Here is a 230,686-nt window from a genome sequence, read left to right on the forward strand (position 1 = left end):
AGCGGGCCGGAAACCAGACCCTTCATAGACGGCCTGATCACCAATGACGTCCCGCAGGCCGACGATACGCACGCCGTATACGCCGGCCTGCTGACACCGCAAGGGAAAGTGCTGTTCGATCTGATTTTGCTGAGTGACGGTGCGGACCTGCTGCTTGACGCGGAAGCCTCCCGCCTCGACGACCTGATCCGTAAACTGACGCTGTACAAATTGCGGGCCGAGGTGGACATTGTTGACGAACGCGACCGTATGGGCGTGTGCGCCCTGTGGGACAACGGTACGTCCGGCACGGACAGTGCGGTGGACGGCCTGACCGTTGCGGACCCGCGCGCCGCCGCACTGGGCAAGCGCTGGTATGGTCCCAAGGACAGCCAGCCGGCAGGCACGGCGCTCGCGCGCGAAACCTATGACGCGAAACGGCTGTCCCTTGGCATTCCATCCGGCAGTTCGGAGTTGAAAACGGAAAAGGATTTCTGGCTGGAGACGAACGCAGAAGTCCTGAACGGGGTTTCCTTTGAAAAAGGCTGTTATGTGGGCCAGGAGCTGACAGCCCGCATGAAACACCGCACCAGCCTGAAAAAATGTCTGGTGCCGATGGTGCCGCAAGGGGGCATGCCATCCCCCGGAGCCGCCATCGTCACCGCCGAAGGCAAGGCCGCGGGCGACGTGCGCGCTGCCGCTGACGGGGCGGTACTGGCCCTGCTGCGGCTGGAACACCGGGAAGCGGAGCTTAACGCGGACGGCATTGCCCTGAGACCTTCCCTTTAACGCAGCCTTCTGAAGCACGGACCGAAAACACACGCCCCGATCATCCGCCCAGGCCTGTGTGTCTAAAGTGCAGTGCCTTGCACCGCCCGCCAGGGCCGCGCGGTGCAAGTACCTGACCGGGCGCCTATCCAAACATCTGGCGGAGGCCGGTTTCTCAGGGTCGGATGAAAACTATCCCTGTTTTTCAGCGGCAATGGCGGCCTGTGCCGCCGCCAGACGGGCAATCGGCACCCGGAAGGGCGAGCAGGATACATAATCCAGCCCCAGTCCCTCGCAGAAGGTGATGGAGGCCGGATCGCCGCCATGCTCGCCGCAAATGCCGATTTTCAGGTCCGGCTTGACGGCACGGCCCTTGTCCGCGCCCATGGACACCAGCGTGCCGACCCCGTCCACATCCAGCGACACAAAGGGGTCCTGCGGGAAAATGTCCATTTTGACATAAGGGTCCAGGAACCGGCTGGCGTCATCGCGGCTGATGCCGATGGTCGTCTGCGTCAGATCGTTGGTGCCGAAGGAGAAGAAATCGGCCGCACCCGCGATGCGATCGGCGCAGATGGCCGCGCGCGGCAGTTCGATCATGGTGCCGACCTTATAGGGCACGGAGGTTCCCTTTTCGCGGAAAACGGCCTCGGCCACGGCTTCCACATGGCCGCGCAGGATGGACAGTTCCTTCTCGGTGGCGACCAGGGGAATCATGATTTCCGGTTCAACCGGATCGCCGTCGCCGGTGGTGACGGCGATCGCGGCCTCGAAAATGGCGCGGGCCTGCATTTCATATATCTCGGGATAGGTGATGCCCAGGCGGCACCCCCGGTGACCCAGCATGGGGTTGAATTCGGACAGGTCCTCGGCCCGGTCCTTCAGGGCCTTGGCGTCCACGCCCATGGCAGCGGCCACTTCGGCGAATTCACTGTCCTCGCGCGGCAAGAATTCATGCAGGGGTGGGTCCAGCAGGCGGATGGTGACCGGCAGGCCGGACATCTCGCGGAAAATCCCCTCAAAATCGTCCCGCTGCATGGGCAACAGTTTGGCCAGGGCCTCTTCCCGCCCGGCCCGGTCGTCGGCCAGGATCATCTGACGGACGGCAACGATGCGGTTGTCATCGAAAAACATATGTTCCGTCCGGCACAGGCCGATGCCCTCGGCGCCGAATTCACGGGCGGTTTTCGAATCAGGCGGCGTGTCGGCATTGGTCCGCACCCGCAGCCGGCGGTACGTATCGGCCCAGCGCATCAGGGTGGCGAAATCGCCGGCCAGTTCCGGTTGAAGGGTTTTGACCTCGCCCACGAAAACCTCGCCCGACGACCCGTCCAGCGTGATGACATCGCCCTCGGCAATCTGGCGGCCGCCGCAGGTCATCACCCCGGCCTTGGCATCGATGCGGATCTGCCCGGCACCGGAGACACAGGGGCGTCCCATCCCGCGCGCCACCACCGCCGCATGGCTGGTCATGCCGCCACGCGCCGTCAGCACACCCTCGGCGGCATGCATGCCGTGGATATCCTCGGGGCTGGTTTCCACCCGGCACAGGATGACCCGGTCGCCGGCCTTGGCGCGGCGCTCGGCCTCGTCCGCGTCAAACACCACACTGCCGGACGCCGCACCGGGCGATGCGGGCAAGCCACGCGTCAGCAGATCGCGCGGGGCATCGGGGTCGAGGGTCGGGTGCAACAACTGGTCAAGGGCGGCGGGCTCCACCCGCGTGACGGCGGTTTTTTCATCGATCAGCCCTTCGGACGCCAGATCGACGGCGATTTTCAGGGCGGCTTTCGCCGTGCGCTTGCCGCTGCGGGTCTGCAACATCCACAGCTTGCCGCGCTGGACGGTGAATTCGATGTCCTGCATGTCGCGGTAATGGGTTTCCAGCCGCACGAACACATCACTGAGCTGGGAAAAGACATCAGGCATGCTTTCTTCCATGGACGGCCCCGCATTGCCGCCGGCATGGTTGGCGTTTTCCCGCGCGGCTTTCGTCAGATGCTGCGGCGTCCGGATACCGGCCACCACATCCTCGCCCTGCGCGTTGATGAGATATTCGCCGTAAATCGCATGTTCGCCCGTGGCCGGATTGCGGGTAAAGGCAACGCCGGTCGCCGATGTGTCACCCATATTGCCGAACACCATGGCCTGCACATTGACCGCCGTGCCCCAATCCTCGGGAATGGCGTGAAGACGGCGGTAAGTTTTCGCCCGGTCGATCCTCCAGCTGCCGAAAACGGCACCGATGGCCCCCCAGAGCTGTTCGCCCACATCCTGCGGGAAGGGATGGCCCAGCACCTCGGCCACCTTGTCCTTGAACCGCCCGGCGAGGATTTTCCAGTCCTCGGCCTGCAGTTCGGTGTCCAGATCCTGACCGCGTTCCTCCTTGTGGATTTCGATCAGTTCCTCGAAATGATGGTGGTCGACGCCGAGGACAACGTCGCCATACATCTGGATAAAACGGCGGTAGCTGTCCCAGGCGAAGCGGTCATCGCCGCTTTGCCGCGCCAGACCCTGCACCGTTTCATCGTTGAGGCCGAGATTGAGGACCGTGTCCATCATGCCGGGCATGGACACCCGCGCACCCGAGCGTACGGATACCAGAAGCGGATTGTCGGTATCGCCGAACGCCGCGCCGACGCTTGTCTCAACCGCCTTGAGGGTACCGTCCACGTCCGCGCGCAGAGAGCCAGGATACTGGCGGTCATGGTCGTAATAATAGGTGCAGACTTCGGTCGTGATGGTAAAGCCCGGCGGCACCGGCAGGCCAAGCGCGGCCATTTCCGCCAGATTGGCCCCCTTGCCACCCAGAAGTTCCTTCATGTCGGCGCGGCCTTCCGCCGAACCGTCACCGAAACGGTACACCCATTGGCCCATGCCGTTATCCTCCTGAATCTGTCTGCGCCCTTAATCCGTTTTCGACGCCCCTGATCAGCCCTAATATGTCAATTCCGTGACGCCGTCACCCCCGGATTGACATGGTGCCGGCGGATCGCCGTCATCCTTCAATTTTGCCAAAATCGGCGACATGGTCGATCGCATCCCGGATCCGCGCCAGGAGACGCAGACGGCGCTGACGCACGTCCGCATCCCCGGCATTGACCGTCACATCGTCAAAAAACCGGTCCGTCGGTGCACGCAGGGCCGCCAGTACCGCCATGGCGGCAGCGAAATCCTCGGCATCAAGCGCGGCATCCGCGCGCGCCGTTGCCGCCGCCAGGGCGTCGAACAGATCCTCTTCCGCCGGCTCCATGCCGGCGGGGCGTGTTTCCAGCGGACTGTAGGACGTGCCGTCCTTCTTTTCCTCGATCCTGAGAATATTGGCCGCGCGTTTGTAGCCGGCGTGCAGGTTTTCCCCGTCATCGGTTTTCAGGAAGGCGTCCAGGGCCGCCACACGGGCCAGAATCCGCACCAGATCGTCGTCCCCCTTGGCGAACACGGCATCGATCAGGTCATGGCGCACGCCAAGCTCGCGCTGCTGCACCGTCAGCCGGTCGGCCAGAAAGGCAAGCAGGTCGCCGGTCGGGTCCTCCACCGCACCCTTATGGAAAGAGGTCGCCCCTTTCACGATACCGGCCAGCGGCAGCCGCAGACCGTTTTCCGTGATCAGGCGGATAACGCCCAGCGCCGCCCGGCGCAGCGCGTAAGGGTCCTTGCTGCCCGTCGGCGGCTGACCGATGCCGAAAAAGCCGACGAGGGTATCCAGTTTTTCGGCCAGTGCCACGGCAACACTGACCGGCGCGGTCGGGCAGGCATCGCCGGGGCCGAGAGGGGCATAATGATCGCGGATGGCATCGGCGACGGCGGCGTCCATGCCTTCCGCCATGGCATAGTAACGACCCATGACGCCCTGCACTTCCGGAAATTCATGAACCATGCTGCTGACCAGATCGGCCTTGGCCAGTCCGGCGGCGCTGCGCGCCGTCTCGGGGCGGCAGTCCGGGATATAGTCGGCCAGCGCCCCGGCCAGTGCGGCCATGCGGTCAACCCGGTCCGCCACGGTGCCAAGCCTGTCATGAAAGACAATATCGGCCAGTTGCGGCAGACGGGCGGCCAGCGGTGTCTTCAGATCCTGGTCCCAGAAAAACTTGGCGTCCGCCAGCCGGGCCGTCAGAACGCGCTCATTGCCGGCCGTCACCGCAGTGCCGCCGTCCTTGGGTTCGATATTGGCGACGAAGATGAATTTCGGCGCCAACCTGCCGGTGACGGGATCACGCAGGACAAAATATTTCTGGTCCTGCCGCATGGTCAGGATCAGCACTTCCTCCGGCACGGTTAGAAAGGCGGGATCGAAACTGCCGATCATCGGCACCGGCCATTCGACAAGGCCGGCAACCTCCGCCAGCAATGCCTGATCTTCCACCCAGTCCAGCCCGGCGGCAGACGCCAGGGTGCGCGCCGTATCGGCAATCAGCGTCATGCGGCGCCCGGTATCCAGAATGACCTTATGGTCCAGAAGCCCGGCTTTATAGCCGTTGAAACCGTCCACCGCGAACGCACCGGGGGCCATGAAACGGTGGCCTTCCGTCCTGTCACCGGCGGCGATACCGTCGATGTCAAACGGCACGACCGCGCCGTCCAGAAGGCACAGGATGGAGTTTAGCGGCCGCACCCAGCGTAAGGCTTCCATCGTGGCGGAGGCGCTGCCCCAGCGCTGTGCCTTTGGCCAGGGGAATTTGCGGATAATGGCCGGCAGGATATCGGTCAGCATGTCGGCGGTGGCACGTCCGGGTCGTTCAATCACCGCGAACAGAAAAGTGCCTTTCGGCGTTTCCCGTTCCTCGCAGGCATCGCGGGTGATGCCGGCGCCGCGCAGAAATCCTTCGACCGCCTTGTCCGGTGCATCGGCACGCGGCCCGCGCCGTTCCTCGCGCACATCTGGCGTGGCCGGTGGCAGACCGGTGACCGTCAGCGCCAGACGGCGCGGCGTGACATGGGCGGCGGCCGCTTCAAACGACAGACCCGCCTCTTTCAGCGCGGCAGTCACCAGACGCTTCAGGTCCTCGGCCGCCCTGGCTTGCATGCGAGCCGGGATTTCCTCGGACAACAGTTCCAGCAGCAGATCGGGCATGGCCTTTATTCCCCCCACCCGTTTGTCGTCATCCAGGCGGCGCAGCATCCCTTGGCGAGATCGCGCACACGCCCGATATAAGCCTGCCGTTCCGTTACCGAAATGACACCGCGCGCATCCAGCAGGTTAAAGCTGTGAGAGGCCCGGATACACTGCTCGTAGGCCGGCAGCGGCAATGCGGCCTCAAGCAGTTTGGCGCACTCGTCTTCCGCCTTTTTAAAGGCCTCGAACAGGGCGTCCGTGGCGGCATGCTCGAAATTATAGGCCGACTGCTGGCGTTCGTTTTCCAGAAACACATCGCCGTAAGAGGTTCCGGCGCCGTTGAAATCCAGATCATACACATTGTCCACGCCCTGCACGAACATGGCCAGACGTTCCAGCCCGTATGTCAGTTCGCCGGACACCGGCTTGCAGTCAAAACCCCCCACCTGCTGAAAATAGGTGTACTGGCTGACTTCCATGCCATCGCACCAGACTTCCCACCCCAGGCCCCAGGCGCCCAGCGTCGGACTTTCCCAGTCATCCTCGGCAAAGCGGATGTCATGAACCGCCGAGTCGATACCAATGGCCGCCAGTGACCCCAGATACAGATCCTGCATATCCTTCGGCGACGGCTTCAGGATGACCTGAAACTGGTAATAATGCTGCAAACGCATGGGGTTTTCCCCATAGCGGCCATCGGTCGGACGGCGGCAGGGCTGAACATAGGCGGCCTTCCACGGCTCGGGCCCCAACGCTTTCAGCGTGGTCGCGGGGTGAAAGGTTCCGGCCCCCATCTCCATGTCATGGGGCTGGAGGATGACGCAGCCGCGATCCGCCCAATAACGTTGCAGGGTCAGTATGATCTGTTGGAAGGGCATGCCCTTGTGGGCGGTCGTTTCGGCCATGATCCTGAGAGGTAAAATTGTTGCAATTGCGAAGGTGGCGGGCACGCTAGCCGCCACCGCCGCCAGCGTCAAGCGCGTGAACCGTCTTGCCCCCGGCGGCAGGAATATTCAGACCGGTCGGACAGGCGCCGGAAGGGGGCAACGGCCGCGGGGAGCAAGGGCCGCAGGGGGGTAAGGGAATATCTGCCCGGTCAGGGCATGAACCCCTTGCCCAGTCCTAAAGCCGTCAGGTCAGGACGATGGGTGCGCCGTCCGTGACGACGAAGGTATGTTCGAACTGGGCGCCAAGGCCGCCGTCCTGCAAGCGCAGGGTCCAGCCATCGGCATCCTCCACATAGGACCGGCTGCGGGTGGCGAGAAAGGGTTCGACCGTGATCACCTGTCCCCGTTTCAGGCGGCCCTTCTGTGCCAGGCTCAACGTGTTGCTGACTCTGGGCTCCTCATGAATCCAGCGGCCGACGCCGTGTCCGTTCAGGCCTTCGACAATGTGGTAGCCATGCTGCTTCGCCCTCGCCTCGACAATACGGGCGACGCCGCTTATGGGGCGGCCGGCCCGTGCGGTATACATGGCGCGGCGCTGTGTGTCCTCGGTCGCCTTCAACAGGGCCGCCACCTCGCGGCAGGGCGCACCGACGCACATGCTGGCGCCGGTATCGGCGAAATAGCCGTCCTTTTCCGCCGAGACATCGATATTGACCATTTCGCCCGCCCGCAAGGGGCGGTCGTCGGGAATGCCGTGCGCCACCGCCGTACCGACGGATATGCAGGCATGGCCCGGAAAATCATAGGCCAGTTTCGGCGCCGAGCGGGCGCCGGCGGCCGACAGCATGCGCCCGGCGATATCGTCAAGCTCCAGGGGGGTGATTCCCTCACACACACGAGCACGCATCGCCGCCAGAACGGACCGGCAGATAGCGCCGATTTCCTTCATTTTTTCAAGATCCTCGTCGGAACCGATGGTCATGATCCGTCCTCCTTGCCCGTGTATTCATCCGCCGGGGACTGCTCCAGGCTACCGCTTTCGCGGATACGCTCATGGTGGCGGATCACCTCACGGATAATGAATTGCAGAAATTTTTCGGAAAAGGCCGGGTCCAGATTGGCGGACCTGGCAAGCGTCCGCAGACGTTCGATCTGCTCGCCTTCGCGCGAGGGATCGGCGGGCGGCAGGTCGTGTTCCTTTTTGTAAAACCCGACCTTCTTGGTAATCTTGAAGCGTTCGGCCAGCAGAAAAACCAGGGCCGCGTCGATATTGTCGATGCTTTCACGATATTCGCGCAGTTTCTGCCGGTGCGTATCGTCCATGCCTGCCCCCAATGCCTGCCGTGCCGCTGCCTTACATTCAGATCAAGGACACCCTACAGACCGTAGCGGTTCCACCAAAGCCTTTCTTCGACCGCGGCGAGAACCCCACGGCCCAGGCCGGACGCCAAACCGTCACCGGTCAAGGCGGTACCGGCCAGGGCGCGGGCAGCGGCGTCTTCGGCCGGCACCCCGCGCCGGAGGCCCAGAAACGACCCCAGACGGGGCCGGCGCTGTTCGACGGGACGCAGACGCACCTTTTCGCCGAAACGCTCGCGCATGACACCGCGCAGATCGCCGAGCCCGTCGACAAGGCCCAGCTTGCGCGCATCCTCGCCGGTGAAAACCTCGCCCGAGAAAATACGGGTACGCGCGCCCTTCAGCCGTTTGCCCCGACGGTCCCGGACCAGGGATTTGAAGTAATCGTGCACGTCCTTCTGGATGGCGCCAAGACGCTCCACATCCTCGGCGTCCTCGGGCAGGAACGGGTCCAGCATGGATTTCTTGGCACCGGCCGTATAGAGTCGCCGCTCGATCCCCAGACGATCAATCGCACCGGTAAAGCCGAAGCCGGACGATACCACCCCGATACTGCCGATGATGGACGCCTCATGGGCGTAGATCTCGCTGCCGGCCAACGCCAGCATATACCCGCCGGAGGCCGCCACATCCTCGGCAAAGGCAATGACGGGCACGTGCTTTTCATCCGACAGGGCCCGGATACGTCGCAGGATCAGCGCGCTCTGCACCGGCGAACCACCGGGCGAATTGATGGCCAGCGCCACCGCCTTGACGCCCGGCATGGTGAAGGCACGCTCGATCGGCTCGGCCAGGCGGGTCAGGCTGAGCGACTGCTGGAAGCGTCCGCCGGCGCCGATCACCCCTTCCAGCCGCAGGACGGCGACAATGGGCGCGCCTTCACCAAACAGGCGCTTGCGCAACGCATAAAACACTTTGCCAATCCCCATCGGGTCCATCCTTTACAACGGCATGGTTCGCACCGGTCCGAAACCAATCCGAAAATCCGGACCGCACGGGCGCTTCCCCATGTGATTAGCCCGCCCTGCCCCGCAAGGACAAGGGCAAGTTACGGGACAAGAACAGGAAAAGGCGCAGGAAAACGGCGGTGCCCAAGATTCCACACCGTCAAACCGCATGCGGTGCTGGACGCCGCGCCCAGGCAGTGACGGCCGCCGGGGCAAAGGGTGTCAGCGCAGCGTCAGGGCAGCGCCGTCCCGCAGCACGGCCTCGGCCTCGGCCGAATAGCGGTCATGGAGACCGTGCAGCGCCAGCCCCGGCAGCAGACGCACGGACCCCGCAACCCCTTTGCGGCCCTGAATGATCACACGCTTGGCCGGCATGCCGGTGCGCGGCCACAGCGGCAACACCGTCAACTCGCCCACCCTGCGGTGCAGATAGGCCATGACCTCGTCCATCCGGTCCGCCCGGTAAATAATGGTCACGGTCCCCTTGACCCTGGCATGATACAGACAGTAGCGCAGCCAGTCCTTCAGGCTGGCGCTGCTGTCCATATGGGCCAGCCCTTTCGAGGCATCCGGTGGGCGAATCCCGTGCCCCCGCGCAAGATAGGGCGGATTGATCATCACATGGTCAAAAGTACCCTCGACACCGTTCAGCGCCGTAATGTCGCTGTGTTCGACCGCGATGTCGTCCCCGGCCCCGTTGAAGGCGATGTTGCGCCGGGCATAGTCGAGCAGGTCATCCTGAATATCCACGCCGCGAACCTGCACACCGGGCACCCGCGCCCGCAGGCAGAGGGCCGCCCCACCGGTGCCGACACCGCCGTCCAGCACCCGGTCACCGGGATGTGCCGGGATCGCCGCCGCCAGCAGGACCGTATCCATGGAGACACGGTATCCGTGCCGGGGCTGTATCAGCCTGACGGTGCCGCCGAGAAAATCGTCTATGGTTTCCGGGCCTTCCGAGCTCTCTGGGATCTCCGAGCTCTCCGGGATCTCCGAACTCTTCGAGGTTTGCGTGTCGGACCGGTGTGGATGCTCGGACCGCATGACGGTGCCTGGGGAACCGTCCGGCATGTCACCGGCCCGGCCGGCGTCCATCCGGCTGTCAGACTGGGTCATATGATTACCTGAATACTTTGTATGCCTGCGATGATTATCCTGGGGTGATTATCCTTGGGGCCGTTATCCCTGAATTCCGTTGTCTGAATTCCCTTGTCTGTGGCTCTGTTTCCGTCTGTACCGCGCTTTCCAGTGGCTTTCATACTATATTTCAAGATATTTCCGGGCGCCGTAGCTGGATACCGGACTGCACCAGGCCCGCGCAGGCCCCTGATCCTGATATGCCCCGATGCGAAACCCCAGAATGCGCTACTCCAGAATGCTTTGACCTGGGGCGGCGGTCAATGATGACGGACAGCAGCGGTCCGGTTTTTCCGGTGCGGCTCCGGTTCGTTTCCGGCCCGATTATCCGGTCTGGTTTTCGGCCCTGTCATTCCGGTCCGCCTTGCCCGGCCGGCGGTGCGGCATGATGTGCGCCCCCTTGCCTTTGGGCGCCCCTGTCAGTAATGTCCGCCCGCGCGGCGGTATATACCCCATACCGCAAGGCGGCTATATTGTTTGAAGTGACACTTGTCTCGAGAGAGGTCCGCCCATGAGGGGACTGTCCCCTGCGGCCAGCGCCGCAGAAAAACACTCCGCCACGGCGGCCACCCGGCAGGACGGGAAACCATCCGGCCCCTCGGCCATGGACCGGTTACAGGCTCTGGTGGCTGACGACATGGCGGCCGTGAACGCCTGTATCCTGGACCGGATGCAAAGCCCGGTGGCCCTGATCCCGCAATTGGCCGGTCATCTGGTGTCTTCCGGCGGCAAGCGGCTGCGCCCCGTTCTGACGCTGGCCTGTGCACAGCTGATCGGCTTTGAAGGCAGACGTCATATCAAACTGGCGGCGTGTGTGGAGTTCATTCACACCGCCACCCTGCTGCACGACGATGTGGTCGATGCCAGCACGCTGCGGCGGGGCCGGGAAACCGCCAATGAAATCTGGGGCAATCAGGCCAGCGTTCTGGTCGGCGATTTTCTGTTCAGTCGGGCGTTTGAGCTGATGGTCGAGGATGGATCGCTGGACGTGCTGCGCATTCTGTCGGCCGCATCGTCCGTCATTGCAGAGGGCGAGGTACTGCAACTGACCACCACGGGCGATCTTGCAACGGACGAGGCCACATATCTGGATGTCATCGGCGCCAAGACCGCCGTGTTGTTCGCGGCGGCGTGCGAAATTGCCGGCGTGGTGGCCGACGGGGACGATGACACCCGTGCCCGGCTTCGGTCCTTTGGCCAAGCGCTGGGTATCGCCTTTCAGATTGTCGACGATGTTCTGGATTATTCCGCCCGGCAGGCAACGCTGGGCAAAACCGTCGGCGATGATTTTCAGGAAGGCAAGCTGACCCTGCCCGTCATCTATGCGCTGGCTGGTGCGGATGCCCCCGAAAAGGCGTTCTGGAAACGCTGTCTGGAGGATCTGGACCAGCGCGACGGCGATCTGGAACAGGCCCTGTCCCTGATGGGCCGGCATGACGCCCTGCCGCGCGCCATGGACCGGGCGCGCGACTATGTGCGTGACGCCCATGCGGCCATCGCCCCCTTTGCCGACGGTCCGATGAAACAGGCGCTGAGCGATATCGTCGATTTCGTGATTGAACGCGGCCATTGACGCGGACCCCGTTTCGACAGGGCCGACAGCTGGCGGAAACGGCAAAATTACGGCAAACTTCCCTCTTGCGCGCGTGCGCGGCTTGACCTATACACACGCCCGCCCGGTCATGTACCGTGGCAGACATGCCGTGTCCGCCCCACGGCGATTTCAAACGGGCGGATATCCCGTATCGGGGGGTAGCTCAGCCTGGTAGAGCACTGCCTTCGGGAGGCAGGGGCCGGAGGTTCGAATCCTCTCTCCCCGACCATCAAGACGACAAGGGGCCGCCAATTGATTTGGCGGTCCTTTTTCGTTCGTCTGGAATGGATGCTTTTCCATGTATCTCATACGCATTTCCACCTTGTGCAGGGTTCCGCATGAGGCTGAAGCAGGGGCCGCCCGGCACACAGCACGGAAATCGCAGATCATAGTTCCGTATTATGGCGGTCCTTACCCACGACCCAGGGGGCGGCTGGTGGTTATGTCCGGCTTCAAACCGCCGATGGCCTAAAATTCCAGATCGATCGACACGCCGAATGTTTGCGGCTGCCGAAGGGTGAACCCCGGCCGACTGAGGAAACGGTTATCACCTGTCGTGCCGAAAGCCGTGTTTTGATTTGCAATCAGGATGTTGGTGGGTTGATCGGCGTCAAACAGGTTTGTCGCAAAAACCGTCAGGGTGAAATGATCCATGCGATAGCCAAGGCGTGCATTTACAATCGCTGCATCCTCCACACGCTCGGTAAAATCAGAACCGAGATCCTCAGAGCCGAAATTGAAAACAGTGCTCTCCGCGTCGCCCTGATAGTTCAGGCTGACATCACTGAAAAACCCGCTCCTGTGTCGATAATTCGCACCCAGTGAAAATGAAACATTCGGCGCGTTTTCAAATTCATTGCCGGACAAGTCTGCCTCCGCATCGCTTGCGAGACTGAGAGGAAATTCGTCAAATTCAGTCCTGAGCAAACCGAGGCTGCCATAAAGGCTCAAATTTTCCGTTGCTTCATAATTCGCCGACAACTCAAGACCATAAAGCGTCGACTCCGCGGCGTTGACGGTAACCTGATCCGTGGGCACACCCGACGGGCCGGGTATACTGATCTGTTGATCCTGATATTTGCTGAGAAAAACCGTGCCATTGAACGTGAGATCACCGTCTAGCCATACAGACCTCCAGCCGGCCTCGTAACTGGTCAGAAATTCCGGATCGAATGTACCGACACTGAAAAGACCAGTGGCTTGATCGATCCGCAGGAACGGACCACCCGCCCGATAACCACGCCGCGCGCCCACAAAGACGGAATGATCTCCACTAAAATGATAGGTCACGGCGGCGCGCGGCAGAAACACCGTGAAATTATCCCCCTGCTGGGGCTCGGTTGGAGGTGTCAGGAAATCAGCGGCCGCAATGCAGTTGAGCGTAACGACCGGAAGCGGCGCGCCAACAATCGATCCCGGCACCGTTACCAAACACGTATCCGGGACAATATCGATACCCTGGAAATCATTCTGTGTGGTGAAATTCTCATCATCGATCCGGAACCCCAGATCGATTGTCCAGCGAGCCGACGGTTCATAGCGCACCGACGCGAAAGCGGAATAGTTTTCAACTTTTGATTGGCCAAGGAAGTTAATACTCAAAATACTGTCCGCTGGCGATACCTGGAACGGGATTTGGCTGGAAAGCGGAACATTACTAAGGCCATCAGATGTGGAATCCGTCCTGAAATAATACCCGCCGATCAGACCGGACAGTTTTCCGAATTCGAATTCCAGCCTCGCTTCCCCGCTATATGTGACATTTTCAAATTCATTATTGACGCTCGAGCCTGTAAAGCCGCCACCATCGGCAACGTCGAATGAGGTTTCAGTGTTGGCATCCTCATAGGTACCGATAACCCGGAGTTTGAACGCCTCGTTGATGTCATAGGTGATATCGGCGATGGCACGGTAGGTTTCGCGGATGTTTGCAAACGTACTGTCAAATGTCAGGGGGCCTGTCTGATCAAAGTCCGCAAACGCAGGGTCGACGACAGGAACAGGTGCTCTTGCTATCGATGCGCTGCCGCTTTCACGATCGATATATTCAAGTGTCAGAAGAACGCTCAGATCATCCAATGCAGCCGGTTCAATTAAGAGTTTACCCCTTAGGCTGAGGCTTTCGCGGGAGTCTTGGGCCTCCCCCGTGAAAGCGTTGGTCAGCAAACCATCACTTTCCTGATGGTCGCCACTGATACGAAAAGCGAGCTGGCCTTTGAGAAGCGGACCCGATACAGCGGCCGAATATTGCCGTGTGCCAAATTCGGCAATCCGGGCACGGGCCTTGCCATCCCACTCATATGTAGGATTGGCGGACTGTAAAAACACGGCGCCTGCCAGCGCATTGCGCCCCTGCAGGGTGGATTGCGGTCCGCGCAAAATCTCGACCTGTTCGACATCCCAAAGCGACTGAAACCCGTCAAGAGCCGTCTCTGTCGCGGGCGCACCATCCAGATAAATGTTCGAGGTCTGACCCTGGCCGGCAAAATCCGTACCGTTACGACTGATCCCCCGGATCGTGATATTCGTGACACTTCCGTCAACCGACGAAATATTCGGCGTGCGCTGTATGATATCCTGAAGGCTGAACAGCGCTTCGCTTTCAATCCGGTCTGCCGTGAAGATTTCCGCCGAAATTGTCGTATCTTGAACGGAGAGCTCCTGCTTTGTGCCGGTGACAATAATCGTTTCGATAACACGCTTTTCATCGATACCGTCTGCCGGGGCGGGGGTGCGGTCAGGTGTCGTTTCCTGCCTCGCAATCACATAGGCGCCGTCTTCAGCAGGCGTCGCGACAAGCCCGGAGTCCGCCAACACCCGCCGCAACGCCTCATCGACGTCCATTGCACCGGAGACAGATGGCGCGGTTTTACCGGCGACAAGACTGTTTGGAGCCAGGATATCGACATTGAAGGCATCCGAAATAGCGAGAAGAGATTGGCTGAGAGCCCGTGCGGCGATGTTGATCTCCTGCTGCGTTTGGGTCTGGTTTTCCGATTGGGCCAACGTCGGCGGGACCGACACGCAGATGGCCAGGGAGGATACCGCCACAGCCAGAACAGGCTTAACCCGTTGAAAAAATGACTTTTTACTCACGCTCGCGCACCCCTTACGCCTTATACCGCGAATGCCACTCATTCGCGTTTGTACTGTTTAGACCGGTGGGGGTGAGAAAATGCCTCCCTGCGGCATGAAAAAATTCACAAACTCGTAAAAGTGATAGAGGCTCGAACATCTCTTATACAGATTGAAGCCAAGAGACACTCCATACCCTTGTTTATGAATGGCTTTTTGAGGGATGATCGTTTTATGACTTTCGTCCGTCGCACTAGCCGTCTTCATTATCGCGCGCCCGGATGCGCACGATGTCGGGATCACTTTGATCAATTGTTACCGGAAATGACAAAGCCAGCATGCGAAGCATGCGATCCACATTGTTTGCGTCGAACGACGCCGTGATGGTTTCATCGGCAAAGATCAGTGCACTGTCGGACAGGGTAATCCGTCTTGCATCATAACGGTTTGCATCCGCCACCAGTTCCGCCAATGTCGCGCCATCGTAAACAAGTTTCCGGTTGCGCCAGACGCCAACCGTGTCCGGTGCCACGTCGCGCACAGGGCGCAGCCCCTCCTTTTGCGTGGCGGCGATTTCCCGCCCTTCACCGAGCATCTGCCGTTTCTTGAAGTCGATCGCTTTTCCATTCAGCACATATGGGTAAGCCACTTCGACAAGACCTTCGGCGACCGCAACCCGGAACACACCGCCATTGCTGCGCACATCAAACTTTGTCCCCAGCGCCCGCGCCGTCAAATCGCCCGCATTGACAGAAAAGGGCCGGGATGCATCCCGCGCGACATCGAAAAATGCATCGCCGTTTTTGAGCTGCACGGAACGTTTGCGATGGGACATTAGGATTTCTATTTCGGATAATGCACCAAGGGTCACAATCGTTCCGTCTTTCAGGGTCACCGTCTTGGTTTCAGAAACCCCGGTGGTGAAAGTAGACAGCTCTGCATTCGTGGTAGGAATACCGCTTTCAAACGCGGTGATAAACAAGGTGGCGGGCAAAGCGATGATGACAATGGCGGCGGCCATGGCCGCAAAACGAAGCCGCGTTGCGGCGATCAGGTCCCTTGTTTTTTCCAGCAGCGGTATTTGTCGAACGGCAGACGGCGATGGCATCAAATCAGGGTCTATATCCTCGGGCCGCAAGTGATCAAAAGCCGCCCAATAGGTTAAAGCCCTATCATAGGCGTCTTCATGTCGACTGTCCTGGTCAAGCCATGTTTGAAGGGCCTGGTGATCCGCATCCGTCGCCGAGGCTGACTGAACACGCTCTCGCCATTCATGGGCGATGCGACTTAGTTCCTTTTCATCCTCTCTCAGAGTGTTCATTTTGTCCGCCCCCGCAGTCTCTCGGCGAGGTAAATTTCAATATCATGGGCTGCCCGTGTAATGTGCTTCTGAGTGGGCGTTCGGGATATCTTCAGCCGCCTAGCCACATCGGACACAGACAGTCCCTCTACTTTATGCAGAAGGAAGGCATGGCGTCGCTTTTCCGGCATTCGTCTCAACGCTTGATTGATGGCATTCAGTTCCGCTTTTACTTCTAGGACCGCTTCAGGCGTCGAATTGTCTCCCCGCGACGGAAAAAAAAGATTTTCAACTTCAAAGTCGTGCCGGGTACGTGTGTTCTCCCTGTCGAGGCCATTCAGGAATGTGTTACGGGCTGTGCGCCAAAGAAACGCCCTCAGATCACGAATATCGGATCGATCAGGCCGCAGCATGAGTTTTTCAAACGCCTGTTGCGCCACGTCCTCCGGATCAGGCGGCCCATTCCCGAACATTCTCCGTAAAGAAGCAATCAGATAACTGGAATGCTCCTTGTACAAATCCTCGATATCATCATTGCTTTTCAGGCGGGCACGTGAAGCGCTTGTCACGGCGGAGAGGGACGAACATTTCTCTGCGTCCACACCATCATCGCCTGTGGCAGTGCCGGGCGGGATATCACGCATGCACGCCCCTCCGGCAGGAGATACCGACCATCGTCGGTACTGTCAGTACTAACGTTCCTGTCAGGATATCTAGCCGACTGTATGCCGTGACTGTTTGCATCTCATTTTAATTTCAATACACATGAGAGCGATTCGCAGTTACATTTAAATTAAAATCCGACATAATCAACAAAAGAGTAGTGCTGAACGACTCTTTTGCTCATCGCGCAGTGCAAAGGGCGTTCATTGTCGCGGGGGCAGCCACAGCCTGATCATTCGATCGACCACGATGGAAATGATACGATCCTGCAAGGTCGTCTGTCGTTCTGATGCGATAGGGCCTGTCGCGGCCTGTGCCGTGTGGATGTAAACGTCGACCGGTCACCCAAACGGCGGAAGAACCGGTGACGGTTGCCCCAAGAGATGCGAGGAATGCTTCAGACCGATGGATACAGGCAGCATACCGGAAGGCATCAGCGGACTGGAAAGGCAGGCCGTCCGCAAGAGGCACCTGCGGGAAATGCCAACTGGCTGCCCTGCGCCGGCAAAATTGATTTGGAACTGAGCCGATCCCGTTACACGCAGCCATCAATAAAGACCCGCCAGGTGCCCTTGCCTGGCGGGTCTTTCCCGTTCCGGCCGGTTTTAAACCGGTTGAACGCCTTACAGTTTTTTGACCTCCTTCAGGAAATCGTCGCTGGCCGTTTTCAAGGCGCTGTTGTCTCTCTTGACGATATCAACCGATGCGCTGAGTTCCCTGGACGCCTCCCCGACCGCGCTGAACCGGGTCATCACGGCACCGGCGGAAGATTTGAGCTCGCTGCTTGTCGAGGCGGCTTCCTGAATCGAACGGGCGATCTCCTCGGTTGAGGAGCGTTGCTCTTCCGCAGCGGCCGCGATCGTCTGGCTGACATCGCGCAGTTCCCTCAGCGCCTCGCTGATGGTGCCGATGGCGGTCACCGCCTCACCCGTCACATCCTGCACGGTCTTGATCTGATCGCGTATTTCATGGGTCGCCTTTGACGTCTGGGTGGCCAGTGATTTCACCTCCGACGCGACGACGGCGAAGCCTTTGCCGGCATCGCCGGCGCGCGCGGCCTCGATCGTGGCGTTGAGCGCCAACAGATTGGTCTGGTCGGCAATGTCATTGATGATGCCGACAATGTCGCCGATGCGCCTTGAGGCCTCGTCCATGGCGGCCATGGTCTCGGTCGTGCGGCTGGCGGCCTCATTGGTCTCGGATGTTTTTTCCGACGACACCGCGATCTGCCGCGCGATTTCAGCGGCGGATGAGGACATTTCCTCCGTCGCCGCGGCCACGGTCTGGATGCTGCCGGCGGTCTGCTCGACCGCGCGGCTCATCGTTTCGCCCTCGCGGACGGTTTCCGAGGACGCCTGCGCCATATCTTCGCTGACCCCGGCCAGTTTGACGGCGTTTTCATCGGCCGACGCGACGAGACCACCGATACGGGTTTCGAAGTCAGTCTCAAGATTCTGAAACTGTGTGCGCAGGCTCCAGGTGACCATCGGACCAACATAATTGCCATCGGAATCGCGGACCGCCGACGCCCGAAGGTCGAACACCTCGGGCCCCAGCTTGAACACGGCCCGATGCGGCAGGTTGCCCGGGTCGGCCAACATCGCACGCTGGTGCGCGGGGTGTTTGTGGAAGATGTCGATGCTTTGCCCGACGATTTCTTCCGGCGGCACCGGCAGATGTTCCGCAATCGTGCGAAAGGTGTCCAGACTGGCCTTGTTCATATACTGGATCGTAAACTGCTCATCCGCGACCATGACCGAGATCGGCATTTCCTCGATCATGTTGCGCAGCCGGTCCTGCTCGGCCTGGAGTTTCAACTTCTCCGTCACCACGCTCCAGGTCAGGAGGAAGCCGCGATGGGCCCCGTCATCATCAGCCAGCCGCTGGACGTAAAGATCCAGTTTTTCGTCACCCAGCGTGATGATGGATGAAAAAGGCATATTGTTCGGATTGGCGAGAATGCCGTGCTGATGCGCGGGATTGGAATGGAACACATCAATGGACTCACCGATCATGTGATCGGGATCTATCCTGATGAGGTGTTTCAGTTTCTTCAGCGTTTCCACGCTGAGAGCATTGGCATAGGTGATGCGATATTCCGTATCGCACATAATGGCAGCCATGGGCAGTATATCCATCATGCGCTGAAACGGAAGCGATGTCCGTCCGGCGGTTGGAGCAGCCGTGGTCAGGACATCCAGATGATCGTCCCGTGCAAAAAGTTTACGCATGAACAACTCCTTCAACTGAGAAGAGCGTCCCCGAATATTTCGGGTTGTGCATTTTTATAATGTTGTTTTAGGACAACTCGACCCTTATCAAATTATCCAATCAGAACTATAAATGATGCTTTAATCAAAAGGTATAATTTTACTTTTTATTGTTTTTATATATTTGTATTATGCAATAATATATACTATTGGTAGAAAAATTTTTTATTTTCGTGCCAATATTTATTTAAAATTGTATTTGCGAATACATGCTATTTGGATGATCAATCATCCACCATCAGCACAAAGGAGCCGCTGATCCGACATCGGCAGCGAGAGGCTGTCCGACCATCATCCGGCCTGTACCATCGGCATGGGCAACAGAGGCCGCGCCAGGAAAGAAACAGGCAATCATTAAGGACGATCCGCTGCGGCACGCCGACATCGGGCGCGCAAGTATGACGCGGTGTGGAATGGGTCACGAAAACGGCGCGATCGTCCCGGTGCGCTGCGCGGGCAACACCGCCCGCACGCATTGGTCTTGACAATATTGGGCGCGGCCTTCATGGAGCCTGCGCGGGCTTTACACCAGGGGAGAGATACCCAGTCATGGTCATGCGGGCGCTGAAAGGTTTCGCGGCGGTACTTGCCTTGCTTGTCACGGCTTTTGCCGTGTGGGTGTATGCATCGACCCATCACCCGGCGGCTGAGGAACCGGCCATTATCGCCGGTACCGATAACGCGCCGCTGGCGCCTGCCGGCCGGGCGCTGACCGTGATGAGCTGGAACATCCAGTTCCTGGCGGGCAACCGGGACAATCATTTTTTCTACACCGGCGGCACCGATCCATGGCCGGATCTGGCACGCACCGTTACCGTGGCCGACGAAGTGGCCGCCGTGATCACGGATGCGGACCCCGATATCGTCCTGCTGCAGGAAGTGGACGACGGCGCCGACCGCACCCATGGGCGCGACCAGTTGGCGATGCTGCTGGACCGGCTGGCCGGGCGGTACCCGGTGCATACATCGGCCTTTTACTGGAAGGCGGCATTCGTCCCTCACCCGGCGATCATGGGCAGGGTTGGAATGAAACTGACCATCCTGTCCAAATATCGGCTGGAGAATGCGGTGCGGCATGCCCTGCCCGCCATCAGCAGCGACGACATACTGCGCCGACAGTTCAATATGAAACGCGCGGTGCTGACGGCGGACCTGCCGCTTGAAGATGGTGGGCGGCTGCATGTGATGAACGCCCACCTATCTGCCTTTGCGCAAGGGTCGGACACCATGAAACGGCAGGTGGCAAAGGTGATGTCCCTGATCCAGTCGCAGGAAGACACCGACACGCCGTGGATCATCGGCGGGGATTTCAACCTGTTGCCGTCCGATGGCGTTTACGAGCGTATGACCGCCGACACACGCCGGGATTACAATCCGGCGGGTACCGAACTGGCGCCGATGATGGCACGCTTCAAGGCCATCCCGTCCCTGACGGCCGCAAACGGACCGGATGCGGCCCTGTGGTTCACGCATGGCCCGCCCGACGATCCGGCACGGGCGCCGGACAAAACACTGGACTATCTGTTTTACGGGGGTCCCTTGCGTTTGGGGGACCACGGGGTGCTGCACGACGGCACACGCCTGATTTCCGACCATCTGCCGGTGATGGCGGCCTTTGCGGTCAAAACCGAACGGTAAAAGCTGATCCATCTGCCGATGCCAGGGCGGGCGGAGCGATACGGCTCATGGTCGTATCACAGGATAAACGCAGGGCCGGACGGTGAAAGTCATCTGATGCCAGTCATATTAAAGGACTGGCATTCCTTTAACAGACCGTAACCGGGCGGTTTGCCTTCAAGCGTCCCGCTCCACCTCATGCTTGAGGCGGATACGATCTTCCGCCGTCACGCCGAGCAGGCCGGATATTTTGGCGATGGCATTCAGTTCGAAATTTTCCAACCTGTGGTCAGCCAGCGCCACACGCCACAGCAGACGGACGATTTCCTGTCGGCCGTCCTGATTCAGTTCCGACGTGACGATACGGGTGAAACGGTAAAGGCAGCTGGCATCGGCCTGCTGGTCGACCGCCTCGGTCATCAGGTGCTCGGCTTCCACGTCGCTCAGCCCGAAATGCTGCCGCAGTTCGGTAAGCAGGACCTGTTTCTCACGGGCATCGAAATCATCATCGGCAACGGATACCTGTACCAGAAGGGCGGCGGTTGCCAGTTCCAGTCCACGGTCCGTGTCTCCGTCACTGTCGGACAGCCCCAGCAACTGGGACACCTTGTTCCACATGGCAACCTCCCTGCTTAAATGCCCTGGGCATACTGCCGGGGCATGTTTCCGGACGGAACGGGCCTGACGACCGTCCGGCTTCTGATAACGGCCAGCCCCCAGCATAGCAAGCAGTGTTACGACCGGAAGCCCCGCGCGGCAAGGCGACCGACAGAGACGACCACCGGACACAACGTGCAAAAACGTCACCGCAAAACGGCAGCCCTGACACCGACGCCGGATTGTATGCCCTAAGCGGGGACGTCCCTTACACAATGGCTGCTATGGCGAGGGTCCTCTTACATGGCAAGGCGTGGTCAAGAGTATGATCAATTGATTATATATCTATTATAATTGTCAATTGATCATATATCAGGCATACTCAAGACCTGCTGACAAGGAGAGACCGCCATGCATCTGGTGCCCGTCGATAGCCACAAAACCGGGAAAAGGGAGTCCGCGCAGGACGGCCATCACCATAACGGCACCCCTGAACAAAACCCCCATATCAGTGATGCGGAAGGCCGCGCCATGGCCAGGGCAGCGGTCAATCTGTTTACCCGCTGGGATCTGACGGATGCACAGGCCTGCACCCTTTTGGGCGGAATATCGGTGGCGACCTATACCCGCTGGAAGCGCGGCGATATCGGACGGCTGGGCGTGGACAGAAAGACCCGCCTGTCCAATCTGATGGGCATCCACAAGGCACTGCGCCTGCTGTTCACGGATAATGACCGGGTGTATGGCTGGGTCCACCGCGACAACGACGTCTATGGCGGGCGCACGGCGCTGGATATCATGCTGGGCGGCCAGTTGACGGACCTGATGCGGGTACGGCGCTATCTGGATGCCGTCCGGGGATGAACGATCATGGCACCGGCGGCACGGACACGGCCCCTGCCGTACCGCCGCTGTGCCGGCTGGACTGGCACGGCGCGCGGCGTATCATCGCAACACGGCACCCGCCCATCGATCTGTTCGAGGATATCGCCGATCCGACCGACTGGCCGCTGATCGCCAGTGGCGAGGCCCGCACCAATCCCCGTCTGTCGGAAACGGTGGGCATGCTGGACAGGGTACCGTCACAGCGCCGGGCCTTTGGACCCGGGGCATCCTATGTCATGGCCCCCTTCGTCCATGCCAGTCCCGACCGTCCCGGACGGTTTCACGACGGGCATTTCGGCGCCTATTATGCCGCCGACCGGTTTGAAACCGCCCTGGCGGAAGTCACATACCACCGTGCCCGGTTTCTAAGGGCAACACACGAGCCATCCGGCTGGTTGGCACAGACACGGGAACTGGTGGGCCGTATCCGTGCCCGGCTGCACGATCTGCGCGGTGCGGCGGAGTTTACCAGGTGCCTCGCCCCGGACGATTACACCCCGTCGCAGGCACTGGCCCGCCGCCTGCGCTCACCTGACGGCCATGGACCGGATGCGGGCGGCAGCGACGGCCTCGTCTATCCCAGTGTGCGGGACCCCGGCGGAATCTGCATCGCGGCTTTCTGGCCCGATGTGCCGGCCATCCCGGTGCAGGGGCGCAGCCTCAGCCTGCATTTCGACGGCACACGGATCGACATGATACGCGATGCGACGGATGGTACGGTTTACCGTCTGGTGACGGGCTGAGGGATGACACGAAGGTATATCGCGCACCGCCCGCACGCCTGTACCACCGATCGGACCCTACATATCCGTCAGGTCATCATCGATGTCACACAGGTCGGCATCGAACAGGGGCAGCGTGTCCGCGGCCAGATCGTCCATACAGTCCCCAATGACGGAAACGGCAAACGCCCGCGCCCCGTCTGAAAGGTCGGCAGCGTCAATTGTCGCTGTCAGGCGCTCACGCACGGCATGCAGGGTACGCTGGAAATCCCCGCGCTGGCGCGTCAGGCACGCATGGCGTTCGGCGGCATCCAGTTCGCGGCCGCTCAAGGCCCCACCGGTGTGCGGATTTTTCACCTGGGTTCCCTGTTGCGGTGTGCCGCCGGGGTAATTGCCGTGCCAGCGATCTTCCACAGGGGTCAGACGACCGGTTATGACAGTCGCGGACATCGCCCTAGACCGCAATGACATGAACGGCGATCCAATGCAGCGCCCAGGCGCACAGACCTGTCAGGGCCGCAAACGGCAGCAAGCCGGCAAGCAGTTTTAAAAAAAGGCGCGCGGCCCGGAGAGGGAGGGGGGAATGGGGGATGCCCCGCGCCGCGCGCCATGCCGGCGGCACGCCGCCGGCAAAAGGTTTGACCATGGGTTTCGCCTTGTTCATGACATTAGAATATGTGTGATAAAATCACACGTCAAGATCATACGAAATTTTTCACACAATAAAATGTGATTCGTGTCTTTCTTTCCCCGGTCATTACCCCTGAAACCGGCAATGGATGTGAATGCGGCCAGGGCGGTTTCCACCGGCCTCACCATGCGTTACGCCCAGACAGGAGCAACAGACAAAGCCAGCGGACAGGATTAACGGACAGAATTATTGGCGCAGACGGGCGTCATAAACGATACGGCCCAGAATATCCCTGACACCAAGAGCTTGCGGATCGTCATGCATGGCCGCACCGGGCATGTCCATGTTGGCAGCGAAAGCCGCCAGTCCCGGCCTGGGGGATTTGGGCATGGCGATAAACCACAGACATCCGGCCTCGTCCTGATACAACTGGCGCAGATAGCAACGCCCCTCCGCCATGATCAGATAATCATTGGACGGGGCGATGGTTCCACCGGCCCGGATGTCCTTCACAATGAAATAACTCCCCCTGACAAGGGTGTCGGCCATGCTGTCATCGTCCATGATATAACAGCTGAGCAGAGTTGGATTGCTTTCTCCCGGCGGCAGCGGCACCTCACGCAGGTCCCCCGGTGCCAGCGGATGCAGCGTGCCGGCACCGTCCAGCCGGCCCTTGACGGCAATGCCCAGAGGGGCAGCGGGCATGGCGGGAAAACCGCTGGCTGCCGCATCAAAAAGATGGTCGGCGTCCTGCGCGGCTCCACGACCGCCGGCATGATCCGCCACAGGATCGGGCGGATACCCATCAAAGGCCGGACCGGCCAGATTGGCCATATCCAGAAAATAGCCGGCGGGCAGACCCAGTGCCGCGGCAATTTTTTCCAGGGTACGCCGGCGCGGCTGTTGCGACTTGCCCTGGAGAATGTCGCGCACAGCGGTTTCGCCCAAGCCGGCCTTCAACGCCAGGGGCCGGGCCTTCACACCGCGGGCCTGCATTTCCCTATGTAACAGTTCAGCTAGGCGCATGGGGGATTTATTTCACACTTTTCCCGCCATGTCTTGTGTGAAATATTCCTGTTGATATGTGTGAATAAATCACATATTTTCACCCACATGAACATCCCACCCCCATCACAGGCAGCATGGCGAACAGCATGACGGACATAGCCCGCGCCGACGGCGCCGCCTTTTTCACCCGCACGCGGAACGGTATTCCGGACAGCGCCCTTGATGCCTGTTCGGGACTGTTTTCCACCGATCCTTACCAACCGGACCCATATGTACCGGGCCCCGTCCCCACGGGACCGGACAGCGATCATGTGGAACTGGCCAAACGTGTCCTGCGCCGCAGCGGGCATATCCCCGTGGTCCGCTGCGATTTCGACGACAGCGCCGCCCTTTTGAAAGCCGATGGCCATGACCCGGCCCTGTACTACCGGGTGGACGATACCGTGATCACCCGCGACGCGCTGTTGCTGATGGCCGAACGGAACGTCACCCGGCACCGGCGGAAACAGGCCGTGGCGGACCGGGTGGACAGACTGTCCGCATCCGCAGGTGGTGATCAAGGTTCCTGCCTTACCCCGGCCGGGTCTGGAGCGGGCCCCGAACAGGATTCCGGTCATGAATGAGACCGGCGCCTGGCCGGACACTTGGCCAGATACCGGGCCGCACGGCACCGCACCGTCTCTTAGACCTCCACACAATCTGGAGCTGGAGCAGGCGTTTCTGGGCGCGGCCCTGACCAACAATGCCTGCCTGGACACCGTGCGCGCCTTTTTGTTGCCGAACCATTTTTTTGAACCCGTACATGGCGACATCTACAGCGCCATGCTGGACATGACCGGGTGTGGGCGGACAGCCGACCCGGTGAAACTGAAACCCTATTTCGACGGGGACGACAGGCTGAGCGGCGTTGGCGGCGCACGATATCTGGTGCGCCTGGCGGGTTCGGCCGCATCGCTGATCAATCACGGGGACTATGCCCGCGAAATCGTTCATCTGGCCTGCCGGCGACAGGCACTGGCGATCGCGCACGCCTTCAGCAGACGGGTCGCCACCGACAGGGGCACGCATACGGATACCGGTTTCGAGGATGCGCTGGCCGGTCTGGAGACCGGTCTCCATGCGTTAAGCGATGTTTACACCGCATCCACCGGCCCGGCGGTACAGGACACGCCGTCCCTGCTGGCCGCGACGCTTGCCCGGATTGAAGCGGCCCGAAACCGGTCCTTGGACGGCAGCGGTGGCGGTCTGTCAACCGGTCTTGCCGGGCTGGACGCCTGTATCGGCGGCCTGCGCAGGACCCATCTGACCGTGGTCGCGGGGCGGCCCGGCATGGGCAAATCGGCCCTGGGCCTGAACATCGCGCTGAATGTCGCCCGCGCGGGACATCCGGGAAATGACAGCCCCGGGCCGACCGCCAGCGGGGATGCACAGGGCAGCGTCAGACCCGGTGAGCGCGGTACGTCGGCCGGTTGCGGGGACCCGGCCACGGATCGGGACACAGCCACGGACCGGGGAACGGGCCGGGGCGCGGGCGTGCTGGTCTTCACCCCGGAAATGTCGGCGGGTGAATGTATGGAACGGGCGCTGGCCAACGATATTTCCATCCATGACGGACACACCCTGCCCTATGAAGCGATTGCCACCGGCCGGCTGACAGCGGCGGACACGGCGCGGATACAGACGGCCGGAACCCGACTGGCGGACCTTGCCATCCGCTTTGTCGAGACAGCCGGCATCAGCGTGGTCCGTATCCGTCACCTGGCCGGACAGCAGAAAAAACGTCTGGCCCTGAAGGGATGCACACTGTCCCTCATCGTTATCGATTATCTGGGCAAGCTGGGTCACGAGGACCACCGGCTGACCCGCTATGAGCGGATCAGCCGCAATGTGGCGTCCCTCAAGGACATGGCGAAAGACCTGGACGTTCCCGTACTGCTCTTGGCGCAACTCAGCCGTCAGGTGGAAACCCGCGAGGACAGGCGCCCCGTCCTGTCGGACCTGCGCGACAGCGGCGAGATCGAACAGGAAGCCGACGAAGTCATCTTCCTGTACCGCGAGGAATATTATCTGGAACGCGGCAAACCCCACCCCGCGACCCCCGACTATGGCGACTGGCTGACAGCCATGGACCGCGCGGCCGGCAAAATCGACCTGATCGTTGCCAAGCGGCGCGGCGGGCGCACCGGCACCGCCACGCTGGGGGCCAATATGGCGGCCTGCCATTTCACCGATACGGCGGCCGTCCCCCCGGCACCGGCGCCGACATCAAATCCGGCCCCGGACACTTTCGGCATGTGAGGAGAACACGGATGAGGGATTTCGGAAAAGTCATGAGCAGCGTGTGGGATTCCGAGCGCTTCAACCGGCTTGGCGACGACGCCTGGACCAAGCTGGTCTTCCACTATCTGCTGACCTGCCGGCACGGCAACAGCATCGGCTGTTTTCGCTTGAAACCGGCCTATGTCGCCGCCGACATGGGGCTGGACACAGCCCTTGCCGAGCACTGCCTGAGCCGTCTGGACAGCACGGGACTGATCGTCTGGGACCGGGCGGCCCAGGTGGTGATGATCCGCCGGCATCTGGATATCAACCGTATCACCAACCGCAACCACGGCGCCGGCGCGGCCAAGGCCGCGCTCAGCCTGCCGGCCTGTCCGGCGAAAACCCTGGTCATCCGTGAAATCCTGACCAGTCCCTATCTGGCCGGCACCCCGGAACAGGCGGTGCTGAAAGCGCTGCTGCCCGCCAGTGCTGACGAGACCGGACAGGGCGCCGCAGAGGATGGTGACAGCCGTGGAGACAGATCTGGCGACAGCCATGCCATAGCCCCTGCACCACCCCCTGTCACCAGCCCTCGCCCCACACCTGCCGGGAGCGCTGTCCAACCCAAGAAGACGCAGATACAGAACAAGACGCAAACACTACACATGCCGGATACGAACACACGGCCGGCACCGGCAAAAACGCGGGGCAAGACGGACACGGCACAGCCGGATGTCCGGAAAGACGGTCCCCCGGAAGATGACGGCACCGAATGCAGATCGCAGACACACTCACCCGAAAAGCCAGAGGAAAAGCGACTGACGGCAGACGGTGCCGGACGGCAACGGAATACTGACGGGGCCGCGTCCACCCGGCAGACCGAGATGACTGCATTGGCCTTCGCGGCCTATAACGAGGCCGCCGCCCGTCACGGCTGGCCGAAGGCGCTGCGCCTGTCGCCCCGGCGCAAATCGGCGCTGAAGGCACGGCTGACGGATGCCGGCGGGCTGGACGGCTGGTCACAGGCGCTGGCCCGTGCCGGGCAGTCGGATTTCCTGTGCGGACGGCGGACGGATTTCCGCGCCAGCCTGGATTTTTTCTGCCAGGAATCCAGTTTCCTGAAACTGCTGGAAGGCCAGTATGATCCCCGTCTCGGACCACGGCCCGGACCGAAGCATAGCGGCGGGTCGTCGTTTGCCGGCGCGACCGTCACGGTTCCCACCGACCCGGACGCCGAATGGGAAGCCGGCGCGGCCTTCGCGCTGGAACACAGGCGCTGGCCCAACCATCTGAAACCCCGTCTTGACGAATGCCCGCCCGGTATCCGGGCCCGTGTGGAGGCAAGCCTGAGCCGGGACACGGCGACAGAGGACAGTCCCCCCGACCCCACACCGCCGGGAGATGCGAACCCACAGGAAAATATGCCCACACCGAGGAAACCGGCCCCATCGGGAGATCGCACATGAGGCGGGTGGGCACCCGCCGCAAAGCCCCGCCGGCGGAAACCGGGCCGGCGCTTGGCGACATTGTGCGCCATGTGCGCGCACGCGGCCGCACCGTAACACGCCGGCGCCGCATGACGGACGGCACGCTCAAACCGGTCAGTGTCCGCGTCGTCCGGCTGGCCGATGTCGCCGCCCATTTCGGCACCGACGGCGGACGACTGCGCCGTATCGTCGGCGGTGACCCCCGATTGCACCTGAATGTGGGCGGCCGTTTCGACTGCTGTCACGACCCCCTCATCGAACTGGACCTGTAACACCGGAGAGCCCCCATGACGGTCAAGACCCAGTCCCGCCCCCACGCACTTCATCCAGCCCCCTCCATACGGCCGGTCCCATCAGGCCGGCCGGGCATAAGGGTCCGGTCCGCCCGGCCGGCCGGAACCGCCGATCAGGACCACATACCCCGCAAACAGCGCCGCGCCCGACTGACGCCGGCCTGTCACATGCCGCTCCGCCCCCACCGGGTCCAGGCGTTTCATATCAGCGACGCCTGTTTCGACAGTTTCACGGCAGAACTGAAAATGGTCTTTGACCTGAACGGCCCCGCCCGGAATCCTGACGCCGGTCTCATCCCCGCCCCCGGTGCCGAGAGTGTTCCCGACTGCATTTCCGGTCGCGTCCCCGGCAGCGTCCCCGGCGAATCCGGCCCGGACGCCGCATCGCTCCGCGCCCGGCTGGAAAGCCGACTGGTGGACGGGTTTCGCGGATTGCTGTTCGGGCCCGGTCATGGGCGCGACCGCTGGCTGGACGGCTATCGCGCCAGTCATCCGCGCATCCTGACGGACGGCTGGGACACGGTGGAAAAAGTCGTCCGCGATCAGGAAAGCCGGCGGCGCCATGCCCTGAAACGCTGTGCCACCGGCACGGAAATCGACGCCGTGCCCCATCTGTTCGATGCCATCACAGCCATACGCGATGCGGACGACCGCCGCCTGATCTGGGCCGTGCTGGCGCAAAAAGCCACCGGCAGACGGCAGGTGGACTGGCACCGCGTCACCGCCGCCTGCGGCTTTACCGCCCGCAGCCGCGAAGCCAGCCGCGTTCGCTACCGCCGCCTTCTGGACATGCTGGCCGCATGACCTGACACTGCGGTGAGAATATCGAAACCCTAATCCGGTTCACCGGTGAGAATGGCGGCAAAATCGGTGTGGTTGGGCAAGTTTGTGTTCAGATGGTGCCAGCCGGGGATACGGGTGTGGGGCACGCACAAGCTGGAATTCAGGACGCCGAAGCCGTCAATATCGCCCAGATACTGGCCGGCATTGCCGAACCCGTCCGGCAGGGCCACCACGGCACCCACCGTGGTCAGGCGGGTCTGCCTTGCCCGATCCAGGGCGGGCCCGTCATCCAGATCGGTCAATGCATCCAGCGCATAGGCCATGGACAAGGAGCCCTTGCTGTGCCCGGCGACGGACAGAACGGTTCTGTCCGTGTCCAGGAGCAAACGCAGCAGGGTTTCCGTGTCGTTGCGGCCGACCACGCTCCAATCCGGGTGACCGGGCCGCACCGGGCCGCCGGTATCCGCCGCGCCGTGCCGTGAAAACGGCATCGGCAGACCGGCCAGCATCGGCCACATACCTGCGAACCGTCTGAGGTCCTGCCCCATGTCATGGCACAGTTTCATCGCCCGGTTGGCGGCCCCGAGGACGAACCAGCCGCCCATGGCTTCGCCCAGCAGGTCGGCGATGCCATAACCGGCGACGATGGCGCCGACCGGCTGGCCGTAGCGGTCGGCAACCGTGCGGGCAAAAGCGGCAGCGCCCACATCCGAACTGCCGACCCCGGCAATGGTGAACCGGTCCAGCATACGGCCCGGCGCCGCACGCAGCGCCGCGTGGTCACGGTAGGGATGCACACCCATATCCCCCTTTGCCCCCGTCGGCCAGACGACAAGGATCGAGCCTTCGCGTGTGGGCACGGCGGACAGATGGGCAAATTCCCGCGCGGTCAGATTACCCACATCATAGAACAGCCAGTCCAGCGCCGTGTTGCGTTGTCTCAGGCCCGGCAGCAGGCATGCGCCAAGCAGGCTGGACATCATGCCGCCGGCCAGGTCGGCCGCCTGCCGCGCCGCCTGTCCGCCCTCTTCCCGAAACAAACGGACAGCGCCGGGTGACAGAGTCACCGCCCCCTGAAAGAAAGGGGATGTGAGGGACAAGGTCTCTGCCGGGCCGGTGGTCATGACGCATGTTCCGCAATCAAAAGGGATTTAGCTGCTGCATTGCAGCATAGCACACCGACACATATTCTGTAAGTGCTGGTTGTACAAAAAGCCACATATGATCGCATGCCAGAGGCACAGGCTGGGTTATGTCACGCCCTAGGCCTTGGTGCAGGCCGCACCGGCCAGATTGCCGACCATCAGGGCATTCGGCATACCGTCCTTATATGTCAGCGTCAGGTCGGCACTGCCGATGACGGTCACATCGGGAGACTGATCAAAGAAGCAGGTGTATCCCTGACCATCGATTTTAAAGGTGGCGAATGTAAACAGACCGTTCAGATCGTTTTTCGTCTGATCCTTTGAAAGACTGGTCAGGGCGCCGCCAATGTCCACCGTCAGGCCATAGCCGGTTTTATTGGTCAGGTTCGCGTTTTTCAGCATCACATCGCCCACGGCCCAGACCGGCACGGTCATACAGACCACCAGTGCAATCAGCGCCCCCGGCATCACGCGTTTCAGGCCATGTCCTGTCATGACGGTGTCCCCCTTCTTTTCAATGTGAAAGAACTTACTTTTACGATATTTACTTTTTACTTAAAAGTGTATTTCATGACAATCTGCCTCTTCCGCCAATCCTGTGGCGGTGCCTGTGGCATCAAGAGATGACAGCAAAGAAACAGCGCGCGGCAAACGGACATACCCTGTGCCACTTACCGGAGGGAGGACAAGGAGTACGGGGAACAGCGCAGTCCGGGCCGGACCACCGCCGCGCCCGGACCGCGGGGTCCATCCTCTAGATCAGGATGGTCATGTCGGTCAGATCGGCGAGGGTCAGGCCGGTGATGGTCACGGACTGGGGATTGCCGTCCTCGCCCGGTCCCAGATCGATGACCAGGCTGGGATTGCCGTTGCCGTCCACGCCAAGGCGTGCGGCCGCCGCCACATCGTCCAGACTTTCAAAGTCCCGCACCGCATAGCGCAGGTCGAGCGCATCGTCGCCCAGATCAAAATCGGCCACCCGGTCATTGCCCGCCAGTACACCGAAGGTGAAGGTGTCGCTGCCGGCCCCGCCGATCAAGAGGTCGTCGCCGTCACTGCCCCACAGCGTGTCGTTGCCGAAGCCGCCATTGACCGTGTCGTCGCCGTCGCCGGTGAAGATGATGTCATTGCCGTCGCCGCCCGACAGCCTGTCGCTGCCCTCGCGCCCGAACAGGATGTCATCGTCATCGCCGCCGTCGATACTGTCGTCACCGACACCGCCGCCCAGCGTGTCGTTGCCGGTGCCGCCCGACAGCGTGTCGTTGCCATTGTCGCGCCGCCCGGCGAGGATTTCATCATCGCCGCCGGCGCCGCGAATGTTGTCGTCGCCTTCCTGACCGCGCACAACGTCATTCTCGTCACCGCCGGTCAGATCGTCGGCAGCCGGCGTGCCGCCAATGGCATCCATGCCGCCACCGTCCGGTGACGGATCGGCAACCTGAAGGGCGAAACGCGCGGTGGCGGACATATCGGCCCCGTCGCTGACCCGGAAGACAAAACTGGCATCGGCCCCCCGCATATCCGCCGTGAACACAAGACGGCCGGCGGCAATATCGGCCACGTCGATCATCTGGCCGACACTGACGGCCACACCGTTGAACGTGAGGGTGCCGATTTCCGGCAGGCTGTCGATGCGCACGGCCTCAAGCGCGTCCCCGTCGGTATCGGTGAAGGGAAAATCCGCGCCCTGGAAGACATAGCTGTCACCGGGCTGCAAATCCACCGTAGCGGCCGCCGTCACCGGGGCGCTGTTGGCAACGTCCGGCGCCTGGCCGCCACCGGCGATAGAGATGCGGATAAAATCGGTATCCGAGAGACCGCCGTCATCGGTGGTGGTGACGGTGATGTTCGCGACCGGCTGTGCGCCTTCAACCGCCGTGAAGGACAGGCCGGACAGGGCGGCATTGATCTCCGCCACCGTGCCGGTGATCTTTATCGTGTCGGTTCCGTTGCCGGTCACACCGGCCGTACCGGCGGTATCGACGGTAATGGTGCCGTTGCCTCCCACGGACAGGCGGGTGGTCAGCACGCCGCCGTCCCGGTCGGCGATTTCCAGCCCGTCAATGGCAACGGTCCCGCCCACGCGGACATTGGCGGTCGCCCAGACGGTGGATGCGGAGGCATCGCCCTCATCCGTGGTCAGATCGTCCCACAGGGTGTCGTAAGTGGATGTGTTGTCACTGCGCGCGGTTAAAATCGCGGTGCGGAACGTGCTGGTGGTGCCGACGGTGGTGTCGGTATAGCTGAGACTATAGGCGCTGCCGTCGGCACGGTCGCCGGACACGGTAAAGACAATGCTGCTGCCCTCATAGGCGATGGTGATGTCGTGCCAGGCGTTGGTGGCCACGTCCGACGGCAGGCCGAGATGGTTAAACTGCCCCTGGTCCCAGACGTTAAAATCGCGGTCGCCATGATTATATTCCAGTGAGGGGAAGACCCAACTGCTGCCGTCAGGGTCATAGCCGACAGCCCAGACCCCGGTGTGTATGGTGCCCGTCGTTCCCCAATCGTCCGGCATATAGAAGCGGATGGAAATCTCGGTGGAATCACCGACATCGTACTGATAGCCCTGATAGCCGATATTGGGGCTGGCGGCATCGATACCGATACGGATACGCGCGTCGCCGTCCAGAACAAAATTGTCAAAGGTCGCCGACGGAAACCGGCTGACATGCCAGCCGGGGCCGTCGATGGGCTCGATCGTGCGGACGTTTTCGACGGATCCTGTCACAATATCGGTGCGGTGACGCGGGGCCTCGTTTTCCGGGGTGACGGTCACGGTGATGGTGTCGCTGGTGCTGCCGCCATTGCCGTCCTGAAGACGGAATTCTATGGGGCGCGTTGCCACCGGTTCGTCGGTGATGACACGGTAGGTGACATTCTGGGCAATTTTTTCAACATCGGCGATGGTGGCATTGGCGTTGAAGATGAAGGCCAGCATGCCGCCATCGACACCGCCGCCGATACTGCCGACGACGGTGCCGTCGACACTGATCTCGTTCAAGGCGGTGATTTCCAGGCCGGTGCCGTCGGTATCGACCCAGAAGCTTTCCAGGAGATTCTGGCCGGGGGTCATATTTTCCACCTGAAGCGTCGCACCGTCGGAAATGAAGCCGTCAGGGTCGCTCACCGTCACACCGCCGCCGATGGTCTGATGGGTTTCCTTCAACAGGTTCTGGGTGAATGTCCGGTCGCTTAACCCCGTGATCACCGGGTCGTCATTGGTGGCGGCAACGGAAACGGTGCGGGTATCGTCGGCACTGCCGCCACTGTCGGTCACCGTCACGGTCACCGTGCGGTCGGTGGTGGATGGTGCGTCCGATACGGTTTCATAGCGCAGGGACTGTACAATTTCCTGAACGATCGGGTCGGTGACACCGGCGCCAAAGGTCACGGTCAGCGCCGCGCCGGCCACCGCCACCCCGCCGGCGGCGCTGAGATCGCCGACATCGACGGCACCGCCACCGGTGTCGGCGAAAATATCGGTGCCGACGATGGTAATGGCCGTACCATCGCCGTCAGTGTCAGCGATGCTGATCCGGTCGCCGCCGTCGGCATTGGCGGTGATCCGGGCGACAAGGCTGCCGCCGGTCCATGTGGCCCCGCTGACGGTTCCACCCGCGTCCAGCTGAGTGGCGGCGTTTCCTTCGGTATAGGCCAGTGTCGTATTGGCAAGATTGAGTGTCGGCATCGTGTCCCCCCATTGACTATCTACCCAGACTGCCCTCGCTTTAAACGGGACCGCAGCAATAATCGGTCACATTTTAAGCACTTCAATTACAGTTTTATCGATTGTTGCGCCATAGGAGTTTGCGGCAGCTCAAAAAAGTCACGCTGTCTCTGCAAAAAGAGCGTAAAATTTTGATAACAGGCACTAAACTTCACTCTTCGGCATCACGGCCCCCTTATCAGCAAAGGCAAGCTTTCAGCCCCGCCGCCTAGGATACAGGGGAGCCATACGCCCTGTTTTCACAGTTGTGATGCTATCAGGTATTTTCTATTTTAAAGCGACCGAAAGAAAGCGGCGCACAGTCTGATATCTGTGCGCCGCTGCAAATCCGTACCCCGGTCGGGTGCTAGATCAGGATGGTCATATTATTCAGGTCGGCGAGGGTCAGTCCGGTGAGGCTGACGGACTGGGGAGTGCCGTCCTCGCCCGGTCCCAGATCGATGACCAGGCTGGGGTTGCCGTTGCCGTCCACGCTGAGGCGCGCCGCCGCCGCCACATCGTCCAGACTTTCAAAGTCCCGCACCGCATAGCGCAGGTCGAGCGCATCGTCGCCCAGGTCAAAATCGGCCACCCGGTCATTGCCCGCCAGCACACCGAAGGTGAAGGTGTCGCTGCCGGCGCCGCCGATCAGCAGGTCGTCACCGTCGCTGCCCCACAGCGTGTCGTTGCCGAAGCCGCCATTGACCGTATCGTCACCGTCACCGGTGAAGATGATGTCATTGCCATCGCCGCCCAAAAGCGTGTCGCGCCCCTCGCGGCCGAACAGGATGTCATCGTCGTCGCCGCCGTCGATACTGTCATCGCCGACACCGCCGCCCAGCGTGTCGTTGCCGGTGCCGCCCGACAGGGTGTCGTTGCCATTGTCCCGCCGCCCGGCGAGGATTTCGTCATCGCCGCCGGCACCGCGAATATTGTCGTCGCCTTCCTGACCGCGCACGACGTCATCCTCGTCACCGCCGATCAGGGTGTCGGCAGCCGGCGTGCCTTCCAGATCGTCGCCGGGCTCACCGCCGCCATTGCCCGGATCGCCGGGATCGCCAGGATCGACCGGCTCGGGGTCGGCGACCAGCAGGTCGAAGCGGGCGGCGCCGGACGTGTCCTCGCCGTCGCTGACCCGGAAGGTGAAGCGCGCATCGGCCCCGCGCACGTCCGAGGTATAGACCAGCCGCCCGGCGGAAATCTCCGACGCCCGGATGGACTGGCCGACGCTGACGGCCACGCCGTTCAGGGTCAGGGTGCCAATCTCCGGCAGGCTGTCGATGATCACCGTCCGCAAGGGGTCGCCGTCGGCGTCATTGAAGCCGAAATCCCCAGTGCGCAGGCTATAGGCCGCGCCCGCGTCCAGGCCGGCAGACCCGCCGCCCGTCGTCGGCGGCGTGTTCGGAGGCGGCGGCGGCGGATCGCCCAGATTGACCGTGGCGACAAGGGACAGACTGGCGGTGTCGCTGCCGCCGTTCGCCGTGCCGCCGTCATCGCCCAGGCTGGTGATGGTCACATTACGGGTACCGGCCGTCGAGCTGCTGTTTTCATAGGTCAGACCGTCCACCAGGGTCTGCATGTCGGTGGCCGTCAGGCTGCCGCCGCTCAGGGTCACCGTGGCGGTGCCGCCGGTGGTGGACACCGCATAGGACAGGCTGTTGGTGGCGGTGGTGCCCGATGTGCCGTCCGCCAAGCTCACGGCGGTGCCGTCAATGGTCAGGGTCTCGGAGGCGCCATTGGCCACATCCGTCACCGTCAGGGTGAGACCCGTCAGGCTTTGACCGCTTTCCACCGTTGAGGCGGTGACAGTGTCGAACAGATCGACCGCGCTGCCGCCGAACAGGAATTGCGGCGTCAGGCCGGTGGCCGTCAGGGTCGGTGCATCGTTGGCCTCGGTCACCGAAACGGTGGAGGCGAGGTTGACGGTCGCCGCATTGTCGTTCACGCCGGTGTTGGCGCCGCTGTCGGTGATCCCGGTAATGGTCACCACGCGGCTGCCGGCCGTGGTCGGCTCGTCACTGGCGTTTTCATAGGTGAGGCCGTCGATCATGCCCTGGGCCTGCGCCTCCGTCAGGCTGCCGCCGCTCAGGGTGACCGTGGCGGTGCCGCTGCTCACCGATACACTGTAGCCGAGACCGTTCGTCGTCGTGGTGCCGCTGTTGCCGTCCACCAGCGCGAAGCTGCCGCCGTCGACGCCCAGCAGTTCATTCATGCCGTCGGCCACATTGGTCACCGTCAGGGTCAGGCCGGTCACCGTCTGCCCGCTTTCCACCGTCGACACGGTGACGCCGCTGAACAGATCGGCCGGGCCGCCATCCTCGACAAAGGCCGGGTCGCTGCCGGTGGCGGACAGCGTCGGTTCGTCATCGACCGCCGTCACCGACACGGTGGAGGCGATGTTCGGCGCCCCGGTGTCGTCGCCATTATTGGCGGTACCGCCGCTGTCGGTGATCTGCGTGACCGTCACCACCCGGTTGCCGGCGGTCGGGTCCTGGCCGGCGTTTTCATAGGCCAGATCATCAACCAGCATCTGCACCTGCGCTTCGCTCAAGGTGGCGCCGCTGAAACTGACCGTGGCCGTGGTGCCGCTGACGGCGACCGACACGTTCAAACCGTTGGTGGCCGTGCTGGCCACATTGAAACCATCGGTCAGTTGCAGGGTCGAGCCGTCAAAGGCCAGCCGTTCGTCCGCGCCGTCGGCAAGCCCGGTGACCGTCAGGGTCAGGCCGGTGATCGTCTCGCCGGTTTCAACCGTGTCCGCCGTCACGCTGCTGAACAGATCGGCCGCGCTGTCCCCTGTGTCCCCCTCGGTATAGGCGGGGTCCGCCCCGGTCGCCGTCAGGGTCGGTGCCTCGTTCACCGCATTGACCGTGACGGTGATGTCCGCATTGGCCGAGGTGGCGCCGTCGCCGTCGCTGAGGGTCACGCGCAGGACCCGGGCGCCGTCGGTCGGCGTGTTGCCGCCGGCATTGTCATACTGAATGTCGCGCAGCAGCGTCTGCACCCGTGCCGGCGTGGCATCGGCATTCAGCGCGATGACCAGGTCCTCGCTGGCGCCGCCGGTGCCGCCGGACTGAAGGGTGCCGATGGCGGTGCCGCCGACGGACACGGTGGAGCCCGCCGTCTGCCCGGCGGACAGGACGACGGTGCCGGAGGTGTCGATGACCAGCCGGTCATCCGCCGCCTGGCCGGACTGATAGGCGACGGTCAGGACGCCGCCGCCAAAATCGGTGGAATCCGGGTCCGTCACCGTGACATTGCCGTCCACATCGATGGCCGTGGCGCTGTCCCCGTCGGTGAAGGTAAAGCTGTCCCCGCCCAGATTGGCGAGCACCGGCGGGTTCGGCGTGACACTGATGGAGAAACTGCCCGATGCGTCCTCATCGCCGCCGGTCCCGGCGGTACCGTCATTGTCGTTCAGGGTCAGGGTGAATTGGCGTGTATCAATACCGCTGGGCCCGTCATAGGTCAGATTGCGCAACAGGGCCTGGATGTTGGCCGAGGTCGCATCGGCGGTGGTGAAATTGATCGTGAGGGTGCTGCCGCCCTGGCCGTTGCCGGTGGCATCGACCGTACCGATGACCACGCCGCCGACCTCAATCGTATTGCCCGCTGCGATGGTCGCGCCAGGGGTACCTCCTCCGCTGGGCGTGGATGTCACACCGGTGCCGTCCACACCCCAGTTGCCGTTGGCGGTGCCCGTTGTCTGCGCGATGGTCAGGAAACCGCCGTTATAATCGGCGCTGTCGGCATTGGCGACCGTGGCGTCGTCCAGCCCGGTCAGATTGCCGGGCCCGGTGCCGGCCACCACCTGGGAGGTGGTATCGCCGAACACACCGCCCACATCCGGCGCGTCATTGACCGCCGTCAGCGACACGGTGGACGACAGGTTGAGCACCGCCGAATTGTCGTTGGCACCGGTGCTGGAGCCGCTGTCCACCAGTTGGGTGATGGTCACTACCCGGTTGGCCCCGGTGGAGGGATCATCGCTGCCGTTTTCATACGTCAGGCCGTCGACCAGCGTTTGCAGGGCGGCGGGGCTCATCGTGCCGCCGGACAGCGTCACGGTGGCGGTACCGCTTGTCACCGACACGCCGTAGGTCAGGCCGTTGGTCGCCGTGGTGCCGGCCCCGCCATTCGTCAGGGCCACCGCCGTACCGTCGATGGTCAGCACCTCGTCGGCGCCGTCGCTGACATTGGTAACCGTCAGCGTCATCCCGGCAAAGGTCTGACCGCTTTCCACCGTCGACGCGGTGACGGCCGAGAACAGATCCGCAGCCGATCCGCCCTCCTCAAAAGTGGGGGTGGCACCGATCGCCGTCAGTGTCGGTTCGTCGTTGACCCCGGTGATGGACACGGTGACCGAGCCGGTGCCGATGCCGGGATTGTCGCCCGTGCCTTGCGCATCGCCCGAATTGCCGTCGCTGAACGACCAGTCCAACTGCACACTCGCCGGCGGGTCATCACTGCCGTTGGCGTAGCGGATGGCCTGCAACACATCATCGACAACGGCGCTGTCGGGGGAAAGACCGGCGGTCTGGAAAGTGATGACTATCTGCCCCGGGGTGGTCGTGGTGTCGATGGTGGCAATGACATTGCCGCCGGTACTGATATCGGTGCCGGAAACGGAGATGGCGCCCCCGCTGGCAACCGAAAACTGGTCGTCCGCATTGGCGCCGCCGTTGCGGGCAATGGTCAGGCTGGCGCCCGTATAGTTGCCATTGCCGCTGTTCAAAGCGTCCAGTTCCACATCGGCAATGGTGACATCGGCGTCCAGGACCACCGCCGTACCGCCCTCGGTATAGCCCGGCGTTCCGTCCAGACCGGTGAACACCGGAGCGTCATTGACGGCGCTGACGGTGACCGCCGCCGTATCGCTGGCGCTGGAAAAGGGCGTGGTGGTGCCGGTGGTGGTGGTGTCCGCCGTGCCGCCCGCCGACCCTGAGGACCGGTCCCAGGCGCGGAAGGTGATCTCCGCCGTGCCGGTATAGTCCGCATCGGGCACGAAGCGCACCAGCTGGGTGTTGGCGCCCGTCAGCGTGCCGTCCAGCAGCCGCGACGCCGACGTCAGATCGACCGTGCTGCCCGTGGTGCCGGAAAAATCGACCCAGTTGGTGCCATTGTCGGTGGAATACTGCCAGACCCCGTTGGTGTTATCGACCGCGACAACCGCGATGGCCTCCACCGCCGACCCGTCCGCGTCGGTGATTGAGCCGTCGACCACAAGGGTGGCGATGTTGGTGCCGCCATTGTTGGCGTTGTTGGTGGCGTCGTCATCGCCGTCCGCGCCGCTGCCGTTATCGTTGCCGGCATCCTCGGCAATACCGCTCAGGGTCGGTGACTGTGTATTGTCCAACGCCGGCGCGTCGTTGGTCGCGGTCAGATTGACGGTGACATCGGCCGCCGCTGATGTGCTTGTGCCGCCGTCGCCGTCATTGACCGTGAAGCTGACGGTGCGCGAGCCGCTCGGCGCCTGATTGTCATTGGCGTAGGTAACGGCACGGGCCAGCGCCTGGACCGCCGCCGGCGTGGCATTGGCGGTGTTGAAGGTCACCACCAGATCGGTGCCGTTCTGCCCGTCGGAGGTGATGGTGCCGATGGCGTTGCCTTCATAGCTGACCGTGGTGCCGGAGACACCGATCTGCCCCGCGCCCGTGCCCTGATTGGGGATGGACAGGTCCTCATTCGACGTGGCGCTGCCGACCGAAACCGTCAGGTTACCACCGTTGAAATCGGTGGGATTATCCACATCCGTCACCCCGGCGCCGGTGCCCTGGTCCAGCGTCAAGGCGCCGGCATCCTCGGTATAGGCCAGGATATCGCCGTCCAGATCGGCGATCACCGGTGCGTCGTTGACGGCGCTGACGGTGACCGCCGCCGTATCGCTGGCGCTGGAAAAGGGTGTGGTGGTGCCGGTGGTGGTGGTGTCCGCCGTGCCGCCCGCCGACCCTGAGGACCGGTCCCAGGCGCGGAAGGTGATCTCCGCCGTGCCGGTATAGTCCGCATCGGGCACGAAGCGCACCAGCTGGGTGTTGGCGCCCGTCAGCGTGCCGTCCAGCAGCCGCGACGCGGACGTCAGATCGACCGTGCTGCCCGTGGTGCCGGAAAAATCGACCCAGTTGGTGCCATTGTCGGTGGAATACTGCCAGACCCCGTTGGTGTTATCGACCGCGACAACCGCGATGGCCTCCACCGCCGATCCGTCCGCGTCGGTGATCGAGCCGTCGACCACAAGGGTGGCGATGCTGGTGCCGCCATTGTTGGCATTGTTGGTGGCGTCGTCATCGCCGTCCGCACCGCTGCCGTCATCGTCACCGGCGTCCTCACTGATCCCGGTCAGGGTCGGCGACTGTGTATTGTCCAACGCCGGCGCGTCGTTGACCCCGGTGATGGACACGGTGACCGAGCCGCTATCGGTGCCGGGATTGTCACCCGTGCCCTGCGCATTGCCGGAATTGCCGTCGCTGAACGACCAGTCCAGTTGAACACTCGCAGGCGGGGCGTCACTGGTGTTCTGATAGGTGATGCGCTGCATCACCTCATCCACCTGGGGGGTCGTCGCCGTTATGATGCTGGAGGTGAAATTGATCGTCAGCGTGCCGGCGGTCTCGGTGAAGGTGGCGAAAGTAAAGCCGCCCGCCACAAGGTCGTTGCCGGACACGGAGAAGCCGGCGCCCGCGGTGTCAAAGCCGAAATCATCGTCCGCGTTGGCCCCGCCATTGCGGGCGATAGTCAGGCTGGCGCCCGCATAATCGCCATTGCCGGTGTTCAAAGCGTCCAGTTCCACATCGGCAATGGTGACATCGGCGTCCAGGACCACCGCCGTACCGTCCTCGGTATAGCCCGGCGTCCCGTCCAGACCGGTGAACACCGGCGCATCATTGACCGCCGTCACACTGACCGCCGCCGTGTCGCTGGCACTGGAAAAGGCCGTACCCGACGTGGTGTTGGCACCGGTGGCGCCGTTGACGCCGCTGGTGCGGTCCCACGCCTTGAATGTCACGGCGTCGGTCAGGCTGGTGAAATTGGTGTTGGCATCAGGCTGGAAATAAAGGCGTGTGTTCGCGTCCGCGTTCAACAGCAGAGCCGACGTGTTGCTGACCGCCCCGGTCAGTTCGGTCCAGTTGGTGCCGCCGTCGGTGGAATAGAACAGGGTGCCCTGGGCACTGACGCCGGTGACGGCAATACCGGGGGCATCCCCATCGCCGTCGCTGAAATTGTTCAGCGCACCGCCACTGTCGACCAGCGATGAGACCAGGGTCGAGCCCGCCGTCGATCCGTTTACCGGGGCGCCCGCATCCTCAAGAATGGTGGTCAGGGTGGGCGACGCCGCAGTATTCAGCACCGGCGCGTCGTTAACCCCGGTGATGGACACGGTGACCGAGCCGGTGCCGATGCCGGGATTGTCGCCCGTGCCCTGCGCATTGGCTGAATTGCCGTCGCTGAAGGCCCAGTCCAGTTGAACATTCGCCGGCGGGTTATCGTTGCTGTTCTGATAGGTGATGCGCTGCATCACCTCGTCCACCAGAGCGGAGGTCGCCGTCGCGGGGCTGGAGGTGAAATTGATCGTCAGCGTGCCGCTGGTGTCGGTGAAGGTGGCGAAGGTTTGCCCGCCCGCCTGAAGGTTGCCGCCGGACACGGTGAAGCTGGCGCCCGCGGTATCAAAGCCGAAATCATCGGCCGCGTTAGCGCCGCCATTGCGGGCGATGGTCAGGCTGGCGCCCGCATAATCGCCATTGCCGACATTCCCTATATCCAGTTCCGTATCGGCAATGGTGACATCGGCGTCCAGGACCACCGGCGTACTGTCCTCGGTATAGCCCGGCGTTCCGTTCAGACCGGTGAATACCGGCGCGTCATTGACGGCCGTGACACTGGTGGCGATGGTCTGCGTATTGCCGGAAATCGCCGTCGCCGCGCCGTTGGTGGTGGTGTCCACCGTGGTGCGCGACGCACCGCTGGTGAAACCGCCGCCATAGCTGTCGTCCAGCGCCCGGACGCCCAAGCCCAGCGGCGTGCCGTTATAGTCCGCCACCGGCACGAACCGCACCAGTGTGGTGGCCGACAGCGCCAGCGCCGTCGCATCGTCCGCCACCGCGGCGATATCGAACCAGTTGCTCCCGCTGTCGGTGGAATACTGCCACACCCCTTCCGCGCCGCTGCTGGCCGCATTGTCGACAATGGCATACCCACTGACCGACGACCCGCTGTCCGCGTCTGTTGCCGTGATGCCCAGGCTGTTCAGCGCCGCGCCGGCGGGCGCGCTCGTATCCTCGTCCACCGCCCCCAACGTGCCGCCCCCCGTCAGAACCGGCGCGTCATTGACCGCCGTGACGGAAATCGTCCTTGTATCGCTGTTGTTCCCGCTGTTTGCGTCCGTGGCGGTGATCGTGACGGTCCGGTCCAAGGTACCGGGTGCGTCGGACGTGTTGTCATAGCGCAGCGACTGCATCACTTCCTGCACGATGGCATTGGTGGCATCCGTATCAAAGGTGATGGTCAGCGCCGTGCCGCCGGTGACCGTGCCGCCCGACACGCTCAGGTCACCGACATCGGTGCCGTTTGCCAGAATATTGGTGCCCGAAATGGTGATGGCCGTGCCGTCGCCGTCGGTGTCGGAAATGCTGATACGGTCGGCGCTTTCCGCATTGCCAGTGACTTGGGCCACCAGGGTTCCGGTGTTCCAGTCCGCATCGCCGTCGGTGTCGTTGACCGTGCCGGCACTGTCGATCTGAACCGCCGCGGCGTTCTCGCTATAGGCCAGCGTGCTGTTATCAAGCGCTATTGTGGGGGCGGCGTTGGCGGCGCCGATATTGCTGACAGTCAAATCGCCAATAAGTATATTGGAATTACTGCCGCCCATTGGAACAGAAAAGGTAAGAATAAGGCTGGTGACATTATCCTCAAGGGGAGTGAGGTCAACAGTCGAACTTGCAAATGCGCCAAGATTGGCTTCTACCAGCTGGCCACCTACATTTGTCGTAATATCAATTTCTATGCCATTTGCAGCGTCAAAAATGTACAACTCAGTCGGTGTAAACTGAATACCGGGTCCAAAATCTATGGTTAATACGGTTTCCCCTAAACTGGTGTAGGCATAGCCATTCTGGATATATGTGCTGATGGTTGCACCATCCAGGGTCAGCGTGTAGCCATGCTGGGTGAAAGTGGCATCGTTGCCGGCCGCACCATTCGCCGACCCAGTCGTTACACCATTGAAGTCGAAAATGGTCGTGGACAGCACTTCGGAAAAATCGGCGAGCGCCTTGGCGGAGAAGGGCTGATCGACCTCGATCGTGCCAGTGGCGATTTCCAGGTCCCAGTCGCCGCCGTGGGCGGCGGCGCCGGTCAGATCGGTCGAGGCGGCGATGTCCGCCCCGGTCATGGCCGCCAGCGTATCGATAAAGCCCCGGCCCGCGCCGTCGGCGCCGACATTGCAGCCATACAGCAATATGTCCGCCCCGTCACCGAGGGCGGCGGCGATGTCGTCCAGGGCGTCGGCGTGGGCGTCCAGCGTCGCGTCGCTCAACGTATCCTGGCCCAACCGGATCAGGCCGGTGTTCCCGTGCGAGACGATGTGCAGCGCGGCAATATCGGCATGGCCCTCCAGCGCGGCGGCCACATCGGCGAGGCCACCGGTGGCGCCGTCGACATAGACAATCTCGGTCCCCGGGGCGATATCGGCGATCAGGGTTTCATAATCATCGACGGATGTGTCGACGACGACAATGCTGGCACCGGCCTGTCCACCGCCGGTCAGAACCGGTGCCACATCCGGGACGGCCTGAGGGGCGGCCTGCCCCGCCGTGTCGGTGTCGAAACCGCGCGCCCGCGCCAGGTACACATCCAGTGTGTCAAACATCTACAACCCCCAACCTGTTTTCGGTTTCCCGTTTACGTCGTCTCGTCCGGTCGTCTCATCCGAATCGTTTCAGCCGGCCATCCGGTCAGCCGAACAGTTTCACCCCGCCCGCGCCCAGGGCGGAGACCGGGACGGTCTTTTTGGTGACCTGTTTGCCCACGCCGCCAGTGCCGTCACTGCCGCCGCCGTCCGCCCCTTTCGCGGTGATGACGCTGGCGCGGCTGCCGGCGGTGTCCGTCCAGAAATCCATATTCTCGAACTTTTTGAACAGATCGGGCGGCAGGATGGTCGGTCGCGGCTCAAACGCCACCCTGGGCCGGACGGTGTGCAGACCGCTCATGCCCAGCGCCCGGTCAAAGTCCGGCGCGTCATAGGACACATTCTCGAAATCATGGCCGTCGAACCATGGCTCGCCGAGGAAGCCATAGATCAGTTTCAGTGTTTGTTCCGGCGCGCGGGCGAAGAGTTCATAATCGACGATCAGCAGGCGGTCCGACTGTTCGCCGTAAAAGGCTTCCTTCAGGGCGGTCCAGGACAGGCCGACCAGCCGGTTCTGCCGGGCCAGCGCCTCCATCCGGCTGTAGACGGTGGCGCGTTCGCCGTCGCCGCCGAACAGGCGGGTGTTTTCATACGGGTTCTTGCGGAACTGACGCTCCAAACTGTCCAACACCCAGGGCAGGTCGCGCACGCAGGCCACCACCCGGGCGTCCGGAAACAGGTCGGCGAGCAGCGGCATGCGCGCGCACCACAGACGGTTGGTGTCGATAAACACCGGGCGGTCGGACGTGGTATGGCAAAAGGCCTCGATCAGCGCGCGCAGGATGGCGGGGCGCTGCGTTTCGTCCATCAGCAGGGACACTTCGGCACCGGTGCTCATGATATCCAGATTGGCACTGACCAGCGGCGCCAGCGCACTGGACATGGCGGCGTGAAAGCGCGGGTTCTGCCGCAGCAGCGCCGCCAGCACGGTCGAGCCCGAACGCGGCAGGCCAGAAATGAAATGCAGGGTCTGGGCGCTCACGGGCGGGCCAGCCTGTTCCATGGGGGCCTGTTCCGCTGCCTGTCTGTCCTCGGGTTGATTGAGGGCACCGGACTGAGTGCGGGCCGAATGACGCGGGACACGGCTTTTTTTCGCGGCCGGGGCCTTCACGGACTGCGATTTGTCAGGCCGAGATTTGGCCGACCGGGACTTCGCAGACTGGGATTTAACAGACTGGGATTTAACAGATCGGGATTTCGCCGACTGGTCTTCGACAGGCATTCGCATCCTTTCCGCGGCGCGGGGGTCAGGATCGGAAATCACGTCAATGAATTTGGCACGAACCTCGGGACAAACCTGGTTCCGCCATCCGCCGCGCTTCCCTCCCCGCGTCAGTATCCAACGGGTCCTCGCCGGCCACGGCATGGCCCGCGATATTTACGCCCCTAATATTTTACGTCTCTGTAATTTTACCCCTGTACGGGGTGCCCCGGCGACCGCTTTGCCCTTGGAGTCTTCGCCACGCCCGGACCATCCACCACGCCCAGGGCATCCCCGGAGTGTTTATTATTATGTCTATGTTTATTATTGCTTTTATCGGTTTTGGTTCGTCAGTTTCGTTCCCGGCCGGTGTTTTGGGTCGCCCTCTCGTCTCCGCCGCCTGACTTGCAAAGACAACACAACCGGATAGATGCCTGCGTTTTGATTATAATTTTATCTGTTACAATATTTTGTACGCGCTCGGCTAGAAAATAATTTACCTGATGAAAACAATTCTTAGTTTTAGATTTTCTCACTCCTGTATACTTTACCGATAAAAATCCATTTGGAAAGACTCTGTTTTATAAAATTATAACTGCATATCCTCTCATTACCAGCTGCCGGGGCGAAAAATGCACTGGAGAGCGCCGACAGTCCGGTCCAACGAACCTTGCCCCGCTATCGCCGCCATGCCGTGCCCATTCAGGAGAACAGTTTAGACGAAACCGCGCCACCTTGCGTGACATGGTGTATCAGATATGTGGCCCGGCGTTTCACATGGGTGGCCGGAAAAGCCAGGAAAAGCCAGGAAAAGCAATGTGACCGGACAAGACGGCCCGTTCCATGCCGCCCGCGACACCGGCCGGTCCCGTCCATGCGCCGGCCCCGTCCATGAGAACGCCTGACACAAAATATCCCGCCAGGTGAAAAAGACGCTTGACGGCCGCCCGCATTGACCGCATCCTTGGTATATATCACGTTATTGTGGAGATATGCGCCCGACGGCATCGACAGGCTGTTTTTGGCGCATTTTTTGTGTCTGCGTCCCGGGTACCCGAAGCGGATGCACAATCGCCCCATGAGTCCCGGCACCCATGTATGCCGGCGCCCGTATTTCCTGTCGCACACATCCCCTTGGCGCCCACATCCCCCTGGCGCTCCACTTGCCCGGATGAGCGCGGCACTTCTTTACCGCCACACTCCGGTCGACACCTGGCCGATACAGTCGCCGGTTCCATCCCATGGGAGAAAGCCCCATGCGCGTGCCCGCACACTATTACAGCATTCAGGACTGGGTGCGCAAAGCCGCGCCGGCCATCAACGGCGCGCGGGATGCCATTGACGTCCTGTCCACAGTCGTGCCGGATCAGCCCTTGCGCCGCACGGACAGCCCCGTCTTTGCCGGACTGACCGTGACCGGGACGGTGCGGACGGACAAACATCTGATTGTCAACGGCGCCCCAGGCGCGAAGAAGCTGACGGTTCTGCGCACGAATGACGTGACGCGCTGGGAATACGGCGCCAGCATCAGTCCGGAAAGCGGCGCCAATAGCGGCAGCAATTTCGAGGTGTATCGATTTGCCGACGATGGTGCCTTTCTGGGAACGGCGTTTTCGATTTCCAGGGCGTCCGGAACAACCAATTTTTCCAACACCATCACCGCGCGATCCGCCAACGCCACGGCGTTGATCGCGCAATCGACCACGGGCAATCTGGTCAATCTGGCCTTTCAATCCAACACCGGCGATCAGGTGCGGCTGGAAGCGGTGATCGACGGACCGAACCAGGGATCGCTGATCCCCAAGGGGACGGGGGCATCGGTCAATCTGGGCACGACGGGCAATCCCTGGAACGCCGCGCATTTCGCCGGCAGCGTGACGGCGGGCCGCCTGATCACCACGACAACGACGACCGGCGGTCTGCTGGCACAGTACGCGTCTATATACCCGTCTTCAGGCGCACGGGGTCTTAATATCCGCGCGCCGGAGACAGACGACCAGAACGCACCCTTCATTTTTGAGACCCCCAACGCGATCACCTTCCGGATTGATGCGACGGACGCTTTTAATCTGACGTCTGCAGGCGATGCAATCTTTTCAGGCAGCGTGTCGGCTGGTTCATTCGCGACTGCCAAACCAAGTCCTGACGGTGCCAACTGGTCGCACTTCCAGAACTCAAGCGCTACGGTCGATTTCGGATACTCCTTTTTGCGCGGCGGGCGCGAGATATTGACGCTGGGCCAGCAAAATCTTGACCGCTTGTTCGCCCTGAAAGCCGATAATGCAGGCAACGCCGATGTTATGGTGGTCCGGTCTACGGGCGCGGCGCATTTCGCCGGCAATGTGACGGCGGGTGGCGTGACGGCGGGCCAAACTCGCATTACCATTGCCGACCCGATTTCACCGGCCAATCGCAGCGCACATCTGATCACTTTTGACGGGGCGGCCAATGCCGCCGAGATCGGGGTCCGGGGGTCCGGCGCGGGCGGTGTGCTGGATACGCGGATCACCTTCGACGGCCGGGCCACATGGCCGCATATTTTCGCGGCCAGCGGCTCGGCTCATCATACCGGAACCTTGACAGCAAACGGTCTGAACACAAAGTCCATCTTTCAGGTCCTGAACAACCATATCGGCAACAATCTGTATTTCGACGGGGCGTGGCGGTTCGGGGCCAACGGCCATGGCGCGATGATGAAAATCAGCGACCCGAACGGCAGTTTCGGTGTCTGGATGGCGCAGGAAGACAATGCCGCCGGCGCGGGTACGACAGCGACGTTACGCCAGACGCTGCGTTTCGACCGCGACCTGAACGCCGGCAGGGGCGCCTGGCTGTTCGGCGATATGGACGGCCAACTGTATCAGATGGACCGCGCATCGCTGCGCCCGCGCACGGACAACATCCATGCGCTGGGCAATGGCGGGTTCCGCTTTACCCAGGTGTTTGCCGCCACCGGCACCATCCAGACGTCGGACGAAACCCTGAAAGCCTTTCGCGGCGGGGCCGCCGACCACGGGGATGCCCGGCTGACCGCCATGGAAAAGCAGGCCTTTCGCGCGGTCGCCGAACTGGTCAGCGTGTATCAGTGGCAAGACGCCATCGCGGCCAAGGGAGCGGACGGGGCGCGGCTGCATGTGGGCGTGCCGGCGCAAAAGGCCGTCGCCGCCTTTGACGCGGTGATGGGCGCCGGCGCGGCGTTTCGATATGGCTGGGCCTGCCGGGACGCGGTGCCGGTGATGGAAACGCGCACGGTAACGCGGCAGGAGGAGCGCCCGGTGACCGAACCGCGCACGGTAACGCGCGAGCGGATCGATATCATGGACGGCCGCGCCGTGCTGACCCATGAAGAGATTACCGAAGAGGTGCCGGTGTACGACGCCATCCCCCTGATGGACGGCGACGGCAATCCGGTGATGGAAACGGTGGACGTGCCGGCACCGACGGACACCGACCCCCATGCGGTTAAAACCGTCACCCGCCCGCGCACCCACCGTGTGCCGATGATGGAAAGGGTGGAGATCACCGAGGACATCGAGGTCCAGGCCACGCACCCGGACGGCACCCCGGTCAGGCAAGACCGCCATGCCATCCGTTATGACCAACTGATCCTGGCCATGCTGGCGGCGCAGGCATCCGGTACGGACCGACCGGACAACAGACCGGCCTGATATGGCGATCCGACAGGCCGGTTGCCGGAACGGCGCCATGCCCCCGCAAGGTCCCGGTACACGCGCCTAAAAAAATATCCCGCCAAGTGAAAAAGCGCTTGACCCCCGACCGCATTGACCGCATCCTTAATACATATCAAGTCAGATTGACGACATGCGCCCGGAACACGATGCACATCGCCGCGGCGCTTTTTTTATGCCTGTTTTCCGCCATTCCGGCCGGCTGCGCGCCGGGCCCGAGGCAGAAGACAGCCGGCCCGATTACGCCCACTGCGATAAACCGATCCCGATAAATCGACAGGCGAAAGCCGGTCCGCAAAAGCCGACACGGTAAAGGACGGGCGGCCCCGCCGTTACCATGGGCGGTGCCGTGCGCACCCGAGGCCGGCACACCCGCGCGGCGGTCCGACACCGGGCTTTCACCACCCTACCGGTATGACCACACAGCGGTTCCGCCTGCCACAGGCGGCCGGCCGGTCACGCGACCACATGAAACAGTCACCCCAGCAACAGATGAAGAGGCACCATGACAGCATATGCATCCGACACGCTGCAGCCGGCGGTTCTCGCCGCGCTGAACGGCGACAGCGCCCTGTCCGCGGCGGTTCAGGGCATTTATGACGAACCCCCGGCCAGCCCCACCCCGCCCTATGTCTCGCTGGGCGAAACGCGGGAGGAAATGTGGGACACCAAGACCGAGGGCGGCGCGTCCGTCACCTTCGACATTGACGTGATATCGGACGCGCCGGGCCAGCTGCAAGCCAAGCAGATCAGCGCCCTGGTGGACGCGGTGATGCAGCCGGCGGGCTTTACCGTCACCGGTTTCACCCTGGTGTCGCTGCGTCTGGTGACGGCCACCGTCACCCGCATCACCGACCAGGCCGCCACCAGCCACCGCAGCCGCATGACCTACCGGGCGCTGCTGCGCAAGCAGTAAGGCGCCGGCATCCACCACGATCAAACCGTTGCGCGGCGTCCTGCCAAGGGGCGCCGCGCAACCAGACCCGACGCCGCCCGGACACCCACAGCGCCGCAGGCGCGATCCCCGGCCGCGAGGCCATTTTCGAGCAACCCCGTTTCGCGGACCCGAAGACAGTATGGAGGCACGGCACCGGGCGGCGCCGGGCCCCTTCGGATGTTCGCGATTCCATTCCCTTTATTTCTGCAAGAAGCACAAGGAGCATTCATCATGGCTAACGCAGGCAAGGACGTTCTTCTGAAACAGGGCGACGGCGGCACCCCGACCGAGCTATTCACCGCGATCGCCGGCTTCCGGTCCAACACGTTCGAGATCAACGGCGAAACCGTCGATGTGACCAACAAGGACAGCGGCGGCTGGCGCATGCTGCTGGCCGGCGCCGGCGTCACCAGCATCACCGCCGGCGGCAGCGGCACGGTCGAGGGCGACCAGGCCCAGAAGGACCTAGTGTCCCGCGCCATGGACAAGTCCGTCCACAATTACGAGATGACGGTGCCGGGTCTCGGCGCGTTCACCGGCCCGTTCCAGGTCGCGACCTTCAGCGACGCCGGCGAGTTTAACGGCGAAGCCACCTTTGACGTCAGCCTGGAAAGCGCCGGCGCCGTCACCTTCACCCCGGCCGCGTAAGGAAAGGGCCAGTTCATGGCATATGCAGCATCCGGTGAGGTGTCGCTGCAAGTGGGGGCGAACACCGTTCGCCTCCGCCTCGACATCGGCACCATGATGGATTTGGAAGACTATTTCGGCATGGGGCTGGTGCCCTTCCTGACGGACCGTTTACCGGAATTCCGGCTGAGCGATCTGACGGCCCTGTATCTGGCCATGACGGGGGGCGATTTCACCAATGCGGACGCCCGCCGCCGCGCCGGCGGCGACCTGGTGGAGGCGGGGCTGTCAACCAGTGCCAATGCCATCGCCGCCTGCCTGAGCGGCACCCTGAACCCGGCTCAAAACACGGGGTCGAACAGGGGCCAGAACACGGATCAAACCCCGGATCAAGCCACGGCTCAAACCCCGGATCAAACCCCGGATCAAGCCACGGCTCAAACCCCGGATCAAACCCCGGATCAAAGCACAGCTCAAACCACAGGCCGGGAGCCCCCCGTGGGAAAGGCCCTGGGGACGGCATAGGAAACGGCGCACCCAGTCGCCTAGACGGCACCGGAGCGGGCGCCCACGGGCGGGCGGGGGGCGACACCCCGCCCGCCCCGCCGGCCCCGCCCGCACCGTCGGTCCATTGGGCCTGGGTGTATGAGATGGGCGGTATCCTGGGCTGGACGCCGCGGGACATCGCCGCCGCCACGCTGCCGGAAATCCTCCTCGCCGTCCGGGGGTGGCAGCGGTCCATGGGGGTCGACCCCGACCGCCCGCAGCCGGCCAGCCACACGCCCATGACCAGGGCCCGCTATGAAGATCTGAAACGGGAGTACTGCACATGACCACCATCACCCTCAGCGGTCCCAACACACGGGCGCTGCAACAACAGGCGAACCAGATCGTCAAAATCAACAACACTACCGCGAAGAAAGCTTCAAAAAACTGGCGCGATGAATTGAAGAAGCTAAGCGACGGCTTTTTGAAGGAGACTGAGAAACGCACTGGTGCCTTAAGCGACGGCATCGCAGATTTTCGATTAGAGGTAAGAGAAACCGACGGTGAGTTTAGCTTTAACATCGGCGAGCAGTTAGACAGCCTTCGCGACTTGGGCCAGGAACAATTGCAGGGCTTGGTAGATGATAGCCTCGCCTTTGGCCGGGAGTTGGGCGTAGAGATATTCAACGTCGTGGTGGACAAGGTGGAGGAAGTCTTCAAGCCCGCCGCCGAGAAGCTGGAGGATGCCGCCAAGACGGTCGCCGGGGCCGGTCTGGCGGTGATCCAGGCCACGGCCGATTTCATACGGCCACAGCCCAGCACCACCCCGGCAATCCCGCGCCCGGCCCCCACGACGCCCGCGGGCGTCATTCTGCGCAAGACCGAGGAAGAGGGCAAAGAGGCCGTCAACACCCTGCGCAACGACACCGCCGACGCGGTCGAGGTGTTCGGCAAGGACATTGGCGAAGTGCTGATGGAGAATGGCGAAAACCTGGCCGCCCTGCCCGGCAACATGGTGGAAAATTTCGTCACCAAGTTTTTCGACAGTCTGTTCGGCGGCGGCGAAAACGGGGAAGAAGCCGAATTTCTCAGCCTGAAGGATATTCTGAACCAAACGGTCGCCGGGGCCACCGATGCCTTCAAACAGTTGAAGGATACACTTGGCAACGCGCTGAAAACCATGGCGGACACGGTGAAAGGCATTCTGGTCAACACGGCGAACGAGTTGCTGAGCCTGGTGTTGAAGCCGGTCACCGACGCGCTGGCCAGCGTTGTCAAGAGCGTGCTTGATTCCATCCTCGGGGCGGACGGCCTGCTGGGCAGTCTGTTCGGCGGCCTGTTCGGCAGGGCCGGCGGCGGGCGCGTACAGCCGGGCCTGCCGGTTCTGGTGGGCGAGCGCGGGCCGGAACTTCTGGTGCCGAACCGGGCGATGACGGTCATGAACAATGCCGACAGCCGCATGGCCATGGCCGGCACGGGCCATGGCAGCGGGGCGATGCAGGTGCGCCTGAACGCGCCGCCGCCGCAAATCAATATTGTCAATCAGTCCGGCGGAGACGTCCGGACCAGCCGACGCAAGGGACCCAACATGCAGGACATCATCGATATCGTCATCGGCCGTACGGCCGACGACCTGGCAACCGGCGGGGAAACCGCCGGCGTACTGGAAACACGGTACGGGCTGCGGCCCGTGGGGGTGTGACATGACGGCACCGCAATGGCCCGCGACCCTGCCGGCCCAGAAACTGGGCGACAGGGTGCCTCTCGGCGACAATATCAGCCGTTTCACCCCCGACGAAGGGCCGGACATCATCCGCCGTACGGCCACCATCCCCGCCGGCGAGACCGAGATGACCTTTGCGCTGTCCCGCCCGCAGGCGCAGACGCTGGCCGATTTTTTCACCACCGACCTGATGGACGGTGCCAAAGCCTTTACCGGCCTGGTGGACGCACTGGACCGGGCCAGACGCTGGCGGTTCCTGGAACCGCCGGTGATCCAGCGGTCGAACAACGGCCTTTGGGACGCCACCTGCAAACTTGAGGTGGTGCCATGAGCGACCAGACCATTACCAACGCGGCGCTCGCCGAGACCTTTGCCCAGGAAAGCGGCGAGGTCTGGCTGCTGTTCGTGACCGTCGAACACCCGGCCCTGACCGACGGCCCGCTGTATCTGGTGCGCAACACCGTGGATGTGACGCGCACCGTCGCCGGGCAGCCGGTCACCTATACCGGGGCGCAGTTCGAATATGTGCCGCCGGAACAGCGCGAGGAAAATGTCAGTGTGGGCCGCATCCGCGTGCCCAATGTTCACCGCGATATCGTCAACGGCCTGCGCCTGCTGAAAAACCGCGACCCGGCGCGGGTCACACTGGAATGGACGCTGGCCAGCGCCCCGGACACGCCCCAGCAGCACCCGCTGGAGCTGGACCTGGACCAGGTCAGTTATGACGCCGAATGGGTCGAAGGCCGGCTGACGGCGGGCGGTCTGAACGCCGCCTATCCGGAACTGAATTTCGACAATGCCAACTTTCCCGGCATTTACCCCGGCTGATGTTCGATTACCGTCCCTATCTGGCGATCCCCTTCGTGCCGCACGGCCGCGACCGGTCGGGCTGCGACTGCTGGGGGCTGGTGTGCCTGGTGTACCGGGACTGTTTCAATGTGAGCCTGCCGCCGTTCGACCGTGCGGTCGGCGACGTGAACAACCCCCTGTCGGTGGCCCCGGTCATGGCCGCCGGCGCCGCCCAGGACATCTGGGTGAAATCCGACACGCCGCGCGCGGGCGACGTACTGCTGTTCGGCACGCGCGCGGCGCCCTATCATGTGGGCCTGTATGTGAACGGGGACCTGATGCTGCATACCCGTGCCGGCACCGACGCCACCACCGAACGCTGGCGCGGCTGCCTGTGGGACCGGCGGCTGATCGGGTTTTTCCGGCACCGCCTGCTGTGCGATGAGACCCGGACGGCACAGTCAGGCGCCCATCGTCCGGCGCCGGCGGCGTAAACGCCGCCGAATGCCCCCGTCCGTCAGTACCCGCAATTTGTCATCAACCCTTCAGGGCGGCCCCGAGTGTGCCGCCCTTTTAATTGGAAAGTCCCCCATGCCCTACGATACGACAGACCTGGAAGGCGACGTCCTGCCCCCCGTCAAGGACGGGATCACGGCCAGCTTCGGGCCGGCCACTTTCGGAGACGCGCACCGCGTCCGCTTCGTCCATGAATGCGGGGCCGACCTGGAGCATATCCTCAAGGACCATCTGGGCGACCTGCCGGACCCGGCGGGCCTGGTGGTGGAACTGGTGCAGGACAGCGGCCGCATGGTGGTGCCCGCCGACCGGTGGGCCACCATCCGGCCGAAAGCCGGCACGGCCGTGCATGTCAGCATGATCCCGCAGGGCGGCGGCAGCAAGGTGTTGCGCAGTGTGTTGAGCATCGTCGTCACCGTCGCGGCGATTTACGCCACCGCCGGCATATTGAGCCTGCCGATCAAAACCCTCGGCACCGCGCTGGGCAATGCCAGCCTGAGCAAAAAACTTCTGTTCGGTGCCCTTTTCGGCGGGCTGACCGCCGTCGGCCAGCTTGCCCTGAATGCGCTGCTGCCGGTAAGGCCGCCGTCCTTTGCCTCGGAAGAGCCGAAAACAAGCGCCGGGTCCCTGCAAAACCGGTTGGCGCCGGGGGCGCCGGTGCCGGACGTGATGGGGCGCATGCGCGTCTATCCGGCCTTTGCCGCCGCGTCCTACAGCGAAACCGAAGGCGAGGACCAGTATCAGCGCGCCCTGTTCTGCGTCGGCTACGGCCCGTTGAAGATTGAAGACATCCGTATCGGCACCATCCCGATCACCGAGTTCGAGGGCACCAGCTTTGCCATCCGGGAGGGATGGGACGACGACCCCGATATCACCCTGTTTTCAAACGAGGTGACGACCGACCAGTTCGGCACCCTGCTGGAACCCGATGTGGAGCAGATTTTCGTCACCCAGCCGAATACGGACGAGGTCTCGCTGGACTTCATATTCGAATCCGGCCTGATCCGTATCAACAAGAAGGGCAAGCGGTTTACCCGGTCGGTCACTGTGGCGGTCGATTACCGTCTGACCGGCGAGACCGCGTGGTCCAGCGTCAATCTGGGCAGCACCGACCCGGACACCGGCAATGTCCGGGCATATCTGAAGGAAAACCTGCCCGGCTTCAGCGATCCGACGGAAAGCTATTTCAGCACGCTGGTGGCGGACACGACGAATGTCTTCACCTTCAGCGCACAGACACAGGTGCCGCGCGTCTTCACCAAAACCCTGCACCTGCCCGGGCGCGGCCAGTATGACATCCGCCTGCGCCGCTCGACCCCGCCGGCACCGGCCAATGACGACAACACCTATTTCGACGCTGTCAAACTGGCCGGGCTGCGCAGCATCAAGCACAGCAATCCGGTGGCCGACCGGGCGCGCAGCAAGGGCCTGACGATGATTGCCGTCAAAATGCGCCTGACCGACCAGAAGGCCGGCAGCATCACCAATCTGAACTGCATCGCCCAGCGCTACTATCCGATATGGAACGGCATCGCCTGGATCGACCCAAGGACCACGCGCGACGCCGGCGGCGACATGACCCCGCACCTGACCCGCAACCCGGCGGCGGCCTTCTGCCATGTGGCGCGGGGCCCCGCCAACAAACGGCCGATCCCCGACAGCCGCCTGCATATGGACACCATCGGCGCCTGGTGGCAGGCGTGCGACGCCATCGACAGCCGCACGGGCGAACCGCGCTGGACCTATGACCGGGTGGTGGAACGCGGGACGACGGTGGGCCAGCTGCTGCAGGAAATCGCCGGCGCCGGCCGGGCGCGCCTGGACGGGCCGGACGGCCGCACCGGCATTGTCCGCGACCTGCCCCAGACGGACCCGAAGGGTGTGTTCACGCCGCGCAACATGCACTCGCTGAAAGGCAGTTTCACCCTGGGTGAAACCGTGCATGGCATACGCGTGACCTTCGCCAACGAGGATAACGACTATCAGGAAGACACGCTGGTGGTGCATGCCGACGGGTTCAACGAAACCAACGCCACCAGTTTCATCGACATCAACGCCCCCGGCATCACGCGGACGGCACAGGCGCATGTCTTCGGCCGCTATCAGTTGCAGGTGCTGGAACACCGGTCGGAAAGCGTCGAGTTCGAGGCCGGCATCGACGCCATGCACAACCGCATGGGCGATTATGTGCTGATGCATTATGACGCGCCGCGTCACGGCCGTGCCGCCGGACGGATCAAGGAACTGGTCACCGACGGCACCGACCGCATCACCGCGATCCGGCTGGACGCGACAATCAGCGTCGAGGCGGCGACCGATTACAGCGTGATCATCCGGCGCCCGCGCAAGCAGGGCTATACCGTCACGGCGCAGGTGGCACGGTTCGGCGCCGCCGGCGAGACCGACATCCTGCCCTTCATCACCCCGTTGACGGACACGCAGGCGGTCGAGGAAGGCTGCCTTGTGGTGCTGGGCGAAACCGATCAGGCGGCGCGCGATGTGATCGTCACCGCGATCAAGCCATCCTCGGACACGACCTTCAAGATCACGGCGCTGGACCTGGCCCCGGAAGTCCACACCGTCGACAACGAGGGCTTTCCGGTGTTTCCGCTGCCGTCGGGCCTGAACCAGTCGGGCGACGCCCCGCCGCCGTCGGTGACCAACATCACACTGACGGAATTCCTGATTTACGACGGCGGGCTGGGCCGACTGGCGGTGGCCGCCCGATGGGACAAGCCGGAAAGCCCGGTGCCCATCGAGCGGGTCGAGATTTACGCGGTCGAGCCCCTGTCCTACCGCAAACTGGGGGAGACCAGCGACACGTCCTTTACCCTGCCCGGCGAATTCACGGCGGAAGAAACGGTGGAAATCGCCCTTCTGGCGGTCGCCCCGAGCGGCATGAAGCGCCCGCTTTTCCAGGCGCCGCGTGCCAGCATCACCCTGACGTTGGAGGCGGACACGGTCGTGGACCTGTCCCAGCTGCTGGGACAGGACGGCGGGCAGGTGATCCAGAATGCCTGGTTCAACCGCAAAACGGCGTTCTGGACGCTCACCAGCGGCTGGCGGCATGACACCTTCATCCGCGAGGACGGACGCGAGCGCAACGCCCTGCGGCACGACCCCGTCAATGACGATCAGGAATATGTCAGCGGCCGGACAGAAGCGGCAAACCGTCTGTCCGGCGCCCGCGCGGTGAATGAAAGCTTCGACACCTTTGAAGAGGAAAAGATCAGCGTATCGGTTTACGGCGACACGGTGGACACTGCCGACGGTTTCCTGTGGATCGGCATCGCCTATTACCGCAAGGACGGTCAGTTCATCGGGGAAGTCGTCACCCCCGACCCGATCCTGGCGACCGAGGTGTTCGGCGCCAGCGCGCGGACCTTCACCACGCCCGCCGGCGCGGTCCGGGGCGAGGTGTTTTTGACCCTGCAATCGCACACGACCGGCATCTGGTATGTCACCGGCCTGGCGGGCAGCCGCCGCGGCCGGGCGGAAGACGACAGCGTGCTGGATGCCGGCGACGGCCCGGCGGAACCGGGCGCGGATGCCACCGCCGCGGCCACGCCGAACTTCGCGGACGGCGGGCGACGCTGGGATTTCAACCACAACGCCACCGAAGCCTGGACCGCCGTCAACGCCACCCTGGACCTGGAGGCCGAAGAGGGCCCCGGCGTCATGCGGGTGCTGCCGACGGCGGCCGACCACCAGATCGTCTCGCCCGATGATCTGGGCATTGACGGGGCGAAGAACACTGGCGTGTTCATCCGTGCCCGCCGTCTGTCGGGCAGCCGCCAACGCCAGATCCGCCCGCGCCTGTTCTGGTCGACGACGGCGCGGCCCGGCTTTGCAAACGAACACTCACGGGTCAGCCCGCGCCGGCTGAAGCAAACCGCCTTTGACGCCTGGGCCTGGGACCTGTCGGACAGTGCCGACTGGACAAACCCGAACGCCCGGATCAAACAGATCCGCATCGACCTGTCCAGTTTCGCCGATGAAAGCTTCGACGTGGACTGGATCGGTGTGGGGCGCATCGGCAATCTGGCGGCGGGCGAGGCCGGCGCGCCGGAAAACCTGGTCGGCGCGGCGGTGAACACGCGGGTCGGTTTTTTGGATGCCGATACCAACGGCAATGTGGTGACCCTGCTTGTCGACGGTGTCGCGGTCGCCGGCGGCGAGGTTCGCACCAATCTGGAACCCGGCGACCCGGCCACCCAAAAACCGGGCGAGGTGATTTCCGCCGGACTGGACATTCAGGCGCCGGGCACGCGCGGCGGACGCCTGCTGGTTCAGTTCCGCGATGCGGACAACAACATAACGGGGCCGATCTATGCGCCCAATTATCTGCGCGGGACGACGCAGTGGGAACGCTCGGCCATCGGCGGTGTGCGCATCCCGCCGGGCGCGGAAAAGATCCAGATTCTTCTGGACCGTGAAAACGGAAAGACCGGCGCCGTCGCCGCCCGCTTCCCGTCCCTGAACCGAGGCACGGTCCCGGTGTACGCATCGTCCCACCGCAGCGATGTGCAGGAAGACGCGACCAAAGGCGCCACATTCGGCACCGATATCGCCGACGCCGACGGCCTGATCGTACAGGATCAGGAATGGCGCACATCCGACGGGCAGCTGGCCATGGGCCGGCTGTGGGACTTCAAAGGGTCGTCCGACCTGGGGTGGAGCGGCGTCAATGTCACGGTTGCCGGCGCGCCGCAGGGCCTGCGCATCACCGGTCAGACAAATGACGCCCAGTTGCGCAGCCCGACCGGCCTGACCATCGACGGCAGCCGCTATGACAAGGTGGCGGTGCGCATGAAACGGGTGACACCGGGCGTGGGCGAGTTTTTCGAGCAGCCGGTCCTGTATTACGAGACCGCCGGCCACGGCTTTTCCGAACAGTTCGTCAAGCGGCGCTTCCTGCGCTTCGGCGACCGGAACGCGCGCACCTTCGTCTTTGACATGGCGGACCTGACGACCGGCGGCGACGACTGGGTGACCAGCACGATCACCGCCCTGCGTTTCGATCCCGTCACCGATGTGGGCGAAACCTTCGAAATCGACTGGATCGGCGTCGGCCGCGTGTCGGCCCCGGCGCTGGACGTTGTCACCGCCAATCTGGCGGAAGGACTGCAATTCGCCGATTTCGGCGCGACGGACACGGACCTTGCCGAGGTCTTCGGCTTTGTCCGACTGGCGGAAGCGGGCCTTGCTCCCGGCGACACGGTGTCGGTGGGCTGCCAGATCATCGCCACCGGCACCCGGCGCGGCCGGCTGGAAATCATTTTCGAGCGGGAGGACACGTCCGACATCCAGTCGGTGGTCAGTTCCTACGCGCCGACACACCCGACCGACTATCAGCAGGCGGCCATTGAAAACCGCATCATCCCACCCGGCTGCGACCGCATCCGTTTCCGTCTGCTGCGCGAGGCGGGCGTGCCCGGCCCGGTCGGCGCCAGACGCGTGTCCATGAACAAGGGCGGCCAGTTCACCGGCTGGCACCCGGTGCGCGGCGATGTGGAGAAAGACGCAAACCGTATCACCGACACCAACCAGATCGCGGACGGCGCGAAACTGGGCGAAACGGCGAAATGGTCGGCCGTCAGCGACGACGGCGGCCGCCCGCAGGACAACGCCACCCGGAATCTGATTTACCGCCAGTCTCTGCCGCCCGGCGGGGCCGCCACCGGCGACATCTGGTTCGATACCGATGACAACCGGCTGTATCGCCGCAATGGAGGCGCCTGGCAGGAAATCGCCAATGCCTTTGACAACACCAGCCAGCTTGCCGACGGCGCGGGCCTGGGCACCACCGCCATCTGGACCAGTATCACCGGCAGCGGCAAGCCTGAAAACAACGCCACCCGCAACACCGGCGCACTGGCGGACAAGAATACCGTCGACACGCCGGATGTCGTGGATGAGGCTGTCACCGATTTTGGTGGTGTGAACGGCTTTACAGGGACGATCAATCTCAGCTCAGCAATCCAACAAATCGCAATTGCAACCTTGACAGTGCCGGGCAATCCAAATGGTGTGAAATTTTTTGGCAGGGCTACACTGCAAAATATAGATCAGCCCAACCCTGGGCGTACCGAAGCTGCCATGCAACTTCGGCGCAAAAATGGTGGCGTATCTGTCAGCGAGGTAATTGTAACGGCGACACCTAACAATCGTACATATGTAATCAATACTCGTGTCCCAAAATTCACCGGCGAACAGGACTATGAACTGGTCTTGCGATGGTTCGGGACTACGCAACGGATCGCCTACAGCAACGTGCGACTGGAGATAGAAGGGACCAAAAAATGAATACCGGTATTTTGTACGACATCAATACAGGCAAAATCCTGCAAAATATGCGGTTAGCTAAATGTCTAGATATCGAAGCAGATTTCACGCCGCCAGAAGGCACAGCCGTTCTGCCAGGCGTACTGGCGGACGATGTGGACTGTTGGCGAGTGGAAAACGGCACGCTGGTTGAAACCAGCCCGTCGCCGATCAATCTGGATATTGAAAAACGCGCGGCATGCTACAGGGTCGATCGGATCGCTGGTGCGCAGCGTTCATACATCATTAGCGATGGATACGGTCAAGAAATGACGTATCTGATGAAAGAGGCCGAGGCCCGCGCCTGCCTGGCCGACCCGGCACCGCTGGCAGGGGCATATCCGATGCTGGCGGCGGAAATCGGCATCACCGGTGCCGACCTGACGGCGGTGGCGACGGCCGTCGCCGCCCGCGCCGACGTCTGTAAAACCAGGATCGCCGCCATTGAGGCAACGCGCCTGACCACCAAGGCCGTCATCAATGCCGCCACCGATCTCACAGCCATTGAAGCCGCCATCGACGCGGCCGATTGGCCGCCAAGGGAGATCTGACCCGCCGGGCGAAGCGGACATGTCCGGGCACCATCAACACCGACATCTATCCGCGCAAAGCGACCTGACCGGCCGGTCGCCCTCAATCTTTTCGCAATAGCCCATCAATCCCCGGCAACAGCCCCCGGACCGCCCGTGTCCGGGGGGCGATAGCGTTTGCCACCGCCCCATCACCCATCTTTTTTTGGAGAGACCGTCATGACCAACACCCTTCCCCCCTTTTACGGCAGTGTCGCAGCCTCGGGCGGCACCGGCCCGGTGTCGCTGGGCGCGGCCCTGCCCGGCCATGTGGATCTGAAGCGCGCCGTCGAGTATGGCGGCGGGCCGGCCATGGACCGCACCATCGACTATCTGATCCGCTACGGCAACGCGCGCGAATGGGGCACCGGCATCGTGCAGACCACGGGCCTGATGGCGCGCACCAATGTGGCCGGCACCATTGTCGAGGGGGTGGAGGACACCGCCGGCCCCGCGCCGCTGGACATCGCCGCCGGCGCGCTGATCACGTGGCAGCAGGTGGGCCCGGATCGCACAGTCGGCAGACTGACCGCCGAAAGAGATGTCGTTATCAACGGCGCATCCGGCACGGCGAAGCTGACGGCTCTGCGCACAAACAATGTCACGCGCTGGCAATATGGCGCCGCCAGCAACCCCGAAACCGGTGCCAACGCCGGCAGCAATTTCGAGCTGTACCGCTATTCAGATGCTGGCGCTTTTCTCGGCTCGGCGATGTCGGTTTCGAGAGCATCCGGCGGGGCTACATTTGCCGGCGTTGTCACCGGCCGGTCTGCCAACACCACGGCGCTGAGGGCGCAGTCAACCACAGGCAATCTGGTCAATCTGGCCTTTCAATCCAACACCGGCGATCAGGTGCGGCTGGAAGCGGTGATCGACGGGCCGGACCAAGGATCGCTGATCCCCAAGGGCGCAGAGGCAAGCGTCAATCTGGGCACGACGAGCAACCCCTGGAATGCCGCGCATTTCGCCGGCAATGTCACCATCAGGAATACCGCCCCAACCTTCAGCCTTACCGAGACAGATGGCCAGGAATTCGCAGTGGTGGCCAATGCAAGCAATCTGTTCATCAATTCGGTCAACACAGGGGGGGCCTGCATCTTCCAGAACGGAGGCGTGGAAAGAGCGCGCATTGATTTCGCGACGGGCGACGTGACGGCGGCCGGCGCGACCTTTGGCGGGGCGGCCACCAATATCACCTTTGACGCGTTGACGGGCCGCATCGATCAGCAGTCGGGCGGGTTTTCCTACGGCGTCGATGTGGGCACCCTGACCGGCATCAACCCGAATTACCATATGAAATCGGCCTCCGGGCGCACCGGCATGCTGTGGGAGCTGGACAACGACTTCCTGGCCAGCGACGGCAGCGAGGCGGCCTTTTGGGCCTTTGCTCCGTTCGACACATTGTCGGCGGCGCAGCGTGCCGGGCATTATGCCTTTCGCGCCACGATCGGCGCGGCGGCGTCAACGGATGTCTTCACCGTCGACTGGAACGGCACGGTGACGGCCAGGCAAAACCGCATCGCCATTGCCGACCCGGTCACGCCAGCCAATCGCAGCGCGCATCTGATCACATTCGACGGGGCGGCCAATGCCGCCGAAATCGGGGTCCGGGGGTCCGGCGCGGGCGGTGTGCTGGATGCGCGGATCACCTTTGACGGCCGGGCCACATGGCCGCATGTCTTCGCGGCGGACGGCTCGGTACAGCATACCGGCACGGTGACAGCGGGCGGCTCTTTGACGGTCATAGATGACGATACCGCAGGCGTGGCCTTGTCGGTGCAGGACAACAATTTCCGCCGAGAGCCCAATGCGTTTACTCAGGATTATTTTTTCGACAATCGGGCCGTCGGTGGCGACTGGTGGTTCCGAACATCGAATGCGGCGGTGAATGACACCATTCCACTGGTGCTCGAAGCGAACGGTACCGTTGTGATCGGCGGCAATATTGAACCGCGCACAGACAATACCTTTAGCTTCGGGACCGCAAGCCGACGGGCCACAGTCGTCTATGCCGCCACCGGCACCATCCAGACATCGGACGCACGGACGAAACAGGACCGGGCGCTGATCTCGGACAGCCTGCTGGACGCGGTGGACGGGACCGAGCTGGTCACCTACCGGCTGCGGGACGCGGTGGCGGAAAAAGGCGACGGCGCGCGCCTGCACACCGGCGCCGTCGCGCAGGAATTCGAGGCCGCGCTGACCGCGAACGGCATTGACGGCGACACCATCGCCGCCCTGTGCCACGACACCTGGACGGACGCGGACAGCGGCGGACAACAGGACCGCTACGGCCTGCGCTATGACCAGTTCAACATTCTGCTGCATGCCGCCGTGCGGCGGCGGCTGGCGGCGCTGGAAGACCGGCTGGCCCGTCTGGAACGGGGCTGAGCCCGGTTTTGTCACCCATCATTTCCCCCACGGGTCATGGGTCCTGCCGCCCCATCAGTGCAGCAGGCCCGGCCCACTGCCACCTGAAAGGAAACTGCAATGACCAAGCCTGCACCCACAGTCAATGCCACTGCCACCGCCGGCGGCAGCATCATCGATATTTCGTCAAACGGCGTCATTGTCGAGGATGTCAATATTGCCGGACGCGACACGACCAATCCGGGCGTGGCCCCTACCGTCCTGCCGGCCCTACAGTTTGAGGGCTATTCGGATGCCGGCACCCTTCTGGCCTACGCCCAGATGGCCGGTGTGGCCGAAGACGTTACGGACGGCGCGGAAAACGGCCGCGTGGATATCAGTGTGCGCGACGGCGGCGTCATGACCCAGAAAATCAACGTGACCGGTGCCGCCATCACGCTTCAGGACGACACCACGGTCAATGGCATCGTCACCGGCAGAGCCGCCAACACCACGGCGCTCAGAGCGGAATCGACCACAGGCAATCTGTCCAATCTGGCCTTTGTATCGAACACCGGCGATCAGGTGCGGCTGGAAGCGGTGATCGACGGAATAAACCAGGGATCGCTGATCCCGAAAGGGGCGGGCGCAAGCGTCAATCTGGGCACAAGCGGAAACCCGTGGGACAACGGCGTGTTCAAGGGGGCCGTGACAGCACAGGACTTCACCGTCGATGGCGGGTTTTTCAATATCGGCGGCGCCACGGTGGTGACCATCGCGGCCGGTGCCGTCACAGCCACCCGGTCCCATCATTTCGTGGACACGGAAGGCGGTGCCGCCAGCGACACGCTGGACACGATCAACGGCGGTACGGACGGCGACCTGCTGTTGCTGCGAACCGTTGATTCCGCGCGCACCGTGACGATTGCGGAGACAAACAATATCCGTGTGGGCGGCACCACATTCACCCTTTCGGACACCAGCGACCGCATCCTTCTGGTCAAGGCCGGTGCGCTTTGGATCACGGTGAGCCAGGCCGACACCGTTTAACATCCCACGCCGCCGTGCGGCGGCTGGCGATAATGGAAGACCGGCTGGTCCGTCTGGAACAAGGCTGAGCCCGGTTTTGTCGCCCATCCCGTCATATCCCACTTGCAAAGGAGACCCCATGTCCCCCCAGAACACGACTGACCTGAACCCGACCGGCCTGAAGCCGACCAATCTGAGCCCCCAAATCGCCGAGGCGACGCTGCAATTTCTGGCGCGCGTGCAGTTGCAGGGCAGCGAAGTGCCGGCCTTCAACCAGATCATCGCCGCCCTGACGGCGGCGGCGCGCCCGCACCAGGCCGCAGCGGACGGCCCGGTGCCGGACAACGGCGCCGGCGCCGGCAGCCCCGGATAACGCCGACACGTGCTGTCCACAGACGTTTAAAGCCGCCCCGGACCCCGGGGCGGCTTTTTTCACGCCCACTTCCCCTGCGTACAGGACCCGAAAGCGATGACATCCCCCATCCCCCCCTTTTACGGCAGCATCGCCGCCAGCGGCGGCATCGGCGATATTTCCCTGGGCGCGGCCCTGCCCGGCCACGCGGACCTGAAGCTGGCCACTGGATATGGCGGCACCGTGCCGGCCGACCGGGCGGTCGACTATCTGATCCAGTATGGCAACACCCGGGAATGGGGCACGGGCACGGTGCGGACCAGCGGTTTTCTGGCCCGCACCAATGTGGCCGGCACCATCGTCGACGGGGTGGAGGATACGGTCGACCCCGCGCCGCTGGACATCGCCGCCGGCGCGCGGATCACGTGGGAGCAGGCGGGGCCGGACCGTACGTTCGGCGCGGTCACGGTGGAGGATGTGCGGATTGACGGCACCTCGCTTGTCAACACCGGCTATTTTACGCGGCCGGGCGGGCAGGCGGTGCGCGATCTGAATGCCCTGCCGGTCGAGGCCGGCGTTTACCATACGGCCGGCCGCGCCGCCGGCACGCTGCACACCCCGCCCCAGGTGCCGGCTTCAGACGCCGGGACGCTGCTGCATGTGCAGGGCGCCGCCCCCGGCGACAACCATCAGATCTGGTTCCCGGTCACTGACGACCGGGGCGGATATGCGACCTTTTACATCCGCCGGGAAAGGGCGGCGGCCTTCACCCGCTGGGCCGAGGCGGTCGTCGCGGACGAAAACGGCGATGTGTCGCTGGAAGGGCATTTGACAGCACAGAGTATCAACCTCGGCACCGGCCACGTCACGCTTGCCCGTGACCCGGCGCAGCCGCTGGAGGCGGCGACCAAACACTATGTCGATGACCTGGCCGCCACGCCGGAGGGTATCGCCGGCAGCGCTCCGAGCCTGGACCTGAATTTCGCCGCCATCCGCGACGGGGTCCACACCCACCCCGGCAGCCTGCCCGCGGCGCTGACCACCACCCGCGCCGGCACGGCAACGCGTGTCAACGGGAGGGGCGTGATCGAGACGGTCGCGGCCAACACAGCACGGCTGGACCATGATCCGGCCACGCTGGAGCCTTTAGGGCTGCTGGTGGAAGAACAGCGGACGAATTTTCTTCTCAACAGCGGAGGGATAGGCAAGTCCGGATGGGGCACATTCCAGTCCACACTCATAACCGACACCGCGAGAGCGCCTGACGGCACTGTCACCGCCACCAAAGTGATTGCGGATGCCGGTTCAACCTCGGGCCTGGCGCGTCAGGATTTTGTTGTTGATGAAGCCACGCCATATACTGCGAGCGTATTCGTGCGCCAAGCGGATTTCGAGCAGGGCAATCTGGCAATCTTCACGTTGGAGGGGGCCCAGATTGCCCGTGCGCATGTCGCAACGTCAAATGGGGTGACCGGCGGTTTTGGCGGAGACATCGCCGCCATCGCCTACCCTGACGGATGGTATCGGTTGATGCTGACATTTACCGCCGGGCCCGGGCAATCGTCACTGAATATGCGACTGTCGGCGCGCAATGCCACCGGTGACGGTACATCCGGTATATTGTTCTGGGGTGCACAGATTGAGCAAGGCGTCTTTGCCACCAGCTACATCCCGACAACGACGGTACAGGCGACACGGACGGCGGATATTGTATCGGTTCTTGTAGACCAATGGTTGCGACAAAGAATTTCCACTTTTTACGCGGAAACAACATTCATGCCTGCCGAGCTTTCAGTGCGTGGCTTGTTCTACCTGAACAATGGCCAGGGTAATTTGAGGGGGTATGGTCTCCAGCTCGACACCCGTCAAAACATATCCCAGGCAGTCGGTGTAACGCGCACAAACGCAGGTGTCCGCCAAACAGTAAGCCCTGTGGGGACGCTGATTTCCGGTAAAAACAAAGTTGCCTTCTCATTTGACACCGTTAGTCAAACCGTTGCGGCAAATGGTGCCTACACCAGAGATGATGGTACGTTTACAGATGCTGACGCCTCTCAGTTCTTTGTCGGATTCGCCAATGTCGCGGAAACCTCAGCATTACTGAACGGCCACATCAAGCGCCTGACCTATTGGCCCCGCCGCCTGGCTGACACAACCCTTCAGGCGTTGACCGCATGAATTATACGACACCTGGCCCATAACCGGCGCAGAGACAGACAGGACCGCCGTCCTGCCATGGGTACGCGGCACAGACGGCGCAGGACAAAAGGGCCTGTTGACGGGCTGAGGTCCGATCTGTCCGGCACCGGCCCCTTGCAGTCGGGCGCGTCTGGCGTGCGCAACCGGCACAAGGCCAGGGGCACGGGAGCAAAATATCACCTTTATGTGGTCCCCCGCGTTTGCGGGGATTTTTTACACTGTTCATCGCGCGTGTCCGCGCGGCACTGGTCGCAGACTGATTGGCCGCGCACTGACTGATAGCAGACCGGCCAAGACCGCACGGCGGCGGCATTAACGGCCCAAGGCCCCTTAAAGACAGCGCAAAGCAACGCAAGGACACCGCAGGGCCACGCCGGGCGGGCCGGTTGGCGGCCCGCTCTCCCCTCCCCCAACCTTAACATTTTAAGGAGAACGACCCATGACCGCACAGACAGCAGCGACCATCCACGGCAATGCCGTCGTCAACGGCAGCGTGACGCTGGGCGGCGACCCGACCGCCCCGCTGGAAGCCGCCACCAAGCAATATGTGGACAACAATGGCGGCAGCCTTGCCGGCATCGCCGGGGTCACACCGACGCTGGAGCTGAATTTCGCTGGCATCCGCGACGGCGTGCAAAGCGACAACCAGACCTTTCCCTCCACCGTCACCGTCACCCGCGCCGGCACGGCGACCCGCGTCAACGGACTGGGCCTGGTGGAAAGCGTGGCGGCCAACACGCCCCGCATCGATCATGACCCGGCGACCCTGGAAAACAGGGGTCTCCTGATCGAGGAGGCGCGCACCAACATCGCACTGCGCAGCGAGGCCTTCGACAATACGGTGTGGCCCAGGACAGCCGGTGTCACCGTGACGCCGAACGACGCCATCGCCCCCGATGGCACACAGACCGCCGACCGGATCGATTTCGCCGCCGCCGACCAGATAATCGCACAGAATATCACCGTCACAGTCGGTGTGACCTATCAGGCATCCATCTGGATCAAAGGCACGGCGGGCGAGACAATTCTGGTGGACAATTCGGGCACACTGGAAACCTTCACCCTGACCGGGGTCTGGCAGCGGCTGGTTCTGGCGGGAACGCCGGGCAGCACATCAGGCAACCTGAGCATATCCACATTCGGCGGTGTCACGGCCCGCAGCGTGCTGCTTTGGGGTGCGCAATTCGAGGAGGGTGCTTTCGTCACCAGCTATATTCCCACCGCCGCCAGCGCGGTGACACGGGCGACCGATGTGGTGCGCATCAGCGGCACGCCGTTCGCCGACACATACCGCCAGGGTGTGGGCACCTTTTTCGTGGACGCGGCAAAAATCGGCGCGGCGGACGAAACCTTCGACCATTTCATCGGTGCCACTACCGGCGATTTCAACAATGAAGTCAGCCTGTTCTATGGCGGCACGAACAACACGATCGCCTTTCTCGTGCGCAAGGCGGCTGTTGCATCGGTGAGTAGCACGCGGGGCAACGTACCCCCCGGCGTGCGTTTTACCGCCATTGGGGCCTTTGCCGAAAACGACGCCGCCTTTACCATCAACGGCTTGCCCGTCTTTACCTTTACCACGGTCGATGTGCCGGATACCACGCAGCTCGACATCGGCAATATAGGCGGCATCGCACCGGCCAATGCGCATCTTAAACGCGTGGCCTACTGGCCACGGCGCCTGCCCGACAGCACGCTGGAGGCCGTGACGGCCTGAAGGCCCCCTGAAAAGCGTGCCCCTTTCGGCCGGGACCAGCGGTCCCGGCCGTCCCCCAGCCACATAACACCCTTCACGCGGGCCGGTCCCACCCACCGGCCCGCTTTTTCATGCAGTGACCAGGAGACCCCAAACCATGAGCGACCCCGCACCCGCCTTTTACGGCAGCGTGGCGGCATCGGGCGGCACCGGCGATATTTCGCTGGGCGCGGCCCTGCCCGGCCATGCGGATCTGAAAACCGCCGTCGATATCGGCGTCGACCAAACCGGCGGCGGCCTGCCGGCGGACAGGGCCATCGACTATCTGATCCGCTACGGCAATGCCCGCGAATGGGGTGTGGGCGTGGTGCGGGTGGACGGCCGGTTTTCCCGCACGGCGATTGCCGGCACCGTTGAAAACGGCGTGGCCGACACCGGCACGCCCGGCCCCCTGGATATCGCCGCCGGCGCGCTGATCACGTGGGAACAGGTGGGCCCGGACCGCACGTTCGGCAGACTGACCGCCGAACGAGATATCGTGATCGATGGCGCCCCCGATGCCACGAAACTGACGGTTCTGCGCACCGATAACGTGGCGCGCTGGCAATACGGAGCGACGGTTGAAGACGCCGGGGGCGACGGCGGTGATTTCGCGATTTACCGCTACGGCAACGACGGCGCTTTCCTCGGCACCGGGCTGCTGATCAGAAGAGCGTCCGGCAATATCCTGACCGGCGCTGAATTGAATGCAGGGGGTCTTGTATCCCAGGACGGGGACATCTGGCTGCGAAATATCGACCCCGGCGCCGATTTTCAGACGTTACACAGTGTCATCTTCCAGGGGTTCAACACGGCCGGCGGCTTGCGGTCCTATGGCGCGATCACAAGTGTGGCCGTCAGTGCCGCCAGCGGGGCGGAAAACGGGCGCATTGATCTGAACGTGGTCGACAATGGGGTGATGACGCAGAAAATCAACGTGACAGCCGATGGGGTCACAGTGAAGGACAACGTCGTGATCAATGGTACGGTCACGGCGGACGCATTTACAAATAATTCCGCCAACGACGCACTGTCGATTGTTGGCGGCACCGATCCGGCGACAAGCGGCACCATACAGCTTTTCGGTGAAAACACTGTTTTTGACCAGATCGACTTTTATCCTGAGGGTACGGGGACAGGGCCTGCCCTAAGAATGAGCAATACAGATTCCACCTTTTCCGGCACCGTCACCGGCCGGGCCGCCAATGCCACGGCGCTGATCGCGCAATCGACCACGGGCAACCTGGTCAATCTGGCCTTTGCATCCAACACCGGCGCCCAGGTGCGGCTGGAAGCGGTGATCGACGGGCAGGATCAGGGATCGCTGATCCCCAAGGGGGCGGGGGCATCGGTCAATCTGGGCACGACGGGCAATCCCTGGAACGCCGCGCATTTCGCCAGCAGCGTGACGGCGGGCCGCCTGATCACCACGACAACGACGATCGGCGGTCTGCTGGCACAGTACACGAGCATATTCCCTTCTTCGGGCGCGAGAAGCTTTAACATTCTTGCACCTGAATCTGACGACGGTAACGCGCCGTTCATCTTCAGTACCGCGAATGCTGTTACCTTCCGCGTTGATACGACGGACGCTTTAAAACTGGATTCTAAAGGCAGAGCCGCCTTCGCCGGCAGCGTGTCGGCGGGTCAGGTATCAACGAATACACTGGCTAACGCACAAGGCCATACACTTGCCCGATTTGTGGGAACGGGCACTGAGGCATGGCTGACAGCACTCGGCATTACTGGCAATGCCCATGTTTTCGAAGGTCAGTCCTTCAACAATCTGATCTTCGGCATCCAGTCCAACAGTCAGGCAAATGACCGCATGTATGTTGTTGGATCGGGGGATGGGTCCGCGAACTATGACCGGATTGCCATGCAAATGGATCGGGACGGTAATGCTGGCTTTGGCGGCAGTCTAACCGGGTCGGGCTACCTGTTCAGCGCGGACAATACATACAGCGTCGGCTCTGCCAGCAATCGGGCCAGCGTCATTTATGCCGCCACCGGCACTATCAACACCAGCGACGAGGCGCAAAAGCAGGATATCGCCGACCTGACGGCGAAGGAAAAGGCCGCGTTTCTGGCTGTTGCCGCCACGATCCGCACATACCGGTGGAAAGACGCCGTCGCCGCGAAGGGAGAGGGTGCCCGCATCCACACCGGCATCATCGCTCAAGCCGCTATAGCCGCCTTTGACGCGGTGATGGGCGCCGGCGCGGCGGTCAGGTACGGATGGGCCTGCTGTGACGCGGTGCCTGTCATGAAGACACGGACGGTCACAAAAGCCATCACACGCGACGTCACAGTGACCGAAGACGAGCCTTACAGCGAAATCAAAATCATCGACGGCGAGCCCGTCGCGGTGGAAGGCGTGCGCCAGGTCGAGCGGCCCGTTATGGACATGGTGCAGGTCAGGGACGCCCAGGGTGCGCTTAAAACCGACAAGGACGGTCAACCGGTCATGCATCCGGTTCCGCGCACCGAGACGGTCATGGAAGAGGTGGAGGAAAACTATGCGGACGGCGCTTGCGACCAATTCGGCATCCGCTATGACGAACTGATGGTCGGCATTATCGCGGCGATGCAGTGATGGACGACAGCAAGCCGTCTCGCATCCCGGTCGCCCTTTCGGCGGCCTTTTTTTAGCGCATATGACCGACACACGCAAAAGCACACACCGGCGGCGGCTGGGCGCGGCGGCGACCCGGTTGACCGCCGGGCGGCGCCGGACGTTTCTGGACACGCTGGCCGCCGGGCTGACGGTGACGCAGGCAGCCGACGCCGCCGGCGTGCACCGGGCCACGCCCTACCGCTGGCGCGAGGAGGACAGGACCTTCGCCGCGGACTGGGCCCAGGCGGAACGGGCCGGCACCGACACCCTGATCGGCGAGGCCCGGCGCCGCGCCGTCGACGGCGTGGACAAGGGCATTTATCACAGCGGCAAGCGGGTCGACAGCACCCGCGCCTACAGCGACACGCTGCTGATGTTCCTGCTGCGCCAGCGCGACCCCAGTTTCCGCGAGCGCCCGCCGGCGGATACGGCGGGCGGGACGGACACGGCCATCCGCCGGCTGAACGACGACCAGCTCAACGCCCGCATCGCCGCCCTTTTGGGCGGCCCGGAAAGCCCGGACTGTCTGGAAAGCCCGGACTGTCTGGAAAGCACAGACAGTCTGGACGGTGTGAACAGTCTGGACGATACACCGGGCGGCGGAAGCACAAAGAGCGGGACAGACTAGACGGAAGCCCCGCAAAAGGTGCGGACACACACCGGGAAAACGGCTGGCAGCCGGGGCGGCAGACATTGGAACATCCGCCGCATGTACGGGGCCGCGATGTTTTCGCCGCCCGGTATATCAAACCATACATAAAATCCTTGACCCGTGTCCGGATTGACCGCATGCTTGATAGATAACCAGTTAAATTGGCGGCATGCGCCCGGATGGATAGAACAGTCCAACGCGGCGCTTTTTTTATGCGCTGATCCGGACCCTGACCCGGCCCTGACCCGGTTTTTCAGTCCCTGATGGATTTTGACAGGCAGCACCTGTCCACTCCCGCCCGGACCGGTGCACTGCCTGATCCGCTGCCTGGCCCACTGCCTGGCCCACTGCCTGGCCCACTGCCTGGCCCACTGCCTGGCCCACTGCCTGGCCCACTGCCTGGCCCACTGCCTGGCCCACTGCCTGGCCCACTGCCTGGCCCACTGCCTGGCCCACTGCCTGGCCCACTGTGCAAATCACTGTGTCATTCAGTGCGCAAACCGGCATGCGGTCAGGTGTACGAGCTGGTGAGCGCCATGGGAACACGGCAGGAGGACGCATGGCCGCACATCCGACCCGTCCGCCCGGCGGCGCCCCCGCCGAGGCTGCCGTGACAGACGACGCCCCAGTGCCGACGGGGCTGGACCATCTGAGCCGTCAGCAGCGGCAGGAACTGCTGGCCCTGCTGGCGGAACGGGACCGGCGCGACGCCCGCGGACTGTTCGACCACCTGTTTCCCGATGCGCCCCATATGTGGCGGGGCGAGACCTTTCACGGGCGCGACCGCTATCCCAAACATATGGAGTTTTTCGCGGCGACGGCGACGGCCACCTATGTCGCCTTCATGGCGGCGAACCGGGTGGGCAAGACTGTGACGGGCGGCTATTTCACCGCCGCGGCCGCCACCGGGCGCTATCCGCCCTGGTGGACGGGACGGCGCTGGGACCGGCCGGTGCGCATCTGGGCGGCGGGCAAGTCCAACGCCACCGTGCGCACCATATTGCAGACGAAACTGCTGGGCCGCACCGTCCATGAGGGGGCGCGGAAATCCGTCGACGGCACCGGCATCGTGCCCGGCGACAGCATCGGCCGCATCACCTGGAAAGCGGGCCTGACCGACGCGGTGGACACGGTGCGGATACGCCACCTGTCGGGCCGGTGGTCGGTGATCGACTTCAAATCCTATGAACAGGGGCGCGGCGCCTTTGAAGGGGCCGAGCAGGACATCATCTGGCTGGACGAGGAACCACCCATCGACATCTGGAACGAATGCGCCGTGCGCGTGATGACGACGGGCGGCGTGCTGATCGGCACCTTTACCCCGCTGGACGGCATCACCGACACGGTGCTGCTGTTCCTGCCCGGCGCCAGACCGGATGCCTGAGACCCGACGATTAAGGCCGGATGCCCGCGTTCTGATGACTGCGTTCGGATGCCTGAGTTCGGATGACTGCGGTCGGACAACTGAGCTTGGATGACTGAGTTCCGGCGCTTCAGCCCCATCGATCAAGACCCTGAAACCGGAGGTGACGCCATGCCCCATATCGGCGACGGCCGCTATCTGGTGCGCTGCGGCTGGGACGATGTGCCCCATCTGGGCACGCGGGAAAAGGCCGAGCTGCTGGCCGGCACCCCGCCGCACCTGCGCGACGCCCGGTCAAAGGGCACGCCGTCGCTCGGCGCGGGCGCGGTCTATCCGGTGGAGGAAAGCCTGATCACCGTCGCCCCCTTCGCCGTGCCGGACCACTGGCCGCGCGCCTACGGGCTGGACGTGGGGTGGAACCGCACCGCCGCCATCTGGGGCGCGTGGGACCGCGAGGCGGCGTGCCTGTATCTGACGACCGAACATTACCGAGCCGAGGCCCTGCCCGCCGTGCACGCCGCCGCCATCCGCGCGCGCGGCGCCTGGATACCGGGCGCGGTGGACCCGGCGGCACGCGGCCGCAACACCCATGACGGCCGCGCCCTGATGCAGGACTATCTGGACCTGGGACTGCGGCTGAGACCGGCGGCCAACGCGGTCGAGGCCGGCATCCTGCGGCTGCTGGACCTGCTGCAGACCGGGCGGCTGAAGGTGTTTTCCACCTGCCGCAACTGGCTGGCCGAATGGCGGCTCTACCGCCGGGACGAACAGGGCCGCATCGTCAAGGCCCACGACCATCTGATGGACGCCACGCGCTATCTGATCATGGAATACCAGACCATCGCGAAAACCCGCCCCGCGCCGACGCCAGAGACGGCGCCGGGGCCGATCGCCCCGCCGACAGGAGACGCCCGTGCCGGATATTGAGCCCGCCCCCGCCCCACCGGCCCCAAACCGGAGCGCAACGGACGGCCCCGTGACCGGATCAATTGATGCCGAGACAGCCGACCCCGGCGCAATCGATCCCGGCGCAATCGATCCCGGAACAGTCGACTCTGGAGCGATGGAGGAGGCCGTCACCGCCCTGCTGCACCGGCTGGAACGGGAATGCGCCGATTTCGTCGCCGCCAAAACCCGGATCGAGGAGGAATGGACCGAGGACATGCGCGCCCTTTACGGCCGCTATGACGAACAGACCGAACGCGACCTGAAGGAACACCGCAAATCCCGCCTGTTCGCCAATATGACCCGCCCCAAGACCCACGCGTGGGAGGCCAGGCTGGCCGACCTGCTGTTCCCGACCAACGACCGCAACTGGGGCATCGGCCCGACCCCGGTGCCCGAACTGGCCCTGGCCATCGCCCGCGATCCGGGCGGCGCGCCCGGCAGGGGGCCGCAGACACCCAACATGACCGACGGCGGCCAGAACGCGAACAACATGAATGCGGAAGGCGTGATTATGGAGGGCCTGAATACGCAGAGCATGGGCGGCGACAGTATGGCCGGCAGCGGCCGGGACGCGGAGCTGCGCGCCCGCGCCCTGAGCGCCCGCGCCATTCTGGACGAGGCCCGCCGCCGCGCCGACGCCATGCAGGACGAGATTGAGGACCAGCTGATCCAGGGCGGCTATCAGGCGGCCAACCGGCGGGTGATCAAGGATATGTGCCGGCTGGGCACCGGCATTCTGAAAGGGCCGGTCACCACCGGCGACACCCGCGAACGCTGGGTCGCCGAAACCGGCGCGGACGGCCGCACCCACTGGCGCCACAGCGCGCTGGCGGACGAAACGCCGAAATTCGTCCGGGTGGATCCGTGGTCGTTTTTTCCCGACCCCGGCGCGCGCATCGGCGAGGACCTGGAAAAAACCTATGAACGGCATCTGCTGACGAAAAAGGCCCTGCGCGACTGGGCGAAACGGCCCGGCTTTTACCGCGACGCGGTGCGCCGCCTGCTGGCCGACGGGCCGGCGGACGCGGTGCCGTCCTATCTGGCCGACCTGCGCGCCATCACCCAGGATGACGCCCATACCGTGCGCGACCGCTATGTCGCCTGGGAATATCGCGGGCCGCTGGACGCCGACGACCTGAAGGCCCTGTTCGCCCATGCCGGCGACGACACCGGGCTGGCCGCCATCGCCGGCGCCGACATTCTGACGGATGTGCAGGTGGTGATTTATTTCTGTCAGGGACAGGTGCTGGCCGCCGGCCTGCATCCGCTGGACAGCCGCCGGTCCCTTTATGACGCCTGCCCCTTTTTCGAGGATGAGGCGTCGCTGTGGGGCTACGGGGTGCCGCGCCTGATGCGCGACGCGCAAAAGGCCATCAATGCGTCCTGGCGCATGATGATGGACAATGGCGACCTGTCCACCGGGCCGCAGATCGTGGTCAAGAAATCCAAGATCATGCCCGCCGACGGCAGCATGGCGATCAAGGGCCGCAAAATCTGGTACGCGGACGAAACCACCGCCGTCGGCGATGCCTTCGCCACCTTTCCCATCGACAGCCGACAGGGCGAGTTGATGAATATTTTCGAGCTGGCGCGCCGCCTGGTGGATGACGAGGTGTCGCTGCCGCTGATCGCCCAGGGCGAACAGGGGGCGCAGACCACCCGCACCGCCAGCGGCCTGTCCCTGCTGATGAATTCGGCCAATGTGATTTTCCGCTGGGTGGTCACCAACTGGGACGACCACATCACCGTGCCCGCCATCCGCAAACAGTATCATTACAATATGCAGTTCAGCCCGCGCGACGAGATCAAGGGCGATATGAGCGTCGAGGCGCGCGGCTCCAGCGTGCTGCTGGTGCGCGAGCTGCAGGCCCAGAATATCATGACCGTCCTTGCCAATTTCATCGGCCATCCGGTGCTGGGCCGCTATGTGCGGGAGTACAATTCGCTGAAAGCGGTCTATCAGACCCTGATGCTGGACGCCAAGGAACTGCTGTATTCCAAGGAAGAGGTGGAACAGCGCCTGGCCGAAGCCGCCGAGGCGGAGGCGCAAGCCCAGGCCGAGCAGGCCCAGGAACAACAGGCCCAGGCCGACCCCATGGACGACCCTAGGACCGCGCGCCTGGCCTTTGAGCGGGAAAAACTGGCGGCCGAACTGGAAGACCGCGCGGCCGAGCGCGCCGCCCGTCTCAACACCGCCCGGCTGACCAACGAAACCGCCCTGATCAAGGCCCTGACCGGGGACGAACTGGCCTATGAAAAACTGCGCGCGGTGCTGGCCGACAAGGCCGAGGACCGCCTGACAAAGGAACGGATTTTCCAGGGCGAGATGCATTTCAAGGAACGTCAGTCCCGGCGCGAGGCCATGACCGGCAAGGACCTGCCGGACGGCACCCGCTTCGCCCCTTAAACCCTGAAGACGGCATATCCTGAAACACGACAGACACCCAAAAAAACGGACGGACCCGACCCATGACCCTGCATGACAGCGGCCAGTATGACAGCGGCCCGGCACCGGCGGACGCGGGCGACGCGCCGGTGCCCTGGCGTATCCTCGCCGATTTCATCGCGGCCGAACGGGCGCGCGCGCTGGAAACCGTCGCCGCCATCGGCGTCTGCCAGCGCCGGGCCGATGCGGCGCGCGGGCGCCTGGCGGTGCTGGCGGCGCTGGAAACCCTGAACACCCCGGCGCCCGAGCCCCGCCCGGCGCCGGACATCTATCCCGGCCTGGGCGGCCCGCCGGACTACTGACCGCCCCGGAACCCCTAACATCGAAGACCCACAGCACTGCCCCACCCGGCGCCGGGCCCCCGCCCGGCCCGCCCGGCGGCGCGTGCCCGACAGGAGACAATTCGCCCATGACCGATAGCATGACCGATACCAGATACACGCCCCATCCGGAGGACGAAACCGACACCGCCGCGCATACCGCGATGGGCGCTGCGCGGGACACTGCCGGGGACACGGATGGTGACGGGGCGGACAGCGATGGAAACAGTGGCGTAGACAGCAGTGGGGACAGCGGTGGGGACGGCTTTTCCGCCGCCTTCGTCGCGGCGGCCCGTGACACGGATGGTTCCGGCACTGCTGGCGATGCTGAAAATCCTGGCGACACGGATACCTCCGGCGAAATGGATACATCCGGCGACACGGTTACCTCTGGCGGCAGTGGCGCCGGGCCCGACATCTGGGCCGGCGCGCCCGATGCCCTGACGGCGGAACGGGACCGGCTGCACGCCGAAATCGACAAGCTGACCGGCATCGCCCGCGGCCATTCGGGGCGGGAACGGGCCCGGGTCCGGCGCATCGCCGAACTGGAAGCCGAACTGTCCGCCGCCAAAACCACCCTTGCCGCACCCGGTACCACCGCATCCCCAAAGCGTGCGGGTGCAAACCCCGCGAACCATAACGCCGCCCACACGGCCGATCTGAGCGACGCGCTGACCCGCGTGGCCGACTGCTTTCCCGAAATCCGCCCGCTGATCGACGAGGTCCGCGCGCTGAAACTGGGACAGGAACAGTCGTCCATGGTGCTGTCCGCCGCCGCCCGCGCCGCCGAGGCCGAACAGCTGGACAGGAACGAAGCCCTGCTGCTGGAAGCCCACGGCGATTTCGCCGAGATCACCGGCGACCCCGCCTTTGCCGACTGGGTCGGCGAGGCCCCCGCCTATATCCGCGCGGCCGTGGCCCGCAACGGCGCGGCCATTGTCGACGCGGCCGAGGCCATCGATATCCTCAACCGTTTCAAGACGGATAGAGGAGCGGATAGAGGAGCGGATAGAGGAGCGGACAGAGGAACAGAAAAGGGAACGGATACGAAAGCGGCCCCGTATGCCGACGCGGCATATGGCGCCTCAAATCATCAAAACCCGGCACACACGGCCCCGTCGAAACGCGCCCTGCAACGGCGCGGCGCCGGCGCGCCCAGGGCCACCGGCACCCTGCCGGCCGCCAGCGGCGCCCCGCGGGATTTCGACGCCGCCTTCGACTATTACGCACGCCGGACCGGGCGCCGGACCCTGCGCTAGACCGACACCGCACAGCCACATACAGCCCTGCCCGCACACCGCGCCCAGGCGGACGGCCGGCCCGACGGCCCGCCCCCGCCCGAATTGCGCAGACCTGAGCAGACGTCAGCAAACCTGACCGCCCGGTGACACGGCAGGGACACGCACCCGAACCACACGGCCAAACACAGAGCCAAACACAGGGCCAAACACACGGCCACACATACGCAGACACAAGGACACACCCCATGGCACAGACACAATATGGCGATATCGGCACACGGGCCGCCGCCCATGCCGCCAAACAGATGCTGGATCACGCGCGCCCCGTGCTGATCCTGGAAAAATTCGGACAAAGCCGGCCGATGCCGAAAAACAGCACGGAAACGGTGAAATTCCGCCGGCCCGTGCCGCTGCCGCTGGCCACCACCCCGCTGGTCGAGGGGGTGACGCCGACAGCGACCAAAATGGCCTATGACGACGTGCCCGCCACGCTGAAACAATATGGCGACGTGGTGGAAATCAGCGACCGGGTGCACGACCTGGCCGAGGACCCGGTGCTGAAGGATGCCGCCATGCTGTGCGGCGAACAGGCCGGCGCCACCATCGAGGATGTCACCTGGGGCGTGCTGCGCGCCGGGACCACGGTGTTCTACGCCAACGGCGCCAGCCGCGCCGCCGTCAACACCAAGATCAGCAAGGACAAGGTGCGCGCCGTGGTGCGCAACCTTCAGGCCCAGAAGGCCCGGCGCATCACCGCCGTCCTTGACGGGTCGGTGCATCTGAACACCACCCCGATCGAGGCATCCTATATCGCCGTCGCCCACACAAACGTGGAAAACGACATTCGCGACCTGCCCGGTTTCGTCCCCGTCGCCGAATACGGCACCCGCAAGACCGTGTGCGAATACGAACTGGGCACGGTGGAAAATGTCCGCTTCGTCCTCAGCCCGGACTTGGGCGAATTCGCGGACGCCGGCGGCCTGAAGGACGGCGCGACCGGCGCGATGAAATCCACCGGCGGCACCAATGCCGATATTTACCCCATCGTGTTTTTCGGCAAGGAGGCCTTCGGCTGCGTGCCGCTGCGGGGGTCGCGCGCGGTGACGCCGACGGTGATCAACCCCAGCACCCCGTCCAAGTCCGACCCCCTCGGCCAGCGCGGCTATGTCGGCTGGAAAACCTATTACACCGCCGTCCGCCTGAACGAAACCTGGATGGCCCGCCTGGAGGTGGCCGCCAGCGAACTGTAGGACGCGACTAACACTATACCTAGCAACACTTACAGAGTGGCTTCAGATTCTGAGTAAAGAACGCAGGAAATAGCCTGCCAAAAGAAGAACTCCGGCGAAAGCTCACCTTCGCCGGAGCATTTCAACTGAGGATAAAGATCAAAAGCACTATTGAGTGAGCCAAAAGTGCAATATTGACCTTTACTTCAATCGTTACTGAAACCGAGAAATTACGCGTCATGTGAGACGTCTCCTCGGTCGCAGGCGCCCGCAACCGTCAAGGAGTGCGGAAGTCGCGCCGACGTTACGGTTTAGCCGCCGTTCGTCGGTTTATCGGCCCACCATCTACCAGTGCACTGGTTTCTGGCAGCAATGGTTAGCGTACATCCCCGGCACCATGGCGGAGGATGAACCATTGAGTGTACGAGGATTTGGCATAAGACGCTTTCTTATACCATTTCGTCGTACAGAATTATGGTGGGCCGATTTGACCTCAAAGTCGAGTCATTTAGCCTAAAACACATCCATAAGGCTCGGGGTTTCAAGGCATAATTCATAAACCTGAACAATCGCCATATCGGAAGTTTCCGACAAAATATGTTGACTTCAGCGTCAGTTGTTGTACGAATAACGTACGTAAATATTTACGGTCAAGATATTGAACCATCCCTGTCATGGGCCATATCATATGCGTAGGGAAACGCATGTGATTTAGGGGATTGTCCGTGGTCAAAAAACGCCTGCCCATGTCCAGCCGGAAAATCGCCTCATGGCTGATCCGCGAAGGGTGGGAGGAAATACAGCAAAAACGGACCAGCCACCGTCAGTTCAAACATCCGGACACGGGCCGGAAACTGACGGTGCCGCACCCGAAAAAGGATTTTCCCGCCGGCACCCTGCGACAGATTTACAAGGTTGCCGGCTGGGCGTGAGGGACAGCGCACCCCCCGTATCACGGGGCACCCGCTGGCAGGAGAGACGAGTGGCGGTTTACACAGGCATTGTGCACAAGGACGCGGGCAGCGATTACGGCGTGCATTTCCCCGATCTGCCGGGATGTTTCAGTGCCGGGTCGGACATGGACGACCTGATCCAGATGGCGACCCGGGCCGTGGCCTTTCATGTGGACGGTCTGGCCCGTGACGGCGACGCCGTTCCCGCCCCCCGCGCGGTCGCCGACCTGATGACGGACCCGGAGGTGAAAGAGGACCTTGCCGCCGGCGCCACACTGATCCAGGTGCCCCTGTTGTCCCGTGCCCGCGCCCGACGGCGGGTGGAGGTGCAGATGGACCAGCACCTGCTGGACGCCATCGACCGGCGCGCCAAGGCCCTTGGCATCACCCGCACCGCCTTTCTGCATGAGGCGGCGGAAAGACTGCTGCTGGACGCAGGCTGATATCTTTTTGGCCTGATATCCTTTTGGCCTGAGTATCTTTCGACCTGATATCCTTTGATCCGACATCTTTTGACTTGGGCGCACAGGCGCCCGGTACCGTCGACCGACCGCTTTAAACCATCGAACAATCGCGTTTCAGGGGCGGCCCATCCAGGGCCGCCCCTTTTCATTCCAATCAGGGAGACATCCGATGACCGACACCCCCCTTGCCCCAACCCCCATCCCGCTGGACAGCGCCGGCGCGCGGGACCTGCGGCGGTATGCCCGCGCGGTGTTGCAGCTGGACGTGTCGGATTTTGAAAATGCCGGCTCGCTGCGGGCGAAAATCCGCGCCGCCGCGCCGGATACGCAGGCGATCGTTCCGGAGCAGGACGGGGTTTTGGCTGAGCACGGGGTTTTGGCTGAGGACAGCGCCCCGGCACAGGGCGACCTAGCTGCCGCACCGGGCGCGGCGGACGGCGGGGATATGGACGGGTATCTGCGCATTCTGATCCCGCGCCAGGAAAAACACGGCGGCGGCGACCCCGTGCCCGTCAACTGCAACGGCCGGCAGATCATCGTCCCGCGCGGGCGGGAATGGCCGGTCAAGCGCAAATTCGTCGAAATCCTGTCCCACGCGGTGGAACGGCAATACAGCGTCACCCTCAACCCCCACACCCGCGAGGCCGAGATGACATCCCACGACGTGCAGGCCTATCCCTTCCAGATTCTGGGCCCCTGGGCCGGGCCGCTGCCGGCCGAGATGACGGGCAGCACGTCCGGCGGCGCCCGGTAACGCGGCGGAAGGGACAAGCGCGATGAATTTCCTCGACCTGTGCCGCAAGACCGCCAAGCTCAGCGGTACGCTGGGCGACGGGGTGCCGGCCAGCGTGGTCGGCCAGACCGGGCGTGTCGCGCTGATCGTGCAGCTGGTGGCGGACGCCTGGGTGACGGTCCAGAATGCGCGCCCCGACTGGCTGTGGCGGCGGGCGGCGTTTGAAAAACCGCTGCCGCCCGGCACCCCGGCGGTGACGGCGGCCGGCCTGGCCCTTGACCGGTTCGGCGCCTGGCTGACGCCCCGGCCCGACTGGTATGTCTGGCGCGAGGCGGACGGGCCGGACAGCGCCGCCCGCGTGATCTTTCTGCCCTGGACGGCGTTCAGCGACCGCTACGGCCATCCGGCGGCCCGGCCGGGCCCGGTGCGCCACATGACGGTGCGCCCCGGCGACCGGGCGCTGATGGCCGGGCCGGTGCCGGACGCACCGCACCGCCTGCGCGGCCATTATGTCAAAAGCCCGCAGGTGCTGGCCGGCAATGCCGACACGCCCGACCTGCCGGCCCATCACCACGATGTCATCGTGGACACGGCCCTGCGCATGCTGCACGCCTATGACGAGGCGGATTTCCGCCTGGCCGTGTCCGAACGGGATGTGGCCGCCCGCATGGCCGCCCTGGTGCACGAACAGGTGGAAACCCCCTATCTGGCCGTGGAGCCCATCGCCTGATGGCCCGGTCGGCGGTGGAAAGCCCGCTGGGCGGCGGGCTCGACCTGGTGACGCCGCCCTTCCGGCGCGATCCGGGCCGGGCCATTGCCGGGCTGAATTACGAACCCCGGCCCGAAGGCTACAGACGCCTGGAGGGGTATGAGCGCACCGACGGACGGCCCCTGCCGTCCACCCGAACCTACTGGATGCTGGACCATGACACGCCGCTGACCCCCTTTGCCGTCGGCGAAACCGTCACCGGCGACACATCGGGCGCCAGCGCACCCATACTGGCCGTGCCGGATGACCCTGATGGCTCCGGCGACCCCGGCGCCCCCCGGCGGCTGGTCATCGCCGCGCCGGACGGCACATTCGCCGCCGGCGAAACCCTGCGGGCGGGCGGTGTGGCGCGGGCCACGGCCCTGGGCCCCGCCGTGCGGGACGGGGCGACCGGATTTTTGGACACCGCATACCGCACCCTGGCCGAGGAGCATCAGCGCGCCCTGATCCGGCCGGTGCCCGGCAGCGGCCCGGTGCGCGGCGTCCATATGCTGGACGGGGTGCTGTATGCCCTGCGCGACAATGCCGCGGGCAGTGAAAAACATCTGTGGCGGGCCACCGCCGACGGCTGGCACCGGGTGGCGACCGGGCGGCAGCTGGATTTCACCGCCGGCACGGCGGATGTGGCCGTCGGCGCGACGCTGACGGGCGCGACCTCCGGCGCCGGCGGCACGCTCACCGCCGTCACCGCGCGCAGCGGCACGGCCACGGGCGGCGACTTGGCCGGGTCCTTCCTGTTCGAAGGGGTCGGCGGCGCCTTTCAGCCCGGCGAAGCCTTGCAAGCGGACGGCGGCCCGGTTGCCGTGGCCGCCGGGGCGGATGCGGCCGTCACCCTGCCGGCGGGCGGCACCTGCCGCTTTGCCGGCGGCATCGTCTCGGGCTTCGGCCCGCGCCTGTACTGGGTGGACGGGGTCGGCCCGGCGCGGTCCTTCGACGGCCGGGTGGTCGAGACGCTCACAGGCCCCATCGCCCCCGACACGCCCGGCCATATCGCCGTGCACAAGGATCATCTGTTCCTGTCCTACGGCGCGTCGGTGGTCAATTCCAACCTGGGCGACCCGTACCGGTTCGAGGGACGGATCAGCGCCACCGAGACCGGGTTCGAGGAACCGGTGACCAACCTGCTGACCGGGTTTCAGGACACGCTGATCATCACCGGGCTGAACCGCATCGCCGCCTATTACGGCACCGTTTTCGGCGGGGTGGAGGCCGACAGCGAACTGCGCGTCATCAACAAAAGCGTCGGCGCCCTGCCCGACACGCTGGCCACCGTGATCCAGCCGGTGTTCATGGACGCCGCCGGCCTGCGCAGCCTGGCGGCGGTGCAGAATTACGGCAATTTCGAGCCCGCGACCCTGTCCAAGGCGTTCAAGCCGTGGCTGGACGCGCGCACCCGCGCCGGCGCCCGCCCCGTCCACACCCTGGTGGTGCGGGAAAAGGGGCAGGCGCGCATTTTCTGGTCCGACGGTCAGGGGCTGATCGTCGATTTCACCGGCACATGGCCGGCGGCCATGCCCATGCTGTATGACCGCCCCTTCACCGCCTTTGCCAGTGTCGAGGATGCCGGCGGCCGCGAGCGTCTGTTCGCCGGCGGCGACGACGGCATGGTCTATACGCTGGACAGCGGCAATTCCTTTGACGGGGCGCCGCTGCCCTACACGCTGCGCCTGGCGTTCAACCATCTGGGCGCGCCGGCGCGGGTCAAACGCTTTCACAAGGCCGAGATCGAAATGACGGCGCCGGGCGGCGCCACCCTGCGCATGACGGCGGACGTGGACTATGGCCGTCCGGGCGGCGCCTCGATCCCGGCGCAGGATTTCACCGTCTATGGCGGCGGCGGCTTCTGGGACGAGGTCAACTGGAACGAATTTTACTATTCCAGCGTCGAGGGCCGCGCCGAGGCCCATATCGAAGGGCTGGGCGCCAACATCACCGTCGGCCTGGCCGGCCGGACCACACGACAGCCGCCGCACACCCTGCACGGCGTGACCTATGTGGTCTCGCCCAGAGGTCAAAGACGGTAATGGGGACAGAGAAGATAATGGGGTCAAAGACGGTGATGGGATCAGGACCGGCGGCACCACCCCCGACCGCACCCTCGGCACTGGCACCGACAATACTTCCGACACCGGCGGCAGGCAGACACAGACAGGACGGCAGGCCATGAGCAACGACTATTACACCCACGGCCCCCGGCTGGAGCCGAACACCCTGGCCCGGGCCGAGGATTCCAATGCCAATTTCGAACAGATCCAGGCCGCCTTCGACCGGCTGCCGGATGAGCGGGCGTTGAAGGAAGGGCGCGTCACCTTTGCCGCTGTCACCGCTTTCGGCAATGCCTACAGCGCCGATCTGCCCCACCCGCCGGACGGGTATGGCGCCGGGCTCAGCCTGGCCTTTATCGTGCCGGCGGACAATACGGGCCCGGCCACGCTGGATGTGCGCGACGGCAACGGCGTGCCGCTCGGCCCCGTGGCGCTGAAACGCCATGACGGGCAGGCCCTGTTGCCCGGCGACCTGACGGCGGGCCAGGCGGCGCTGGCCGTCCATTCGGGCACCGACTTCATCCTCGCCGGCCAGCATGGCGGCGAGGCGGCGCTGGCACGGGCCTGGGCGTCACAGGCCGCCGGCACGGTGGCGGACGGCCTGAAATCGGCGCGGGCGTATGCCGGCGACGCCGCCGGCTTCGCCGCCAATGCCGGCGTCACCGTCCAGCAGGCCGCCGACCATGCGGCCACGGCGCTGGCCCATGCCGGCACCGCACTGACCCACGCCGGCACCGCCTCGGCCCACGCCGACACCGCGCTGGCCCATGCCGGCGACGCCGCCGTCAGCGCGGCCGAGGCCGCGGCGGCCGCCCAGCAGGCCATCACCGGCGCGCCGACCATATTGCCCGAACTGCTGGACGTGCCCGCCTATAGCGGCCAGGCCGGCCGGGTGCTGGCGGCGAATGCGGCCGAGGACGGCGCCGAATGGATCGCCCTGCCCGCGCCCACCGGCAGTTTTCTGGCGCTGGACGACACGCCGGCGGCCTTCACCGCCAACCGGGTGCCCATTGTCAACGGCGCCGGCACGGCGCTGACCTTCACCGACAAGGTGCCCGCCGCCGCCGCCGCCGACACCGCGACAACCGCCGGCACGGCCACCACCGCCGCCACCGCGTCCACCGCCGACAGCGCCCTCAGCGCCGGCAACGCCACCACCGCCGGCGGGCTGGCGGTGTCCGCCGGCGGCAATACCGAAGCCAACCGGATCGCCCGCACCGACGGCGGCGGCAACCTGCCGACCCGGCGGGTGCGCCAAACCGCCTCGGTCTATAAGGCCTCAGGGGTGCCGGCGCGGATTTATGCCGGCGGCAACGACGGCTGGACGGATTTCTACAGCGCGGACAGTTTCGCCGAGGCGATGCGCCACACCCTGCGCGGCCGGCTGTTCGATGTCACCACCACCACCGCCAGCCTGACATTGAACCCAGGCACCCATTACGCCGTGGTCTGCACCAACACGGCGGCCATTACCGTCACCCTGCCGGCCCCGACGGCGCGGAAGACTTTCGTCATCAAGGACGGCAACGGCCAGACCAATGTCACCATCGCCACCGCCGGCGCCCAGCTGATCGACGGCGCGGCGGAATACACGCTGACCAACCCGTGGCAGTCCGTCACCGTCATCACCGACGGGGCGAACTGGTTTATTATTTAAAGGAGGATGCTGTGAGTTATCTGGGCACCGGACTTTCGGACATTAAATACCGTATTCCTGCCTTACCCTATCAAGGTACCTTAAACACCGGACAACCAAGTAGTTCGACAATGATTAGTGGAAGAGTGGCAGCTTTTTATATACAGTTTTCTGCACCGTCACGACTGCATCAAATTGTATTTCCAGTTTCCGGTCCATGGAATGGTGGAGTAGATTTTAAGTTTGCACCGGTAAATGATTATTATAGCGATGCAATAACGGCCTCTCCTTCTTTAGAGCACATTGTAGATGCATCAGGTTTAATTTCAGGCGATAATGTGATTGTAGTCGACCAAGTCATTCCGGCAGGTGATTATTTACTTGTATGCAGGCCTCGTGGTGGAATAGGCCATATATTATCTCTCTCCGCACGTGAAAATCATCCATTTTGGCTATATTCCCAGAATTCAGCCGCATATGATGGTATGACATTTTCACAACGCTTGGTGGAAGGTACTTCAGCGCCTTTTCGCGGATTACCGTTTTTCTGGATGATTTTTCAGTAAAGGATTGTTCTGCAAACAAGATGTAGTGCAATTAAGTATTATATTTTCACCTCAGATAGTCGAGAGATAGATGCATCCAGTTGCCTGCGTGCCGGCCAGTCCAGTGTGCGGTCGCACAGCCAGGTGTAGACGCTGTTTTGCCGCGCGCGCGCGTCCGCCAACAGGTCGGGGGCCAGTTTATGCGTCAGTTTCAAGGTAAAGGTTTTGCCGCTATCCACCGTCTGCCGATCCGCCGCCGTCACCGGTGCAACCAGTTTCGGGTCATAGGGGGTCAAATAATGCGGATGCATAGCCGGAAATTTCGGCGTTTTGTTCCAGATCGTGCGGAAGGCCGGATCGTTACCATGGCACACTGCAAACTGGCGGTGGAACCAGTGATATTCATCCGCCGTGTCACGGCCCTGCCAGTAGGCCGCCACCTGTCGGCGCAGGGCCCGCACCATGTAGGAACCAGGCCGAACAGCCAGGAACCAGCTTGCAATCAGGCGGTCAATACTCGGACGGTTGAAGGCAAAAAAGCCCTCGCGAACGCCGATGTCGATCCAGTCATCGAGCGGACGGGTGCAGTAGACGGTGGCGTCGGCCCAGGCCCCGCCGAACCGTTCCAGCAGTTCCATGCGCACCACATTGCTCAGGCCGGTCAGGCTGATGTTGTGCCGCTTGGCGAAGGCGACGGTGTCGGGTGCGTATTTGTTCAACCCCTTGGCCGACAGCAGTTTGATCTGCCAGCCGGGATTGTGATGCACCCAGGTGGCGGCGCAGGCATGCGCGATCTCCGGCGCCTTGTCCCAGCCCTGGAACCACAGCATCCAGATGGTTTTGGGCAAAGGTTGCAACGGCTGCGCCGGCGCGGGGCGATCCGGGGCGACAGATGGTGTCAATGTGTCCGTCATGCCGCGGCTCCGGAAAGTCGGGCGATGGAGGCATCCAGTTGCCTGCGTGCCGGCCAGTCCAGTGTGCGGTCGCACAGCCAAGTGTAGACAGTCTCGCCCAGGCTGCGGGCATGGAGTATGATTTCTGGGTCAAGTTTATGGCTTAGCTTCAGGACAAAAGAAGCGCCTTGTTCCATCGCTTTGCGATCGATCAACTCTACTGGCTTAAAAAGCTTCTCGGCGTGAGGGACATAATAGTGTGGAACAGTCGCGGAGAATTTGTGGCACTTGTCCCAAATCTGCTTAAAGTCAGCATCAGCCTCATACAGAACGGCGAACTGGCGGTGAAACCAGTGATATTCATCCGCCGTGTCACGGCCGCGCCAGTAGTTGGCGACCTGCCGGCGCAGGGCGCGCGCCATGTAGGACCCCGGCCGGGCGGCGAGGAACCAGCTTGCAATCATGCGGGTCGGGCCAGGGCGGTCAAAGGCGAAAAAGCCTTCGCGCGTGCCGATGTCGATCCAGTCATCGAGCGGACGGGTGCAGTAGACGGTGGCGTCGGCCCAGACACCGCCGAACCGGTCCAGCAGTTCCATACGGACCACATTGCTCAGGCCGGTCAGGCCGATGTCATGCCGCTTGGCGAAGGCGACGGTGTCGGGCGCGTATTTGTTCAGCCCCTTGGCCGACAGCAGTTTGATCTGCCAGCCGGGATTGTGATGCACCCAGGTGGCGGCGCAGGCATGCGCGATCTCGGGCGCCCGGTCCCAGCCCTGGAACCACAGCATCCAGATGGTTTTGGGCAGGGGCTTCAGGTCCTGCCCGCTTTGCGGGGCGATGGGGGGCTGGACGGTCATGGGCTACTGCTACTCCGGGAATGGCGCGCCGTAAAGGTCGCGCCGTAAAGATCGCGCCGGGGATCATAGGGCGGCGGGCGCGCAGGCTCAACCGCGACGATCATCCATCCTTTTTCGTGTCCGTCAGGAACCAAAATCATGCCCTATGAAACCAATCCGGACGGCACCCAGACATGGGTGCCGGAAGGCGGCCGTATCGACAGCGCGGCGGCGCGGATCGGGGGAATAGCGACGCCGGCAGGGGCAACGCCCAACACCCGGTGGGTCATGCGCGCCTTCAGCCCTGAGTGGGGCGATGTCCTCACGGACCGCCACCATGCTCGGACCGGACGCCCATGGCGTTATCGGTGACGGCCCCCGCTGCTTTGTCCGGCAAGGGCGTCATCAGTCCCGAAAGAGGGGGGCGACCGCAAGGCTGTCGCCCGCTTTTTCAAACCGTGGCCTCGACAGGCTTGATTCCCGCGTATTCGTCTGCGTGCGCGTCTTCGGCAGCCGTAAGGTCGTACCAGTTTTGCAGGTTCATCCAGAACTCAGGCGTCATCTTGAAGTAGGCCGCGAGCCGCTTCGCGGTGTCAGCGGTTATGTCCCGGCGTCCGCGCACGATCTCGGAGATACGGTTCGGCGGGACGCTTATGTTTCTGGCCAGCGCGTTGGCGCTAAGCTTGTATGGTTCCATGAATTCCTCTTTGAGGATTTCACCTGGATGGATGTGAATGCGGGTCATGTCACGTCCTTCTCGTTGTGGGGTCTCAGTGATAGTCGACAATCTCCACGTCATGGGCATTGTCATCGCGCCATATGAAACAGATACGGTATCTGTCATTCACACGGATGCTGTGTTGCCCGGCCCTGTCGCCTTTGAGCGCCTCCAGCCGGTTGCCGGGCGGTACAAGCAGATCGTTCAAGTGCGGGGCCGCGTGAAGCATCGCGAGCTTCTTGATGCCTTGTCGCGCGATGGCCGAGAATCTACGGGATTTCCGCTTCTCGAAGAGGTCCGCGGTATCACGGCATTTGAACGACTTGATCATGAGCTCAATTTAATACGCATCACGTACTAAATCAAGTCTTGATACGCATCCCGTACTAAAATTTGGCACCTCGCCAAACTACCAGAGTTTCACACCAAGGCGGTTCTTCGGAGCCGCCTTTTTTCGTGTCCATCAGGAAGTCAGACCATGCCCTATGAAACCAACCCCGACGGCACTCAAACGTGGGTGCCGGAAGACGACCGTGTCGACAGCGAGGTGGCGCGGATCACGGCGGGAAACACGCCGCTGATGCGCCAGGCGCGCGCCGGCGCGCGGGCGCGGGCGCACCGGCGGGGGCTGATGTCCACGTCGCTGGCCGCCGGCGCCGGCGAGCAGGCGGTGATCAGCACCGCCCTGCCCATGGCGCAGCAGAACGCCCAGCAGACGGCGCGGAAAAACCTGTCGCGCCAGCAATACGGCCAGGATCTGGGCATCGTGCGCGAACAGGGCACCCAACAGCGCCTGTCCACCGACAATGAGTTCGCCCGACGCGGCGAGCTGTCCGCCCAGGAATACGGCCAGCAGGGCCGCCTGATCGACCGGGACTATGACCGGCGCGGCCAACTGTCGGCGCAGGAATTTGACCAGCAGGGCCGGCTGATCGACCGGGATTACGGCCACCGCCGCGACCTGTCGGCACAGGACTACCGCCAGCAGGGCAGCCTGATGGACCGGGATTTCGCCGGGCGCGCGGGCCTGTTGAACACCGAATATGACCGGCGCGGCCGATTGTCGGCGCAGGAAGCGCGCCAGCAGTCCGACCTGCAACGCCAACGCAACCGGTTCGAGGCCGACCAGCGCTCGCGCGACCGCCACATCCAGGCCAAGACCGCACGGCTCGACCGCGCCTCGCGCGAGCGGGTCAATGCCCTGAACGTGACGACGCAGGAACGCGAGCGCGCCGCCACCCTGGCGACCCAGGCCAACGCCACCTACAACCAGGCGCTGGCCAACATCGCCGCCAACCCGGACCTGCCCTCCGCCGCGCGGCGGCGCATGCAGCAGGAAGCGCTGGACGTCTACCGCAACAACATGACCATGCTGGAAAAGCTGTATAACCGCCGGCTGAACTGGGAAGCATGATGACCGGCCCCGGCTGCACCGTTCGCCCGGCCCGCTTCACCGACCTGCCGGCGCTGAACGCCCTGTTCCGCGACATGTTCGCGCGCAGCCGCTACAGCGCCACCACCACCCTGTGCGACCGCACGGTCAAGGCCGTGCTGATCAACGCGGTGCGCGACCATGGCCGAGGCCGCTGCCTGTTCGTCGCCGAACCGGACGGGAGGAGCAAGGACGGGGGCAAGAACAACGGCAGGGATACGGGGGACGCTGGGGATACGGGGGACGCTGGGGATACGGGGGACGCTGGGGATACGGGGAACGCCGGGAAACCGGGCGGCCCCTATGGCTTCATCATCGGCGCGTGCCAGCCGGTGTACGGCGTGTGCAGGGCGCGCGAGGCCTCGGACGAATTTTTCTATGTGGCGGACAGGGCCCACCCGCTGGCGGCCCCGCGCCTGCTGGCGGCGTTCGACGCCTGGGCCCGCCGGGCGCCGGGGGTGACGGCGATCCGCCTCGGCATCACCGGCGCGGTGTCGGACTGGCGCCGGGTGCAAAAACTGTATGTGCGCCGGGGCTACCGGCAGGACGGGGTTTTCATGATCAAGGAGATTGAGCCATGAGCGGCGTTTTCAAGTCCGTCGGCAAGGTGTTTAAAAAAGTGACCCGCGTGGTGAAAAAGGTGGCGCCCATCGCGCTGGCCGTCGGGGCCGTGCTGTTTACCGGCGGCGCGGCGCTGGGCGTGGCCGGCATGGCCGGCGGCTGGGGCGGTGCCGTCGCCGGCCTGACCGGCAGTCTGGGCCTGTCGGGCACATTGGGCGGCATCGTCACCGGGGCCCTGACCTATGCCGGATACGGCGCGGTGGCGGGCGGCGCGGCCGCGGCCGTCGGCGGCGGCGACATCCTGGACGGGCTGAAACGGGGGGCCGCCATCGGCGGCGTCACCGGCGGCGTTCTCGGCGCCGTCAATCCCGCCGGCTTCGCCCCCGCAACACCGGGGCCCACAACACCGGGGCCCACCGCATCGGCACCGGGCACGACGGGACCGGGCGCTGGCACCGCAGGCACGGCAAGTGCCGGCACCGCGAGCGGCGGCGCCCCCCTGTCAGGCGCGGGCGCGGGCGCGGGGACAGCCGGCGCGGGTTCCGGTACCGGCACCGCGTCCGGCAGCGGCAGTTTTCTGTCCGGCCTGTTTTCCCGGGGCGGCTGGCTGCACCGCAACAGAAACCTTGTTGGCGGGCTGATCCAGGGCATCGGCACCGGCCTGGCGGCCGAGGCCCAGGCCGACGCCCTGCGCGAGCGTGACGAACAGCGGCGGCAGAATTATCTGACCGGTTTCGACGGCATTTACATGCCGGGGCCCCAAAGGCAAATGACACAACAGGATCAAACGGCAGATCAGAGAGCGCCCCACGCCCCCGGCGGCAGTGCCTTTGCCCCAAACCCGATGGACCCAGGCCCGATGGACAACACCCCGATGGGCACGGCACCGGTGAGCGGAGCCCTGATCGGCGCGGACCTGGCGGGCGGAAGGCCCCAGCCGGGCCGGCAGGGCCTGGCGCCGCGCCACAGCGCGTATCGGACCGCGCCGGCACCCGCTGACGCCCCCCCGTCGCCCGCGTCCCATGGCGCCGCCCCTCACGGCAACGCGGGGCAAGGGGTCTGGGTCACCGACCCGGCCACCGGCCGACCGGTGTGGCAGCGCGCCGCCGCCGGCCCGCAGCCGCTGTTTCTGTAACCCCTGTATCCGCCCCCTCATCCCGAACGGGCCCGTGACCCCGGCACTCTCCGTGACAGGGGGCCGCCGGCCATGGTCAAGCCCCAAAAGCCACACCCCGAAAGTCACGTCCCAAAAACTGGACCCGCATCATGACCAGCCACACACCCGCGCCCCAATCCGACGCACAATCCGGCGCCCAATCCGATCCCCAACCCGATTTCCTGCCCCGCGACGGCGACGTATCAACACCCGAAACAGGGGGCCCCGACCAGGCGCCAAACGTCACCGCCGCCGAACAGGCGCAATATGACCGGTTCATGGAACTGGCGCACCAGCTTGTCTATGCGCCGGACACCTTCCCCGCCCTGCTGGACCGGGTGCGCGCATCCCGCGACCCGGTGGAAGGCCCGGCCAGCGTCATCACCGCCACGGTGGCGCGACTGGGCGCCAGCGCCGAAAGCCAGGGCATCGCCCTCGGCGATGACGTGATGTTCCACGGCGCCGCCGACCTGACCGCCGATTTCCTCGAGGTGCTGGAGGCCCACGGCCTCGGCCCCTATGACAGCCGGGCGGTGGACGGCGTTTTCTACCGCGCGCTGGACATGTACCGCCAGCAGGAACAGGAAGACGGCCGTCTGGACATGGCCGCCATCGGCGCCGACTGGGACCGGCTGATCGCCGCCGACCGCGCCGGCCGGACCATGCCCTTCCTGAACGCCCTAACCCGGACCGACCCAACCCAGGGCGACCCAAATCTGGGCGCGGTGGGCGTGGGAGAGATGGAACAGGGTGCAGCAGCAGAAACAGGGCCGATACAGTCCCCATCAATACGAACAGGCGCGCGGTCAGGTCACGTATCGCCCCGCCGGGGCCTGATGTCCGGCACGGCGCTTTCAAAACCATAGGATGATCCGAGACACGCTTTAAGGCTTCCACCACCATTGAATTGTGCCATACAGTCAAATCCATGACTTTCCTATTTGACGAAGAAAGCGCCGATTGATCAAGAAAACGCAGGCGTTCTCGATGCGCGTTGACATTTATGGCAACACCCGACATATTGGAAAAACAGGATCGATTGGTACGGTTTGAACCATCAAGGCAGATCGGCAGGCTGGATCACAGACAGCTTTACCTGTTGCCCGCTTTGAGAGACGACCTGAATGACCGCATCATACCACATCCCAAATTCAAACGGTCCGCTCTCAGCCCGGCAGAGCAAGTTTCTGAAACATTTGATCGTTTCTGCGCGGGTGAAAAGATGACTGGCGCCATGGCGCGGCTGATACCGACCGCAAAAGGTGTCTGGGAACTGAAGCTCCCGGACATCAGAATTTTCGGATGGTTTTGGCGGAAGGGGGTCTTTGTTGCCGCTTATGCTGAATGGGCCAATGACGTAAAAGGCAGGGATCGTTCAAAAGGCTATAACGCCTATATCAGCAAAACAGCGCGAACTATCCGCTCCCTGCCCCTTGATGAACCGAAATATCAGACGGGAGACATTCGGTATGTCCTTTAAAATCAATATCCCGGGAAACAGACGCGCAGCCGCACGCCTGCTGGCCGATGCCCATGAAGAACTGGCGGAAGCGATAAAACACCGTGAGCGTGTGGGCGAAACACGTGCATCGATTTCCCGCCGCCTTGGCAAAAATCGCTCATGGCTCAGTCGTCTGTTGAACGGCCGTTCCAATATGACCATCCAGACCTTGGCGGAAGTGGCCTGGGCACTGGATCACCATGTCACACTTGCCATGACACCGAACGAAAACATCTCGGATAATTTTTCCGAGACAGGTGAAGGCGCAGCCGGTTTTCATAAGATCGACAGCGATAAGCTAACTATAAAATCAACAAAAAGCCCCTCTGTCGAAGCAAGAATAAAAAACAATCATGACACTTGGACAGCATCGGCATGACGGACGAAATCTATGGATTGGTCCATTTGGCCGATGACGTCAGATATGAGTATAATAACAAGCAAACAATTGTTGGACTTTACTCGGATTATCTGGTCGCTAATTCCTTTCCCAGTATTATCGAAAAACTGGCTATAGGAATCAATCTTGTCTGGTTTGGCAACCGCCCTGACGTCTTCGATATCCACATCTCAACCCCTGAAAAAAAACAGGATGTGGAAATGAGCCTTGACTTCAGCGATGAGGACCTGACAGTCCCGGAAGGCAATAAACAATCATCCTTTATTTTTTGGATGTACGGGAAAAATATCGAGATACCCGAAGCCGGATCACAGATCGAAGTTACAGTCACCTGCGATAAAAAAACAATCACGCGAAGAATTTTTACAGTTATCGAACCTTCTGAAGAATAACCGTAAAGCATTCGACAGAAACCAATATGAGGGCGGCTCCCCGGGGCCGCCCTTTACTTTTGGCATTGACAGACAAGGACACTCCTATGGCACGCATGGGTTTACTGATGGGCGATGCCCTGACCGGGATGGGCGCGGCCCTGCGACAGGGCGGCACCTGGCGCGCCGAGCGCCTGCGCGAGGCCGGCATCATCCCCATAAGCGCCGATCTGGACACGGGCCTCGCACAGGGCCTCGCACAGGGCGCGCCCCTGGACCCGCTGGCGGACGCGCCGGACGGCGGTGTATGGCCGCCCGATGTCCCCTTGCCCATCGCCAGCCATTTTCCCATGGTCCCACCCCAGGCGGCGGACATGCCCCAACGGGTGGACACGCCCCTGCCCGTCGGGCCCGTCCCGGACTTTGACGCCTCTTCGCTCCCTGACGGTGCGGGCCGGTGGCCCGGGACAGTCCCAGGCGCAATCCCAGGCGCCTTTCCCGGCACCGGGCCCGACATCGCCCTGGCCAGAGCGTATGGCCGGACGACCGGCGGCGCCCCTGTCCGCTCCGGCGCCGGGGACGAGGCCGGGGACGATAACAACCTGTTGTCGCGGATGACACAGGCCGGCGCGGACACCGCATCGGCCCTTGGCGGTTTTCTCGCCGACGCCGGGCGGGACATCGCCGACACATCGCTTGAGGCCGGCCTGCGCAGCGTCGGCGAAACGGCGCTGGACACCGCCGGGTCCGGCCTGTCCGGCCTGCATGCGCTGGCCGAAAGCGGCGCCATCCCGATCACCGGCCCCCTGTTGCGATATCTGGCCCGCGACAACGACCTTCTGGACAGGATGGGCGAGGCGCTGAAACGGGGGGCGGACCGGATCGCCCCGGCGCCGGAGGAACGCACCTTCATCACCGAAATGGTCGCCGACCTGACCCAACTGGGCATCATGGCGGGGCTCAGCGCCCTGAACCCGGCCGTGGGCATCGCCGCGATCGCCGGCATCGGCGCGGACAGCATGGCGGAGCGTGCCGATGCGCTGGGCATTGACGACGCCCGGCGCGATCAGGCCGTTCTGTTGTCCGCCGTCCTGACGGCGGCGCTGGGAAAAACCGGGCTCAGCGCCGTGGTCGGGCGGCTGCCGCGTCCCGTGCAAAACCGCTTTCTCGGCCTGATGGCCGAGATCGGCATCGCCGGCGGCGGCGCGGCGATCGACGACGTCACCGAACAGGTGGGGCGGAACGCCATCGCCCGGCAGGTGCTGGACGACCCGACCGGCCTGCTGGACGGCGCGGGCGAGAGCGCCGCCACCGCCGCCACGACCGAGGCCATGCTGCGCACCCTGCTGATCACCGCCCTGCCCGGCAAATATCGCGGCACGGCGGTGGAACGCACCCTCACCGGCGAAGCCCCGGACACCGGCACGGGGACGGCCCCCCTGATGGACAATGAGACGACCCCCCCGATGGATACGGGGGCGGACAATGGGACCGGCAAGGAGACAGCGACAGGCCGACAGGACAGCGGGCCGGACAGCCGCGTCCCAGGCCCCAATCCAGGCATCAACACCGACACCGACATCGACACTGTTACTGGCACCGGTACCGGCCCCAAACCCTATACCGGCACTACCCCCGAGACGGCCGCGACGACCCTTGGTGGCTTTCTCGCCGGCATCGGGCGGGACATCGCCGACACATCGCCGGAAGCGACCCTGCGGGACCTCGGCGCAGGGGCGCTGCATGCCGCCGGACAGGGCGCGTCCGGCCTGCAAAAACTGCTGGAAAGCGATCAGCCCGCCTTACCCCCGCCCTACCAGCCCTACCGGCGTCTCGCCCAATACTGGGCGCTTCGCCATGGGCTATTGGGCGAGGCCGGGCAGGACCTGAAACAGGCGGCGGCCCGGATCGCCCCGGCGCCGGAAGACCGCACCATCGTCACCAAAACAGCCCATTCGCTGGGCGCCATGGCCCTGATGGTAGCCATGGGCAAGCTGAGCGCCATTGGCGGCGGCATCCTGATGATGGGCATGGGGGCGGACGATATGGCCGACCGTGCCGAGGCGCTGGACATTGACGACGCCCGGCGCGACCAGGCCATGTTTTTGGCCGCAACCGTAACCCTGGCATTGGAAAAGGCCGGGCTGGCCGCCGTGGTCGAGCGGCTGCCCCGTCCGGTGAAACGGCGTTTTGTCGGCCTGATCACGGATATCGTCATCGCCGCCGGCGGCGAGGCCGCCAGCGAAGTCACCGAACAGGTGGCGCGGAACGCCATCGCCCGGCAGGTGCTGGACGACCCGGCCGGCCTGCTGGACGGCGCGGGCGAGAGCGCCGCTACCGCCGCCACGACCGAGGCCATGCTGCGCACCCTGCTGATCGCCGCCCTGCCCGGCAAATATCGCGGCACGGCGGTGGAACGCACCCTCACCGGCGAAACCCCGGACACGGGCACGACGGACACGGGCACGACGGACACGGGCGGGCGCCCCTTACCGGACACTGGCGCAGGCAATGGGGCAGGCAATAGAGCGGGCAATGGGGCGGCGACAGGCCAACGGGACAGCGGACCTGACGGCGGGGGCGGCACTGACGGACGGGCGCCGACCGCTGACGGAGGGAACCTGCCTCACAAAGGCAGCGCCCCGTCTGCCGGCCGGCACGATCCATCCTTAGCGCGCGGCGACGGCGCGATCAACCGGGACCCGCGCGCCGATGCAGGCAACGCCGACGCGGCCGCGACGCTTAAGGCAACCGCCGACGCGGCAGCACCGGACGGCGATGCCACCGTGCGGCGAGCGCTGCTGCGCACGGCGCTGGCGCAGCGGCTGGGCGCCATCGGCCTCAGCGACAAGGTGCATCTGCGCGTGGTCGATCGGGTCACCGCCCTGACCGAAACCGGCGCGGTGGAGGTGGACGGCCGCATCCTGCTGACCTGGGAAGAAGCAAAACCGATGATGGGCGCAGCCCTGCGGACGGGCACTGGCGCCCGGAACACTGGCGCCCGGAACACTGGCGCCCGGAACACTGACGCCCGGAACACTGACGCCCGGAACACTGGCGCCCAATCCACGGCCCCCGAAAACACCACGCCTGAGAATAGTTTCGTGGACGCGCAGGGCAGAAAACCGATCCTCCAGATGGATGTGGCCCTGACGGCGCGGGATCCGCAGGCGACGCTGAATTACGAGGCCGTTCATGCCATGCGCCTGCTGGGCCTGTTCGAGGATGACGAGTGGCGGGCCCTGACACGCAGCGCGCTGGGCAACCGGGCGCTGATGCGGCGTGTCGACCGCGCCTATGGCGACCTGCCGGCGGACCGGCGGGCGGAGGAAGCGGTGGCGGAACTGTATGCGGACTATGTGCGCGGCAGCGGTCCGCGACCCGACGGTCTGCTGCAACGGCTGTTGGAACGCATCCGCCAGGCCCTGCAGGCCATCGGCGACGCCCTGCGCAGCCAGGACATCCATGCCGCCGAACAGGTGATGGCGGCAATGGACAGCGGCGCGGTCGGCGCCCGCACGCCCCGCCCCGGCGGCGGGCCCGGCAGCGACGGACGGGTGATGCCGCTGACACCGGGCCGCCCCGCCGTCATCCTGACGGGCCGGGAACTGGGGCCCGTGGCCAGCCTGCCGGCCATGCGGGCACGGGTAGAGCGCTTCTACCGGAACGAATTGCAGGGCCAGTGGGTACCGATGCACAAGCATGGGCTGAATGTGACCTTTACGCGGCTTGGCCTAGGAAAAACATTATCCAACACGGCACAGTCGTTGACCCTGCAAATGCTGCCGGCACTGGAGGATATCATCGGTACGGCGCGGATCACGGAGAGCGTACCCGTAACCGGCAGTAAAGCACGAAGTTTTTCAAAAGCGCACTTCGCCGAGAACGTGGTGGCGGTGGATGGACGTACCTATCGCGTGGGTGTCACCCTGTTCGAAAGGCATGACGGGCAAGTGTTTTATAATCTGAATGCAGACCTGTCCGACAGACTGAAGGATGCGGACCTGCGCCTGCACCGACTGCATGGCTTTACAGGCGCCACCACCTTTAGCGACGACATCAATATGATTATCGTTGGGGAGGTCACAGAAAAATGAGAGTTGGCCCAATATCCGATCGACGGTCCCAGATTCTTTATCCGGGTGTGGACCAGACACTGAACCAACGAGTAAAATATTAGTCTTTCACGACATACGTGTCAAGGGTAAATTCGTACTCAAGCAAAAGGCGACTGTGTGATCAGCGGACACGCAGAAAATTCCCCAACCCCTTGCCCATTAACGATAATCAAACAATATCCGCATAGGGGCATAGGCCCCGGCAGCATGCATACGCTGATCATGGGCACACCGCCCGTGCCGGGCACAGACCAAAATACCGGCCCCTATAACCGTTCGGCCCGGTGGGCATGGGCCGGCCCCGGACAACAGGGCCTAGACCAGATCGTCCAGATCCACGGCCAGCGCCCCGGCCAGTGCCTTCAGCGCGGCGACGGAGGTCCGGCCGCCCTTTTCCGCCCGGGCAACGGCCGGCTGTTTCAGGCCGGCTTTCGCGGCAAGGGCCGCCTGGGTCAGGCCGCGATGCCGGCGAAAGACACGCACCGGATTCTCGCCGCCGACAAGGGCGGTGACAACGGACAGAGGCCAGGTTTCCTCGCCCGCATCCATGCGGGCCAGCGCCGCCTCGGCGGCGGACTTCAGGGACGGCATCATTATGATCATTCTGGGAAAATCGCGGGAGAACAGAATTGATCCGACACCCAACCGACACACCCGGATTTCAAGTCCGGGGATCGGCCAGGTGCCGGACCAACGATCAAAATATTAGACCTGCACGGCATGCGTGTCAAGGACAAGTTTTTGCTCAAACAGAAGATGAAGTCACGGTCGGTAGACATGCAGGTAAATCTCTAAACCCTTGCCCATAAAGTTACAATCAAACAACACTCACATATGGACACAGGCGCCGTCAGGATACTGGCGCCAACCATAAGCACGCCGCCCGCGCCGGGCACAGACCAAAATACCGGACAGTTTACAGAACCGGCCCCAGTCACGGACCGGGCACCGCACCGGATTGACCGGGCCGGGCCGCCGCCGTCAGCCTGACGGCGGCACGACACGCACCACCCCATCAGCAGGAGAGCCATGTGCCACACACCACCCCCCAGGGCCCGCCCCGGGACAGTCAGATCCGGGAGGGCATATCCCATTTTTTCGCGCGGCTGGCGCCGGCCATTCTGGGGGCGCTGGTGTCGCTGACCATTTTCTGGTGGGGCGTGGCGACCGAACTGACCGACCGCGTCGCCGCCCTGAACGCCCGCGTCCATGTGCTGGAGGCGGAAAACCGCATGTTCGGCGAGGATATCCGCGAGATCAAATCCCTGCTGCGCGACATCGACCGCAAACTGGACGACAAGGCAGACAAATGACCCAGACAGACACACCCCACACCCCTGAAACAGGAACAGCCCCTGAAACAGGGACAGCCCCCAAAACGGAACCCGAAACAGTCCCGGAAACAGAGCCCGAAACAGGCCCCGGCCGGCAACCGGCCCCACCCGGCGCACCGCACGGCACACCATCCGGCGCGTCATCCGCCCCGCCGGCACACGACCCCTTTCGCCACACGCGGCGGCTGACCTGGGCGGTCGCGCTGGCCGTCACCGGGGTGATGCTGGCAAGCCTGGCACTGCTGGGCGCGGCGGCCGCGCCGGTTTTGGCGGTGGGCATTCCGTCGCTGGCCGGGCTGGTCGCCACCTGGGCCGGCATCACCAACCGCTGGGGGCGCGGCGATGCCCCTTAAACCCGCGAGCGCCCGGCACAGGCACAAGCCCAAAGACAGGCACAAACCCAATCACGGGCACAACGACAGCGCCGCCCCCGGCCGTCTGGACACAGGCGGCCGTTTTTTGTCCGTCCGACAGGCGCGCGGGAACCGCACAGCCACCGTCCGGGTCGAGACAGGCCCGGTGCCCGGCCGGCCGCGACGGCGACAGCGGAACCGGCCCCCAACCCATCAGACCGACCACCAGACCCAGATACATCAGAATCCGGCACGAGGCATTCCCATGAGACTGAGCGAACATTTCACCCTGGGCGAGCTGACGCGCTCGGCCACGGCGGACCGGCACGGCCTGACCAATCACCCGGTCGAGGAGGCGCATCTGATCAATCTGCGGGCCCTGTGCACGCGGGTTCTGCAACCCCTCAGGGATCATGTCGGCCGGCCCGTCACCGTCACCAGCGGCTACAGGTCGCCGTCGGTCAACGCGCTGGTGGGCGGCGTGGCCGACAGCCAGCACACCATGGGACAGGCGGCCGACATTGTCTGCCGCGACGTCGCCGCGCTGGACCTCGCCCATATCCTGAGCGCCATCGCCCTGCCGGTGGACCAGCTGATTTACGAGGTGCGCCAGCAGGCCGGCGGCCGCCGCACGCGCTGGCTGCATGTCTCCCACAGCCGGCACGGCAACCGGGGCGACGTCATGACGGCCTTCAAGCGCCCCGGCCACCGGACGGTGACGGGCCAAGGGCTCTATGAGCCGGAGGCGAATATGTGAGACGGGCTTGCCGGAAGCCCACGCCGGCTTTTCCCACCGGTGGCGCAGGATACAGAAAGAACGCGTCTGTTGGTGTCGGTGGCAACTGTGAGGTGTGTCTCAATAGTAAAATCAGTCAGGACGGCGCGGTCCATATCATCCGGGGTACCAGCCTGTCATTTTCATCAAACGTGCAATAGAGAAGTCCAGACGAAAAATATTTCCTTAACAACTGACAGTTTCTGCTCTCGGACTGGTTTCCCAGATAAAGGATGCCTCCGATTGGTTTCTCTTTGGCGCTCATGGACGTCTTGGTGATCACATAACTAAATCGGAAGGCCTTATGTCCGAACGCGTCATGAAAGGCTGTTATCTCAAGAAAGAGATTTCACCGGGATATATCCTGACAACACTCACAGTAGCCATTGCTGGTTTCTGGTGGACAAACTCTTTAGAAACCCATTTTGCCGTCCTTAGATTCCGGAAACACGGTTTTTTCGGAAGATTATAAATAAAATCAACGATTTGTTAGGAGAGGTCGACCGCAAACCAGATAGTAACGCGGACAAGAACCAGCCACTGATTGTATGTCATTCAATTTTAATCAACTTTTAGTAAAAACAACTGATCTAAATCTCATTTCGGAGGGCTTGGAAATGCGTGATCTTAAAGTTTACATCGTTTACCCTGTAATCGTATTTGTGATTGGCGGTATGCTTGTCACATACCTGAGCGGTATCACTTATGATGATATTCAACGGGTCGTATTCGGTGGTTTTTCCAGTGTTAGAATTAAAGCGGAACCATATGGTGGTGAACTTAACCCTACAAATGCAATTCACTGCAATACAAACGAACGTTTGATTGGCTGTCAGGCAATTCACTACCCCACAGGTCGACCTTGCAATACCGAGATTGCTGATGTTGGTGGCGTTCAGAGCTGCCGACCCGCTATGGTATGCATGGCAGCTAATAATATTGAGGATTACATGGAAACCACTTTTGAATCCAAATGGTCACTTATCATACACTGCGCGCAGTGATGACCGCCTACAAGCGCCCCGGCCACAAGAGGATTACAGGCAAAGGGCTCTATGAGGCGGGGGTGACATAGGATTTCGGAGAGCCGGCCCCGGCTTTCCGGGCGGGGCCCCTGCGGCATGGTGCCATTGCCGGCACAGGTTAGGCCACCGCCTCCAGCGTCGGGATTTCGGACACGTCCACGTCGCGTTTGGCATGCCACAAATCATGCGCCGCCTGCATGTTCAGCCAGATGTCGGCCCCGTTGCCGCAAAACTTGCCGATGCGCACGGCCATGGCCGGGGTCACGGGCTGCTTTTCGGCAAGAATATCGTAAAGGGTCTGGCGCGAGATACCCAGAGCGCGCGCCGCATCGGTCTTGGTAATGCCAAGGGCGGGCAACACGTCTTCGCGCAGGATCGCACCCGGATGGGTCGGGCATGTGTCGGGATTTCTGGTCAGCATCAGTGATAATCCTCCAGATTTACGTCCACCGCGTCACCGTCATCGAAGGCGAAGGTCAGGCGCCAGTTGCCGGAAACACGGACACTGTAGCGGCCGGCCATGCGTCCGTGCAGGGCATGGAAATACCAGCCCGGGATATTCATGGCGTCCGGTGTTTTCGCGGCATCAAGGGCGGACAGCATACGCTCCAGCCTGGGAAGAAAGCGGGCGTCCAATCCCCTGGTCCGGCCGGACTGCCAGTACCGGCTTAGGCCCTTGTGCCTGATGGTCCTGATCACAGCCGTAAGGTAATGCCTTACAATCAGCCTGTCAACCGGCGCCTTACAGACGCGCGGCGGAAACAGCCACGGCCCGCATGCGATTGCAGCCCGGGCCGCGCGCCAGCGGAAGACGGCTGCCACCCACCATCCTCACCCCCCGCCCACACACAGGAGAGACAACATGATCGGACGTCCGGACGACCTGATCGGCGGCCTGTTCGGCATTGTCGGCAAGGCCGTCGTCGACAAGGACGAGGAGATAAGGCGTGGCACCCCTTATTCGGTTCTATTGTGGCCCGGCATGAAATGCTCTCGCAACACGGCATTCAGCCGGGTTTGCCACCCCCTCGGGTTGTCGCCCCTGATGGCGGCCAGGACATCCTTGTCAATGCGTATGGTGACCTGTTCTTTCGTCGCACCGGCGGGCCGGCCCCGGCGCTTCGGCACGGCGACGCCCAGTTCGCCCAGCGCATCGGCGGCGGGCCGCAAGGTCTTCACTTCGGCATCGGTCAGCGGCGCCGTAGCGTCGTCGATCATGTAAGGATCGGGTTTCCTAGAGGCCATATCGTTTCGCTTCCTTCCCGTGCATGCGACGGACGCTGATGATGCGCAGACGGCCGGCGCGCGGCGTAAAAGCAACACAAAAATACGCGCCGTCCACCATACCGAAAGCGCGGAACCGCCGTTCGCCATAATCCTGCCGGGTGTCTTCGGCGATGACGGCGGTTTCCCAATCGAATTCATGAACGATATCGAACGAGAAGCCGCGCCTGCCTGAACATTCCAGGCTCTTGGTTTCATCCCACTCGAACATCGTTACGCATCTTGTCTCAATAAAAATGTAACTACAAAAATTACTGACGTCAAGAATAACTGGCGTCAAGAATAACTGACGTTACTCGACTCGTCAGAACAGCACGCGCAGATAGAAGTCACGAGAAAGCAGCTCATCCATTTGGGCGGTTGTCCCCCCGGATTTACGCCCACCGCGTCACCATAATCAAAGGCGAAGGTCAGGCATCAAAGGCGAAAGTTAGGCACCAGTTGCCGGGCACACGGAGGCTGTCGCGGTCCGCCAGAACCGGCTTAAGCGCCTGTGCCCGGCGGCACCGAGTACACTTTTAAGGCAACACCTTACAATCAGTCTGTCAACCGGCGCCTTACAGACACGCGGTAAGAACAGCCGCTGCCCGCAGACAATTGACGCCAAGGCCGCACGCCAGCGCAAGACGGCTACCACCCCCCATCCTCACCACCCCACAGGAGAGACAACATGATCGGACTTCTGGACGACCTGATCGGCGGCCTGTTCGGCATTGTCGGCAAGGCCGTCGTCGACAAGGACAAGGTGCGCCAGGCGGAACATGACATCCGCAAGCTGGTCATGTCGTCGCATCTGGCGCAGATCGCCGTCAACCGGCAGGAAGCCGCGCATGCCTCCCTGCTGGTGGCGGGCTGGCGCCCGTTCATCGGCTGGGTGTGCGGCTTTTCGCTGCTGTATAAATTTATCCTCTACCCGTTTCTACAGTTCGCCCTGGTGGTCTTCACACCCGACTTCCCGGTCGACCAGCTGCCCCGCATCGAGGCCGGCGAGATGACCGCCATCCTCATGGGCATGCTGGGCCTTGGCGGCATGCGGACCTATGAGAAACTGAAGGGGGTGAGCCGGGAGCGCTAGAGACGAGGAAAACCGGGGCATTGCCTTAAATGCCCAACACGCCCGGTGCGAGACAGCCGCCCGGACGGAGGGGCCGGTTTTATTCGGTTTCATAGCCGATATCGGGAAACAGTCCCGGCATGAAACGCGGCGCCAGCCTTGCCGGGAAGGCAAGTGTCAGGGGCGCGCGCGTGCTTGCGGCGGTGAGAACACCGGATTTCAGAAGCGCGGCCGTCAGCCGCCGTGCCGTGCGATCCGTGGCACCCAGAATATCCCGCACCTCTCCGCGTGCCAGCGTGCCGCGATACAGGATGGCATCCAGCACCAACAGGGATCTTGGCGGCAGGGTTTTGGCCCGGATTTCTTCTTCAGCCCATGCCGCGATACGATCGCGCAGGCGTTTCGGCTCAACCAGCCTTTCCATGAAATTGACCTGATCGATGCAGGTTTCCAAAAAAAATCCGGTAAAAGCGGCAAGCTCTTCCTCGCTGAGCGTGCCGCGTCCGTCCAGATCATTACGGCGCGGTTGGTCGCAGGCCGCCAGATACGCCTTATAGGTCGCCGTATTACGCGCCAGACCCCGTGCAACGGACCAGATACCGCCGGTATCCACCGTACCTTTCAGCATGGCATGGGATAACAGGCGGGCAACGCGGCCATTGCCGTCCGCGAAAGGATGGATCCACAACAGGCGGTGATGGGCGGCCGCGGTCGCCATAATCACGGCCGATTTGCCAAGAGGCGCATAAGCCTCTTCAAAACGGCGCAGGAAACGCCGGACGGCACCGGGGCTGATCGGAATATGCCGCCCGACCTGAACATCCGTGGTTCTGAACGCACCGGGGACAGGCTGTTCACGCCCGCCGGTTTCAGGATGCTCAACCCACAAAAGGTCATCGGGCAAAAGCGCGCAAAAGCGCCTGTGAAGCTCGCAAATGCCCTCTGCGCTGCATAAGGATGCGGGACTGTCCAGTCCATCGATCCACTTTTGCACCTGGATATGGGCTTTGGCCTCAAGCTGCAGGCTGCGCTTTTCGGCATTCGTACTGTAGTCACCGGCCAGGGCGCGTTCAATATCAACGGGGTGGGTGTCATGCCCTTCGATCAGATTGCTGTAATAGCAGTTCATCGACCGCACCAGACCGGCCAGCGCATCGCCGATTCCGTCAGGCAGGCTCCGCCTCAGACCGGTGGAGCGCGCGGCCAGTTCCAGGGCCAGATCGGCCAGGGGGCCATAATGGCGCGCGCCCTCCGATACACGCATCGGCTCCATCAGGCCCACGGTTTCACCCCGATCGATCAAAATTGCAGATCGCGCCCCTGCCTTGTCCGCTTTTATGTCCGGTGTTTTCTTACTCATAAGTAAATAATATCATGTATTTATAGAATATATAGGAAAATATTGTCCTTAATAATGTCCGGTTTTATGTCCGTTTCACCATACACCGCATCGAACCTATATCTCCGGTGTGTGGGGGGGGGGGGGCGTGCCGAGACCAGAGCGGCATGCGAGCCCATGAGAAAGCGAAGGGGGTGAAGCCGACAGCGCCAGACACGGTCAAAAGCGCGGGCATTGCCTTATTTGAGGCCGCCACCACCCTACAGGCGGCACAACAGGGGATCGTCCCTTTTTCCTGCGGCGTGACAGGCCGGCTTTACACTCCGGCTGCGGCCCTGCCCGCTGTGACGGACCATGCCCGAAATCGTGTACACACGCGTCAGACCCACGCCCGGCACCGGCGACGTCCAATCGAATTGCCTATACCCCCTTGTAACCATGGATATAGGCGGTGGTTCCCGCGCTCACCTTCATATTGTCCGCGTCGTTTCCACCGCCCTATAAGGAAGGCCCCGGCGGGAACGCCGCCACGGTGAAACCGCCGGCATGCGTTAAAGACCCCGGAGCCTATCGGCGGGGCGGGCATGGCCGGCCCACAGCGAGGAGAGTATCGATGGAACAGACCGCACCCGGAACAGGGAACACGGCTGTCAGGCGCGGGTCCCGCACCGGCAGGGCGCGCACCGGCATCGCCGCGTCCCTGGCGGCGGCGACAGTGCTGGCGGCGTGCCAGGCGGGCGGCGACCCGCAAACCGTGCTGGAGGCGGAAAATCTGAAAAAAGCGGTCCATTGCATGGAATTGCTGGAAAAGCATCACGACCTGGAGACGGCGGGCCGGGAGTGTTTCACCGACACCTATATCCAGCACACGCCGTGGCTGCCCGACGGGAAAGAGGCGGTGCTGGAGGCGTTCGCCAGACGACTGGAACGGAATCCGGAAAAAACCATCGACATCAAGCGCACGGCGGCCGACGGCGACCTGGTGTGGATCCATCTGCATTCCAAACGGTCGGCGGACGATGTGCTGGGCAATGCGGTCATCAATATTTTCCGCATGGAAAACGGCCGCTTCGCCGAACACTGGAATGTGGTGCAGCGGGTGCCGGAAGACTCCGCCAACGACAACACGATGTTTTAGAAAAAGGGGGGCTAGCGAAGATTTTCCGGCCGCCGGAGCGCCGCGCTGACCTGTACCGGCATCCGGTTATGGCGACACCGGCCGGCTTCCGTTTTCGGCCTATACGGCCGCAAGGGGCCTGATGGCGCTGTAGTCTTTCGCGTGCGCGTCTTCGGCAACGGATATGTCATACCGCTGCTGAAGGTTCATCCAGAATTGCGGCGTGGTTTTGAAGACCTTGCCAAGCCGGAACGCCAGATCCGTCGTGATCTGGCGCTTTTCGGCTGTAATGGCGTTGATGGTTGTATGGGACACCCCGATATGTTCCGCCAACCGGCGGGCGCTGATATCAAGCGGCCCCATGAACTCCTCGCGGAGAATTTCACCGGGGTGTGTTCTGATACGCATGACGTCCTCCTAGTGATAATCAACAGTCTCAACATCATGAGCGTTCTTGTCGCGCCACACAAAGCAAAGGCGGAACTGCTTGTTGACGCGGATGCCATGCTGCCCGGCCCGGTCGCCTTTCAGCTTCTCAAGATGATTGCTGGGCGGCGACTTAAGGTCTTCGAGCGCATGAGCGCCATCGAGCATATCCAGCTTGCGGGCGCCTGCTTTTTTAAGTGACGAAAAGCGGCGGGATGTTCCAGTCCTGAAAAGCCGTTCTGTCTCATCGCACTTAAAGCTCTTGATCATGTTGGAACAATGGAACGAGGTACGTTCCATACCAAGAGGCACCCATGCGCCGCCAGGACAAAACATCCCGTGACATCAACATCTGTGAAAGAGAGCAAACAACGGATTCCATAATTTCCAAAGCGCACCACCAAAGGGTGACCAAATACGGGATTGTCCTGATGTTCTTATTTTGTTCTCATCGCGGTCATCAATGATTCAAAATCGGGAACGGCAGAGAATGGCTTATGAATTACACTTGAAGGACTATGAGGACGGCTACAGATTCGAGGGGCGCTGCCGCTGCGGGCACGAACGCCGCTACAGCTGGGCAGACTTGCGGGGGCTGCCGGGGGTGCATGACCGGTCCTACATCGCGGCGGATGTGCAGCCGCGCATCAGATGCACCGCCTGCGGCAACCATACTGTGCGTCTGCGGGTGATCCGCGATCAGGGCGGGCGGCACCACTGGGTCGGCGGCATGCCGTAGCCCCGGTGCGGACGGCGCACAGGATGACGGCCCCGGCCTGTGAACACGGGTGGACAGACGCTTGTGGGCAGACGTTTATGGGCAGACGTTTATGGGCAGACGTTTATGGGCAGGGGCACCATGGACACGTCCGCGCGATCCGCTAGACTGGCCGCCGTCAGGCCGGTGATGTGCCGGTCTGTGACACGGCGCGCAAGGGGGGACAAGGGTCATGTTCGGCAAGGCGATACCGCTGTTCAGAGTGCTCGGTTTTTCGGTCAGCATGGATATCAGCTGGCTGTTCATCGCCCTGTTCATCACCTGGTCGCTGGCCGGCGGCCTGTTTCCCGCCTATTTCCCCGGCCTGACGGCGGCCACCTATTGGTGGATGGGGATCGCCGGGGCGTTCGGCCTGTTTTTCTCGCTGGTCCTGCACGAGCTGTCCCATTCGGTGGTGGCCAGGGCATACGGCCTGCCGATCCGGGGCATCACGCTGTTCCTGTTCGGCGGCGTCGCGGAAATGGAGGACGAACCGCCGACGGCGAAGGCGGAATTTCTCATGGCCCTTGCCGGGCCGGTGGCCAGCGCCGTTCTCAGCCTGGGCTTTTACCTGCTCGGCACTCTGGGCGGTGGCGGGGGCGGGCCGGAGAGCCTTTCAGAGAACGGCACACAGGGCGGCTGGCCGGTGCCGGCGGTGGGCGTGGCGTGGTATCTGGCGTATCTGAACGGATTGCTGGCGGCCTTCAACATCATCCCGGCCTTTCCTCTGGACGGCGGGCGGATGCTGCGCGCGGCCCTGTGGGCGCGCTGGGCGGACCTGCGGCGGGCCACCCGCGCGGCGGCGCGCATCGGCACCGCCTTCAGCTATGTGCTGATCGGCCTCGGGGTGATGAATATCCTGTCGGGCCATGTGGTCGGCGGCCTGTGGTGGTGCCTGATCGGCCTGTTTCTCAAAGGGGCGGCGGGCGCGTCCTATTATCAGGTGATGGTCCGCCGCGCGCTGGAAGGCGAGCCGGTCGCCCGTTTCATGACCCGCGATCCGGTGACGGTGTCGCCCGATATCACCGTGCGCCGGTTTCTGGATGACCATGTCTACCGTCATTATCACGACATGTTTCCGGTGTGCGACAACGGGCGGCTGCTGGGCTGCATCACCACCCGCCATATCCGGGACGTGGCGAAAGACGACTGGGACCGCACCACCGTCGCCGCCCTGTGCGACCCCTGCACGCCCGACAACACGGTGGACGCGGGCGAGGATGCCATGAAGGCGATTGCCCGCATGCAGCGCAGCGGCAACAGCCGGCTCATGGTCACGGACGGCCCCCGGCTGGCCGGGATCATCGTCCTGAAGGACATGCTGGACCTGATGGCCCTGAAAATCGATCTGGAAGCACCCGACTGACCGCCCGGACGCGCGCCCGGCGTCTCTGGTACCTCTCGCATCTGTGGCATCTGTGGGGACCATGTCCCCCGAAGCGCCGGCAACCCGCACCGCCCGAGCGCCACCCGCCCCGCGACCGGCCCCCCATGAGTCCCATGCTCCAATGCAACCCGGCGCAAATCCGCCAGGGACACCTGCCAGAAACACCCGCAAGCGGCGGATTCCACTTGCAAATATTCCGCACCGGCGCGGCAAGACCACGGTCCGCCGGGCATGGGCCCGCAGGCAAGACCCGACAACCGCTCGGATCAGGCCCGGTATGACCCGCGAACCTGAAGACGGCGGCATCCGGCCGGCGTGAAAGCATGGACGCGGCTTCATGCCGACTGTTTGATTACAATTGAAACTTGTTTAACAGATTAAAACTATCAAAAATTGCGCTTGATTTGCAAGAACATTACGCGTAAAGTTTATCGCGGAGCGTGCAATACAGGCCGACCAAGCGCGTGCATCGACTGCGCGTCAATCCACGCTCCGGTTTGTACGGCCACGGACAGGAGTATGTGCCACAATCCCAACCGAAAGAGGCTACCCATGAATGAAATGATCAATGTACAGGAAGATACCTCTGAAGAAACAAGCATTTGGTCCATTGAAGTTGTGGACACGGATGAGGCTGTCGAAGACGGCGAAGAGGTTGCATTCGTTTTGCGCTCGTCCACAAGCTGCACGTCCTGCTAGAATTCCGGACTCAGGGGGATAAAAACCTTTATCCCCCCATATCTAAACTTTTAGATGCAATCTGTCCTATCAACATTTAGATCATAGAGATACCGCCTTGGTTGAAGAAAAGAAAAGCGGTGCCGGCCGGCGCCGCAGGCCGTGACGGTCGGGCCATGACGGTCATGGACAACATCGCCGAGGGCGCGGTCACGGCTGTCATGCTGGCTGATTTCTCCTTCGGTTACACTCCAAACGAGCTGACACTGGATCGACTGACCCTGTCCATCACGGAGGGTGAAACGGTGGCGTTGATCGGATCAAACGGCTCCGGCAAGTCCACGCTGCTGAAATGCATGGGCGGCTTGCTTGAGCGCAGCGGCCGGACCTCCATTCGCGTGAACGGCACAATCGGCTTTCTGCCCCAGGACAATTGGCTCGATCCCTATGCAACCGGGCGTGCGATGCTTCAGTTGCAGGCCCGGCTTGGCGGGACCGTGCTGAACTGGCGGGATTCTGCTTTTGTGGACTGGCTGGAAAATCTTGGCACTGCACCGCTGCTGAACAAGCGTGTCATGACGATGTCGGGCGGGCAGCAACGCCGCCTGGCACTGGCGGCGGCCCTGATATCGCGTCCGGATATCCTGCTGATGGATGAGCCGACCAACGATCTTGACGCCCAGGCACGGACGGAGCTTTGGGCGCATTTGTCGCGATCATCCCCCTGGCGCCCGAAAACAGTGATTTTCATCAGCCATGATTTTGACGAAGTGTCCGCACGGGCGACGCGTGTGCTGGCCTTGAAACAGGGACGCATCGCCGCGGACGGCTCGCCCCAGGCGTTGATCGCCGACGTCGGCGAGATAACCATGATCCTTGAATCGCAAACAGTGGAGACGGACTGGCCGACGCTGCTGGCCGCCCTGCCCGCAGCGCGCACCCTGCGGGTCAACGCATCGCAGTACCGGCTGTTTCTGGACGGCCCGGTGGCCGAAGACCGGCTGTCGGCGGCCTTTCACGCGAGTGCGGCGGCAAGTGTCCAGCTTTCCATACGTCCGGCGGATTTGAGCGACTATTATTTCCTGCGCCTCGATCCCCCGGCGCAGACGAAACGAGACGGGGAGACGGTTTGACATGTCGGCCTTTGCCACCATTTTCAATCGCAACTTCGTCTCCACATGGTCCGCGCCGATATGGATTTTCGTTGCCTTGCTGCAACCTTTTTTCTGGGTTTTCGTGTTCGGGCAGCTTTTCAAGCCCGTGCCCGTTGTCCACCGGGGCCAGGTTTTCGATTATCTGAGCTATTTCGGCCCCGGAATCCTTGCCGCGACAACAGTGTTCGGGGCGTTGTGGGCAGGCATCGGCTTCGGCATGGATCGCAAATCCGGAATGCTGAGCCGGTTCCGCCTGGCCTGCAAGTCGGACGGAACGATCCTGGCCGCCTATGTCCTGCAATCGCTGTCCGGCGTCCTCGCGCAGGCCGGCGTCGTTTTCCTGCTGATCGGGTATTTGGGGGCCGGCCTGAACTGGTCCATGGGCAGCCTGTTTCAGGCTTTCTGCTGCGTCACGTTGCTGGCATTCACCATATCGGCGCTGTCGCACCTGCTGGTCGTCGTCATTCCGGACGAAATGGCACTGATCCATATCAACGGATTTGTCTCGCTGCCGCTTCTGTTTCTGTCCAGCGTCCTGTTTCCCATATCGGACAGTCCCGGCTGGCTGCGAACGCTGGCGCAGGCCAACCCGCTGCATCACGCCGCCGAAATCCTGAGAGTCGTCCTGATCGACGGCTATGACAGCACCCATTTGTCGGCCTATGTGGCGCTGCTGGGGGTGAGCGGGGCGCTGCTGTTCGGGCTCGCGGCATTTCTGTTCAAGCGGCAAAAGATCGCCTGAGAGGGACGGAGCATGTTTAACGGACTGGCCTTCACGCTCAACGAAGATGTCTGGTGCCTGCCCTCGCAGGAAGGGCTGATCATCGGATCGGGCGACCGTGTCACCAAGCTGATGCGCTGCAATCCGAAGGTTTTCGACGTGGTCAGGAGCATACGCGCCGCCCTTGCCGGCGGTCCCGCCGCACTTGAGCGTATTGCCGGCGCGCAGAAGGCCGCCGTCCCCAACGGCGTGCTGGAGGATATCCTCGGCAGGCTCCTGGAATGCGGCGTCATCAGCATCGACCCCCCGGCATCAAAGCCGACCGGCCGGCAAGAAACCGCCCTGTCCGTTGCGGTCTTCACCGATGAAACGCTGAAACCGTTTCTTGAACGGGCGTTCGAGGGAGCCGGTCAGGACGGACTGGACTGGGCATGCACATGGTTCGACTGCGCCGACAGCGCCGAGGTGTCGGGGCAATCGCTGTCAGAGGTCACGGTAGCCGTCGGCTGTGCCTCGAACACACTGGCGCGGATCAAACATTTTCCCGGCCTGAACACAGCCTGCCTTCAGGCCGGACGCCCCCTGCTGCTGACATATTGCGACGGGGAAAAGGCACTGGTCGGCCCGTTCGTGTTTCCCGGAGAATCAGCCTGTTACCGCTGCATGGAAATCCGCGAACAGGCAAACACGCCCACGCCCCGTCACCACCAGTTGGTTCGCTCCCGCATTGAAGAGATCAACGTTCGGTCTTCTCCTCGGCCATCGCGCGCCTGCATGGAAGACGCGGCGTCAATGCTGGTCAATGAGCTATCCTCCTTCGCGACCAGGCGGCGCGTGCCGGCAAGCTACAAGGCGGTGGTGGAGCGCCGGGCCAGCACGCTCTCGTCCGTGTCCCGGCCGCTGCTGCGCATGCCCCTTTGCGACGCCTGCGGGAATTTTGTCACCCGGCCGCGCGTGGCCGCATGGGCGGTGTGAGGCGCGCGATGATGGACAGCCCCCTCAACACCCGGCCGGAAGAGCGCGATACCGCGCCGGCGCTTGCCTATTTCAGCGATCCGGATCGTTTGCGTATCTACGACCGGTTCCAGTCCATTTTCCTGGCGCCGGGACGGCTGGCCTATATGGAACTGGCGCTCGCCAAGTTCGACCGACCGCCCGCGAGCGTGCTTGAGATCGGCTGCGGTCGCGGCGATCTGCTGCTGCTGCTGGCCGACCGCTTTCCCGACGCGCGGCTGACCGGCATCGATACCAGCCGGGACATGACGGAGGCCGCCGCCGACCGGCTCGGCGGCAGGGCGGAAATCCTGCATACGGACGTGGAGGGCCTGGGCGCCGACATACCGGAAATCGACCTGGTCCTCGGATACTCGACCTTCCGGTTCTGGCGCGCACCCGCCCGCGAGCTGAAGCGTCTGGAGACACGATTGCGCCCCGGCGGGCTCGGCTATCTGACGGATCTGAGACGCGATATCGACCCGGACTTGCTGAAACAATTGACGCAGAAGGTGTCCGATACGTCCTTCCAGGCGCTGTTCCTGGCACAGGTCCGTTCCGCTTATTCGGCGGCCGAGGCGAGGGCCATTTTCGCCGACGCCGGCATCGGCGCGGGCGGCGTGAAGCTGGGCGGGTTCGGAGGCGCAGAGGTGCTGAGCCGGGCATCGTTTGATCTCATCCAACGGCACGAGCCGCTGTCAAAGGCCGTCTTCGCGCTGCGCAATCAGGGCTTCGGCATATCGAAGGCCATGGACACGATGATGCATATTTATCTTTACGGCAAACCGGCCGACGGGCCCCGGAACAGCCGGTGACGCGATGCTGAACAAAGTAAGAGAACGGCTTCTGTATGTCGACGACGGCGACCTGCGGGACCAGCCGTCGCAGATCTATCACGAGAATTCGAAGGTCGGCCGTGCTTTCGCGACCTTCACCCGCGATGAGACACAAACGGAACGCATGATCGCGGATCTGCTGTCGAGCGTGCAGGGAAATCGCGGGCGGTATCCCTACTGCCCGTCGGTGCCGCTTGCCGAACGGACGGAAGGGAACGGCATATCGCTGCGTTGCGCGCTTGCGGCGCGCCGGTCGCACCGGCAGGTGAGGGACCGTCCCCTTTCCTTCGAAGCGTTTTCATCCATGTTGCGCGGGGCGACGGAGGTCACCGGCAAGGCCGACATCACGCGGACCGTGTCGGTACCGGCTCGATCCTATCCGTCGGCGGGCGGACTGTATCCCATCCAGGTCTATGCGGTGGTCCGGACCGTCACCGGTCTTGAAAGCGGATGCTATTATCTGGATGCGGACAGCGGGCATCTGCATCGGCTTGGCGACACGCCGTCCGGCGACAGCATGGTGGGCACTTTCCTCGGCGACGCAAATGCCGGCGTGGCGCCCGCCATCATCGTCCTGACCGCCGTTCTGAACCGCAGCACGATCAAGTATGGCGAACGGGCATATCGCTACTGCCAGATCGAAGCGGGGCATCTGGGGCAGAATATCCTGCTGACGGCGCTCGCTCACGACATCGGCGCCTACCCGGTGGGCGGCTTTGTGGAAAGCGATATTGAAGACATGCTTGGCGTGGACGGCGTTGAGGAGATCGCGGTCCATTCGATCCTGCTCAGCGACACGTCGACCGACTGACGGCATGGGAAAACAGAAAGGCAACGGAACGATCATGCACGACCGGTTCGACTTCAGGCAAAGCAGTGACTGCATCATGTCAGCCATGACAAACATCATGCGTTACAATGGCTTCGACCTGCCCGATGCGCTGATTTACGGCCTGGGGGAGGGCTATTTCTTCTGGTATGCGGATCTGGCACCCGATGAATCGCCGCCCGTGCTGATCGGCAAGAATGTTTTTCTCGAACACCGGCTGTTTGAAAACATCGGGGCGTCGCTGACGGTGCATGAACCGGTGTCGCCCCCGGAAATAGAGGCATCCTACGCGCACATCACCGCCGGGACCCCGACCGTCATCAAGGCGGACCCGTATTATTTCACCTATATAGACTGGCCGGGCGGTGACGCCCTGCATTTCGGCGAGCATGTCCTGATCGTCGTTTCCATCGAGGGGCAAACAGCCTATCTGGCGGATGTCTTTGAAGACGGTATCGTCGCCGTACCGCTGACGGAACTGAGAGCCGCGCGCGGGTCCGTCCATGGCATGGAGGCCATGCACCCGCGGCACCGATGGTACCAGGTTACATACCCCGACACTCTCGGCGATCCGAGAAAGGCGGTTCACGGGGCGCTCGATAACATGCTGCGTCATATGTTCGACAGTGAAGGCGACTTCGGCCTGGCCGGCATCGAACGCGCCGCCGGTCTCTACACCGACCGTCTTCGCCAGTATCTTGATACCGATCTCGGCCAGTTTGCGGGGGCGTGCCAGGCCGGCGGCGGGCGCATGCTGGAAGGTCACTGCGGTGCCTTCAATCGCGGCATGTTCGAGAGGTTCATGGTGCTGGCGGCGCACATGCTGGACAAGCCCGCCTTGTCCAATCCGGTTCTTGAGTCGCAGGCGCTACGGTCCTGGCAAACACTTGGCGACCTGATCATGCAGAAATCGGAAACGGCATTGCGGGCCCCGGACGCACCGGACCTGGGGGATTTCGATGCAATCGACGAGGCGTTCGCCGAGGCTGTGGAAAATGAGAAAGCATTGTGCCGATCAATCGATCACGCATTGGCGGCATAGTCAACCCGACGATGCGCGCCATTTCAACGCGGCTCGGCGTTGCGGCACGTCCGGTATCGTTGCGTATTGCCGGCGGAGCGTTTTACGCGCGGACGAAAATCAACTGGCCGCCCGACCCGGCGGTGATAACCCTGTCCGAGGAATCCCTGAACGACCGGCCGGTTCTGGCACACGAACTGACTCACTGCCTTGTGCCGACCCGTTCGCTGTTCCTGGCGGAAGGCTTTGCAACCCTGATCGGCGCGGAATTTCGCGGCGACTGTTCGGATTTTTTTTTCGACTGCACGGATGTCGACGACGCCGTCAGGGCATATCGCCCCCAGTTGCCGCCATTGCGTGAGATGGCGGCGGAAACCCCGGACTCGCGCTTCTACTTTGACGTGGCGCGGTCCCATATGCTGGATGTGCGCCTGGCTTATGTGGCGGCCGCGTCCTTTGTCCGCTGGTGGATGACGCAAACCCCGGATCTGGCCAGCAGGGTCGCCGACAAGGACTGTGCGCCGGCGCCCGTACTGATGGATACTGTTTTCAAGCAGCCGGTGGGAAAGATTGAAGACCGATGGCTTTCCAGCCTGGCACGACCGGCCGGCGCGGGGATGCCATGTTGAGAGGCAAAGCAACGACTTCATGTACGGGATGGCGCACCGCGCATGCGAGAGCGTCCCGTCATGTCGAACCGACAGAGACAGCCGGTCCGGCATGACGGGACGTATCGATCATACGGAGGATTTCGGTCCGTGCCTCACGGACACCAGACTTGGTCTCATTTCCCGGCTGGCGGAACGCCGCACGCTCTGCCCGATATCCATCGTCAGGGAATACGCCTCAAGAATCCGTTCTCCCCTGTTCCCCATGGCCCAACGCCAGGAGAACGGCGGCAGAGGCCACCTGCCCGGAGAAGCATATCAATGCGCCGTTGGCGAGGCGGTCGAGCGATACGCTCTTTCGATTTGCGATCCCGACACGCTGGTCAAGGCCACGGTCGGGGCGCTGAAAACCGATGCCTGGCCTGTCGAGAATTTTACGTTTTTTCTGGATGCGCAATATGATGAGCCCGGCTTTCCGTTTCAAAAACCGACCGACAAGGACACGCTGCAATGGGTCGAGGGATATGATGTCACGACCGATAGACCGGTTTTCATCCCCGCGTCCCTGGTCTATGTGCCCTATCGCCGTCACACGGATGAACCGGCGCTAAGCTATCAGATGTCACCGGGAACCGGGTGCCACACCAGTTGGGCAAAGGCCGCGACAAACGCGATCCTGGAACTGATCGAACGCGACGCCTTCACCATTCTTTGGGAAGCGGGTGCCGCCTTTCCCAAAGCCGATCCGAGCCCGGCATTGCGCGACATGCTGGCTTTTCTGCCAGACTATATCGAGCATGGTGTTTATGACATCACGACCGACGTCGGCGTTCCAACCGCGCTGGTCACGCTCAGTTGGCGGCACATGGACACCGTGGCCGAAAATGCCGGACGCAGCGCCATGAACACAATGGGCCTGACCTACGGTATCGCCTGCAAGAAAACGCCCGGCGATGCCCAGGCAAGCGCCTTCCGCGAGGCGATAACCTCATGGATATCCGCGGTTGTCGTGGCACAAGCGGAACGGATGCCGAAGGACGCCCTTTACCGGCACATCGTGGAACACCCCGACTATCGCTGGCATATGCTGTGGTCCGCCCTAGGGTATGCGAGCGAAGACATGTCCTTCCTCGATCAGGCAACCGCGCAATCGGCGGCACCCCCGGACACGATGAGGCCCCTTGGCGACCTGCTGCGGCGCAGCGGTATGCAGGTTGTTCTCGTCGATATCACACCGCCGGACATTGCCGACCTGGGTCTTTTCGTCGCGCGGGCCGTTTCCTGCTCGCTGGTGAGGCCATCCCTTGGCCGGCATGGCCGCCACCTGGGCAACGGCCGGTTCGTCAGCGTTCCCCGGAAACTGTCTCTGCCACATCTGTATCAAACGCGCGAGAGCATCCATGAGCACTATCGCCCGGAACCATGAGCTTGACTGGCTTATTGACCGGACGGTTTCGGCCTGCGCCGAAGCCGGCATAGATATCGAGCGTCACAGTCTGCGCAGCAGTTTCGGCGGGACGATGCCGTATCATTCATGTTTGTGCTGGGCCAGCACACCGGACGGGAGAGCGGTCGATCCTACACCGGCGCCGAACGGCTGCGGCTTCGACAATGATCTGCATCAGGCCAGGATCGGCGGCCTTGCCGAAGCGCTGGAGCGGTACTGCCTGACGGATATCAGGCACACAAGCCCCTTGCTGGCCGCCGAGAACAGCCGGGGCGTGCCATATCTGAGAGAAGAGGACTGGCCGACATACGCACCGTGGCAGCTTCAGGATCCGGGTTTTCCGCACCGGCCATACAGTCGGGATGCGGTCAAGAGCTGGGCCCTCGCCGAGGGCCTGAACGGCCCGCCCCTGCTGGTACCGGCCAGTCTGATCTGGCAGGGGCGCATGGAGGATCGTTTCATGCCGATTGTCTCCAGCGGCACGGCCTGCCATTCCGATATGGAAAACCTGTTGCTGACGGCACTGTTCGAGGTCGTGGAACGGGACGGCTTCATGATTGCCTGGTCAAGCCGGACGCGTCCGCCCGGCATCGCGGCGGATGCCGCATGGCTGCATGAAGACACCCGAGAGATCGACCGGTTCTGCAATCGCACAGGGCTTTCGCTGATGCTGCGGGATCTCACCACCGATCTTGGCATCCCCACCGTGCTTGCCATGATCCGGGATATGGCGGGACGGCGGCCGGCCCTTTGCATCGGCGCGGCATGCCGCGCGTCGCTCCGCGAGGCGGCGCTGAAAGCTGCCAAGGAAGCATATCAATGCTGGGCGTGGATGGCCGACGAGCATTTGCGTCTGAAAGACAGCTTTGAACAGACCTATGCGCGCCTGAGAGCAAAACTGGAGATGCCGCTACACCCGTTGCTGTTCGGATATCCGGAGGCGGTGGCGTTCGCGGCGCCACTCCTGGATGATCCCCCCTTCTGGCGCGACACCGATATGGCGATCGGCAGTAACGGAAACGACATGGAACCGGCGAAGACTTTGCACAACTGCCTGGCCATACTGGAGGATCGGGGATTCTCGGCCTACAGGGTTCAGCTTTCCCCGCCGACGCTACAGGCCGGGGGCCTCAGCGTGATGAGAGTCATCGTGCCTGGGCTGGTTCCCCTTGCCATCGGAGACCGCGCCTTTTGCCTGGGCCATCCAAGGATCTGGGATGTGCCCGCCCGGTGCGGCTGGGCAACGGATAACAAGGGGACGGGGAACGGGCGGCATGAACGTTATCCGCCGCCGCACCCATTTCCGTAAAAAGGGGGCCATTCCATGCTCTCGTTTTCAGAACTGCCCGCCGACTGGACCGTAGCGCTGCGTTTGAGGAACGATCTGTCCGTCATCGTACAGGACACCGGCTTTGTACAGATCGCCTCCGTCCAGGAGAGTGTCAGAATCGGCCCTCTGCCGCCGCCGCTGATTCAGCTGATAGAGCTGTTGCGCTCGCGAACCCTGAACATCGCGGTTGCCGCCTCCCCTGAAACCCTGGGAGAAACGTTGCAAAAGCATGGCCTTCGGATGGAGTGCGGCCTCCTCGGCCAGCTTCCGCGCTTCATCAGCCAGCTCGCCATGCAGGGGGCTCTTTGGGCGACATTTAAGACCGGTGACGGCGCCGCGATCGAAATCGTGCCTCTGGCTTTCGGGCGCATGCCCGATACCGGGCAGACGGATCCTCTGTGCCTTCGTAAAGATAGTTTCCTGCGCGCCGAGGGGGGCCTGATGATACTGGAAGCCCCTGACGGCTACGCCAGAATCCGATCAAATCATCCGATACTGGCGCAAGTATTCGCCCGCTTCGCGGTGGCGGATAAACGGGATACAGCGGCAAAAGAACCGACATGCGCCGCCGACAAGATACCCGCGTCCGACGACGATGCCGTCCCCGCCCTCTTGAACATTCTGAGACGGACGGGTTTTCTGGTATCCGCCACCGCCAAAACGGCAGCACAGGCCGAGGATGGCGCCCACCGGTGGGAGTTTCACGACCGGCTGTTCCACATGCGCAGCCGCGCAGGGTTCCATGACGCCATGGTCGGCCCGTCCTTCCGCTTTGCCAAATCGGAACAGCCTTTGCCATTATACAAGCCCATCGACGGCAGGTCCTTCGACGCTGACATACACATCCCGCTTGAACCGTGCGACGCCCTTTGTCAGGCGCCGTATCCACTGCAAAAAGCGTTCAGCGAGCGAGCGTCACGGCGGGTTTTCGCGGACAAACCGGTCAGCGTGGACCGACTGTCGGCACTGCTGTATCTGAGCTGCCGCGTCAGACGGGAACATGGCAAGGGGGACGACGCCAAGAGCTACGAGACGAGCAACCGCCCCAGCCCAAGCGGCGGCGGGTGTCATTCGCTTGAAGTGTATCTGCTGGTTCGGCGCTGCGACGGCCTGGATCCGGGCGTTTATCACTACGATCCGAAAAATCACGCCCTAAACGGTGTGAACGCGCCGCACAGAGTGTGGCAAATCATGCTGACACAGACAAAATACCTGAATGGCAGCGGACGGCTTCCGGATGTGCTTATGGTCATTTCGTCCCGCTTCGGGCGCGTCAACTGGAAATACCAGTCCATGAGTTATGCCACTGTTCTCAAGGATGCAGGCGCACTGGTTCAGACCCTTTATCTGAACTGTGAACAGCTTCGTCTGTCCGGCACGGCGCTGGGCACAGGTAATATTTATCATTTCCAACAGCTGCTGGGCATTCCGATCACCGAGGAATCCTCGGTGATGGAATTCATTGTAGGAAACCGGCAGGATTAACGGCAACGCCGTCGTCGGACGCCAATACCGTGGCTCGGCGAGGATGTCGGATGCAATGGATGAAGGACTTTCTCCTGTACCGGCGTCACATCAATCGGGCTCACGGACAGGACCGCGATAATCATGCTGATCGGCCTGTTCCTGGACGAATCGCGTCCGTGGCTCGACAGGGCCGCTGTACAAAAGCCGCGGCACGGCCCCCTCGTCGGATCAGGTTGGGTGTTCAAGGCATAATGGGGGCCTTGGGGCTCCCCCTGCCCTGGCGGATTCCATGGCAAATATTCCACACCGGCTCGGCAAGACCACGGTGCGACGCGAAAGGCGCCGGCAAAAGGTCGCACATAACTTTTGGTAGAATTGACGCAACCCGAAAAGCAGTTAAGAACTTGGCAAGTCTTTTGTTCTAAAAAAGCCCATTGCCTTGTCGCAAGACTGTCCTAGTTCTTATTATGGGCAGTTATTGCAAGGGCAGTCTCACCATACACGGAATGGGGGTATAAATTGCCGCGCCTGTCCAACAGTGCTTCCCGGTCCGATCCATCCCGGACAGGCGAAATGCCGAAACGCTGCAGTATGGACCTGGGCGAGGTGACTTCCTTGTCGCCGGCCGACCTGCGGGCCATTCCCGCCTTCCGGTCCGTGATTGCCTATTTTGACGCCAAGACCGGCGGTACACGCCTGCCGTCCCGCGCCGACATCGTGCCGGCGGACCTGAAACCCCACCTGCCGAAAATCTTCATATGGGACATGGATACGGACGCCGATGGCACGGTGCGCGACATCCGCATCCGTCTGCTCGGAACCGAGGTCGCCTATTTTTACGGCGAGTCAACCGGTGTCAGTTTTCTGGACTATCCCGAGCCCGGCGTGGCCGAGCGCGCCTTTGCCGTCGCCCGCCGGATGATGGAAGCCCCAGCCGTCATGGGATACCGCGTGCGCGGCATCACCACGGAAAAACGCCATGTGGCGCTGTATGTCTGCTATGTGCCGCTCAGCACCGACGGCTTTCATGTCAATCAGGTTTTCGGCTGCATCCACTGCGATACCCCGGCCTGAAACCAAATCCGTCATACCCTGCCCCTTCCAGTCTTCCAGTCTTTCAGTCTTCCGGCAGTCTTCCGGCAGTCTTCCGGTTTGCGTGTCCAAGCCCTGCCACCCGGCTCTGCTCACGGTCTGGTGGTAACCGTTGCAGCAAATCATGGACTTGGCGCCGGACAATGCTATTTTTAAAGACATAGCATATAAATTACGGAGCATCGGCAGTGGGGCGGGTTCATGAATGAAATGATCCCCAGCAAGATTTTACTGGGTGCGACGCTGGACACCATTATCGCCATCGACAGCGATGGCACCATTCTGTACGTCAACGCCGCCATGACCAATCTCCTCGGCTGGGGGGAAAACGCCCTTCTCGGCCGCAATGTGTCCATGCTGATGAATGCGGGCGACAGCGACCGCCATGATTCCTATATCCGCCGGTATCTGCAAACGCGCGAGCCACAGATAATCGGTATCGGACGGGAGGTTATGGCCCGGCACAGGGACGGCACGCTGATCCCGGTCGGGCTGACCATCGCCGAATTCACCTTCAAGGAGGGCACCTATTTCGTCGGGACCCTGCGGGATCTGCGCGACCGGCGGCGGATCGAACGCCAGCTGGCCGAAATGAAGCGCCACGACCCGCTGACCGGCCTGTTCAACCGGCAGGCGTTCGTGCGCGAGGCCCGGCTTGTCCTGTCCGGATCGGACCGGGACGGCATCCGTAACTGCTGCCTCCTGGCGCTGGATTTCGTCAAGTTCTCCATCCTGAACAACCGGCTGGGCCTGCGCACCGGTGACCAGACCCTGAAAAGCCTGATGATCCGGCTGGAAAAAACATGCCCGCCGCGCAGCATCATCGGCCGCATGTATTCGGATCAGTTCGCCGTTCTGCTCTATGACCGCCCTTATGAGGAATGCCTTGAGATCGCCTGCGAGATCAGCGCCAACCTGTCCAAGCCCTTCGACACCGGCCAGACAGTGGACCCGGTCCGGACCCGCATCGCCGTCACCCGGATCAGCCGGCAGGACACCGATGTGGAAGAAACCTTCGCGGCGCTGGAAAAACTGAAGAAGACCCGCATTCCGGACGGCGGCCTGATCGAATTTTCCGATACCGCCCGCGACGACCTTCACCGCCTGATCAATCTGGAAAACGATATCGCCCGCGCGCTGGACAATGGTGAGATCACCTCCTACGGGCAGCCGATCGTCGGCTCGCGGGACCGCCGGGTGCGGGCCATCGAATTGCTGGCCCGCTGGCGGCACCCCGCCCATGGCACCATCGCGCCGGACCAGTTCATCGCCATGATCGAACGCCAGGCGCTGGGTCTGACCCTGGTGCGCAAACAGATCGCGGACGCGGCGCGCCTGCTGGCCGACATGGGCCGGGTCACAGCCCTGAAGACGGATACGGGCAGTGAAACGGATGGTCGCCCTGATTCCGGAACCGGCCCTGTCACAGAGACGAGCACAGAGACCGGCACGGATAGTGATCTGGACGACGGGCTGAAGATTTTCGTCAATTGCGGCGCCAGGGTGCTGTTGCAGGGCGATTTCACCGCCATGCTGCAGGACCTCCTGACCGAATTCCCCTATCTGACCGGCAGGCTGGGCATTGAACTGACCGAACAGGAATCCATGCATCATTCGGAACTGGGCGCCGGCATCATGGCCGACCTGAACGATATGGGCGTGGCGGTCGCCATCGACGATTTCGGCACGGGCTATTCCAGCCTGGCCTATCTGCTGCAACTCAACCCGGAAAAGATCAAGATCGACCGCTCGTTCGTCTCCAACATGCTGGACGACTGGAAATCGCTGGCGCTGTGCGAAAGCATTGCCGGCATCGCCCGCGCCATGAAACTGGACGTGGTGGCCGAAGGGGTCGAAACCGAAGGCCAGGCCGCCAAATTGCAGGCGCTCGGGGTGAAATATCTGCAAGGGTATCTGTTTTCAAAGCCCCTGCCGCTTGACGGTCTGGCGGACCTGCTGCGGTCCGGCGGCCGGTTTCCGGTCCGCCGTCGGAACGCCCGGACAAAGGCCGCGGAATAACCCGCCTCTCCACTGGACGCCTCCACTGGACACCTCCCTGGGCCGCATGTCCTGTGCCAGCCGGGCCGGCCGTATCCCACCGGCATGGGCGCGGCCAACACGCATTTGTCAACACACCGCCGTTCGCGCCGCACGGTTTGATGCTATGCTCGCCCCATCCCCGAGGGGCGCACGCCGGCGTCTTCCGGGACAGATACACCCGGGACAGGCACACAAGACCAGGAGGACCCATCATGACACTGGATCTGGACACACCGGAAGGCGGGCGGCCGCTGGCCGCGCCCGTGACGCGACGCGGATTTGCCGCCCTTGTCGGCGCCGCCGGGTTTGCCGCGGCGGTCGGCCCGGCCGCCGCCAGCGCCATCAAAACGGACGAAGCGGGACTGGTGACGGAGGCAGCACGGATCCCCGTCGGCGACACCGACCTGCCCGCCTATATCGCCCGCCCCGACGGCGCCGGCCCGTTCCCGGTCGTGCTGGTGGTGCATGAGATTTTCGGCGTGCATGAATATATCCGCGACACCGCGCGCCGGTTCGCCAAAGAGGGTTATTTCGCCCTGGTGGTGGACCTGTACGCCCGCGCCGGAGACCCCTCGGCCATGACCGACTGGGACGAAATCGGCCGGATCGTGCGCACCGCCACGCACACCCAGGTGATGCGCGACCTCAGCCGGTCGGTGGACTGGCTGGCGGAGACACGGCCGGATGCGGACACCGGCGCCCTCGCCGTGACCGGATTTTGCTGGGGCGGGGCGGTGACCTGGATGTTTTCCGCCCATGACCCGCGCGTCAAGGCCGGCGCCGCATGGTACGGACGGTTGGTGGACCCAGGTCCGGGCCGGTTTTCCGCCGGCATGCAGCGCCCGTGGCCGGTCGATGTGGCGGACCGGCTGAACGGCCCGGTCCTCGGCCTGTATGGCGGGCAGGACCGGGGCATCCCCGTCACTGACGTGGAGACGATGCGCACCGCCCTGAAAAAGGCCGGCGGCCCGTCGAGCATCGTCCTGTATGACGACGCCCCGCACGGCTTCCATGCGGACTACCGCGCATCCTACCGGGAACAGGCGGCACAGAATGCGTGGTCCCGGGCCCTGGCCTGGTTCCGCCAATACGGCGTCGGTTGACAGAGGCGGTTGACGGGGACGGCTGACAGGGGCGGCTGTACGGGACGGGGGAAGACCGGCTTCCGGCAGGCGACGCATCGCGGGCCGGTGCCTCCCAAGGGCGGGCCGGTATCCGGGACGCCCGGCCCCCAGACCCGCCTTGAAGTACAAGGGCACGGGATACGGCTATTCCCTCAGGGCCGGTGCTTCCCGCGTGAAATCCGGTGACCTTCGGGCAAGGCGGCGGGGTCGCAATCCCCGTCGTCGGCCATGCAAGTGCGGTTGCGCCCCGTCTGTTTGGCCTGGTACAGGGCGACATCGGCGGCCTGCATCCAGTTGTCCACATCCACATTGCCAAGCCAGCGGACAGCCACACCCAGGCTGATCGTCACGCTGAGTTTCCTGTCACCGGCGTCGATCGGTTCCGCGGCGACGGTCTCGCGCAGGGTTTCGGCCAGTTCCATGGCCTGTTCCTCATTGACGCCCGGCGCCAAGACGGCAAACTCCTCACCGCCCAGACGGGCCAGCATGGCCGCCGGCATGGTATCGTCGATGCTTTGCATGGCCTGCCACGCCAGAATCTTTTCGCACCGCTGAACCAGCACTTTCAGGACCTCGTCGCCCGCGTCATGGCCATGGGTGTCGTTGACTTTTTTAAAATGGTCGATGTCCAGAATGATCAGCGCGGCGGAAATCCCGGCGAGCGACTGGTCCACGTCATCGACAAAGCGCACGAAACTGCGGCGATTCTGCGCCCCCGTCAGCGGGTCGGTGCAGGACAGGAAAAACAGTTTGTCCTCCCGCCGCTTTTCCTCGCTGCGGTCCACAATGACGATCTGCACGCTGGCGCCGACGCCGGCCACGGCTTTGACCGGTTTTGCCGGTGTCTGGTCAGCCGGCGCCAGAACCATGTTGATGAAGCGCAACTGCCCCTGTGCCCCCGTCATCCGCACATCCTTCAGCCGGACCACCTTGCCGCTGGTCACGGCATTGGTCAGGGCCGCGTCCACCCGGGCAGCGTCGCGCGGCAGGATATGGTCGAAGATACCGGTGTGCAGCAACGGGATATCCGGCCGGCCCAGAAAGCGCTCGGCCGTGTCGTTGGCAAAGAAGATGCGGCCGCGCCGACCGCCTTTTTGCAGCACGTATCCCGCTGGCAGCAGATCAAAGGCCTTGCCCTTGGTCAGATTTTCCGATTGGTCCGGCGCCGCCATGTCTTTATTGTATGCGGTATCCACATCCATACGTCCCAAGGTGTAAAGGCATTGTATTACTTTACCGTAAAGCGGTTATGTCCCACGATGGCGCCTTGTTCAATCTATTCGGCAACCTTTGTGCCAGATGCGGCACGCTCGGCGGGACATCATGCCCGGTATGCTCTGTAAGCGCCCCGGCTGTCCGCCCCCGACGGGAACGGTTCCGGTCAGGGGACCGGGCGGAACCTCCGGTTACAGGCGGACGCGCCGGTTTTTCCGGGCTATCGGGCTATGCCTTGTCCTTATCGGGCTTATCGCGGGACCCGGCCCGCGCACAAGCCCCGCCCGCGCGGACACCCCGAAACAGCCGCAAAATGATAAAATTCTTGTCTTTGCCGCCGCCAGCCTGACGGACGCCCTGCCGGCACTGGCCGCCGCGTGGGAGGCGGACACCCGCGAGAAGGCCGCCGGGACGGCCGACAATCATGGCAATCCGCCGGTTTTTGCCCCGGACATCCGGTTTTCCTTCGCGGCCAGCGCGACACTGGCGCGCCAGATCGCCGCCGGGGCCCCGGCTCATCTGTATATCTCCGCCAACCGGGCCTGGACCGATTTTCTGTCCGCCGGCGGCCATCTGGATGGCGCGCCCCGGTCTCTTGTCCGCAACCGGCTGGTTCTGGTGCGCCCGGCCGCCATGGGCGGGGCGGATACGGATGGAATGAGCACGGGCACAATGGATAGGGGCGGGCCAGAAACGGGCGGGCCAGAGGCGGACAGGATAGAGGTCGGCCCGGAGGCCCCCGCCGCGCTGACCCGGGCGCAGTTGATCGCCTGGATGAACGGCCGCCCCCTGGCACTGGCGGACCCGGACACGGCACCGGCCGGTCAGTATGCACGGGCCTATCTGACGGATCGCGGCCTGTGGCCGGTGCCGGGGCGCGGGGCCGCCCTGTCCGCCAATGCGCGGCAGACCCTGGCCCTGATCGAGCGGGGCGGGCTGACCGGTTTCATCTATGAAAGCGACCTGTCGGGACGGCGCGGTCTCATCCGGCTGTTCAGCGTACCGGACGGCCCGCGGACAGGCGTCCTGTATCAGGCCGCGCTGACAGGGCACGTGGAACAACCGGCAGGCGCACGGGCCTTTCTGAACTTTCTCACCGGCGCGAAAGCGGCGCCCATCTGGCGCCGCCACGGTTTCCACCCCCTTGCCGGCAAGGGGGATACGGACGGCGCCGTCCCGGCGGCACGGCCGCACGATACAGCGCAGCGGGAGGGCACCCAAGGCAACTGACGCAAAGTGGGACAGATTTACATGTTTCATATTGGGGCGCTTATGTTTCATTTCATGACATCCGTGCACCAATGGAAACAGGCATCGCGTCGGTAGACGGGGCAAACGGGCCCGTCTTGCCGTTGGCACGGGGTTTGCTGATATGAGGACGAGTCTGCAACCAGCTGCCAAAATGGATTTGCAGTCTTGCACAAGTTAACGCCGTCCTGCTCCGTGGGCGGCGTTTTCTTTTGCCGTCCGCTTGCCTTGCGGCGCCGCTCGCGGCACGCTCTCCCTTGTTGCCGGGGCGACAAGGCCCGCGCAGTTGGCCGTGGTACAGCCCATCGTTTTTCCGTACATCAGGGTCTGAAAACGAAGATAAGGACGGCATCATGCACACCACCCTGCTGGCATTCGGCGGATTGCTGATCGTCGGCCTCGCGGCGGACGCCATAGGCCGCAGGACCCGCCTGCCGCGCGTGACCCTGCTGATCCTGTTCGGCCTAGCTGCCGGACCGGCCGGCTTTGACCTGCTGCCGGACAGCGTGCGCGGTGCATACGGCCTGCTGACCACCGTGGCCCTGACCATGGTGGCCTTTCTGCTGGGCGGCCGGCTGTCGGCGCGGACCCTCGGCAGCCATGGCCGGGATATCCTGATCGTATCCGCCGTGGTAACGGTCGCAACCGCTGCGATTGTCGGCGGCGGCCTTATCCTTGCCGGCACGCCCCTTGCCATGGCCCTGCTTCTGGGCGGGATCGCAACGGCGACGGATCCGGCCGCCACACAGGACGTTGTCCGCCAGACCGGCGCCAAAGGCCCGTTCACGGACACGTTGCTGGGCATCGTCGCCCTCGATGATGTCTGGGGGGTTATTCTGTTCAGCCTGCTTCTTGCCGCCGCCCGGACACTCAGCCCGGAAATTGGCCCGGAAATTGGCCCGGAAATCGCCGTCACCACCGCCGGGGATGGGAGCGGATGGCGTCTGCTTGCCCACGGCCTGTGGGAGGTGGGCGGCGCGGTGCTGGCAGGCAGCGCCGTTGGCCTGCCCGGCGCCTATCTGACGGGCCGGATCCGGCGGGGCGAACCGATGCTGCTGGAAGCGCTGGGACTGGTGTTTCTGTGTGCCGGGCTGGCGACATGGCTTGGCGTGTCCTTCCTGCTGACCGGCATGGTCGCGGGCAGCCTGATCGTCAATCTGGCACGGCATCACAACCGGCCCTTTCACGCCATTGAGCGGATCGAATGGCCTTTCATGGTGCTTTTTTTCATTCTGGCGGGCGCGGCCCTGCATCCGGACAGCCTGTTGAAAACCGGGCTGTTCGGCGCCGCCTTCATCCTGCTGCGCATGGCCGCGCGGCTGCTGGGCGGCTGGCTGGGCGGCACGGTGGCCGGGGTCGGCGGTCCGCACCGCCTGTGGATCGGCGCGGCCCTGTTTCCGCAGGCGGGCGTGGCGCTGGGCATGGCGCTGGTGGCGGGCGAACATATGCCCGATCTGGCGGAAACCCTGTTGCCGTTGACGATCGGCGCGACCATAATATTCGAACTGGTCGGCCCGCTCATGACACAGCGCGCGCTCGGCCGTGTCGGTGAAAGCAGACGGTAAGGCAAACACAGACCGAACCGTCGCCGGGCCGGATGGTTTGCGCGTCCGGCGTCATTGTTTCAGGCAGGATTGATGTCCATTCCCTTCCGTCCAGACCCCGAGCCCGTCACGGGCGTTCTGCAACAACGGACCCCGTTGGTCGCACGGGTTCTCTGCGGCAATCCGGGGCCGTTTACCTATACCGGCACGGGCACCCATCTGGTTGGCCGGAACAGTCTGGCGGTCATCGACCCCGGCCCGGACGACCCGGCCCATGGCACCGCCCTTCTCGCCGCCATCGGCGGGCGACCGGTCAGCCATATTCTGGTCACCCACACCCACAGCGATCATTCGCCGCTGTCACGCTGGCTTGGCGAGCGGACCGGCGCCCCCGTCCTGGCCTTCGGCCCGCACGGCACCGGACGCAAAAGCGGCATACCGGGCATGGACACGGCGGTCACGGTGGAAGCCGGCGCCGACACGGGCTTCCGGCCCGACGGCCGCCTGTCGGACGGCGATACGGTTGCCGGCGACGGCTGGCGCCTGGACGTCGTGCACACGCCGGGACACACGGCCAACCATCTGTGTTTCCATCTGGTGGAGGAAAATCTTCTCTTCACCGGCGATCATGTGATGGGCTGGTCCACCAGCGTCATCGCCCCGCCGGACGGCGACATGCGCGACTATATGGCCAGCCTGGACCGGCTGATCGCCCTGGCGCCCGCAACCCTGGTGCCGACGCATGGCGCCATGATCGAGGACCCGCTGCCCTTTCTCCACGCGCTGAAAGCGCACAGGCAGGCACGCGAAGACCAGATCATCGCCCAACTGGCGGCGGGGCGGGACACGATCCCGCCCATGGTGGACGTGCTGTATACCGACATTCCCGAGGCGGTCAAACCCGCCGCCGCACTGTCCATCCTGGCGCATATGGCCGCCCTGGTGGATGACGGCCGGGTTGCCGTCACGGCCCCGGAAACCGGCGCGAGAACCGGCCCGAAATCCGACGGGACAGCGGACGCTGCGGGCGGAATGTCCGCCCTGTCGGCGCGCTACCGCCTTCTGGACGGCCCGCGCTGATACAAGGCCGCGCGCCTATCCACCGGAAACCCTGGCCACCGGAACAGGCGGCACAGGCATGGACGACACAGGCATTTGGGCCGGTGGACGGCGCACAAATGGCCGGTGCGGCCCGTGCCGCCTGTTTGGATTGAATTTGACCCGCAGGCGCCTTATCTACTATGCCACAGTCACCGTGCCGGATTGGGGGCGTCCCGTATGTCCGGCATGGGCCGGAGCGGGCCGGATGACCCGGTTTTGAGCGTAACAGCGACAGAGCGTAACAGTGACAGGCGGAGACGGCCAATGACCCTGCAAATGACCCCCCCGTTGGATCCCGGTCTCGATATCATGGACGAGATCGGCCGGCTGCGGCGGGAAAAAAACGCCGTCATCCTGGCGCATTATTATCAGGCGCCGGAAATTCAGGACATTGCCGATTTCGTCGGCGACAGTCTGGACCTGTCGCGCAAGGCCGCCGCGACGGACGCCGATGTCATCGTTTTCTGCGGCGTACGCTTCATGGCCGAGGTGGCGAAAATCCTCAGCCCCGGCAAAACGGTGGTGCTGCCCGACATGAAAGCGGGATGCAGCCTTGAAGACAGCTGCCCGCCGGATGACTTCCGGAAATTCGTCGAGGCCCACCCTGATCACATGGTGCTCAGCTACATCAACTGTTCCGCCGCCGTTAAGGCCCTGACGGACATCATCGTCACCAGTTCGAACGCCGAACACATCGTCAACCAGTTGCCCGCGGACCAGAAAATCATCTTCGCGCCGGACCGGCATCTGGGCGGATATCTGTCGCGCAAGCTGAACCGGGACATGGTTCTGTGGCCGGGCACCTGCATCGTGCACGAACAGTTCAGCGAGAAGGAACTGGTCAAGCTGATGGCCCGCCACCCGGACGCACCGGTGGCCGCCCATCCCGAATGCCCCGCGCAGATCGTGCGACACGCGTCCCATGTGGGCTCAACAAGTTCCATCCTGAAGTTCGCATCCGAGACCGACGCCGAGACCATCATCGTCGCCACCGAACCGCACATCATTCACCAGATGGAAAAGGCATCGCCGCACAAAACCTTCATCGGGGCGCCGGGGGCGGACGGCAACTGCAACTGCAACACCTGCCCCTTCATGGCGTTGAACACGATTGAAAAACTGTATCTGTGCCTGCGCGACCTGACACCGACGATCGAACTGGACGAAACGGTGCGCGTCGCTGCTGAGCGTCCCCTGCGCCGCATGCTGGAGATGAGCCCGCAGGCCGGGCCTGCAAAGGACCTGTCGCGGATCGGCGCCTGACGGGTCCGTGACACGAAGGTCAGGCCACACAGGGGATAAGGCGGGGGTAAGGAACGCATGACGGACGATGCGCAACCGGCCGCATCCGGACAGGACCGTGCCGCGCTGCATGGTTCATCGCTGGACCGGCCATTGGACTGGCACACAATCGACGATGACATCGCCCGCTGGCTGGACGAGGATATCGGCACCGGCGACATCACCGCCGGCAGCGTCATTCCCGCCGATACCCGGCTGGACGCCGTGCTGCGGGCCCGCCACGGACTGGTCGCCGCCGGCCTGCCGCTGGCCGCCCGCATTTTCCGGCGACTGGACCCCGACTGCCGTCTGGAACAACCGGTCAGCGACGGTGCATGGGTTGATGACGGCACGGTTCTGATGCGGGTCGGCGGCAGGGCCCGCGCCCTGCTCAGCGCCGAACGCACGGCGCTGAACATCGTGCAGCACCTGTCGGGCATCGCCACGCTGACACGGGCCTATGTCACGGCCGTCTCCGGCACCGGGGCGGTGGTGCTGGATACCCGCAAGACCATACCCGGCCTGCGCCATCTGGCGAAATACGCCACCGCACTCGGCGGGGCACACAATCACCGCATGGGCCTGTTCGACGCCGTGATGATCAAGGACAACCATATCGCCGTCGCCGGTTCGGTCACCGCCGCCGTTGCGGCGGCGCAGGCGGCGGGGCATACGGCCATACAGGTCGAATGCGACACGCCGGACCAGGTGGAAGAGGCCCTGCACGCCGGTGCGTCCAGCCTGCTTCTGGACAACATGTCCCTCGAAACCCTGCACAAGGCGCTGCTCAGTGTTGACCATCATCGCCGCACCACCGGAAAACGGGTCCCGGCGGAGGCCTCCGGCGGGGTGACGCTGGACAGCATCCGCGCCATCGCCGAGACCGGGGTCGATTTTATCTCCGTGGGGCGGCTGACCCAGTCGGCCCCCGCCGCCGACATCGGTTTGGATTTTGCGAAAACACCCTGATCGCGTTACAACGGGGCCTTGCAATCGGATCGGATAGCGATGAGTGTAATCCGTGATGAAAAAGGGTCTGTTTTGACGTATGCACACACCGCCCGGCAGATTTGATGCTGATACGAGCTCCCAGGCGGACGCGGGCGCTGTCCGCAGTCTGAACCGTCGCTATATCGTCGCCCTTCTTCTGGTCGCGGCACTGGCCATTGCCGCCTTTGCCGTGCTGACAAGCGCGATGATCGCCGAAGCCGACCGGTCCCATGTCATCAATGTGGCCGGACGCCAGCGCATGCTGTCCCAGCGGATAGCCCTGTTCGCGACCCGTCTGGCGGAACTGGAACCGGGCCGGCCGGCGCATGCCGAAAACCTCGGGGTTCTGCGCGAAACCGTCAGCCTCTTTGAACGGTCGCATATGGGCCTGACCATGGGCGACCGGGACATGGGCCTGTCCGGGCACCTGTCGCCGGTTGAGCGCGAAATTTATTACGGGACACCGGATCTGGACAGGCTCAGCCTGCGCTACATCGCCCTGGCGCGAACCATCATCGACGAAGCCACGGCCGAGCGTCCGGTACCGGCTGCGGAACTGGCGGATCTGAACGCGCTGGCCGCCTCCACCCTGCTGGTTTTTCTGGATCAGGCCGTCAATGCCTTTGACATCGGCGGCACATCGGCCATCAGCCGCATGATCTGGATAGAGGCAGGCATTTTCGCGGCCCTCCTGTTGTTGCTGGTGGCGGAAGCGGTCTTTATTTTCCGGCCGGCCGCCACCACCGTAACCGACGCGCTGCGCAAACAGACGGAAGCCCGCCTTCAGGCCGAGCGTATGGCCCGCATGCGCCGGGAACTGCTGGCCACCATGAGCCACGAATTGCGCACGCCGCTTTACGGTCTGATCGGCCACATGGATCTGATCGACAGAAGCAAACTGTCCGCCGAGGATACCGAACACATGGATCTCGCCGTGAAAAGCGGTGAACTTCTGAAGAAAACCGTCAACACGGTGCTGGATTTTTCCGCGTTGGAGACGGGCAAACTGTCGGTCAGTCCGCAAATCACCGACCTGGTCAAGGTCATGCGCGATACCGCCGATATTCTGCGGCCCAGGGCCGAAGCCAAAAAGCTGGAACTGCGGCTGGATCTGGACGAAAGCCTGCCCGCCGCCGTCATGACCGACCCCTTGCGCATCCAGCAGATCGTCATGAACCTGGCCGGTAACAGCATTAAATTCACCAACGAGGGGGCGATCATTCTTACCGTGCGCGACCTCGGCGCCGAAGAGGGCGCCGTCGGCGGCGTGATCGCGGCGGCAAACGGGGACACCGCCGACGGCGGCGCGCTGCTCACCATGCGCCGCGTTGCCCTGGTGGTGCAGGATACCGGCCACGGCATGGACGACGCCCAGGTGGCGACCATCTTCGATGCCTTCACCACGTTTGCCCGCAGCGAGGCCGGGGCCGAAAGCACCGGTCTCGGCATGGCCATCACCCAGCAGATCGTGCAACTGATGGGCGGTCATATCGATATTGACAGCACGCCGGGTCAGGGCACGGTCATCACCGTCACCCTGCCCCTGCCCGAAGTGCCGGCGCAGATCGTCGCCGACCAGGCGGCCGGCAAGACAGAAGGCGGGACGGTGCCGGCCAACCACGCGGTCGCCGGCAAGAGTGGGACGGCACTGGAATGCCTGATCGCCGAAGACAATCCCATCAACGCGCAACTGCTTCAGAAAAACATCCTCAAAATGGGCCATATCCCGACCATGGTCGGCAACGGCGAGGAAGCCTGCCAAACCCTTTTCAGCGACCCGGACCGCTTTCAGGTCATCCTTATGGACATCCATATGCCGGTTCTGGACGGCGAAATGGCACTGGAACGCATTCAAAGCCAGCTGAGAGGCCGGCAGCCCCCCATATGGGCCTGTACCGCCAATGCCCTGCCGGAGGACATAAAGCGCTACCGCGAGCTCGGCTTTGCCGCAATCGTCACCAAGCCCATCGATATGGCGGAACTGGCCGTGCGTCTGAACCGGCTGGCGGAAAGCACGGCCCCCGGCGGCCTGAAAACCGCGGGCGGACCTGAAACGGGAAACACCCCGGATACGCAGGGCTGACGTTAGACCACGGTACCGCCGTACCGGTATCGGTGCCTGACGGGCACATATGGCCGAAAATTTGAAATAAGTTCCCATTAAACACAACGTATGATTTAATGTTCGCCATGATGATGCGCCGCCTGCTTGCCGACAACAACGGCCGGCATACCGGCCGAATACCGCCAGCCAACGGGCAAATACCGGATGCGACGTCCTTTTCTTGGGGGGAGTGGGGATGCACGGACAGCAAAGCGATACGTCCTGGCGAAAGACGGACAACCCTCTGCATATCATCCGGCGCGGGCTTGATCCCGTGCGGGTTCACAGGACGGCATCCGACACCAGCGCGCTGCCCGCATCCGAACAGTTTAGCTTCTGGCGCGACACCGCCGCCAGCAGTGTCGGTCTTGTGGACCGGTCAGCCGCTTATGACGCCCCCTTCAGCGCGAGCAACTGCAATTATTTCACATCGAAAGTGGTCTATTCCCGGCACAGCGTCCGTCATCCCAGCGCGTTTCGCCGCGACAATCGTCATATCGACAGCGCAAGCGCCGAAATTCTGGCCGTACAACTCAGGCTGAACGGCGTGGAGACGGAAAACAGTGTCGGCACCGCAAAGCTGTTTTCCACCGGTGATATCCGCATCGCGGATCTGTCGCGGCCGCTTTATTCGGCCAATCTCCGGTATGACAATCTGGCGGTCCTGGTGTCGAAAAAACATCTGGCCGACAAACTGCCGGGGTTTGACAGACTGCACGGCGTCACGCTGGAGGACACGGCCATGACGCGGTTTCTGAAAACGCACATAGTGTCGGCCTGGGAGACGGTCTCGACCGTCTCCCGTGTCGAGGCGGAAAAAATGGCCGCCGTCACGCTGGAAATGCTGGGCGCGGCACTGCTTGGCACCGCAGCGCCCGAAATGATCGAGGATGCGTGTCTGGACGGACCGGTGCTGCGGACCGTGCACCAGTATATCAAGCAGCATCTGGACGACCCCGCGCTATCGACCGCGCAGATCGCCAACGGTGTGGGGGTGTCGCGGGCCAAACTGTTCCGCGTGTGCCGTCCGCACGGCACGCCGATGGCCCTCGTACGGCACCGGCGTCTGCACGCGGCCAGGGCGCTGATGGTCGCCGGCACGGTCCGCACCGTGGCCGAAGCCGCCTACCGCGTCGGCTATGAGGACAGAAGCAGCTTCAGCCGCGCTTTCCGAAACGCCTTCGGCATTCCCGCACGCGAATTTTTAAGGCCCGGATATCATTGACCGGGATGCCGCCGCATACTGCAACAGGACAGGCATTCGCCGCAAAAGTATATTTAATCTTTATTTTTCTATTTAAAGTTGTTATTTTGCAACAACTTTCATGACACTCCATCTGCCGGTGCGTGAGGAAAAGGGAAAGAAATGCGACATCCTTGGAATATCCGCCCGTTGTTATACGTGACGGTCGCAGCCGGACTTTGCCACGCCTGCTCGGAAACGGACACGGACGGGAACAGCCCCAATCCCACCGGGATCGACGTTTCGCATTTTCAGGGACAGGTGAACTGGCAGGCCGTCAAGCGGGACGGCCTCAGCTTTACCTATATCAAGGCCAGCGAAGGCACATCCCTTGCCGATGCGGACTTCCCTGAGAACTGGAAGGGCGCGACGGACAACGCGCTGCTGCGCGGGGCCTATCATGTTTTCAGCCCGGACGATGACGGCGATGCCCAGGCGGACTATTTCCTGTCCCGCCTCAAGGCCCAACAGATCGATTACACAGGCGCGCTGCCCCCGGCCCTCGACATCGAAGCCCTGCCCAAGGACAGCCTGGGCGCCGCGCGTCCGCATATCGCGCAGTGGCTGCACCGTGTGGAAGCCGCCCTTGGCTGCAAACCGATCATCTACACCAGCCCCGGCACATGGGATACGGAATTTCCCGGCGATTTCACCGGCTACGGGCTTTGGCTCGCCGACTATGCCCGGTCGCCCACACTGCCGCAGGGCTGGAAGGACTGGACATTCTGGCAATACAGCGACACCGGGGACTATACGGGTGTGGGCGGCACGGTCGATCTGGACCGGTTCAACGGCACGGCGGACCAGCTGGCCCGTATCACGTGCCCCGGCGGGCAGGATTAAGGTCATGGCTATCCCGCACATTCTCGCGGCCGCCGTCCGGTCCGTTTCCACGGTGCGGCGGTGGATATCGGCGGCAGGATGGCCGGCGGCACTGGCCATCGCCACGGCCGCCATCGCCCTCAACCATCTGAACGGCATCGATTATATTCTGGATGCGATGGGACGCGGCCATATCGCCGAAGTCAACACCGCCTATCTGCACCAGACAAAAACCATTCTGTCCGACAGCATTCTTGTCCTGGCGGCGCTGGACAGTGGCCTTGCGGTCCTGGAAAGCAGCACGGCGGGTATTTCCTTCATCGTCGATGTACAGGTTCAGGTGGGCAGTCTGTTCAGTACCCTGCAGACCCATATCCGCTATGCGCTGGACGCCACCATGGCCGCGCTTGGAGGCACGCTGGTGATGGAAAACCTGCTGGCCCTGGCGGGCCGCCTGTCGGCGCCGCTGACAACGGCCAGTATTGTCACCGTGGCCGGCTATGTCCTGGTCCGCAATGCCGGGCCCCGCGTGTCGTCGGTCTTCCGAAAACTGGCGTCCGGTTTTCTGCTTCTGACACTGATGATACATCTGGTCTTCCCAGCCATGATTTTCACGACCGCGCTGGCCTCGAAAGCCTTCACCGCACCGATGCAGACGCAGTCTCACGACCGTTTTCAGCAGATCCATGACCAATTCGTCGTCAGCAAAGGCGACGATATCCACGCTCATGTGAAACAGGTGATCAACAAATACAAATCCTCGTCCGGTGAATTGCATGAAAAGACACGCTTTGCCGGACAAAATACGGTCCTGCATATCACCGGCCTGTTTTTAGGCAGTTTCGTGTTTCCGCTCCTGTTTCTGTGGGGGCTGATCTGGCTGTGCCATGTGGCGGTGCGCTATCTGGTGTTCGGGCATGCGGCCCGTTGAGACGAGCCGTCATTCATCCGGTACGTCATGCACCGCCAGACGCTTCATCCCCGGTGGATTCCAATGGAAGGGTTGCGGGGTTTGAAACGAATGGGGCAGTGTCACATCACTTCATGAACGAAAACGGCCCCAAGGGGCGCTGTGGTATCGTCCCGTACACTTCACCCCAGGGACAAACACACCCCGCCCCGTATCAGGCATTTTTCCGTCCCCATGCAAACCCGATACAGGCACCGGGTGCCAAGACAGGCCGGATTTCCGGCTTCTCCTTTCAGGACGGCCACAGTTTGGACGGAAGGTGCGTCAAGGGATCACAACATTAAAATTAATGATATGCATTCAACACGTATAGATGGTAAATAGGAGCGCGCTTTTCTACCTGAAAAGTCATCATATCAGAATGAAGGGGGATATTTTATGATAATCCATCGCCTTTGCGGCGGTCTGGGCTCTGGTATGCTTCTGGGCATGTTCTTGGGCATGCCGATGGCCGCCGGGCCGGTCGCGGCCCTCCAGACGGACAAACATTCCACAGACACGATCACACTGAAAATCACGTCGTCAAACGGTCTGGGCCTTGACAGTATTGCGGGCCTGCCGGACGGACAGACATGTACATTTCCCGCCACGACCGGTCCCACGCCCACATCCTGCAGTGTCAGCGTCACGGCCGGCACACGGATCACCATGACACCGGGGTTCAATACAAACGGTACCGGACTGCCGGGTGTGCTGGGACAATATTTCGTCACCGGCGGGTCCGGTCTGTGCACGAATGCGGTCTCGGGGCCGTTTACCATCACGGTGGACAAACCAAAAACAGGCGACACGGCTGACTGCACCATCGACACCGGCACCTACGGACTGAACGGACTGTGGGGGTATGAAGGACAGGCAGACGTCCTGTCCGCCGGTCCGCTGTTCGGACTGTCGACCCATGTGGGCGCCGCCATATCCATGGACGGCGCCGCCCTGACCTATCTGGGCGGCACGGACGGCCGCGCCGTCTGGTACGGCATCACGGCACAGCCATTGCCCGACGCACCATCAGGCGCCCCCCTGTTCACCGGAACGGCATCCGAATTCACCGGCGGCGGTGCCGTTGAGGGAGGTCCCTCCCAAAAAGCCTACCGCCTGAAATCGGTCGTGGCGGATATCCGGCTTGCCTTCGACACACCGGAAAGCGGACGGCTCACTTGGACACCCCACAGCGGCGGCACCACGATCACAAAGGAAATCGTTTTGCTGCAACCTGTACCGATGGCTGACAGCGTTACATCCGCCACCAATGGCACGACACCGGGTCCGTTCGCCAACGGGCGCTATATGTCCGCCATACCGGATGCCTATCAGCAGGGCGTCAGCTATTTCGCCAGCCTGATTCCTTTCGCCCACGGCACGGCCCTGGCCTCAACCTTTCTGAACGCACTCAGCTTCGATCCCGACGGCGCCGCCATCTGGCACACAGGGCTGCTGGAAGCCATCTGGAACAATGATGCATGGCAGGTCGGCCAGGGCACCCTGACCCGCTACAAGGGCGGCAATGCCATTGACGGCACGGGTAAGGGTACGCTGAAAGCAGTGGATACACTGGACGTCACGGGCGCATTGTCCGATACGACGGGTACGCTGACACTGGCGCGGGCCGGTGGCGGGCATGTCGACACCACCTTGTCCCCGGATACCGGCTGGAAACATGGCACCTGGCTTCAGGTTCTGAATGAAAACACCACGCTGGCCCATCCCAATATCGCCTTTTTCCCGGCGGGCGGCGCCATGGGGTCACAGGTGACCTATTTCAAACCCGGCGCCGGCAGCGGGTTTGAAAAGAAAACGGTCAAAGGCTGGACATCCATCCCCCTCGCCGATATCGTGGACGGCAGTCTGTTCATCCGCAACGATCCAGGCGCCGGCGACACCGGTATCAACGGTACGGTCTATCTGTCGGACGACGCCATGTCCTTTCCCGGCAAGGCCGGCCCCAATCCGACAGACTGCAACGACCCCAATTTCGACATCCGATGGCAACCGTTCGAGGTTGGCGGGGACTATGACCTGACGTATATCAATGTCTACGCCATCCCGGTGGCGATGCGCTATATGGGTTTTTACAATCAGGGAACAGCCACTCAGGGGCAACTGAAAACCCTGAAATCGGACCTGCTGGCCGCCGCCAGCGTGACCCCGGCCACCCTCCCCACATGCACAAAAACGAACGGCGATAAAGTGACCATCAAGCCGGACATGTCCACGCGCATCCTGTCGCCGGTGTATGATGACACCATCGGCTATTATCCGGGCTTCGGGGACGCGGTCAAAAACGCGCCCTGGTCCCATATCGTCATCGCGGATCAGTATAACGGCGTGGCAGCCGCCAGCATCCCGGCCAACCCGCCCTGCGCCGACAGCGCCTATCAGCCATTGAACTATCAAACCGACAGCCTGGCCTATACCTTTCAGCCGCCCAAAACGAAGACGGGACATGGCAAATACACCCTGACCGTCAAGGGCCATACCTGGTCACCCGCGCTCGCAGACCCCGACGGGCCGAAAAAGGGCGGCACACCGCCGAACGGGGCTGTCTCGTTCACCATGACCGCCGACACTCTCAGCCCGGATGCATTCAGCAAGGCTATTATGGAATCCGTCGTCAGCTACAATGTGACATCGACCGTCTGTCAAAGCGGCGGCGGGACGGTCAGTGATCAAAACGGCTCCAACGACGTCTTCTCGGCCATTGCACGCGATCTGCTGGCAGGGTTTTCTTCCGGTTTCATCAACAGCAGCGCGTATGTGAACGGCGGTGCCGCCAACCAGTGGAGCTATCAGTGGTGGACAACCCCGGTTGCCTTTGCCGGCCTTGGCGGCTACCCCGTGCCGGCGGCGGGTCAGGCCAATTACAATGTCTGGGGCAACGCGGTTTTCAAACCGTTCGGTTTCGGGGTTTACGGCTTTCAGTATGGCGACCGCTTCAAGACCGCCAGTCCGCTGGTGCCCGTCTCAACCGGGCCGGTGGAACTGATCCTGCTGGAGGAAGGACCGACCCCCTGACGGCGGCCCTCTGACGGCGCTCACCGATCCGCAAGCGTACGGCGTTCCGGCAGCACCGGGGCGCCGTACGTCATTTCAACGTACCGCACGCACGCTTCACCGCTTCACGGTGACAGACCCGGTTCCGGATGCTAAGGGAAATGACTTTCGACAATACGGCCGTTCCCGTGGATACGGGTATGAACGGCCATCGGCGGGTCCGATACGGTTCACAGACGTTCCGTAAATGACCCCGCCACCAGATTGGGGGAACTCTTCATGCGCTTGCCACTGCTCGCCGCGGCGATTGTTTCTATCGCTGTCTCCGCACCATTCCAGCCATCATGGGGACAATCGGGCCGGTCATCCGGCAGCGATGCCGGGCCGATGACATCGGCCACCTTCGACGGGATGAAATTGCGGAATATCGGGCCGGCCTTCATGTCCGGACGCATAGCCGATATTGAAATCGTACCGGACGATCCGTCCACATGGTATGTGGCCGTGGGCTCCGGCGGAGTGTGGAAAACCACCAACGCCGCCACCACCTGGACACCATTGTTCGACAGCCAGTCGGTCTATTCCATCGGCACCATCGCGCTGGAACCCGGCAATGCCAACAGTGTCTGGGTCGGCACCGGGGAGAATGTCGGCGGACGGCATGTCAGTTTCGGCGACGGCATTTATCACAGCCGCGACGGCGGCAAGACCTGGACGAAAAAGGGCCTGGAGCAATCCGGGCATATTTCCGAAATCATCATTCATCCGGACGACCCCGATACGCTGTGGGCGGCCGTGCAGGGCCCCTTGTGGTCCAAGGGTGGGCAGCGCGGCCTGTTCAAGACGACGGACGGGGGTGACACATGGCGCAATGTCCTGTCCGCCGGTGCGTGGACGGGTGTGACCGACCTGGTCATCGACCCGCGCAATCCGGACCGGCTGTATGCCGCCACCTGGCAGCGTCACCGCACCGTTGCCGCCTATATGGGCGGCGGCCCGGAAAGCGGCATCCATATGTCGGAAGACGGCGGCGAGACCTGGACCCGGCTTGAAGGTGGGCTGCCCACCGGCAATCTGGGCAAAATCGGTCTGGCCATATCGCCGATGAAACCCGATGTGCTTTATGCCGCGATCGAACTGAACCGCCGTACCGGCGGCATCTGGAAATCGACCAACCGCGGCGCATCCTGGGCAAAACAGTCCGATGCCGTCGGTGGCGGCACGGGACCGCATTATTATCAGGAACTGATCGCCAGCCCGCACGCCTTCGACCGTCTCTACATGGTCAGCAACACCACGGAAGTATCGGACGACGGCGGCAGGACCATGCGGCCGCTGAACAATGACCGCAAACACGGCGACGACCACGCCGTCGCCTTCCGCCCGGACGATCCGGACTATCTGCTGGTGGGCTCGGACGGCGGACTGTATGAAAGCTTCGACCTGGAGAAAAGCTGGCGCTATGTCGCCAATCTGCCCATCACCCAGTTCTACAAGGTGGCCGTGGACGATGCCGCCCCTTTCTATAACGTCTATGGCGGCACGCAGGACAATTCCACCCAGGGCGGCCCGTCCCGCACGGACGACCTGAACGGCATCACCAATGCCGACTGGTTTATCACCCTGTTCGCCGACGGCCACCAGCCGGCGACCGAACCGGGCAACCCGGACATCATGTATTCCCAGTGGCAGCAGGGCAATCTGGCCCGCATCGACCGCATCACCGGCGAGATCATTCATATCCAGCCGCAGGCCGCCCCGGGCGAGCCGGCGGAACGCTTCAACTGGGATGCCCCCATCCTTGTCAGCGCCCACCAGCCGACACGCATCTACCACGGATCGCAGCGGCTGTGGCGGTCCGACGATCGCGGCGACACCTGGACGGCGGTCTCAGGCGATCTGACGCGCAACCAGCAGCGCATCAGCCTGCCGCTGATGGACCGGCAATGGTCATGGGACGCCCCGTGGGACGTCAGCGCCATGTCCAATTACAACACCATCACCTCCATCGCGGAATCGCCGATGGATGAAAACATCCTGTATGTCGGCACCGATGACGGACTGATCCAGGTGACAACGGACGGCGGCCAGACATGGCGCCGGATTGAGGCCGGACGCCTGCCGGGCGTACCGGACACAGCCTTTGTCAACGATATCAAGGCGGACCTGTTCGACGCCGATACGGTCTATATCGCGTTGGACAACCACAAATACGGCGACTACAAACCCTATCTTCTGAAAAGCACGGACAGGGGCCGGCGCTGGACATCGATTGCCGGTTCCCTTCCGGACAAGCATCTGGTCTGGCGCGTGGTACAGGACCATGTGAACCCGAACCTGATGTTCGCCGGCACCGAATTCGGCCTGTTCTTCACCCCCGATGGCGGCGGCAACTGGATCGAACTGAACGGCGATGTGCCGACCATTTCCTTCCGCGACCTGGCAATCCAGCGCCGCGAAAACGATCTGGTCGCCGCCAGTTTCGGGCGGGGTTTCTTCATTCTGGACGACTATGCCCCCTTGCGGGGTGTCACGGCCGACAGCCTGAAGGACAATGCCCTGCTGTTCCCGCCCAGCCGCAAGACCTGGTGGTATATGGAGCAGCACGGACTTGGCTTTGAACCGGGCGCCTATCAGGGCCATGCCCATTACCGTGCCCCCAACCCGCCCTTCGGCGCCGTCTTCACCTATTATCTGGCGGACAGCCTGAAAACACTGGCGGAACAGCGTCAGGAAGCGGAAAAACCGGCCATTGACGCCGGCGAAGACGTTCCCTTCCCCGGCTTTGACGCGGTTGAAGCCGAACGGCGCGAAACCAAACCGGAAGTCTGGCTGACCGTGCGCAATGCCGACGGAACCGTCGTGCGGCGCGTGCCGGGGGCGGTAACAAAAGGGTTCCACCGCATCGCCTGGGACCTGCGTTACCCTCCGACGGTACCCGTCGGCAATGGCCGCAGAGAGGAACCGGAAGGTTTCCACGCGGCACCGGGCCGCTATACCGCGACGCTCAGCAGTCGGGTGCGTGGTGTCACGACCGAATTGGCCGCGCCCGTCAGTTTTGAAGTCACACGCCTGCGCCAAGGGGCTCTGAAAGGTGCCGAGCCTGCGGACGTCGTCGCCTTCTGGGAAGAACTTGACAAGCTGGATCGCAGCATCAGCGCTGCCCGCGTCACCCTGCGTCATCTGAACGTCAAGGCGGATCAGCTGAAAACCGCCCTTGCCCGCTCACGCACGGCGCCAGCCGAGCTGGACGACCGCTGGCAAGCCATCCGCACCGAAATTGACGATATCGGCACGGCGCTCACCGGCAACCGGGCCATGGCTGAAATCGGTGAACTGGAGCCGGCCACGGTCAGCAGCAGGCTGAGCCAGGTCATGGTGGGAACGGCCCTGTCCACATACGGTCCCACCCCCAGCCACCGGGAAAACTTCGGTCACGCACAGGCCGCATTCGCTGACCTGCGCACCCGACTGAACCGACTGACGGGTGAGACCATCCCGGCGTTTGAAGCCGCCCTGATCGACGCAGGCGCCCCCTGGGTGCCCGGCAGTCCGATCCCACCGGCCCGCTAGAACCGACCAGCCCAAAGGCCCACCCGCTGCCCCTTCCGGTACGGCGGGTGGGCCCTCACCAAGCACCACAAGGGCGCTTTCCATTTTGCATTCAGCGTCCATCGGGCGTATCTGTTGGTCAGGATCGATACGAACACCAGATGCCAATACCAGCCGGACAGCCCGCGATGAATGACGACCGCGCCGTTGATATGCTGAACGCCCTTGCGCAAAACACCCGTTTCCGCGTTTTCCGCCTGTTGATGGAAAAAGGCAGTGCCGGCCTGCCCGCAGGCGTCATTGCCGAACAGCTCGGCGTTCCGCAAAACACCCTGTCGGCACACCTGAACATTCTGTCGAATGCCGGCCTGATCACCGCGACCCGTATGGGACGCAGCCTGATCTATTCGGTCCGTATCGACCGGACCAAGGATTTCATCGAATATCTGGTGGTGGACTGTTGCAGCGGCCATCCCGAAATCTGCTCGATTTCCGTCAGCTAGTCCACGCATACCAGCAGAAAGTCCTTTTTCCGAACCGTGGCTTGCACTTTATATTTCCATATATCTGGAATTATTGTTAAAATGCAGCCCTATGGGAAATCGGGAGAACGTTTCATGTTGAACACCCTTCACACCCTGCAGCGCCTGGGCGCTATCTGTGCCGTGGCCTGCACTTTTGGCTATGCCATACCGGCCACGGGAACTGACAGCGGCCATGTCAATATCCGCTTTTCCGGCGCCAGAAACTGGTCAGCCAACTGCAACTTCCTGAAAGACAGCGGCAAGGAGAGGGAGATTGCCCGCAGAGGCCGTGGCAACCAGTCGATCAAGGTGCTGGAAATCAGGGACATCACCAGCGGTCGCTGCACACTGAATGTTCCCGCCGGAACACAGCTGAAGGTCACCTTCACAGGCACGGGCGCCATCGCATGTCCGTTCAAAATCACAGCCCCGTGCATGCGTATCTTTACCGCAGGCGACGAACAGACATTCGGTTTCTGAAAACATCGTCATACCCGGACACACCTGCCACGGGTCAGGCGCCCCCATTCCCCATCCGCCGTTCAGCCCCGAGACGGCGGATGGGGCCCGCAAGCCCCGGCCTGTCAGCCACCGGGCCGTATCGGCCCGGCCTGCCCCTCGGCCGACGGACGTGCGGGAATGGGATCGGGTGAAGGGATCGCCGAGGCGCTCTCCATACGGCGATGAACGGCGCCGGCCGCCTCATACCAGTCCTTTGTCGCGTTGACGATCCACACAACCGACAGCATGACCGGCACCTCGATCAGGACGCCGACGACCGTGGCCAGTGCAGCGCCGGAATTGAACCCGAACAGGCTGATGGCGGCCGCCACCGCCAGCTCAAAGAAATTACTGGCACCGATCAGCGCCGACGGGCCGGCCACACAGTGCGCTTCTCCCGCCGAGCGGTTCAAAAGATAGGCAAGCCCCGAATTGAAATAGACCTGGATCAGGATCGGCACCGCCAACAGGACGATAATCATCGGTTGGGCCAGGATCTGTTCCCCCTGAAAGGCGAACAGCAGCACCAGCGTTACCAGCAGCGCGGCCAGCGACAGCGGCTGCAGCCGTTTCAGAAGCCTGTCCAGCGCTGCCTGCCCTTGCACACCGGACAGCAGGTACCGGCGGACCGCCTGCGCGATCAGCACGGGGACGACGATATACAGTCCCACGGACAGGACCAGCGTATCCCAAGGCACGATAATGGCCGACAGGCCCAGAAGCAGACCGACGATGGGCGCAAATGCCACCACCATGATCACATCGTTCAGCGCCACCTGGCTGAGGGTGAAATGGGGCTCGCCTTTGGTCAGATTGCTCCAGACGAACACCATGGCCGTGCAGGGCGCGGCGGCCAGGATGATCAGGCCGGCAATGTAGCTGTCCACCTGATCCGCCGGCAACAGGGGCCGGAACAGCCAGCCGATGAACAGCCAGCCAAGAAGCGCCATGGAAAAGGGCTTGACCGCCCAGTTGACGAAGAGGGTCACCCCGATACCGCGCCAGTGTTCTTTCACCTGTGCCAGGGCGGCGAAATCGATCTTGACCAGCATCGGAATAATCATCAGCCAGATCAACACGGCAACCGGCAGATTGACACTGGCAATCTCGGCCGCGCCCACGGCCTGGAAGGCAGCCGGAAAGAAATGTCCCAGTGCGATACCGGCGATGATGCAAAACGCGACCCAGACAGTGAGATAGCGTTCAAAGGTGGACATGGGCGCTTACTCCGGCAGGCGCGGCGGATTGCCGGCCTCAATTCCGCGCAGGAAATCCATCAGCGGTTTCGCCGCTGTCGGATCCAGCGAATAACAGACGCGCGGCCGCGCAATCTCGCCGATGATCAGGCCGGCCTCTTTCAGGATCCGCAGATGTTCGGACGTGGTGGATGCCGCCAGACCGATTTCCTCGACAATGTCACAGCCGATGCATGTCCGGCGCCTGAGCAGTGTGCGGATGATCCGGATACGCGCCGGATGGCCCAGTGCCTTGGCCAGACGGGCCAGTTTGTCATCCTCTTGCGGGTCGGGTACGGGTGTGCCCGCGCCGCTATCCCCAGTGACCGTCTGTGTCCGTGTCACCCTATTACCCCCATGCCTGCAAAAAAGTATTTCGTTAAACGGCGAAATACGAATAACAGGCATCACCGGGGCACGCAAGCCCCCTGCCCGATGCTTTCTCAATCTGCACCGGACAGGGGGACGCAATGGCATAAGCAACCGGGGGTATCCGGCGGACCCGGATAGCCGCCGGTTCCAGGCTCAGGGTGCAAGCGGCAGATAGATGTCCGTCAGCAATTCCGTCGGCGGACAGGTGCGCGGATCGTTCAGATAGTCTTCAAAACAGGGCAGATCCGCCGGATCATGCCCGCTGCCGGCCAGCCATGTGCCGTACAGATACCGGTAAGCACGCTCCAGGTCGGAATAGGGACCGGTGTGGCGTAGCACGGCAACCGGCCCGGCCGGAATGTCAACGGTATCCGCCGCCGGTCCTTCCCGGCAGGCGGCGGGCGCGAAGTCCGCCGTCACGGTTATCCCGGCAAAGGAGCGCAGATCCTTTTCAGGCAGGCCGGTTTCATCCCCGTAATAGACGGCGATATGGCGCGTCTCCCCGTCCACCAGATCACGCGGTCCGGCCCAGGCATATAGGCGGTCGAATGTGGTGCCGATGGTCTGATAATCCCCTTTGTGAGAAAAGCCTGCCAGACGCAGGGCCGGTGTCCGTGTCACGGTTACGCTGTAGGCCTGACCGTCCGGCTGCCCGCCGTCGCCGGGCGGCTCAAACGAGGGGGATGCCCCATCCGGGTCCTGCCGGCGTGCCCTGTAGGCGGCAGGCGGTTGCCCATAGGCCGAGGCAAAGGCACGGGAAAAGGCCTCCACCGATCCATAGCCCGCGCCCTTTGCAATCCGTTCCAGGGGCGCGCTGCCCTCCGACAGCCCCACCGCCGCCCTGTGCAGGCGCAACCGGCGTATCGTTTGCGCCGCCGTTTCGCCCATTTCCATGCGGTAGATACGGTGAAAATGATAGGGTGAAAAGCAGGCGACATCCGCCAGTTTTTCCAGGTCCAACGGCTTGTCCAGATTGTCCCAGATATAGGCCGCCACCCGGCCGATCCGTGTGCTGTAGCTTTCCCGCGTGTTCATGTCCGATCCTTGTCCGGTCCTCGCTGCTTGGTGATGCTGGTATGCTACCGCCATAAGCCTGATCAGACTTGCGGACTTTCATGACAGGGATAGACGCCCGCCGCAGGGTCCTGATACGCCCACCAGCAGCCCCGGTTTGGCTGACTGCGCCATCCCATATATGCCGCTGACTGGACCGTCACGGACAGCCTGACCCTCAGCGGAGCGGTTTCATGGAATGACGGCGACAACGATGCCGATGATGACGGTGATTTCGACCCTCTTTCCAATCTGGCCATTCTGCCGCTCAAAGTCTCCATCCTCGGTGGCTATCAGATCACGCCGGAATGGGACGCCAACTTCCAGGTGCTGCATATCGGCAGCCGTGACCGGTCTCTCAACGCAGGCGTCGACGTCTTTGAAATCGACGACTACACAACGGTGGATGCCGGTCTTGGCTATGACCTGCCGTGTGGACAGGTCGATCTGCAAGTGACCAATCTGCTGAACAACGACTATATCGACGCCGTTAGCCAGTCCCGTTTCGGCCTGCTGTCAAACCGCCGTTTCGGCGCCTTCGGCCGATAATTTTCCCTGACACTGACGGCGGGCTTCTAAAAAGCCGCACCTGACACGGCTTCAAGCAAGGCCTGCCCGCTCCAGAAAAGTACTGGCAAACAGAGCTTTCTTCTCGGACGTATCCAGCAAGGCCGCACGCGTCACTCGCCATGCATCGACGCGTGCATCGCCATACTGACGGCGCACCGTGACAGGATCATAATTGCCGATCTTTCCCCAATGCTGGGTATAGTCGATACCCTCCCTGTCCAAACGGGCCCAGGCACGGGTCAGAAAGGCATCTGTGTAGCGTGTTGCAACACCGTCAATATCGATCACACAGGTAGGGTCAAACCGGGTGAATTCGAGTGTCGCCCCTGTCGGCCAGACATAGCGGCAGGCGAAAACCACTGGTGCCGGCGTTCCACTGCGTTGTTCATCGATCAGAAGCTCCAACGTGCGATAAACCTGCCCAAGGGCAACGCCAATTCCGGCCCCCAGGGAATTGGTGCGCGGCGTGGTGAAATCGAACATTTCACCCCACGTGCCTGTCTTTGGCGATTTGCCTGATTCAGGTTGTGGTCTCAATTGTTTCCTGGTCAGGGCTGTAACGAGTTTAGGGGTCGTCCTGGGTACTGCATTCGTCAGGCCACCGATCGCACCCAAAAGTTCATAACCCGGACCTCTCCTCAGATCGAGCCGGTAATTGATCGGGTGTGCCGGGTCGAAATCCCGGCGGTACTGAACAGCCACCGACACCTCATCGGTGTCAAAGGGATTGATGACGGGGAGGAAAAAATAGGGCTGCTGCCCCATGGTCTGGCCCGGCAGATCAACGCCGGTGAAGTCCAGTGTATCCAGAACGGTCTTGAAAGCGTCATCAAAGGGCAGCCAGTCACGATGACGTTCCAGCATAAAAATAGGCACCGTTTTGATCATCATGCTGGCAATAAAGCCCATACCGCCCAGGCTAACCAGCACCGCGTTGAAAACCGCATCATCGCGCACCAGATCCGCCCCCAGTCGCGCGGCAAAATCATCCACTGTGGCCGGGTCACTGGCACGTTCCAGCCAGACGGAATTGTGCGGGCCGGTAATGACGTGAATACCGACCACATGATTCTGGATACCACCCTGTCCCAACGCCGAGCCATGTGTACCGGTGGCACAGGCCCCGACGATGCTTTGCCCGTTACTGGCGCCCGTGGTATTGAAAGACCGTCGGAATTTCCGTTCGATTACACGGTTTACCTGGGATATTTTTGTCCCGCACTGGACCAGAAACAGCTCCTGCCCGTCGGTGGCGTACATATCGGTACGGTCTTCCGGTTTCACATGGAATATCCAGTTTAGGTAACTGGTATCGACCATCCAATCAGGCACCACGGCAATATCGGAAAAGGACCAGCCGCCGCCGAAAGGACGGACCGCGCGCCCTCTGTTCACCGCGAGCCTTAAAAGGGTCTGAATGGCCCGCGCGGTTTTGCGGTACCCGGACAAGGATGGCGCGCGGGATTCGTTTGCAATGTCGAAATAGGCATCAATGGGCTGGCGGATATTGCGGGGCCAGTTGACCCAATCATCCAGATCCCGCGACCTGACAGTATCAGGCAAGGCACGAACAAGAGCATGATCGACAGGCATTTTTACCATCCTTAGTCGCGTGTACTACCGACTGGACTTTCGCCTGTATAACAGCGATAGCTCAGATCCAGTGGACGCACAAAGCCCAGGGTAATTACGGAAATCAGATCATATCCCAGATTGGTGCGTGCCCTGACCCTGTCCATGCCAAACCCACGGTCACAGGCTTCGGCAACCTGAGGATCCTCGACTGCCCCCCACCCCAACACCACGGCTGTCATTTCAAAGTCATGACCGCCGGGCCCAGGCTCCGGCACAGAGATCACGTAATTGGCGCAGCCTGCCACAACCATGGCAGATGCGAAGGTTAGCCACCTGAAACACACATTCATACCGCCCTCCCATTCGGGAAAATAAAAAACTCATAGCGCGAAAAATTTATTAAATTAAATCAATACGTGTTTTTTGTGCAAGCATTTTCCATGCTGCAAGGTAGATGTTCCGAGCAAACAGGCACGCATACATCGAATACGGGACAGGGTGGCAAAGCCCTGCCGGCTTCTATTCTTCCGACCATGGACTGTCGGGGTCTGTCGAAGATTTTGGAAACATCACCACACGCATGAATCAGACCGTAGACAGATAGCCTATGGTCATGCCCCATTGGCACTGGATGTGATCACGCTGTACGGATGGTGTCAGGCGATACAATATTATGACAAGGCGGTAAAAAAAGTGACGCTGCGGCAACCGGCACAGCGTCACAAAACGGTTCCGTCATTCCGCGCTGTGTGGATCAGACCTCTTCGGCGACCCGTTCTTCCAGCTGGCCCAGGCGTTCCTTGCCGAAGAACATATCATCACCGACGAAAAAGGTGGGAATGCCGAACACGCCGCGGGCCACCGCCTGTTCGGTATTCTCGGCCAGTTTTGCCTTGACGGCAGGGTCCTGGGTCCGCTCCAGCAGGTTTTGGCCGTCAAAACCGGACGCCGTCATGGCCTCTGCATAGACCGCCGGATCGTCCATTTTTTTCGGTTCTTCCCACATGTGATGCACGCCGGCCTCGACATAGTCCATCAGCCGGCCGTCGGCATCGGCGGCGATGGCACCGCGCATCAGCAGCAATGTGTTGACCGGAAAATGCGGATTGAATTTGAAGGTGTCTAGACCGTGTTTCTTGATGAAGCGTCGCATTTCCAGGCCGTCATAGTCCAGCTTCCCCTTGATCCCGGCAAAGGCCATCATGGGCGCCTGATTGCCCGTGGCCTTGAAAATACCGCCCAGAAGGCACGGAATATACCGCAGCGTCGCCCCGGTACGCTCCGCGATGCCCGGCAGAACCCGGTGCACCAGATAGGCATTGGGACTGGCAAAATCGAAAATAAAGTCCACGGTCACGGTCATGGCGGTCTCTCCCTACCAGCTTTCTTTCCAGGGTCTCAGATCCAGTTCATGCGTCCAGGCGCTGCGCTGCTGTTTGTGCAGCCATACATAATTCCGCGCGATCTCGTCCGGCGACAGAATGGCGTCATCGGCACGGGCAGTCTCCACGTCCGGCAGATTTTCACGGACGAAGGTGGAATCGATGGCACCATCAACCACCACATGGGCCACATGAATATTTTTCGGCCCCAACTCGCGCGCCATGGACTGTGCCAGGGCGCGCAGCCCGTGTTTCGCCCCGGCAAAGGCCGAATATCCCGGCCCACCGCGCATGCTGGCCGTCGCACCGGTGAAAAATATCGACCCGCGCCCCCGAGGCAGCATCACGCGCGCGGCCTCACGCCCCATGAGAAAGCCTGAAAAGCATGCCATTTCCCAGACCTTGCGGTACACGCGCGCCGTCATTTCGGTAATCGGAAAGCGGACATTGGCGCCGATATTGAAAACGGCGACTTCGACCGGCCCCGCCTCCCGCTCGGCCCTGTCGAACAGGGCGGTCACGGCATCCTCATCCCGCGCGTCGGCCGGCATGGCCACAGCAGCTCCCCCATCATCGCGAATCCGAGACGCCAGCGCTTCCAGCGCTTCCGTGTGGCGCGGCCGACGGACGATACAGGCCGTATATCCCTCCAGCGCGAAAGCCCTGGCAATGGCGCCGCCGGTATCGTCACCGGCCCCGATGACCACACAGGCCCCTTTGGATGTCATCCCCGTTCTCCCCATAACCGGCGCGGGTCACGTCTGCCCCTTTTGGTTGTCCAGGAAAACCATTATTGATTTGGTTTTTTAATGCAACTATTTTTACAACGGGATGCGGATTTGCATACTCCGCCCCCCATCGCCGGGCAGACCGGTTGTCTGACAAGGACATGTGGCATAGCGTGGTTCAATGACACGGACATCCCTGACGAAATTCAAGTGCAGCGTGGCCCAGACGCTGGAAATCATCGGCGACAAATGGACCATGCTGATCATCCGCGATGCCTTTGTCGGCGTGACGACCTTTTCCGGTTTTCAGCGCAATCTCGGTGTGGCCCGCAATGTGCTGGCGGACCGTCTGGCCCATCTTGTCGCGCATGATATCCTGGACAGAACGCCGACACGGCCCGGCATTGAGCGCCACACCTACAGCCTGACGGAAAAGGGCCGCGCCCTGTTCCCAGTGATGATCGCGATGATGCAGTGGGGCGATACCTGGATTTACGGCGCGGGGCATGAACCGGTGTGCGTGGTGGATAAGGACAGCGGCATGCCTGTCCGGCCCGTCACTGTATTGTCCGAAAAAGGCCACCCCCTCTCCCCGGACACCACGGCGTATGCCCCCGGTCAGGGCTATTGATCGTTGACAATATGAGGACTGCGCTCCCCGGACACCACGGCGTATGCCCCCGGTCAGGGGGCCCGGCGGCACGGCAAGCAAGGCGCGCGTTGAAAACGCATCCCGCGTCAAGTCCAGGTCGGGTGCATATTGCCTTATTTTTCCCGGACCCGCCGCACCGGGCTTGCAACACTCCGGCCGACATGATGATAAATCCGTCCCATGACCCTTCTGGACTGGACACTGGCCGTTTTTCTGCTGGTGCTGCTGTCGGCGGCGGCCTTTGGCGTGCCGCGCCCCGGCAGCCGCGATCCGGCACAGCGTTTCGCGGCGGGCCGCACCATGCCCTGGTATCTTCTGGGCGGATCGCTCGCGGCGACATCCCTGTCGACGGACACGCCCCTCCTGGTGTCCGGAGCACTCTATGCGGGCGGTCTGTCCGCCAACTGGTTCTGGCTGGCCAGCGCCCCCGGCGTGCTGGCAACGCCCTTCTTCTTTGCCCGCTACTGGCGACGCTCCGGCGTTTTGACAGAGGTGGAAATCCTGCTCCTGCGCTATGGCGAGAGACCGCCGACACAGGCATTCCGACTGGCCAAAGCCGTGACGGAGGGCGTGCTGATCAATATCCTTGTTCTGGCCTCCGTCATGTTCGCCGCCGCCCTCCTCATCGAACGGTTCATGGGACTGTCCTCCGCCCCGCTGATACAGGCGGGCCCTGTCGGCGTGTCGCCGGTCGATATGGCCACATTCGGCCTGATCGCCATCACCGCGGGCTATACGCTGACATCGGGTTTCCGCGCGGTGATCCGGACCGATATCATGCAGTTCACGGCGGCGATCCTGGCCAGCATCCTGCTGGCGGTGTTTGCCATGCAGGCCGCCGGCGACGATTTCGGCTCGCTCAGCAAGGCGCTGGCGGCCGTGCCCGGACGGGCGGATCTGTTCAACCTGTTTCCGGCGGCCGATGCGTCCGTTCTGCTGCTCATCGCTTTCGGATGGTGGCATATCGCCCCCGGCAATGGGCTGTTCGTACAACGCCTGGTGTCGGCCAGATCGGAAAGCGATGCGACGCTGACCGTGTTCTGCTTCACCGCCCTGCATTTCATCATCAGGGCATGGCCATGGTTCATTATCGGCGCACTGGCCCTGATCTATTTTCCCGGTCTGACCAAACCCGAGGCAGCCTATGCGCTGATGGCCGACCGGTTCATGCCGACAGGCGGCAAGGGCCTGATGGCGGCGGCACTTTGGGCCGGCTTCATGAGCACCATCGACAGCCGTCTTAACTGGGGCGCCTCCTATGTGGTCAATGACTGTTGCCAGATATTCGGCTATCGGCCCGGCCCGCGCGGCGAACGCCGGATTGAAACAGCCACCGTCCTGCTGCTGGCCGCCAGCGCCTTCTGGATCGCAAGCAGCGGCGCCGTCACCAGCATCCTCGGCATTTATCAATATGTGATGATCCTGCAGGCCGGCACGGCCTTTGCCGCCATTGCCCGGTGGTACTGGTGGCGGCTGTCCATCTGGGGGGAAATCAGCGCCCTTGTCAGCGGTATCGTGGCCGGCAACGTCATCGTCTTCATGATCGACCTGTCGAATGCCACCGAATTCGGCCTCGGCATTCTGGTCAACATGGTTGTCGGCGGAACCGTCGCGGCGTCGGTTTCATGGTTGAACACCCGAACGGGCCCGGATACGGCCTGCCGGAATTTTTACCGGCGGACACAGGTGGCAGGCCCCGGCTGGAACCGTCTGCGCGACACTGACGAAAATCCGCCCTCCGGCCTTGGGCAGACGGTTCTCTACTGGTTGTTGTCCGTGGGGCTGGTCTATGCATCGATCACCGTCGTCGCGGCCCTGCTGTCCGGCGATACGGGACGTCTGGCGTGGTCCCTGGCCGCGCTCGCGGCCTGCGCCGGCATTCTGGTCCTGCGGCGCACTGCCCTTGTGAAGGCCCTCGACTTTCGGGATGTGGCCGTCAAGCCGTTCAGGCCTGACGCAGAAAGGACAGCACCGGCAACGATGCCGCCCCCACCGCAAGACAGTCGGTCTTCGGATCGATAAGGATGTCGGGTACCGGCGCATCGATGCCGGCGAAGCTTGGCCCCGTGATGACGACCCGGCGGGCCAGTGCCTCCCGGATGGAAACGGGCAGACGCCCGGCAAAGACAATGGCTCCGGGGTCGAGAAGCGCGGTGACGGCGCTGAGCGCGGGCTCCAGAACAGCCGTTGCCTGTTCCAGCCAGTCGTCAATGGCGGTATCGCCGGCCCTTAACGCCGCGTCTATCTGTGCCGCCGTCGGCGACGCGCCCCAGCGCGCCTTCAAAAACGCATCCAGGCTTTCCTCCGACGGGCGTATGGCGGCCGCGTCCACCGGCATCAGGGCGGCCAGTTCTCCCGCATTGCCCAGTCGGCCGCGCACCAGGCGGCCGTCATGCACGAAACCGCCACCGACACCCTTTGTCATCAGGACCAGAAAAAAATCGTCCAGACCGGTGGCGACGCCACTCAGCGCCTGTCCGACCGCTGCGACGGACCCATCATTCTCCACCGTGACCGACATGTTGAATTCATCTTCAAACACCTGTCGCAGATCCGTCGCCCGCCACCCTTCGGGATCGTTACGCGAGACGACGCGGGCCGCCCCGCCGTCGAAGAAAAAACCGGACACGGAAATCCCCAAACCCAGCACAACGGATTCGTCCGGAACCTGAGGGATGGCATCGGACAGCATTTTCGCCGCCGCCGCCACCGCGTCGCCGGCCGCGTTGAACCGGCCGCGACGGCGCAGGCGAAAAATTTCCTCTCCACCCATTTCCATGGCAATACAGGTGATCCGGTCATGTTCGAACACAAGACCGAAAGAAATAAAACGTCCCGGCGCAATCGACAGCAGGATGGCCGGCTGTCCCCGCCCGCCAAAGCGGCGTTCGCCCTCAACCACATATCCACGGTCGAGAAGATCCTTGGTGATCCGGGTCAGGGACTGCGTCGACAGACCCGTTGCCCTGGCCAGGTCCACACGGCTGGCCGTTCCGGCCCGGTGGATTTCCCGCATGACCGCCACATGGCTGGGTAAAAATGCTGTTTTCGACAAAGGTTCCAAAATACAATCCACAAACTGGCCGATACGGCAAGTGGCACAGATCGCCCGGCACGAACCACCCCCTCAAATGCATGCCGCTGCGTGGAAATTCATATTAAACTCCGCAATGTGATTTACAATCGCAATTTAACAGTTTAATTCCCTTAACAAGATTTAATTGGTCGGCAGCGGCCATCCGCCTTTTGTGACTTGGGGTTTCAGGGCATGCGGACACTGATGGGCATTCTGGGGCGAGACAAAACCCTTCCTGCGGCAAACGGCCCTTTGCCATGCCTGTCGGACCGTTGCCGGACGGCGTCATACAGGGCAGCGGCCTGTCGGGCCGCGCTTCGGGATATCGTCATTCTGACGGCGAACACCGCTGCGGCAGTCCGGGCTGTCATGTTTCAGGCCGCAGCGGTCTTTAGCGTCACGGTCTGGGCCGCATCACTGCCGGCTCATGCCGATGACACACACACGTCCGGCACACCGGCACCGGTTTTCAATCTCCCGCTGGGGCTGCCGACGCTCTTGGAAACACGAACCACCGAAACCCTGGCCCCGGGCCTGAGACATCACAGAATTGTACGCCGACCGCATACTAACGGGGCATCGGGAAAAGACCCGGATTACACACATGAGAATTGTACGCATGCCTGGGCCGCCGCATCGCCCGTGCTGCACACGGCCACGGATGAAAGAACGGCGCTGGCCTGTGTACCCGGCCACTTTCCGGCCACGGATATCCGCCGTTTCCTGACCCCCGGCGATCCCGGCCGCTCCTATGGCATCGTCTATGCCGGCACCTTTGAAACGCGGGACGTGGCCCTGGCCGCCATTGCCCGCGCCCCCCTCGCGGGCTGCGGTTTCAGTGCCATCCATACGGCATTGACCCCTCATCATGCCATGGGTCCCTGGGTGGTGAATGTGCTGGAGGTAGACCCGCGGCATTTCCGGGGCCGCCTTGTCAGTGCCCTTGCCGGAAAAACGGTGGCAGGCCCCGCCCCTGTCACCGCGATCGCGGCGGACCGGCGGGCACTGGCGGCTGTGAACGGGGGATTTTTCGTCACATCCGAAGAGGATGGCGTCATCGGCGAGCCCGCGGGACTGTCCATCGTTGACAGCCGTGTCCTCAGCGAGGCCACGGCCAACCGGCCGGCCCTGGGCATCCGCAACACCCCCCGGCTGCAGGCCGCCATCGCCGTGGCATCGGCGGAACCGGTTCTGCACTGGGGAGACGGGCGCGAAAGCCCCATAGACGGCATCAACCGCCATCCCGGCATCATACGGAACTGTGGAAACAGGGGCGACCGGGAGGGCCGCATGCCGGCCCACGACAAAACCTGCCGCGACGATGACGAGATCATTGTGCTGACCCACGATGCCGGTTTTGACGTTCCCAACGGTCAGGACCACCGCCTGCTGATCGGCGCCGATGGACGGCTGGCCCCGGCAGCGCCCCCCGCCCCCGGTGAACTGCTGGTTATCGCCACAGGCCGCCACGCTGCGGAAGTACGCGCGCTGGCCGCCGCCAACGATCGCGCGGTCATCAACACCGACGCCCTCCTCGGCGATATATTCCCAGACCTGTGGACCGCCCCCGCAAATCGTGGCGCGGGCAGCCTTTATGCCGTCGGCGGCGGGCCGTTGCTTCTGAAGAATGGCATGCGCGTCCACCATGAAGGTATCGAAGGCTGGCATATGGATGCGGACATGCCGGCTGAACGGGCAATGCTCGTCCATCGCTGGTTCAATATCCGGACACCGCGCACGGCAGCCGGCATAACCCGCGACGGACGACTGCTTCTGGTGACGGTGGATGGCCGCCAGCCCGGGCACAGTGTCGGCGCCACGATCCCCGAAATACGCGGCATGATGAAAGCCCTCGGCGCTGTAGACGCGATCAATCTGGATGGCGGCGGATCAACGGCCATGGTGATTGGCGATACACTGGTGACACGCCCCTCCGACAGCGACGGCGAACGCCCCGTGGGCGAGGCTCTGCTGCTGCTGCCCCGCTGATACCCGCTTCTTGACCCCCAGGCCACAGCCCTGCTTCTGATCTCTGTCCACACCCAGCATGTCCCTGTCCCGAACCTCCTCGTTTCACTGGGCACAGGCGCTTTTCACCTGTGATTTTAAAGGGTTCCGCATGTCAGGAAAGACTGTCGCCGAAATTCTATGAATCCGTCACGAAGCTGTAGCATTCATTGATTACCAATTAATCACGCGCCGTGATTTAATTGGTAATCCACTTTAAATCCAGTATCCGCCACCATGGGCAGGCTGTCCCATTGCGGCGAAAGGCGCGGGGGGATAGTGGGCATTACAGCCAAAGGGCAGTCATATGAACATGAATATGAGAGCGGTCCGGCGATCCGCTTTGTACGCCGGGGCATCGGCACTTGTCTTTGCCGCGATGCCGGCCAAGGGCCAGGACGGCACGAACGATACGGATACCGTGGACGAAATCGTCGTCACCGGTGTAAGGGCCAGCATTCTTGAATCGCTATCGCAGAAACGCAATGAGACAGGCTTTGCCGATGCCATCAACGCCGAGGACATCGGCAAGTTTCCTGATCTGAACCTGTCCGAGTCCCTGCAACGTATTCCCGGCGTCACACTGGACCGTAACGCTGTCGGCGATGGTCAGGCCATCAATCTGCGCGGCCTGGGACCGGAATTCACACGGGTTGAAATCAACGGCATGTCCGGTACGTCCAACGGCACCGGCGGACGTTTCGGCAACAGCACCGGCAGCCGGGGCTTCAATTTTGAAATTCTGGCCTCGGAACTGTTCTCGAACGCCAAAGTTCTCAAATCAAACAATGCCAGTCAGGAGGAAGGCGGCCTTGCCGGCGTGGTTGAACTGGAAACGCCGAAAGCCCTGGACTCCGACGGTTTCAGGCTGTCGGCCCTTGGTCTTGGCAATTACAGCGAGATCAGCGAACAGGTCGACCCGCGCGGTGCCCTGCTGATCAGCAACAACTGGAACGACACATTCGGCATTTCGGCGTCGGTCTCCTTCTCGGATGTGCGCTTTCGCTCCGATACGGCGGAAGGCGGCAGCTTCCGTCCCTTCGCCCGCGCCAACACCGGCGAGCCGGCGCAGGATGACGTCCGCGCCGCCTTCAATCCGAACGGCACGCGCCTTTATCATTTCGATGAAGACCGGCAGACGGTCGGCGCCACACTGGGCCTTCAGTGGCGCCCCACCGACACATTCGAGATAACGGTCGACGGCCTGTATGGCACGCTGGACAGCGAACGCATCATCACCCGGGACGATATGCCGATCGAAAGCGGCGCGGGGGTGCCCAGCAACGTCACGATCCAGGACGGTGTCATCACGTCGGGCACCTTTACCGGCATTCAGAAACGCGTCGGCACCAACTATCTGGAGACCGACGAGGAACTTTTCCAGATTGTCGGGCGTGCCGACTGGACGCCGACAGCCAATTGGCGCATTTCCCCCTTCATCGGCTATTCCAGCCGCGAGGCGGACCGGATTTTCGATCTCTATTCCTTCCGCTATGCCGAAAACGGTGTCTTCGACATCGGCACGGTCAATTATGACATTCGCGGCGACTTTGTCGACTTCGGCTCCGATGTCACGGATTTCGGCGGCAGTCCGGAAAATTTCCTGTTCAATGTCTTTATCCTGCGGCCGTCCAACGACAAGGATACGGAACTGAACACCAAGCTTGACCTCGAACACACCTTCACCGACGGCACGCTGAGAAGCGTCCAGTTCGGCATCCGTTACGCCGACAGGGAAAAAGACCGGATCCTGACACAGGAACGTCTGCAGCGCACCGCCGGTACCGACATCACGGTCCCGCCGTCATTGGCCGCGGTCTCTGAACTGGTGGATTATCGTGTCCGTGGCAACGACCCGAACGTCCCGACGCAGATCCTGTCCGTCAATCCCGATCTGGTACGCGACGTTTTCTATCCGGGCGGTCAGGCGGTGGACGGTACCTTCATCCGGCCGCTGCCGGGCTTCGGCGCGCAGCAGTCCTACAGCATCAGCGAGGAAACCTTCAACGCCTATGTCCAGGCCAATTTCGACCTGGAACGGGCCGCCCTTGATGTGGGCCTGCGCCTTGTTCACACCGACCAGACATCAAACGGCAATACGGTGGCCAATATCTTTCAGTCGACGGAACAGATTACGCCGATTTCCGTCTCCAAAAGCTATACCGAATATCTGCCCAGCGCCAATCTGCGCTATGACCTGACGGATGAACTGGTCTTCCGTGCCGCCTACAACAAGACCCTGACCCGGCCCAGCCTGGACCAGCTGGCGCCGTCGGAAACGGTGGCCGGCATTGACGAAGGCGGCGGCACCGGTACGCGCGGCAACCCCGAACTGGACCCGTTCACCGCCGACAATTTCGATATCGGACTGGAATGGTACTTCGCCGAGGAAGGATTGCTCGCGGCCACGGTCTTCTACAAGGATATCGACGGCTTCATCGATACGGAAACCTTCACCGAGGACCGGACCTTCCCGCGTCAGGCCGACGGCGTGCTGGTGACCGGACCGATCCTGTTCACACAACCGGTCAACGGCGTCGCCGCGGAGATCACCGGCCTTGAGATCGCGGCGCAGGCACGCTTTACCTTTCTGCCTGGGGCCCTGGCCAATTTCGGCGGGATCGTCAATTACACCTTCACGGACAGCAGCGCCGATTTCGCGGCGGAAGACGATGTGCGCAGCCAGGGACTGCCCGGCCTGTCAGAGAACAGCTTCAACGCCGTTCTGTATTATGATGACGGCCGGCTGGACGCCCGTCTGGCCTATGCCTGGCGCGACCGCTATCTGGCCCAGTTCGCCGACGATTTCGGTGTGCCGCGCTTCACGGATGCCTTCGGTCAGTTGGACCTCAGCGCCAGCTATCGGATCACCGACCGGCTGATCGTTCAGCTTCAGGCCCTCAATCTGACCAGGGAACAGTTCGTCAACCAGTCCACCGACCGCTTCCTGCCCTACGGCGTCGCCGAACTGGACCGGCGTTTCCTGTTTGGACTGCGCTACACATTTTAAGGGGCAGGCACTTTACATTTCCCGCAGCCCGCAGGAGGGGGGCGCAGCCTGTGCGCGCCCCTCCATTTTTTAGCCGTTTACACAGCAAGAAAGGAGCCCGCCACTCAGGGGACGACCGGGTCGGAGCCACCTATTGGGTGTTACATCCGGGCCTTATCCGGCGGGTTATTCATCTGGGGGCATAAACGGCCAGATAATCGGGCATGTTGGCTTCCAGGCGGGCAATGCGTTTGTCATCCGTCGGATGGGTGGACAAAAAGGCGGGCGGGCCGCCATTGCCGTCCTTCATGGTCTGCATACGCCGCCAGAGATCAACGGCACGGCGCGGATCGTAACCGGCCTTGGCCATGTATATCGTACCGACATGATCGGCTTCCAGTTCCATCGCACGGCCATGCGGCAACATGACAAAACCCTGTGCCGCCAGCGTGCCGAGCGTCATGGCCAACTGGGTCGACTGGCCGTCCCCGGTGGCGGCACCCACCGCGAGACCGGCGGCGGCCAGAACCGTATTGGTCAACTGGCCCCGGCTGACCTGCTCGGCCCCGTGCCGCAGCACCGCATGGGCGATTTCATGTCCGATGACGGCGGCCAGCATGTCGTCCTCGGGGAAGGTGTCGACCATTTTCTTGTAGATGGCCACCTTGCCCCCCGGCAATGCCCAGGCATTCAGTACCGGCTCGTCGATGACGACGAATTCCCAGTTGAAATCGGGCCGGTCGGATATGGCGGCGATGCGGGCACCAATGCGTTGTACCCGCCGTGCGTCCGGGCCGGTGGTGCGCACGGGTGCTTCCGACTTGACCTGATTCATCGCCTCCAGCCCCAGGGCATCATCCTGCGCCGGGGGAATGGTGATGAACTGCGAACGCCCCGTCACTTCATTCGTGGTCACGCAGGCCGCTGCCAGCCACGCCATGATCCCGACAAGAGCAAAGCGTTTCACCATCATCATTGCGTCGTCTCCCTGTATGTCCCGCGCCCCTGCTCCGGCCATATCGGAGCGAATGACAAACCACAGCCTAAACAAAAAACCGGCGCCCCGAAAGCGGGACGCCGGTTTCAATATCAATCAGCCGCGACAGGCGGCAGGACGTCAGTAATCGCCCTTGGGCTCAACCACCTGACGGCCACGGTACATACCGGTTTTCAGGTCCACATGGTGGCGCAGCTTGTATTCGCCGGTGTGGCTGTCTTCCTGATAATTCACGGACTGCAGTGCATCGTGCGACCGGCGCATGTTGCGGCGGGACCGCGTGACTTTCCGCTTGGGTACTGCCATTTGACTATCCTTCAATCCTTCTTGTCCGGATCCTTATCATCACGGCGTCAACGCCGGTCCGGACATTTGTCGGAGCCTGCACAAAATACAGCCTCCCTGATTCGAGGCGCGAAACATAAGGTCAGGCCGCGGGAAAATCAAGGCAAAGATACACCGCGCCTGCCATCACGGCAATTTACCGCAGCGGCATATGCCGGGCCAGCCCGCGTTCCGGACCGGTGCGGCCTTCCCTGACCGGCCAAAAACCGCTATGGCATGCCTACCGTCAGTTGACAAAGGGGGGATGATCATCATGCGCATATATTCCATCGGCTTGATCCGTAAAGCGTTCACGCGCACCATGGGCACAGCCCTTTTGACGGGTCTGTTCCTGATCCTGTCACCCCTGGCAAACGCGGCGGAGACCCCTTTCATCTGGTGGCCGGAGGCCGATTATGATCCGGCGGTGCCGACGCTGGAACAGGTCGTCGGCCATGAAACCGGGACCAAAATCTCGTGGCATGCACAAATTGTCGCTTATTTCCGCGCGTTGGAGGCCTATGCCCCTGACCGGGTGAAGCTGTTTTCCTACGGGAAGACGTGGGAAGGCCGCGAGCTGATTTATGCCGCCATCACATCGCCGGCCAATATGGCACGGCTGGACGATATCAGGGCGGGGATGAAGGCTTTGGCGGACCCACGCGTGACCGACGCGGCACGCGCCCGTACCCTGACCGGCGACCTGCCGGCCATCGTCTGGCTGGCTTACAGCGTCCACGGGAACGAGATTTCACCATCGGACGCGGCAATGCAGACGGCCTATCACCTGCTGGCGGCACGCGGAGATGACCGCGTGGCCGGCATGCTGGACAACACCGTCGTCATCATCAACCCGCTTCAGAATCCGGACGGGCGCGACCGCTTCATCCACCGGTTTGAGACAACACTGGGGCTGGAACCCGACAGCGACCCCCTGTCGGCCGAACACAATGAACCCTGGCCGAATGGGCGCACCAATCACTATCTGTTCGATATGAACCGGGACTGGATCATTCTGACCCAGCCCGAAACCCGGGGCCATGTCGCCGCCCTGCAGGACTGGTATCCGCAGGTCTTCGTCGACCTGCATGAAATGGGCGGCAACAGCACCTACTATTTCGCCCCCGAGGCGGTTCCCTACAATCCCCATCTGGCGCAAAATCAGCGCGACAGCCTGTTCCTGTTCGGGCGCACCAATGCCAAATGGTTCGACCGCTTCGGCTTTGACTATTTCACCCGCGATATCTTCGATGCCTTCTATCCCGGCTACGGTGCCAGCTGGCCGGCCTATTACGGCGCCATTTCCATGACATACGAACAGGCGTCCTCGCGCGGGCTGCTTTTCCGCCGGAACGACGGCAGCGAATTCGACTACCGATCCACGGTGCGACAGCATTTCGTCGCCTCGCTCGCCACAATCGAGACGACGGCCACCAACCGGCAGAAGCTGCTGGACGATTTTTACGACTTTCAGGTGACCGCGATCGAGGAAGGCAGAAACGACCGCACACAGCGGACCTATCTCTTTCCCGGTACCCGCGACCGGGCCGGCACGCGCAAACTGATGGGCATACTGGCCGAACAGGGGATCGAAATCAGCCGGGCGGAGGCGGAATTCCGGGCCTGCGGACAGTCTTATCCCGCCGGGACACATGTCATCGACACCGCCCAGCCGCGCAAACGCATGATCCGCACCCTGCTGGACCGGCAGATCGATATGGAGGCGGATTTCGTCCGTATTCAGGAAGCCCGGCGTGCGCGCGACCTGCCCCATGACATTTACGATGTCACCGGCTGGTCCCTGCCTGTCATGTTCAATGTGGACATGGAGACCTGCGGACGGCCGGTCACCACCGGACTGGTCCCTGTGACCATGGACCGTATCGCCACCGGCACCCTCAGCAATCCCGAAGCCAGCGTCGCCTTTCTCAGCCCCTGGGGCGATATGGCGGCGGGCCGCCTGCTGGCCGCGGCCCTGCGCGCGGAACTGACGGTGAAAACCCACGATGAAGGGTTCAACCATCAGGGCCGTGTCTGGCCGGCCGGCACACTGATTTTCGATGTGGCGGACAATGCGGCGGACCTTGGCGCCACACTGACGGCACTGGCCGCCGAGACCGGCGCCGAGATTGTCGGCGTGTCATCCAGCTGGGTTGACAGCGGCAAGGATTTCGGCAGCCGCGCCGTCCGCACGGTCCCCCGCATCAGGGTCGCGATGGCCTGGGATGACCCCACATCGTCCTATGCTGCCGGCAATACCCGTTTCGTACTGGAGCGGCAAATCGGGTACCCCGTCACCGCTATACGGACGGACGCCCTGAAAACCGCCGACCTGACGCGGTATCATGTGCTGATCCTGCCGGGAGAAGGGTTCGGCGGGTCCTACATGGACACATTGGGCGAAACGGGTGCCGCAACGCTGAAGGACTGGGTTCGGCGTGGCGGGGTGCTGGTCGGCACTCATACGGCCCTGCGCTATCTGACCCACGAAAAAATCAAACTGCTGTCGACGGCCCGCGAAAACCAGCCGCGTGGCGACGAGGCTGCGGGCACATCGGGCGACGAAAAAAGCCGGGTGGCCGCCACCATCATCAACAGCAGGGATGACATGAGGGCCCTGCTGACCCCTGCGACCGAACTGCCCGACAGCCTGCCCGGCGTGCTGGTACATGCCAATGTGGACGGCGACCACTGGCTGGGCGCTGGCGTCGCCCCGACCTTGAGCGTGCTGGCACGCGGACGCGACATCTATGCGCCCGTCGCCATGGACAAGGCACGCACCGTGGCCTGGTTTGCCGGTGCGGACGACCTGTTGGCCAGCGGCTATATCTGGCAGGAAAACCGTGAGCAGATGGCCTACAAACCCTTTGCCCTGGTGGAATCCGCAGGTCGCGGCTATGTCATCGGCTTTACCCAGGATCCGACGGTCCGCGCCTATCTGGACGGGTTGAACGTCATTCTGGCGAATGCGGTATTCCGCGGTGCCGCCCATGCCCGTCCCGTTCGATAGACAGGGGGCAGGATCATGACGCGCATCCTGTTTTACCTGCGGGACTATCCCGACACACCCTGGCGCGATGCCCTGTGCGCCGAGGACCCCGGTATCCGCTTTCACGCCTATCCCGACTGGGGCACGGCGGACGACGGCCCGGCCTATGCCCTGGTATGGGAGCCGGAACCCGGTCTGATTGCCCGCTTCCCCAACATCCGGGCGGTTTTTTCCATGGGAGCCGGGGTCGATCATCTGACACGCGATGACAGTCTGCCCGCGGATCTGCCCATCATACGCATGGGCGACAGCGGGTTGCAGGAAGGCATGCGTGAATATGTCACCTGGGCCGTTCTGCACCACCACAGGCAAATGCCTCAATTCGCTGCACAGCAAAGGACCCGCAAGTGGGCCCGGCTTTTTTCCAGACCGGCGGCAAGCGTTCAGGTCGGCATCATGGGCTACGGTCATCTGGGCCGGACCGTGGCAGATGCCCTTGCCCCCTTCGGCTACCGCCTCGCCGCCTGGTCGCGCACGCCCAAGGACACACCCGGCGTTACCCATTATACGGGGCTGGAGGATTTGCCGTCCTTCCTGTCAACAACCGACATCCTCGTGGCATTGCTGCCCGAAACGGCGGCAACCCACCATCTGTTGAACGCAGAGCGCCTCAGCCTCCTGCCGACGGGCGCCTCGGTCGTCAATGCCGGACGCGGCGGACTGATCGACCTGGACGCCTTGACGGCCGCGCTTGCCGGGGGGCGGTTGGCGGGTGCCACACTGGATGTGACGGACCCGGAACCCCTGCCCGCCGACCATCCGGCCTGGGACTGTCCCAACCTGACCATCACGCCCCACGTGGCCGCCATTACCCGGCCGGACACGGCCGCGCGCTTCATCACCGAACAGATCGCGCGGCTGGAACGGGGCGAGCCGGCGGAAACCGGCCTGGACCGCAGCCGCGGCTATTGAAGGCAGCCGGATATTCAGGCGATACCGGTGGCAAACGCGGGGCGGCCGGGGGACAGACGATCCGAAATGCGCGGACCACGAAACATCCCGATACGGCAAAAGGCCGGGCCTTTCGACTTTTCTTTCGCCATGGCCGCCCCTATATAAGCGCGAACCCTGCAGCCCCGCCAATACCCTATCGGCACAGGATGCGGTGGTGCGGACAAATCCCGCGCAGACATGCCCGGATATTGTAGAGGACCCTTTTCCATATGGCCTATTTGTCCGTTGTCACCGGTCTGGTCCTTTTGATCATTGCGGGGGATATTCTTGTACGGGGCTCCGTGTCTCTGGCCCGGCGGCTGGGCATACCGACTCTTGTCATCGGATTGACCATCGTGGCTTTCGGTACCTCGGCACCGGAACTGGTGGTGGGGGTCAAAGCCGTACTGGCGGATGCACCGACCCTGGCTCTCGGCAATGTGGTCGGCTCCAATATCGCCAATATTCTTCTGGTCATTGGCACCCCGGCCCTGATCCTGCCCATCAGCTGTTCCGTTCCCCGGTTGGGGCGGAACATCGCCATCATGCTGGCGGCCAGCGTGCTGATGATCGCCGTGGCGATGACCGGCACCATCACGTGGCACGCCGGCGCGGTCTTTGTCGCACTGCTTGGCTGTTTTCTCGGATATTCGGCTCTACGGGCCCGTACACGGCCCGAGGCGGTCGACCCCTTGCAGGAATTCGACGGCGGCGCGACCAAGCCTGACAGCGTCCCAATGGCCACGCTGCTGCTTCTGGGCGGCCTGGTGGGGCTGGCGGTGGGCGCCGATCTTCTGGTCGGCGGCTCGGTCGATATCGCCACCGCCTTCGGCGTGTCGGAGGCAGTGATCGGTCTGACGCTGGTGGCCCTTGGCACCAGTCTGCCGGAATTGGCCACGGCGGTCGCCGCCTCGTGGAAGGGCCACGGCGATGTGGCGGTCGGAAATGTGGTCGGCTCCAACATTTTCAACATTCTGGGCATTGTCGGCGTGTCTTCGCTTGTAGGCGATCTGCCCGTGCCCGCGGGGTTCACCCGGGTCGATCTTTGGATCATGCTGGGAACATCGCTGATGCTGGTCCCCTTTTACCGCATGCGCAAAAAGGTGGGCCGGAAGACCGGCGCCGTTTTCATTACACTGTACGGCGCATACATTCTGTATCTTGCCGACACCGGGGCGACGCAACCTGCCCTCGGCTAGACGGGAAAGAACACCATGGGCAGCACCCATAATCATACAGGCGGGTCGCGGGCCACCCATCCGGAACCGGCAGGAGCGGCACTCGTCACCGGGGCGGGACAGCGTATCGGCCGCCATATCGCCGAAATGCTGGCGGACCGGGGATGGGCTGTGGCCGTCCACGTCAACCGGTCCCGCGACGCGGGCGATGCCCTGGTGGCGGACATCACCGACCGTGGCGGACAGGCCGTCTGTCTGACAGCGGACCTGTCAGCGACCCCTGAAGCGGCAGGTGCGCCTGCCGACCCGGTCGGTCCGGACACTGTCCCCGGCCTTGTGGCACAAGCCGCCAACGCTCTGGCCCGCCCGGTCAGCCTGCTGGTCAACAATGCCTCCCTTTTCGAAGACGATCATGTGGGGGCGCTGACTGCCGGCGGATTCCAACGCCATATGGCGGTCAATGCGTTGGCGCCCGCCCTGCTGACACAGGCCATGGCCGCGCAGCTGCCGGATAATATGGACGGCAATGTCATCAATCTGATCGATCAGCGGGTCTGGCGGCTGAACCCCACCTATGTGAGCTATACGGCATCCAAGGCGGCCTTATGGACATTGACGCGGACCCTTGCACAGGCCCTGGCCCCGCGTATTCGGGTCAATGGTATCGGGCCCGGGCCGACATTGCAGAATGTGCATCAGGACGCGGCTCTTTTTGCCCGCGAGGCGGCAAATGTGCCGCTCGGGCATGGTCCAAGCCTTGACGAAATTGCCCGAACGGTGTGTTTTCTGATTGAAACGCCGTCCCTGACGGGACAGATGATCGCGCTGGACGGCGGCCAGCACCTGTCATGGCAGACGCCGGATTTTGTCGGCGCATGATGCGCACCCCGCTTTGAGAGCGGCCTTTTGAGGAAAGACAGCCCCATGGCCGATGACGATCTGAACCGTGCCACCATCGTGCCTTTACCGGCGCGCCCCGGTCTTCGCCGGGTTTTCGTACGCAATTACACCGCCCAGGCCCGGATCGGCGTATGGGACCATGAAAAACAGGCCCCCCAGCCCGTGCGGATCAGTGTCGACTTGTCCGTTCTGGAAAACGGCCCGCATCACGGCGACGAACTGGACGGGGTTGTCTGCTATCAGGACGTGGTCGACACAATCGATTTCATTCTCGCCGGTGGGCATATCCAGCTGGTTGAAACCCTGGCCGAACGCATCGCCGAACAAACACTTTGCGACCGAAGAGTTGTGAGCGTGCGTGTCATGGTGGAAAAGACAACCGCCGTCGATGGTGCCGACAGTGTGGGGGTCGAGATCGAACGTCACAGAAGGGCTTAACTTTTCTGCAATATTTACGATAACCGGAAATGTTAACCATGACCGCATCGAAGTTTTGCACACCGAATCATCGCCTGCCACAGCAGATGGGTCCCCACAACACAACAAATATGTTGATGCTGTTTTTCTCTCATTGACACAAGTTTGCCTTATATAAATCAATGACTTATAAAAAATGCACAAAAAATAGGCAATCCGGTAAAACCCCAGTGTTACAGCCTTGTTGCAGTCTTGAGGCAGGACTTTCCCACAGGGTTATCCACAGACCACGTGGAAAATTATCGGTCGGTCAAAATATGACAATTTAACGACATTGATTCTTACGCCACAGGGTCAGGGCTTTCTGCCAGTCGTCTGCGCGAACCATCTGCGGCAGACGGGGCGGCGACGACATCACCGCCGATAGCTTGCGGAACAACCCCGGGACGGAGCATGATCGGCTCATGAGCAGTTTGCAGGAAGGCGCGGACATCATCCGCCAGCATGCCCGGACGGCCCCCACGGCGCCCGGCGTTTACCGCATGGTCAATCAACACGGTGACGTACTGTATGTGGGCAAGGCGAAAAATATCCGCAAACGCATTCTTTCCTATACGCAGATCAGCCGGCTGCCGACACGCCTGCAGCGCATGGTATCGACAACGCGGTCCATGGTGTTTGTCACCACCGCCACCGAGACCGAAGCCCTGCTGCTTGAAGCATCCCTGATCAAACGGTTCCGCCCTGCCTTCAATGTGCTTTTGAAGGACGATAAAAGCTTTCCCTATATCCTGCTGCGAGAGGATCATCCCTGGCCGCAGATCACCAAGCACCGGGGCGCCCGCAAGACGAAAGGCCGCTATTTCGGTCCCTTCGCCAGCGCCAGTGCCGTGAACCAGACCCTGAACACCCTGCAAAAGATCTTCCAGTTGCGCAGCTGTACCGACGCGGTTCTGAACAGCCGGACGCGGCCATGCCTGCTCTATCAGATCAAACGGTGTTCCGGCCCCTGCGTGGACCGGGTCAGCCCGCCCGATTATGCCGACATGGTAGCGGAGGCCCGCGCCTTTCTGGAAGGACGCACCACCGGTATCCAGAAACGCCTGGCAGCAGCCATGCAGACGGCAAGCGACGCCCTGGAGTTTGAACAGGCGGCCCTGTACCGTGACCGCCTGAAAGCACTGACACAGATTCAATCCCATCAGGCCATGGCGGGCAATGCCTTTCAGGAAGCCGATATCATCGCCGCCGCGCGTCAGGGCGGCCAGGTCGGTATACAGGTGTTTTTCTTCCGGGCGGGCCAGAATTGGGGGCACCGTGCCTATTTCCCCGCCCACAGCGTCGAGGAACGGCTGGAAACGGTTCTCGGGGCCTTTATCGCCCAGTTTTACGACAACAAGCCGGCCCCCCGCCTGATCCTGACCAACATCATGCCGGATGACGGCAGCCTTCTGGCCAGTGCCCTGGGCGACCGCATGGGGCACCGGGTTGAGATCAGCGTTCCGCAGCGGGGGGATCGGGCCCGCGTCGTCAAAACCGCCATACGCAACGCCGAAGAGGCGCTGGACCGCAAACTGGCCGAAAGCAGCAGCCAGGCGGCCCTGCTGGACGGCGTGGCGGAGACTTTCGCCCTCGACGGTCCACCGGCGCGGATCGAAATTTACGACAACAGCCACATCCAGGGCAGCAACGCTATCGGCGGCATGGTGGTGGCAGGACCGGACGGTTTCCTCAAAAACAGCTACCGGCTGTTCAACATCAAGTCGGACACACTGACGCCCGGCGACGATTTCGCCATGATGCGCGAGGTCATGACCCGCCGCTTCGCCCGCCTGATGAAGGAGGACGCCGCCCGTGAGCGTGGGCACTGGCCCGACCTTGTACTGATTGACGGCGGCAAGGGACAGTTATCCGCCGTGACCGGAACGCTCGATGATCTCGGGATCGCCGACGTGCCGCTGGTCGCCATTTCCAAGGGACCGGACCGCCACGCCGGCCGCGAGCAGTTTCATATGAACGAACGCGACAGCTTCATGCTGCCGCAGGGTGACCCGGTTCTCTACTATCTGCAACGTTTGAGGGATGAAGCGCACCGCTTCGCCATCGGCGGCCACCGCGCCAGACGCAAAAAGGACATCCAGAAATCCCCACTGGACGGTGTGCCGGGCATCGGGCCGAAGCGGAAAAAGGCGCTTTTGCATCATTTCGGTTCAGCCAAGGCCGTGGCGGATGCCGATATACAGGCCCTCGGAGCCGTAGACGGCATTTCCAGTGCCATGGCACAGGCCATCTACGACCATTTCCACGAACAGGCATAAACACCCGCAACCCGGCGTATCGCCGAAAGCGGAAAGCGGTATCGCCTAAACAGGGTCTTTGAACTGCACCAGATCCCAAAGGGTGCCATACAGGTCTTCGAAAACGGCAACGGTCCCGTATGGCGCGGTCTTGGGTGGCCTGACAAAGCGCACCCCACGCGCCACCATCGCTTCATAATCCCGCCAAAAATCATCCGTGCGCAGAAACAGAAAAACCCTTCCCCCCGACTGGTTGCCGATGAAGGCCGCCTGTTCAGGCGTCGTCGCCCTGGCCAGAAGCAGGGACAGGCCGTCCGGCCCCGCCCCCGGCGGTGCCACCAGAACCCAGCGTTTATCCTGTTCCGGCTGATACGTATCCTCAACCAGCGTGAAGTTCAGGACATTGGTATAGAAATCGATGGCCTCATCATAGTCACGGACGACAAGCGCCGCATGCGCGATGGATTGCTTCATATCCCTGCCCCTGATTCTGCCACCCTTGTGCCAATACCGCATGCATGCGCCGCCATAATCCTACAGCCCGTCAACAACCGTCCAACCTGAACCTATGGTATAAACCCTGGGTGATTGACCTCGAAGATCAATCAGGCCAAGGTGTGCGCGCATTCAGGATCCGGTTGTCAGGTATGATCGATTGCCGCCTGTGCAGTATACTCAAGGCCGAAGGACGATCAGACATTCTTCATGTGGACCCTGCCCAACATATTGACGCTGTCGCGTATTGTGGTGATCCCGCTCCTCGTCGGCACCTTCTACATTCAGCAGCCGTTGGGCAGTCATATCGCCTTTGCCCTGTTCACACTGGCCGGTATCACGGATTTCTTCGACGGTTATCTGGCACGGGCAACCGGGTCCGTCTCCAAAATCGGTCAATTCCTCGACCCGATCGCCGACAAGCTGATGGTGGGCGCCATCATCGTCATGGTGGTCGGCACCGGCTGGGTCAACGGCGTTCATGTGGTGGCCGCCGTCATCATCATGTGCCGGGAACTGCTGGTGTCGGGTCTGAGGGAATTTCTCGCGGGCATACAGGTTGGCGTCCCGGTCAGCTGGCTTGCCAAATGGAAAACAACGGTACAAATGGTGGCGCTGGCCTCCCTTGTCTGGGCGGAAGGCGGCGCAGCCCTTGGCCTGCCGGCGCTTGATGTCGGCCTTGCGGGTCTGTGGATTGCCGCCGTGCTGACACTGTACACAGGCTATGATTATCTGCGGGTCGGCCTTAAGCATATGGTCTGATAAGGGTTCGGGACACGACACAGCGGGTTGGAGACATCCTGATGCAACTTCTGTATTTCGCCTGGATGCGCGAGCGGATCGGCAAGGGCGAGGAAACACTGGAAAAACCGGCAGCGGTCAGAACCGTCGAGGATCTGATCGCACATCTGAAAACACTTGGCCCCGGTTACGCCCAGGCATTCGAAACCCGGCTTTTGATCCGTGCCGCCGTCAATCAGACGCATGTGGGCCTGGATCATGCGGTAACGGATGCGGATGAGGTCGCTTTCTTCCCTCCGGTCACCGGTGGATGACAAAGGGGGAACGATGCCCGGCAGCATAATCCCCCATGTGCGCGTCCAGACGGATCCTTTCGACCTCATCGCCGAAATGGACGCCGCGCGGCAGGATCGTACCGATATCGGCTCCATCGTCACCTTCACCGGTACGGTACGGGATATGGACGGCACCCTGGCCGCGCTGACGCTGGAACACTATCCGGCCATGACCGAGAGGGAAATAAACCGGATCGCCCTTGACGCCGCCGGCCGCTGGCCGCTGGCCGCGATCCGTATTGTCCACCGCTACGGACGGCTGGAACCGGGCGATGATATCGTGCTGGTGGTAACCGCCGCCCCCCATCGTCAGGCGGCTTTCGAGGCCGCCGATTTCCTGATGGACTATCTGAAAAGCCGGGCCCCTTTCTGGAAAAGCGAAGAAACCGCCACAGGCACGCACTGGGTGGATGCGCGGGACAGCGATGCCCGCGTACTGAAACGCTGGGATGTGTAAAGCCGACCTTTCCCCGACACCAACCGGCTGTTGAAGGTTTGCCCCACCGCCTGAAATTTACACTCGCAGTGGCAGTGATGGATATTGGCGTTGCGGGTACACCCGGACATAGCGATGCCGTAGGGCGGACAGCATGGCCTGTCTTGATCTTGCCCGGAAATGGTGCGTCTGTCGTCACACTTGCCTTTCATACTGACGAAGACATCATCAGGAGAGTACTCACACATGTTCGATATGCGCCTGCCTGTTTCCGCCGCCCTGCTGGCCCTTGGGATTGCCGCTGCCGGCTGGTTTACCGGCAACGGCATCGTAAAGGCCCGGGCCACTGACCGGTATGTCACCGTCAAGGGCCTGGCGGAACGGGACGTACAGGCGGACCGTGCCGTCTGGTCCATCAGTTTTGTCGCCGCCAGCGACAGTCTGGATACGGCACGCAAAAAACTGTTGGCCGATCGCCGGGCCGTTCTGGATTTCCTGACCCGGCACGGTCTCACGGATGCGGAAACGGAGATGCAGAACCTGCGCGTGATTGATCAGGAAGCCCGCACATACACCAGCGGTCAGCCGACAAACCGCTATCTTCTGCAACAAACCACTCTTGTCCGTACGGACAAGGTGGATGCGATTGCCTCGGCGGCGGAAAATATCGGTGCGCTACTGGATGCCGGTGTCATTCTCGGCAATCTTGATGGTTATGACCAGGGGCGCGGCCCACATTTCCTGTTCACCCGCCTGAACGACATCAAACCGGCCATGATCGCCGAAGCGACAGCCAATGCCCGGCTGGCCGCCGGGCAGTTCGCCAGCGATTCCCAGACAGCGGTGGGCGGCGTTCGGCGCGCCCGTCAGGGCTTTTTCGAAATCCAGCCCGCCGACAATGCACCGGGTCTCTATGAACCGGGCCAGATTCACAAAAAAATCCGCATCGTTGTCACAATGGACTATCTGCTGACAGACTGAAGCAGACAGTTTGCAACCAACAAAAAGGCCGGGGAAAACATCCCCCGGCCTCTTCACGTCCCGGTAGCTGAACGCCGGTCAGTTCTGCTGGCGTTTGAGAAAACTCGGAATTTCCAACTGCTCGGTACCACGACCGGCAGGCGCTGCCGGACGGTCATCCGCCTGTACCGCACCCAGACCTGCCTGATCCCTGGCGGGTGCTGCCGCTGGAGCGGGCCGGGCCCCCGTATCGTTAGAGGCCGCCGGCTGGCGAACCGTCGGCAGGTCTTCCCCTTCCTGAGCACCCCGCAATCCCGCCGTCATCAATTGGAAAAAACTGCGCTTGGCCGCAGGCCTGGCAGGCTCTTCGACGGATGCCCGAGGGGTGGTTCCGGCTGTCTGTTGCTGTGCGGCGGGCGACGGACTTTCCGACGTACCGCTCAGATAGGCAGCCTCGTCAAAGGCATTGGCCCGGGTCAACGGCTCGGCGCCAGGCGGGGTTTCGCCGAGAGCCGCGCTGGACGCTTTCGGTGCCATCGGCGCATCGGCCACGAACAGATCCTCTGCCCGCGCGGCGATAGCCTTTTCCTCCAGTGCGTCGACGGCTGCCACAGTCGTGTCGGCTTGCCGGGTTTCAGCGTCCATGGCAGAAACCGGTACCGGATCCGCGACATCGCCCCCCTGATCGCCAGTCATATCAAGCGGATCGGACGGCGCCTCGGGCTGGGTTTCAGACGGCGTCGCGGGTGGGTTTTCAACCGGCGCGTCCATCGTGACGGCTGTCTCGGCAACCGGGGCTTCGGCCACCGGGGCAACACTTTCCTCATCGGCGACCGGCTGTGCAAGCACCGATACGGCGGGCTCAGCCACCGGGGCCGCATCAGCCCCTTCGGCAACAGCCTGTTCAGCGACATGCGCGGAAGACGGGGTGGATGCCGGCGTTTCCGTCACGGGGGCGGAAACGGGACGGGATGCCCCCCTAACGCTTTGACGGTCCGCAGTGGGCAGTCCGGCCAGATTGCCGCCTTCAATACCGGTGGCGACGACGGACACGCGCAGGCGTCCTTCCAGATCCTGACTAAAGGCGGAGCCGAAAACGATCAGGGCATCCGGATCGGCCTGTTCGCGCACCATGTTAACGGCCTCGTCCACCTCGTACAGCGTCATGTCCATGCCACCCGTCACATTGATGATGACGCCTTTCGCTCCTTTGAGCGACGCTTCTTCCAGCAGCGGGTTGGAAATGGCGGCGGCGGCAGCCTCGCCGGCCCGGGTTTCGCCTTCGGCCTCGCCGGTGCCCATCATGGCCTTGCCCATTTCGGACATGACGGTACGAACATCGGCAAAATCAAGGTTGATCAATCCAGGCATGACCATCAGGTCGGTGATGCCCCGCACACCGGAATGCAGAACCTCGTCCGCCATGGCGAACGCTTCGGCGAAGGTGGTACGCTCATTGGCGACACGAAACAGGTTCTGGTTCGGGATGATGATCAGGGTGTCGACCTCGGCCGCCAGTTCCTGAATACCGCTTTCGGCGATCTTCATGCGCCGGCCGCCTTCAAACTGGAAGGGTTTGGTCACCACCCCGACCGTCAGGACACCTTTTTCACGGGCCCGCCGGGCAATGACAGGGGCGGCGCCGGTACCGGTCCCCCCTCCCATTCCGGCGGTGATAAAGGCCATATGATACCCGTTCAGCGTCTGGTCGATCAGGTCCAGCGATTCCTCGGCGGCGGCCTGCCCGACCTTGGGCTGGGCGCCGGCTCCGAGCCCCTGGGTGATCTGGGCACCCAGCTGGATCTTGTTGCCGGCGCCTGAATCCGTAAGAGACTGGGCATCCGTATTGGCGACAATGAAATCCACGCCCTGCAATTCGGCGCGGATCATGTTGGTCACGGCGTTGCAGCCGGCTCCGCCAACGCCCATGACGGCGATGCGCGGCGTCAGCTCGGTCAGTTCGGTGGATTCAAAATCGATCGGCATGGCCCTTGTCCTCCATCATTATCCTGTTTTACCCCGCATGGCAGTTTCAGACCACTGGCAATGCGGTGCGTTTCATCAAAAACTCGCCTTTATCCAGCGCCACAGCCTGGCAAGGCCTCGATCCCCGTCCGGTCTTTTTGTTCCGCCCAGAATGGCGCGGTTGTTTTCGCCGCCATGCAGGGCGGCATATTTCAGCAGTCCGACGGCAACGGTAAAAATCGGTGACTGCGCCGACGTGGGCAGCCCGGCCAGCGGCAGGGGCCGCGCGATCCGCACGCTGGCGCCCAATCGGTCGGCGGCCAGGTCCCGCATTCCCTCGACCAGTGCGGCGCCGCCGGTCAAAACAATGCGGCGGCTGCTTTCGCCGGCGAACCCGGCGGTTGTCAGCGCGCTTTTCACTTCCGCCAGCAGGCCGCAATATTCCCGGTGGATGACATCGGTCAGCCGAGCACGCGGCTGGCGTATGGTCCTGTCAGCGGCGGACTGCTCGCCCACCTGCACCACCTCGATTTCAAGCCGTTCGTCGGCACCGTCCCGCACAGCGCCGCCGTGAAAGGTTTTCAACCGCTCCGCTTCATCGAAGGGGGCTGTCAGCGCCCGTGCGATCTGCTCGGTCACGAGGGCACCGCCCACGGGCAGGATTTCGGAATGGACAAGCGCGCCTTGCGCAAACAGGGCCAATCCCGTGCTGCCAGCGCCGATGTCAATGCAGGCGGCTCCCATGCGGGCCTCGTCTTCCACCAGTGCGGCAAGACCGGCGGCATAGGGTGCCAGCACCATGTCCCGGACATCCAGATGCGCCCGGCGGACACAGGCCTCCAGATTTTTCATCGGCGCACTGTCAACGGTAATCACATGCAGGGCAACCGTCAGTGCCTGCCCGTGAAGACCGACGGGTGCCTTCACACCGTAATGCCCGTCCAACGCGAAGGCGGCCGGAAAAGCATGCAGAATATGACGCTCCCCCACATCGATCCGCTCTCGTGCCTGACGCAGGGCACGGGCAATATCGGCCTCGCTGACCACATGGCCGTCAAGGGCGACTTCGGCTTCGACAATGTCACTGGCCGGACGGCCGGCGGAGAGAGATACGAAAACATCGGCAACCTGTTTTCCAGCCATTTTTTCAGCCTGGTCGACACTGGCCCGGATTGCCTTTTCGGCAGCCGCCATATCGACAACGGCACCGCCGGCAATGCCGGCGCTGGCACGGTTGCCGACCCCTCTGACGGTGATGACACCGCCCGGACGGACATCGGCAATCAGACAGGCGACCTTGTGGGCCCCGACGTCAAGGGCCGTGACCGTGCCTTCCACCCCGTTTTGGTCCGTTACCGCTTCAGCCATCCTTCAAGGTCCCATACTCACATCACACGAACCTGCCGGCACACCGGCCAGGTCATCAGTTCATCAGGTCGTCAGGTCGATACCGTCCATGACCCGGCGCCCCGCAGGCGTCACCCGCATCACCAGTCGATCCGCCAGACGCATATCGATCACACTGATTTCCCGCGCCAGCAGGGCATATTGCTCTTCAAGCCGGATAAACCGGGCGAAAGCGTCCGCTGCGGGATAAACACCGCCGTCCTCTGGAAGCTTCAGCCGCACGCCATTGTCAAACACCAGATCCCAGCGCCGCCCGGAGACACGCACGGCGCTTTGGATCCGCGGCGCCAGACCGGGTGCTGCGTCCATGAGCCGTTTCAGCGCCCCGATTTCCTCAGGCGCCCCCTCGCCGACCAAAAGCATATGTCCGGCAAAGGGCGTCAGATTGCTGATGTCGATCACCACACCGTCGGCATCAACCAACCGCACCCTGCCGCCCTGCTGCCACAAGGCAAAGGGCTCGCGCTCGACAAGCCGGATTGACAGCCCGCCCGGCAGATGCCGTTGTACAACGGCCTGCTTCACCCAGGACAAACCTTCCAGCCGCGTTTTCAACGCATCGATGTCGATGGCGAACATCGGCATACCGGTATCGATGTCCAGAACAGACATGATATCCTGCTGGCTGGTGCGCGCGGCCCCGTCAACATCCACTGACCGCAGAATGAAACCGGCCTCACGGCTGGCTTCAACCATCCACAGGCCGGTTCTGTCCAGGCTCACAGCCGTGACCAGACCAATCAGGCCAAGCATGACGCCAAACGGCAGAAGGTTTTTAAGCCACGGCGATTTGATCGCAACCCCGCTGACAGGATCATGTTTGACCGGCACCGGTTTCGCCAGGGCCCGATTGATCAACGCCTTTTTGGCCAGTGCTTTTTTGACCAGTACCTTCTGGCCGGCAATCCGCTTGACCGGTATACGGACCGGACTGATGGGCCGGGCCTGCTGGGCACTGGATGCGGGACGACAGGGCCTGTCGTGGCCTGCCACCGCACCAATCAGAACGGCACTGCGGGATGTACTCATCCCTGCGCCTCCCCGCTTTCGTGTGAAACGCCGGGTTTGCCGATCCGGCGGATTTCCCAGTCAAGCATCACCCCGGTCTCATCCCGCACACGGGCCCGTACCATTTCTCCGAGACGTTCAATATCATCGGCACTGGCCCGGCCGCGATTGATCAGAAAGTTGCAATGTTTTTCGCTGACCTGGGCGTCACCGACGGCAAGGCCCCGGCATCCGGCCCGGTCAATCAGCTCCCACGCCTTTTGACCGCCGCCAGTCTCGGACGCGGGATTTTTAAAGGTGCTGCCGCCTGTCCGCGTGCCGATGGGCTGGCTGTCGGACCGCTGCGCGCTGATGTCCGCCATACGGGCACGGATATCGGCGGACTGACCGGCCATGCCCTTCAGGCAGGCGCACAGCAGGATCAGCCTGTCATCCACAACGCTGCGCCGGTAACTGAATTTCAGGTCAGCCGGGGTCATGTCCTGCACATGTCCCCAACGGTCCACCGCACGCACATGCTGCACCACATCGGCCACTTCATGCCCGTAAGCGCCTGCGTTCATGGCAATGGCCCCGCCGATGGTGCCGGGCACACCGATCAGGAACTCCAACCCCGCAACGCCGGCATCCGCCGCCGCCCGCGCAACATGCACGTCCATGGCACCGGCACCCGCCTTGACCATGTCACCGCGCGCACGGATACCGGCGAAAGCCCGGCCCAGGCGTATGACCACACCGTCAACGCCGCCGTCACGAACCAGCAGATTCGACCCCACACCGATCACCGTCAGCGGGACATCGCCCGGCAGTCCGCGCAGAAAGCAAACCAGATCGTCCTCATCCGCGGGCTCAAACAGAATTTCAGCCGGACCGCCGGTGCGAAACCAGCTTAACCGGGCCAGTGATGCATACTCGGCAAGGCGCCCGCGCACCTTGGGCAGACGTGCCATCAACGGCCCGGCCGTACCGCTTATGTCGCCACGTCCCTGCAATGCTGATACGGTTTTTTCCACCGCCCGGTTCGCCATCATGCCGCGTCTCCACCACTTGCCTGTCTGTCCAGGGCTTCCGGCAGGCTCTGGGCCCACTGGGTGATCGACCCCGCGCCGAGACAGATCACCAGATCCCCGGGCCGACCATGCTCCAGAACTGTTTTCGCGAGATCGTCAGGGCCGTTCACCGTCACCACAGACCTGTGGCCATGCAGAACCAACCCCTCCGCCAGGGTCTCGTGGGACAGCCCCGGTACGGGCGCTTCGCCGGCCGCGTAGACAGGCGCCACGATGACCGTATCGGCATCATTGAAACAGGTGCAAAAATCCTCGAACAGGGTTTCAAGCCGGCTGTAACGGTGCGGCTGCACCACCGCGATGACACGGCCGGCATAACTGTCACGACCGGCCTTCAGGACGGCGGCGATTTCAACCGGATGGTGGCCATAATCGTCGATCACCTGCAGGCCGGCGCCCTCGCCGACACGGGTAAAGCGGCGCTTGACCCCGCCAAAACCGGCCAGGGCATGTCTGATTGTCTCTTCGTCGATGCCCATCTGCAATCCGACCGCAATGGCCGCCAGGGCGTTCTGAACATTATGCTGCCCCGGCATGGGCAGGGTAATGCCTGTCAGGAACCGTTCGCCGTCCCCGGCGCCCGCACCGTGTCCCAGACTGATGTCGGCATCAAAACGGGAAACGCCATTGTCCGACCGTACATTCACGGCCCGGACCATGGCCTGCGGTGAAAAGCCGTATGTCACAACGCGCCGGTCACCCAGTGCCGCAATCAGCGACTGCACCTCCGGATGGTCCAGGCAGAGAATGGCGGCTCCGTAAAAGGGAACCCGTTCCAGAAAGCTGTGGAAGGCCTGTTTTTCCGCCTCAAACGTGCCGTAATGATCCAGATGCTCAGGGTCCAGATTGGTCACCACCGCAAGCGTGGCCGGCAATTTCACGAATGTTCCGTCGGACTCATCGGCTTCAACCACCATCCAGTCGCCCGCGCCCAGCCGGGCATTTGTGCCGTAGGAATTGATGATACCCCCATTGATCACCGTGGGGTCGAACCCGCCGGCATCGATCACGGCGGCCACCATCGACGTGGTCGTTGTCTTGCCGTGGGTGCCGGCCACCGAGACACACCATTTCAACCGCATCAGTTCGGCCAGCATCTCGGCCCTGCGGACAACGGGAATGCCGGCGGCACGCGCGGCGATCATTTCGGGATTGTCTTCCGTAATGGCCGACGACACCACCACTACACCGGCGTCTCCCAGATTGCCGGCTTCCTGCGTTGTGGCGATACGGATACCCAGGGTCTTCAGGCGCTTTACATTGGCATTCTCGGCAATGTCGGAGCCCTGCACCGGATAGCCCAGATTGTGCATCACTTCGGCGATGCCGGACATACCGATGCCGCCAATGCCGACGAAATGAACGGTACCGATATCAAAGGGCAGATTTTTCATTGCGGGACCCCGTCATCCAGAAAATCCGTGACATGGGACGCCAGTTGCACCGCGGCATCCGGTTGCCCGATACCGCGCAGGGCGTCGGACGCATCGCGCAGCTCTCCCATGTCACTCAAGAGACGCCGCAACAAGGTGGCCAGCCCGTCAGGCGTGAAATCGGTCTCTTCCATCATCCAGCCCCCTCCGGCATCAACCAGGGGCATGGCATTGGCACGCTGATGATCGTCGGCGGCAATGGCCAGCGGCACCAGAATGGCGGGGCGTCCCATGGCCGCCAGTTCCGCCAGGGTCGAGGCCCCGGCGCGGCAGATCACAAGCTGCGTGCGCTGAAGGGTCCCGGCGACATTTTCGAAATAGGCGCCGACCTCCTTGCGGATACCGGCCCGTTTGTAGGCCCTGACCACATTGGCGATATCCTCGGCCCGGGCCTGATGGGTGACGACAAGGCGCCTGCGCAAATCCTCATCCAGGCTCGCGAGAGCCGCCGGCACCACTTCGGACAGGATACGCGCGCCCTGACTGCCGCCGATGACAAACAGCCTTATGTCCCCACCGCCCAGCGGCGTGGCATACGCCAGGTTGGACAGTTTGGCCACGCTTGAACGGACCGGGTTGCCGGTGGTGACCGTCTGTGCCTGCCGGGGCACGCCGCTGGTGGTATCAACACTCAACGCCAGCAGGGCCGCGCTTTTTGAAAGCCAGCGGTTGACACGGCCCAGAACGGCATTCTGTTCGTGCAGCACATAGGGAATACCCAGCAGCCGTGCGGCCAGTATGGGCGGAAGACTGGGATAACCGCCAAAACCGACGACGACGCCGGGGCGGTCGCTGCGGAAAACACTGCGCATGGCGAGGGTCGCACGCAGCAGGCTCCACAAACCACGCAGTTTGGCGGCAACACCGCCGGCCATATGACTTTCCACATCCATGACATGACGCGGCAGCCCCTGACAGATATTCTGGAACCGGTCCCCCCGGCGATCCGTGACCAGAAGCACATCATGCCCCTGCCCTGTCAGAACCCCGGCCAGGGCCTCCGCCGGCACCATGTGCCCGCCGGTACCGCCAGCGGCCAGTACGACGTGCGGATTTTCACGCATATCATCCGTCATGACGCCCAGCCCTGTCTGTGTCCGGGCCTGAGTGTCGCCCCGCTGAAAGACGGCCCCAGAAAGCGGTTGCGCCGTGTCAGGGCCAACACCATGCCCATGGTGACCGCCAGCGCCAGAAGCGACGATCCGCCATAGGAAATGAAAGGCAGCGTCATCCCTTTCGAAGGCAACATGCCCAGGCTGACCCCGATATTGATGATCACCTGCAAACCGAACTGCATCAGCAGACCGGCTGCCGCGATCAGGCGGAAGGGGTCATCCTCGTCCAGAAGCTGGGCCAGCCCGCGCACCACGATGCCCGCAAACAACAGCAGCAGCATGACCGCGGCAAAAGCGCCGAATTCCTCGCCGGCAACGGCAAAAATATAATCGGTATGCGCATCGGGCAGGCTGAGCTTGACGGATCCCTCTCCCGGCCCCCGGCCAAAAAATCCGCCGGCCTCAAAGGCATCGAGTGCCTTGTCGGACTGATAGGTATCGCCGCTGGCCGGATCGAGAAACCGGTCTATCCGGCTGGCCACATGCGGCAGCAGCAGATAGCCGAGCGACAGCCCGAAGACACCGACGACCGCCGCGATCATCAACCCCATCAGCGGTAGGCCCGCAAGGGCCATCTGCCCCAGCCAGACACCGCCGATCAGGACCGTCTGTCCGAAATCGGGCTGCAACAGCAACAACAGGGCCACCAGGCAGAATACGCCGGTGGATATGGCCTTGGCCGGAATACCGGCATCGGTAAAATCGGCGGACAGCAACCACGCCGTCACCACCACGAAAAAGGGTTTGAGAAATTCGCTCGGCTGGAGACCGAACCCGCCCAGTGACAGCCAGCGCGTCGCGCCCTTGATCTCCGGCCCCACCAAAAGGGTCAAAATCAGCAACAGCAGCGTTCCGGGGAACACAAGAATACTGATCCTGCGGATCACGTGATCGGGGCACATGGATACCGCGATCATCAAGGGTACCGCCAGGGACAGAAACAGCGTCTGCTTGCGGACAAAGTGAAAACTGTCCAGCCCCAGCCGGTTCGCCACCGCCGGGCTGGCGGACAGGGTCAGCCACAACCCCAGAGCCACCAGCACCATGACCAGCACCAGCATCCAGCGGTCCACCGTCCACCACCAGCGGGCGATGAGCGACGTGTCACTGCGGGAGAATGTAATCATGCTCCATTCTCCCGCCGCGCCTGACCGCCCATTGACGACAGCCGGACCACGGCCGTGCAGAAGGCATCGCCCCGAGCCTCAAAATTGTCGAACTGGTCAAAAGCCTTGCAAGCCGGCGACAAAAGAACCACGTCCCCCGCCACGGCGGCGGCCGCGGCCGCGCTGACCGCGCTGTCAAGGTCGCCGGCATGAACCGTCGGCACACTGCCTTCCAGCGCGGCCGCGAAGCGGGGGGCGGCCTCGCCGATCAGATACGCGCGTGTCATCCGTTCCGTATGCGCGACAAGGGGCGCCAGATCCTCCTCACTGGCCAGACCGCCGGCAATCCAGTGAATATGTCCGAAGGTTGCAAGCGCCCGCTCCGCAGCCGCCACATTGGTGGCTTTGGAATCATTGATGAAACGCACGCCTTCATGCACGGCCACAAGCTGCTGGCGGTGCGCAAGCCCCGGAAAGCTTTTCAAGCCATCGGCAAGACTGTTCCGGTCAAGCCCCAGCGTGCGGCCGACCATGTAGGCGGCAGCGGCATTCTGCGCATTATGCTGGCCCGCCAGATTGGGCGCTTCGGCAAGATTGAGAATGGGCGTCGGTTCGCCGGTAACCGCATCATAAAGCCAGCCGCCTATGGCGAAAACACCGCCCGGCAGGGCCTCAAGCGCGGAAATCCGCACCACGCGACGACCGGCCGCCCCCAGATCATCGGCCAGGGCCACACCGTGGGCATCGTCCACGCCGACGATGGCCAGCGCCGACGGGCGCTGCATGTCGAACAGACGGCGCTTGGCGGCGACATAAGCCTCCATTGTGCCATGCCGGTCCAGATGATCGGGCGATATGTTTAACTGCACGGCAATATTGACATGAAGCGCGCGGGTCAGATCCAGCTGAAAAGATGACAATTCCAGCACATATGTCCCGCCCGGCGGCAGGGGCTCCAGCGCCAGAACCGCCGTGCCGATATTGCCCCCCAGGGCGGACGGACGTCCGGCAAAGGAAATCATATGGTCGACCAGCGCGCTGGTGGTCGATTTGCCATTGGTGCCGGTAATGCCGACACAGACATGGTTGGCCAGACCCGCACGTGCCACTTCAAACAGGTCCAGATCACTGATCAGGGGAATACCGGCCGCCTTGGCACGGACCACAAGCGGGTGTGGCGCCGGATGGGTCAGCGGCACGCCGGGCGCCAGCACGATCGCCTCCATTCGCGAAAGGTCGACGGTCATCAGATCGACGACACTGCCGCCGACGGCGGTGCGACGGGCGGCGTCATCATCCCAGGCCGTGACGCGGGCGCCCGCGGCCTCAAGCGCGGCCACGGCCGCCTGGCCTGTGCGCGCCAGACCGAAAACACCGATCTGCCGTCCCTTGTATTGTGCCGGTATAATCACGCTTGTCCGTTTCCTGCCCGATGTCCCGTTATCGCCGCCCGGTCATGCCTCACCGCAGCTTCAACGTTGCCAGTCCGATCAGGGCCAGAATGACGGACACGATCCAGAAGCGGATCACGATCGTCGGTTCGGCCCAGCCCTTTTTTTCAAAATGATGGTGTAACGGCGCCATGCGGAAGATACGCCGCCCCGTCAACCTGAATGACGCCACCTGTATGATCACCGACACGGTTTCCAGCACGAACAGGCCGCCGACAATCGCCAGAACGATTTCATGCTTGGTGACGGCCGCCATTGTGCCCAGCGTACCGCCAAGCGCCAGCGATCCCGTATCCCCCATGAAAATCATGGCGGGCGGCGCATTGAACCACAGAAACCCAAGACCCGCGCCAATCAGGGCACCGGCCAGAATTGCCAGTTCTCCGGCACCGCCGACATGGGGAATACCCAGATAGTCGCTGTAAACCGTATTACCCACCATATAGGCGATAAAACCGAAGGCGCCGGCGGCGATGATCACCGGCACGATGGCCAGACCGTCCAGTCCGTCGGTCAGATTGACGGCGTTGGACGAACCGACAATGACAAAAGCGGCAAACGGAATGTACAGCCAGCCCAGATTGACCAGGAATGCCTGGGTAAACGGCAATGACAGGGTCGGCCCGTGCAAATCGGCGAGCCACCACGCAATGGCCCCGGCGATCAGCCATTCGACTGTGAACTTGATCTTGCCCGGAACCCCCTGCGGTGAGGCTTTCGTCACCTTCAGATAGTCGTCCAGAAAACCGATCATACCGAAACTGACCGTCACGGCCAGAACCGCCCAGACATACGGATTGGCCAGATCCGCCCACAGCAAAGTGGCCAGACCCAACGCCAGAAGGATCATGAACCCTCCCATGGTCGGCGTGCCCGCCTTGGTCAGGATATGGCTTTCCGGCCCGTCCTCGCGAATGGGCTGTCCCTTTTTCTGTTTGCTTTTCAGCCAGTTGATAATAGCCGGGCCGAAGACGAAACAGATGATCAGCGCCGTGATGACCGCCGCTCCGGTACGGAAGGTAAGGTACCGCACCAGATTGAACAGGCCGCCCTGATCAGCAAGCGGGGCCAGCAGATTATAAAGCATAGATGGACTCCTTACGCACCACCTGAAACATCTCCTACCAGGCCGCCGCCAGAGCGCCGGCCGCCGCTGTCATCCGCGCGGGCTGCGGCACCGGATCGACGCTGCCGGTCAGGGCACCGACCACCGTATGCAGTCCGGCGCTGTTCGCGCCCTTGACCAGCAACACATCGCCGTCCTTCAGCATATCCGGCAGGGCTTCCGCAACGGATGCGGCATTGTCCATAACGGTCACGGCGATACCGGCGGCAGCGGCCGCCCGCGCCATCCCGGCACCGACAGCGATCACCCGGTCCACCTGCGCAGCGGCCATCGCCGGGACAAGCGAGGCATGCGCCTTGGCGCTCGCCGGTCCCAGTTCGGCCATATCCGACAATATGGCGATACGGCGCCCGCTGGACTGCGGCCGGGCCAGACCCAGACGGGCCAGTGCCGCCCGTACGCTGGCAGGATTGGCCTTGTAACTATCATCGATCAGCAGGACGCGGCGGCCGTCGACCATCAGATGCCGGGCCATGCCGCGACCCTCTTCAAGGCGCAATGTTTCCAGGGCCAGCACCGCATGGCCATGATCGACATCCAGGGCCCGCATCACGCCGAGCACCAGCAGACTGTTCAAAACCCACTCCCCACCGGGCACGCCGATACGGTAAGTGATTTTTTCATCCCCCAGACCCGCCGTGACAAGCGTGCCGTCCTGATCCGCATCCCGTGCCGCGACACACACATCTGCCGCACCGCTGGCCGAGACGATCATCACATGGGCGCCGCTGGCAGCCGCGGCCCCGGTCAGAATATCACCTTCGCCGTGGTCCATGCCGATGACGGCGACGCCGCCCGGCACCAGGCCGTCAAAAATTTCGGCCTTGGCGCGGGCAATCCCTGTAATATCCCCGTCAAAGGCGGCGGCATGGGCCAGACTGACCGTCGTCACAACCGCCACATCGGGACGGACAAGGCGGCTCAACGCCGAGATTTCACCCGGGCCGCTCATCCCCATTTCAAACACGCCGAAACGGCTGTCGCGCGGCATACGTGCCATGGACAACGGCACACCGACATGATTGTTGAAGCTGCGCACACTGGCATGGGTGGGCCCCAGAAGGCTCAGTGCCTGCCGCAATGCCTGTACGACACTGGTCTTGCCGGCACTGCCCGTCACCCCGACCAGACGCACAGGCGCACGCCGGACGGCATGGCGGGCCATGACGGTCAGGGCCCGGGCCGTATCCTCGACAATACACAATCGGCTTTTATCCGAACGGTCTTCGGCCCAGTCAGCCCGCACCAATGCCGCAGAGGCACCGTTTGCAAGCGCCTGATCGACAAAATCATGGCCGTCCATGCGCACACCTGGCAGCGCGACGAACAAATCGCCCGGCACGATGTCACGGCTGTCGATTTGCAAACCGTCAGCATACCAAAGGCGGTCACTGGACGCACCGCAGATATTGGTCAGTTCGGCCGATGTCCAGAGAGGCTCGCGCAAGGTCATAGGCCGTTCCCTTCGCCACCATGCCGCACCCCATGCCGCACCGGGCCGGATGCCATACCCAGCAGACATGCCACCGTCTCAATATCCGAATAAGGCCGGACCGTATCACCGATAATCTGTCCTTCCTCATGTCCCTTGCCGGCAACGATGAGAATGTCGCCGGCCTTCAGTGCCTCAACCGCGGCCTGCGTGGCCGCCTTGCGGTCACCGATGTTGGCGGCATCGGGACAGGCGGCCATGATCTCGTCGCGGATGGCGGCGGCATTCTCGCTGCGCGGGTTGTCATCGGTGACATAGACGCAATCGGCCAGGCCTGCGGCGGCGGCGCCCATTTCAGAACGTTTGCCCGGATCCCTGTCGCCGCCACAACCGAAAACCACATGCAGCCGCGCCGGATGATGCGCCCGCGCGGCCGACAACACGGCGGCAAGACCATCGGGCGTATGCGCATAATCGACAAACACGCTGCCGCCCGACCCTGTCGACCCCAGATACTGCATACGTCCCGGCACACCCTGCAAACGTCCGAGGGCGGCAAAGGCAGCATCCGGCGCGGTTCCTGTCGCGATTGCCAGACCCGCGGCGACAAGAACGTTATCCGCCTGAAAGGTACCGATCAGCGGCAGGTCCACCTGATACAAACGCCCTTCAAACGCAACCGACAGACACTGGCCGTCGGGGCTGGCCGTCTGGTCCACAAGCCGCAGGTCGGCCCGGTCATCCCGTCCGACCGTCAGGGTGGCGAGACCGCGCCCCCAGGCCAGATCCTCCATCACCAGACCCGCCGGTGTCCCCAGATGGATAACCGCAGGCTGGCCGGGCGACAGCAGTTCGCCGATCAACCGGGCCTTGGCAAACAGGTAATTCCGCTCCGTCTTGTGATAGTCCAGATGATCGCGCGTCAGATTGGTAAAGGCCGCCGCCGACAGGCTGACCCCGTCCAACCGGTGTTGATCCAGGCCATGGGACGACGCCTCCAGCGCCACATGGTCCACACCGGCCATGGCCAGGTCATGCAGCATTTCATGCAATCGTGCCGGATCCGGTGTCGTCAGGCCGCCGGGGCGGCTGAGCGGACCGCTGACAACGCCCAGCGTGCCGACGCTGGCGGCTTCACACCCCGCGTCCTGCCAGATCTGGCGGACAAATTCGACCGTCGAGGTCTTGCCGTTGGTACCGGTTACGGCAATCTGTGTTTTCGGTTGCGGACCGAAGAACCGTGCCGCCAGTTCCGCATAACGGCGCCGTGGATTACGGGCCTCGATCAGCACGACGCCCGGCGGCACGTCCGTGCCCTGAGGGGCGAGAACGACAGAAGCCCCAGCCGCCACCGCTTGCGGGATAAAGTCACGACCGTCCGCCTGAACACCCGGCAATGCGGCGAACAGATCACCGGGACGCACAGACCGGCTGTCCGCCGTCAGGCCCCGGATCTCCGGATCCTGCACGGTGTCGGAGGCAAGGCCGAGCAAATCTGTGAGACGCATGGTCATCCGTACTTCTTATCCCCGGTATCGCTCAGTCATCGTCAGTCGTCATCCGTAATCATCAGCGCCACCTGACGGTACAGGCTGTCATTTTCCGGCCTCGGCGCCACACCCAGCAGGGGCGCCGTACGCAGGATCACGTTGCGCACGACCGGTGCCGCCGTCCAACCGCCGGACGCAAAACCATGTGTGGACTCAATGCCCCTGGGTTCATCCAACAGGGCGAACACCACATATTGCGGATCGTCCATGGGAAAGGATCCGATAAAGGATGAGATCAAAGCCCCGCGGTCATACATGCCACCGGCCGGTTTTTCCGCCGTGCCGGTTTTTCCGCCAACGCGGTAGCCGACCGCTTCCGCGCGGCCGCCCGTGCCCTTTTTCACGGCCATACGCAAAAGCTGTCGGATCTTGCGACTGGTGGATGCCGAAATGACCTGCTCGCCTGGTGACGGAGTGCCAGATTTGGCGACAAGTGTGGCAGGAATGAGCCGTCCGCCGTTCACCATTGCGGCAATGCCGCGCGCCAGCTGTATCGGGCTGACGGCGATGCCGTGACCGTATGAAATGGTCACCGTCGCGGTTTTGCGCCAGTTCGCGGGATAAAGCGGCGCGCCCACCTCCGTCAGTTCAATCGCTGCGGGCTGCAACAAGCCTATGCTGTCCAGGAAATGGCGCTGACGATCCGTTCCAAGATCAAGGGCCAGCTGTGCCGTTCCTATGTTGGATGAATAGGCGAAGATTTCCGGCAGGCTCAAATACCGGGCCTTGGGGTGATCGTCACGGATCAGGAAACGGGATACTCTGAGCGGCTTCGTGGCGTCATAGCCATCGCCAAGGCCCGCGATGCCATTATCAAGGGCGGCGGCGAAGGTAAATGTCTTGAAGGTGGAGCCAAGCTCATAAACCCCTTGCGTCGCCCGGTTGAAGCGGGCCTTGGCCACCGTGCCGGCCGCTGCGTTGGGGTCGAAATCCGGCAGCGAGACCAGCGCCAGAACCTCGCCGGTATTGACATCCATCACAACACCGGCGGCACCCTTGGCATGATGGGCACGCATGGCCGCTTCCAATTCATCGGCCAGCGCATATTGCACCCGCGCATCCAGGGACAGAGCCAGCGTTTGGCCATTGCCATTGCTGTTTGTCAGGGCCGTGTTGAAATAATGCTCGACACCGGCAAGGCCGTTACCGTCCACATCCACATGGCCCAGCACATGCGCGGCCAGCCGTCCGTGGGGATAGACACGTTCTTCCTCGTTGCGGAAGCCCAGAGCGGGATTGCCCAGCGCATTCACCTGCCATTTCTGGCGCGGCGTCAACTTGCGCCTGATCCAGACAAACCGCTTGCCGGATGCCAGACGTGCCCTGATGTCTGCTTCCGGCAGGCCGGGCAGAATGGCGGCCAACGCCTGCGCGGTTGCATCAGGGTCCGCAATTCTGCTGGCATCGGCATAAAGCGATGCCGCCTGAAGATTGGTGGCCAGCACCTCGCCGCGTCGATCGACAATATCGGCGCGCGCCATTTGCGGCAGCAGGGACGGCAGTTCGGCGACCTGACGCGGTACGGCACTGGGGGCAGACAGGCCTAGCTCGACCGTACGCACCATCAGGGCGCAAAAAGCCGCGACAAACAGAAAGGCCGCCACCACGAGACGGCCGCGCGCCACATCCATAGCGCATTTCCGCTCGCCATCCAGAAAAACACCGCGCTCTGCCGCCATCGCCCTCATGGTCTTTGCCCCTTTGTTTTTTTGTATGTTTCGGACGCCGTAACCGCACCGTCCCGCCCGTCCCGCATCACACCGGGATCGGACGGAGCCTCAAGCCCGCGAGGGCGGAAAGGAATGACGGTGGGATTGCCGACAATCTGTTCCGGCTTTGGCGGCATCAGCGCCAGAAAACGCAAAGATTGATCCTGAAGACGCGCCGGCGAGGTCAGATATGTCCACTCGGCATCCAACACACGGATGGCTTCGCGGTCGCGGCGAATGGTCTGCGCGAGCGCGGCGACATCGTCCGCCTTTTCCTGCACGGCGAATTTCAGCTGCATCACCGCGACACCGGCGATCAGGGCCAAGCCGGCCGCGATCCAGGGCAGAATACGCCGCATCATGACCACCCCTCCCCGTCCTTCGCGCCCCAGACGGGCGCCGGCGTGCGCACGGCGGCACGCAACCGGGCCGACCGCGCGCGCGGATTGGCATCCACTTCGGCCGCCGTCGGCTTGACCGCGCTTTTTCGCTTCAGGTCGAATGACGGCGGACGCGCCGCCTCCAGACTGGGCGGGCGGTGGCGGCTGCCGGCGGGTACGCGGCCCGCCCGCTCCGCCAGAAATGTTTTCACGATGCGGTCCTCAAGCGAATGGAAAGACACGACGACAAGACGCCCGCCGGTTTTAAGACGGGCCTCGGCCGCGAGCAGACCGCGCCGCAATTCGCCCAGCTCATCATTGACCAGAATGCGCAAAGCCTGAAACACACGGGTCGCGGGATGAACGGTTTTCCGGCCTTTACGCGGACGTGGTTGGCCCACCGTGCGCACCACCAGATCGGCGAGCTGATGTGTGCGGGAAAAGGGCGTCCCGTCCCGTTCCGCGACAATGGCGGCGGCGATCCGCCGGGCCTTCGGTTCCTCGCCATATTCCCTGAACAGGGCGACCAACTCGGCCTCGCTGTAGGCATTGACGATATCGGCCGCGCTTTCGCCCACACGGCTCATGCGCATGTCAAGCGGCCCGTCGGATTGGAAGGAAAAGCCCCGCTCAGCCTCATCCAGCTGAAAGGACGATACACCGACATCGAAAACAATACCGTCCACACGGTCGAAGCCGCCTGCTGGCAACAAGGTGTCCAGATCGCCAAAACAGCCGGGCAGAAAAGTAAATCGCGCCGGCGCCACATCGCTGGCGAAACGCGCCGCCCGGCTTGCTGCATCCGGATCGCGGTCCAGCGCCACCACATGACAGTCCGCAGCCGCCAGCAGGGCACGGCTGTATCCGCCGGCCCCGAAGGTCGCATCCACAATGATGTCACCGGCCCTGGGCGCCAGCGCATCAACGATTTCAGCGGCAAGGACGGGGATGTGGCCGCTCGACACGGCGGTGGTGACGGCGGGCCGGCATGTATCCGCCCCCGCCATCATGACTGCCCTCGCGGCGGGAAGGGGGTCAGTTTCGCGGCAGCCTTGGGCGCCAGTGGCAATTGCGCCGCCTTGTGGGCTTCGAATGCGGCAGGGTTCCAGACCTGAAATTTGTGACCGATACCGGCAAAGGTGGCCTGATCCTCGATCCCTGCGAAAGCCTTGAGGTCCGGCGGCAACAGTACCCGCCCGTCACCGTCGAACGGCAGCTGGCTGGCTCCGGCCAGAATGGCCGTGGCCACGGCCATCTGATCATCGTCGAAAGGACCGAAATCACTGTAGATTTTCTGGGACAGGTCTTCCAGATAGGCCAGATCGGCTCCTTCGAGGAAGTGGCCTTTCAGCGCCCGATAAACCACCACGCCTTTGAAGGACCCGCCATCCACGGCCGCACGAAAGGGCGCGGGGACCGAGACGCGCCCTTTCTTGTCGACCTTCATCGTGAATGTGGACAGGAACAATGCCATTGCCCAACAGTCCCCCACCTGCGGCGCCCATACCTGAAAGATGCTCTCCCTGAGCCTGAGCCGTGTCCGCGCGGTTTTTTTTAAGAACGCCAGCCGTCCTCGAAACCGTCTGTCTTTGCGAACCGTGCCGGCCTTCCGCCGTCACGGAAGACCCATTTCGGGCGCCTTAGGGTTTTTACCCTGTTTGTATGGGGTATCATGGGATTTTATGGGCGTCAATGGAATCAAGACGAATAAACAAGGTTTTCTGCGATTTGAAAACACCGCACCTGGGAAAACGTGCTCACTACTTTAAAAGACTTCATAGTTATTTGTTCATGATATGTTCCATTCATGAAAACGAATAGAAGAGCGCCAAAACAAATAAGGGGGCCCGAAGCCCCCCTTATTCCAGCGTTTAGACCGGTATACGGACCGGTCCCTCAGCACACTGTCACATCCCGGCCATGGCGGCATCACAATGCCAGCAGGTCTCGCGCATCTGCTGTAACGGGTCGCGGGCGCCACCGGCACCGATGGGACTGCCCGGAGGCACCGGCGGCCTGCCGGGCGGGACAACGGCGGGTGTACGGGCCCGCGCAAAGGCGTCCTCGATGCGACGGGTCAGTGCCGCGGCCACGTCATCGCGGCGTCTTTCCAGCATCCGCAACAGATCTGCCAGCGCGGCATCGGCCTCTGCCCGGACGGGCATGGCATGGCCGCCGGCCTCACGCAGCGCGATCAGGTGTTCCACATAGCGCCCCAGGACAATCCCACGCAGCCATGCCGCCCGCTCTCCTTCACGACGGGGCTGCGCGGCCAGGCGGGCGCTGACACGCTGCAACACACCGGCAAGACCGGGATGACCGTCCAGCCGCCCCTGCTCCGACAGACGGCTGGCACGGGCAGGCGCCAGAATGGCCTCAAGAGTCAGATTGGCGGCCACTTCCGCAGCGCGCGCCAGATCGAATTGCGGCGCGGTGCGCGCGGCAAAAACCTCGCGCTGAAACTGCGGGTCGTCATCGCCGCGCTCAAGCGGGGCCAGGGCCGCAAGCACCGGATCGGTCACATCCAGCACTTCGGGCGAAAGCGCATCCAGAAGGGCAGTCAAAGCCCGTTCCTGATCGGTCCATGGCAGAATACGAGCGTCCGGCGCGCCGTCTCCGCTAAGACGGTAAACAAAGTCGAGACCGCCCAGCCACTTTGCCGCCGCCTGCAGTTGATACCGGTGATACAGATAAAGCGGTACCAGCTTTGTCTGTAATGCGGCCACAGGTTCGCCGGGACGCAGATTGCGCGCGCCGAACCGGTCCAGCGCATACCGTCTGAGTGACAGGGTGCGCCGCAGACTGGTAACGGCATCCTCGCCCGTATCCCACAGCGCACCGCGCCAGTGCCCGGTGCCGACAGACCGGCTGTCCGTATCCCCGACATAGAGGTACCCCTGCCGCGCGGCTTCGGCCACCAACGCATCCTGGGCCGTCCGGTCATCGCGCCCGCCATAATCGCCGTAAAGGAAATTGACCGTCCACATATCCCACACCCCCATGCCCACGGCATAAGCCCGCGACACATCCGGTACGCCGCCCGCATCCAGCCGGATATCGGGCGCGGGATAATCCATGACGCTGGCCCGGCCGCCATAGGTGCTGGCCGCCATATTGTGGGCAAAGCCGAGAGCATGCCCCACCTCATGGGCCGCAAGCTGGCGAATACGGTCCAACGCGATTTCCACCGGGTCATCCGCCGCACCGGTACCGGTTTTGCCGGCACCGAGCAGGGCTTCGAAAATCTTGATATCCTGACGCACCCGGAGCGAGCCGAGCAGCACGACACCGCGCAGCGCCTCACCCGTGCGGGGGTCATGCACCGCCGCACCGTAAGACCAGCCGCGCGTTGCCCGGTGCACCCAGTTCACCACATTATAGCGCGCGTCCAGGGGATGTGCGTCCTCGGGCAGTACCTCGACACGGTATCCGCCCGGAAACCCGGCAGCCTCAAAAGCCGCCGCCCACCATGAGGCGCCTTCGACAAGCGCGCTGCGGATCGGTTCCGGCGCGCCGCTGTCCACATAAAAGACGATGGGCCTGATCACCTGGCCGTCCGCATCCTTTTGCAGCCGGAAGCGGCGGGCCATACGCACCACCGTGTCGCCGTCAAGCGGCGCGGACATATCGATATGGGTGGTCCCGATCAGGGCGGCGCGCGGATCGTACAGACGGGGTTCATATCCCGGCTCAGGCAGTTTCATCAACGTTGTATGGGCGATAAGGGTCACGGCTTCCGGCACCGGCGTCGTGGTCCGCACCTCCTCGCCCGGCTCCGTCCCTTTAAAGGTCAGGTGGGCATCCACCTCCACATTCAAGGGGAAACTGTGCGTCTGGCCCAGGTCCACATAGCTTCTGCCCGGATCAAGGGAAAAACTGCCCTGTCCGCGAGCCTTCAGCCGGGCCGTCACGCCGATGGCGTCACGCATGAAAAATCCGGTCATATCCACCAGCAGGCGGCCTGTACCGTCTTCCCGCGCCAGTATCTCGCCGGACCAGATGATGGACCGGGCAAAGCTGGTCTCGACCGCGCGTTCCTCCGACGCGCGGCCGCTGCTGGCCCGAAAGTCGGTGTTTTCAACCTCCACCATCAGTCGTTTTCCAACGGCCTTCAGATGGATCAGGCGCGTGCCGGAGGGAACGCTGCGGTCCAGCCCCAGCGGGTTGGAGCCAAGGCCGCCGGTGAGATATTCGGCCAGAAGATAGCGCCCGGCGATGCCGTCTTCATCCGGCGCCGGCAGCGCAGCCAGTATTTTTGCCTTTTCCGTATCCGCATACAGGTCGACCAGCCCGGCACGCAGCTCCAGCCCGGCCGTCAGGTCGGCAAAGCGTTTCTCATCACCCTGCTCTTCCTGCGCATGCACCGCACCGCCGGCAATCATGGCCAGCAACACAAATGTTCTGACAGCCGTTTTCATGTACATCCCCCCGATGGATCGTTTTCGCACCTGCCTTTGGGCAGGTATGACCCAGGACCTTAGCCGAGAGACCGACTGACGTCATAATCTTTATAAATTCAGCAGGGGGCAGGCCGGATGGAATGGTCGGACAGCCAACATACTTTGTTGAAAAGAATACCGTTTCACTGCCGCCATCATGCCGTGACATGATGGCTGTACCGGTTTATTCAGTTCCACCCAAGGATTGGCCAAACAGATACCGTCATGCATCCGAACCGAACGTTTCGCAGGGCTACCAACGATCGCAACATCGCATTCGTACGCGACCGCGCCTTCGGCACGCTTGCCATCAACGGCGAAAACGGCCCCATGACATCCTGCATCCCTGCCCTCCTGTCGCATGACGGGTCTCACCTTGATTTCCATCTGGTCCGGTCAAATCCGATGGCAGAGGCTCTCACAACACCCAAAAAAGCCGTCTTCCTGGTCAATGGACCGGACAGCTATGTCTCTCCCGACTGGTATGACCTGAAAGATCAGGTCCCGACATGGAACTATATTGCCGTGCGCATCGAGGGAGAGGCAGGCTGCCTCCCGGATGACGCTCTGGCGCCGCTTCTGGACCGTCTGTCAGCACATTTTGAAAAACGGCTGATCCCAAAGCCGCCATGGACATCGGGGAAAATGACACAAGGCCTGATGGAACGCATGATGCGGTCCATCACAGCCTGCCGTCTGGCCGTGAGCAAAATCGACGCCACATGGAAGCTGAGCCAGAATAAAAAGAGCAATGCACGCAAGTACGCCGCGCATGGCATTGCCGAAACCGGAATTGGCCTGTCGGTGAAGGATCTGGCCCTGTTGATGCGCGAAGCCGACTGACAGGCGGGCGGCAGGGCATGCCGTCGGCATATGCCGGAATATAAGGAAGCAGATGGCCTGTAAGCCGGGTTCTGTCCTCCGCATGGCGCGGATGGATGGCCATTCCTCTAGGCCTGCCGTTGCCGACAGGCTCAAGCAACCGACCCGGACGGTGGCGCGGAAACCCGCCTGCTGTTGCCAGCAACCATCCCTATTGGTTTTGCTCCCGGTGGGGTTTACCCTGCCACCCCTGTTACCAGGGGCGCGGTGCGCTCTTACCGCACCCTTTCACCCTTACCTGCCGCAAGACAGGCGGTTTGCTTTCTGTGGCACTGTCCCTGAAGTCGCCTTCGCCGGCCGTTAACCGGCACCGTGTTTCCGTGGAGCCCGGACTTTCCTCCCCCGCCCATGGGGCGGCGGCGGCCATCCGGCCATCTGCCTGTTCCATATAAGGCATTGCCGGGCGGCATGGTCAAGGTTTGCGCGATGCATACCGCAACGGCGCATTACATACCGAACATGCTTTCCAGCGATCGGCTATTGATCCCGGCGAAGCTTTGCGGCAGTCTCCGCCCACATTTCGCCGGAGTGACGAATCCATGAAAAAATCCAGCCTGCTCGTTTTCACCAGCCTGGGGCTTGCCGCGTGCGGTGGCGGCGGTGACGAAATCATCTTCGACACCCGTCTCGGCCCGGCGACCCGGTTACAGGTCGAAACACTGCCCAATACGTTAAGCGGCGATACGGCCAATGCACGCTATTCGTCGATCCCCCTGGAAGGGCCGGGCATGGCCTCAAAAGACGGATCCGGAACGGAGGACACGTCCGGCTCAGGCACCTGAGCGTCACGCCGTCCGCACCTGAAAGGCGCCTGGGCACCAGAACGTTCAGCAGCCGGTCCGTTTAGCAAGAGAACCGTTCAGCGCCCGGACTTATACAGCTTCAAAAATGCATCGATGCAGTTTGTCACATGGGCATCAAGCGTGGCACGGTCCACCCTGTCAACCAGCCCGATGGCGAGGCGGTAATGGAGCCCCCCTTTCAACAGACTGACAAGCTGCATGGCGGCCAGTTCAAGATCGGGAATGTCCAGCTCGCCCCGTTCACACCACTGGCCGAGAAACGCTTTCAGACTGTCAAGCATGTCCAGCGGGCCGGACTGCCAGAACAGCTCGGCCAGATCGGGGCCCTTGCCGCCGCGTTCCACCAACAGGCGGAACATGGCGATGGCCTCTTCGCCCAACATCAGTTCGGCGATATGGTCGGAAACTGTTCTCAAATCGCTTTCAAGAGAATGGGCACCGACACGGCTGAGTACATTTTCCGGGTAATGCTCTTCGATCTTGGCGCGGGTGGATGCCGCGAACAGCTGTTCCTTACCGGCGAAGTGACTGTAAACAGTCTGTTTTGAAACACCGGCCCGGCGTGCCACCTCATCCATGCTGGTGCCGTCGAACCCGTTCTCCAGAAACAATGCGGTCGCTGCCTCAAGTATGGCCTGATTCTTTTCCACACATCGTGGACGCCCCCTGCCCTGATTTTTTGTCTCGTTCCCTACCTGATGCGCAACCGCCCCTTCGGCTGCGGTATCCTGCATTATGGCTACCGCCGTATCCGCCACTAGACTGGCCCTTTCCTTCTGCCCAAAGCCCTATGAAACAACACTTTATTCTCGGACGTGTTGTCATTTTTCTGTCACTTTGATGACTATGCCACGTTTCCCGGCAATGAACAATGAATAATTACTGGACTGATCAGTCCAGAAAGTGTATGGATACTCTCGGGCAAATCGATATATCCGCAACGCCCGTCTTGCCAGCGTATCCCTCGGGTGGCCGGCGGATGACGATATGGTGTTTGGAGTAGACGGCGCGCTGGCCGCAATGGCCTGACGGCAGCTTCGCAATCTAAGGAAACGGCTTATGCCATCGCATACCCCTCCGACGGGCACGGGTCTCGCCAATCGGGACCTGACAGAATACGTATTGGGCCGTGTCCGGCTGACGGGCAGCGGTGCACTTCGCCTTGTTCTCGCGGTGGCGGGTGTGGGCGTCATTCTGGCCATTCTCGCCCTCCGTCTCAGCGCCCAGTCCGGACAGGATATCCCAAAGGGTTTTGATCCAATCGGGGCCAGCCGCGCCCTGCCCGTGCGGACGGTCACGGTCGAACTTGCCCCCGGCTATTATGCCCGCCGCAGTTTTACGGGACGCGCCATAGCCGCGCGCACCAGCCCCATGTCCTTTGAGCTGGCCGGCACCCTTGCCCGTGTCCATGTGGATCAGGGCGACCGCGTTAAAGGGGGCGATCTGCTGGCCGAGCTGGACACGGCCCGCCTGCATGCGCGCCTGGCCGAGGTTCGCGCGGAACGGGATGAAGCGGCAGCCAACCTCGCGCTCGCAGAGCGCACACTGAACCGCGTGCGCGAGACGCACGCACGCGGTCATGCCTCCGCCCAGCGCCTGGACGAAGCCGAGGCCAACGCAACCGCGCTGAAAGCACGTCTGGGACGGCTCGCCGCGACCATCGGGGCCCTGGATGTGGATCTGGAAAAATCGCGTATTCGCGCACCTTTTGACGGTACGATCACCGCCCGCATGGCCGACGAAGGCACGGTGACCGCCGCCGGCAGTGCCATTCTGGAACTGATTGAAGACGGTGTGATGGAAGCGCAGATCGGCCTGCCCCCCGATATCGCGGCGGCTGTGCGCTCCGGTATGCCTATTGCCCTTTATAACGGCAGACGCAAGCCCATCGAAACGGCAACATTGAAAGCCATTGTTCCCGTCATTACTGGGGAAACCCGCACCATGATGGCAACGTTCGACCTGCCGGGCAGCGGCATCACCCGCGGCGAGCTGGTCACCGCCATTGTCCGCAACTGGCATGAAGCCGGTGGCGCGTGGATACCGCTGAGAAGCCTGTCGGCCGATGTGCGCGGCCTGTGGCGTGTTTACAAGGTCACCGACGGTCCCGACGGCCCGCATGTGCGCTTTGAAAACGTACAGATCCTGCACACGGACGGCGATCGTGTCTTTGTCACCGGCACCCTGTCCGGCGGCGACCGGATCATTGCCGACGGCATTGACCGTCTGGCACCGGGCCAGCGCGTGACCATTCTGGACGACAGCCCGGCCTCCATAGGCTGACAGCGCCGGCCCCACACGTGTGAAAGACAGTCCGATGCAAGGTTCTCTTTATAATCATCCCCGTGTCGTCTGGCTGATCCTGCTGCTGATCCTGACCGCCGGGCTGAACGCCTTTTTCAACATGCCGCGGCTGGAAGATCCCCATATGGAAAGCCGCATCGTGCAGGTCACCACCTTTTACCCCGGCGCCGACGCCGAGCGGGTCGAGGCCGAGGTCACGGAGAAGCTTGAACGCAAGATGCGCGAAATCGCCGAGGTCAAGGAAATCCGCAGCACATCCAGACCCGGCATTTCCTTCATATCCATTGAACTGGAAGACCGCGTCGATGACGCCAAACCGATCACCGCGCGCCTGCGCGACAAGGTCGCGGAGGTCACTGACCTGCCGGAAGGGGCCGGTGCACCCGACTTTTCGGATACGCGTATTTACGCCCATTCCGCCATTCTGGCCCTGACCTGGCGGGCTGAAAGTCCTATCAACTATGCCATTCTGGGACGTCACGCGCGGGAATTGGAAAGCCGCCTACGCAATCTCGCGGGTACGGATTTTGTCGATGTGCTCGGCCTGCCGCAGGAGGAAATCCGCGTCAATCTCGATGATGCGGCCCTGGCCGCCCACGGCCTGTCCATCGATACCGTGGCGCAAAGGGTTCAGGGATCGGATGCCCGCAGCGCGGCCGGCGTTGTATCCGACAGCCGCAACCGCATGGTGGTGGAAGTATCAGGTGCCTTGGACAGTCTGGCACGGATCCGCCGTATTCCCCTGGATTTTGACGAACGCGGCGCCAGCCTGCGCATCGGTGACGTGGCAACGGTCGAACGGGCTTTCGAGGACCCGCCCGGCCGTCTGACCTATCTGGACGGCTATTACGGCGTCGTCGTGGCTGCCCGGATGTTTCAGGACAACCGGATTGACGCCTGGTCCATGCAGGTTGACCGGCTGATGCGGGATTTTGAGGCGACCCTGCCGTCGTCCATCACACTGGAGCGGATTTTCGACCAGCGTGACTATGCCGATGCCCGTCTGAATGATCTGATGGGCAACCTGGCCGTCGGTGCGCTGGTCGTGGTTTCGGTCCTGATGGTGTCACTGGGCTACCGGGCGTCGGTGGTGGCGGCATCCATCCTGCCGCTGACCCTGCTGGCGGCTCTGGCGATCACCAATATCATGGGGCTGAGGATCGAACAGGTCCTTGTCACCGGTCTGATCGTGGCTCTCGGGATCATGGTGGACAATGCCATTGTCATCACGGATGAAATTCAACAACGCCGCCTGAAAGGCGAGCGCCGGTCAGTCGCCGTCGCCAAAACCGTGCGCAAACTGTGGCTGCCGCTGGCCGGCAGTACGGTGACGACCATTATCGCCTTCATGCCGCTGATCCTGATGCCGGGCAATGCCGGCGACTTCATGATCGGTGTCCCGGCGGCCGTGATCGCCTCTCTCATCGCATCCTATGTCATCGCCTTTACCATTATATCCGCGGTCGCGGGCAGACTGGTCGAAGGCCGCAAGGTGGCGGAAAACGATACGCGCCGGCGTCTCTGGTGGCGGGACGGGATTGAAGGCCGCTGGCTGGCGGACCGTTTTCGCCGGTCGCTGGAATGGTCGGTGCGACGACCGCTGCGGTCCATGATCGTCGCCATGGGCATTCCGCTTTTCGGCTTCGTTCTCGCCGGTCAGTTGACCGAGCAGTTTTTCCCCATCAGTGACCGGAACCAGTTTCGCATCCAGCTGTTCATGCCGGCGCAAAGCGCGATCGAGGAAACGCGCGGCGCCGTGGAACGCATCCAGGCGCGTCTCCAGCAGGAGCCGGCGCTGCGGTCCAGTCACTGGTTTATCGGGTCACGTCCGGCAAAATTTTATTACAACATGTTCGCCTCCAACGACGGTGTCGTGTCCATTGCCGAGACCGTCATCACCGTTGACAGTTTCTCGGACGTTCCGAAACTGGTGCCCCGCCTGCAAGAGGAACTGACCCTGCTGGTGCCCGAAGCCATGGTGCTGGTGCGCGAATTCGGGACCGGCCCGCCCATTCAGGCACCGCTGGAGGTCCGTATCATCGGCCCGGACCTGCGTGTTCTGGAAGAAATCGGCGACGACTTGCGCAGCATCGTCAGTCGCCTGCCCCACGTCACCTTCACCCGGACCACGTTGAAGGCCGGACGCCCCATGGTCTCGGTTGTGGCGCGCGAAGATGACGTATCGGTGGCCGGCCTGTCACTGGCCCAGGTGGAAAGCCAGCTTCAGGCCCTGACCAACGGCATCGTCGCCACCCATGTGATCGAGGAAACACAGGAAGTCCCCGTGCGTCTGATCCTGGACCGCGACCGCCGGCGGGATATCGGCGCCATTGCCGATATGAATCTGATGGGCCCCGCCCGCGCGCTGGAAGCGGATCGGTCCTTTGCCGACCTGCCCATATCGGCCATCGCCGATGTGGAACTGACAACCAAGGTCGGCGCCATTCCACGTCTGGACAGCGAACGCATGAACACCGTGCAGGCCTATCTGGATTTCGGCATCCTGCCGCAGACCGCTTTCGATGCCCTGCAAGCCGCACTGGCACAGGCCGACATCATTGTGCCGCCCGGCTACAGGATCGAGTTCGGCGGCGAAAGCGCGGAGCGGGACGAAGCGCTCGGCAAGCTGTTCGGGACTGTCGGCTTGCTGATTGTTCTGATGCTGCTGGCAATCGTTCTGACCTTCAACAGCTTCCGCATGGCCTTCGTGACCTTTGCCGCTGCGACCCAGGCTGCCGGGCTCGGGCTGTTTTCGCTGTGGGTGTTCGACTATCCCTTGAGCTTTGTCGTCATCATAGGGCTGATGGGCCTGATCGGGCTGGCCATCAATGCGGCCATCGTCATCCTGTCCGAATTGCGCGGACTGCCCGGCGCGCGCGCCGGTGACGCCGACACGGTCATCGCCGGCGTGATGAAGACGGGGCGGCACATCCTGTCCACAACCATCACCACGGTCGGGGGGTTCATGCCGCTGATCCTGGCGGGCGGCGCTTTCTGGCCACCCTTTGCCGTCGCGATCGCCGGCGGGGCCTTCCTGTCGATGATCGTCAGTTTTTATTTCGCACCGGCCGCCTTTTTGTGGCTGACACGGCGGCGCGCCGTCACGGCCCCTGCCGGTCAAAAACCCGCAGTCCCGCCACAAGGCACCGCCGGTTCTCCCGGTGCGGCCCGACCGGCGGTCCCGCCCCCATCGGGCGCAAAGTCTTGACGGCTGTTCGGTGATTTGGCGTGAACGGGCCTGATCGATCAGGAAAAGGGGCGTGGATTGCTCAGAACCACGCCCCTTGTCAACAATGCCAAAAGTCGGATTCTGCCTTTAGTTCAACAAAGGCGCCATCAATGCCAGACCCAGCGCCTGATTGTCGTCATCCTCAAGCTTGCCGACAATATCACGGGCCGCCGCGTCGTCACGATTGACAAGGGCGCCTTCCAGAAGCGCCAGACGGATCTGGTCCCGCTCATAAGCACTTTCGATATCGCCGAGGTCCGCCATCAGGGCCTGGTACCCACCACGCAGGGCCGCGCCCTGTTCCTGCGTAACCGCGCCGGCACTGCCGCGCACATTCAGACTGGCAAGATAGCGGGCGCGGGGCGCCAGTTCACCGAAAACCTCCGCCCGGGCGAGTGCCTCGGCGATTTCGCCCGTTGCGGCCTCGACCGGGCCGATGCGCTCGACAAAATCGGCCAATGCCTGCGAGGACCGCACCCTGCCGCCATGCAGCAGTGCCTGACGGTAAGCACCGGCGAAAATTTCACCGTCCAGCCCTGCCTCGAAAAAGGCACGCAGCCTTTCAACCGCCGCAGCCGCCCTCTGGTTCAGGCCCAGTATGGCACCGAACAGCTCATCGCCCTCAAGCAACAGGGCATCGCGCGACGCCAGATCGCCCAGACGGTGTTGGGCCGCCGCCAAAAGGGACAGGCCGCGATAACGGTCTTCGGGCCGTTCCAGACCACCCACCCACGTACGGTATCCGGCGACAGCCGCCGCCCCGCCGAATTCGGACGGTTGCCGGGCGAAAAAGACAAGTTCGCGCCATTTGGCCCGGCTGTCGGAGCTGACCAGTGCCAGGGTGTTTCTTGCATCCTCCGCTGCGCCGCGTGCCGCGTTCTCCGTGGCAATATCCAGATAAACCCGGTCACGCACGGTCTGGATCTGGATTTCTTCGGCAAGCGCCAGTGCCATCCGCCCATCGCCGGTACGGGCGACAAGCGGCGCGATGGATTTGATTTTTTCCTGTGTCACCAGGCTCAGTCCCACGGACCGGGCCTCTTCCAGCGCCAGCATCAGGGTGGCGGCGGCGCGCTCGGAATCGCCTCCGTCCAGAAGGGACCGGGCAACACCAACCAGAATTTTGGCTTTTTCCAGGCCGGATTCTTCATTGATCACCGTCTCAAGCGCCGCTGAGATGGCACAGTCAGCACTCGGTGCCGACAGGCAGGCCTGGGTGGCCCCGTTCGGCCGATGCGACTGGCTGACGCCATTCTGCTGGGCCATGGCCGGCCCCGCCACCGTCATCACCGCACCCGCCAGCAATACCCCCACAAACGCGGACTTGCGTGTCATACACTTCTCCAACCCGTCATATGGTTTATCTCTCGGCCCGGACCAACGGTCCGGGTCTGTTATCAAGCCAAGGTCTGGTATCAAAACTGTCCCGTTCCGCCCCGGACTTGCGCCCGATCAAGAACATCTTTCAAGATAATGCCGCTGCCGCGATCGAAAACCCCTGTCACCGAATTTGGCCGCCAATGCATCTGAAACGCCCGCACCACGGCCTCGGTTTCATGATCATAAAGGCCTGACGGTTTCAGACCGTAGCCCAGCGCGCCAAGACGTTCCTGCATTGCGGCAACCTGCGCACCCCGGTCTCCCGTCCGGGCAAGCGGGGTGGGGTCCGCGCCGTCCCGCGCCGACCACAGGCCGAATCCATGCCGCGCCAGACGGTCCCACGGGAACAGAGGACCAGGATCGGCCTTGCGCGCGGGCGCCACATCGCTATGTCCGACAAACCGCGAAGCCGGCACGGACCAACGCCCCTGAATATCGCTCAGCAGTGCCAGCACTGTATCGATCTGCGGACTTGGGAACGGACGGTATCCGAATTCATGCCCCGGATTGACCAGTTCGATCCCGATGGACACATGATTGCAATTATCGCAGTCCTGCCAGCGGGAAACACCGGCATGCCAGGCACGCCTGTCTTCGTCCACCAGACGGAACAGCCGGCCGTCTTCCTCAATCAGATAATGCGCGGATACCTTGGCCGACGGATCGCACAAACGCGTCAGCGCCGCCTCTCCGGTGGGCATGCCGGTATAATGCAGAATAACCATGTCGACGCCTGCATCCGTGGGGCGCGCATCATGGCTGGGCGATGGATGGTCGATGATACGCGGCAGCGGAGGGGGCATATCCGTCACGGCGCGTCCCCGATCCGCGCGGCCGGGGGCAGCTGCTTGCGTTTGGCCATTCTCAGGTTAACAATCCCCACACCGACCAGGGTGACGGCGGCACCGACGATGGTTCTGCCTCCAAGCGTTTCATCCAGAAGCAGAACACCGCCCAGCACGGCGAACAGCGGCGTGGTCAGGAAATAGGGGGTCACAACCGCCACCTCATATTTGCGCAGCAGATAATTCATACCCCCATGCCCGACGATGGACGACATGATCCCGCTATAGAGAACGGCCCCCCAGGCAAGCCAGCCGGCCTGACGCACGGCGTCGACCTGCCCGGTTTCAAACAGCAGGGACAGGGACAGGGACCCGGCAATGCCGGCAATCCCGACCCAGGCCTGCGTTGTCATGGCCGGCACATCCCTGATCCGTCGCATGTAAATGGCAGCCAGGGCGAACAGGAACGCTGCCACGGCCATCCAGACAACGGCGTCCAGATCGTTAAACACCCGAGGGTCGAAACCCATGATCAGAACCCCGGCAAAACTGAGGGCGACGCCCATGGCGCGCCGCCACCCGATCGCTTCCTTCAGCATGATGGCGGCCAGAATTGTGGAAAACGGCACCCCGAGCTGGGCCACAATGGCAACGGGTGCGATATCCTCGGCGATCGCCATGGCATAGAAGATCGTCCCGAAATGAAAAACCCCCAGTATGACCGCCACACGGGCAATCCCTTTCATTTGGCCGGGGATCACTTTCAAATAAGGGATAAGGAGAATCACCACGCTGAAAAAACGGATGGTGTTGGCGACCAGCGGCGGAAAATCGGCAACGGCCCATTTGACGGCGACAAAGTTCAGCCCCCAGACGGCGTTGATGACCACGGCAAGAAGTAAATCGGCAAAAGACATCGTTGTTTCATCCTGCACGTTTCTGGGGGAACACGATTTTGACCTACCGGGTGTTGGGGGACGCACCACGCTCGACCATGATCCTGTCATAGGCGGCATTGATTTCGGCGGCGCGGCGGGTGGCCACGGCAATCAGGTCCGTGGGAACGCCCTCGGCGATCAGTCTGTCGGGGTGGGTTTCCCGCACCAGCGTCCTGTAGCGCCTGCGCAGCGCGTCCATACCGATATCATGGGGCACACCGAGAATGGTATAGGGGCAATCGGGATCGGGTGCCATATGACGGGCCCGCAGGGCGGCAAAGGCCGCATCGTCCCAACCGAAAATACGCGCCACATCCCGCAGATAGTCAATCTCGCGCGGGTGTATCTCGCCGTCGGCCTTGGCAATGAAGAACAGGGCCTCCAGCAGATCCGCCTTGACCGTCCGGTTGTCTTTCAGCAGTCCGGCCAGTTGGCGGGCATAGGCCTCATATCCGGCCGTGTGCTGCCGCGCCATGTCAAACACCCGGCCCACATTGGCCATTTCGTCGGGAGGCACACGGAACACCGCCTTGAACGCGTCGACCTCTTCGCGGGTGACACGGCCGTCCGCCTTCGCCATTTTGGCGGCCAGCGCAATCACACCGATGGTAAAGGCCAGCTTGCGCGTGGCCTCGTCATCGCGCACGAGCGCACGCTCGATGCCCGCATCGACCGCCGCGCCGACGCTCAACCCGACAAGCGCACCGATAGGCCCGCCAATGGCAAGCCCGGCCGCACCGCCGATCAGTTTTCCCCAAATGGACATGGGCACTTGCTAGCACAAAAGAATGCTGCTGACAGACAAGATATCCATGCCGCCCGGACAAGGGTGACTGGCAGGGTAATTGGCAATGGTGACTGGTCATAATGGCCGGCGCCCGTCGTAGACGGGTGAAACATATCCGCCACAGCATGGCGTGCACTTGTTACCGCAGGGGCTTTGCCCGCCACGCTATAGGGCTGGACCTCGGCGGTTTCAGGCGATAGCGTCTTGCCTCTTGCCAAGAGAGCACCCATTTTGATGCAATGCATCATAATATGTACACAGAGTGACGGTTCAGGGAGCATTACGGATTCATGGTTGATGTCACCATCACGGGCACAGGCGTTTATGTACCGCCGGCGCGGCTGAGCAATGAGGAACTGGTCGAAGCCTTCAACCAGTATGTGGACGATTACAACGCCACCCATAAGGCCGATATCGACGCCGGGCTGCTTCCCCCCAAACAGCATTCCAGTGCCGAATTCATCGAAAAGGCTTCAGGCATCAAGGCCCGCCATATGATCGACACCAGCGGCGTGGTGGACGGCAACCGGATGATGCCCCATTTCCCTGAAGGCGCGCACGGCGACGACACCAAACCCTCGCTCCAGGCCGACATGGCCATGCAGGCCGCGCGCGAAGCTCTCGACCAGGCCGGGCGCAAGGCGGACGATATCGATCTGGTCATTTGTTCGGCGGCCCTGCAACAGCGCTATTTTCCGGCGCTTGGTATCGAGGTGCAGCATTTTCTCGGCACGCGCGGAACCGCATGGGACATGATCATGGGCTGTTCCAGCGCCACCTTTGCCCTGATCAACGGCTACAATGCCATCCGTAGCGGCACGGCGACACGGGTGCTGATGATCAATCCGGAAATCTTTTCCACACTGGTCAATTACCGCGACCGTGACAGCCATTTCATTTTCGGCGACATTGCCACGGCGGTCGTCATGGAACGCAGCGACCTGGCCGGCAGCGGCGAAGGCTGGCGGATCGACGGCACCAAGTCCTACACGGAATTTTCCAGCAACATCCGCTCGCACTATGGCCCCCTGACCCGCATTGAGGACGACTCCTGGGACAGGGACGACATGTTCTTTGTGCAGGAAGGCCGCAAGGTGTTCCGCGAGTTGCTGCCCATAGTCACCAAATTCGTCTCCGAGCAGCTTGAAGACAGCGGCCTGACCGTCAACGATATCAGCCGGATGTGGCTGCATCAGGCCAATATCAACATGAATATGTATGCGGCCAAAAAACTTCTGAACCGGGCCCCCACCCCGCAAGACGCGCCGACCGTGCTGGACGAATACGGCAATACCGCAGGCGCCGGCTCCGTTGTTGCCTTTCACGAACACCGTGCTGATTTGAAGAGTGGTGACCGGGGACTGATCTGTTCCTTCGGCGCCGGCTACTCCGTCGGCAGCCTTTTGGTAACGAAACTGTAATCAAAACAACACTTTAGGAGATATATCGCGGAAAGGCGATTTATCTCCTTGACTCCATCTACTACACATGTCGTAAATACGACAACTGTAGTAGATGGAGTCCTCCATGACACACGATACCCGGCTCAGCGATCAGCAATATACGCTTGTCTCCATTCTGTGGCGACTTGGCAGCGGCTCCGCCCGTCAGGTTCATTCCGCCCTGGGCGACAGCGCACCGGCTTACACCACGGTGGCCACCCTGCTGACCCGGCTGGAAAAAAAAGGCGTTCTGTCATCTGAAATGGTCGGACGCGAGCGGGTCTTCCATCCCCTTGTGGCGGAAAAGGACGTCCGCCGTTCCATGCTGGGCTCGCTGGTGGGAACGCTGTTCGGCGGGGACCCCAAAGCGCTTCTTGCCCATATGGTCCGCGAAGGGGACATCGATCAGGACGAACTGGACAATGTGCGCACCATGTTGGACCGGCATGACACTACTGTGCCGAACGGCCATAAACCGGGAGACGAAACATGAACGCGCTGACCTCGGAATACGCCGTTCTGGCCGTGCTTCTGCGGTTTGCAGCCGGCAGCACCCTGATCCTCGGCGGTGTCTGGCTGGCGGAGCGTTTTGATCTTTTCAAGCGCGCTGATATCGCGGAAACAGGCTGGAAACTGGCGGTCACGGCCAGTCTTTGTCTGCTGTTACCGATACCGTCCCCCTCCGTTTTAAGGGTGGATATTCCGGTTCCGGCCACAACGGCCACGCGAACCCCCGTCACACGGAACATCCCCCGTATTCTCACACCGGACCAGTATGGACCGGACGAGATGGCACCGGCAATACAAGCACAGACCGCCGCAGGCGGCATGGAAAATTACTCCCGGCCCGAAACCGACAGCGAGGGCCTGTCCAAGCAACCGTTCGTTTTTCTGCCGGATACGGATCCATCCACCCTGCGGACTGTTCCGTCATCAACCGTGACCGGACTGCGCGAGGCCGAACTGCCGGGGGCGGATATACCGGCCCCCGGCCCTGCCGCGGAAGAAAGGGGTTCCGTCTCCACGTCCTGGTCCCGTCAGGCCATGACGGGGGTACTGGTGCTGATCGCTCTCGGGCTGGCGGTTCTGCTGCTGCGCTATGGTTTGGCGGCGCGCCAGCTCGGCACCCGTCAGCGTATCGCCGTCGGCACGCCCCCTTTCGAAGCGCTTCACAGGCTATGCGCCGATGCGGGCATCCGGCATGCCCCCTATCTTAGCCGGTCGAACCGGATCGGCAGCCCCATCTGTCTGCCAGGCCGGGAAATCTGCCTGCCTGACTGGGCCTTTGACGATCTGCCGTCCCATGAGCTGAAAAGCCTGCTGGCACACGAACTGGCACACACGGTGCGGCGCGATCCGGTGATGCTGATCGCCCTGCAATGCCTGACACGGATTTTCTTCTTCCAGCCATTGTTCCGCCTGGCCGAGAAGCGGTTGACGGATCTGGCGGAACTGCAGGCTGACGCCTGGGCCGCGCGCCTGATCGCGGACCCGCGCGCAGTGGCGGAGGCCCTGTATGCCTGCGCCTATAAAATAAACGATGAAAAACAGCAGCAACAGTGGGGATTTGCCATGACAGGACGCAAAACCATCCTGACCGACCGAATAGAACGGCTATTGTCCGAAGACGGCCAGCAGAACGCCGTGGGCCGCCCGGCCAAAGCCTTGCTTGCCACCCTGATGGCCGGCATCGCTTTTGGCCTGCCCGGTATCCAGATCGCCGCGGCCCTGCCCGGTGATGCGGCACCGGATTATGCCGAGATCGCGGATACACTGCCCAAGCCTGATCCAAGCGCAGCGCCAATCGTGGTGATGGTTCCCGGCGTTGACAGTCAGGCCAGCCCTCCGCATACCGCGCCCCGTGTCGTCCTGATCCCTGAAGTCGTGACGATTCCGGGCGTTACTCCCGAACCGCCGCTACCGTCCATATCTTTAGACGGTACTAAAACGGCACCGGAGGGCGGGCCGCTCGTTCTCTCTTCCGGCCTGTTGGGTACGGACCGGGCCATTTCCGACAAACGCGGATATGAAGTTTCGCGGCATCTGGTCGGCAATATGACGATGGAAGATGGGCGTCCCGTCACCGGTACGATCAATATTGTCGGCGACGACCATGACGATACCCTGTCCGTCCACTGGAAAGGCCACGTCAAACTGTCCGACGCTCTGGACAATATCATCGGCCTGTCGCCAGGCGGTTACTTCGAACTGCTAACCACCGGCGACAGGGCCAGGCGGCGCCTTCTGGTCGAAAACAGCCGCGACAGCGATACCCTCGCTCTCAGCTATTACGAAGACGGCACTGAGATACCCATCGACGGCAGAACCCGGAAATGGATCACTTCAAGCCTGATAACGCTGAGCCGGGAGGCTGGTTTCAACGCGGCCGAACGGGTCGACAGTCTGATCCGCCAGGGCGGTACCGACGCGGTTCTGGACGAGTTGGAAAAAATCGACAGCGATTATGTAACACGCCTTTACAGCCAGCATCTGGTCGACAATGCCACCCTGACGGAAAAAGAATTGAAGCGTCTTATCGGACAGATCGGAAAAATGGAAAGCGACTATGACACCAGACTGGCGCTGACGCATCTGATCTCCCAGCCGTCCCTCAGCGACAGCAGCTTCGAGGACATTCTGAGCGCCGCCGAAAAAATCGAGAGCGATTATGAGCTCAGACTGTTGACCAGTGCTTATATTAATCGCTTCGAACCCAGCGAGCGCACCAACGCCCTTTTGATCCGCATCGCCGAAAAAATCGAGAGCGACTACGAACTGCGCCTTCTGCTGGAGCAGATGATTGCGCGTAGCAATATGACCGATGCACAGGTCCGCGACATTCTCGACCTTGCGGGCACTACGATCGAAAGCGACTATGAACTGCGGCTGCTGATCGGCGCGATCAGCCATAAAATCGGTACCTCGGGCGAAACCACGCGAAACGCTCTGCATGCCGCGGACAGTATTGAAAGCAATTATGAAAAGCGTCTGGCGTTGAGCATGATCATCGCACAAGGGATGCTCGATGAAGACGGCTGGATCGCCCTCGTTCAGTCGACACAAAACATGGAAAGCGACCACGAAAAGGGCATGGTCCTGCAACAGGTCGCCGGCATGATGCCCCGGACCGGCAAAATGCGCGCCTCTTTTGAAAAGGCCGTTCGAACCATCGACAGCGATCATACCCGCGAAGAACTCGAACGCGTTCTGGGAAATGGGCGCTGACACGCTCTTGCCGGAAACACACGGCGGGATCAGCCCCGCCCTCACCCATGGGCCGCGCAAGCGGCCCTTTCTTTATATAATGCCTGCTCCTTGCCGGGGATTGCATCCCACACCCTGTTGTAATGGCATGACTTTAATCACTTATTGCTTGTATTAATCAATTTATAAGTATAATTTTTTCCAATATATCTACATATACGGGAATACGCGCCTGTATGGCGTTGACACAGCCCCGGTGTCTTCACCGGGGTTTGGGGGAAATCATGCCAACATCACAATTCGCACTCGGTCACATGGTCAGGCTTTTTGGGGTTTTGGCCGTCGTTACGATGGCCGTCTCTTCCGCGCATGCCGGGTCACTGGTGATCCGCAACAGCTCGGACGCGGCAATCACATGTTCTGTGGACGGCTATACCATGGCGACCGGCTGGCCGTTCGACTGGACCATCACGGTTGAAGCCGGCAAAAGCTTCGTCGTCGGCCCGTCATACGAACAGGAAAAGCCTGTCATCGACTGGGCCGATTGCGGTGGTCTCAAAACCAGCCACATGGCCATCACCCCGGATGGACCGGACGGTTATTTTTACTTCACAGGCACACAGTCGCGGGTTCTCAATGCCGCACTGTACCCCTATTTGCCCAACCTGCCAGGGGGCACGTTCAACGCCATGGTACAGCATGTGATCGAGACATATCAGACCGAGAATCCCGATGTACTGCTGAACGCCGTGTTAAACGGCAATCTCGACATATACAGTTATGAGGGCCTGACGAGGCTTTTGGGCGCGGACGGTTTCGATATTATGGAACTCGATATGCTGTATCTGCAGTTTCTGGCGGACAGCGATCTGATCCTGCCGACGGAAATGCCGCTGGACAATTATCAGGATATCGGTCTCGCGGCCGTCACGGCAGGGGGCAATCAGGCTTACGGCGTGCCAAGTTGGCTGTGTATGGATTTCACCTTCAGCTTCGCGGAAGGCGTGAAGGCCGTGACCTCGCTGGAGGGTCTGTCGGTGTTTCTGAGCGACACGCCCGAAGATCAGACACCGCTCGTCGGCAACTTCAACGGATCCTGGCGGCTGCCGGCCATGTATATTTCGGGATACATGGGTCAATTCCCGGACGCACCCATCGCCAATGCGTTGCAGATGCCGCCAAACGATACCGTCATCACCAATCTGACGACGCTGACGGAAAAATGCAATTTCGACGACGGTAACAAATGTATCGACGATACCTACCATGATGCGGCAAACGGCACGACGGAACAAGTCCTTGCCACCGGACGCGCCAAGACGGATGTCGGCTTTTCGGAACAGTCCTTTTATATAAAGCTTTATGGCGGTCCGGAGCCGCTTTGGGCGATCGGCACGCCGTGGGGAAACACGATCAACCCTCTGCTCTATACCGACGCCTTTGTCCGCAGTGCCGCCAACTGTGCCGATGATCCCTGCAAGACTGACGGACAGGCCTTTATTGCCCTGATGACATCGGACCCGATGAAAACATTCATCACCCAGTCGCAGGATCTGGACGACCATGCCCCCTACAGGCGTTTGCTCACGGCGACCAAATCATTTTATGAGCTGCCCTGGGTCAAAGAGGATGCCCTGTATACACAGTTCCACACGGTTTTCGAAACGGGTGCATCCTTTCCCAACAACATCACCGACGAACAGCAGACCAGCATAGGCACCCAGGTCTGCGCCGCACTGAAAGCGCAGAACCCCGCCTATGTCTGTAAAAGCGAGCCGTGAGACCGGTGGCCCGACTGCACCGCGTGTCGCAGTCCCTTTAGGAAACCGGCTGCCGCCAAACTCTTCATATCCGGACGGCCGCCGTCCTCCGCCCCGATCTTTTCAACAGACGAAAGGACCATTCCATGAGCAACGGACCCGTCACCGGTGATGGCATTGCCATCACGCTGCCCAAAGGCAAGATGATTTTCTGGTCTGCCGTCGCCCAGGCAACCTATCAACAGTTCGTTCAGGTCAAGGACAGCGGCGGCACGGTGATTTTCGAAGCCAGCGGCAGCAGCGCTGACGGTCATTCCCCGACACAGTACGGACAGGGCATGTTCCAGACAAACCCCTCCGGTGACGGCGGTTATACCGTTTGGATCGGCCTTAACAATGGTGCCGGCTGGCAACAGGTCCTGTGGGACAAGTGCGGTATCAGCCATTCCGGCACGGATTATTATTCGCAATACACCTTCATAAGCGAGGACGGCGCCGATGAGGATTTCAACGACACCTGTCTGACGCTTCAATGGTTCGAGTATTTGGGCTGATCCACGCCAACGGCTGAAGACACGCCCCCTGCCGCGGGCCTGCCCCTTGTCTGTCATTGCCACGACGTTAAAGTGGCCGCATGACAGCAGAAAATCAGCCACAGGCAAACGAAACGCACACGCCGCCACGGCCGCAGGGTGGCTGGCAGTTCTGGGTGGATCGCGGCGGGACCTTCACGGATATCATCGTCCGGTCCCCGTCCGGCAACCTGCACGCCCACAAATTCCTGTCCGTTGATCCTGCGCGCTATGACGATGCCGTCTCCTTTGCCGTCCGCACCCTGCTGGCGGACGGCACCGGTACGGCCCTTGACGATACCGCCCCCCTGCCGGCCGGCCTTGTCGATGCCGTCAAGGTCGGTACAACGGTGGCAACGAACGCGCTTCTTGAGCGAAACGGCGCCAAAACCCTGTTGCTGACAACCGAGGGGTTCGGCGATGCCCTGCTGATCGGACAGCAACACCGTGACGATCTGTTCGCATTGAGCCCCACACGGCCGGCGCCCCTTTATGAGGCGGTCGCGGAAATACCGGAACGCATGGGAGCGGGCGGCGAAACCGTTATTCCGCTGGATGAGGCCGCCTGCCGCGATGCACTGGAGGCGGCACGGGCGGACGGCATGACCGCCGTTGCCATCGTCTTCGTTCACGGGTACCGCTTTCCGGATCATGAGGCCCGCGCCGCCGACATCGCGGTTAAGGCCGGCTTCACCCAGGTGTCCGTCAGCCACCGCGTCAGTCCCACGATCAAATTCGTACCGCGAGGCGACACCGCCGTGGCGGATGCCTATCTGTCGCCCGTCCTGAAACACTACGTATCCGGCCTGGAACGGGCGTTGGACGGTGCGCCGCTGTCCTTCATGATGTCAAATGGCGGGCTGGCGGCCCCTGCGGCCCTCAGCGGCAAGGATGCCGTCCTGTCCGGCCCCGCCGGCGGACTGATCGGCGCGGCGGACATGGGCCGGCGCGCAGGCTGCGACCGTCTGATCGCCTTTGACATGGGCGGCACCTCGACGGATGTCAGTCATTATGACGGCCGGCTGGAGCGGGTCAGCGATACACGCGTCGCCGGCGCCAGACTGACCGTCCCCATGGTCGATATCCATACTGTGGCCGCCGGCGGCGGGTCCCTGTGCCGGATCATGGATGGACGCCTGATTGTCGGCCCGGCCTCCGCCGGGGCGATGCCCGGCCCGGCGTCATACGGACGGGGCGGGCCCCTTGCCGTGACGGATTGCAATGTCCTGACGGGCAAGCTGCAACCGGATCTGTTTCCAAACCTGTTCGGCCGCGAGGGCAACGCCGCCCTGAACCCGGAGGCCGCCCGGACGGCTGTTCTGCCATATGCCAGCCAAACAGGTCAGCCGCCAGAGGCGGTCGCCGAAGGGTTTCTGGCGGTTGCCGTCGAACACATGGCCCGCGCCATTCGCCGGGTAACGGTGGCTCGCGGCCGCAATGTACGCGACTATGGCCTGCTGGTTTTCGGCGGCGCCGGCGGACAACATGCCTGCCTTGTCGCCGACCGGCTGGGCATGACACGGGCCATCGTACCGCCTTTTGCCGGCATGCTGTCCGCATTGGGCATTGGCCTCGCCCCACGCACGGTCGTCCATGAACAGACACTGATCTGCCCCCTTTCGGACACGACAGGCCTGTCGCGGGCAAAGACCGACATGATGCGCCGGCTTGGCGAAAAGCTGACCGCCCAGGGGCTGGATCCGGCAGGGGCCGCATGCCGCCTGTTGGCCCGCATCAAGGTGGACGGGACAGACACCCCGCTGGATATCGGCGTGGACACACCCGACCGCATGGCCGCCACCTTTCGTCAAACCCATCAAGAACGCTTTGGATTTATCGCGGCAGGTCCGCTCATCATCGACAGCCTTCTGGGTGAAATGACGGTACCATCCGAGGCGACGCACTTCCGGCTGAGCGCATCCGGAACGGAGACCGCCCCTTTCGATACACGGCGCGTTTTCATGGACGGCACCTGGCACGATTGCGGATTTTATGACCGGTCACGTCTCAACCCGGGCCATGCGATCCACGGCCCGGCCATTCTGGTGGAGGACGGCAGCACAACGGTAGTAGAACCGGGATGGACCGCCACGCGCACGGATGACGACATGATCCTTCTGGACCGGACTGTAGCGAAACAGTCGGAGACATCCGGTCGGGCCGCCCCGCATACCGCCCCCGACCCGGTGCTGCTGGAAGTGTTCAACAACCGGTTCATGGCCATCGCCGAGGAAATGGGCGGCGTGCTGGCGCAGACGGCGCATTCCGTCAATGTGAAGGAAAGGCTGGATTTTTCCTGCGCGGTGTTCGATGCCGCCGGAAATCTGATCGCCAACGCCCCGCATATGCCCGTGCATCTGGGCAGCATGGGCGACAGCGTCGCCGCCATCCTGCGTGCTTTCGCTGGCCGGATGACCCCTGGTGACAGTTTTGTCCTGAATGATCCGTATGAAGGGGGGACCCATCTGCCCGATGTCACCATCGTCAGCCCCGTCTTTTTGGGGGACGATGACGGCAGGCCGGACTTTTTCGTCGCCAGCCGTGGCCATCATGCCGACATTGGCGGCCTGACGCCCGGCTCCATGCCGCCCTTTTCCACCCGTATCGACGAGGAAGGCGTCCGCATCCCGCCAAGCCCGCTGGTCCGCCAGGGCCGTTTTCTGGAACGTGAAATAAGGGCGCGGCTGCGGGAAGGGCCATACCCAGCCCGTCAGGTGAACCAGAATATCGCCGATCTGAAAGCACAGGTCGCCGCCAACGCACGCGGTGCGGCCCTGTTACAGGCACTGATTGATGAATTCGGCCTGCAGACCACCCGCGCTTATATGGGGCATGTTCAGGAAAATGCCGCCGAAGCCGTGCGCGGCGTTCTTGACCGTCTGCGGGACGGCCGCCTGCGCTATGCGGTGGACGGGGACATCACCATAGCTGTCACTCTCACGGTCGACCGTAAAAAACGCCGCGTTTGCGTTGACTTCACCGGCACCAGTCCGGCGGGGCCGCATAATTTCAATGCGCCGCTATCCGTGACACGGGCAGCGGTTCTATACGTTTTCCGCGTGTTGACGGGGTACGACATTCCGATGAATGCAGGCTGTCTGATTCCCATCGATCTGGTGGTTCCGGACGGCTGTCTGCTTAACCCGGCCCCACCTGCGGCCGTGGTTGCCGGCAATGTGGAAACCAGCCAGGCCGTCACCAATGCCCTGCTGCTGGCCGCAGATGCCTCGGCCGCCGCCCAGGGCACCATGAACAATCTGACCTTCGGCACCGATGCGTTCCAATATTATGAGACGGTCGCCGGCGGCACGGGGGCCGGCCCGGACTTTGACGGTGCGGACGCCATCCAGTCGCATATGACGAACAGCCGCCTGACCGATGTGGAAATACTGGAGACCCGGTACCCTGTACGCGTCACCCGCTTTGGCGTGCGGGCGGACAGCGGGGGCGGCGGCCACCGCCATGGGGGCAACGGCGCGGTCAGGCAGATCATGGCTCTCCGGCCCATGCATATGGCGATCCTTTCATCGCATCGCCAGGTCGCCCCTCCCGGACTGAATGGCGGCGCCCCCGGCCTGCCGGGCCGGACAGTGATCCTGCGCGCCGACGGCAGCCGGCGAACCCTGGCCGCCAGCGACAGCACGGACCTTGATCCCGGCGACACCATCTGTCTGGAGACCCCCGGCGGCGGCGGATATGGCAAGGCCTGAAATCCACCGTCCGGCCGCCAATGAAGGAAGGATCCTTCATTCATTCCCCACTGGCGGCACTATCACACGTCGCCGGTTACAAGCGCGAATTTTCAGGATATCATCTTCAGATCGCGCAGATGTCTTTTCAAGGCGTCGCGGGGCGTGCGCAGGTGCCGGCACATTTCCGAGAAATCGCCTGATGTTTTCTCGGCGGCAGTGCGGACTTCCTCTTCCGGGATTGCCACCGGCATCCGGATGGATTGTGACGCCGCGATAAGCCGGTACAGCGATGTCCGCGATATATTCAGCATTTCAGCCGCCGGCTTGATACGCCATCCGCTCCGGTCAAGGGCCTTCAGCAGCTCAGCCTCGCCGATCGTGTCGTAATCCCGGTAAAGTGCGCGGCCGAGTGTAACCGGCCGCCCATTGTCACCCCGACCGGCCACTGCATCAAACGGGTCCTCGCCGAGGGTCAGCGCAACAATCTTGTTTCTCAATTCCCGGACATTTCCGGGCCAGGAATGGAGAGCCATGCGTATCACCATATCAAAGGTCACTGCCTGAACCTCGGACACCGCCGGACGCTCAATCCGGGACATAAGTTCCAGAATGAGAATACCGATATCCGCGCGGCGATGCCGCAGGGGCGGGATCGTGATGACGAATTCCTCCAGCCGTTGCAACAGCGGCTGGTTGAAGCCGCCGTGACCGCTGTCCTGTTCCAGACGGGCATCCGTTGCCGCAACGATACGAACATTGATACGGCGGCTGCGCTGATCGCCCAGACGCCTGACCTCGCCCGTTTCCAGTGCCCGTAAAAGCATGGGCTGTGTCTCGGCGGGTGTCGCACCAATTTCATCCAGAAAAAGCGTGCCGCCGTCTGCCTGTTCAAACGCGCCCGGCCGGTCGCTGTCCGCACCCGTGAAAGCCCCTTTCTTCACGCCGAACAGCTCTGCCGGCGCCAGGGCGGCGGACATTGTCGCCATATTCAGGGAAATCAGGGCTTTTCCCGACCTGCCGCTCAGGCCGTGAAGATCGCGTGCGGCCAACTCCTTACCCGCCCCGGTCTCGCCCCGGATAAGAACCGATGTGTCCGTCGGTGCCGCCCGGGCAATCCGTCTGCGGACCGCCGCGATTACACCGCTGATGCCGGCAAGGCTTGACCCATGTGCAAAACCCGCATCCGCCGGGCGCAGGAAAAGGGCCAGTAAAACGGTTCGGCCAAGGCCGATGAGGATCTCCTCGCCCAGATCGTCCAGGTCCCGGACCACCGGCTCCGCCACGACCTGTCCGTTCACGGTCATCTGCATTCTGGAGCGGCACGGTATGATCCTGAAACGGCGTTGTCCCAGACGTACCAGCTGCACCGGACTTCTGGAAAGATGCCTGTCACCCAGCGGTGCGCCCGTATTGACAACGGCCGTGCGGAAAGAAGGCACAAGGCGGGATACCTCCACGGCGGCATCGCCGGCGAAATGAAGAGACGCAACCCCACCGATACGGGCCGGTTCAGGATGCCAGACAATTCCCAGAACCGGCACAAGAACGCGTGTCGTCAAAACCCCTCCAGTGGGACTGGATGCATCTAAGGTGGATTGATCCTGCATGCGCATATGTTTACAACTATTTTCTGCAAAATATTATCTATAAAATTTAAAACCGTATCGACCATCAGGCCAGAAACCGAGCGCTCGTATCGGAGGATCAGACATGCGGCAGGTGGGCAAATATCTTGTACGGCGTTCTCTGGGCGAGGGTACGCATGGTCAGGTGTTTCACGCCACGGATACTGAACTTGAAAGGGATGTTGCTCTTAAATCACTTAAATATGAATTAAAACACCAAAAAGACAGAATAAAAATAATTAAAGAAGCTCGCATACTTGCGAAATTAAATCATAAAAATATTATCACTTTATATGAAATATATGAATTTAAGGATCATTTATATCTCTCAATGGAACTTATAAATTCAGAAACACTTAAATTCATATCAAAAAATCGCCAATTGTCATCATCGCAAATTCGTAGCATCGCGATTGAAACCGCCGAGGGACTTGCCTATGCACACTCCCGCAATGTCGTGCACGGCGATCTCAAACCGGACAACCTGATGATTGAAAATAATGATACTGTTAAAATCGTAGATTTTGAAATCGCTCGCACGACCGACACGCAAAAGATGATTGAAACGCTGGCGGACGACGTGAACACGCCCTCCGGCCTCACAGGCACCCTTCCCTATATGGCGCCAGAACTGCTGACAGGATCGCCGGCGGACACCGGAACGGATATTTTCGCCTTTGGCGCCCTGCTCTACGAAATGCTGGCGGGCAAACGGGCTTTCCCGGGCCGGACTGAAGCCACGATCCTGCACAATATCCTGCATGAACAACCCGCTCCAATCGCGGCAGGCACCCTGGATGCCGCCGACGTTCCATCCGATTGGGCCGATCTGATCCGGGAGATGCTCAGCAAGGACAGGAAAGACCGTCCCGCCTCCATGGCGGATGTGTTGACGCGCCTGACCGGGAAAACCGCGCCATTACGGCGAACATGGATGTCCATATGGTTGCCGGCATGGCCGCCCGCGCGACCCGCGCTCATCCTTGGCGCCCTGGCGGCAGGGGCTGCTTTGGCCGCCAGTGTGTGGGGCCCTGCCATTACATGGCTTGAAACGGACGACGGTGCGCCGGTGATCGAACGTTTCAGGAGCGGCATGGCCCATCTGCATGATCTGAAATCGAAAACCGCCATCGCAGACGCCGTCGACACGTTCGAGGGTATCCTGGCCGAGGACCAGACCAACGCGGCGGCCACCGCCGGGCTCAGTCTGGCCCTGTTTCGGCGGTACAAGACGGAAGAGACCAATGACACCGTCCTGCGGCGCGCGATTGCCGCCGCCCGGCTGGCCCTGAGCCTGGAACCCAACCTGGCCGTGGTCCAGGTTGCCGCCGGTTGGGCGGAAACATATGACGGCACGCCCGATGCCGCGATCGGCCATCTTGACAAGGCCCTTATGCTCGACCCCGGTAATCTTCTGGCCCTTGAAGGGCGGATCCGGATCCATCAGGACGCGGGCGACAAAGATCAGGCAAGGCTCTGGCTGGAACGGGCCATTGAACGCCACCCCGACCGGCGGCTGTTCCGGGACGAACTTGGGATTCTGCTCTACCAGCTGGCGGATTATAGCGGCGCGGAACAGGCCTTTCGCAAAAGCCTGGACATAGAACCGGACAATATCTTCGGATATCGCAATCTCGGCGCCAGCCTGTATGCCCAGGACAAACCGGTGGAGGCTATCAAGGCCTTTCAGGACGGCCTGACCATCCGCCCGCACCCGTCCCTGTACAACAATCTGGCCACGGCCCTGTTTTTTGAACGCCGCTACGATGAAGCGGCCGACGCCTATGAGCACGCGCTCGAAGCCGGCAGCATGATGGACAATTATCTTGTCTGGGCCAATCTTGCCGATACCTACCGGCAAATCCCCGGACGCATGGAGGATGCCGGAAACGCCTATCGGCGCGCCCTCGCCCTGTTGGACGAGCAGATGCGCAACCGTCCCGGCCAGCCGGACCTGATCAGCCGCGCCGCCCTGTACCATGCCAAGCTGGGAAACCGGGACAAGGCCCTCGCCCATCTGGACACGGTCTTCACCACCCACACGCCAAGCCCGGTCATGCTGTTCCGTGCGGCCATCGCCCATGAACTGCTCGGCCGGCGGGATGGCGCCCTGGACATGCTGCACCGGTCCGTCCGGCAGGGCTACGCCATGGCCAAGATCCGCAATGACCCCGATCTCAGCGCCGCGATCGCCGACCCCCGTTTCAAACCACCCGTCCCAACCCCATAGGAGAACCGGAAATGACGGCCAGAAACCTGGAAATGCAATTGAAAATCGATATAATCCAAAGGACGCAGGTCCTGCGTATTGAGATTGTCGCATCATCGACAGGCGAGCATCTCTTTCAAAGAGAAGGGGAATTCGCCGGCACCTATCGTTTGCAAGCCGGCGATCAGGTGCAGCCTGTCGTCATAGCCACTTCGCTTACAACCGCCGACGCAGCCAGTATTCGATGTTTCGCCTTTTCAGCCGTTCCTGACTGCGGGTTGGGAGAAGACGGACTGTCCCCCTTCGATCTGGAGTGCGCCTCGTTCGAATTAGCGGCTTCGGAATGGGGCGGTTTCGAAGCGGTGCCCGGCCAACATAATACATTCACCAACAGATCTAACAGAATCTTCACGGTCCAGCAGCTGGGACCCCGCCAAACGGAGGACGGCGCGCAGAATACTGTCGAGGCACAGTGGGCTTCATTCGGTTTCCTGTCATTGAAAGTAAAAGAAAATCTGCACGGCCCTACAAGGCGCCTTTATTTCTCCGATCCGGAATTCTCTCTCGGCAGCAGCTAAGCCGAATGCGACTGGCCGTATGAAGCAATGCTTCAGACGGTCAAATCACCTCCAGGATACTCCGATCTCGTCGTGTCCCAGATGTCCAGGGTGTAGCCCGGATGACTGGGACACTTTTTTAAAATCATAACATATTGATTTAAAAGCAATAAAATCTGGCACACATCTTGTTCTCCTGTCGCTGTCCAACTGTAACCCCGCAAGTCACACAACAGAGCTCTGCAAACGATTAATGCAAATAAAAGGAGCGACAGAGTGAGAAAGAAGTAATCAAAACTAATAATCATGTGATGTGTTTTCGATATGAGAAAGGGAAAATCATGGAACCTGCAACAATAATTGCCGGACTGGAACTAGCCGAAAAACTCAAAGCGCCTATAGCTGATATTTTCTCACCGACAGCGGAACTTCAAAAAAATATCGCTGGATGGTTATCAACATACAAAACAGATCACAATTCAATATGAATGTGGATACGATACTTCTTCATAATGGCTCAATGTTCTGGGATGCTCCCACTACCGTGGGGGCTTTCAGCAGCGGGTCCTTCTCCGTCTCCAATAAGGAAGGCACAATTCTGGTCGGTGCGAGTGGCGCTGTTCGTTTCATCCTGGAAACTGGCGGGAAAAGGGGTTTGCCCGTCGCTGTCGGTTTCAGCGCACCCGCAGTCGGTTCAGCGCGCGCTTCCGTCCATCTCAACGCGGGGCCACAAACCGCTTACGATAATTTATTCACCGAAGAAAATAAAAAGGAAACAATTGTCGACGGCATCGCCAACGACGGCAACCCGAAACAGACAGCCCTGACTTTCCAGACAATTCCCGGACAAATAACTTCATTCACGATCACGCAACGAGACGTCTAGACCGGACACCGCTTATACCGATTGGGCTGTCCACCACATGGATGATCATATTGCGTGGACGGCCTACGCCGTTTGGTGAAAGAAATCGTTGAATATCATAGCGGTAAGCGCCGCAATCGAGCGTCGACCTTCTAGACAGAGAATTATGGACTTCGAACACAGGAGACATTTGTACCGGAACGTCACTTTATGGCAGTCATGGCATATCCCTATGATGGCCTTTAATCATTGTCGGAAGGCCCTTGATCGATTGGAGCAAGCTGGATGCCCCATGTATCTGCCGCGCGTCCCTTACGGCTTCCGATGGTGATCACGGTGCTTGTCGCCGGCACCCTATCGGCAGTGGAGGCCCAGGCAGAAAGCCCACCCGGGGAAGACACAACCGACACCCGCCGGAATGAAGTGCTGACCCTGCAAGTGGAAAACGACGTCTTTTTCGATACCGACCGCGATTACACCAATGGCCTGCGCCTGTCCTACGGCTATGAACCGCACGGACATGACAAGGCGCTGGATGCGCGCATCAGCCGCCTGCTGCTTGGCCTGTCGCCCGTGGGATCCAGGGTGCGCCGCGAGGGCGGCGGGCATGTGTATTATACACTTGGCATCGGGCAGAACATGTACACGCCCGATGACATCACGGTGTCCGACATCATACCCGAGGACCGGCCCTATGCGGGCTGGACCTATCTGGAATTCGGCATGATCGCCGAGGACAGCCGCAATTTCGAAGCCTGGAAACTGGATATCGGCCTGATCGGGCCGGCATCGGGCGCCGGATGGACCCAGCGCCGCTGGCATGAAGTGATCGACAGCGACCGGCCCGAGGGCTGGGCCAACCAGTTGCCGAATGAACCCGGCGTCAATCTGCACTATGTGCGCGGATGGCGGCGCTGGATCACCGGCGGCGGCAATTCTGCCGGACGCGGCACCCCGCTTCAGGTGGACATGATGCCCCATGTGGGCGCGGCGCTGGGCAATGTCTATACCCATGCCTCGGCCGGCATCACCTTCCGGATCGGCACCAACCTGACCCGCGATGTCGGCTCTCCGCCGCGTATACAGCCCGCCATGCCGGGGAGCGAGCTTTACCGAGGCAGCGGTTTCGACTTTTACCTGTTCGCCGGCGGCGAAGGGCGGGCGGTCGCGCGCAATATCTTTCTTGACGGCACGTGGCGCTCCCATCCGCACAGTGTCGACAGCGAGACCTTTGTCGCCGACCTGCAGGTCGGCGCGGTGCTGCTGGCCGGCCAGTGGCGTCTCGCTCTGACACGGGCCTGGCGCACCAGGGAATATGAAACCTCGGACATCGATCAGGAATATGCCGCTATTACGCTGAGCCGGCGTTTCTGACAGCCCATATCCGACAGGACGACCCGGAATCCGGGCCACATATCCTGACCATGGACCGGCTTGCGCGGCAGCCCTGCCCCTCCCGTAGCGGACGCGCACGCCCGGCAAGCCAGTTGGGCAATGTATTTCCTTGCAGAATATATCGATCGGATATATTTTCTTCTTAAATATATCCGATCGATATATATGCTTGCCTGAAGGCAGACTGACAAGCACCGCACAAGCGGGCACCGACTGAAACGACACAGTCACACATGCGAGGAAAATATCATGACGGATACTGTATTGACCGCGCGGCCGGCACAGGCCCCCGTTGCGGACAGGGCCCTGCGGGCATCGGCAGCATTATGGTTTCTGGTAGCGGTCTTCGGGCAATTGTTTTTCGCCTATTATATCATGGTCTTCTACGGCGGCACCGCCATGAACGGCGACTGGGAGGCCTGGGCCAGAAGACTGATCCACGGCATCATAGAGGGTGACACGCTCGGCAATCTTGCCGTCATTCTGCACCTTGTCCTGGCCTTCATCATCACGGTGGGCGGCCCTTTGCAGTTTGTTCCGCAAATCCGGCAGAGTGCACCGGCCTTCCACCGCTGGAACGGCCGCGTTTATATCGTCACCGCCATCGTGATAAGTCTTGGCGCGCTTTACATGGTCTGGACACGCGGCATTCTGGGCGGTCTGGCCAATGAAATCGCCATTTCGCTGAATGGACTGGCCATCATGATCTGCGCCGGCATGACAATACGCCATGCACTGGCCCGTGACATCGCCACCCATTACCGTTGGGCTCTGCGCACCTTTCTGATGGTCAGCGGTGTCTGGTTTTTCCGGATCGGGTTCGGTCTGTGGATCTTCCTGAACGATGGCAGCGCCCCGGGCAGCAACCAAACCCTGACAGGTCCGTTTGACCTGTCCCTTGCCTTCGGCCAGACCCTGGTCCCGCTGATGGTTGTCGAGTTGTACTTCCGCGCCCGGAAACGCGGCAACAGGCTTGGCAAAATCGCCATGGCGACCGGCATCGCGGTATGTGCCGCCGGAACGGGGGCCGGCATGTTCATGGCGGCCCATATTTTCTGGCTGCCTAACCTTTGAGACATGGAAACAAAAGACGCGGGGGCCGGTAGGGCAGACGCATAATCTGTGGGAAATGAAAAATGATGCTGTCCGGTATTTTAATTCTGCACATCGCCGCGGGCACGGTCGGGCTGTTGTCCGGTGCGGCGGCTTTGATCTTCCGCAAGGGGTCTGGTCCACATCGGCGCGCCGGCAATGTGTTTTTCGTGTCGATGCTGGGCATGTCGGCAAGCGGCGCTTATATCGCTTATGTAACACCGGTCATGATTTCCGTCATCGTCGGTATCCTGACATTTTATCTGGTGGCAACGGCCTGGATGGCCGTCGTGCGCAGAACGGAAAAACCGGGCCCTGTTGATGCCGGTGCGCTGCTTGTCGCCCTGGCAACCGGCATTACCGGCATCGCGTTCGGCCTGGAGGCGGCCGGCTCGGATACCGGCCTGAAAGACGGTTTTGCCGCCGGCGTATATTATTTCTTCGGGGGTATGGCAGTACTTGCCGCAATGCTGGACACCAGCGTTTTCCTCCGGCGCGGGATTGCCGGGGCACAGCGTATAGCGCGGCATCTCTGGCGGATGTGTTTTGGACTGTTTATCGCCGCCGCGTCCTTCTTCCTTGGCCAGCAGCAGGTGTTTCCGGATGACGTTCGCGGTTCACCGGTTCTCTTTGCGCCGGTCATCCTGGTGCTGGCACTGATGTTTTTCTGGCTGGGCCGTGTCCTGTTCACGGGCCGATACGGCAAAAGACAGGACGCGGATGCCGCTGGCCATGACCATGCCTCACCTTCACGCCCGGAAAATCGTTAACATTTTTGGATGAACCATCATGACCGCAGGCAACATGAGACTGACCACCGTGATGCCGGTGCCGATATTCTCACAGCGGTTTATATTTTCCAACCGGGCAATGTCTGATACGGACGCATCATTTATTGGACGTATCATTTCTGGAACGATCAGGAGACATCACCCATGGCATGCATCCTTGCCCCAATATCCCGGATCAAGACCGCATCGCTTGCCGCCATGCTGTCGGTTATCGCCCTCATACCGGTCATGGCGGCCATGGCAGGGCCATCCTGGGCTGAAACGGCCGGGCAGGACGACAAGGCAGTCGGAATCCGCGATACCGTGACAGCCATGATCGCGGAAAACGGCTTCAGCGGCACGGTCCTGATCGCCGATGCAGGCAAAACCCTTCTACAGGCAGGCTTCGGCCCGGCGGACAGAACATGGGATAGCCCCAATCGTCCCGATACAAAATTCATGATTGCGTCCATGACAAAGACCTTCACGGCGGCCCTCGTGCTGCAACAGGTTGATGAGAAACGATTGTCGCTGGATGACACGATCGCCGACCACCTGCCGTCCTACGGCGCGCCCTACAGGGATGAGGTCACCATACGCCAGCTACTGACACATCGCTCGGGCATACCCCATTATATCGACCTTCCCGGCTGGTTTGACGGCCGCTTCAGGGCACCGATCAGCATCAGCGCCTTTCTCGACCATATCGCGGCACTGCCGCCGGCATTCGAACCGGGAACAGGCTACCGGTATTCAAATGCCAATTACTACCTGCTTGGCCTCATCCTCGAAAAACTGACGGGCCAGCCTTATGAAACGCTGCTGGCGGATCGTATCCTGAAACCGGCCGGCATGACGGAGACCGGAAGCTACCGCGCAGGGGCTATCGTCAAAAAACTGTCCCGGAATTATGTTCGCGAGGAGGACGGCACCCTGAGCCAGGCGCGGTATATCAATCCCGATCTGTTCCACGCCACCGCATCGCTCTATTCCACGGTCGGAGATCTGTATCGCTGGCACAAAGCGCTCATGGACGCCACATTATTGTCCGATGCCGCCAGGACAGTCATGTTCGACAGGACAAACCCCATGGGCTGGGCACACGTTACCGTACCTGCGGACGGCGACGCGCCCGCTTTCGATTTTGTCACCTATAATGGGGAACTGAACGGCTATACCAGCATGATCACGCATATTCCCGCACGCGACGTCCTCATCATCCTTCTGAACAACAACAATGCCGGATTCCGCACCCTGAGTGCCATGACGTTGAAAATTGCGATGGAGCTTTGATCCTTGCGACCGTGATATCATTGTCCAAACCCATCCGCCGAATGCCGGCGGATGGGACGGTTGCATAGAGTCCCGCACAGCGTTTGACAGGCCTGAAACTGGGTCTATAGTCAATTACTGGACTGACCAGTTCCGAGTTTACAGTCCCGCACTTCGATTTCGTTCATGATGCACGGGAGGGCTTGATGGCGAGCATGGCGGACACGATACAGGCTGCGGACGGCCCGGCACGGCTGAAGGACATCCCGGGTGATTCCGGCCTGCCCATTATCGGCAACACACTGAGGGTTCTGGGCAATCCGTTGAAATACGGCCGCACCATGCGGGAAAAATACGGAAACATATACCGCACCAACGCGTTTTTCCGCGATACCGTCAACATTCTGGGCCCTGATGGAAATGAATTCGTCCTGATGGACAAGGACAAGGTGTTCTCCAGCGAACTGGGATGGGCACCCTATATCCGTCTTCTGTTTCCGCGCGGTCTGATGTTGATGGATTTCGACATGCACCGCGCCCACCGCAAGATCATGAATGTCGCCTTCAAGACCGACGCCATGCGTGCTTATTGCGAACGGCTGAATGACGAAATGCCCGCCAGTATCGCCGCATGGGGCCGCACGGGACATTTTGAATTCTATCCTGCGGTGAAGGCCCTGTCGCTGGACATGGCAACACGGGTTTTCCTTGGCCTGAAACCGGGTCCGGAAACGGACAAGGTCAACAAGGCGCTGACGGATATGGTGGCGGCCAGCGTCGCCGTCATCCGCAAACCCGTCCCCGGCACCAAAATGTGGCGCGGTGTCCGGGCCCGCCGCTTCATGGTGGAGTTTCTGGGCGCCCTCATCCCCAAACGCCGTCAGGAAATCGCCGACGATATTTTCACCCTTCTGTGTCAGGCCGAGGATGAGGAAGGCAACCGCTTTACCGATCAGGAAATCATCGACCATATGATTTTCCTGTGGATGGCGGCACATGACACCATCACCAGCAGCGTGACGACCCTGGTGTATGAACTGGCGCGCCACCGCGAGTGGCAGCAGAAACTGCGCGACGAAATCGCCGGCCTCGGCCTTAATGACGATCGTCTGCCCTATGAAAAGCTGAGCGATATGGTCCTGACGGAATATGCCTTCAAGGAAGCCTTGCGCATCAATCCGCCGGTACCGTCCATGCCGCGCGAAACCCTGCGCGATGTGGAATTCAAGGGCGTCCGCATCCCCAAGGGCACCATCGTCAGTATCAGCCCGGTGATGACCCATAATCTTGCGGACGTATGGGGCAATCCGCAGGAATGGGACCCCATGCGCTTTACCCCGGAGCGCGCGGCGGGACGTCACCGTTTTGCATGGGTGCCCTTCGGCGGTGGCGCGCACATGTGCCTTGGCCTGCACTTTGCCTATATGCAGGCCAAGATCATCATGGCGCATCTTCTGCCCCATTTCGATATCGTCGTACCGGAAGGATATAAAACCCGGTTCCAGATCCTGCCGCTGATCAAGCCGGTGGACGGTCTGCCCGTCACCCTGAAACCCGTCGGGTAAACGCCATGGGGGACATATTCGACTATATCATCGTCGGCGCCGGCTCGGCGGGCTGCGCGCTGGCGGCACGCCTGACGGAACTGCCGTCCGTTTCCGTCCTTATGATCGAAGCCGGGCAAAAGGACAACACCGTCGCCATCACAATGCCGGGGCTGATCACCAAGGTCGTGCCGCCCAATGACCGCAACTGGAATTACTGGACCGAACCGCAAACCCGTCTGAACGGACGCAAAATGTATTGGCCGCGCGGCAAGACGCTGGGCGGTTCCTCCGCCATCAACGGCATGCTGTATATCCGGGGCCATGCACGCGACTATGACGAATGGGCGCAGCTTGGCTGCACCGGCTGGTCCTTTGCCGATGTGCTGCCCTATTTCATCAAATCGGAAGGCTCCGACAGGCCGGCCGATGATTTTCACGGCAATGACGGGCCGCTCAAGACAACGCGCATTACATCGCGCAATCCGTTGAACGACGCATTTCTGGCCGCCGGGACAGCAATGGGCTGGCCCATGACCGACGATTTCAACGGTCCCGCGCAGGAAGGCGTCGGGGCTTATGACCAGACAATATGGCAGGGCCGCCGTCAGTCGACGGCGCGCACATATCTGAAACAGGCGGAAAACAGGGACAATCTGACGGTCGTAACCGAAACCCAGGTCCGGCGCATCGTTCTGGACGGACGCCGCGCCACCGGTGTCGAAGCCACCTTCAAGGGACAGACCGTTCAGTGGCAGGCCACGCGCGAGGTTGTCCTGTGCGGCGGGGCGATCAACAGTCCGCAACTGCTGCAGCTGTCCGGGATCGGCGATCCGGCGGACATTCAGGCCGTGGGACTTGATGTACACCACGCCCTTACCGGTGTCGGCAAAAACCTGCAGGACCATCTGGACGTCACGGTATCCGCCCACCTGTCAAAACCGCTGTCGATGATGCATTACAAGGCACCGCAACGCGCCATACCGGAGCTGGTCAAATGGGCCTTCCGGCGGCCCGGTGCCCTCAGTGATTGCGTGACACCCGTCGGCGCCTTTTTGAAAAGCGATCCGGCACTGGAACGTCCGGATATCCAGTTCCACATCATTCTGGGCATGGCGGACCAGCCCCATGGTTTTCAGGACCCGACGGAGCATGGTTTCGGGATCCATGTCTGTACCCTGCGCCCCCACAGCCGGGGCAGCATCGCCCTGGCGTCCGCGGACCCTCTGGCGCCCGCGAAGATCGACCCCGATTACCTGGCCGCCGATGAGGACCTGCGCGTGCTCAAGGCAGGGATCCGCATGGCACGGGAGATGATGCGCCAGCCGTCACTGGCCGCTTTCATCACCCGCGAAAAAGCCCCATGGGATACCATTGCCCTGGACGATGACGCCGGGATCGAAATCCGCATACGCGAAGAGGCGGAAACCATTTATCACCCCGTCGGCACATGTGCCATGGGGCCGGTCGACAATCCGTCAAGCGTGGTGGACCCGACGCTGAAGGTGGTCGGCATCGACCGCCTGCGCGTCGCGGACGCATCGGTTATGCCGCGTCTGATCGGCGGCAACACCAATGCCCCCACCATCATGATCGCGGAAAAACTGGCCGACATGCTCAAGGCGGATGTACGCGCGGGCACCAAGGCAGCCTGAACCAGCGGTTTTGACGCGCATCAAATCTTTGCCCGGCCAACCGGTTAGGATGGCGGCGCATTTGCATATATTTGTACAGGCATATGAGGGGACGTCGAGATATGAGCAAACAGCTATACATCGTGGCCGTGGACGGCAGCGAATGGGGAGAACGGGCCGCAGAGCGTGCCGTGCATCTGGCGGAGCAGACAGGCGCGCGCGTCCGTCTGCTCAGCGTTATCCCGTGGTCGGGTTTTCAACCCATGACGCTTGATGAAATGGCGCACCGCCCGCTGGAAAAAAAGGAAGAGGAAAAAACGGCACGCGATGAAATCCTTCAGCCGCTGGTCGACAAATACAAGGACAGTGGCGTTGACATCGAGGGTGAGTTTTATTGGGGCCACCCGGTTGAGGTGATCCGCAAGAAAATCAAGGAAGAACACGCCCATATGGTTTTTGCGGGCCGGCGCGGCCGGTCCCGTATCGCCGATCTGGTTCTGGGCAGCGTGGCCAATTCGCTGGCCCACACCGTCGGAATTCCAATCGTTCTTGTGCCCTGACACACACTGTTATTACAGACCATGTAAAAGGCGAGGCCTGACGGCCCCGCCTTTTGCTTTAACACTTGGAAATAACTGTCAGTACCCGATGGCCATCCCGTCTTTGCGCATTTCACTGGCACCCCAATAGACCCCGGTCTCCGGGTCCCGGTAAATTGCCTGATATCCGCCAAACGGCCCCTTGGTGATGTTGATCCGGTGGCCGCGCCGTTCCAGGTCCGCCACCACATCGGCGCGCATACCGCTTTCCAGTTCCAGCGTACCGCCGTCAGTCATCCGGCCGACCCAGGTGGGCGAGGTCGAACCCGTGTGGTGAAACCGTGCGGCATCACCGGCTTCCTGCACATTCAGACCAAAATCGACAATGGCACTGACAATCTGTGCATGGCCTTGCGGCTGCATCGCACCGCCCATCAGGCCGAATGAAACAAGCGGCTGACCATCACGGGTGATGAAAGCGGGTATGATCGTATGGAAAGGACGCTTGCCCGGTGCATAGACATTGGGATGGCCGTCTTCCAGCGCGAATTGCGCGCCCCTGTCCTGAAACATGAAACCCAAACCATCGGGCACCAGGCCCGAGCCCATACCCCGGTAATTCGACTGAATCAGCGAGACCATCATACCGTCCTTGTCGGCAACCGTCAGATAGATGGTGTCACCTTCCAGCAA

Annotated in this window: 187 protein-coding genes, 1 tRNA gene and 1 other RNA gene (2 of these 189 cut by a window edge); 121 read left to right on the plus strand and 68 right to left on the minus strand. The window is 62.4% G+C overall.

The features are described 5' to 3' along the window. Positions 1-768 carry the 3' portion of a CAF17-like 4Fe-4S cluster assembly/insertion protein YgfZ gene (gene ygfZ, locus BXY39_RS01680; protein ID WP_170163545.1) on the plus strand. It extends 48 nt beyond the left edge of the window, so 768 of the gene's 816 nt are visible here — the last part of the coding sequence; its start codon lies off the left edge, out of view; it ends in the stop codon at positions 766-768. A gap of 171 nt (positions 769-939) precedes the next feature. Here the strand turns inward: ygfZ and ppdK are convergent, their stop codons facing one another. The 7 genes from ppdK to BXY39_RS01715 form a co-directional block, all read right to left on the minus strand. Beyond that, positions 940-3,624, minus strand: a complete 2,685-nt coding sequence (gene ppdK, locus BXY39_RS01685) for a pyruvate, phosphate dikinase (RefSeq protein ID WP_121937101.1) — start codon at positions 3,622-3,624, stop codon at positions 940-942. Positions 3,625-3,745: 121 nt separating this feature from the next. Further along, positions 3,746-5,818: a glycine--tRNA ligase subunit beta gene (glyS, locus tag BXY39_RS01690; protein WP_121937689.1), complete on the minus strand. Its 2,073-nt coding sequence runs from the start codon at positions 5,816-5,818 to the stop codon at positions 3,746-3,748. A gap of 5 nt (positions 5,819-5,823) precedes the next feature. Beyond that, a complete protein-coding gene (locus BXY39_RS01695) occupies positions 5,824-6,705 on the minus strand; it encodes a glycine--tRNA ligase subunit alpha (protein WP_245998942.1) in 882 nt (293 codons plus the stop codon). Between the two features lie 226 nt (positions 6,706-6,931). Then, positions 6,932-7,669, minus strand: coding sequence for a type I methionyl aminopeptidase (gene map, locus BXY39_RS01700; protein ID WP_121937102.1), 738 nt, complete (start codon positions 7,667-7,669; stop codon positions 6,932-6,934). Beyond that, entirely contained in the window at positions 7,666-8,010 is a 345-nt protein-coding gene (locus BXY39_RS01705) for a chorismate mutase (RefSeq protein ID WP_121937103.1), read from the minus strand. Before BXY39_RS01705 ends, map begins: the two co-directional genes overlap by 4 nt. Before the next feature lie 53 nt (positions 8,011-8,063). Beyond that, on the minus strand, positions 8,064-8,975 hold the full coding sequence (locus BXY39_RS01710; protein WP_121937104.1) for a S49 family peptidase: 912 nt from the start codon (positions 8,973-8,975) through the stop codon (positions 8,064-8,066). A 240-nt stretch (positions 8,976-9,215) separates the two neighbouring features. Further along, entirely contained in the window at positions 9,216-10,109 is an 894-nt protein-coding gene (locus tag BXY39_RS01715; protein ID WP_121937105.1) for a tRNA1(Val) (adenine(37)-N6)-methyltransferase, read from the minus strand. Between the two features lie 532 nt (positions 10,110-10,641). Between BXY39_RS01715 and BXY39_RS01720 the strand changes: the two genes are divergently transcribed. Continuing rightward, positions 10,642-11,703, plus strand: coding sequence for a polyprenyl synthetase family protein (locus tag BXY39_RS01720; RefSeq protein WP_121937106.1), 1,062 nt, complete (start codon positions 10,642-10,644; stop codon positions 11,701-11,703). A gap of 173 nt (positions 11,704-11,876) precedes the next feature. Next, a tRNA-Pro gene (locus BXY39_RS01725) sits at positions 11,877-11,953 on the plus strand. Between the two features lie 239 nt (positions 11,954-12,192). Here the strand turns inward: BXY39_RS01725 and BXY39_RS01730 are convergent. The 4 genes from BXY39_RS01730 to BXY39_RS01745 form a co-directional block, all read right to left on the minus strand. Then, positions 12,193-14,820, minus strand: a complete 2,628-nt coding sequence (locus tag BXY39_RS01730) for a TonB-dependent receptor (RefSeq protein WP_170163546.1) — start codon at positions 14,818-14,820, stop codon at positions 12,193-12,195. A gap of 232 nt (positions 14,821-15,052) precedes the next feature. Beyond that, positions 15,053-16,120, minus strand: a complete 1,068-nt coding sequence (locus tag BXY39_RS01735; protein ID WP_121937108.1) for a FecR family protein — start codon at positions 16,118-16,120, stop codon at positions 15,053-15,055. Further along, positions 16,117-16,743, minus strand: coding sequence for an RNA polymerase sigma factor (locus tag BXY39_RS01740; protein WP_121937109.1), 627 nt, complete (start codon positions 16,741-16,743; stop codon positions 16,117-16,119). The genes BXY39_RS01735 and BXY39_RS01740 overlap by 4 nt, the downstream gene beginning before the upstream one ends. Positions 16,744-17,385: 642 nt before the next feature. Continuing rightward, positions 17,386-18,993, minus strand: a complete 1,608-nt coding sequence (locus tag BXY39_RS01745) for a methyl-accepting chemotaxis protein (protein WP_121937110.1) — start codon at positions 18,991-18,993, stop codon at positions 17,386-17,388. 588 nt (positions 18,994-19,581) lie between these two features. On the opposite strand from BXY39_RS01745, the gene BXY39_RS01750 reads away from it, so the two are divergent. Beyond that, positions 19,582-20,670: an endonuclease/exonuclease/phosphatase family protein gene (locus tag BXY39_RS01750; RefSeq protein ID WP_121937111.1), complete on the plus strand. Its 1,089-nt coding sequence runs from the start codon at positions 19,582-19,584 to the stop codon at positions 20,668-20,670. Between the two features lie 156 nt (positions 20,671-20,826). Here BXY39_RS01750 and BXY39_RS01755 read toward each other — a convergent pair whose 3' ends face one another. Continuing rightward, the gene (locus tag BXY39_RS01755) at positions 20,827-21,267 is read right to left on the minus strand and encodes a tellurite resistance TerB family protein (RefSeq protein ID WP_170163547.1); all 441 of its coding nucleotides are present in this window, start codon (positions 21,265-21,267) and stop codon (positions 20,827-20,829) included. Between the two features lie 390 nt (positions 21,268-21,657). Here BXY39_RS01755 and BXY39_RS01760 point away from each other — a divergent pair, with 390 nt between their 5' ends. After that, on the plus strand, positions 21,658-22,110 hold the full coding sequence (locus tag BXY39_RS01760) for an MbcA/ParS/Xre antitoxin family protein (RefSeq protein ID WP_211332030.1): 453 nt from the start codon (positions 21,658-21,660) through the stop codon (positions 22,108-22,110). Next, the gene (locus BXY39_RS01765) at positions 22,107-22,874 is read left to right on the plus strand and encodes an RES family NAD+ phosphorylase (protein WP_121937113.1); all 768 of its coding nucleotides are present in this window, start codon (positions 22,107-22,109) and stop codon (positions 22,872-22,874) included. Before BXY39_RS01760 ends, BXY39_RS01765 begins: the two co-directional genes overlap by 4 nt. 57 nt (positions 22,875-22,931) lie before the next feature. Here BXY39_RS01765 and BXY39_RS01770 read toward each other — a convergent pair whose 3' ends face one another. The 3 genes from BXY39_RS01770 to BXY39_RS01780 form a co-directional block, all read right to left on the minus strand. Beyond that, complete coding sequence (locus BXY39_RS01770) at positions 22,932-23,324, minus strand: hypothetical protein (protein WP_147453429.1); 393 nt, start codon at positions 23,322-23,324, stop codon at positions 22,932-22,934. Next, a complete protein-coding gene (locus BXY39_RS19250; protein ID WP_170163548.1) occupies positions 23,308-23,499 on the minus strand; it encodes a hypothetical protein in 192 nt (63 codons plus the stop codon). Before BXY39_RS19250 ends, BXY39_RS01770 begins: the two co-directional genes overlap by 17 nt. Positions 23,500-23,730: 231 nt before the next feature. Next, positions 23,731-24,510 (minus strand): helix-turn-helix domain-containing protein, encoded by a 780-nt coding sequence (locus tag BXY39_RS01780; protein WP_121937116.1) that lies wholly within the window; start codon positions 24,508-24,510, stop codon positions 23,731-23,733. A gap of 128 nt (positions 24,511-24,638) precedes the next feature. Here BXY39_RS01780 and BXY39_RS01785 point away from each other — a divergent pair, with 128 nt between their 5' ends. From BXY39_RS01785 to BXY39_RS01805, 5 genes are all read left to right on the plus strand, one after another. After that, the gene (locus BXY39_RS01785; RefSeq protein WP_147453430.1) at positions 24,639-25,115 is read left to right on the plus strand and encodes a hypothetical protein; all 477 of its coding nucleotides are present in this window, start codon (positions 24,639-24,641) and stop codon (positions 25,113-25,115) included. Next, positions 25,108-26,790, plus strand: a complete 1,683-nt coding sequence (locus BXY39_RS01790; RefSeq protein WP_121937118.1) for a DnaB-like helicase C-terminal domain-containing protein — start codon at positions 25,108-25,110, stop codon at positions 26,788-26,790. The genes BXY39_RS01785 and BXY39_RS01790 overlap by 8 nt, the downstream gene beginning before the upstream one ends. A gap of 11 nt (positions 26,791-26,801) precedes the next feature. Then, positions 26,802-28,220: a hypothetical protein gene (locus tag BXY39_RS01795; RefSeq protein WP_121937119.1), complete on the plus strand. Its 1,419-nt coding sequence runs from the start codon at positions 26,802-26,804 to the stop codon at positions 28,218-28,220. Then, the gene (locus BXY39_RS01800) at positions 28,217-28,513 is read left to right on the plus strand and encodes a hypothetical protein (protein ID WP_121937120.1); all 297 of its coding nucleotides are present in this window, start codon (positions 28,217-28,219) and stop codon (positions 28,511-28,513) included. The genes BXY39_RS01795 and BXY39_RS01800 overlap by 4 nt, the downstream gene beginning before the upstream one ends. Before the next feature lie 189 nt (positions 28,514-28,702). Continuing rightward, positions 28,703-29,338 (plus strand): hypothetical protein, encoded by a 636-nt coding sequence (locus BXY39_RS01805; RefSeq protein WP_121937121.1) that lies wholly within the window; start codon positions 28,703-28,705, stop codon positions 29,336-29,338. A gap of 29 nt (positions 29,339-29,367) precedes the next feature. Here BXY39_RS01805 and BXY39_RS01810 read toward each other — a convergent pair whose 3' ends face one another. The 5 genes from BXY39_RS01810 to BXY39_RS01830 all read right to left on the minus strand — a co-directional run bounded on the left by BXY39_RS01810 (position 29,368) and on the right by BXY39_RS01830 (position 45,054). Beyond that, positions 29,368-30,441 carry a hypothetical protein gene (locus BXY39_RS01810; RefSeq protein WP_121937122.1) on the minus strand — a complete coding sequence of 358 codons (1,074 nt, stop codon included), beginning with the start codon at positions 30,439-30,441 and terminating at the stop codon, positions 29,368-29,370. A gap of 138 nt (positions 30,442-30,579) precedes the next feature. Beyond that, positions 30,580-30,957: a hypothetical protein gene (locus tag BXY39_RS01815; RefSeq protein WP_121937123.1), complete on the minus strand. Its 378-nt coding sequence runs from the start codon at positions 30,955-30,957 to the stop codon at positions 30,580-30,582. Positions 30,958-31,216: 259 nt separating this feature from the next. Further along, positions 31,217-34,153, minus strand: a complete 2,937-nt coding sequence (locus BXY39_RS01820) for a calcium-binding protein (RefSeq protein ID WP_121937124.1) — start codon at positions 34,151-34,153, stop codon at positions 31,217-31,219. Between the two features lie 385 nt (positions 34,154-34,538). After that, positions 34,539-44,033, minus strand: coding sequence for a DUF4347 domain-containing protein (locus BXY39_RS01825; protein WP_121937125.1), 9,495 nt, complete (start codon positions 44,031-44,033; stop codon positions 34,539-34,541). Positions 44,034-44,118: 85 nt separating this feature from the next. Then, a complete protein-coding gene (locus BXY39_RS01830; RefSeq protein WP_211332032.1) occupies positions 44,119-45,054 on the minus strand; it encodes a sulfotransferase family protein in 936 nt (311 codons plus the stop codon). Positions 45,055-46,529: 1,475 nt separating this feature from the next. On the opposite strand from BXY39_RS01830, the gene BXY39_RS01840 reads away from it, so the two are divergent. The 31 genes from BXY39_RS01840 (at position 46,530) to BXY39_RS19095 (ending at position 86,579) form a co-directional block, all read left to right on the plus strand. Beyond that, a complete protein-coding gene (locus tag BXY39_RS01840; RefSeq protein WP_121937127.1) occupies positions 46,530-48,941 on the plus strand; it encodes a tail fiber domain-containing protein in 2,412 nt (803 codons plus the stop codon). A gap of 526 nt (positions 48,942-49,467) precedes the next feature. Continuing rightward, on the plus strand, positions 49,468-49,878 hold the full coding sequence (locus tag BXY39_RS01850; protein WP_121937129.1) for a DUF3168 domain-containing protein: 411 nt from the start codon (positions 49,468-49,470) through the stop codon (positions 49,876-49,878). 252 nt (positions 49,879-50,130) lie between these two features. Beyond that, entirely contained in the window at positions 50,131-50,547 is a 417-nt protein-coding gene (locus BXY39_RS01855; protein WP_170163549.1) for a phage major tail protein, TP901-1 family, read from the plus strand. Positions 50,548-50,562: 15 nt separating this feature from the next. Continuing rightward, positions 50,563-51,051 (plus strand): GTA-gp10 family protein, encoded by a 489-nt coding sequence (locus tag BXY39_RS19255; protein WP_170163550.1) that lies wholly within the window; start codon positions 50,563-50,565, stop codon positions 51,049-51,051. 125 nt (positions 51,052-51,176) lie between these two features. Then, positions 51,177-51,359: a hypothetical protein gene (locus BXY39_RS01865; protein ID WP_121937132.1), complete on the plus strand. Its 183-nt coding sequence runs from the start codon at positions 51,177-51,179 to the stop codon at positions 51,357-51,359. Continuing rightward, complete coding sequence (locus BXY39_RS19440; RefSeq protein WP_211332033.1) at positions 51,356-52,714, plus strand: hypothetical protein; 1,359 nt, start codon at positions 51,356-51,358, stop codon at positions 52,712-52,714. Before BXY39_RS01865 ends, BXY39_RS19440 begins: the two co-directional genes overlap by 4 nt. A gap of 1 nt (position 52,715) precedes the next feature. Then, positions 52,716-53,066, plus strand: a complete 351-nt coding sequence (locus BXY39_RS01875; protein WP_121937133.1) for a hypothetical protein — start codon at positions 52,716-52,718, stop codon at positions 53,064-53,066. After that, positions 53,063-53,563, plus strand: a complete 501-nt coding sequence (locus BXY39_RS01880; protein WP_121937134.1) for a DUF1833 family protein — start codon at positions 53,063-53,065, stop codon at positions 53,561-53,563. Before BXY39_RS01875 ends, BXY39_RS01880 begins: the two co-directional genes overlap by 4 nt. Next, positions 53,563-54,018, plus strand: coding sequence for a C40 family peptidase (locus BXY39_RS01885; RefSeq protein ID WP_170163551.1), 456 nt, complete (start codon positions 53,563-53,565; stop codon positions 54,016-54,018). The genes BXY39_RS01880 and BXY39_RS01885 overlap by 1 nt, the downstream gene beginning before the upstream one ends. 97 nt (positions 54,019-54,115) lie before the next feature. Beyond that, positions 54,116-60,346 carry a host specificity factor TipJ family phage tail protein gene (locus tag BXY39_RS01890; RefSeq protein WP_170163552.1) on the plus strand — a complete coding sequence of 2,077 codons (6,231 nt, stop codon included), beginning with the start codon at positions 54,116-54,118 and terminating at the stop codon, positions 60,344-60,346. Beyond that, on the plus strand, positions 60,343-60,915 hold the full coding sequence (locus BXY39_RS01895; protein ID WP_121937137.1) for a hypothetical protein: 573 nt from the start codon (positions 60,343-60,345) through the stop codon (positions 60,913-60,915). The genes BXY39_RS01890 and BXY39_RS01895 overlap by 4 nt, the downstream gene beginning before the upstream one ends. Before the next feature lie 198 nt (positions 60,916-61,113). After that, positions 61,114-63,324 (plus strand): tail fiber domain-containing protein, encoded by a 2,211-nt coding sequence (locus tag BXY39_RS01900; protein ID WP_121937138.1) that lies wholly within the window; start codon positions 61,114-61,116, stop codon positions 63,322-63,324. 99 nt (positions 63,325-63,423) lie between these two features. Next, positions 63,424-64,332 (plus strand): hypothetical protein, encoded by a 909-nt coding sequence (locus BXY39_RS01905; RefSeq protein ID WP_121937139.1) that lies wholly within the window; start codon positions 63,424-63,426, stop codon positions 64,330-64,332. Positions 64,333-64,450: 118 nt separating this feature from the next. Beyond that, complete coding sequence (locus tag BXY39_RS01910) at positions 64,451-64,684, plus strand: hypothetical protein (RefSeq protein ID WP_121937140.1); 234 nt, start codon at positions 64,451-64,453, stop codon at positions 64,682-64,684. Between the two features lie 96 nt (positions 64,685-64,780). Then, positions 64,781-66,841, plus strand: coding sequence for a phage head spike fiber domain-containing protein (locus BXY39_RS01915; RefSeq protein WP_121937141.1), 2,061 nt, complete (start codon positions 64,781-64,783; stop codon positions 66,839-66,841). A gap of 460 nt (positions 66,842-67,301) precedes the next feature. Next, positions 67,302-68,579 carry a phage head spike fiber domain-containing protein gene (locus BXY39_RS01920; protein ID WP_121937142.1) on the plus strand — a complete coding sequence of 426 codons (1,278 nt, stop codon included), beginning with the start codon at positions 67,302-67,304 and terminating at the stop codon, positions 68,577-68,579. A gap of 136 nt (positions 68,580-68,715) precedes the next feature. Further along, positions 68,716-71,193: a tail fiber domain-containing protein gene (locus tag BXY39_RS01925; RefSeq protein ID WP_121937143.1), complete on the plus strand. Its 2,478-nt coding sequence runs from the start codon at positions 68,716-68,718 to the stop codon at positions 71,191-71,193. Positions 71,194-71,254: 61 nt separating this feature from the next. Next, entirely contained in the window at positions 71,255-71,842 is a 588-nt protein-coding gene (locus tag BXY39_RS01930) for a hypothetical protein (RefSeq protein ID WP_121937144.1), read from the plus strand. 583 nt (positions 71,843-72,425) lie between these two features. After that, positions 72,426-73,250 (plus strand): terminase large subunit domain-containing protein, encoded by an 825-nt coding sequence (locus tag BXY39_RS01940; protein ID WP_170163553.1) that lies wholly within the window; start codon positions 72,426-72,428, stop codon positions 73,248-73,250. Positions 73,251-73,340: 90 nt separating this feature from the next. Continuing rightward, positions 73,341-74,156 carry a phage terminase large subunit family protein gene (locus BXY39_RS01945; RefSeq protein ID WP_211332034.1) on the plus strand — a complete coding sequence of 272 codons (816 nt, stop codon included), beginning with the start codon at positions 73,341-73,343 and terminating at the stop codon, positions 74,154-74,156. A gap of 49 nt (positions 74,157-74,205) precedes the next feature. Further along, complete coding sequence (locus BXY39_RS01950) at positions 74,206-76,584, plus strand: hypothetical protein (RefSeq protein ID WP_147453431.1); 2,379 nt, start codon at positions 74,206-74,208, stop codon at positions 76,582-76,584. A gap of 62 nt (positions 76,585-76,646) precedes the next feature. Further along, positions 76,647-76,925: a hypothetical protein gene (locus BXY39_RS01955; RefSeq protein ID WP_121937147.1), complete on the plus strand. Its 279-nt coding sequence runs from the start codon at positions 76,647-76,649 to the stop codon at positions 76,923-76,925. A 107-nt stretch (positions 76,926-77,032) separates the two neighbouring features. After that, positions 77,033-78,202, plus strand: coding sequence for a hypothetical protein (locus BXY39_RS01960; RefSeq protein WP_121937148.1), 1,170 nt, complete (start codon positions 77,033-77,035; stop codon positions 78,200-78,202). Between the two features lie 227 nt (positions 78,203-78,429). Beyond that, entirely contained in the window at positions 78,430-79,434 is a 1,005-nt protein-coding gene (locus BXY39_RS01965) for a N4-gp56 family major capsid protein (RefSeq protein WP_121937149.1), read from the plus strand. A gap of 704 nt (positions 79,435-80,138) precedes the next feature. Further along, positions 80,139-80,345 carry a type II toxin-antitoxin system HicA family toxin gene (locus BXY39_RS19260; RefSeq protein WP_211332035.1) on the plus strand — a complete coding sequence of 69 codons (207 nt, stop codon included), beginning with the start codon at positions 80,139-80,141 and terminating at the stop codon, positions 80,343-80,345. Between the two features lie 50 nt (positions 80,346-80,395). Further along, the gene (locus tag BXY39_RS01970) at positions 80,396-80,809 is read left to right on the plus strand and encodes a type II toxin-antitoxin system HicB family antitoxin (protein WP_170163554.1); all 414 of its coding nucleotides are present in this window, start codon (positions 80,396-80,398) and stop codon (positions 80,807-80,809) included. Between the two features lie 190 nt (positions 80,810-80,999). Then, entirely contained in the window at positions 81,000-81,584 is a 585-nt protein-coding gene (locus tag BXY39_RS01975) for a hypothetical protein (protein ID WP_121937151.1), read from the plus strand. A 22-nt stretch (positions 81,585-81,606) separates the two neighbouring features. After that, entirely contained in the window at positions 81,607-82,293 is a 687-nt protein-coding gene (locus BXY39_RS01980) for a phage adaptor protein (RefSeq protein ID WP_121937152.1), read from the plus strand. Continuing rightward, positions 82,293-84,356 carry a hypothetical protein gene (locus tag BXY39_RS01985; protein WP_170163555.1) on the plus strand — a complete coding sequence of 688 codons (2,064 nt, stop codon included), beginning with the start codon at positions 82,293-82,295 and terminating at the stop codon, positions 84,354-84,356. Before BXY39_RS01980 ends, BXY39_RS01985 begins: the two co-directional genes overlap by 1 nt. A gap of 139 nt (positions 84,357-84,495) precedes the next feature. Beyond that, positions 84,496-86,034: a hypothetical protein gene (locus tag BXY39_RS01990; protein WP_147453433.1), complete on the plus strand. Its 1,539-nt coding sequence runs from the start codon at positions 84,496-84,498 to the stop codon at positions 86,032-86,034. 11 nt (positions 86,035-86,045) lie between these two features. Further along, complete coding sequence (locus BXY39_RS19095; protein ID WP_147453434.1) at positions 86,046-86,579, plus strand: hypothetical protein; 534 nt, start codon at positions 86,046-86,048, stop codon at positions 86,577-86,579. A 38-nt stretch (positions 86,580-86,617) separates the two neighbouring features. Here BXY39_RS19095 and BXY39_RS01995 read toward each other — a convergent pair whose 3' ends face one another. Further along, on the minus strand, positions 86,618-87,472 hold the full coding sequence (locus BXY39_RS01995) for a capsular polysaccharide synthesis protein (protein WP_121937155.1): 855 nt from the start codon (positions 87,470-87,472) through the stop codon (positions 86,618-86,620). Next, positions 87,469-88,308, minus strand: coding sequence for a capsular polysaccharide synthesis protein (locus tag BXY39_RS02000; protein ID WP_121937156.1), 840 nt, complete (start codon positions 88,306-88,308; stop codon positions 87,469-87,471). Before BXY39_RS02000 ends, BXY39_RS01995 begins: the two co-directional genes overlap by 4 nt. 138 nt (positions 88,309-88,446) lie before the next feature. Between BXY39_RS02000 and BXY39_RS02005 the strand changes: the two genes are divergently transcribed. Beyond that, positions 88,447-88,659: a hypothetical protein gene (locus BXY39_RS02005; protein WP_121937157.1), complete on the plus strand. Its 213-nt coding sequence runs from the start codon at positions 88,447-88,449 to the stop codon at positions 88,657-88,659. 79 nt (positions 88,660-88,738) lie between these two features. Here BXY39_RS02005 and BXY39_RS02010 read toward each other — a convergent pair whose 3' ends face one another. Both BXY39_RS02010 and BXY39_RS02015 read right to left on the minus strand, forming a co-directional pair. Further along, positions 88,739-89,032, minus strand: a complete 294-nt coding sequence (locus BXY39_RS02010; RefSeq protein WP_121937158.1) for a HigA family addiction module antitoxin — start codon at positions 89,030-89,032, stop codon at positions 88,739-88,741. Between the two features lie 25 nt (positions 89,033-89,057). Next, positions 89,058-89,336 carry a type II toxin-antitoxin system RelE/ParE family toxin gene (locus tag BXY39_RS02015; protein WP_121937159.1) on the minus strand — a complete coding sequence of 93 codons (279 nt, stop codon included), beginning with the start codon at positions 89,334-89,336 and terminating at the stop codon, positions 89,058-89,060. Between the two features lie 147 nt (positions 89,337-89,483). Here BXY39_RS02015 and BXY39_RS02020 point away from each other — a divergent pair, with 147 nt between their 5' ends. The 8 genes from BXY39_RS02020 (at position 89,484) to BXY39_RS19265 (ending at position 98,523) form a co-directional block, all read left to right on the plus strand. Further along, complete coding sequence (locus tag BXY39_RS02020; RefSeq protein WP_121937160.1) at positions 89,484-90,419, plus strand: hypothetical protein; 936 nt, start codon at positions 89,484-89,486, stop codon at positions 90,417-90,419. Next, positions 90,416-91,018 carry a GNAT family N-acetyltransferase gene (locus BXY39_RS02025; protein ID WP_121937161.1) on the plus strand — a complete coding sequence of 201 codons (603 nt, stop codon included), beginning with the start codon at positions 90,416-90,418 and terminating at the stop codon, positions 91,016-91,018. Before BXY39_RS02020 ends, BXY39_RS02025 begins: the two co-directional genes overlap by 4 nt. Further along, entirely contained in the window at positions 91,015-92,133 is a 1,119-nt protein-coding gene (locus BXY39_RS02030) for a polyadenylate binding domain-containing protein (RefSeq protein ID WP_121937162.1), read from the plus strand. The genes BXY39_RS02025 and BXY39_RS02030 overlap by 4 nt, the downstream gene beginning before the upstream one ends. A gap of 131 nt (positions 92,134-92,264) precedes the next feature. After that, positions 92,265-93,020 (plus strand): hypothetical protein, encoded by a 756-nt coding sequence (locus BXY39_RS02035; protein WP_121937163.1) that lies wholly within the window; start codon positions 92,265-92,267, stop codon positions 93,018-93,020. A 137-nt stretch (positions 93,021-93,157) separates the two neighbouring features. Then, positions 93,158-93,634: a hypothetical protein gene (locus BXY39_RS02040; RefSeq protein WP_121937164.1), complete on the plus strand. Its 477-nt coding sequence runs from the start codon at positions 93,158-93,160 to the stop codon at positions 93,632-93,634. Next, positions 93,624-94,034, plus strand: coding sequence for a helix-turn-helix domain-containing protein (locus BXY39_RS02045; RefSeq protein ID WP_121937165.1), 411 nt, complete (start codon positions 93,624-93,626; stop codon positions 94,032-94,034). The genes BXY39_RS02040 and BXY39_RS02045 overlap by 11 nt, the downstream gene beginning before the upstream one ends. Then, entirely contained in the window at positions 94,031-94,447 is a 417-nt protein-coding gene (locus BXY39_RS02050) for a DUF6941 family protein (protein ID WP_121937166.1), read from the plus strand. Before BXY39_RS02045 ends, BXY39_RS02050 begins: the two co-directional genes overlap by 4 nt. A gap of 86 nt (positions 94,448-94,533) precedes the next feature. Further along, positions 94,534-98,523, plus strand: coding sequence for an LPD3 domain-containing protein (locus BXY39_RS19265; protein WP_170163556.1), 3,990 nt, complete (start codon positions 94,534-94,536; stop codon positions 98,521-98,523). 336 nt (positions 98,524-98,859) lie between these two features. Here the strand turns inward: BXY39_RS19265 and BXY39_RS02060 are convergent, their stop codons facing one another. Beyond that, positions 98,860-99,138: a helix-turn-helix domain-containing protein gene (locus BXY39_RS02060; RefSeq protein WP_170163557.1), complete on the minus strand. Its 279-nt coding sequence runs from the start codon at positions 99,136-99,138 to the stop codon at positions 98,860-98,862. A 437-nt stretch (positions 99,139-99,575) separates the two neighbouring features. On the opposite strand from BXY39_RS02060, the gene BXY39_RS02065 reads away from it, so the two are divergent. From BXY39_RS02065 to BXY39_RS19100, 4 genes are all read left to right on the plus strand, one after another. Then, the gene (locus BXY39_RS02065) at positions 99,576-99,857 is read left to right on the plus strand and encodes a hypothetical protein (RefSeq protein WP_121937168.1); all 282 of its coding nucleotides are present in this window, start codon (positions 99,576-99,578) and stop codon (positions 99,855-99,857) included. After that, the gene (locus tag BXY39_RS02070) at positions 99,854-100,231 is read left to right on the plus strand and encodes a hypothetical protein (RefSeq protein WP_121937169.1); all 378 of its coding nucleotides are present in this window, start codon (positions 99,854-99,856) and stop codon (positions 100,229-100,231) included. Before BXY39_RS02065 ends, BXY39_RS02070 begins: the two co-directional genes overlap by 4 nt. A gap of 265 nt (positions 100,232-100,496) precedes the next feature. After that, positions 100,497-100,988 carry a D-Ala-D-Ala carboxypeptidase family metallohydrolase gene (locus BXY39_RS19270; RefSeq protein WP_170163558.1) on the plus strand — a complete coding sequence of 164 codons (492 nt, stop codon included), beginning with the start codon at positions 100,497-100,499 and terminating at the stop codon, positions 100,986-100,988. Positions 100,989-101,623: 635 nt separating this feature from the next. Continuing rightward, positions 101,624-102,010 (plus strand): hypothetical protein, encoded by a 387-nt coding sequence (locus BXY39_RS19100; protein WP_147453436.1) that lies wholly within the window; start codon positions 101,624-101,626, stop codon positions 102,008-102,010. Between the two features lie 139 nt (positions 102,011-102,149). On the opposite strand, the gene BXY39_RS02080 is transcribed toward BXY39_RS19100, so the two are convergent. From BXY39_RS02080 to BXY39_RS02095, 4 genes are all read right to left on the minus strand, one after another. Then, a complete protein-coding gene (locus BXY39_RS02080; RefSeq protein WP_121937171.1) occupies positions 102,150-102,452 on the minus strand; it encodes a HigA family addiction module antitoxin in 303 nt (100 codons plus the stop codon). Next, a complete protein-coding gene (locus BXY39_RS02085; RefSeq protein ID WP_121937694.1) occupies positions 102,452-102,730 on the minus strand; it encodes a type II toxin-antitoxin system RelE/ParE family toxin in 279 nt (92 codons plus the stop codon). Before BXY39_RS02085 ends, BXY39_RS02080 begins: the two co-directional genes overlap by 1 nt. Positions 102,731-102,988: 258 nt before the next feature. Further along, on the minus strand, positions 102,989-103,249 hold the full coding sequence (locus BXY39_RS02090; RefSeq protein WP_121937172.1) for a BrnA antitoxin family protein: 261 nt from the start codon (positions 103,247-103,249) through the stop codon (positions 102,989-102,991). Between the two features lie 16 nt (positions 103,250-103,265). Then, the gene (locus tag BXY39_RS02095) at positions 103,266-103,526 is read right to left on the minus strand and encodes a BrnT family toxin (protein ID WP_121937173.1); all 261 of its coding nucleotides are present in this window, start codon (positions 103,524-103,526) and stop codon (positions 103,266-103,268) included. A 459-nt stretch (positions 103,527-103,985) separates the two neighbouring features. Between BXY39_RS02095 and BXY39_RS02100 the strand changes: the two genes are divergently transcribed. Beyond that, positions 103,986-104,390 (plus strand): 3TM-type holin, encoded by a 405-nt coding sequence (locus BXY39_RS02100; RefSeq protein ID WP_121937174.1) that lies wholly within the window; start codon positions 103,986-103,988, stop codon positions 104,388-104,390. Positions 104,391-104,469: 79 nt separating this feature from the next. Here the strand turns inward: BXY39_RS02100 and BXY39_RS02105 are convergent, their stop codons facing one another. Then, a complete protein-coding gene (locus BXY39_RS02105) occupies positions 104,470-105,729 on the minus strand; it encodes a Fic family protein (RefSeq protein WP_211332036.1) in 1,260 nt (419 codons plus the stop codon). Between the two features lie 592 nt (positions 105,730-106,321). On the opposite strand from BXY39_RS02105, the gene BXY39_RS02110 reads away from it, so the two are divergent. Next, positions 106,322-106,846, plus strand: a complete 525-nt coding sequence (locus BXY39_RS02110; RefSeq protein ID WP_121937175.1) for a nuclear transport factor 2 family protein — start codon at positions 106,322-106,324, stop codon at positions 106,844-106,846. Between the two features lie 99 nt (positions 106,847-106,945). On the opposite strand, the gene BXY39_RS02115 is transcribed toward BXY39_RS02110, so the two are convergent. After that, the gene (locus BXY39_RS02115; protein ID WP_121937176.1) at positions 106,946-107,233 is read right to left on the minus strand and encodes a HigA family addiction module antitoxin; all 288 of its coding nucleotides are present in this window, start codon (positions 107,231-107,233) and stop codon (positions 106,946-106,948) included. A 9-nt stretch (positions 107,234-107,242) separates the two neighbouring features. After that, positions 107,243-107,551 (minus strand): type II toxin-antitoxin system RelE/ParE family toxin, encoded by a 309-nt coding sequence (locus tag BXY39_RS02120; RefSeq protein ID WP_281269991.1) that lies wholly within the window; start codon positions 107,549-107,551, stop codon positions 107,243-107,245. 190 nt (positions 107,552-107,741) lie between these two features. Between BXY39_RS02120 and BXY39_RS02125 the strand changes: the two genes are divergently transcribed. The 15 genes from BXY39_RS02125 to BXY39_RS02195 all read left to right on the plus strand — a co-directional run bounded on the left by BXY39_RS02125 (position 107,742) and on the right by BXY39_RS02195 (position 124,714). Then, on the plus strand, positions 107,742-107,990 hold the full coding sequence (locus BXY39_RS02125; RefSeq protein WP_121937178.1) for a hypothetical protein: 249 nt from the start codon (positions 107,742-107,744) through the stop codon (positions 107,988-107,990). Between the two features lie 211 nt (positions 107,991-108,201). Beyond that, positions 108,202-109,374 carry a site-2 protease family protein gene (locus BXY39_RS02130; RefSeq protein ID WP_121937179.1) on the plus strand — a complete coding sequence of 391 codons (1,173 nt, stop codon included), beginning with the start codon at positions 108,202-108,204 and terminating at the stop codon, positions 109,372-109,374. Between the two features lie 821 nt (positions 109,375-110,195). Continuing rightward, entirely contained in the window at positions 110,196-111,206 is a 1,011-nt protein-coding gene (locus BXY39_RS02135; RefSeq protein WP_147453437.1) for an ABC transporter ATP-binding protein, read from the plus strand. A gap of 1 nt (position 111,207) precedes the next feature. After that, entirely contained in the window at positions 111,208-111,969 is a 762-nt protein-coding gene (locus BXY39_RS02140; RefSeq protein WP_121937181.1) for an ABC transporter permease, read from the plus strand. Positions 111,970-111,981: 12 nt separating this feature from the next. After that, complete coding sequence (locus tag BXY39_RS02145) at positions 111,982-112,923, plus strand: TOMM precursor leader peptide-binding protein (protein WP_121937182.1); 942 nt, start codon at positions 111,982-111,984, stop codon at positions 112,921-112,923. An 8-nt stretch (positions 112,924-112,931) separates the two neighbouring features. Next, positions 112,932-113,756, plus strand: coding sequence for a class I SAM-dependent methyltransferase (locus BXY39_RS02150; protein WP_170163559.1), 825 nt, complete (start codon positions 112,932-112,934; stop codon positions 113,754-113,756). Positions 113,757-113,760: 4 nt separating this feature from the next. After that, positions 113,761-114,588 (plus strand): SagB/ThcOx family dehydrogenase, encoded by an 828-nt coding sequence (locus BXY39_RS02155; RefSeq protein WP_121937184.1) that lies wholly within the window; start codon positions 113,761-113,763, stop codon positions 114,586-114,588. 4 nt (positions 114,589-114,592) lie between these two features. Next, positions 114,593-115,648, plus strand: coding sequence for a BtrH N-terminal domain-containing protein (locus tag BXY39_RS02160; RefSeq protein WP_121937185.1), 1,056 nt, complete (start codon positions 114,593-114,595; stop codon positions 115,646-115,648). Continuing rightward, on the plus strand, positions 115,615-116,256 hold the full coding sequence (locus BXY39_RS02165; protein WP_147453438.1) for a hypothetical protein: 642 nt from the start codon (positions 115,615-115,617) through the stop codon (positions 116,254-116,256). The genes BXY39_RS02160 and BXY39_RS02165 overlap by 34 nt, the downstream gene beginning before the upstream one ends. Before the next feature lie 91 nt (positions 116,257-116,347). Continuing rightward, positions 116,348-117,661, plus strand: coding sequence for a YcaO-like family protein (locus BXY39_RS02170; RefSeq protein WP_170163560.1), 1,314 nt, complete (start codon positions 116,348-116,350; stop codon positions 117,659-117,661). After that, on the plus strand, positions 117,636-118,991 hold the full coding sequence (locus tag BXY39_RS02175) for a YcaO-like family protein (RefSeq protein ID WP_170163561.1): 1,356 nt from the start codon (positions 117,636-117,638) through the stop codon (positions 118,989-118,991). The genes BXY39_RS02170 and BXY39_RS02175 overlap by 26 nt, the downstream gene beginning before the upstream one ends. Positions 118,992-119,006: 15 nt before the next feature. Continuing rightward, a complete protein-coding gene (locus BXY39_RS02180) occupies positions 119,007-120,497 on the plus strand; it encodes a SagB family peptide dehydrogenase (RefSeq protein ID WP_121937188.1) in 1,491 nt (496 codons plus the stop codon). Between the two features lie 555 nt (positions 120,498-121,052). Beyond that, positions 121,053-121,553, plus strand: coding sequence for a PAS domain-containing protein (locus BXY39_RS02185; protein WP_121937189.1), 501 nt, complete (start codon positions 121,053-121,055; stop codon positions 121,551-121,553). Between the two features lie 219 nt (positions 121,554-121,772). Then, positions 121,773-123,590, plus strand: a complete 1,818-nt coding sequence (locus BXY39_RS02190) for a putative bifunctional diguanylate cyclase/phosphodiesterase (RefSeq protein ID WP_121937190.1) — start codon at positions 121,773-121,775, stop codon at positions 123,588-123,590. A 233-nt stretch (positions 123,591-123,823) separates the two neighbouring features. Further along, positions 123,824-124,714, plus strand: a complete 891-nt coding sequence (locus BXY39_RS02195) for a dienelactone hydrolase family protein (protein WP_121937191.1) — start codon at positions 123,824-123,826, stop codon at positions 124,712-124,714. A gap of 173 nt (positions 124,715-124,887) precedes the next feature. On the opposite strand, the gene BXY39_RS02200 is transcribed toward BXY39_RS02195, so the two are convergent. Next, on the minus strand, positions 124,888-125,937 hold the full coding sequence (locus tag BXY39_RS02200) for a GGDEF domain-containing protein (RefSeq protein ID WP_121937192.1): 1,050 nt from the start codon (positions 125,935-125,937) through the stop codon (positions 124,888-124,890). Positions 125,938-126,067: 130 nt separating this feature from the next. On the opposite strand from BXY39_RS02200, the gene BXY39_RS02205 reads away from it, so the two are divergent. The 13 genes from BXY39_RS02205 to BXY39_RS02265 all read left to right on the plus strand — a co-directional run bounded on the left by BXY39_RS02205 (position 126,068) and on the right by BXY39_RS02265 (position 144,800). Beyond that, entirely contained in the window at positions 126,068-127,180 is a 1,113-nt protein-coding gene (locus tag BXY39_RS02205; RefSeq protein WP_170163562.1) for a substrate-binding domain-containing protein, read from the plus strand. A gap of 371 nt (positions 127,181-127,551) precedes the next feature. Further along, complete coding sequence (locus BXY39_RS02210) at positions 127,552-128,763, plus strand: cation:proton antiporter (RefSeq protein ID WP_121937194.1); 1,212 nt, start codon at positions 127,552-127,554, stop codon at positions 128,761-128,763. Between the two features lie 72 nt (positions 128,764-128,835). Beyond that, on the plus strand, positions 128,836-129,822 hold the full coding sequence (locus BXY39_RS02215) for an MBL fold metallo-hydrolase (protein ID WP_121937195.1): 987 nt from the start codon (positions 128,836-128,838) through the stop codon (positions 129,820-129,822). Between the two features lie 285 nt (positions 129,823-130,107). Then, complete coding sequence (nadA, locus tag BXY39_RS02220; RefSeq protein ID WP_211332037.1) at positions 130,108-131,106, plus strand: quinolinate synthase NadA; 999 nt, start codon at positions 130,108-130,110, stop codon at positions 131,104-131,106. A gap of 57 nt (positions 131,107-131,163) precedes the next feature. Beyond that, a complete protein-coding gene (gene nadC / locus BXY39_RS02225) occupies positions 131,164-132,093 on the plus strand; it encodes a carboxylating nicotinate-nucleotide diphosphorylase (protein WP_121937196.1) in 930 nt (309 codons plus the stop codon). A gap of 79 nt (positions 132,094-132,172) precedes the next feature. Beyond that, on the plus strand, positions 132,173-134,197 hold the full coding sequence (locus tag BXY39_RS02230) for an ATP-binding protein (RefSeq protein ID WP_121937197.1): 2,025 nt from the start codon (positions 132,173-132,175) through the stop codon (positions 134,195-134,197). A gap of 217 nt (positions 134,198-134,414) precedes the next feature. Continuing rightward, entirely contained in the window at positions 134,415-135,443 is a 1,029-nt protein-coding gene (locus BXY39_RS02235; protein ID WP_121937198.1) for a helix-turn-helix domain-containing protein, read from the plus strand. A 141-nt stretch (positions 135,444-135,584) separates the two neighbouring features. Beyond that, the gene (locus BXY39_RS02240; protein ID WP_121937199.1) at positions 135,585-136,304 is read left to right on the plus strand and encodes a glycoside hydrolase family 25 protein; all 720 of its coding nucleotides are present in this window, start codon (positions 135,585-135,587) and stop codon (positions 136,302-136,304) included. A 4-nt stretch (positions 136,305-136,308) separates the two neighbouring features. Beyond that, positions 136,309-137,214: a hypothetical protein gene (locus BXY39_RS02245; protein WP_121937200.1), complete on the plus strand. Its 906-nt coding sequence runs from the start codon at positions 136,309-136,311 to the stop codon at positions 137,212-137,214. Between the two features lie 417 nt (positions 137,215-137,631). Next, positions 137,632-140,265 (plus strand): hypothetical protein, encoded by a 2,634-nt coding sequence (locus BXY39_RS02250; protein WP_147453439.1) that lies wholly within the window; start codon positions 137,632-137,634, stop codon positions 140,263-140,265. A 258-nt stretch (positions 140,266-140,523) separates the two neighbouring features. Further along, positions 140,524-143,817: a VPS10 domain-containing protein gene (locus BXY39_RS02255; RefSeq protein WP_121937202.1), complete on the plus strand. Its 3,294-nt coding sequence runs from the start codon at positions 140,524-140,526 to the stop codon at positions 143,815-143,817. A 167-nt stretch (positions 143,818-143,984) separates the two neighbouring features. After that, positions 143,985-144,299 carry an ArsR/SmtB family transcription factor gene (locus BXY39_RS02260; RefSeq protein WP_121937203.1) on the plus strand — a complete coding sequence of 105 codons (315 nt, stop codon included), beginning with the start codon at positions 143,985-143,987 and terminating at the stop codon, positions 144,297-144,299. A gap of 114 nt (positions 144,300-144,413) precedes the next feature. Then, entirely contained in the window at positions 144,414-144,800 is a 387-nt protein-coding gene (locus BXY39_RS02265) for a hypothetical protein (protein WP_121937204.1), read from the plus strand. 104 nt (positions 144,801-144,904) lie between these two features. Here the strand turns inward: BXY39_RS02265 and arsB are convergent, their stop codons facing one another. The 3 genes from arsB to BXY39_RS02280 all read right to left on the minus strand — a co-directional run bounded on the left by arsB (position 144,905) and on the right by BXY39_RS02280 (position 147,463). Further along, on the minus strand, positions 144,905-146,038 hold the full coding sequence (arsB, locus tag BXY39_RS02270) for an ACR3 family arsenite efflux transporter (RefSeq protein ID WP_121937205.1): 1,134 nt from the start codon (positions 146,036-146,038) through the stop codon (positions 144,905-144,907). Positions 146,039-146,044: 6 nt separating this feature from the next. Beyond that, the gene (locus tag BXY39_RS02275; protein WP_211332038.1) at positions 146,045-146,401 is read right to left on the minus strand and encodes an ArsR/SmtB family transcription factor; all 357 of its coding nucleotides are present in this window, start codon (positions 146,399-146,401) and stop codon (positions 146,045-146,047) included. 180 nt (positions 146,402-146,581) lie between these two features. Next, on the minus strand, positions 146,582-147,463 hold the full coding sequence (locus tag BXY39_RS02280) for an AraC family transcriptional regulator (protein WP_121937207.1): 882 nt from the start codon (positions 147,461-147,463) through the stop codon (positions 146,582-146,584). A 156-nt stretch (positions 147,464-147,619) separates the two neighbouring features. Here BXY39_RS02280 and BXY39_RS02285 point away from each other — a divergent pair, with 156 nt between their 5' ends. Further along, positions 147,620-148,030: a TonB-dependent receptor domain-containing protein gene (locus tag BXY39_RS02285; protein WP_281269993.1), complete on the plus strand. Its 411-nt coding sequence runs from the start codon at positions 147,620-147,622 to the stop codon at positions 148,028-148,030. A gap of 51 nt (positions 148,031-148,081) precedes the next feature. On the opposite strand, the gene BXY39_RS02290 is transcribed toward BXY39_RS02285, so the two are convergent. The 4 genes from BXY39_RS02290 to BXY39_RS02305 all read right to left on the minus strand — a co-directional run bounded on the left by BXY39_RS02290 (position 148,082) and on the right by BXY39_RS02305 (position 151,736). Further along, a complete protein-coding gene (locus BXY39_RS02290; RefSeq protein ID WP_170163563.1) occupies positions 148,082-149,644 on the minus strand; it encodes an FAD-binding protein in 1,563 nt (520 codons plus the stop codon). Positions 149,645-149,655: 11 nt separating this feature from the next. After that, entirely contained in the window at positions 149,656-149,865 is a 210-nt protein-coding gene (locus BXY39_RS02295; RefSeq protein ID WP_147453440.1) for a hypothetical protein, read from the minus strand. Positions 149,866-150,380: 515 nt separating this feature from the next. Then, positions 150,381-150,989, minus strand: a complete 609-nt coding sequence (locus BXY39_RS02300; RefSeq protein ID WP_121937211.1) for a 2-hydroxychromene-2-carboxylate isomerase — start codon at positions 150,987-150,989, stop codon at positions 150,381-150,383. 12 nt (positions 150,990-151,001) lie between these two features. Further along, complete coding sequence (locus tag BXY39_RS02305; protein WP_121937212.1) at positions 151,002-151,736, minus strand: SDR family oxidoreductase; 735 nt, start codon at positions 151,734-151,736, stop codon at positions 151,002-151,004. A 181-nt stretch (positions 151,737-151,917) separates the two neighbouring features. Between BXY39_RS02305 and BXY39_RS02310 the strand changes: the two genes are divergently transcribed. Further along, a complete protein-coding gene (locus BXY39_RS02310) occupies positions 151,918-152,367 on the plus strand; it encodes a winged helix-turn-helix transcriptional regulator (protein WP_121937213.1) in 450 nt (149 codons plus the stop codon). 201 nt (positions 152,368-152,568) lie between these two features. Further along, on the plus strand, positions 152,569-154,410 hold the full coding sequence (locus BXY39_RS02315; protein WP_121937214.1) for a sodium:solute symporter family transporter: 1,842 nt from the start codon (positions 152,569-152,571) through the stop codon (positions 154,408-154,410). Here BXY39_RS02315 and BXY39_RS02320 read toward each other — a convergent pair. After that, the gene (locus BXY39_RS02320) at positions 154,334-155,452 is read right to left on the minus strand and encodes an ROK family transcriptional regulator (RefSeq protein WP_147453441.1); all 1,119 of its coding nucleotides are present in this window, start codon (positions 155,450-155,452) and stop codon (positions 154,334-154,336) included. The genes BXY39_RS02315 and BXY39_RS02320 overlap by 77 nt on opposite strands. Before the next feature lie 204 nt (positions 155,453-155,656). On the opposite strand from BXY39_RS02320, the gene BXY39_RS02325 reads away from it, so the two are divergent. Together BXY39_RS02325 and BXY39_RS02330 are read left to right on the plus strand one after the other, a co-directional pair. Beyond that, complete coding sequence (locus BXY39_RS02325; RefSeq protein ID WP_121937216.1) at positions 155,657-157,453, plus strand: phosphodiester glycosidase family protein; 1,797 nt, start codon at positions 155,657-155,659, stop codon at positions 157,451-157,453. Between the two features lie 325 nt (positions 157,454-157,778). Next, positions 157,779-160,481, plus strand: coding sequence for a TonB-dependent receptor (locus tag BXY39_RS02330; RefSeq protein WP_121937217.1), 2,703 nt, complete (start codon positions 157,779-157,781; stop codon positions 160,479-160,481). A 169-nt stretch (positions 160,482-160,650) separates the two neighbouring features. Here the strand turns inward: BXY39_RS02330 and BXY39_RS02335 are convergent, their stop codons facing one another. Both BXY39_RS02335 and rpmF read right to left on the minus strand, forming a co-directional pair. Next, positions 160,651-161,436: a M48 family metallopeptidase gene (locus BXY39_RS02335; RefSeq protein ID WP_170163564.1), complete on the minus strand. Its 786-nt coding sequence runs from the start codon at positions 161,434-161,436 to the stop codon at positions 160,651-160,653. A 141-nt stretch (positions 161,437-161,577) separates the two neighbouring features. Then, a complete protein-coding gene (gene rpmF, locus BXY39_RS02340; RefSeq protein ID WP_121937219.1) occupies positions 161,578-161,763 on the minus strand; it encodes a 50S ribosomal protein L32 in 186 nt (61 codons plus the stop codon). 292 nt (positions 161,764-162,055) lie between these two features. Between rpmF and BXY39_RS02345 the strand changes: the two genes are divergently transcribed. From BXY39_RS02345 to uvrC, 6 genes are all read left to right on the plus strand, one after another. After that, entirely contained in the window at positions 162,056-164,791 is a 2,736-nt protein-coding gene (locus tag BXY39_RS02345; protein WP_211332039.1) for a M14 metallopeptidase family protein, read from the plus strand. A 15-nt stretch (positions 164,792-164,806) separates the two neighbouring features. Further along, positions 164,807-165,742, plus strand: a complete 936-nt coding sequence (locus tag BXY39_RS02350) for a 2-hydroxyacid dehydrogenase (RefSeq protein WP_121937220.1) — start codon at positions 164,807-164,809, stop codon at positions 165,740-165,742. 251 nt (positions 165,743-165,993) lie between these two features. After that, positions 165,994-166,962 carry a calcium/sodium antiporter gene (locus BXY39_RS02355; protein ID WP_121937221.1) on the plus strand — a complete coding sequence of 323 codons (969 nt, stop codon included), beginning with the start codon at positions 165,994-165,996 and terminating at the stop codon, positions 166,960-166,962. 15 nt (positions 166,963-166,977) lie between these two features. Beyond that, a complete protein-coding gene (locus BXY39_RS02360; protein ID WP_121937222.1) occupies positions 166,978-167,820 on the plus strand; it encodes an SDR family oxidoreductase in 843 nt (280 codons plus the stop codon). Positions 167,821-167,865: 45 nt separating this feature from the next. Further along, the gene (folB, locus tag BXY39_RS02365) at positions 167,866-168,279 is read left to right on the plus strand and encodes a dihydroneopterin aldolase (RefSeq protein ID WP_121937223.1); all 414 of its coding nucleotides are present in this window, start codon (positions 167,866-167,868) and stop codon (positions 168,277-168,279) included. A gap of 443 nt (positions 168,280-168,722) precedes the next feature. Then, positions 168,723-170,576, plus strand: a complete 1,854-nt coding sequence (uvrC, locus tag BXY39_RS02370) for an excinuclease ABC subunit UvrC (protein WP_121937224.1) — start codon at positions 168,723-168,725, stop codon at positions 170,574-170,576. Positions 170,577-170,621: 45 nt separating this feature from the next. Here the strand turns inward: uvrC and BXY39_RS02375 are convergent, their stop codons facing one another. Then, positions 170,622-171,029, minus strand: a complete 408-nt coding sequence (locus tag BXY39_RS02375) for a VOC family protein (protein WP_121937225.1) — start codon at positions 171,027-171,029, stop codon at positions 170,622-170,624. Between the two features lie 231 nt (positions 171,030-171,260). On the opposite strand from BXY39_RS02375, the gene pgsA reads away from it, so the two are divergent. The 4 genes from pgsA to BXY39_RS02395 all read left to right on the plus strand — a co-directional run bounded on the left by pgsA (position 171,261) and on the right by BXY39_RS02395 (position 173,543). Further along, entirely contained in the window at positions 171,261-171,812 is a 552-nt protein-coding gene (gene pgsA, locus BXY39_RS02380; RefSeq protein ID WP_121937226.1) for a CDP-diacylglycerol--glycerol-3-phosphate 3-phosphatidyltransferase, read from the plus strand. 41 nt (positions 171,813-171,853) lie between these two features. Next, positions 171,854-172,105: a molybdopterin converting factor subunit 1 gene (gene moaD / locus BXY39_RS02385; RefSeq protein WP_121937227.1), complete on the plus strand. Its 252-nt coding sequence runs from the start codon at positions 171,854-171,856 to the stop codon at positions 172,103-172,105. A 13-nt stretch (positions 172,106-172,118) separates the two neighbouring features. Further along, the gene (locus BXY39_RS02390; protein ID WP_121937228.1) at positions 172,119-172,583 is read left to right on the plus strand and encodes a molybdenum cofactor biosynthesis protein MoaE; all 465 of its coding nucleotides are present in this window, start codon (positions 172,119-172,121) and stop codon (positions 172,581-172,583) included. Between the two features lie 225 nt (positions 172,584-172,808). Next, positions 172,809-173,543, plus strand: coding sequence for an SIMPL domain-containing protein (locus BXY39_RS02395; protein ID WP_121937229.1), 735 nt, complete (start codon positions 172,809-172,811; stop codon positions 173,541-173,543). 78 nt (positions 173,544-173,621) lie between these two features. On the opposite strand, the gene ftsZ is transcribed toward BXY39_RS02395, so the two are convergent. The 16 genes from ftsZ to BXY39_RS02475 all read right to left on the minus strand — a co-directional run bounded on the left by ftsZ (position 173,622) and on the right by BXY39_RS02475 (position 194,692). Continuing rightward, a complete protein-coding gene (gene ftsZ, locus BXY39_RS19635; RefSeq protein WP_121937230.1) occupies positions 173,622-175,508 on the minus strand; it encodes a cell division protein FtsZ in 1,887 nt (628 codons plus the stop codon). 75 nt (positions 175,509-175,583) lie between these two features. Then, entirely contained in the window at positions 175,584-176,855 is a 1,272-nt protein-coding gene (gene ftsA / locus BXY39_RS02405) for a cell division protein FtsA (protein WP_121937231.1), read from the minus strand. Between the two features lie 63 nt (positions 176,856-176,918). After that, positions 176,919-177,923 (minus strand): cell division protein FtsQ/DivIB, encoded by a 1,005-nt coding sequence (locus BXY39_RS02410; RefSeq protein WP_121937232.1) that lies wholly within the window; start codon positions 177,921-177,923, stop codon positions 176,919-176,921. Beyond that, positions 177,920-178,852: a UDP-N-acetylmuramate dehydrogenase gene (gene murB / locus BXY39_RS02415; RefSeq protein WP_211332091.1), complete on the minus strand. Its 933-nt coding sequence runs from the start codon at positions 178,850-178,852 to the stop codon at positions 177,920-177,922. Before murB ends, BXY39_RS02410 begins: the two co-directional genes overlap by 4 nt. A gap of 77 nt (positions 178,853-178,929) precedes the next feature. Beyond that, a complete protein-coding gene (murC, locus tag BXY39_RS02420; RefSeq protein ID WP_121937233.1) occupies positions 178,930-180,366 on the minus strand; it encodes a UDP-N-acetylmuramate--L-alanine ligase in 1,437 nt (478 codons plus the stop codon). Beyond that, positions 180,363-181,481: an undecaprenyldiphospho-muramoylpentapeptide beta-N-acetylglucosaminyltransferase gene (murG, locus tag BXY39_RS02425; RefSeq protein ID WP_121937234.1), complete on the minus strand. Its 1,119-nt coding sequence runs from the start codon at positions 181,479-181,481 to the stop codon at positions 180,363-180,365. The genes murC and murG overlap by 4 nt, the downstream gene beginning before the upstream one ends. Then, positions 181,478-182,647, minus strand: coding sequence for a putative lipid II flippase FtsW (ftsW, locus tag BXY39_RS02430; protein WP_121937235.1), 1,170 nt, complete (start codon positions 182,645-182,647; stop codon positions 181,478-181,480). Before ftsW ends, murG begins: the two co-directional genes overlap by 4 nt. Then, positions 182,644-184,038: a UDP-N-acetylmuramoyl-L-alanine--D-glutamate ligase gene (gene murD, locus BXY39_RS02435; protein ID WP_211332040.1), complete on the minus strand. Its 1,395-nt coding sequence runs from the start codon at positions 184,036-184,038 to the stop codon at positions 182,644-182,646. Before murD ends, ftsW begins: the two co-directional genes overlap by 4 nt. A gap of 49 nt (positions 184,039-184,087) precedes the next feature. Further along, on the minus strand, positions 184,088-185,164 hold the full coding sequence (gene mraY, locus BXY39_RS02440) for a phospho-N-acetylmuramoyl-pentapeptide-transferase (protein ID WP_121937236.1): 1,077 nt from the start codon (positions 185,162-185,164) through the stop codon (positions 184,088-184,090). 34 nt (positions 185,165-185,198) lie between these two features. Further along, a complete protein-coding gene (locus BXY39_RS02445; RefSeq protein ID WP_170163565.1) occupies positions 185,199-186,656 on the minus strand; it encodes a UDP-N-acetylmuramoyl-tripeptide--D-alanyl-D-alanine ligase in 1,458 nt (485 codons plus the stop codon). Continuing rightward, on the minus strand, positions 186,653-188,143 hold the full coding sequence (locus BXY39_RS02450) for a UDP-N-acetylmuramoyl-L-alanyl-D-glutamate--2,6-diaminopimelate ligase (RefSeq protein ID WP_245998945.1): 1,491 nt from the start codon (positions 188,141-188,143) through the stop codon (positions 186,653-186,655). Before BXY39_RS02450 ends, BXY39_RS02445 begins: the two co-directional genes overlap by 4 nt. 41 nt (positions 188,144-188,184) lie before the next feature. Next, positions 188,185-189,873, minus strand: a complete 1,689-nt coding sequence (locus tag BXY39_RS02455; protein ID WP_121937239.1) for a peptidoglycan D,D-transpeptidase FtsI family protein — start codon at positions 189,871-189,873, stop codon at positions 188,185-188,187. Then, positions 189,870-190,256, minus strand: a complete 387-nt coding sequence (gene ftsL / locus BXY39_RS02460) for a cell division protein FtsL (protein WP_121937240.1) — start codon at positions 190,254-190,256, stop codon at positions 189,870-189,872. Before ftsL ends, BXY39_RS02455 begins: the two co-directional genes overlap by 4 nt. Next, entirely contained in the window at positions 190,253-191,281 is a 1,029-nt protein-coding gene (rsmH, locus tag BXY39_RS02465; RefSeq protein ID WP_121937241.1) for a 16S rRNA (cytosine(1402)-N(4))-methyltransferase RsmH, read from the minus strand. Before rsmH ends, ftsL begins: the two co-directional genes overlap by 4 nt. Continuing rightward, positions 191,281-191,748: a division/cell wall cluster transcriptional repressor MraZ gene (locus BXY39_RS02470; protein ID WP_121937242.1), complete on the minus strand. Its 468-nt coding sequence runs from the start codon at positions 191,746-191,748 to the stop codon at positions 191,281-191,283. Before BXY39_RS02470 ends, rsmH begins: the two co-directional genes overlap by 1 nt. A gap of 433 nt (positions 191,749-192,181) precedes the next feature. After that, positions 192,182-194,692 (minus strand): zinc-dependent metalloprotease, encoded by a 2,511-nt coding sequence (locus tag BXY39_RS02475; protein WP_170163566.1) that lies wholly within the window; start codon positions 194,690-194,692, stop codon positions 192,182-192,184. A gap of 246 nt (positions 194,693-194,938) precedes the next feature. On the opposite strand from BXY39_RS02475, the gene BXY39_RS02480 reads away from it, so the two are divergent. Next, positions 194,939-195,556: an FMN-binding negative transcriptional regulator gene (locus BXY39_RS02480; RefSeq protein WP_121937244.1), complete on the plus strand. Its 618-nt coding sequence runs from the start codon at positions 194,939-194,941 to the stop codon at positions 195,554-195,556. A gap of 44 nt (positions 195,557-195,600) precedes the next feature. Here BXY39_RS02480 and rnpB read toward each other — a convergent pair. After that, positions 195,601-195,974: RNase P RNA component class A (rnpB, locus tag BXY39_RS02485), an RNA gene on the minus strand. Positions 195,975-196,134: 160 nt separating this feature from the next. On the opposite strand from rnpB, the gene BXY39_RS02490 reads away from it, so the two are divergent. After that, positions 196,135-196,377, plus strand: a complete 243-nt coding sequence (locus BXY39_RS02490) for a hypothetical protein (RefSeq protein WP_121937245.1) — start codon at positions 196,135-196,137, stop codon at positions 196,375-196,377. Positions 196,378-196,454: 77 nt separating this feature from the next. Here BXY39_RS02490 and BXY39_RS02495 read toward each other — a convergent pair whose 3' ends face one another. Continuing rightward, positions 196,455-197,048: a TetR/AcrR family transcriptional regulator gene (locus BXY39_RS02495; RefSeq protein WP_170163567.1), complete on the minus strand. Its 594-nt coding sequence runs from the start codon at positions 197,046-197,048 to the stop codon at positions 196,455-196,457. Positions 197,049-197,457: 409 nt separating this feature from the next. Between BXY39_RS02495 and BXY39_RS02500 the strand changes: the two genes are divergently transcribed. Both BXY39_RS02500 and BXY39_RS02505 read left to right on the plus strand, forming a co-directional pair. Further along, positions 197,458-198,681 carry an efflux RND transporter periplasmic adaptor subunit gene (locus tag BXY39_RS02500; protein ID WP_121937247.1) on the plus strand — a complete coding sequence of 408 codons (1,224 nt, stop codon included), beginning with the start codon at positions 197,458-197,460 and terminating at the stop codon, positions 198,679-198,681. 34 nt (positions 198,682-198,715) lie between these two features. Beyond that, positions 198,716-201,910 (plus strand): efflux RND transporter permease subunit, encoded by a 3,195-nt coding sequence (locus tag BXY39_RS02505; RefSeq protein WP_121937248.1) that lies wholly within the window; start codon positions 198,716-198,718, stop codon positions 201,908-201,910. Between the two features lie 108 nt (positions 201,911-202,018). Here the strand turns inward: BXY39_RS02505 and BXY39_RS02510 are convergent, their stop codons facing one another. The 4 genes from BXY39_RS02510 to BXY39_RS02525 form a co-directional block, all read right to left on the minus strand. Beyond that, positions 202,019-203,266, minus strand: coding sequence for an ATP-binding protein (locus tag BXY39_RS02510; protein WP_121937249.1), 1,248 nt, complete (start codon positions 203,264-203,266; stop codon positions 202,019-202,021). An 80-nt stretch (positions 203,267-203,346) separates the two neighbouring features. Continuing rightward, the gene (locus BXY39_RS02515) at positions 203,347-204,114 is read right to left on the minus strand and encodes a peptidoglycan recognition protein family protein (RefSeq protein WP_121937701.1); all 768 of its coding nucleotides are present in this window, start codon (positions 204,112-204,114) and stop codon (positions 203,347-203,349) included. A 5-nt stretch (positions 204,115-204,119) separates the two neighbouring features. After that, positions 204,120-205,013 carry a DMT family transporter gene (locus BXY39_RS02520; RefSeq protein WP_170163568.1) on the minus strand — a complete coding sequence of 298 codons (894 nt, stop codon included), beginning with the start codon at positions 205,011-205,013 and terminating at the stop codon, positions 204,120-204,122. Positions 205,014-205,056: 43 nt separating this feature from the next. Beyond that, positions 205,057-205,800, minus strand: coding sequence for a TerB family tellurite resistance protein (locus BXY39_RS02525; RefSeq protein ID WP_121937251.1), 744 nt, complete (start codon positions 205,798-205,800; stop codon positions 205,057-205,059). 311 nt (positions 205,801-206,111) lie between these two features. Here BXY39_RS02525 and BXY39_RS02530 point away from each other — a divergent pair, with 311 nt between their 5' ends. The 6 genes from BXY39_RS02530 (at position 206,112) to BXY39_RS02555 (ending at position 216,509) form a co-directional block, all read left to right on the plus strand. Further along, on the plus strand, positions 206,112-207,242 hold the full coding sequence (locus BXY39_RS02530) for a beta-ketoacyl-ACP synthase III (RefSeq protein WP_121937252.1): 1,131 nt from the start codon (positions 206,112-206,114) through the stop codon (positions 207,240-207,242). Between the two features lie 106 nt (positions 207,243-207,348). Beyond that, positions 207,349-207,756, plus strand: coding sequence for a BlaI/MecI/CopY family transcriptional regulator (locus tag BXY39_RS02535; RefSeq protein ID WP_170163569.1), 408 nt, complete (start codon positions 207,349-207,351; stop codon positions 207,754-207,756). After that, positions 207,753-210,488 carry a M56 family metallopeptidase gene (locus BXY39_RS02540; protein WP_121937254.1) on the plus strand — a complete coding sequence of 912 codons (2,736 nt, stop codon included), beginning with the start codon at positions 207,753-207,755 and terminating at the stop codon, positions 210,486-210,488. Before BXY39_RS02535 ends, BXY39_RS02540 begins: the two co-directional genes overlap by 4 nt. Positions 210,489-210,751: 263 nt before the next feature. After that, positions 210,752-212,248 carry a type 2 periplasmic-binding domain-containing protein gene (locus BXY39_RS02545; protein ID WP_147453443.1) on the plus strand — a complete coding sequence of 499 codons (1,497 nt, stop codon included), beginning with the start codon at positions 210,752-210,754 and terminating at the stop codon, positions 212,246-212,248. Between the two features lie 125 nt (positions 212,249-212,373). After that, positions 212,374-212,781, plus strand: a complete 408-nt coding sequence (locus tag BXY39_RS02550) for a hypothetical protein (protein WP_121937256.1) — start codon at positions 212,374-212,376, stop codon at positions 212,779-212,781. An 80-nt stretch (positions 212,782-212,861) separates the two neighbouring features. Next, complete coding sequence (locus BXY39_RS02555; RefSeq protein WP_121937257.1) at positions 212,862-216,509, plus strand: hydantoinase B/oxoprolinase family protein; 3,648 nt, start codon at positions 212,862-212,864, stop codon at positions 216,507-216,509. A gap of 92 nt (positions 216,510-216,601) precedes the next feature. On the opposite strand, the gene BXY39_RS02560 is transcribed toward BXY39_RS02555, so the two are convergent. Next, a complete protein-coding gene (locus BXY39_RS02560; RefSeq protein ID WP_170163570.1) occupies positions 216,602-218,050 on the minus strand; it encodes a sigma 54-interacting transcriptional regulator in 1,449 nt (482 codons plus the stop codon). 151 nt (positions 218,051-218,201) lie between these two features. Here BXY39_RS02560 and BXY39_RS02565 point away from each other — a divergent pair, with 151 nt between their 5' ends. From BXY39_RS02565 to BXY39_RS02610, 11 genes are all read left to right on the plus strand, one after another. Then, entirely contained in the window at positions 218,202-220,346 is a 2,145-nt protein-coding gene (locus tag BXY39_RS02565; RefSeq protein ID WP_121937259.1) for a serine/threonine-protein kinase, read from the plus strand. Positions 220,347-220,357: 11 nt separating this feature from the next. After that, positions 220,358-220,903 carry a hypothetical protein gene (locus BXY39_RS02570; protein WP_121937260.1) on the plus strand — a complete coding sequence of 182 codons (546 nt, stop codon included), beginning with the start codon at positions 220,358-220,360 and terminating at the stop codon, positions 220,901-220,903. 320 nt (positions 220,904-221,223) lie between these two features. Then, positions 221,224-221,370 carry a hypothetical protein gene (locus BXY39_RS19275; RefSeq protein ID WP_170163571.1) on the plus strand — a complete coding sequence of 49 codons (147 nt, stop codon included), beginning with the start codon at positions 221,224-221,226 and terminating at the stop codon, positions 221,368-221,370. Next, the gene (locus BXY39_RS02575; RefSeq protein WP_147453444.1) at positions 221,367-221,768 is read left to right on the plus strand and encodes a hypothetical protein; all 402 of its coding nucleotides are present in this window, start codon (positions 221,367-221,369) and stop codon (positions 221,766-221,768) included. Before BXY39_RS19275 ends, BXY39_RS02575 begins: the two co-directional genes overlap by 4 nt. Before the next feature lie 264 nt (positions 221,769-222,032). Then, positions 222,033-223,121 (plus strand): lipid A deacylase LpxR family protein, encoded by a 1,089-nt coding sequence (locus BXY39_RS02580; RefSeq protein ID WP_121937262.1) that lies wholly within the window; start codon positions 222,033-222,035, stop codon positions 223,119-223,121. Positions 223,122-223,391: 270 nt separating this feature from the next. Further along, positions 223,392-224,216, plus strand: coding sequence for a DUF2306 domain-containing protein (locus BXY39_RS02585; protein ID WP_121937263.1), 825 nt, complete (start codon positions 223,392-223,394; stop codon positions 224,214-224,216). A gap of 62 nt (positions 224,217-224,278) precedes the next feature. Beyond that, positions 224,279-225,004, plus strand: a complete 726-nt coding sequence (locus BXY39_RS02590; protein WP_121937264.1) for a DUF2306 domain-containing protein — start codon at positions 224,279-224,281, stop codon at positions 225,002-225,004. 165 nt (positions 225,005-225,169) lie between these two features. After that, positions 225,170-226,297: a serine hydrolase domain-containing protein gene (locus tag BXY39_RS02595; RefSeq protein WP_121937265.1), complete on the plus strand. Its 1,128-nt coding sequence runs from the start codon at positions 225,170-225,172 to the stop codon at positions 226,295-226,297. Positions 226,298-226,482: 185 nt separating this feature from the next. Then, positions 226,483-227,841 (plus strand): cytochrome P450, encoded by a 1,359-nt coding sequence (locus BXY39_RS02600; RefSeq protein ID WP_245998947.1) that lies wholly within the window; start codon positions 226,483-226,485, stop codon positions 227,839-227,841. 5 nt (positions 227,842-227,846) lie between these two features. After that, the gene (locus BXY39_RS02605) at positions 227,847-229,475 is read left to right on the plus strand and encodes a GMC family oxidoreductase (RefSeq protein ID WP_121937266.1); all 1,629 of its coding nucleotides are present in this window, start codon (positions 227,847-227,849) and stop codon (positions 229,473-229,475) included. A 101-nt stretch (positions 229,476-229,576) separates the two neighbouring features. Next, entirely contained in the window at positions 229,577-230,014 is a 438-nt protein-coding gene (locus BXY39_RS02610; RefSeq protein ID WP_121937267.1) for a universal stress protein, read from the plus strand. A gap of 78 nt (positions 230,015-230,092) precedes the next feature. On the opposite strand, the gene ggt is transcribed toward BXY39_RS02610, so the two are convergent. After that, positions 230,093-230,686, minus strand: partial view of a gamma-glutamyltransferase gene (gene ggt, locus BXY39_RS02615; RefSeq protein WP_342779418.1) — the final stretch only. Its footprint extends 1,125 nt past the window's final position; 594 of the gene's 1,719 nt are visible here — the last part of the coding sequence; its start codon lies beyond the right edge, outside the window — the gene reads right to left on this strand; it ends in the stop codon at positions 230,093-230,095.

This window comes from Eilatimonas milleporae (assembly GCF_003688555.1).
In the GTDB taxonomy this organism is placed as follows: domain Bacteria; phylum Pseudomonadota; class Alphaproteobacteria; order Sphingomonadales; family Kordiimonadaceae; genus Eilatimonas; species Eilatimonas milleporae.

What these genes read in the sequence shown, in the direction of transcription:
- ppdK (WP_121937101.1), bottom strand. Translation starts at nt 3,624, where the DNA reads ATGGGCCAATGGGTGTACCGTTTCGGTGACGGTTCGGCGGAAGGCCGC.
- glyS (WP_121937689.1), bottom strand. Translation starts at nt 5,818, where the DNA reads ATGCCCGATCTGCTGCTGGAACTGTTGTCCGAGGAAATCCCGGCTCGC.
- BXY39_RS01695 (WP_245998942.1), bottom strand. Translation starts at nt 6,705, where the DNA reads ATGGCCGAAACGACCGCCCACAAGGGCATGCCCTTCCAACAGATCATA.
- map (WP_121937102.1), bottom strand. Translation starts at nt 7,669, where the DNA reads ATGACCATCGGTTCCGACGAGGATCTTGAAAAAATGAAGGAAATCGGC.
- BXY39_RS01705 (WP_121937103.1), bottom strand. Translation starts at nt 8,010, where the DNA reads ATGGACGATACGCACCGGCAGAAACTGCGCGAATATCGTGAAAGCATC.
- BXY39_RS01710 (WP_121937104.1), bottom strand. Translation starts at nt 8,975, where the DNA reads ATGGGGATTGGCAAAGTGTTTTATGCGTTGCGCAAGCGCCTGTTTGGT.
- BXY39_RS01715 (WP_121937105.1), bottom strand. Translation starts at nt 10,109, where the DNA reads ATGACCCAGTCTGACAGCCGGATGGACGCCGGCCGGGCCGGTGACATG.
- BXY39_RS01720 (WP_121937106.1), top strand. Translation starts at nt 10,642, where the DNA reads ATGAGGGGACTGTCCCCTGCGGCCAGCGCCGCAGAAAAACACTCCGCC.
- BXY39_RS01735 (WP_121937108.1), bottom strand. Translation starts at nt 16,120, where the DNA reads ATGAACACTCTGAGAGAGGATGAAAAGGAACTAAGTCGCATCGCCCAT.
- BXY39_RS01740 (WP_121937109.1), bottom strand. Translation starts at nt 16,743, where the DNA reads ATGCGTGATATCCCGCCCGGCACTGCCACAGGCGATGATGGTGTGGAC.
- BXY39_RS01745 (WP_121937110.1), bottom strand. Translation starts at nt 18,993, where the DNA reads ATGCGTAAACTTTTTGCACGGGACGATCATCTGGATGTCCTGACCACG.
- BXY39_RS01750 (WP_121937111.1), top strand. Translation starts at nt 19,582, where the DNA reads ATGGTCATGCGGGCGCTGAAAGGTTTCGCGGCGGTACTTGCCTTGCTT.
- BXY39_RS01755 (WP_170163547.1), bottom strand. Translation starts at nt 21,267, where the DNA reads ATGTGGAACAAGGTGTCCCAGTTGCTGGGGCTGTCCGACAGTGACGGA.
- BXY39_RS01760 (WP_211332030.1), top strand. Translation starts at nt 21,658, where the DNA reads ATGCATCTGGTGCCCGTCGATAGCCACAAAACCGGGAAAAGGGAGTCC.
- BXY39_RS01765 (WP_121937113.1), top strand. Translation starts at nt 22,107, where the DNA reads ATGAACGATCATGGCACCGGCGGCACGGACACGGCCCCTGCCGTACCG.
- BXY39_RS01770 (WP_147453429.1), bottom strand. Translation starts at nt 23,324, where the DNA reads ATGTCATTGCGGTCTAGGGCGATGTCCGCGACTGTCATAACCGGTCGT.
- BXY39_RS19250 (WP_170163548.1), bottom strand. Translation starts at nt 23,499, where the DNA reads ATGGTCAAACCTTTTGCCGGCGGCGTGCCGCCGGCATGGCGCGCGGCG.
- BXY39_RS01780 (WP_121937116.1), bottom strand. Translation starts at nt 24,510, where the DNA reads ATGCGCCTAGCTGAACTGTTACATAGGGAAATGCAGGCCCGCGGTGTG.
- BXY39_RS01785 (WP_147453430.1), top strand. Translation starts at nt 24,639, where the DNA reads ATGACGGACATAGCCCGCGCCGACGGCGCCGCCTTTTTCACCCGCACG.
- BXY39_RS01790 (WP_121937118.1), top strand. Translation starts at nt 25,108, where the DNA reads ATGAATGAGACCGGCGCCTGGCCGGACACTTGGCCAGATACCGGGCCG.
- BXY39_RS01795 (WP_121937119.1), top strand. Translation starts at nt 26,802, where the DNA reads ATGAGGGATTTCGGAAAAGTCATGAGCAGCGTGTGGGATTCCGAGCGC.
- BXY39_RS01800 (WP_121937120.1), top strand. Translation starts at nt 28,217, where the DNA reads ATGAGGCGGGTGGGCACCCGCCGCAAAGCCCCGCCGGCGGAAACCGGG.
- BXY39_RS01805 (WP_121937121.1), top strand. Translation starts at nt 28,703, where the DNA reads ATGCCGCTCCGCCCCCACCGGGTCCAGGCGTTTCATATCAGCGACGCC.
- BXY39_RS01810 (WP_121937122.1), bottom strand. Translation starts at nt 30,441, where the DNA reads ATGACCACCGGCCCGGCAGAGACCTTGTCCCTCACATCCCCTTTCTTT.
- BXY39_RS01815 (WP_121937123.1), bottom strand. Translation starts at nt 30,957, where the DNA reads ATGACAGGACATGGCCTGAAACGCGTGATGCCGGGGGCGCTGATTGCA.
- BXY39_RS01820 (WP_121937124.1), bottom strand. Translation starts at nt 34,153, where the DNA reads ATGCCGACACTCAATCTTGCCAATACGACACTGGCCTATACCGAAGGA.
- BXY39_RS01825 (WP_121937125.1), bottom strand. Translation starts at nt 44,033, where the DNA reads ATGTTTGACACACTGGATGTGTACCTGGCGCGGGCGCGCGGTTTCGAC.
- BXY39_RS01840 (WP_121937127.1), top strand. Translation starts at nt 46,530, where the DNA reads ATGCGCGTGCCCGCACACTATTACAGCATTCAGGACTGGGTGCGCAAA.
- BXY39_RS01850 (WP_121937129.1), top strand. Translation starts at nt 49,468, where the DNA reads ATGACAGCATATGCATCCGACACGCTGCAGCCGGCGGTTCTCGCCGCG.
- BXY39_RS01855 (WP_170163549.1), top strand. Translation starts at nt 50,131, where the DNA reads ATGGCTAACGCAGGCAAGGACGTTCTTCTGAAACAGGGCGACGGCGGC.
- BXY39_RS19255 (WP_170163550.1), top strand. Translation starts at nt 50,563, where the DNA reads ATGGCATATGCAGCATCCGGTGAGGTGTCGCTGCAAGTGGGGGCGAAC.
- BXY39_RS01865 (WP_121937132.1), top strand. Translation starts at nt 51,177, where the DNA reads ATGGGCGGTATCCTGGGCTGGACGCCGCGGGACATCGCCGCCGCCACG.
- BXY39_RS19440 (WP_211332033.1), top strand. Translation starts at nt 51,356, where the DNA reads ATGACCACCATCACCCTCAGCGGTCCCAACACACGGGCGCTGCAACAA.
- BXY39_RS01875 (WP_121937133.1), top strand. Translation starts at nt 52,716, where the DNA reads ATGACGGCACCGCAATGGCCCGCGACCCTGCCGGCCCAGAAACTGGGC.
- BXY39_RS01880 (WP_121937134.1), top strand. Translation starts at nt 53,063, where the DNA reads ATGAGCGACCAGACCATTACCAACGCGGCGCTCGCCGAGACCTTTGCC.
- BXY39_RS01885 (WP_170163551.1), top strand. Translation starts at nt 53,563, where the DNA reads ATGTTCGATTACCGTCCCTATCTGGCGATCCCCTTCGTGCCGCACGGC.
- BXY39_RS01890 (WP_170163552.1), top strand. Translation starts at nt 54,116, where the DNA reads ATGCCCTACGATACGACAGACCTGGAAGGCGACGTCCTGCCCCCCGTC.
- BXY39_RS01895 (WP_121937137.1), top strand. Translation starts at nt 60,343, where the DNA reads ATGAATACCGGTATTTTGTACGACATCAATACAGGCAAAATCCTGCAA.
- BXY39_RS01900 (WP_121937138.1), top strand. Translation starts at nt 61,114, where the DNA reads ATGACCAACACCCTTCCCCCCTTTTACGGCAGTGTCGCAGCCTCGGGC.
- BXY39_RS01905 (WP_121937139.1), top strand. Translation starts at nt 63,424, where the DNA reads ATGACCAAGCCTGCACCCACAGTCAATGCCACTGCCACCGCCGGCGGC.
- BXY39_RS01910 (WP_121937140.1), top strand. Translation starts at nt 64,451, where the DNA reads ATGTCCCCCCAGAACACGACTGACCTGAACCCGACCGGCCTGAAGCCG.
- BXY39_RS01915 (WP_121937141.1), top strand. Translation starts at nt 64,781, where the DNA reads ATGACATCCCCCATCCCCCCCTTTTACGGCAGCATCGCCGCCAGCGGC.
- BXY39_RS01920 (WP_121937142.1), top strand. Translation starts at nt 67,302, where the DNA reads ATGACCGCACAGACAGCAGCGACCATCCACGGCAATGCCGTCGTCAAC.
- BXY39_RS01925 (WP_121937143.1), top strand. Translation starts at nt 68,716, where the DNA reads ATGAGCGACCCCGCACCCGCCTTTTACGGCAGCGTGGCGGCATCGGGC.
- BXY39_RS01930 (WP_121937144.1), top strand. Translation starts at nt 71,255, where the DNA reads ATGACCGACACACGCAAAAGCACACACCGGCGGCGGCTGGGCGCGGCG.
- BXY39_RS01940 (WP_170163553.1), top strand. Translation starts at nt 72,426, where the DNA reads ATGGCCGCACATCCGACCCGTCCGCCCGGCGGCGCCCCCGCCGAGGCT.
- BXY39_RS01945 (WP_211332034.1), top strand. Translation starts at nt 73,341, where the DNA reads ATGACTGAGTTCCGGCGCTTCAGCCCCATCGATCAAGACCCTGAAACC.
- BXY39_RS01955 (WP_121937147.1), top strand. Translation starts at nt 76,647, where the DNA reads ATGACCCTGCATGACAGCGGCCAGTATGACAGCGGCCCGGCACCGGCG.
- BXY39_RS01960 (WP_121937148.1), top strand. Translation starts at nt 77,033, where the DNA reads ATGACCGATAGCATGACCGATACCAGATACACGCCCCATCCGGAGGAC.
- BXY39_RS01965 (WP_121937149.1), top strand. Translation starts at nt 78,430, where the DNA reads ATGGCACAGACACAATATGGCGATATCGGCACACGGGCCGCCGCCCAT.
- BXY39_RS01975 (WP_121937151.1), top strand. Translation starts at nt 81,000, where the DNA reads ATGACCGACACCCCCCTTGCCCCAACCCCCATCCCGCTGGACAGCGCC.
- BXY39_RS01980 (WP_121937152.1), top strand. Translation starts at nt 81,607, where the DNA reads ATGAATTTCCTCGACCTGTGCCGCAAGACCGCCAAGCTCAGCGGTACG.
- BXY39_RS01985 (WP_170163555.1), top strand. Translation starts at nt 82,293, where the DNA reads ATGGCCCGGTCGGCGGTGGAAAGCCCGCTGGGCGGCGGGCTCGACCTG.
- BXY39_RS01990 (WP_147453433.1), top strand. Translation starts at nt 84,496, where the DNA reads ATGAGCAACGACTATTACACCCACGGCCCCCGGCTGGAGCCGAACACC.
- BXY39_RS01995 (WP_121937155.1), bottom strand. Translation starts at nt 87,472, where the DNA reads ATGACGGACACATTGACACCATCTGTCGCCCCGGATCGCCCCGCGCCG.
- BXY39_RS02000 (WP_121937156.1), bottom strand. Translation starts at nt 88,308, where the DNA reads ATGACCGTCCAGCCCCCCATCGCCCCGCAAAGCGGGCAGGACCTGAAG.
- BXY39_RS02005 (WP_121937157.1), top strand. Translation starts at nt 88,447, where the DNA reads ATGCCCTATGAAACCAATCCGGACGGCACCCAGACATGGGTGCCGGAA.
- BXY39_RS02010 (WP_121937158.1), bottom strand. Translation starts at nt 89,032, where the DNA reads ATGACCCGCATTCACATCCATCCAGGTGAAATCCTCAAAGAGGAATTC.
- BXY39_RS02015 (WP_121937159.1), bottom strand. Translation starts at nt 89,336, where the DNA reads ATGATCAAGTCGTTCAAATGCCGTGATACCGCGGACCTCTTCGAGAAG.
- BXY39_RS02020 (WP_121937160.1), top strand. Translation starts at nt 89,484, where the DNA reads ATGCCCTATGAAACCAACCCCGACGGCACTCAAACGTGGGTGCCGGAA.
- BXY39_RS02025 (WP_121937161.1), top strand. Translation starts at nt 90,416, where the DNA reads ATGATGACCGGCCCCGGCTGCACCGTTCGCCCGGCCCGCTTCACCGAC.
- BXY39_RS02030 (WP_121937162.1), top strand. Translation starts at nt 91,015, where the DNA reads ATGAGCGGCGTTTTCAAGTCCGTCGGCAAGGTGTTTAAAAAAGTGACC.
- BXY39_RS02035 (WP_121937163.1), top strand. Translation starts at nt 92,265, where the DNA reads ATGACCAGCCACACACCCGCGCCCCAATCCGACGCACAATCCGGCGCC.
- BXY39_RS02040 (WP_121937164.1), top strand. Translation starts at nt 93,158, where the DNA reads ATGGCAACACCCGACATATTGGAAAAACAGGATCGATTGGTACGGTTT.
- BXY39_RS02045 (WP_121937165.1), top strand. Translation starts at nt 93,624, where the DNA reads ATGTCCTTTAAAATCAATATCCCGGGAAACAGACGCGCAGCCGCACGC.
- BXY39_RS02050 (WP_121937166.1), top strand. Translation starts at nt 94,031, where the DNA reads ATGACGGACGAAATCTATGGATTGGTCCATTTGGCCGATGACGTCAGA.
- BXY39_RS19265 (WP_170163556.1), top strand. Translation starts at nt 94,534, where the DNA reads ATGGCACGCATGGGTTTACTGATGGGCGATGCCCTGACCGGGATGGGC.
- BXY39_RS02060 (WP_170163557.1), bottom strand. Translation starts at nt 99,138, where the DNA reads ATGATGCCGTCCCTGAAGTCCGCCGCCGAGGCGGCGCTGGCCCGCATG.
- BXY39_RS02070 (WP_121937169.1), top strand. Translation starts at nt 99,854, where the DNA reads ATGACCCAGACAGACACACCCCACACCCCTGAAACAGGAACAGCCCCT.
- BXY39_RS19270 (WP_170163558.1), top strand. Translation starts at nt 100,497, where the DNA reads ATGAGACTGAGCGAACATTTCACCCTGGGCGAGCTGACGCGCTCGGCC.
- BXY39_RS19100 (WP_147453436.1), top strand. Translation starts at nt 101,624, where the DNA reads ATGCGTGATCTTAAAGTTTACATCGTTTACCCTGTAATCGTATTTGTG.
- BXY39_RS02080 (WP_121937171.1), bottom strand. Translation starts at nt 102,452, where the DNA reads ATGCTGACCAGAAATCCCGACACATGCCCGACCCATCCGGGTGCGATC.
- BXY39_RS02090 (WP_121937172.1), bottom strand. Translation starts at nt 103,249, where the DNA reads ATGATCGACGACGCTACGGCGCCGCTGACCGATGCCGAAGTGAAGACC.
- BXY39_RS02095 (WP_121937173.1), bottom strand. Translation starts at nt 103,526, where the DNA reads ATGTTCGAGTGGGATGAAACCAAGAGCCTGGAATGTTCAGGCAGGCGC.
- BXY39_RS02100 (WP_121937174.1), top strand. Translation starts at nt 103,986, where the DNA reads ATGATCGGACTTCTGGACGACCTGATCGGCGGCCTGTTCGGCATTGTC.
- BXY39_RS02105 (WP_211332036.1), bottom strand. Translation starts at nt 105,729, where the DNA reads ATGAGTAAGAAAACACCGGACATAAAAGCGGACAAGGCAGGGGCGCGA.
- BXY39_RS02110 (WP_121937175.1), top strand. Translation starts at nt 106,322, where the DNA reads ATGGAACAGACCGCACCCGGAACAGGGAACACGGCTGTCAGGCGCGGG.
- BXY39_RS02115 (WP_121937176.1), bottom strand. Translation starts at nt 107,233, where the DNA reads ATGCGTATCAGAACACACCCCGGTGAAATTCTCCGCGAGGAGTTCATG.
- BXY39_RS02120 (WP_281269991.1), bottom strand. Translation starts at nt 107,551, where the DNA reads ATGGAACGTACCTCGTTCCATTGTTCCAACATGATCAAGAGCTTTAAG.
- BXY39_RS02125 (WP_121937178.1), top strand. Translation starts at nt 107,742, where the DNA reads ATGGCTTATGAATTACACTTGAAGGACTATGAGGACGGCTACAGATTC.
- BXY39_RS02130 (WP_121937179.1), top strand. Translation starts at nt 108,202, where the DNA reads ATGTTCGGCAAGGCGATACCGCTGTTCAGAGTGCTCGGTTTTTCGGTC.
- BXY39_RS02140 (WP_121937181.1), top strand. Translation starts at nt 111,208, where the DNA reads ATGTCGGCCTTTGCCACCATTTTCAATCGCAACTTCGTCTCCACATGG.
- BXY39_RS02145 (WP_121937182.1), top strand. Translation starts at nt 111,982, where the DNA reads ATGTTTAACGGACTGGCCTTCACGCTCAACGAAGATGTCTGGTGCCTG.
- BXY39_RS02150 (WP_170163559.1), top strand. Translation starts at nt 112,932, where the DNA reads ATGATGGACAGCCCCCTCAACACCCGGCCGGAAGAGCGCGATACCGCG.
- BXY39_RS02155 (WP_121937184.1), top strand. Translation starts at nt 113,761, where the DNA reads ATGCTGAACAAAGTAAGAGAACGGCTTCTGTATGTCGACGACGGCGAC.
- BXY39_RS02160 (WP_121937185.1), top strand. Translation starts at nt 114,593, where the DNA reads ATGGGAAAACAGAAAGGCAACGGAACGATCATGCACGACCGGTTCGAC.
- BXY39_RS02170 (WP_170163560.1), top strand. Translation starts at nt 116,348, where the DNA reads ATGACGGGACGTATCGATCATACGGAGGATTTCGGTCCGTGCCTCACG.
- BXY39_RS02175 (WP_170163561.1), top strand. Translation starts at nt 117,636, where the DNA reads ATGAGCACTATCGCCCGGAACCATGAGCTTGACTGGCTTATTGACCGG.
- BXY39_RS02180 (WP_121937188.1), top strand. Translation starts at nt 119,007, where the DNA reads ATGCTCTCGTTTTCAGAACTGCCCGCCGACTGGACCGTAGCGCTGCGT.
- BXY39_RS02185 (WP_121937189.1), top strand. Translation starts at nt 121,053, where the DNA reads ATGCCGAAACGCTGCAGTATGGACCTGGGCGAGGTGACTTCCTTGTCG.
- BXY39_RS02190 (WP_121937190.1), top strand. Translation starts at nt 121,773, where the DNA reads ATGAATGAAATGATCCCCAGCAAGATTTTACTGGGTGCGACGCTGGAC.
- BXY39_RS02195 (WP_121937191.1), top strand. Translation starts at nt 123,824, where the DNA reads ATGACACTGGATCTGGACACACCGGAAGGCGGGCGGCCGCTGGCCGCG.
- BXY39_RS02200 (WP_121937192.1), bottom strand. Translation starts at nt 125,937, where the DNA reads ATGGATGTGGATACCGCATACAATAAAGACATGGCGGCGCCGGACCAA.
- BXY39_RS02205 (WP_170163562.1), top strand. Translation starts at nt 126,068, where the DNA reads ATGCTCTGTAAGCGCCCCGGCTGTCCGCCCCCGACGGGAACGGTTCCG.
- BXY39_RS02210 (WP_121937194.1), top strand. Translation starts at nt 127,552, where the DNA reads ATGCACACCACCCTGCTGGCATTCGGCGGATTGCTGATCGTCGGCCTC.
- BXY39_RS02215 (WP_121937195.1), top strand. Translation starts at nt 128,836, where the DNA reads ATGTCCATTCCCTTCCGTCCAGACCCCGAGCCCGTCACGGGCGTTCTG.
- nadA (WP_211332037.1), top strand. Translation starts at nt 130,108, where the DNA reads ATGACCCTGCAAATGACCCCCCCGTTGGATCCCGGTCTCGATATCATG.
- nadC (WP_121937196.1), top strand. Translation starts at nt 131,164, where the DNA reads ATGACGGACGATGCGCAACCGGCCGCATCCGGACAGGACCGTGCCGCG.
- BXY39_RS02230 (WP_121937197.1), top strand. Translation starts at nt 132,173, where the DNA reads ATGCACACACCGCCCGGCAGATTTGATGCTGATACGAGCTCCCAGGCG.
- BXY39_RS02235 (WP_121937198.1), top strand. Translation starts at nt 134,415, where the DNA reads ATGCACGGACAGCAAAGCGATACGTCCTGGCGAAAGACGGACAACCCT.
- BXY39_RS02240 (WP_121937199.1), top strand. Translation starts at nt 135,585, where the DNA reads ATGCGACATCCTTGGAATATCCGCCCGTTGTTATACGTGACGGTCGCA.
- BXY39_RS02245 (WP_121937200.1), top strand. Translation starts at nt 136,309, where the DNA reads ATGGCTATCCCGCACATTCTCGCGGCCGCCGTCCGGTCCGTTTCCACG.
- BXY39_RS02250 (WP_147453439.1), top strand. Translation starts at nt 137,632, where the DNA reads ATGATAATCCATCGCCTTTGCGGCGGTCTGGGCTCTGGTATGCTTCTG.
- BXY39_RS02255 (WP_121937202.1), top strand. Translation starts at nt 140,524, where the DNA reads ATGCGCTTGCCACTGCTCGCCGCGGCGATTGTTTCTATCGCTGTCTCC.
- BXY39_RS02260 (WP_121937203.1), top strand. Translation starts at nt 143,985, where the DNA reads ATGAATGACGACCGCGCCGTTGATATGCTGAACGCCCTTGCGCAAAAC.
- BXY39_RS02265 (WP_121937204.1), top strand. Translation starts at nt 144,414, where the DNA reads ATGTTGAACACCCTTCACACCCTGCAGCGCCTGGGCGCTATCTGTGCC.
- arsB (WP_121937205.1), bottom strand. Translation starts at nt 146,038, where the DNA reads ATGTCCACCTTTGAACGCTATCTCACTGTCTGGGTCGCGTTTTGCATC.
- BXY39_RS02280 (WP_121937207.1), bottom strand. Translation starts at nt 147,463, where the DNA reads ATGAACACGCGGGAAAGCTACAGCACACGGATCGGCCGGGTGGCGGCC.
- BXY39_RS02290 (WP_170163563.1), bottom strand. Translation starts at nt 149,644, where the DNA reads ATGCCTGTCGATCATGCTCTTGTTCGTGCCTTGCCTGATACTGTCAGG.
- BXY39_RS02295 (WP_147453440.1), bottom strand. Translation starts at nt 149,865, where the DNA reads ATGACAGCCGTGGTGTTGGGGTGGGGGGCAGTCGAGGATCCTCAGGTT.
- BXY39_RS02300 (WP_121937211.1), bottom strand. Translation starts at nt 150,989, where the DNA reads ATGACCGTGACCGTGGACTTTATTTTCGATTTTGCCAGTCCCAATGCC.
- BXY39_RS02305 (WP_121937212.1), bottom strand. Translation starts at nt 151,736, where the DNA reads ATGACATCCAAAGGGGCCTGTGTGGTCATCGGGGCCGGTGACGATACC.
- BXY39_RS02310 (WP_121937213.1), top strand. Translation starts at nt 151,918, where the DNA reads ATGACACGGACATCCCTGACGAAATTCAAGTGCAGCGTGGCCCAGACG.
- BXY39_RS02315 (WP_121937214.1), top strand. Translation starts at nt 152,569, where the DNA reads ATGACCCTTCTGGACTGGACACTGGCCGTTTTTCTGCTGGTGCTGCTG.
- BXY39_RS02325 (WP_121937216.1), top strand. Translation starts at nt 155,657, where the DNA reads ATGCGGACACTGATGGGCATTCTGGGGCGAGACAAAACCCTTCCTGCG.
- BXY39_RS02330 (WP_121937217.1), top strand. Translation starts at nt 157,779, where the DNA reads ATGAACATGAATATGAGAGCGGTCCGGCGATCCGCTTTGTACGCCGGG.
- BXY39_RS02335 (WP_170163564.1), bottom strand. Translation starts at nt 161,436, where the DNA reads ATGATGATGGTGAAACGCTTTGCTCTTGTCGGGATCATGGCGTGGCTG.
- rpmF (WP_121937219.1), bottom strand. Translation starts at nt 161,763, where the DNA reads ATGGCAGTACCCAAGCGGAAAGTCACGCGGTCCCGCCGCAACATGCGC.
- BXY39_RS02345 (WP_211332039.1), top strand. Translation starts at nt 162,056, where the DNA reads ATGCGCATATATTCCATCGGCTTGATCCGTAAAGCGTTCACGCGCACC.
- BXY39_RS02350 (WP_121937220.1), top strand. Translation starts at nt 164,807, where the DNA reads ATGACGCGCATCCTGTTTTACCTGCGGGACTATCCCGACACACCCTGG.
- BXY39_RS02355 (WP_121937221.1), top strand. Translation starts at nt 165,994, where the DNA reads ATGGCCTATTTGTCCGTTGTCACCGGTCTGGTCCTTTTGATCATTGCG.
- BXY39_RS02360 (WP_121937222.1), top strand. Translation starts at nt 166,978, where the DNA reads ATGGGCAGCACCCATAATCATACAGGCGGGTCGCGGGCCACCCATCCG.
- folB (WP_121937223.1), top strand. Translation starts at nt 167,866, where the DNA reads ATGGCCGATGACGATCTGAACCGTGCCACCATCGTGCCTTTACCGGCG.
- uvrC (WP_121937224.1), top strand. Translation starts at nt 168,723, where the DNA reads ATGAGCAGTTTGCAGGAAGGCGCGGACATCATCCGCCAGCATGCCCGG.
- BXY39_RS02375 (WP_121937225.1), bottom strand. Translation starts at nt 171,029, where the DNA reads ATGAAGCAATCCATCGCGCATGCGGCGCTTGTCGTCCGTGACTATGAT.
- pgsA (WP_121937226.1), top strand. Translation starts at nt 171,261, where the DNA reads ATGTGGACCCTGCCCAACATATTGACGCTGTCGCGTATTGTGGTGATC.
- moaD (WP_121937227.1), top strand. Translation starts at nt 171,854, where the DNA reads ATGCAACTTCTGTATTTCGCCTGGATGCGCGAGCGGATCGGCAAGGGC.
- BXY39_RS02390 (WP_121937228.1), top strand. Translation starts at nt 172,119, where the DNA reads ATGCCCGGCAGCATAATCCCCCATGTGCGCGTCCAGACGGATCCTTTC.
- BXY39_RS02395 (WP_121937229.1), top strand. Translation starts at nt 172,809, where the DNA reads ATGTTCGATATGCGCCTGCCTGTTTCCGCCGCCCTGCTGGCCCTTGGG.
- ftsZ (WP_121937230.1), bottom strand. Translation starts at nt 175,508, where the DNA reads ATGCCGATCGATTTTGAATCCACCGAACTGACCGAGCTGACGCCGCGC.
- ftsA (WP_121937231.1), bottom strand. Translation starts at nt 176,855, where the DNA reads ATGGCTGAAGCGGTAACGGACCAAAACGGGGTGGAAGGCACGGTCACG.
- BXY39_RS02410 (WP_121937232.1), bottom strand. Translation starts at nt 177,923, where the DNA reads ATGAGTACATCCCGCAGTGCCGTTCTGATTGGTGCGGTGGCAGGCCAC.
- murB (WP_211332091.1), bottom strand. Translation starts at nt 178,852, where the DNA reads ATGGCACGTCTGCCCAAGGTGCGCGGGCGCCTTGCCGAGTATGCATCA.
- murC (WP_121937233.1), bottom strand. Translation starts at nt 180,366, where the DNA reads ATGAAAAATCTGCCCTTTGATATCGGTACCGTTCATTTCGTCGGCATT.
- murG (WP_121937234.1), bottom strand. Translation starts at nt 181,481, where the DNA reads ATGACGGATGATATGCGTGAAAATCCGCACGTCGTACTGGCCGCTGGC.
- ftsW (WP_121937235.1), bottom strand. Translation starts at nt 182,647, where the DNA reads ATGATTACATTCTCCCGCAGTGACACGTCGCTCATCGCCCGCTGGTGG.
- mraY (WP_121937236.1), bottom strand. Translation starts at nt 185,164, where the DNA reads ATGCTTTATAATCTGCTGGCCCCGCTTGCTGATCAGGGCGGCCTGTTC.
- BXY39_RS02445 (WP_170163565.1), bottom strand. Translation starts at nt 186,656, where the DNA reads ATGACCTTGCGCGAGCCTCTCTGGACATCGGCCGAACTGACCAATATC.
- BXY39_RS02450 (WP_245998945.1), bottom strand. Translation starts at nt 188,143, where the DNA reads ATGCGTCTCACAGATTTGCTCGGCCTTGCCTCCGACACCGTGCAGGAT.
- BXY39_RS02455 (WP_121937239.1), bottom strand. Translation starts at nt 189,873, where the DNA reads ATGAGGGCGATGGCGGCAGAGCGCGGTGTTTTTCTGGATGGCGAGCGG.
- ftsL (WP_121937240.1), bottom strand. Translation starts at nt 190,256, where the DNA reads ATGATGCGGCGTATTCTGCCCTGGATCGCGGCCGGCTTGGCCCTGATC.
- rsmH (WP_121937241.1), bottom strand. Translation starts at nt 191,281, where the DNA reads ATGGCGGGGGCGGATACATGCCGGCCCGCCGTCACCACCGCCGTGTCG.
- BXY39_RS02470 (WP_121937242.1), bottom strand. Translation starts at nt 191,748, where the DNA reads ATGGCATTGTTCCTGTCCACATTCACGATGAAGGTCGACAAGAAAGGG.
- BXY39_RS02475 (WP_170163566.1), bottom strand. Translation starts at nt 194,692, where the DNA reads ATGAAAACGGCTGTCAGAACATTTGTGTTGCTGGCCATGATTGCCGGC.
- BXY39_RS02480 (WP_121937244.1), top strand. Translation starts at nt 194,939, where the DNA reads ATGCATCCGAACCGAACGTTTCGCAGGGCTACCAACGATCGCAACATC.
- BXY39_RS02490 (WP_121937245.1), top strand. Translation starts at nt 196,135, where the DNA reads ATGAAAAAATCCAGCCTGCTCGTTTTCACCAGCCTGGGGCTTGCCGCG.
- BXY39_RS02500 (WP_121937247.1), top strand. Translation starts at nt 197,458, where the DNA reads ATGCCATCGCATACCCCTCCGACGGGCACGGGTCTCGCCAATCGGGAC.
- BXY39_RS02505 (WP_121937248.1), top strand. Translation starts at nt 198,716, where the DNA reads ATGCAAGGTTCTCTTTATAATCATCCCCGTGTCGTCTGGCTGATCCTG.
- BXY39_RS02510 (WP_121937249.1), bottom strand. Translation starts at nt 203,266, where the DNA reads ATGACACGCAAGTCCGCGTTTGTGGGGGTATTGCTGGCGGGTGCGGTG.
- BXY39_RS02515 (WP_121937701.1), bottom strand. Translation starts at nt 204,114, where the DNA reads ATGCCCCCTCCGCTGCCGCGTATCATCGACCATCCATCGCCCAGCCAT.
- BXY39_RS02520 (WP_170163568.1), bottom strand. Translation starts at nt 205,013, where the DNA reads ATGTCTTTTGCCGATTTACTTCTTGCCGTGGTCATCAACGCCGTCTGG.
- BXY39_RS02525 (WP_121937251.1), bottom strand. Translation starts at nt 205,800, where the DNA reads ATGTCCATTTGGGGAAAACTGATCGGCGGTGCGGCCGGGCTTGCCATT.
- BXY39_RS02530 (WP_121937252.1), top strand. Translation starts at nt 206,112, where the DNA reads ATGGTTGATGTCACCATCACGGGCACAGGCGTTTATGTACCGCCGGCG.
- BXY39_RS02535 (WP_170163569.1), top strand. Translation starts at nt 207,349, where the DNA reads ATGACACACGATACCCGGCTCAGCGATCAGCAATATACGCTTGTCTCC.
- BXY39_RS02540 (WP_121937254.1), top strand. Translation starts at nt 207,753, where the DNA reads ATGAACGCGCTGACCTCGGAATACGCCGTTCTGGCCGTGCTTCTGCGG.
- BXY39_RS02545 (WP_147453443.1), top strand. Translation starts at nt 210,752, where the DNA reads ATGCCAACATCACAATTCGCACTCGGTCACATGGTCAGGCTTTTTGGG.
- BXY39_RS02550 (WP_121937256.1), top strand. Translation starts at nt 212,374, where the DNA reads ATGAGCAACGGACCCGTCACCGGTGATGGCATTGCCATCACGCTGCCC.
- BXY39_RS02555 (WP_121937257.1), top strand. Translation starts at nt 212,862, where the DNA reads ATGACAGCAGAAAATCAGCCACAGGCAAACGAAACGCACACGCCGCCA.
- BXY39_RS02565 (WP_121937259.1), top strand. Translation starts at nt 218,202, where the DNA reads ATGCGGCAGGTGGGCAAATATCTTGTACGGCGTTCTCTGGGCGAGGGT.
- BXY39_RS02570 (WP_121937260.1), top strand. Translation starts at nt 220,358, where the DNA reads ATGACGGCCAGAAACCTGGAAATGCAATTGAAAATCGATATAATCCAA.
- BXY39_RS19275 (WP_170163571.1), top strand. Translation starts at nt 221,224, where the DNA reads ATGGAACCTGCAACAATAATTGCCGGACTGGAACTAGCCGAAAAACTC.
- BXY39_RS02575 (WP_147453444.1), top strand. Translation starts at nt 221,367, where the DNA reads ATGAATGTGGATACGATACTTCTTCATAATGGCTCAATGTTCTGGGAT.
- BXY39_RS02580 (WP_121937262.1), top strand. Translation starts at nt 222,033, where the DNA reads ATGCCCCATGTATCTGCCGCGCGTCCCTTACGGCTTCCGATGGTGATC.
- BXY39_RS02585 (WP_121937263.1), top strand. Translation starts at nt 223,392, where the DNA reads ATGACGGATACTGTATTGACCGCGCGGCCGGCACAGGCCCCCGTTGCG.
- BXY39_RS02590 (WP_121937264.1), top strand. Translation starts at nt 224,279, where the DNA reads ATGATGCTGTCCGGTATTTTAATTCTGCACATCGCCGCGGGCACGGTC.
- BXY39_RS02595 (WP_121937265.1), top strand. Translation starts at nt 225,170, where the DNA reads ATGGCATGCATCCTTGCCCCAATATCCCGGATCAAGACCGCATCGCTT.
- BXY39_RS02600 (WP_245998947.1), top strand. Translation starts at nt 226,483, where the DNA reads ATGGCGAGCATGGCGGACACGATACAGGCTGCGGACGGCCCGGCACGG.
- BXY39_RS02605 (WP_121937266.1), top strand. Translation starts at nt 227,847, where the DNA reads ATGGGGGACATATTCGACTATATCATCGTCGGCGCCGGCTCGGCGGGC.
- BXY39_RS02610 (WP_121937267.1), top strand. Translation starts at nt 229,577, where the DNA reads ATGAGCAAACAGCTATACATCGTGGCCGTGGACGGCAGCGAATGGGGA.